The organism is Spirosoma radiotolerans (assembly GCF_000974425.1).
Lineage (GTDB): Bacteria > Bacteroidota > Bacteroidia > Cytophagales > Spirosomataceae > Spirosoma > Spirosoma radiotolerans.
This window is the reverse complement of record NZ_CP010429.1, coordinates 1,557,128-1,787,813: the sequence shown is the minus strand read 5'-3', so window position 1 is coordinate 1,787,813 and position 230,686 is coordinate 1,557,128. Positions and strand designations below refer to the sequence as shown.

Annotated in this window: 202 protein-coding genes, 2 tRNA genes and 1 pseudogene (2 of these 205 cut by a window edge); 102 read left to right on the top strand and 103 right to left on the bottom strand. The window is 49.9% G+C overall.

Going from position 1 to position 230,686, the window contains the following annotated elements; translation table 11 throughout:
- From SD10_RS07040 to SD10_RS07010, 7 genes are all read left to right on the top strand, one after another.
- Positions 1-551, top strand: the 3' end of a protein-coding gene (locus SD10_RS07040; RefSeq protein ID WP_082111543.1) for an outer membrane protein assembly factor BamB family protein. It extends 613 nt beyond the left edge of the window; only the last 551 of its 1,164 coding nucleotides appear in the window; its start codon lies beyond the left edge, outside the window; it ends in the stop codon at positions 549-551.
- 191 nt (positions 552-742) lie between these two features.
- The gene (locus tag SD10_RS07035) at positions 743-1,261 is read left to right on the top strand and encodes an RNA polymerase sigma factor (RefSeq protein WP_046376302.1); all 519 of its coding nucleotides are present in this window, start codon (positions 743-745) and stop codon (positions 1,259-1,261) included.
- A complete protein-coding gene (locus tag SD10_RS07030; protein ID WP_046376301.1) occupies positions 1,245-2,024 on the top strand; it encodes a HEAT repeat domain-containing protein in 780 nt (259 codons plus the stop codon). The genes SD10_RS07035 and SD10_RS07030 overlap by 17 nt, the downstream gene beginning before the upstream one ends.
- A 118-nt stretch (positions 2,025-2,142) precedes the next feature.
- Positions 2,143-2,922 (top strand): DUF4097 family beta strand repeat-containing protein, encoded by a 780-nt coding sequence (locus SD10_RS07025; RefSeq protein ID WP_046376300.1) that lies wholly within the window; start codon positions 2,143-2,145, stop codon positions 2,920-2,922.
- A 24-nt stretch (positions 2,923-2,946) separates the two neighbouring features.
- Positions 2,947-3,645, top strand: a complete 699-nt coding sequence (locus SD10_RS07020; RefSeq protein ID WP_046376299.1) for a DUF4097 family beta strand repeat-containing protein — start codon at positions 2,947-2,949, stop codon at positions 3,643-3,645.
- Between the two features lie 232 nt (positions 3,646-3,877).
- On the top strand, positions 3,878-5,620 hold the full coding sequence (ggt, locus tag SD10_RS07015; RefSeq protein WP_052731103.1) for a gamma-glutamyltransferase: 1,743 nt from the start codon (positions 3,878-3,880) through the stop codon (positions 5,618-5,620).
- A gap of 218 nt (positions 5,621-5,838) precedes the next feature.
- Complete coding sequence (locus tag SD10_RS07010; RefSeq protein WP_046376298.1) at positions 5,839-6,477, top strand: YciE/YciF ferroxidase family protein; 639 nt, start codon at positions 5,839-5,841, stop codon at positions 6,475-6,477.
- 77 nt (positions 6,478-6,554) lie between these two features.
- Here the strand turns inward: SD10_RS07010 and SD10_RS07005 are convergent, their stop codons facing one another.
- On the bottom strand, positions 6,555-8,138 hold the full coding sequence (locus SD10_RS07005; protein WP_046376297.1) for an amidase family protein: 1,584 nt from the start codon (positions 8,136-8,138) through the stop codon (positions 6,555-6,557).
- Positions 8,139-8,282: 144 nt separating this feature from the next.
- Between SD10_RS07005 and SD10_RS07000 the strand changes: the two genes are divergently transcribed.
- Positions 8,283-9,644 (top strand): M20/M25/M40 family metallo-hydrolase, encoded by a 1,362-nt coding sequence (locus tag SD10_RS07000; RefSeq protein WP_046376296.1) that lies wholly within the window; start codon positions 8,283-8,285, stop codon positions 9,642-9,644.
- A 42-nt stretch (positions 9,645-9,686) separates the two neighbouring features.
- Here the strand turns inward: SD10_RS07000 and SD10_RS30360 are convergent, their stop codons facing one another.
- Positions 9,687-11,066: a GAF domain-containing sensor histidine kinase gene (locus SD10_RS30360; protein WP_046376295.1), complete on the bottom strand. Its 1,380-nt coding sequence runs from the start codon at positions 11,064-11,066 to the stop codon at positions 9,687-9,689.
- Positions 11,067-11,391: 325 nt separating this feature from the next.
- Here SD10_RS30360 and SD10_RS06990 point away from each other — a divergent pair, with 325 nt between their 5' ends.
- The 4 genes from SD10_RS06990 (at position 11,392) to SD10_RS06975 (ending at position 18,438) form a co-directional block, all read left to right on the top strand.
- The gene (locus SD10_RS06990) at positions 11,392-13,197 is read left to right on the top strand and encodes a M1 family metallopeptidase (protein ID WP_158500546.1); all 1,806 of its coding nucleotides are present in this window, start codon (positions 11,392-11,394) and stop codon (positions 13,195-13,197) included.
- Between the two features lie 113 nt (positions 13,198-13,310).
- Positions 13,311-14,546, top strand: a complete 1,236-nt coding sequence (locus SD10_RS06985; protein WP_046376294.1) for a multidrug effflux MFS transporter — start codon at positions 13,311-13,313, stop codon at positions 14,544-14,546.
- Complete coding sequence (locus SD10_RS06980; RefSeq protein ID WP_052731101.1) at positions 14,543-17,914, top strand: DEAD/DEAH box helicase; 3,372 nt, start codon at positions 14,543-14,545, stop codon at positions 17,912-17,914. Before SD10_RS06985 ends, SD10_RS06980 begins: the two co-directional genes overlap by 4 nt.
- Positions 17,915-18,135: 221 nt before the next feature.
- Positions 18,136-18,438 (top strand): hypothetical protein, encoded by a 303-nt coding sequence (locus SD10_RS06975; RefSeq protein ID WP_046376293.1) that lies wholly within the window; start codon positions 18,136-18,138, stop codon positions 18,436-18,438.
- Between the two features lie 77 nt (positions 18,439-18,515).
- On the opposite strand, the gene SD10_RS06970 is transcribed toward SD10_RS06975, so the two are convergent.
- Positions 18,516-19,130, bottom strand: a complete 615-nt coding sequence (locus tag SD10_RS06970; RefSeq protein WP_046376292.1) for a hypothetical protein — start codon at positions 19,128-19,130, stop codon at positions 18,516-18,518.
- Positions 19,131-19,296: 166 nt separating this feature from the next.
- On the opposite strand from SD10_RS06970, the gene SD10_RS06965 reads away from it, so the two are divergent.
- The gene (locus tag SD10_RS06965) at positions 19,297-19,599 is read left to right on the top strand and encodes a hypothetical protein (protein WP_046376291.1); all 303 of its coding nucleotides are present in this window, start codon (positions 19,297-19,299) and stop codon (positions 19,597-19,599) included.
- Between the two features lie 41 nt (positions 19,600-19,640).
- Here SD10_RS06965 and SD10_RS06960 read toward each other — a convergent pair whose 3' ends face one another.
- The 4 genes from SD10_RS06960 to SD10_RS06945 all read right to left on the bottom strand — a co-directional run bounded on the left by SD10_RS06960 (position 19,641) and on the right by SD10_RS06945 (position 24,749).
- Positions 19,641-21,437: a M61 family metallopeptidase gene (locus SD10_RS06960; RefSeq protein ID WP_046376290.1), complete on the bottom strand. Its 1,797-nt coding sequence runs from the start codon at positions 21,435-21,437 to the stop codon at positions 19,641-19,643.
- Between the two features lie 245 nt (positions 21,438-21,682).
- Positions 21,683-22,591: a sugar phosphate isomerase/epimerase family protein gene (locus SD10_RS06955; protein WP_046376289.1), complete on the bottom strand. Its 909-nt coding sequence runs from the start codon at positions 22,589-22,591 to the stop codon at positions 21,683-21,685.
- 13 nt (positions 22,592-22,604) lie between these two features.
- Positions 22,605-23,981 (bottom strand): AGE family epimerase/isomerase, encoded by a 1,377-nt coding sequence (locus tag SD10_RS06950; RefSeq protein WP_046376288.1) that lies wholly within the window; start codon positions 23,979-23,981, stop codon positions 22,605-22,607.
- 339 nt (positions 23,982-24,320) lie between these two features.
- Positions 24,321-24,749 (bottom strand): VOC family protein, encoded by a 429-nt coding sequence (locus SD10_RS06945; RefSeq protein WP_046376287.1) that lies wholly within the window; start codon positions 24,747-24,749, stop codon positions 24,321-24,323.
- A 128-nt stretch (positions 24,750-24,877) separates the two neighbouring features.
- Here SD10_RS06945 and SD10_RS06940 point away from each other — a divergent pair, with 128 nt between their 5' ends.
- The 3 genes from SD10_RS06940 (at position 24,878) to SD10_RS06930 (ending at position 27,881) form a co-directional block, all read left to right on the top strand.
- On the top strand, positions 24,878-25,996 hold the full coding sequence (locus tag SD10_RS06940) for a glycoside hydrolase family 18 protein (RefSeq protein WP_052731100.1): 1,119 nt from the start codon (positions 24,878-24,880) through the stop codon (positions 25,994-25,996).
- A 98-nt stretch (positions 25,997-26,094) separates the two neighbouring features.
- Complete coding sequence (locus SD10_RS06935) at positions 26,095-26,523, top strand: hypothetical protein (protein WP_046376286.1); 429 nt, start codon at positions 26,095-26,097, stop codon at positions 26,521-26,523.
- 80 nt (positions 26,524-26,603) lie between these two features.
- Complete coding sequence (locus SD10_RS06930) at positions 26,604-27,881, top strand: metal-dependent hydrolase family protein (protein WP_046376285.1); 1,278 nt, start codon at positions 26,604-26,606, stop codon at positions 27,879-27,881.
- A gap of 191 nt (positions 27,882-28,072) precedes the next feature.
- Here SD10_RS06930 and SD10_RS06925 read toward each other — a convergent pair whose 3' ends face one another.
- Positions 28,073-28,924 (bottom strand): alpha/beta fold hydrolase, encoded by an 852-nt coding sequence (locus tag SD10_RS06925; protein ID WP_046376284.1) that lies wholly within the window; start codon positions 28,922-28,924, stop codon positions 28,073-28,075.
- 8 nt (positions 28,925-28,932) lie between these two features.
- Positions 28,933-30,393, bottom strand: coding sequence for a glucuronate isomerase (uxaC, locus tag SD10_RS06920; protein WP_046376283.1), 1,461 nt, complete (start codon positions 30,391-30,393; stop codon positions 28,933-28,935).
- Between the two features lie 135 nt (positions 30,394-30,528).
- On the opposite strand from uxaC, the gene SD10_RS06915 reads away from it, so the two are divergent.
- Together SD10_RS06915 and SD10_RS06910 are read left to right on the top strand one after the other, a co-directional pair.
- Complete coding sequence (locus SD10_RS06915) at positions 30,529-31,878, top strand: MFS transporter (protein ID WP_046376282.1); 1,350 nt, start codon at positions 30,529-30,531, stop codon at positions 31,876-31,878.
- A 41-nt stretch (positions 31,879-31,919) separates the two neighbouring features.
- The gene (locus tag SD10_RS06910; RefSeq protein WP_046376281.1) at positions 31,920-32,912 is read left to right on the top strand and encodes a sugar kinase; all 993 of its coding nucleotides are present in this window, start codon (positions 31,920-31,922) and stop codon (positions 32,910-32,912) included.
- A gap of 95 nt (positions 32,913-33,007) precedes the next feature.
- Here SD10_RS06910 and SD10_RS06905 read toward each other — a convergent pair whose 3' ends face one another.
- Complete coding sequence (locus SD10_RS06905) at positions 33,008-33,730, bottom strand: hypothetical protein (protein WP_148562392.1); 723 nt, start codon at positions 33,728-33,730, stop codon at positions 33,008-33,010.
- Positions 33,731-33,951: 221 nt separating this feature from the next.
- Positions 33,952-34,800: a hypothetical protein gene (locus tag SD10_RS06900; RefSeq protein ID WP_148562391.1), complete on the bottom strand. Its 849-nt coding sequence runs from the start codon at positions 34,798-34,800 to the stop codon at positions 33,952-33,954.
- Between the two features lie 358 nt (positions 34,801-35,158).
- Here SD10_RS06900 and SD10_RS06895 point away from each other — a divergent pair, with 358 nt between their 5' ends.
- A complete protein-coding gene (locus tag SD10_RS06895) occupies positions 35,159-36,667 on the top strand; it encodes a tagaturonate reductase (RefSeq protein ID WP_046579145.1) in 1,509 nt (502 codons plus the stop codon).
- Positions 36,668-36,905: 238 nt separating this feature from the next.
- Here the strand turns inward: SD10_RS06895 and SD10_RS06890 are convergent, their stop codons facing one another.
- Both SD10_RS06890 and greA read right to left on the bottom strand, forming a co-directional pair.
- The gene (locus SD10_RS06890) at positions 36,906-37,295 is read right to left on the bottom strand and encodes an HIT family protein (protein WP_046376278.1); all 390 of its coding nucleotides are present in this window, start codon (positions 37,293-37,295) and stop codon (positions 36,906-36,908) included.
- A 90-nt stretch (positions 37,296-37,385) separates the two neighbouring features.
- A complete protein-coding gene (greA, locus tag SD10_RS06885) occupies positions 37,386-37,859 on the bottom strand; it encodes a transcription elongation factor GreA (RefSeq protein WP_046376277.1) in 474 nt (157 codons plus the stop codon).
- 311 nt (positions 37,860-38,170) lie between these two features.
- On the opposite strand from greA, the gene fmt reads away from it, so the two are divergent.
- The 3 genes from fmt to SD10_RS06870 all read left to right on the top strand — a co-directional run bounded on the left by fmt (position 38,171) and on the right by SD10_RS06870 (position 40,361).
- Positions 38,171-39,157 carry a methionyl-tRNA formyltransferase gene (fmt, locus tag SD10_RS06880; protein WP_227699162.1) on the top strand — a complete coding sequence of 329 codons (987 nt, stop codon included), beginning with the start codon at positions 38,171-38,173 and terminating at the stop codon, positions 39,155-39,157.
- 36 nt (positions 39,158-39,193) lie between these two features.
- On the top strand, positions 39,194-39,685 hold the full coding sequence (locus tag SD10_RS06875) for a dihydrofolate reductase (RefSeq protein ID WP_046376276.1): 492 nt from the start codon (positions 39,194-39,196) through the stop codon (positions 39,683-39,685).
- Positions 39,686-39,785: 100 nt separating this feature from the next.
- The gene (locus SD10_RS06870) at positions 39,786-40,361 is read left to right on the top strand and encodes a dihydrofolate reductase (RefSeq protein ID WP_046376275.1); all 576 of its coding nucleotides are present in this window, start codon (positions 39,786-39,788) and stop codon (positions 40,359-40,361) included.
- A gap of 95 nt (positions 40,362-40,456) precedes the next feature.
- Here SD10_RS06870 and SD10_RS06865 read toward each other — a convergent pair whose 3' ends face one another.
- Positions 40,457-41,248, bottom strand: a complete 792-nt coding sequence (locus tag SD10_RS06865; RefSeq protein WP_046376274.1) for an MBL fold metallo-hydrolase — start codon at positions 41,246-41,248, stop codon at positions 40,457-40,459.
- Positions 41,249-41,327: 79 nt separating this feature from the next.
- Here SD10_RS06865 and SD10_RS06860 point away from each other — a divergent pair, with 79 nt between their 5' ends.
- The 3 genes from SD10_RS06860 to SD10_RS06850 are packed head-to-tail and all read left to right on the top strand — an operon-like array spanning position 41,328 to position 44,821.
- Positions 41,328-42,827, top strand: coding sequence for a sugar ABC transporter ATP-binding protein (locus tag SD10_RS06860; protein ID WP_046376273.1), 1,500 nt, complete (start codon positions 41,328-41,330; stop codon positions 42,825-42,827).
- 23 nt (positions 42,828-42,850) lie between these two features.
- Positions 42,851-43,840 carry an ABC transporter permease gene (locus SD10_RS06855; RefSeq protein ID WP_046376272.1) on the top strand — a complete coding sequence of 330 codons (990 nt, stop codon included), beginning with the start codon at positions 42,851-42,853 and terminating at the stop codon, positions 43,838-43,840.
- 33 nt (positions 43,841-43,873) lie between these two features.
- Positions 43,874-44,821, top strand: a complete 948-nt coding sequence (locus SD10_RS06850; protein WP_046376271.1) for a sugar ABC transporter substrate-binding protein — start codon at positions 43,874-43,876, stop codon at positions 44,819-44,821.
- A gap of 30 nt (positions 44,822-44,851) precedes the next feature.
- Here SD10_RS06850 and SD10_RS06845 read toward each other — a convergent pair whose 3' ends face one another.
- Entirely contained in the window at positions 44,852-45,343 is a 492-nt protein-coding gene (locus tag SD10_RS06845; RefSeq protein ID WP_046376270.1) for a hypothetical protein, read from the bottom strand.
- A 259-nt stretch (positions 45,344-45,602) separates the two neighbouring features.
- Here SD10_RS06845 and SD10_RS06840 point away from each other — a divergent pair, with 259 nt between their 5' ends.
- Positions 45,603-46,076 (top strand): anthrone oxygenase family protein, encoded by a 474-nt coding sequence (locus SD10_RS06840; protein WP_046376269.1) that lies wholly within the window; start codon positions 45,603-45,605, stop codon positions 46,074-46,076.
- 215 nt (positions 46,077-46,291) lie between these two features.
- Positions 46,292-46,870 (top strand): DUF308 domain-containing protein, encoded by a 579-nt coding sequence (locus SD10_RS06835; protein ID WP_046376268.1) that lies wholly within the window; start codon positions 46,292-46,294, stop codon positions 46,868-46,870.
- Between the two features lie 262 nt (positions 46,871-47,132).
- Here the strand turns inward: SD10_RS06835 and SD10_RS06830 are convergent, their stop codons facing one another.
- The gene (locus SD10_RS06830) at positions 47,133-48,476 is read right to left on the bottom strand and encodes a vanadium-dependent haloperoxidase (RefSeq protein ID WP_052731099.1); all 1,344 of its coding nucleotides are present in this window, start codon (positions 48,474-48,476) and stop codon (positions 47,133-47,135) included.
- Positions 48,477-48,814: 338 nt separating this feature from the next.
- Between SD10_RS06830 and SD10_RS06825 the strand changes: the two genes are divergently transcribed.
- Positions 48,815-49,075: a hypothetical protein gene (locus tag SD10_RS06825; protein WP_046376267.1), complete on the top strand. Its 261-nt coding sequence runs from the start codon at positions 48,815-48,817 to the stop codon at positions 49,073-49,075.
- 30 nt (positions 49,076-49,105) lie between these two features.
- On the opposite strand, the gene SD10_RS06820 is transcribed toward SD10_RS06825, so the two are convergent.
- The 6 genes from SD10_RS06820 to SD10_RS06795 form a co-directional block, all read right to left on the bottom strand.
- Positions 49,106-50,212 (bottom strand): alpha/beta hydrolase, encoded by a 1,107-nt coding sequence (locus SD10_RS06820; RefSeq protein WP_046376266.1) that lies wholly within the window; start codon positions 50,210-50,212, stop codon positions 49,106-49,108.
- 66 nt (positions 50,213-50,278) lie between these two features.
- Positions 50,279-51,070: a 3-keto-disaccharide hydrolase gene (locus SD10_RS06815; RefSeq protein ID WP_046376265.1), complete on the bottom strand. Its 792-nt coding sequence runs from the start codon at positions 51,068-51,070 to the stop codon at positions 50,279-50,281.
- Between the two features lie 71 nt (positions 51,071-51,141).
- Positions 51,142-52,344, bottom strand: coding sequence for a DUF2235 domain-containing protein (locus tag SD10_RS06810; protein WP_052731098.1), 1,203 nt, complete (start codon positions 52,342-52,344; stop codon positions 51,142-51,144).
- A 192-nt stretch (positions 52,345-52,536) separates the two neighbouring features.
- Positions 52,537-53,337, bottom strand: coding sequence for a M90 family metallopeptidase (locus SD10_RS06805; RefSeq protein ID WP_046376264.1), 801 nt, complete (start codon positions 53,335-53,337; stop codon positions 52,537-52,539).
- Positions 53,338-53,401: 64 nt separating this feature from the next.
- The gene (locus tag SD10_RS06800) at positions 53,402-54,784 is read right to left on the bottom strand and encodes a DUF4403 family protein (RefSeq protein ID WP_046376263.1); all 1,383 of its coding nucleotides are present in this window, start codon (positions 54,782-54,784) and stop codon (positions 53,402-53,404) included.
- Positions 54,785-55,014: 230 nt separating this feature from the next.
- Complete coding sequence (locus SD10_RS06795) at positions 55,015-55,563, bottom strand: DinB family protein (RefSeq protein ID WP_046376262.1); 549 nt, start codon at positions 55,561-55,563, stop codon at positions 55,015-55,017.
- A 142-nt stretch (positions 55,564-55,705) separates the two neighbouring features.
- Here SD10_RS06795 and SD10_RS06790 point away from each other — a divergent pair, with 142 nt between their 5' ends.
- Genes SD10_RS06790 through SD10_RS06780 form a run of 3 tightly spaced genes read left to right on the top strand, consistent with a single transcriptional unit; the run spans position 55,706 to position 57,714 of the window.
- The gene (locus SD10_RS06790; protein WP_046376261.1) at positions 55,706-56,731 is read left to right on the top strand and encodes a S66 peptidase family protein; all 1,026 of its coding nucleotides are present in this window, start codon (positions 55,706-55,708) and stop codon (positions 56,729-56,731) included.
- Between the two features lie 52 nt (positions 56,732-56,783).
- A complete protein-coding gene (locus tag SD10_RS06785; RefSeq protein WP_046376260.1) occupies positions 56,784-57,020 on the top strand; it encodes a DUF3820 family protein in 237 nt (78 codons plus the stop codon).
- A 34-nt stretch (positions 57,021-57,054) separates the two neighbouring features.
- Positions 57,055-57,714, top strand: a complete 660-nt coding sequence (locus SD10_RS06780; RefSeq protein WP_046376259.1) for a Rossmann-fold NAD(P)-binding domain-containing protein — start codon at positions 57,055-57,057, stop codon at positions 57,712-57,714.
- A gap of 147 nt (positions 57,715-57,861) precedes the next feature.
- Here the strand turns inward: SD10_RS06780 and SD10_RS06775 are convergent, their stop codons facing one another.
- The gene (locus SD10_RS06775; protein ID WP_046376258.1) at positions 57,862-58,623 is read right to left on the bottom strand and encodes a hypothetical protein; all 762 of its coding nucleotides are present in this window, start codon (positions 58,621-58,623) and stop codon (positions 57,862-57,864) included.
- Positions 58,624-58,740: 117 nt separating this feature from the next.
- On the opposite strand from SD10_RS06775, the gene SD10_RS06770 reads away from it, so the two are divergent.
- Positions 58,741-59,271: a mannonate dehydratase gene (locus SD10_RS06770; protein ID WP_082111539.1), complete on the top strand. Its 531-nt coding sequence runs from the start codon at positions 58,741-58,743 to the stop codon at positions 59,269-59,271.
- 13 nt (positions 59,272-59,284) lie between these two features.
- Here the strand turns inward: SD10_RS06770 and SD10_RS06765 are convergent, their stop codons facing one another.
- The 4 genes from SD10_RS06765 to SD10_RS06750 all read right to left on the bottom strand — a co-directional run bounded on the left by SD10_RS06765 (position 59,285) and on the right by SD10_RS06750 (position 62,944).
- Positions 59,285-60,688, bottom strand: coding sequence for a S8 family serine peptidase (locus SD10_RS06765; RefSeq protein WP_082111538.1), 1,404 nt, complete (start codon positions 60,686-60,688; stop codon positions 59,285-59,287).
- A 60-nt stretch (positions 60,689-60,748) separates the two neighbouring features.
- Positions 60,749-60,988, bottom strand: coding sequence for a hypothetical protein (locus tag SD10_RS06760; RefSeq protein ID WP_046376257.1), 240 nt, complete (start codon positions 60,986-60,988; stop codon positions 60,749-60,751).
- A gap of 146 nt (positions 60,989-61,134) precedes the next feature.
- Complete coding sequence (locus SD10_RS06755) at positions 61,135-62,484, bottom strand: S8 family serine peptidase (RefSeq protein ID WP_046376256.1); 1,350 nt, start codon at positions 62,482-62,484, stop codon at positions 61,135-61,137.
- 49 nt (positions 62,485-62,533) lie between these two features.
- On the bottom strand, positions 62,534-62,944 hold the full coding sequence (locus SD10_RS06750) for a hypothetical protein (RefSeq protein ID WP_052731096.1): 411 nt from the start codon (positions 62,942-62,944) through the stop codon (positions 62,534-62,536).
- Positions 62,945-63,247: 303 nt separating this feature from the next.
- On the opposite strand from SD10_RS06750, the gene SD10_RS06745 reads away from it, so the two are divergent.
- The 6 genes from SD10_RS06745 (at position 63,248) to SD10_RS06720 (ending at position 72,659) form a co-directional block, all read left to right on the top strand.
- Positions 63,248-64,564 (top strand): gluconate:H+ symporter, encoded by a 1,317-nt coding sequence (locus tag SD10_RS06745; protein ID WP_046376255.1) that lies wholly within the window; start codon positions 63,248-63,250, stop codon positions 64,562-64,564.
- Between the two features lie 162 nt (positions 64,565-64,726).
- Positions 64,727-65,323, top strand: coding sequence for an RNA polymerase sigma factor (locus SD10_RS06740; RefSeq protein WP_046376254.1), 597 nt, complete (start codon positions 64,727-64,729; stop codon positions 65,321-65,323).
- Between the two features lie 83 nt (positions 65,324-65,406).
- The gene (locus SD10_RS06735; protein ID WP_046376253.1) at positions 65,407-66,477 is read left to right on the top strand and encodes a FecR family protein; all 1,071 of its coding nucleotides are present in this window, start codon (positions 65,407-65,409) and stop codon (positions 66,475-66,477) included.
- 33 nt (positions 66,478-66,510) lie between these two features.
- The gene (locus SD10_RS06730; RefSeq protein ID WP_046376252.1) at positions 66,511-69,963 is read left to right on the top strand and encodes a SusC/RagA family TonB-linked outer membrane protein; all 3,453 of its coding nucleotides are present in this window, start codon (positions 66,511-66,513) and stop codon (positions 69,961-69,963) included.
- Between the two features lie 13 nt (positions 69,964-69,976).
- Complete coding sequence (locus tag SD10_RS06725; RefSeq protein WP_227699161.1) at positions 69,977-71,512, top strand: RagB/SusD family nutrient uptake outer membrane protein; 1,536 nt, start codon at positions 69,977-69,979, stop codon at positions 71,510-71,512.
- Positions 71,513-71,609: 97 nt separating this feature from the next.
- Positions 71,610-72,659, top strand: a complete 1,050-nt coding sequence (locus SD10_RS06720; protein WP_046376251.1) for a glycoside hydrolase family 43 protein — start codon at positions 71,610-71,612, stop codon at positions 72,657-72,659.
- 152 nt (positions 72,660-72,811) lie between these two features.
- Here SD10_RS06720 and SD10_RS06715 read toward each other — a convergent pair whose 3' ends face one another.
- The 4 genes from SD10_RS06715 to SD10_RS06700 all read right to left on the bottom strand — a co-directional run bounded on the left by SD10_RS06715 (position 72,812) and on the right by SD10_RS06700 (position 79,276).
- Positions 72,812-74,098, bottom strand: coding sequence for a DUF5690 family protein (locus tag SD10_RS06715; protein WP_046376250.1), 1,287 nt, complete (start codon positions 74,096-74,098; stop codon positions 72,812-72,814).
- Positions 74,099-74,130: 32 nt separating this feature from the next.
- The gene (locus tag SD10_RS06710; RefSeq protein ID WP_046376249.1) at positions 74,131-76,899 is read right to left on the bottom strand and encodes a bifunctional YncE family protein/alkaline phosphatase family protein; all 2,769 of its coding nucleotides are present in this window, start codon (positions 76,897-76,899) and stop codon (positions 74,131-74,133) included.
- 174 nt (positions 76,900-77,073) lie between these two features.
- Positions 77,074-77,958, bottom strand: a complete 885-nt coding sequence (locus SD10_RS06705) for a cation diffusion facilitator family transporter (protein WP_046376248.1) — start codon at positions 77,956-77,958, stop codon at positions 77,074-77,076.
- A 301-nt stretch (positions 77,959-78,259) separates the two neighbouring features.
- Entirely contained in the window at positions 78,260-79,276 is a 1,017-nt protein-coding gene (locus SD10_RS06700) for a zinc-binding alcohol dehydrogenase family protein (RefSeq protein ID WP_046376247.1), read from the bottom strand.
- Between the two features lie 242 nt (positions 79,277-79,518).
- Between SD10_RS06700 and SD10_RS06695 the strand changes: the two genes are divergently transcribed.
- Positions 79,519-80,328, top strand: a complete 810-nt coding sequence (locus SD10_RS06695; RefSeq protein WP_046376246.1) for a hypothetical protein — start codon at positions 79,519-79,521, stop codon at positions 80,326-80,328.
- A 42-nt stretch (positions 80,329-80,370) separates the two neighbouring features.
- On the opposite strand, the gene SD10_RS06690 is transcribed toward SD10_RS06695, so the two are convergent.
- A complete protein-coding gene (locus SD10_RS06690; protein ID WP_046376245.1) occupies positions 80,371-80,700 on the bottom strand; it encodes an enzyme of heme biosynthesis in 330 nt (109 codons plus the stop codon).
- 169 nt (positions 80,701-80,869) lie between these two features.
- Here SD10_RS06690 and SD10_RS06685 point away from each other — a divergent pair, with 169 nt between their 5' ends.
- From SD10_RS06685 to SD10_RS06675, 3 genes are all read left to right on the top strand, one after another.
- Positions 80,870-81,607, top strand: a complete 738-nt coding sequence (locus tag SD10_RS06685) for an electron transfer flavoprotein subunit beta/FixA family protein (protein WP_046376244.1) — start codon at positions 80,870-80,872, stop codon at positions 81,605-81,607.
- An 81-nt stretch (positions 81,608-81,688) separates the two neighbouring features.
- Entirely contained in the window at positions 81,689-82,651 is a 963-nt protein-coding gene (locus SD10_RS06680) for an electron transfer flavoprotein subunit alpha/FixB family protein (RefSeq protein ID WP_046376243.1), read from the top strand.
- Between the two features lie 114 nt (positions 82,652-82,765).
- Entirely contained in the window at positions 82,766-83,362 is a 597-nt protein-coding gene (locus SD10_RS06675) for a bifunctional nuclease family protein (RefSeq protein WP_046376242.1), read from the top strand.
- 55 nt (positions 83,363-83,417) lie between these two features.
- Here the strand turns inward: SD10_RS06675 and SD10_RS06670 are convergent, their stop codons facing one another.
- From SD10_RS06670 to SD10_RS06660, 3 genes are all read right to left on the bottom strand, one after another.
- Positions 83,418-83,873: a PPC domain-containing DNA-binding protein gene (locus SD10_RS06670; RefSeq protein ID WP_046376241.1), complete on the bottom strand. Its 456-nt coding sequence runs from the start codon at positions 83,871-83,873 to the stop codon at positions 83,418-83,420.
- Positions 83,874-84,038: 165 nt separating this feature from the next.
- Entirely contained in the window at positions 84,039-86,024 is a 1,986-nt protein-coding gene (locus SD10_RS06665; RefSeq protein WP_046376240.1) for a hypothetical protein, read from the bottom strand.
- A gap of 867 nt (positions 86,025-86,891) precedes the next feature.
- On the bottom strand, positions 86,892-87,341 hold the full coding sequence (locus SD10_RS06660; protein ID WP_046376239.1) for a PaaI family thioesterase: 450 nt from the start codon (positions 87,339-87,341) through the stop codon (positions 86,892-86,894).
- A 128-nt stretch (positions 87,342-87,469) separates the two neighbouring features.
- On the opposite strand from SD10_RS06660, the gene SD10_RS06655 reads away from it, so the two are divergent.
- The 4 genes from SD10_RS06655 (at position 87,470) to SD10_RS06640 (ending at position 90,027) form a co-directional block, all read left to right on the top strand.
- Positions 87,470-88,231: a phosphosulfolactate synthase gene (locus SD10_RS06655; protein WP_046376238.1), complete on the top strand. Its 762-nt coding sequence runs from the start codon at positions 87,470-87,472 to the stop codon at positions 88,229-88,231.
- A gap of 11 nt (positions 88,232-88,242) precedes the next feature.
- On the top strand, positions 88,243-88,884 hold the full coding sequence (locus tag SD10_RS06650; RefSeq protein ID WP_046376237.1) for a DedA family protein: 642 nt from the start codon (positions 88,243-88,245) through the stop codon (positions 88,882-88,884).
- Between the two features lie 73 nt (positions 88,885-88,957).
- Positions 88,958-89,701 carry a shikimate dehydrogenase family protein gene (locus SD10_RS06645; RefSeq protein WP_046376236.1) on the top strand — a complete coding sequence of 248 codons (744 nt, stop codon included), beginning with the start codon at positions 88,958-88,960 and terminating at the stop codon, positions 89,699-89,701.
- A 41-nt stretch (positions 89,702-89,742) separates the two neighbouring features.
- A complete protein-coding gene (locus tag SD10_RS06640; RefSeq protein WP_046376235.1) occupies positions 89,743-90,027 on the top strand; it encodes a putative quinol monooxygenase in 285 nt (94 codons plus the stop codon).
- A 41-nt stretch (positions 90,028-90,068) separates the two neighbouring features.
- On the opposite strand, the gene SD10_RS06635 is transcribed toward SD10_RS06640, so the two are convergent.
- The 5 genes from SD10_RS06635 to SD10_RS06615 all read right to left on the bottom strand — a co-directional run bounded on the left by SD10_RS06635 (position 90,069) and on the right by SD10_RS06615 (position 94,426).
- Positions 90,069-90,842, bottom strand: coding sequence for a glycoside hydrolase family 25 protein (locus SD10_RS06635; RefSeq protein ID WP_082111536.1), 774 nt, complete (start codon positions 90,840-90,842; stop codon positions 90,069-90,071).
- A gap of 112 nt (positions 90,843-90,954) precedes the next feature.
- Positions 90,955-91,200 (bottom strand): hypothetical protein, encoded by a 246-nt coding sequence (locus tag SD10_RS06630; RefSeq protein WP_046376234.1) that lies wholly within the window; start codon positions 91,198-91,200, stop codon positions 90,955-90,957.
- A 207-nt stretch (positions 91,201-91,407) separates the two neighbouring features.
- A complete protein-coding gene (locus tag SD10_RS06625; protein ID WP_046376233.1) occupies positions 91,408-92,043 on the bottom strand; it encodes a peroxiredoxin in 636 nt (211 codons plus the stop codon).
- A gap of 144 nt (positions 92,044-92,187) precedes the next feature.
- The gene (locus SD10_RS06620) at positions 92,188-92,844 is read right to left on the bottom strand and encodes a response regulator transcription factor (RefSeq protein ID WP_046376232.1); all 657 of its coding nucleotides are present in this window, start codon (positions 92,842-92,844) and stop codon (positions 92,188-92,190) included.
- Positions 92,845-92,848: 4 nt separating this feature from the next.
- Entirely contained in the window at positions 92,849-94,426 is a 1,578-nt protein-coding gene (locus tag SD10_RS06615) for a sensor histidine kinase (RefSeq protein ID WP_046376231.1), read from the bottom strand.
- A gap of 91 nt (positions 94,427-94,517) precedes the next feature.
- Here SD10_RS06615 and SD10_RS06610 point away from each other — a divergent pair, with 91 nt between their 5' ends.
- Positions 94,518-95,015, top strand: a complete 498-nt coding sequence (locus SD10_RS06610) for a hypothetical protein (protein WP_046376230.1) — start codon at positions 94,518-94,520, stop codon at positions 95,013-95,015.
- 113 nt (positions 95,016-95,128) lie between these two features.
- Here the strand turns inward: SD10_RS06610 and SD10_RS06605 are convergent.
- Positions 95,129-95,202 (bottom strand) — tRNA-Ala (locus tag SD10_RS06605).
- Positions 95,203-95,369: 167 nt separating this feature from the next.
- On the opposite strand from SD10_RS06605, the gene SD10_RS06600 reads away from it, so the two are divergent.
- Positions 95,370-95,624: a GIY-YIG nuclease family protein gene (locus tag SD10_RS06600; RefSeq protein ID WP_046579128.1), complete on the top strand. Its 255-nt coding sequence runs from the start codon at positions 95,370-95,372 to the stop codon at positions 95,622-95,624.
- 60 nt (positions 95,625-95,684) lie between these two features.
- On the opposite strand, the gene SD10_RS06595 is transcribed toward SD10_RS06600, so the two are convergent.
- The 3 genes from SD10_RS06595 to SD10_RS06585 form a co-directional block, all read right to left on the bottom strand.
- A complete protein-coding gene (locus SD10_RS06595; protein ID WP_046376229.1) occupies positions 95,685-96,311 on the bottom strand; it encodes a C40 family peptidase in 627 nt (208 codons plus the stop codon).
- 67 nt (positions 96,312-96,378) lie between these two features.
- The gene (locus tag SD10_RS06590) at positions 96,379-98,520 is read right to left on the bottom strand and encodes a Tex family protein (protein WP_046376228.1); all 2,142 of its coding nucleotides are present in this window, start codon (positions 98,518-98,520) and stop codon (positions 96,379-96,381) included.
- A 190-nt stretch (positions 98,521-98,710) separates the two neighbouring features.
- On the bottom strand, positions 98,711-98,902 hold the full coding sequence (locus SD10_RS06585) for a cold-shock protein (RefSeq protein WP_012925283.1): 192 nt from the start codon (positions 98,900-98,902) through the stop codon (positions 98,711-98,713).
- A gap of 219 nt (positions 98,903-99,121) precedes the next feature.
- Here SD10_RS06585 and SD10_RS06580 point away from each other — a divergent pair, with 219 nt between their 5' ends.
- Complete coding sequence (locus SD10_RS06580; RefSeq protein ID WP_179945490.1) at positions 99,122-99,913, top strand: M23 family metallopeptidase; 792 nt, start codon at positions 99,122-99,124, stop codon at positions 99,911-99,913.
- Positions 99,914-100,023: 110 nt separating this feature from the next.
- Here SD10_RS06580 and SD10_RS06575 read toward each other — a convergent pair whose 3' ends face one another.
- From SD10_RS06575 to SD10_RS06565, 3 genes are all read right to left on the bottom strand, one after another.
- The gene (locus tag SD10_RS06575; RefSeq protein ID WP_046376226.1) at positions 100,024-100,230 is read right to left on the bottom strand and encodes a hypothetical protein; all 207 of its coding nucleotides are present in this window, start codon (positions 100,228-100,230) and stop codon (positions 100,024-100,026) included.
- Positions 100,231-100,292: 62 nt separating this feature from the next.
- Positions 100,293-101,837 (bottom strand): CCA tRNA nucleotidyltransferase, encoded by a 1,545-nt coding sequence (locus SD10_RS06570; protein WP_046376225.1) that lies wholly within the window; start codon positions 101,835-101,837, stop codon positions 100,293-100,295.
- Between the two features lie 96 nt (positions 101,838-101,933).
- Positions 101,934-102,491 (bottom strand): L-threonylcarbamoyladenylate synthase, encoded by a 558-nt coding sequence (locus tag SD10_RS06565; RefSeq protein ID WP_046376224.1) that lies wholly within the window; start codon positions 102,489-102,491, stop codon positions 101,934-101,936.
- Positions 102,492-102,649: 158 nt separating this feature from the next.
- Between SD10_RS06565 and SD10_RS06560 the strand changes: the two genes are divergently transcribed.
- A complete protein-coding gene (locus SD10_RS06560) occupies positions 102,650-103,771 on the top strand; it encodes an AI-2E family transporter (protein ID WP_046376223.1) in 1,122 nt (373 codons plus the stop codon).
- A gap of 2 nt (positions 103,772-103,773) precedes the next feature.
- On the opposite strand, the gene SD10_RS06555 is transcribed toward SD10_RS06560, so the two are convergent.
- Complete coding sequence (locus SD10_RS06555) at positions 103,774-104,781, bottom strand: nitrilase-related carbon-nitrogen hydrolase (protein WP_046376222.1); 1,008 nt, start codon at positions 104,779-104,781, stop codon at positions 103,774-103,776.
- 171 nt (positions 104,782-104,952) lie between these two features.
- Between SD10_RS06555 and bshB1 the strand changes: the two genes are divergently transcribed.
- Both bshB1 and SD10_RS06545 read left to right on the top strand, forming a co-directional pair.
- Positions 104,953-105,672 carry a bacillithiol biosynthesis deacetylase BshB1 gene (gene bshB1 / locus SD10_RS06550; protein ID WP_046376221.1) on the top strand — a complete coding sequence of 240 codons (720 nt, stop codon included), beginning with the start codon at positions 104,953-104,955 and terminating at the stop codon, positions 105,670-105,672.
- Positions 105,673-106,179: 507 nt separating this feature from the next.
- Positions 106,180-108,921 carry a VWA domain-containing protein gene (locus SD10_RS06545; protein ID WP_046376220.1) on the top strand — a complete coding sequence of 914 codons (2,742 nt, stop codon included), beginning with the start codon at positions 106,180-106,182 and terminating at the stop codon, positions 108,919-108,921.
- 36 nt (positions 108,922-108,957) lie between these two features.
- On the opposite strand, the gene SD10_RS06540 is transcribed toward SD10_RS06545, so the two are convergent.
- The 7 genes from SD10_RS06540 to SD10_RS06510 all read right to left on the bottom strand — a co-directional run bounded on the left by SD10_RS06540 (position 108,958) and on the right by SD10_RS06510 (position 114,665).
- Entirely contained in the window at positions 108,958-109,422 is a 465-nt protein-coding gene (locus SD10_RS06540) for a response regulator (protein ID WP_046376219.1), read from the bottom strand.
- A gap of 154 nt (positions 109,423-109,576) precedes the next feature.
- The gene (gene porG, locus SD10_RS06535; RefSeq protein ID WP_046376218.1) at positions 109,577-110,248 is read right to left on the bottom strand and encodes a type IX secretion system protein PorG; all 672 of its coding nucleotides are present in this window, start codon (positions 110,246-110,248) and stop codon (positions 109,577-109,579) included.
- A 103-nt stretch (positions 110,249-110,351) separates the two neighbouring features.
- Complete coding sequence (locus SD10_RS06530; RefSeq protein WP_046376217.1) at positions 110,352-111,365, bottom strand: DUF6089 family protein; 1,014 nt, start codon at positions 111,363-111,365, stop codon at positions 110,352-110,354.
- 169 nt (positions 111,366-111,534) lie between these two features.
- Positions 111,535-112,410, bottom strand: a complete 876-nt coding sequence (locus tag SD10_RS06525; protein ID WP_046376216.1) for an NAD kinase — start codon at positions 112,408-112,410, stop codon at positions 111,535-111,537.
- A gap of 76 nt (positions 112,411-112,486) precedes the next feature.
- On the bottom strand, positions 112,487-113,155 hold the full coding sequence (locus tag SD10_RS06520; protein WP_046376215.1) for a CBS domain-containing protein: 669 nt from the start codon (positions 113,153-113,155) through the stop codon (positions 112,487-112,489).
- A 119-nt stretch (positions 113,156-113,274) separates the two neighbouring features.
- On the bottom strand, positions 113,275-114,051 hold the full coding sequence (locus SD10_RS06515) for an alpha/beta fold hydrolase (RefSeq protein ID WP_046376214.1): 777 nt from the start codon (positions 114,049-114,051) through the stop codon (positions 113,275-113,277).
- Positions 114,048-114,665 carry an anthranilate synthase component II gene (locus SD10_RS06510; RefSeq protein ID WP_046376213.1) on the bottom strand — a complete coding sequence of 206 codons (618 nt, stop codon included), beginning with the start codon at positions 114,663-114,665 and terminating at the stop codon, positions 114,048-114,050. The genes SD10_RS06515 and SD10_RS06510 overlap by 4 nt, the downstream gene beginning before the upstream one ends.
- Before the next feature lie 217 nt (positions 114,666-114,882).
- On the opposite strand from SD10_RS06510, the gene SD10_RS06505 reads away from it, so the two are divergent.
- On the top strand, positions 114,883-116,193 hold the full coding sequence (locus SD10_RS06505) for an NAD(P)/FAD-dependent oxidoreductase (RefSeq protein ID WP_046376212.1): 1,311 nt from the start codon (positions 114,883-114,885) through the stop codon (positions 116,191-116,193).
- A gap of 58 nt (positions 116,194-116,251) precedes the next feature.
- On the opposite strand, the gene SD10_RS06500 is transcribed toward SD10_RS06505, so the two are convergent.
- Positions 116,252-117,892, bottom strand: coding sequence for a carboxylesterase/lipase family protein (locus tag SD10_RS06500; RefSeq protein WP_046376211.1), 1,641 nt, complete (start codon positions 117,890-117,892; stop codon positions 116,252-116,254).
- Positions 117,893-118,055: 163 nt separating this feature from the next.
- On the opposite strand from SD10_RS06500, the gene SD10_RS06495 reads away from it, so the two are divergent.
- Together SD10_RS06495 and SD10_RS06490 are read left to right on the top strand one after the other, a co-directional pair.
- Positions 118,056-118,793, top strand: coding sequence for an NUDIX hydrolase (locus SD10_RS06495; RefSeq protein ID WP_046376210.1), 738 nt, complete (start codon positions 118,056-118,058; stop codon positions 118,791-118,793).
- 54 nt (positions 118,794-118,847) lie between these two features.
- Positions 118,848-119,675 (top strand): hypothetical protein, encoded by an 828-nt coding sequence (locus tag SD10_RS06490; RefSeq protein WP_046376209.1) that lies wholly within the window; start codon positions 118,848-118,850, stop codon positions 119,673-119,675.
- A 142-nt stretch (positions 119,676-119,817) separates the two neighbouring features.
- Here SD10_RS06490 and SD10_RS06485 read toward each other — a convergent pair whose 3' ends face one another.
- Together SD10_RS06485 and SD10_RS06480 are read right to left on the bottom strand one after the other, a co-directional pair.
- Positions 119,818-122,967: an Ig-like domain-containing protein gene (locus SD10_RS06485; RefSeq protein WP_158500545.1), complete on the bottom strand. Its 3,150-nt coding sequence runs from the start codon at positions 122,965-122,967 to the stop codon at positions 119,818-119,820.
- Positions 122,968-123,146: 179 nt separating this feature from the next.
- Positions 123,147-124,088, bottom strand: a complete 942-nt coding sequence (locus SD10_RS06480) for a hydrogen peroxide-inducible genes activator (RefSeq protein WP_046376208.1) — start codon at positions 124,086-124,088, stop codon at positions 123,147-123,149.
- A gap of 212 nt (positions 124,089-124,300) precedes the next feature.
- Between SD10_RS06480 and hemH the strand changes: the two genes are divergently transcribed.
- Positions 124,301-125,362, top strand: coding sequence for a ferrochelatase (gene hemH / locus SD10_RS06475; RefSeq protein ID WP_046376207.1), 1,062 nt, complete (start codon positions 124,301-124,303; stop codon positions 125,360-125,362).
- Between the two features lie 242 nt (positions 125,363-125,604).
- Here hemH and SD10_RS06470 read toward each other — a convergent pair whose 3' ends face one another.
- From SD10_RS06470 to SD10_RS06455, 4 genes are all read right to left on the bottom strand, one after another.
- Positions 125,605-126,603, bottom strand: a complete 999-nt coding sequence (locus SD10_RS06470; protein ID WP_046376206.1) for a c-type cytochrome — start codon at positions 126,601-126,603, stop codon at positions 125,605-125,607.
- 164 nt (positions 126,604-126,767) lie between these two features.
- A complete protein-coding gene (locus SD10_RS06465) occupies positions 126,768-127,355 on the bottom strand; it encodes a carboxymuconolactone decarboxylase family protein (RefSeq protein WP_046376205.1) in 588 nt (195 codons plus the stop codon).
- Between the two features lie 99 nt (positions 127,356-127,454).
- Positions 127,455-128,009 (bottom strand): peroxiredoxin, encoded by a 555-nt coding sequence (locus tag SD10_RS06460; RefSeq protein ID WP_046376204.1) that lies wholly within the window; start codon positions 128,007-128,009, stop codon positions 127,455-127,457.
- Positions 128,010-128,318: 309 nt separating this feature from the next.
- Positions 128,319-129,401 carry a hypothetical protein gene (locus SD10_RS06455; RefSeq protein ID WP_179945489.1) on the bottom strand — a complete coding sequence of 361 codons (1,083 nt, stop codon included), beginning with the start codon at positions 129,399-129,401 and terminating at the stop codon, positions 128,319-128,321.
- A gap of 204 nt (positions 129,402-129,605) precedes the next feature.
- On the opposite strand from SD10_RS06455, the gene SD10_RS06450 reads away from it, so the two are divergent.
- Positions 129,606-130,544, top strand: a complete 939-nt coding sequence (locus tag SD10_RS06450) for an OmpA family protein (RefSeq protein ID WP_046376202.1) — start codon at positions 129,606-129,608, stop codon at positions 130,542-130,544.
- A 6-nt stretch (positions 130,545-130,550) separates the two neighbouring features.
- On the opposite strand, the gene SD10_RS06445 is transcribed toward SD10_RS06450, so the two are convergent.
- The 7 genes from SD10_RS06445 to SD10_RS06415 all read right to left on the bottom strand — a co-directional run bounded on the left by SD10_RS06445 (position 130,551) and on the right by SD10_RS06415 (position 143,987).
- Entirely contained in the window at positions 130,551-131,420 is an 870-nt protein-coding gene (locus SD10_RS06445) for a DMT family transporter (RefSeq protein WP_046376201.1), read from the bottom strand.
- 115 nt (positions 131,421-131,535) lie between these two features.
- Positions 131,536-133,635, bottom strand: a complete 2,100-nt coding sequence (nadE, locus tag SD10_RS06440; protein WP_046376200.1) for an NAD(+) synthase — start codon at positions 133,633-133,635, stop codon at positions 131,536-131,538.
- Between the two features lie 569 nt (positions 133,636-134,204).
- Positions 134,205-135,068, bottom strand: a complete 864-nt coding sequence (locus tag SD10_RS06435; RefSeq protein ID WP_046376199.1) for a glycerophosphodiester phosphodiesterase — start codon at positions 135,066-135,068, stop codon at positions 134,205-134,207.
- A 105-nt stretch (positions 135,069-135,173) separates the two neighbouring features.
- Positions 135,174-138,371 carry a TonB-dependent receptor gene (locus tag SD10_RS06430; RefSeq protein WP_046376198.1) on the bottom strand — a complete coding sequence of 1,066 codons (3,198 nt, stop codon included), beginning with the start codon at positions 138,369-138,371 and terminating at the stop codon, positions 135,174-135,176.
- Between the two features lie 312 nt (positions 138,372-138,683).
- Positions 138,684-141,179, bottom strand: coding sequence for a S9 family peptidase (locus tag SD10_RS06425; protein WP_046376197.1), 2,496 nt, complete (start codon positions 141,177-141,179; stop codon positions 138,684-138,686).
- A gap of 349 nt (positions 141,180-141,528) precedes the next feature.
- Positions 141,529-142,473, bottom strand: coding sequence for a phosphatase domain-containing protein (locus SD10_RS06420; protein WP_046376196.1), 945 nt, complete (start codon positions 142,471-142,473; stop codon positions 141,529-141,531).
- A gap of 2 nt (positions 142,474-142,475) precedes the next feature.
- Positions 142,476-143,987: a nicotinate phosphoribosyltransferase gene (locus SD10_RS06415; protein WP_046376195.1), complete on the bottom strand. Its 1,512-nt coding sequence runs from the start codon at positions 143,985-143,987 to the stop codon at positions 142,476-142,478.
- A 151-nt stretch (positions 143,988-144,138) separates the two neighbouring features.
- On the opposite strand from SD10_RS06415, the gene rpoN reads away from it, so the two are divergent.
- The 4 genes from rpoN to SD10_RS06395 all read left to right on the top strand — a co-directional run bounded on the left by rpoN (position 144,139) and on the right by SD10_RS06395 (position 147,381).
- Positions 144,139-145,584, top strand: a complete 1,446-nt coding sequence (rpoN, locus tag SD10_RS06410; protein ID WP_046376194.1) for an RNA polymerase factor sigma-54 — start codon at positions 144,139-144,141, stop codon at positions 145,582-145,584.
- 110 nt (positions 145,585-145,694) lie between these two features.
- A complete protein-coding gene (locus SD10_RS06405) occupies positions 145,695-146,333 on the top strand; it encodes a hypothetical protein (RefSeq protein ID WP_316933129.1) in 639 nt (212 codons plus the stop codon).
- Between the two features lie 47 nt (positions 146,334-146,380).
- The gene (locus SD10_RS06400; RefSeq protein WP_046376192.1) at positions 146,381-147,178 is read left to right on the top strand and encodes an enoyl-CoA hydratase/isomerase family protein; all 798 of its coding nucleotides are present in this window, start codon (positions 146,381-146,383) and stop codon (positions 147,176-147,178) included.
- A gap of 129 nt (positions 147,179-147,307) precedes the next feature.
- Positions 147,308-147,381, top strand: a tRNA-Arg gene (locus SD10_RS06395).
- A 505-nt stretch (positions 147,382-147,886) separates the two neighbouring features.
- Here the strand turns inward: SD10_RS06395 and lgt are convergent.
- The 3 genes and pseudogenes from lgt to SD10_RS06385 all read right to left on the bottom strand — a co-directional run bounded on the left by lgt (position 147,887) and on the right by SD10_RS06385 (position 150,332).
- Complete coding sequence (gene lgt / locus SD10_RS06390; protein ID WP_046376191.1) at positions 147,887-148,897, bottom strand: prolipoprotein diacylglyceryl transferase; 1,011 nt, start codon at positions 148,895-148,897, stop codon at positions 147,887-147,889.
- 110 nt (positions 148,898-149,007) lie between these two features.
- A pseudogene (locus SD10_RS29975) lies at positions 149,008-149,358 on the bottom strand (transposase).
- A 128-nt stretch (positions 149,359-149,486) separates the two neighbouring features.
- Complete coding sequence (locus SD10_RS06385; RefSeq protein WP_046376190.1) at positions 149,487-150,332, bottom strand: hypothetical protein; 846 nt, start codon at positions 150,330-150,332, stop codon at positions 149,487-149,489.
- 1,026 nt (positions 150,333-151,358) lie between these two features.
- On the opposite strand from SD10_RS06385, the gene SD10_RS30445 reads away from it, so the two are divergent.
- Together SD10_RS30445 and SD10_RS06375 are read left to right on the top strand one after the other, a co-directional pair.
- Positions 151,359-151,496 carry a choice-of-anchor Q domain-containing protein gene (locus tag SD10_RS30445; RefSeq protein ID WP_394330464.1) on the top strand — a complete coding sequence of 46 codons (138 nt, stop codon included), beginning with the start codon at positions 151,359-151,361 and terminating at the stop codon, positions 151,494-151,496.
- Positions 151,497-152,619: 1,123 nt separating this feature from the next.
- Positions 152,620-153,120 carry a hypothetical protein gene (locus SD10_RS06375; RefSeq protein ID WP_046376189.1) on the top strand — a complete coding sequence of 167 codons (501 nt, stop codon included), beginning with the start codon at positions 152,620-152,622 and terminating at the stop codon, positions 153,118-153,120.
- A gap of 285 nt (positions 153,121-153,405) precedes the next feature.
- Here the strand turns inward: SD10_RS06375 and SD10_RS29050 are convergent, their stop codons facing one another.
- On the bottom strand, positions 153,406-153,717 hold the full coding sequence (locus SD10_RS29050) for a Crp/Fnr family transcriptional regulator (protein WP_179945488.1): 312 nt from the start codon (positions 153,715-153,717) through the stop codon (positions 153,406-153,408).
- Positions 153,718-154,291: 574 nt separating this feature from the next.
- Between SD10_RS29050 and SD10_RS06360 the strand changes: the two genes are divergently transcribed.
- Positions 154,292-155,338: an amidohydrolase family protein gene (locus SD10_RS06360; protein ID WP_046376188.1), complete on the top strand. Its 1,047-nt coding sequence runs from the start codon at positions 154,292-154,294 to the stop codon at positions 155,336-155,338.
- 240 nt (positions 155,339-155,578) lie between these two features.
- On the opposite strand, the gene SD10_RS06355 is transcribed toward SD10_RS06360, so the two are convergent.
- Positions 155,579-155,920 carry a winged helix-turn-helix transcriptional regulator gene (locus SD10_RS06355; RefSeq protein ID WP_046376187.1) on the bottom strand — a complete coding sequence of 114 codons (342 nt, stop codon included), beginning with the start codon at positions 155,918-155,920 and terminating at the stop codon, positions 155,579-155,581.
- A 106-nt stretch (positions 155,921-156,026) separates the two neighbouring features.
- Between SD10_RS06355 and SD10_RS06350 the strand changes: the two genes are divergently transcribed.
- Positions 156,027-156,779 carry an SDR family NAD(P)-dependent oxidoreductase gene (locus SD10_RS06350; protein WP_046376186.1) on the top strand — a complete coding sequence of 251 codons (753 nt, stop codon included), beginning with the start codon at positions 156,027-156,029 and terminating at the stop codon, positions 156,777-156,779.
- Positions 156,780-156,877: 98 nt separating this feature from the next.
- On the opposite strand, the gene SD10_RS29855 is transcribed toward SD10_RS06350, so the two are convergent.
- Complete coding sequence (locus SD10_RS29855; RefSeq protein ID WP_046376185.1) at positions 156,878-157,228, bottom strand: hypothetical protein; 351 nt, start codon at positions 157,226-157,228, stop codon at positions 156,878-156,880.
- A 422-nt stretch (positions 157,229-157,650) separates the two neighbouring features.
- Between SD10_RS29855 and SD10_RS06340 the strand changes: the two genes are divergently transcribed.
- A complete protein-coding gene (locus SD10_RS06340) occupies positions 157,651-157,893 on the top strand; it encodes a TraR/DksA family transcriptional regulator (RefSeq protein ID WP_046376184.1) in 243 nt (80 codons plus the stop codon).
- A gap of 97 nt (positions 157,894-157,990) precedes the next feature.
- Here the strand turns inward: SD10_RS06340 and SD10_RS30440 are convergent, their stop codons facing one another.
- From SD10_RS30440 to SD10_RS06320, 5 genes are all read right to left on the bottom strand, one after another.
- Positions 157,991-158,104, bottom strand: coding sequence for a hypothetical protein (locus tag SD10_RS30440; RefSeq protein ID WP_148562389.1), 114 nt, complete (start codon positions 158,102-158,104; stop codon positions 157,991-157,993).
- A gap of 7 nt (positions 158,105-158,111) precedes the next feature.
- Complete coding sequence (locus SD10_RS06335; protein WP_158500543.1) at positions 158,112-158,642, bottom strand: recombinase family protein; 531 nt, start codon at positions 158,640-158,642, stop codon at positions 158,112-158,114.
- Positions 158,643-158,883: 241 nt separating this feature from the next.
- Positions 158,884-159,417, bottom strand: a complete 534-nt coding sequence (locus tag SD10_RS06330; RefSeq protein ID WP_046376183.1) for a GNAT family N-acetyltransferase — start codon at positions 159,415-159,417, stop codon at positions 158,884-158,886.
- Between the two features lie 509 nt (positions 159,418-159,926).
- Entirely contained in the window at positions 159,927-162,593 is a 2,667-nt protein-coding gene (locus SD10_RS06325; RefSeq protein WP_046376182.1) for an ABC transporter permease, read from the bottom strand.
- The gene (locus tag SD10_RS06320) at positions 162,590-162,928 is read right to left on the bottom strand and encodes a PadR family transcriptional regulator (RefSeq protein WP_046376181.1); all 339 of its coding nucleotides are present in this window, start codon (positions 162,926-162,928) and stop codon (positions 162,590-162,592) included. The genes SD10_RS06325 and SD10_RS06320 overlap by 4 nt, the downstream gene beginning before the upstream one ends.
- Before the next feature lie 798 nt (positions 162,929-163,726).
- Here SD10_RS06320 and SD10_RS06315 point away from each other — a divergent pair.
- Both SD10_RS06315 and SD10_RS06310 read left to right on the top strand, forming a co-directional pair.
- The gene (locus tag SD10_RS06315; protein ID WP_046376180.1) at positions 163,727-165,043 is read left to right on the top strand and encodes a family 1 glycosylhydrolase; all 1,317 of its coding nucleotides are present in this window, start codon (positions 163,727-163,729) and stop codon (positions 165,041-165,043) included.
- A 6-nt stretch (positions 165,044-165,049) separates the two neighbouring features.
- Positions 165,050-165,787 (top strand): SDR family NAD(P)-dependent oxidoreductase, encoded by a 738-nt coding sequence (locus SD10_RS06310; protein ID WP_046376179.1) that lies wholly within the window; start codon positions 165,050-165,052, stop codon positions 165,785-165,787.
- 121 nt (positions 165,788-165,908) lie between these two features.
- Here SD10_RS06310 and SD10_RS06305 read toward each other — a convergent pair whose 3' ends face one another.
- Positions 165,909-167,252, bottom strand: a complete 1,344-nt coding sequence (locus SD10_RS06305; protein WP_148562388.1) for a hypothetical protein — start codon at positions 167,250-167,252, stop codon at positions 165,909-165,911.
- Positions 167,253-167,828: 576 nt separating this feature from the next.
- On the opposite strand from SD10_RS06305, the gene SD10_RS06300 reads away from it, so the two are divergent.
- The 3 genes from SD10_RS06300 (at position 167,829) to SD10_RS06290 (ending at position 170,750) form a co-directional block, all read left to right on the top strand.
- A complete protein-coding gene (locus tag SD10_RS06300) occupies positions 167,829-168,893 on the top strand; it encodes a hypothetical protein (RefSeq protein WP_046376177.1) in 1,065 nt (354 codons plus the stop codon).
- Positions 168,894-168,947: 54 nt separating this feature from the next.
- Complete coding sequence (locus tag SD10_RS06295) at positions 168,948-169,460, top strand: hypothetical protein (RefSeq protein ID WP_148562387.1); 513 nt, start codon at positions 168,948-168,950, stop codon at positions 169,458-169,460.
- Positions 169,461-169,706: 246 nt separating this feature from the next.
- Positions 169,707-170,750: a YihY/virulence factor BrkB family protein gene (locus tag SD10_RS06290; protein ID WP_082111534.1), complete on the top strand. Its 1,044-nt coding sequence runs from the start codon at positions 169,707-169,709 to the stop codon at positions 170,748-170,750.
- Positions 170,751-170,831: 81 nt separating this feature from the next.
- Here the strand turns inward: SD10_RS06290 and SD10_RS06285 are convergent, their stop codons facing one another.
- The gene (locus SD10_RS06285; RefSeq protein ID WP_046376175.1) at positions 170,832-171,047 is read right to left on the bottom strand and encodes a hypothetical protein; all 216 of its coding nucleotides are present in this window, start codon (positions 171,045-171,047) and stop codon (positions 170,832-170,834) included.
- Between the two features lie 219 nt (positions 171,048-171,266).
- On the opposite strand from SD10_RS06285, the gene SD10_RS06280 reads away from it, so the two are divergent.
- The 6 genes from SD10_RS06280 to SD10_RS06260 all read left to right on the top strand — a co-directional run bounded on the left by SD10_RS06280 (position 171,267) and on the right by SD10_RS06260 (position 175,655).
- On the top strand, positions 171,267-171,872 hold the full coding sequence (locus tag SD10_RS06280) for an exonuclease SbcCD subunit D C-terminal domain-containing protein (RefSeq protein ID WP_046376174.1): 606 nt from the start codon (positions 171,267-171,269) through the stop codon (positions 171,870-171,872).
- 38 nt (positions 171,873-171,910) lie between these two features.
- Positions 171,911-172,297: a hypothetical protein gene (locus SD10_RS06275; RefSeq protein WP_148562386.1), complete on the top strand. Its 387-nt coding sequence runs from the start codon at positions 171,911-171,913 to the stop codon at positions 172,295-172,297.
- Positions 172,298-172,616: 319 nt separating this feature from the next.
- A complete protein-coding gene (locus SD10_RS29330; RefSeq protein ID WP_148562385.1) occupies positions 172,617-172,835 on the top strand; it encodes a hypothetical protein in 219 nt (72 codons plus the stop codon).
- A 701-nt stretch (positions 172,836-173,536) separates the two neighbouring features.
- Positions 173,537-173,899: a hypothetical protein gene (locus SD10_RS06270; RefSeq protein WP_046376172.1), complete on the top strand. Its 363-nt coding sequence runs from the start codon at positions 173,537-173,539 to the stop codon at positions 173,897-173,899.
- Positions 173,900-174,040: 141 nt separating this feature from the next.
- A complete protein-coding gene (locus SD10_RS06265; RefSeq protein WP_046376171.1) occupies positions 174,041-174,655 on the top strand; it encodes a 2,3-bisphosphoglycerate-dependent phosphoglycerate mutase in 615 nt (204 codons plus the stop codon).
- 64 nt (positions 174,656-174,719) lie between these two features.
- Complete coding sequence (locus tag SD10_RS06260) at positions 174,720-175,655, top strand: NADP-dependent oxidoreductase (RefSeq protein ID WP_046376170.1); 936 nt, start codon at positions 174,720-174,722, stop codon at positions 175,653-175,655.
- A 199-nt stretch (positions 175,656-175,854) separates the two neighbouring features.
- On the opposite strand, the gene SD10_RS06255 is transcribed toward SD10_RS06260, so the two are convergent.
- On the bottom strand, positions 175,855-177,123 hold the full coding sequence (locus SD10_RS06255) for a hypothetical protein (protein ID WP_046376169.1): 1,269 nt from the start codon (positions 177,121-177,123) through the stop codon (positions 175,855-175,857).
- 142 nt (positions 177,124-177,265) lie between these two features.
- Here SD10_RS06255 and SD10_RS06250 point away from each other — a divergent pair, with 142 nt between their 5' ends.
- On the top strand, positions 177,266-179,893 hold the full coding sequence (locus SD10_RS06250) for a M1 family aminopeptidase (RefSeq protein ID WP_046376168.1): 2,628 nt from the start codon (positions 177,266-177,268) through the stop codon (positions 179,891-179,893).
- Between the two features lie 183 nt (positions 179,894-180,076).
- On the opposite strand, the gene SD10_RS06245 is transcribed toward SD10_RS06250, so the two are convergent.
- Positions 180,077-180,379 (bottom strand): hypothetical protein, encoded by a 303-nt coding sequence (locus SD10_RS06245; RefSeq protein ID WP_046579124.1) that lies wholly within the window; start codon positions 180,377-180,379, stop codon positions 180,077-180,079.
- 592 nt (positions 180,380-180,971) lie between these two features.
- Between SD10_RS06245 and SD10_RS06240 the strand changes: the two genes are divergently transcribed.
- From SD10_RS06240 to SD10_RS06220, 6 genes are all read left to right on the top strand, one after another.
- Positions 180,972-185,336 carry an Ig-like domain-containing protein gene (locus SD10_RS06240; protein WP_046376167.1) on the top strand — a complete coding sequence of 1,455 codons (4,365 nt, stop codon included), beginning with the start codon at positions 180,972-180,974 and terminating at the stop codon, positions 185,334-185,336.
- Positions 185,337-185,457: 121 nt separating this feature from the next.
- A complete protein-coding gene (locus tag SD10_RS06235; protein WP_046376166.1) occupies positions 185,458-186,504 on the top strand; it encodes a T9SS type A sorting domain-containing protein in 1,047 nt (348 codons plus the stop codon).
- Positions 186,505-186,552: 48 nt separating this feature from the next.
- Positions 186,553-186,699, top strand: a complete 147-nt coding sequence (locus tag SD10_RS29805; RefSeq protein ID WP_169750808.1) for a hypothetical protein — start codon at positions 186,553-186,555, stop codon at positions 186,697-186,699.
- 155 nt (positions 186,700-186,854) lie between these two features.
- Entirely contained in the window at positions 186,855-187,142 is a 288-nt protein-coding gene (locus tag SD10_RS06230) for a PqqD family peptide modification chaperone (protein ID WP_046376165.1), read from the top strand.
- Positions 187,114-187,554 (top strand): lasso peptide biosynthesis B2 protein, encoded by a 441-nt coding sequence (locus tag SD10_RS06225; RefSeq protein ID WP_227699160.1) that lies wholly within the window; start codon positions 187,114-187,116, stop codon positions 187,552-187,554. The genes SD10_RS06230 and SD10_RS06225 overlap by 29 nt, the downstream gene beginning before the upstream one ends.
- A gap of 20 nt (positions 187,555-187,574) precedes the next feature.
- The gene (locus SD10_RS06220; protein WP_046376164.1) at positions 187,575-188,747 is read left to right on the top strand and encodes a nucleotidyltransferase family protein; all 1,173 of its coding nucleotides are present in this window, start codon (positions 187,575-187,577) and stop codon (positions 188,745-188,747) included.
- A 46-nt stretch (positions 188,748-188,793) separates the two neighbouring features.
- Here SD10_RS06220 and SD10_RS06215 read toward each other — a convergent pair whose 3' ends face one another.
- Positions 188,794-190,740, bottom strand: coding sequence for an asparagine synthetase B family protein (locus SD10_RS06215; RefSeq protein WP_046376163.1), 1,947 nt, complete (start codon positions 190,738-190,740; stop codon positions 188,794-188,796).
- A 281-nt stretch (positions 190,741-191,021) separates the two neighbouring features.
- Here SD10_RS06215 and SD10_RS06210 point away from each other — a divergent pair, with 281 nt between their 5' ends.
- Positions 191,022-191,726 carry a hypothetical protein gene (locus SD10_RS06210; protein ID WP_046376162.1) on the top strand — a complete coding sequence of 235 codons (705 nt, stop codon included), beginning with the start codon at positions 191,022-191,024 and terminating at the stop codon, positions 191,724-191,726.
- On the opposite strand, the gene porU2 is transcribed toward SD10_RS06210, so the two are convergent.
- Positions 191,723-194,983 carry a putative type IX secretion system sortase PorU2 gene (porU2, locus tag SD10_RS06205; protein ID WP_046579122.1) on the bottom strand — a complete coding sequence of 1,087 codons (3,261 nt, stop codon included), beginning with the start codon at positions 194,981-194,983 and terminating at the stop codon, positions 191,723-191,725. The two genes, SD10_RS06210 and porU2, sit on opposite strands and share 4 nt — an antisense overlap.
- A gap of 201 nt (positions 194,984-195,184) precedes the next feature.
- Between porU2 and SD10_RS06200 the strand changes: the two genes are divergently transcribed.
- Genes SD10_RS06200 through SD10_RS06185 form a run of 4 tightly spaced genes read left to right on the top strand, consistent with a single transcriptional unit; the run spans position 195,185 to position 199,101 of the window.
- Positions 195,185-196,054 (top strand): methylated-DNA--[protein]-cysteine S-methyltransferase, encoded by an 870-nt coding sequence (locus SD10_RS06200; protein ID WP_046376161.1) that lies wholly within the window; start codon positions 195,185-195,187, stop codon positions 196,052-196,054.
- Positions 196,055-196,064: 10 nt separating this feature from the next.
- Entirely contained in the window at positions 196,065-196,760 is a 696-nt protein-coding gene (locus SD10_RS06195) for a 2OG-Fe(II) oxygenase (RefSeq protein ID WP_046376160.1), read from the top strand.
- Positions 196,757-197,017: an Ada metal-binding domain-containing protein gene (locus SD10_RS06190; RefSeq protein ID WP_046376159.1), complete on the top strand. Its 261-nt coding sequence runs from the start codon at positions 196,757-196,759 to the stop codon at positions 197,015-197,017. The genes SD10_RS06195 and SD10_RS06190 overlap by 4 nt, the downstream gene beginning before the upstream one ends.
- Positions 197,018-197,073: 56 nt before the next feature.
- Positions 197,074-199,101, top strand: a complete 2,028-nt coding sequence (locus SD10_RS06185) for an alpha/beta hydrolase domain-containing protein (RefSeq protein WP_046376158.1) — start codon at positions 197,074-197,076, stop codon at positions 199,099-199,101.
- A 12-nt stretch (positions 199,102-199,113) separates the two neighbouring features.
- On the opposite strand, the gene SD10_RS06180 is transcribed toward SD10_RS06185, so the two are convergent.
- Complete coding sequence (locus tag SD10_RS06180) at positions 199,114-200,592, bottom strand: aminotransferase-like domain-containing protein (RefSeq protein ID WP_046376157.1); 1,479 nt, start codon at positions 200,590-200,592, stop codon at positions 199,114-199,116.
- An 86-nt stretch (positions 200,593-200,678) separates the two neighbouring features.
- Here SD10_RS06180 and SD10_RS06175 point away from each other — a divergent pair, with 86 nt between their 5' ends.
- The 4 genes from SD10_RS06175 to SD10_RS06160 all read left to right on the top strand — a co-directional run bounded on the left by SD10_RS06175 (position 200,679) and on the right by SD10_RS06160 (position 203,450).
- Positions 200,679-201,302, top strand: coding sequence for a pyridoxamine 5'-phosphate oxidase family protein (locus SD10_RS06175; RefSeq protein ID WP_046376156.1), 624 nt, complete (start codon positions 200,679-200,681; stop codon positions 201,300-201,302).
- Entirely contained in the window at positions 201,299-201,793 is a 495-nt protein-coding gene (locus SD10_RS06170; protein WP_052731090.1) for a GNAT family N-acetyltransferase, read from the top strand. Before SD10_RS06175 ends, SD10_RS06170 begins: the two co-directional genes overlap by 4 nt.
- A gap of 52 nt (positions 201,794-201,845) precedes the next feature.
- A complete protein-coding gene (locus SD10_RS06165; RefSeq protein ID WP_046376155.1) occupies positions 201,846-202,466 on the top strand; it encodes an FMN-binding negative transcriptional regulator in 621 nt (206 codons plus the stop codon).
- 78 nt (positions 202,467-202,544) lie between these two features.
- Positions 202,545-203,450, top strand: a complete 906-nt coding sequence (locus SD10_RS06160) for a cation diffusion facilitator family transporter (protein ID WP_046376154.1) — start codon at positions 202,545-202,547, stop codon at positions 203,448-203,450.
- Between the two features lie 31 nt (positions 203,451-203,481).
- Here SD10_RS06160 and SD10_RS06155 read toward each other — a convergent pair whose 3' ends face one another.
- The 3 genes from SD10_RS06155 to SD10_RS06145 all read right to left on the bottom strand — a co-directional run bounded on the left by SD10_RS06155 (position 203,482) and on the right by SD10_RS06145 (position 206,697).
- Entirely contained in the window at positions 203,482-205,071 is a 1,590-nt protein-coding gene (locus tag SD10_RS06155; RefSeq protein WP_046376153.1) for an MFS transporter, read from the bottom strand.
- Positions 205,072-205,110: 39 nt separating this feature from the next.
- On the bottom strand, positions 205,111-205,719 hold the full coding sequence (locus tag SD10_RS06150; RefSeq protein WP_046579120.1) for a hypothetical protein: 609 nt from the start codon (positions 205,717-205,719) through the stop codon (positions 205,111-205,113).
- A 75-nt stretch (positions 205,720-205,794) separates the two neighbouring features.
- Positions 205,795-206,697, bottom strand: coding sequence for an SDR family oxidoreductase (locus tag SD10_RS06145; protein WP_046376152.1), 903 nt, complete (start codon positions 206,695-206,697; stop codon positions 205,795-205,797).
- Positions 206,698-206,947: 250 nt separating this feature from the next.
- Between SD10_RS06145 and SD10_RS06140 the strand changes: the two genes are divergently transcribed.
- Complete coding sequence (locus tag SD10_RS06140; protein WP_082111532.1) at positions 206,948-209,749, top strand: TonB-dependent receptor; 2,802 nt, start codon at positions 206,948-206,950, stop codon at positions 209,747-209,749.
- Positions 209,750-209,914: 165 nt separating this feature from the next.
- On the opposite strand, the gene SD10_RS06135 is transcribed toward SD10_RS06140, so the two are convergent.
- Positions 209,915-211,912, bottom strand: coding sequence for a hypothetical protein (locus SD10_RS06135; protein ID WP_148562384.1), 1,998 nt, complete (start codon positions 211,910-211,912; stop codon positions 209,915-209,917).
- A gap of 291 nt (positions 211,913-212,203) precedes the next feature.
- Here SD10_RS06135 and SD10_RS06130 point away from each other — a divergent pair, with 291 nt between their 5' ends.
- The gene (locus SD10_RS06130; protein WP_046376150.1) at positions 212,204-213,592 is read left to right on the top strand and encodes a Gfo/Idh/MocA family protein; all 1,389 of its coding nucleotides are present in this window, start codon (positions 212,204-212,206) and stop codon (positions 213,590-213,592) included.
- Positions 213,593-213,612: 20 nt separating this feature from the next.
- Here the strand turns inward: SD10_RS06130 and SD10_RS06125 are convergent, their stop codons facing one another.
- Both SD10_RS06125 and SD10_RS06120 read right to left on the bottom strand, forming a co-directional pair.
- A complete protein-coding gene (locus tag SD10_RS06125; RefSeq protein WP_046376149.1) occupies positions 213,613-214,350 on the bottom strand; it encodes an OBAP family protein in 738 nt (245 codons plus the stop codon).
- A 126-nt stretch (positions 214,351-214,476) separates the two neighbouring features.
- Positions 214,477-215,694 (bottom strand): glycosyltransferase, encoded by a 1,218-nt coding sequence (locus SD10_RS06120; protein WP_046376148.1) that lies wholly within the window; start codon positions 215,692-215,694, stop codon positions 214,477-214,479.
- Positions 215,695-216,036: 342 nt separating this feature from the next.
- Here SD10_RS06120 and trxA point away from each other — a divergent pair, with 342 nt between their 5' ends.
- Positions 216,037-216,381, top strand: a complete 345-nt coding sequence (gene trxA, locus SD10_RS06115) for a thioredoxin (RefSeq protein WP_046376147.1) — start codon at positions 216,037-216,039, stop codon at positions 216,379-216,381.
- A 212-nt stretch (positions 216,382-216,593) separates the two neighbouring features.
- On the opposite strand, the gene SD10_RS06110 is transcribed toward trxA, so the two are convergent.
- Both SD10_RS06110 and SD10_RS06105 read right to left on the bottom strand, forming a co-directional pair.
- Positions 216,594-218,336 carry a pyruvate dehydrogenase complex dihydrolipoamide acetyltransferase gene (locus SD10_RS06110; RefSeq protein ID WP_046376146.1) on the bottom strand — a complete coding sequence of 581 codons (1,743 nt, stop codon included), beginning with the start codon at positions 218,334-218,336 and terminating at the stop codon, positions 216,594-216,596.
- Positions 218,337-218,511: 175 nt separating this feature from the next.
- Positions 218,512-219,708, bottom strand: coding sequence for a class I SAM-dependent rRNA methyltransferase (locus SD10_RS06105; protein ID WP_046376145.1), 1,197 nt, complete (start codon positions 219,706-219,708; stop codon positions 218,512-218,514).
- Between the two features lie 126 nt (positions 219,709-219,834).
- On the opposite strand from SD10_RS06105, the gene SD10_RS06100 reads away from it, so the two are divergent.
- On the top strand, positions 219,835-220,704 hold the full coding sequence (locus SD10_RS06100) for a sugar phosphate isomerase/epimerase family protein (RefSeq protein ID WP_046376144.1): 870 nt from the start codon (positions 219,835-219,837) through the stop codon (positions 220,702-220,704).
- Positions 220,705-220,739: 35 nt separating this feature from the next.
- On the opposite strand, the gene SD10_RS06095 is transcribed toward SD10_RS06100, so the two are convergent.
- On the bottom strand, positions 220,740-221,804 hold the full coding sequence (locus SD10_RS06095) for a zinc dependent phospholipase C family protein (protein WP_394330463.1): 1,065 nt from the start codon (positions 221,802-221,804) through the stop codon (positions 220,740-220,742).
- A 102-nt stretch (positions 221,805-221,906) separates the two neighbouring features.
- Between SD10_RS06095 and SD10_RS06090 the strand changes: the two genes are divergently transcribed.
- The 3 genes from SD10_RS06090 (at position 221,907) to radC (ending at position 223,532) form a co-directional block, all read left to right on the top strand.
- Entirely contained in the window at positions 221,907-222,305 is a 399-nt protein-coding gene (locus tag SD10_RS06090) for a Dabb family protein (protein WP_046376142.1), read from the top strand.
- 104 nt (positions 222,306-222,409) lie between these two features.
- The gene (rpsT, locus tag SD10_RS06085; protein ID WP_046376141.1) at positions 222,410-222,676 is read left to right on the top strand and encodes a 30S ribosomal protein S20; all 267 of its coding nucleotides are present in this window, start codon (positions 222,410-222,412) and stop codon (positions 222,674-222,676) included.
- 160 nt (positions 222,677-222,836) lie between these two features.
- Entirely contained in the window at positions 222,837-223,532 is a 696-nt protein-coding gene (radC, locus tag SD10_RS06080) for a RadC family protein (protein WP_046376140.1), read from the top strand.
- Positions 223,533-223,543: 11 nt separating this feature from the next.
- Here radC and SD10_RS06075 read toward each other — a convergent pair whose 3' ends face one another.
- From SD10_RS06075 to SD10_RS06055, 6 genes are all read right to left on the bottom strand, one after another.
- On the bottom strand, positions 223,544-224,125 hold the full coding sequence (locus tag SD10_RS06075) for a pseudouridine synthase (protein WP_046376139.1): 582 nt from the start codon (positions 224,123-224,125) through the stop codon (positions 223,544-223,546).
- Between the two features lie 57 nt (positions 224,126-224,182).
- A complete protein-coding gene (locus SD10_RS06070) occupies positions 224,183-224,959 on the bottom strand; it encodes an exodeoxyribonuclease III (protein WP_046376138.1) in 777 nt (258 codons plus the stop codon).
- A 24-nt stretch (positions 224,960-224,983) separates the two neighbouring features.
- Positions 224,984-225,205, bottom strand: a complete 222-nt coding sequence (locus SD10_RS29970) for a hypothetical protein (RefSeq protein WP_227699159.1) — start codon at positions 225,203-225,205, stop codon at positions 224,984-224,986.
- On the bottom strand, positions 225,193-225,450 hold the full coding sequence (locus SD10_RS29965) for a hypothetical protein (protein WP_227699158.1): 258 nt from the start codon (positions 225,448-225,450) through the stop codon (positions 225,193-225,195). The genes SD10_RS29970 and SD10_RS29965 overlap by 13 nt, the downstream gene beginning before the upstream one ends.
- Positions 225,441-225,638, bottom strand: a complete 198-nt coding sequence (locus tag SD10_RS06060) for a hypothetical protein (protein WP_046376137.1) — start codon at positions 225,636-225,638, stop codon at positions 225,441-225,443. The genes SD10_RS29965 and SD10_RS06060 overlap by 10 nt, the downstream gene beginning before the upstream one ends.
- A 62-nt stretch (positions 225,639-225,700) precedes the next feature.
- Positions 225,701-226,924 (bottom strand): nucleoside permease, encoded by a 1,224-nt coding sequence (locus SD10_RS06055; protein ID WP_046376136.1) that lies wholly within the window; start codon positions 226,922-226,924, stop codon positions 225,701-225,703.
- A gap of 187 nt (positions 226,925-227,111) precedes the next feature.
- Here SD10_RS06055 and SD10_RS06050 point away from each other — a divergent pair, with 187 nt between their 5' ends.
- Together SD10_RS06050 and SD10_RS06045 are read left to right on the top strand one after the other, a co-directional pair.
- Complete coding sequence (locus tag SD10_RS06050; RefSeq protein ID WP_046376135.1) at positions 227,112-227,834, top strand: DUF4292 domain-containing protein; 723 nt, start codon at positions 227,112-227,114, stop codon at positions 227,832-227,834.
- A gap of 148 nt (positions 227,835-227,982) precedes the next feature.
- Positions 227,983-230,193, top strand: coding sequence for a M28 family peptidase (locus SD10_RS06045; protein ID WP_052731089.1), 2,211 nt, complete (start codon positions 227,983-227,985; stop codon positions 230,191-230,193).
- Between the two features lie 129 nt (positions 230,194-230,322).
- On the opposite strand, the gene SD10_RS06040 is transcribed toward SD10_RS06045, so the two are convergent.
- On the bottom strand, positions 230,323-230,686 hold the 3' portion of the coding sequence (locus tag SD10_RS06040) for a Rad52/Rad22 family DNA repair protein (RefSeq protein WP_046376134.1). It continues 140 nt past the right edge of the window; 364 of the gene's 504 nt are visible here — the last part of the coding sequence; its start codon lies off the right edge, out of view; it ends in the stop codon at positions 230,323-230,325.

Genomic DNA, 230,686 nt, shown 5'->3' with positions numbered 1-230,686 from the left:
ATTCAAGCCCGGTTTGTGTCGATAACGTCGTGTACATTGGTGATGCCAATGGCTCGCTTTTAGCCCTCGATGATTCGACAGGAAAACTAAAATGGCGGGTCCATGACTCATACACGATTCATGCGGGTATAGCAACCGATAATAAACACTTGTTCGTACCGTATGATGGCCCTGCTTCTGTGGCTGCGTACTCCCTCACTGATGGCTCGAAACGATGGTTATTTACACCCAGCACGTTTATTTCCTCAGCACCATCGGTTGCCAATGGGCTCCTTTATTTGAGTTCTGAAGATGGTATGTTCTACGCCATCGATACCTCCAGTGGCCTACCTAAATGGAAGACCCGGCTACTGGCATCGCAGATCACCGTGCCAACGGTTGTCAACAACACTATCTATGTAGGCGGAGGCAGGAATATGTATGCGCTGGATGCCAGTACGGGCAAACAAAAGTGGGCATTCTTTGCGGGCGGAAATGTGGTTAAGAGCGCCTGCATACAGACCCAGAACGGGATCGTTTTCCGTGGTCTGGGTGCTATCCAGCCGCAATAACGGATGACACCGCCCGCACAGAGGTAATCTGTTGGGCAACATCAAACAAAACGAAATAAATTTTATTGAGGGGACTAGTTTAGTTAACTAACTGTATATCAGTTACCTAAACTAGTCCCCTCATCATTTCTTTAAAAAGAAGTTCGAGTAGCCTGTAATGTTTACTCACCTTAGTCGTCTTTGTCCTTGAAATGGATCTACAAGCCTTCAAACAACGAATACTGCCTGTTCAGGGACGCCTTTTTCGGCTGGCGCAGTTGTTTCTACGCAACCGCGAAGAAGCCGAGGATACGTTGCAGGATGTCTTGCTACGGCTGTGGACAAATCGACAGCAGTTGGATACGTATCATAGCATTGAAGCGCTGGCGGTTCAAATGACCAAGAATATCTGCCTGGATAAATTAAAAGCCCATGCCCGGCAGAAAACCACCAACGGCCCCGACTTGCCCGATGTGCAAACGAATGATGTTTCGCCATATCAGCGAGTGGAATTTGCAGACAGTGCCGGGCTTATGTACCGGTTGATTGACGACCTACCGGATCAACAGAAGTTTATTCTTCACCTGCGCGATGTCGAAGAGTATTCGTTCGACGAGATTGAACAGGTAACGGGGCTCAGCATCAATAATATTCGTGTGATTTTATCGCGGGCCCGTCAACGTCTGCGTGACAATTACCTAAAAACCAATGATTATGAAGCAGGACATTGAAAAGCTGCTGGAACGATACTACGACGGAGAAACATCGTTGGCCGAAGAAAAGCAGTTACGCCAGTTTTTCCAGCAGGATAACATTCCGGCGCATTTGGAGAAGCACGCCCATCAGTTTCGCTACTTTGTCGATGCCCGAAACCAGCACCCGTCCCTGGCGTTCACCAACCAGTTAGCGGCTAAATTGAATCCACCTGAGGTCAGCCAATTCGGTCGTTTAACAACTTGGGGTTTGCGGTTGGCGGCCAGTGTGACATTGCTTATTCTCGGGTTCGCCGGGGGCATCGTTTACAACAACTGGCGTGCAGATCAGATCAATACACAAGTGGCCGATTCAGCGCCCGCCCTGGAAATGAAGAAAGTGCTGGCGTTCGAACAATTACCTAAAACGTCAGCCAGCGAACGCATTCAGGCGGTCAACCAGAGCTACGAACTCAGCCAGGCCGACCAGGCCATTACGCAGCTACTGATTAATACGCTGAATTTCGATGCCAACGTGAATGTACGCCTGGCTGCCTGCCAGGCCCTGGCCCGTTTCGAGAACGAGCCCGATGTGCGCGATGCTCTCATTCAATCCTTACGGGTTCAGACGGACCCCAATATTCAGATAACGCTGATCGAGATCCTAGTCGCCATTAAGGAGAAACGGGCGGTCATTGAGATGAAACGGCTGGCCCAGAACCAGCAGCTCCTCGACGTGGTGCGGCTGAAAGCCAAAGAAGGCATCAACCGATTGAGCCGAACACAAAACTCACCTTCATAAATCAGTCCCTGTACCAAACAGCTTCTAGCTGTTTGTGGAGCTAACCAAGTAAAAGGCATCACAGACAGCCAGAGGCAGTTGGGTACAATGCATAATTCACGAATCAAACCAACAAATCATGAACAGGATTCTTCTGTTAAGCGCCAGCTTTTTATGGAGCCTAACCACCCTTCAGGCCCAGGAGTACAAAACCAAACTGGCTAATGCCAAAGACCGGAAAGTAACCATCGAGATGGACGCAGCCTCGCTCAAAATTGAAGGCCACAACAGCGATGAGGTTATTATACTGGCTTCGTCGGGCTACGAGGCCCCACCCGAACGCGCCAAAGGCTTGAAACCGATTTACAACACAAACGTCGACAATTCGGGTATTGGTCTGGCCGTAACGGCCGAGAATGGTGGCTTGCGAATTGAAAAAGCGACCCGCAAACAAATCAAGTATACGATTAAACTGCCTCGTAAAGTGGCGCTACTCTATCAGGAAGTAAACTGGCAGGGATCGCACATTAGCATTACCAACATGGATGGCGACCTGGAGATTAAGACCAACAACGCATCCATTGACCTTACCAATGTAACCGGACCGGTTGTCGCCAATACGATCAATGGAGAGGTTAAAGTAGTGTACTCGACCTTAAGTCAGGAGAAACCAACCGCCATTTCGACGATAAACGGCCCGGTCGATATTACGCTGCCCGCCAACACCAAAGCCAATCTGAAACTCCGGTCGATCAATGGAGAAATGTACACGGACTTTGACCTAGGCGTAAAAACATCGAAAGATGGCATGTCGAAAGTTGGCGGGGGGCACGACATCGACGGCACCACAAACGGCGGTGGGGTTGAGATGCAACTCAAGACGATCAGCAGCAACATTTATATCCGGAAACAAAAGTGATTCACGTCTACCCGCTTCACGATCATGAACAAAAGCCTACTCCTGCTCCTGTTTGGATTACTCATCCGGCCGACCTTCGCGCAAAAGGTTATTGAAAAAACGTTACCCGTTACGAGTAGCCAGCTCGTAAATCTCAACCTGAAATTTGCCGACAGCATTCGGGTACGTTACTGGGACAAACCGACGGCCATGGTCCGAATTAACGTGACCATAAACGGCGGTAAACTCAATGACGCGCTAGTGGTCACCTCCGGTTCGACCGCCGAGGAAGTAACCCTCAAGACCGACTTTGATCAGGAACTCGTCAAGCAGGGTAAACCGGAAGATTGTCCTGACCAGCATCACTCCTGGAACAGCGGTCGGGATGGCACCCGATACACGTTATGCAGCGAGATCAATTACCAGGTATTCCTGCCCCGCCAGGCGCAATTGAAACTTGAAACCATCAATGGCAACATTGATATTCAGGGTGCTACAGGCCCTGTATGGGCCAAGACCATCAGCGGCTTTGTCGACATGAGCTGGCCAAAAGCAAAAGGAGCGAACGTAGCGATGAAAACCATTACGGGCGAGGTCTATTCGAACTTATCCATCGATTTTAAAAACAAGAAGGAAAAGAACCCCATTGTCGGCTACCTGCTCGAAGGAACGTTGAACGGCGGAGGGCCAGCGGTTCGGCTGGAGTCGATCAGCAACAACGTTTACCTGCGGGAGAACAAGTAGCGATCCTAAAAATTCATTTTCTGAAAAGAGGATTGTGCCAGCACAATCCTCTTTTTGTTTTCATAAAGGGCACCTTAGTCCTTGGTCCGTGAGGACACGGACCAGTTAAGAGCCAATCCATCAGACTCAGACCGCATTTTACCAAACAGATGTAGTATGTTTGGTTAGACACACCCCATAACCGACTTTCAGTAGCTGACGTCTCCTAAAACTGACTCGCTCAACCGCCTTCATGAATTATCCCAGCCTCTCTTTTTGTTTAGCCCTACTTCTGTTCGTCACCTCGTCTCTCAACGGCCAACCAACCGACAAAGGTGACCGGATCACGGGTCCTAATTTTGCTACGCGCAGCCCTGTACTGGCTCGTCATGGGATGGCTGCGACCAGCCACCCATTGGCAACGCAGATTGCGCTGGATATGCTGAAGCAGGGCGGTACCGCCGTCGATGCGGCTATTGCGGCCAACGCGGCCCTTGGCGTCATCGAACCGAATAACGGCGGCATTGGTGGCGACTTATTTGCCATTGTCTGGTCGGCCAAAGACCACAAACTGTATGGCCTGAATGCCAGCGGTCGCTCGCCGAAAGGGTTGTCGTATGATGCCCTGAAGACGGTGTTGGGAAAAAGGCCGCAAATTCCGCTCTACGGTCCGCTATCTGTGTCGGTGCCCGGCGCGGTGGATGGCTGGTTTACGTTGCATAAGCGTTTTGGCAAGTTACCCATGCAAAACCTGCTGGCACCCAGCATTCGCTATGCCCGCGAAGGCGTTCCTGTTCCGCAGGTGATTGCTTATTCGTGGCAGGTAGCCGCTGGCCGATTAGCCGCCAGCGAAGCCATTGTTCAGGAGTTTGATAATTTCCGCCATACGTTTCTACCAGATGGCAAAGCTCCCGTTGAGGGGCAGATTTTTCGAAATCCAGACCTGGCCGCTACCTACGAAAAAATAGCGAAAGGCGGACGGGATGTTTTCTATAAAGGAGCGGTAGCCGATGCCATTGATCGCTATGCCCGTCGGGTCGGCATTTATCTTCGAAAGGCTGATCTGGCTGCTCACCAGAGTACCTGGATTGATCCCGTCTCGACCAATTATCGGGGATATGATGTCCATGAATTACCCCCAAATGGGCAAGGAATTGCCGTTTTGCAAATGCTTAATATCATAGAAGGCTACGATCTGAAGGGCATGGGCCACAACAGCGCCGATTATTTACACCTGCTCGTTGAAGCGAAGAAGCTGGCTTTTGAAGACCGCGCCAAATATTATGCCGATCCTGATTTTGCCAAACCATCCATTAACTGGCTACTCACTAAAGACTATGCCGCTACCCGCCGGAAATTGATCAATCTTAGGAAAGCATCCAGCCGACTCGACGCCGGTGACCCGGCCCTGCGGGCTGGTGATACCGTTTACCTGACCGTAGCCGATGACCAGGGAAATATGGTGTCGCTCATCCAGAGCAATATGCTGGAATTTGGGAGTGGCATGGTTCCCGATGGCCTGGGGTTTGTCTTCCACAATCGGGGCACCAGCTTCAACATGCAACTGAACCATGCCAATGTCTACGCACCGGGAAAACGGCCCTTCTCGACCATTATTCCAGGTTTTGTCACTAAAAATGGCGAGCCTTTCCTCAGTTTTGGGGTTATGGGCGGAGCCATGCAGCCTCAGGGACACTTACAGGTGCTTTGTAACATCATCGACTTCGGCATGAACATACAGGAAGCGGGCGACGCTGCCCGATTTAGTCATTCGGGCAGTAGCGAACCCGTCGGCACACTTATGACCGACGGTGGCCGACTGGCACTGGAAAGCGGCATCTCGCCACAAGTCCGCCTTGAGCTGGAAAAACGAGGGCATCAGTTGGCTCCAACGGATTTTTTTGGTGGGTATCAGGCCATTCAGTGGGATGCTGTCAATCGGATTTATTGGGGCGCCAGCGAGATGCGAAAAGATGGCCAGGCGGCTGGCTACTGACCAACTCTTTAGTACACAACCAGACCTTACTAGAAACCCGGTAATCGACCTGTCAGAACTACAGGCCGACAATTAATCCCTGAATCAATTAAAACCCATCTCCAGGAGACCACCACTTAGTAAGTAATAAATTTAATGGCGTTAGATTCGTGAATTCTGGCATAGATTTAGCCACTTGTTCGTTTAATAAGCAATTTACATTAACTCAATTAAACGTTATGGCAGCTCTTGCAGATAGGATCGCGAGTTTTTTTAGTGGCAACGACTCTACCACCGACGAAGGATTACGGGACTTGTTTATCAGTGAATTGAAAAGCGTTTACTACAGTGAAAAGCGGGCCGTCGACGCCCTTGGCGATCAGGCAGAGGCTAGCACAACGGACGAAGTTGGGAATGCTTTTTTAGCGCACCAGGAGCAAAGTCGCATTCAGGTAGAGCGATTGGAAGAGATATTTAAAATTATTGGCATCAAAACCGAGACACGCACCGCCGATGCCATTGATGGACTGATCAGTGATGCCAAGCGCGTGGTGGCAGACACGGAATCGGGCTCCCTAACGCGGGATGCTGCCCTGATTATTGCAGCTCAGAAAATCGAACATTATGAAATTGCAGCCTATGGCTCATTATTGACGCTAGCCAAGATGCTCGATTTCAACCAGTCGACCGAGTTGCTGGCCAGGACACTGGAAGAAGAAAAAGAAACTGACAAAAAACTGACGATTCTGGCCGAGTCGTTCGTCAATACACGCTCAAAAGAAGAAGAGGACATGCACCCCGGCAGCCACCATGCAAGTCGCCACGTGGCGCATGGTGCGGATTCAAATGTTACGCTGGGTGGGCCACTCGGCGTATAAACAATACCTTATATGGTTAAGCAGAAGAGCCCGGTACTTGCCGGGCTCTTCTGCTTGAAATCCATACGGACATTCTACTACTGAACTATCCTATTCTTGTTCTTTTTCTTCGACAGAACCGGTGTGCTTTCGGGAGGTTGCCGATGGTGCGTAGCCTGCTCGTAGGCATAGGCTAATTTGATGAGTGTCGGTTCGCTATACGGTCGGCCGAAAAACTGCAAACCGGCGGGCAGGCTGCCATAGGTAAACCCCATCGGCACCGAAAAAGCCGGAAATCCCGTCGGTGGCGACAAGGCATTGTTGTTCGTGCCAGACGGTGTATTCAAATCCCCGATCAGGCGGGGCGGGTAGCTAAAGGATGGATACACCAGCACCTCGACCTGCGTTGAATCCATTGCCCGCAGCAATAATTGGCGCAGCCGTTCGCGTAAGGCCAGGTTCTTCCCCCACCCTTTATGGGCTTCGGGGGCCAGGGTATCGGCCTGGGCGTCCAGCAACGATTTTTCGAGATAGGGATGAAACTGCTTCGACTTTATAATAGATGCCAGTGTTTTATGCGGAGCATTGGGTCCCAGACTGGCCAGGTACAGATTAAAATCGCGTCTTAACTGCGGAATGGTATCAAAAGACTTGTTGATCGTATCCAGTTCAGGCACCCGAACCGAGTCGATCACGATAGCACCAGCCGCTCGAAGCTCATCCAACGCCTTGTTGAATAGAGCATACACCTGCGGATCCGAATTTTTCGGCATAATCATCTGCCGAAATACGCCAATACGCGCGCCTTTCAGCCCATTTTTGTCCAGGAACTGGCGGTACGTCTGGGGTATTTTTCCCTGACTCCGCCGGGTCACGGTATCGGCTTTGTCGTATCCCGCAATCACATCGAGCACGCGTACAGCGTCTTCCACCGTCCGGCAAATGGGCCCGCCAGTGTCGTTGGTCATGGCCAGCGGAGCAATTCCGTCGCGGCTAACGAGCCCCAATGTCGGGCGAAACCCAACCAGGCTTTGGTGAGACGCTGGCCCACGAATGGAGCTTCCGGTATCTGTGCCCAATCCGATGGTACCAAAATTAGCGGTTACGGCGGCTGCCGTTCCCCCACTCGACCCCGCCGTTGTTCGTTTGGTATCGTACGGGTTGCGCGAATAGCCCGGCAAAATGGAACTGACCGAAAACTGCCCCGACATGGCAAACTCCGCCAGATTCGACTTAGCAATAATGATCGCTCCCGCTTCCCGAATGCGCCTGATGACAAAGGCATCATCGGGTGGAATTGACTTCTTCATGGCCAGCGTCCCATTGGTGGTCGGCATGTCGTAGGTATCGTAATTATCTTTCACAATAATGGGAATTCCATGCAGCGGACCTACCAGTTTCCCGGTTGCTTTATAGAGCGAGTCGAGCCGTCGGGCTTCGGTCAGGGCTTTTGGATTCACCATGATGATGGCGTTCAGATACGGTCCCTGTTTATCATAAGCCTCAATTCGATCCAGGTACAGTTGAACCAGTTGCTCAGCGGTTACTTTACCGGCCTGCATGGCTTCGTGTAAACTGGTGATGGTCGCTTCCTGAAGGTGTTTGGCCTTGAACGACTGGGCTCCGGCCGGAGCGACACCTAGCACATAGATAGCAAAAAGACAAAGTAAGTATTTCTTCATTTAGCCGAATAAAGGATAACTTTACCCTCGTTACGATGATTGTTTGTCATAATAATAGCCTTTTATGCCAAATAAAAGTGTGACTTCTCCGAATAATATCATTTCCTATTTCTTTTAGCACGTTTTATTGGGTACAACCGCTTTATGAATCGAAAACTTACCTTATTTACATTCGCATTTGTTGCCACTTACTACACCACCCTACCCCTTCTGGCTCAGCAAACCAACCCAAAAACGCCACCCGTTGCCGGGGTCGATAAACGGTACATTGACGAAGTAAAAGCGCTGGGCGATCAGCCCGCTGTAAAAAAAGCCTTTCAGATTTTCGTTGATCTGGAACCGCAAACAAAACAGGACCACCTCAACCTGACTGAAACGCCTTCTCCTCCATTTAAAGAAGGTGTTCGGGCCAAAAAATATGCGGCTATGCTAAAAGAAGCGGGCGCTGACTCCGTCTGGATCGACGAAGTTAGTAACGTCATCGCCAAGCGGAAAGGCCGCTCTGGCAAACGGACAGTTGTGGTCGAATCACATCTGGACACTGTTTTTCCGGAAGGCACGGATGTAAAAGTGAAGTACAAAGGCGATACGCTCTATGCGCCTGGTATCGGCGATGACACGCGTGGGCTGACCGCTATTCTGGCCGTATTGAAAGGCATGGAGAAGGCAGCCATCGAGACCGACGCCGACGTGTTGTTTGTTGGTGCTGTGGGTGAGGAGGGCCTGGGCGATCTTCGAGGGGTTAAACATTTACTGCGAAAAGGAAGCCAGAAAGTCGATTCATACATTGCCGTCGATGGCGATGGGATTAGTTCGATTGTTCATCGTGGGTTGGGCTCGCATCGCTATCGGATCACGTTTAAAGGGCCCGGCGGGCACTCCTATGGGTCATTTGGCATTGTCAATCCGCACGGTGCGCTGGGAAAAGCTATTCATTACTTCACAACGGAAGCTGACAAGGTTACGCGGCAGGGCGTGAAAACCACTTATAGCGTCAGCGTTGTGGGTGGCGGCACATCGGTGAATGCCATTCCCTACGAATCGTGGATGGAAGTAGATATGCGCTCCGAAAGTCCCGAAAAACTCAATGAAGTGGATCAGTTACTGCAAACGGCTGTACAACGGGCCTTGACAGAAGAAAACGGCATGAAACGGCAAGGCCCCGACCTCACCGTTGATGTGAAGAAAATTGGCGACCGGCCATCGGGGAAAACTGAGCAGACAACCGCTATTGTCCAGCGGGCCATGGCCGTGACTACTTACATGAACGCAACTCCTCAATTAGAAGTGGCTTCTACAAACGCCAATACGCCTATTGCGCTGGGTATTCCGGCCGTAACCATCGGCAGCGGAGGCATTGGCGGAGGAGAACATTCCCTGAACGAGTGGTGGTTGAATGACAAAGGATACCTGGGTATGCAACGGATACTGTTGCTGCTGCTGGCCGAAGCCGGTTTAGATAAAGGGACAACGGCATCCGGGACGAAAGCAGGCGCCAGACGTTGACAAGCTGCCTGAGTGAATCGCCTGCCTCATCAGGCGATTCACTCAACTGGCTTCTAGGCTTTCCGTCTGTACGGGCAAATACACGAAAAAGGTGGAGCCCAAGCCCAGTTGACTACTCGCCCAGAGGATTCCCTCATGATTAGCCGCTACTTTTTCGCAGATAGCCAGACCGATGCCAGTGCCAGCATATTCATTCCGACCATGAAGCCGCTGGAAAACCTGAAAAATGCGGTCCAGGTATTTTTCATCGAAGCCAATGCCATTGTCAATCACATCAATTCGATGGTAAGCCGTAGCCGTTCGGGCAGGCTTCACGGTAGGGGGCAGGTCACCCTCGGATATGAGGTGAGCGTTTATCTGAATTTGGGGAGCAATAAGATTACCTGATTCATCAGCACGGCGAAATTTCAACGCGTTGCTCATTAAATTCTGAAAAAGTCGCCTTAGCTGGGCATGATCACCGCTAAATGTCGGCAAAGAGCCTACGTGCACGGTTGCGCCGGTTTCCTGCATCACCAGATCTAAATCAAGCAGGGCCATCTTGACGGTTTCGTTGAGCGAGATAGTGACCCTGGCATCACGCCGGGTCGAAATGCGGGACAGACTCAGCAGATCCCGAATTAGCGTCGACATTCGGCCGGCTGCCGATTGCATGCGTTCCAGGTAAACCAGTTCCTGCTCCGATGCTGCGATAAACTGACTCTTCAATAAATCACCGAACTGCTGAATTTTACGGAGAGGCTCCTGTAAATCATGGCTTGCTACATACGCAAACTGCTGTAGGTTCTCGTTCGACCGGCTCAGCAACGTATTCGCTTCACTAAGGGCTTCGTTAGCTGCGGTCAGTTCTTCCGTTCGGTGCTGCACCTGCCGGTCTAATTCCAAGGAAAGCGTTCGGTAGCGTTCCTCGCTCTCCTTTAAAGCAGCATTCGCCTTTCGTAATTCGAGCAGCTTCACCACTTGCTGGGCCAGCACCTTTAAGGCGTCTACCTGCGTCTGGTCTAAATTTCTGACCTTATTGTCAATGACACATAGGGATCCCAGTGCATAGCCAGATGGGTCAACCAGAGGCATGCCTGCGTAAAAAACAATATGCGGGTCACCCGTCACCAGCGGATTACCCGCAAAACGAGCATCCTGGCGCGAATCTTGAACGATCAGTGGTGTAGTGGGGTCAATTATATTGTGTGCACAAAAGGCAAACTCTCTGGGGGTTTCTTTCTTATTCAGCCCATGTGCTGATTTGAACCACTGTCTTTTATCGTCAACAAGACTGATTAAAGAGATGGGTGTTTGGCAAATGGCGGCTGCCACCTGGGTAATAGCGTCGTAATCGGCTTCTGGAAGTGAATCTAGTATATCGTAACTTTTTAGAGTTGCTAGCCGACTACCTTCCTCGATTGGAGTGGGCGGGTTACCCATAACTTAATCTAATGGAATATTAATTAGTGTTTATCCACTCAGTTTCTATATCCGTGCGGTACTTATCTGATGAGTTTATAAGCAACTTACTTACCTATTTGTTTATATCCAGCCAAAAATAAGTTGAACACGGACGGTACTTACTCTATTTTAATAGAGCAATCTACTGACGGCTTTTTTGGGAATACCGACTGGTTTCCGGCTTTTTTGTAGCTTGCAGTAACTCGTATACCAGACAAATTTTTATTAAAACGTGATCAGAGCACTTCTCTTCGTTTGCTTCATAAGCTTGACTGCGGAATCGGTCCAGGCTCAGGAATTATACATGCCGCGCAATATTAAAAAAGCCTACCAGAAAGGAACCCGATCTATGGATGGCAAACCCGGCAAAAATTACTGGCAGAACTTTGCCCGGTATTCGATCAACATTACGGTCAACCCGCCCAGCCGGACTATTCGCGGCACAGAAGAGATTACGTATATCAACAACAGCCCCGATACGCTGAAAACACTCGTTTTTAAGCTAATTCTGAATAGCCATAAGCCCGGCGCTGTCCGGCAGGGCCCTGCATCAGCCGATTACATGACGTCCGGCATTCACATCGACAAATACACCGATGGCACAAGTACCCGGCAATTTCCCGATGCCGGGACACTGACCGCACAACGGATGCAGTTAACTAAAGCGGTAGTTCCCCATGACTCGGTGAAGCTTACCTTCGATTGGCATTATGATGTTTCTGTCGAGAGCGGACGGGAAGGGGCGCTGGATTCGACAACATTCTTTCTGGCTTATTTCTACCCACGGGTGGCCGTTCTGGACGATTACTACGGCTGGGATATGACCCAGTTCACCGAAGCGCAGGAATTTTATAATGACTTTAATGACTATACATTAACGGTCAATGTACCCAAGGATTACATCGTCTGGGCAACGGGCGAATTACAGAATGCCAACGAAGTCCTGCAACCAGTTTATGCCAAACGCCTGAACGAATCCATGCAGACCGATTCGCTCGTGCATGTGGCCACGATGGCGGAGTTGATGGCCAAAAACGTAACGGTGCAACAGCCCGTCAATGCCTGGAAATGGAAAGCCAGTTACGTGCCCGACATGGCGTTGTGCATCAGCAATCATTATGTATGGGACGCGTCGAGTGTGGTGGTCGACAAGAAAACAAACCGCCGATCCAGCGTACAGGCGGCTTTCTTAGATACCGCGAAAGACTTCCATCAAATGGTTGGCTTCGGACGGCATGCGCTGGACTGGTTTTCCAACAACCTGCCGGGTATTCCGTACCCGTACCCTAAAACGACCATCGTGCAGGGGTTTGCCGATATGGAATACCCGATGATGGTGAACGATGCGACCACGCAGGACCTGAATTTTTCCCGCTTTGTGGCCGAGCATGAGATTGCCCACACATGGTTTCCGTTCTACATGGGCATCAACGAAACCCGTTATGGATTTATGGATGAAGGGTGGGTAACGGCCTTCGAGTACCTGATTAGCCAGGCCGATTTAGGCACGAAACAAGCTACAGAAAACTTTCAGCAGTTTCGGGTGGCATACTGGAGCAAGGACCCATCGGCAGAAGAAGATTTGCCGATCATTACGCCTGCCAACGTCCTGAGCGGAGCCGCTATGGGCAATAATGAATATGGAAAAGCCGCCATCGGTTACCTGGCCTTGAAAGAGTTACTGGGCGATGAGTTGTTTCGGAAAAGCCTGCATGAGTTTATGAACCGATGGCACGGAAAACACCCTACGCCCTGGGATATGTTCTACAGTTTCAACAGCGCATCGGGCAAAAACCTGAACTGGTTCTGGAACAACTGGTTTTTCAGCAATAACTACATTGATTTCGCGATTCAGAAAGTTGTCCCGACAGCAGCACAAACGGCAATCACTATTCAGAACATTGGTGGGTACGTAGCGCCGGTCGACGTTGTGATAACGTTTGCGGATGGCACCTCTGAAACGTTTCACCAGACACCCGCTATCTGGCAAGCGAATCAGAAACAGGCCACGGTTAAGGTGCCAACCAAGAAGAAAGTGCGGTCGGTTAGCCTGCAAGGCGGCATTTATATGGACGCCGACGAAAGCAACAATAGCTGGACAGCCAGGTAAGCGTAGTTCGTTGCTAGGGTTCAACACGCCAGCCCCATCCCTCAATTCGCACGGTTTCAGGGAACAATCGGTTGGGCCGGTACGTCTATAAAGAAGTACCTTACTCTGAGTTTATGACTCGCCGACAGCATTTTGTTATTATCCTGATTTTAGGGACACTCTCTACCGTCAGCCCTTTTTCCATTGACATGTATTTGCCGGGTTTTCCGGCCATCGCCAGTGACCTGCACACGTCGATCTCGCAGGTTCAATTGTCTTTAACGGCCTACCTGATCGGCATTTCGGTGGGGCAACTGCTTTATGGTCCCCTGTTGGATCGGTTTGGCCGTAAGCTGCCGCTATACGTCGGCCTGAGCCTGTACATAGCGGCTTCCGTGGGTTGTGCCCTGAGCACTTCTATTAACACGCTCATTGCGATGCGGCTCCTACAGGCACTGGGTGGCTGCGTTGGTCTGGTGGCAGCCCAAGCGTTGGTGCGCGATTTGTTTCCCGTATCCCAGATTGCGCAGGTCTTCTCCCTGCTTACGCTGGTTATTGCGGTTTCGCCCATGATTGCGCCAACCGTTGGCGGTTACGCAACGATTGCCTTTGGCTGGCATTCCATTTTTATTATCCTGGCGGCTATAACCACCCTCATCCTCATTGGTGTGTATTTTGTTCTACCGAACGGCCGGCTCCCCGACCCTGCCCTCTCGCTCCACCCGAAGGCCGTAATGGGTAGTTTTTTTACCGTATTAAAGCAGCCTCAGTTTCTGACCTACGCCCTCGTTGGTGGCATTGCCACGGCCGCACCCTTTGCCTATCTGGCGGGTTCATCCGACGTGTTTATGAATATCTATCACGTAAGCGCGCAGGAGTACGGCTGGATTTTCGCCTTTCTGGCCATTGCCTTAATTGCCCCTACGCAATTGAATCAATTTCTGCTCAAGCGATTTACCAACGAGCAAATCATTCTTACCACCCTGATCTACCAATCCGTTGTTGGCTTGCTGCTGGTCGTGGGCACGTGGGCGGGCTGGTATGGTCAATACGGCCTGATTGGCATGCTGTTTCTATTTTTGGGCGGACAGGGGCTAACCAATCCCAATGCCTCGGCCCTGTCGCTGGCTCCTTTTACCCGTCATGCGGGCAGTGCTGCGGCCCTGATGGGCAGCTTTCGTATGGGCTTTGGCTCCATTATTTCCGCATCAGTTAGCTTTTTGCATAACAACACGGCTATTCCCATGGTCGGTATTATGACAACCTGCGTACTCATGGGGTTAGTCATCCTTTTGGTCAGCGAGCGGGTTATTCGCTACCGAAGCAAGCAGTCCAGTATGGATGAGCAACTGGCTGAAGCTATGTTATGAATGAGTACACCAATCTGAATGAAGCCGTTGGCTACCGGCTGGAAGCCATCACAATCCCCACCCTGACCGATAGCCTGTTAGCCAAACATAGTGGCGGGTTCGTTTCGTCGTCTGAAGAGTACGGAGACATCGTGCCGCAGGTCATTGATCTCAATCACGGCTCTTTCACCAGTACGGCAACCGGAGCTCACTTTCCACTCGTTGTTGTCCGGCAAACAGCGCAATCGTTGTTGATATCGTGCTCCTGTACCGAGCCGAACAATAAGCTGTGTACGCATCAGGTACAGGTGTTAGCCGCCATCATTCGGCGTATAGAATTACGTATCTTTTTCGATGAAGCCCTACGGAGAGAAGCCATCAGGCGCGTTGCCAAAGACTATGGACTCGAAAATGAAAGCCCGCTGGATGACTTTTTCCAGGTAGAGATTGACCACAAGACGATCCACATCCGCCCCCGACGGGCCGAGCTTTTGCGACTGACCCAAGCCGACAAAGAGTACCTGACCGCCAGCTTACTACCCAGCTCAGGGCAACAAGTGCCTGCCTTTGCGGAGCCACCGCCAACTCTGAAACGGATTCTGGTCTTCACCAAGCACCGCTATGCTGATCATTTTTGCCTGGCGTTGTTTGAAGCCGCGACGGCCCGTAACGGTAAACTAAAAAACCCACTTACGCCAGTACAGCCTCTCGACCTGCTAACGAAAGCCGATAGCCTGGCTGACGTAAAATTTTACTCGGCAGTAGCCAAATTCCAGAATCAGCACCGGTCAAAAAAAGAAGAAACCGACCTGGAAAGCCTGCGACTGGTGGTTCAAAATCCATTGAAGCAGGGGATTTATTATCATTCAGGCCGTATTTCAGAAAACATAACCGCGCACTCGCTTGTCCCGGTAAAGCTGGAAATTCTGAAGGCGGCTCTTCGCCTGACCGTTCGGATTGTAGACGGCTTTTATGAAATCTGGGGCTCGCTAACGCTCAGCGGCACGTCGTATCCCTTACACAAACTAGTTCTCAAGTACGATTATTTTATCCTGCTCGATGACGGTTTATACCTGATCGACCACCCGGCCCATCTGCGCGTTATTCAGTTTTTCAACAAGAAGAACAATACCCTTGTCATTCATGAATCGAAATACGAGGAGTTCCAGCAAACGGTTCTGTCCAGGCTCGAAGATCAGGTGTCGATCGACTACGCTTATCTGAAACCGGCAACGCCCGCGCAATTAGCCGAGGCTGGATTTACGCAGGAACGGGAGCGCATCCTTTATCTGTCCGACTCCGAAAATTATGTTCTAATTACGCCCGTCATCAAGTACGGTCATGTCGAGGTGCCGGTTATGTCGAAACGCCAGATCCAGTCGGTCGATAGCAAAGGCAAGCCCTTTACGGTACTGCGTGACGAAGAAGCCGAAATTCAGTTTACGATGGCCGTACTGAATCAGCACCCGGATTTTTACGACCAGCTACACCAACCCTGCTTCTACCTCCACAAAAAATATGCACTCGACGAGAGCTGGTTTCTACCCGCTTTCGACGCCTGGAGCAGCCAGGGCATTCGTATACTTGGTTTCAACACACTCAAAAACAACAAGTTTAACCCGCATAAGGCGAAGGTTTCGGTTACGGTCAGTAGTGGCATAAACTGGTTCGAAACGTCGCTCGGGTTAACGTATGGCAAGCAGCAGGTATCCCTCAAACACCTGCACAAAGCACTAAAAAACAAGAGTCGGTTTGTTTCGCTCGATGATGGCACACTGGGCATCTTACCCACCGAGTGGCTCGAACGCTTCACCGCCTATTTTCAGGCAGGCGAAGTCGTTGAGGAACACATTCGCACCCCGAAAGTCAGTTTCTCCAGCATTCAGGAGCTGTACGCCGAAGAAGAGTTGATGAGCGATGTGAAAGACCAGTTGGCGCTATTCACCCGAAATTTCAACAACTTCCAGTCGATCCGCCCGGTTGCGGTGCCAGACGGATTGAAGACATCGCTTCGGAATTATCAGAAAGAAGGCTTGAACTGGTTGAACTTTCTGGACGAATTCGGGCTGGGCGGTTGCCTGGCCGATGACATGGGACTGGGTAAAACGATTCAGATTATTGCCTTTATCCTGCTACAACGAACCAAAAAACGGCCCAACACGAACCTGATTGTTGTGCCCACTTCCCTCCTGTTCAACTGGCAGGCCGAGGTAGCCAGATTTGCGCCTGACCTCCGCATTCAGCCATTCTACGGAGCGAACCGCGGCCTGAAAAAGAAGGATTTCGATCAGTACGAGATCATTCTCACATCGTACGGTACACTTCTGTCCGAGATTCGTTTCCTGAAGGAATATTCGTTCAACTATGTTTTCCTGGATGAATCGCAGGCCATCAAAAACCCCGAATCACAGCGCTACCAGGCGGCCCGGCTACTGCAGTCCCGCAATCGGATCGTACTGACCGGCACGCCCATCGAAAACCACACGTTCGATTTATATGGGCAGCTTTCTTTCGCTTGTCCGGGACTACTGGGCAGTTACAATCATTTCAAAGCGCATTACTCGACGCCTATCGACAAGTTCGACGATCGGCAGCGGGCCCGCGAACTACAGGCCAAAATCAAGCCTTTCATTCTGCGCCGAACCAAAGCCCAGGTCGCCACGGAGCTTCCCGACAAAACGGAGATGATTTTGCATTGCGATATGGGGCTGGAACAACGCCGGGTGTATGACGCCTACGAGCAGGAGTTTCGTACTTTTCTGCTGACAACGAAGGAAGGCGATATTCCCAGAGAGCGCTTGCACGTGTTACAGGGGCTCACCAAGCTACGCCAGATTTGCAACAGCCCGGTGCTGCTCAACGACGAGGAGTTTTATGGCGACTCGTCGGCAAAGATTGACCTGCTGCTCGAACAGATCGAGAACAAATCCCCAAATCATAAAATCCTGGTGTTTTCCCAATTCGTCTCCATGCTCGATCTGATCCGAACGGAATTGGAAACCCGACAAATTGGCTTCGAGTACCTGACCGGCCAAACCAGCAACCGGGCAGCCAGCGTCAATCGGTTTCAAAGCGACGACACGGTTCGGGTATTTTTGATAAGCCTGAAAGCTGGCGGCACGGGCCTGAATCTGACCCAGGCCGATTATGTGTACTTGGTAGACCCGTGGTGGAACCCGGCCGTTGAGAATCAGGCCATCGACCGGAGTTACCGGATTGGCCAGAAGAAAAATGTGGTGGCCGTTCGGCTGATATGCCCAAACACCATTGAAGAAAAGATTCTGGAACTTCAGGAGACCAAACGAGAGCTGGCCGACAACCTGGTTAAAACCGACACGGCTATAGTAAAATCGCTATCAAGAGCTGACCTATTGGCCTTGCTTCAATAAGCCTTTTAACCACCTGATTCTGGCTTTTTTTATTCCTCTGGGTTGTGACTCTTCTCAAATGAGTGCGTCTTATGGGCTTTACGAGTATACTACAGGAAGAAAGTTACCAGACAAGGCCATTTTATTAGCAATAAATTAACACAACCATCAATCTAAATTACTGTAGTTTACTGTAAACTCCATTAATTTTCGCAGCCACCCATCTTTAACCTATCGTGTCTATGACTAAGTTAGATATTGAACTCAATGCCGTCAATAATCTCTCCTTTGTTGCCGATGCTTATCCCTACAAAGACACTGAAACGATTATTGTTGTTCTTAAATCTCCACTACGAACGAGCCTACCGCCAGACCGGTCGATACTGTCCTTCCAGGCCGCCAATTTTACGGTTACTGCTGTCATACAAGCGTATGAACAGGAAGTTGTCCTTTTTTTAGCCGAGACGTTACGGACTGCGGAAGAGTTACTGGCAAAATCGACGGTTTACAAAATAGCTCACCTCAACCCGCTCTTTCTGAACTAGATGACGTGAATAACGGATTGATTCAATCGCGTAGCGATTGAATCAATCCGTTATTCACATTGAACTAACTTTAGCGCTCATTTCAGCACTACGTTAGGATCATCTGCATAAGCCGAACCAATCTGGCAGAGTTGTTGAAGAATTTCGGCGAAGAGTTCATAAAGCCACTTTAAGCGCTCAACGTCTTTAATAACTCCAACTACCTTAAACACCAGTTGGTCCACTTCTTCCGGAAACTGAGTCGACAGCCAACCATCGTCATCTCTAACCTCCAGGTTAATAGCTGGTTGAGCCTCGATCAGTTGCTGAATTTTTAGCGGCTGGAATAGAAGCTGAAGCTTGGCTTCATCATTTCCCTGGATAATGAAGTTCTCATCAAAATCGGGGACGCCGATCTCAACATCCTGCATCCCAAGCATTTTACCAAGGCCGCTAAAGACGCCCTTCCGGTATATTTTAAACCGAAACCCATCCTTGTTTACATAAGGAGCTCTTATTCGGGTGTACGCAATGTGTGTTTTCCCAGTCGACACAACGTAGGTATCCAGCGTTATTGTCCATTCATGAACACTCGCTTCAACTTTACTACCTTTCCAGAAGCCGCCTTCCACATAGTCAGCGTGTATTTCTGCGGCCAGTTGCTGCCAAATTTCATCCTTAGAAGGCCCAAATACTTGTCGGAGTAGGCTCATGTAATTCGATGTCAAAAAAGGTTAGGAATGGTTATGTGTCGTCTACTATAAGGTAAGCGGCTCTCGTTGAACCCAAAAAATTATATACGTTTAAACAAAATAATAAACTTTTTATTTACCAAAATACAAATGGACTTATATTAGCAGCATCAAACCAACCGTACTTATGTCTAAGCTAATTCGTGATATTACTGCCGTTACTCAACTTCCCTTTGTGGCTGATGCCTATCCATACAAGGATGCCCAAACGATTGTTGTTGTTCTCAAGCCAGAAATACGGGTAAATCTGCCCCTAAACCGGTCTATGTTAACATTCCAGGCGGATAACTTTACGGTAGATGCCGTCATACAAGCCTATCAACAGGAGGTCGTTCTTTTTCTGGCTAAGACGTTGCACAACGCTGAGCTTTTGTTGGCCAAATCAACAAAGAGTAAACTGACACACCTTGTCCCCCTCTGCCTGAACTAGCCGTTAAGGAGAACCGACTGGATTATCATCACCAGACGATTTTATAAATTCCGTTGCCAGATTTCCCGCAGTTGTACCTGCGCGGGTGTTGCCTGCGGATCGACCTGAAAAACGTATTTCTTAACCGTCTCTTTTTCGACTACTGTACTTTTTACCGTTATCTCCTGGCCGTTTCGCCTAACGGTCAGTGAGTAAACATCCCCTACAGCCTGTTTCTTGAGTTCATTCTGAATGGCAGGCATCGTTTCCAGCGAAACGGGTTGTCCATTATAGGCAATCCATTCGTCTTTTTCCTGCAAGCCAGCTTTCCGCAACGAGTCGCCCAGGGTTGTCAGGACGATCTTATTGTCAACTAAACCCGCACTCATTCCCATAGAAGGCGCTTTTTGCCCGGTTGGAACAGAAGGCGTATAGGTGATCCCCAGTTTGCCATAATACTCGCTAAAGGGCAGCGGCTCAGTGGCTTTGATATACCGATTGAAGAAGTCGGCGATTTCCGGGTACGTTTTTTGGGTAAAAATGGTAAAGAATTCTTTTTCCGGGAATGCCTGGTTGGGCCCGTAGGTCGTTGCCAGTTCATTGATAACCTCCCGCAGTCCCCGCTTCCCGTTCGACAACTCAAGCAGGCGGATGTCCAGCAGCCCGGCCACCAGCGCACCACGGGCATAAATGTTGCCATATTGCCGCTGGCCTTCGTCGGTGTAGCAGGTCAACCCTAGCTTGCTCAGGCTGTATGTTGTATCCAAACTTTTGTCGTACGCAATTTTCTGGCTCAGTTCATCGAGATAAGTTGGCAAGTCCATAATCTGACCGCGCAACTGCATGGCATCACTAGCCCATTCCGTTACCCCTTCGTACAACCACAAGTGCTCGGAGGGTGTGGGCGTAACGAAGTTGAACTGCTGAATTATTTCGCTGTGGATGTTCAGCGGAGTTACCACGTGAAAAAACTCATGCGCAGCAATCGATGTCATGTTATCGGCCAGCTTTTTCGAAAATTCGTCTTCCCGAATCACATATTCCGAGCTGTACGAATGCTCCCAGGCACCCCAATCCTGGTCCTCAAAGTGATACAGAAATGTATAGCGTTTCACAGGCAACTGCTTCAAAAACTGACCTGCCGCCGTAAGCATCGACTGCATATTGGTCAACAATTGATCAGACTTAATTTTATCCGTTTTCGAATACGTATACACGTCGATCTGCGCCCCGGCAACGGTCGTGGTGGCTTTGGTCAGGCGGCCCAGTAAAATGGGCGAATCCACCAGGCGGTCATAATTGGCAGCAGTGAAATAGCCTTTCGCATTTTTCTCTAAAGCCGTGCCAACCGACCATTCAACGGGATAATCAAGTTTCACCTCAATGGGAGACGCCTGCATACCGCCCGGAAATCCAAATACGCCCTGTCCGTTGATAAGAACATGGTCTTTTTCGATGGATGTCCCGCACATGTTGTACGGTTTGTGTTCATTCACAGGCGTATCCCAGGTTTCGAGAATGCTATACTGAACGGTACGCACGTTTTGGGGCTGATCAAACTGCCACTGGTTGGTGGCGATTTGTTTCGTTTTCAGCTCGCGCCCTTTCCCATCAAATGCTTTGAACGACCGAACATAACGCCCAATATCCATAATCTGGTAGGTGCCGGGAGCCGTAGAGGCAAATTGATAAATGGCATTGTCTGCCGTCAGCCCAGCCACGTGCAGGGTTACCTTGAATTGGTCGTTGGCCCGGTCGTTAAGGTTCACTTCATAAACCAGTGGCGTGGTTGGCTTCGCAAAACTATGTTGAGCAATGAGGATGGCCGAGGCCAGTAACAGAAGGCGTAAGGGCTTCATATACGGTTGTTATTGAGGACAGAGGAGCAAGATAAGCAAGTCCTCAAGCCGAATAAACGTCCCTTTTTCTTGCGGAAGTATTTAAGGATGAACGGTGCGTTATGGATTTTCTGTGTGTTGTCCTGTGTCTGTGTGAGTAAGCGTCCCGTGTCCTCACAGACACCTATGCGTCAGCCATCTAAGTGATGTCAGTTTTAAGAAATTGACATCACCACATATCAAAAACCTCGCGAACAGGCCAACGCTCAAAGTTCGCTGAACTGTTGTTTGACCACCTCAATGCCCTGCTTTACTTCCTTGTCGAAATCAGTCCAGTTGCATTCCAGTGACAGGCCACCGGTGTACTTGATTTTTTTCAGGGCTCTGAAATATGGCTTGAAATCATCACCCGCTATGCCCGGTGCCGTCCGTTTTTGTTTCTCGGCTAAATGGCAATGCACAATGTATTCTTTATACTTAATGATTTCTTCCGGCTTTTCGTCGTCCTTCAGCATGTGATAAATATCGCACTGCAACTTGAACCACGGATTATTAACCGCCTGAATAATCTCTACGCCCTCGGCCAGACTGTTAATGAAATTGGTTTCGCTTCGGTTAAGCGGTTCAACGGCCAGCGTAACCCCATGTTTTTCGGCCAGAGGAGCCATTTTCTGACAAAGCTCAATGTGCTGGGCTTTGGCTTTATCGCGGTCGAAACCATCGGGTATGGCTCTTGAACCACCACTACCGAACACAATGTTTTTTGAACCACATTCCTTCGCGCGCTTCAGAGCCAGGTCGGCGCGCTGCAAAATAGCCTCGTGGTGTAGCGTCGGCCCGACCGACTTCAAGCTGCCGGGGAAGAAATAGATATACGACCGGATGGGCATGCCCGTCGTTTTCAGTTGCTGTACGTTTCGGGCATAAGCCTCTTCGCCCCCATCGGGTAGCAAAAAGCGACCAACGCTTTCTTCAATGAATGAATATCCCAGCTCTTTCAGCATAGCTGCTTTCTCGTAGGCTGCACATACGCCTAAAGGAGGCATAAATGAGGCTTTGTTGGTAGCGAACGTTAAGGCTTCGGCGAGCGGGTTAACCCCAACCGTACCCGCCAGAGCAGCGACCGATGTTTTCAGAAAGCGTCTCCTCGACGGGTCGTTTTTGGTTTGTGTCATGTGTTTAGGAAATCTATTTACCTGTATGTGAATGGCCCGCTGGCTTTTCCCGCGATTGATCGACACAGCTCGTCAGGGCGCGGTAGGTGTGGTAGGCGGCTTTCCAGATGTGTCCTTTCTGACCAGTCCGGCGCTGGGGATCTTTGTCCAGTCCTTCTTCGTACCAATCCCCGTGTTCATGGTCGATCAGATAGGTCTGACAGTACTGCCAAAGCAGTTTGTAATTGGCAAAATACTGCATGGGATCATTGGGGTATTTGTTGGCCATGAGCAACAACGTGTTAAGACCTTCTGCCTGCGACCACCAGTTTTTGCTTTCCCGAATAATGGACATGCCGGGTTTATCCTTAAAATAATATCCCTGATCGTAGAAGCCCCCCACCGATTTGTCGAAGCCCGTCGTTAGGGCGTGATCAACCATTCGTTTGCCTACCCTGAGCGTCGTTTCATCGTTTTTCAGCCCCAGCGCATGCGATGCTTCGAGCATCAGGTAAGCCGTTTCGACATCGTGCCCGAACGAAATATGATCCAGATTCCGGTGTTTGAGGATAACCGCTTCCGACGAATCCCGAAACGAAACGGGCGTCCAGTCAGGCTTGAAGAACAAGACCAGGTTGCCATTGGGCGTCGTGATTTTATCCCGAATCAGGAGAAGCATCTCGGTCAGGCGCTCCCGAACCAGTGGATCGGGCCAGACAGAGTAGAGTTCCGTGAGGGCTTCGAGCAGGTGAATGGAGCTGTTCTGGTCTTTGTAACCCAGATCTGACGTAGACGGCACAGCGGCATCCCGTTTGATGGGTGTACCATTCCGTTGCAGGTGCTGAAAATAGCCTTTGTAAACCGGGTCGTGGCTATGCTGTTCCAGCCAGTTGAATGCCTTTTTTGCCAGATTCAGGGCGGCCGTGTCCTTCGACATGTGGTAATAGGCACTCAGCGCATAGAGGCCAAACGCGTTTCCGTAGGCTTCTTTATTGCCAACTCCTTTGACCGTTCCTTTTCGGTCAACCAGCGTGTAAAAACCACCGTATTCCTTGTCCCACATTTTATCCCGCAGAAACTGAAATCCATGCTGAGAATTGCTCTTGTAATAGGTAACCGATGGGTATCGCTCGGCGGCTTTGGCGGTTGTCCATACGTGCCGGGCCTGGGTCACAATCATCTTGTCCTGTGGCCCTGTTGGCTTGAAGTCGTAGGTAAACGCACTCAGAAACCCACCAAACTCCTTGTCTACGGCCAGTGGGTACCAGTAGTTAAGCATTTCCGTACGAACGGATTTCTCCATGTCGGCCGCAATTCGGGATCGTTCGGCGTTTGTTTTCTGCGCTAAGCCAACCTGCGTCAGCCCGACGGTCAACAAGCCAAGACCGAGCGTAACTACACTGTTTTTCATGAGGTTATGTTTAGGAATAGGTTCATCTCGGCATCACCGGGATGGATACGGTCTTTCGGCAGTAAATCCTGCACGTTCGGCATCCATAGACAAAGGCTAAATCGTATCCGAATTTAACTACTCGCCCGGCGTGCAGTATACTTAAAACGGGCAAGGTCAACTTTTCAAAAGTAGATTCAGGCTGGCGAGTTAGCCAATAGGGTAATCCCTACATTTTTTACTCAACACGCAGACGATTATGCTCGACATCAGCGCTTGTACTTAACAACAAATAACGCCTGAACACAGTCTGCGACTATGCTCAGGCGTTATAATGATTGAAGTCCTTAACCTATACGTTTAGGCAACGCTAACTTCGGTCTGCTCCTGCTGAATGGCACTGGGGTCCATGTACATAATCTCCCAGAGGTGGCCATCCCGATCCTGAATTCCATGCCCATACATGAAGCCCTGATCCTGGGGCTCATTGGGCGTCGTTGCTCCGGCTGCTACGGCCTTACTCACCCACTCATCTACAGCCTCCCGGCTTTCAGCAGAGAGGCAGATAATCGCTTCATTGCCTTTTGTGGTATCAACGATTTCTTTTCTGGTAAAGCTCTTGAAAAATTCCTCGACCAGGAGCATCACGTAGATATCCTCGCTAATGATCATGCAGGTAGCCTTCTCATCTGTAAACTGAGGATTAAAGCTGTAGCCTATTTTAGTAAAAAACTCGACCGACTTGTTGAGGTCTTTAACGGGCAGGTTTATAAAAATTTTGGTTGCCATAAGTATGTTGTTTTGTTTTTGAGTTTACCTTACAAAGATACCGGCAAACCCGTTTTTGACTGGTGTGCCAATGCGACAATAGCAGGGGTGAATCCGTCAATAACAGGCCCCTCAAACCGACACATTTCATGCTTCGATTAATTTATCTACTCACGTCTCTGGCTGCAGTGGCTGGCCTATATTCTGGCTTTAAACCCGACCCGAAAACCAAACCCATTGTGCTTGCCTATGTGGGCGGTTTCCGCGGGTTGGTCAACACCGACAACATTGCCGCCGAAAAACTAACGCACATCAACTACGCCTTCGTGGATGTCAGGAAGAACAGGGCGTGGCTGCATAACCTCGCTACCGACTCGACTAATTTCAAGCACCTGAACCAGCTTAAACTCCGAAACCCCGACCTCAAAATCATCATTTCGATTGGCGGCTGGGCCTGGAGCGAAAACTTCTCCGATGCTGTCGTGAGCGATACAGGGCGCGTAGCTTTTGCCGCTTCGGCTGTGGACATTGTTCGGGAATACCAACTCGATGGCATCGACATTGACTGGGAATATCCCGGCATGAAGGGCGAAGACAACGTCTTTCGGCCTGAAGACAAGGAAAATTTCACGCTGCTGTTTAAAGCCTTGCGCGAACAACTGAACAGTTTGAAACAACAGACTGGCAAGGAGTACCTGGTGACTACAGCACTGCCTGGCTTTGACGCTATTTTTACCCATACCGACATGGCGAAGGCACACCAATATCTGAATTACATCAATGTCATGTCATACGATTTTTTCACCGGCGGGCCTCTGGCTGGCCACCATACAAACCTGTACGCATCGGGTAAAGTCGATAACGAAACCTCGGGCGACAAGGCCGTGAAGCTCTACGAAAAAGCAGGCGTTCCGGCCGATAAGCTTGTATTGGGCATTGCTTTTTACGGGCGGGCCTGGCAACTACAAACGGGTGACCCGAAGTCCTACCCAAGAACCATTACGAAAGTAGAACGGGGCGGAGGGTACAGCTTCATTAAAGACAGTTTACTCACCAATCCAGCGTACAAACGGTATTGGGATCGGAAGGCCAAAGCGCCTTATCTATACAATGCCGACCTTAAACGGTTCGTCTCCTACGATGATGAGGAATCGGTGAAAGCCAAGTGCAGTTATGTCAAAAAACATGGGTTGGCCGGAGTTATGTTCTGGGAATATTTCAGCGATCCTAAGGATTACTTACTGAGTGAGATCAATCGACAGCTGTGATGGGCTATACGGCGGGCAAACTTTTTCGTTATTTATGCCTTTCGTTACAACCCTTTTTCTTGGGCTGGTATCCTGATAAGAAATAAAGTACCAGTCCTATGCTATACTCAATAAAACAACTTTCTGGTTTATTCATCCTTGGCGCGCTTCTCTTTTCAGCCTGCAAATCATCCGAAACAACCCCGTCCGATTCTATTTCATTAGGTTTACATCAATCGGGCCGGCTGGGTTCGGATGTTGTCGTTCGTGCCGATTCGATTCAGGATAGCCGCTGCCCAATGAATGCGATATGCATCTGGGCCGGGCAGGCAAAAGTTAAATTATTGCTGTCAAAAGATTCGGATTCAACCGCTGTTCGGCTGTCGTTAGGCGCTGATCCGGGAAGTATGAACAAACGGCCCGACTCAACCACAGTTTCGCTGAAAAACGAAACCTACAAAGTGATCCTGCGCGAAGTGAATCCTTTTCCAGGCTCTACCTCCACCACACAACCACAAACGGCGGTGGTACAGGTATCAAAATTATAAGCGTTGTTCGACGGGTTTTTGTAATTTGAGGGCTGCAACGTATCGTTGTAGCCCTTTTTTGTACCCAACCAACTTCTTTTATGAGAAAACTGTATTTACTGGCAGGCTTGTCGCTGCTGGCCACTCCTCTTTTTGCCCAGCGGACGTTAATTCACTGTGGCAACCTCTTCGATGGTGTCAGCAATGGCTTGCAGCCGCAAATGACCGTAGTCGTTGAAGGCAACAAAATCACTGCTGTTCAGAAAGGCTATACTAGCCCCGTCGGCCAGGATCGGGTGCTGGACATGAAGTCAAAAACCGTTTTGCCCGGCCTGATCGACATGCACGTTCACCTGGAAAGCCAGACGCGCCGGGGCGGGGCTATCGACGGGTTCACCAAAAATCCATCCGACATTGCCTATCAGGCAGCTCAATACGCTAAAACAACGTTGCTGGCTGGTTTCACAACGGTCCGTGACTTGGGAGGCTCCGGCGTAAACGTATCGCTTCGTAACGCCATCAATGCCGGTCTGGTTGATGGCCCACGAGTGCTGACGGTTGGCAAATCCATTGCCACAACGGGTGGCCACGCCGATCCGACCAATGGCTATCGGAAAGACCTCATGGGTGATCCGGGCCCGGAAGATGGCGTCATCAACGGTCCTGAAGATGCCCGAAAAGCCGTTCGGCAACGGTACAAAGATGGCTCGGACCTGATCAAAATAACGGCAACCGGTGGTGTGCTGAGCAACGCGAAAGATGGCTCGGGGGCGCAGTTTACAGAAGAGGAAGTCAAAGCGGTGGTCGATGCGGCCAAAGATTATGGCTTTGCCGTAGCGGCCCACGCCCATGGAGCCGAAGGGATGAAACGGGCTATCAGAGCGGGGGTTCAGACGATCGAACACGGTACGCTGATGGACGATGAAGCGATTGAACTCTTCAAAAAATACGGGACCTACTACGTGCCAACGATCATTGCCGGGAAAACAGCGGCCGACTCGGCCCGGCATTTTGGGTATTATCCGCCCCTGGTTACCCCAAAAGCGCTGGCGATTGGCCCGAAAATTCAGGCTACGTTTGCCAAAGCGTACAAAGCGGGCGTTAAGATCGCCTTTGGCACCGATGCAGGTGTTTACATTCACGGCTTCAACGCAAAAGAGTTTGAGTACATGGTTGAAGCGGGCATGCCCCCTGTAGAAGCCATCAAAGCGGCTCTGATGACCAATGCTACATTACTGGGTATGAATACACAAATTGGCTCGGTTGAAACGGGCAAATTTGCCGATATTATCGCTGTGGATGAAAACCCGCTTCAGAATATCAAAACCCTGCAAGCCATACGGTTTGTGATGAAAGACGGGAAGGTTTATAAACAATAGTAAATGTACTAGCGGGCTAACACGTCCGGGTTGGCTCGCTACTATTTCTTTTCAATTCGTGGGACGGTATTCTCACCGTAGCCGCCAGGCTAAGGCTATAGTAGCTCCATATTCCTCTAACAACAGCCTAACCATCCGGAAAAGTGGGTCGTGAGGACACGACCTATGGGGGTCACTCAATACGCATCGGGTTAGCCCGCTAGTATCAATTCATTTACGCGTTTGGCTTCTTCATGCTGGACCCAATGAGTTGCTTCCTCGAAAAACACCACACGGCCATTATCGCACAGGTCAATGCTGAGTTGGGCCATCTCACGTTTCAGAAACTGATCGCGGACACCCCAGATCAGTAACGTCGGCACGGTGACCCGCACAGAAGAACGTTTAGCCGGTGGCATGCGGAGCGCGGCCCGATACCAATTGATCATCGCGTTTATGGCCCCCGGCTGCAACCACGCAGCCTTATACTGCAAGAAATCCGCCCGCTTGAATGTGCCGGGACGGCTGCTGCCCAATAACGTTTTAACCAGGGCCGTTGCGTTGCCCAGGCGAGCCAGCAACTCGGGCACTACCGGCAACTGAAAAAAGCCGATGTACCAGCTACGCAGCATCTGCCCCACATCACGACTGGCGAATTTTTTCATAGCCACCGGATGCGGTACATTGAGCACAACCAGCCGTTCGACCCGCTCAGGAAACGACACAGCCGTCCACCAGGCCACAGCCGCCCCCCAATCGTGACCCACTACAACGGCTTTTTGCCGTCCGGCGGCATCAATCAGGCCAACCACATCAGCCACCAGTGTATCCAAGGCATAGGCCTCGACGCCCGTCGGCTTATCACTGAGGTTGTAGCCACGCTGATCAGGCGCCCAGACCCGGAAACCAGCCTCCGCTAACGCATCGATCTGGTGTTTCCAGCCATACCAGAACTCCGGAAAACCGTGCAACAGAATAATGAGAGGTCCCTCCGTCGGGCCGGCCTGCACCACGTGCAACCGTACGGGAGACGGCCTATTTACATCGACAAAGGTGTGCGTCATTGACTGGGTTAGAAACCAAAATACTGTTCTGCGTTCCGATAACAAATGTCCTGAACAATCTGCCCAACCCAGTCAATATCGTTAGGCAACTCGCCGTTTTCGATGTCGTTTCCGAAAAGATTGCAGAGAATCCGCCGGAAATACTCGTGGCGGCTGTAGGACACAAAACTGCGCGAGTCGGTGAGCATTCCCACAAAAGCACTCAGCAACCCCATGTTCGAGAGGGCGTTGATTTGCTTCTCCATGCCGTCTTTCTGATCCAGGAACCACCAGCCGGAACCAAACTGTACCTTCCCCCGCACGGAGCCATCGTTGAAGTTGCCAACCATGGTGGCCATCACTTCATTATCGGCCGGATTCAGGTTATACAGAATCGTTTTGGCTAGTTTATTCCGGTCATCCAGCCCCCCCAGAAAGCGAGACAGTGAAGCCGCTTGAGGAAAATCACCGATACTATCCCAACCCGTATCGGGGCCGAGATCGCGCAATCGGCGGATGTTGTTGTTCCGAAGGGCGCCCAGGTGAAACTGCTGGGTCCAGCCTTTTTCGTGATCCCACTCAGCAAACTGCACCAGCATGAACGACTTGAACTTCAGCACATCCACCGGCGAAACAGCAACGCCCCGGTGCAAGTGGTCGAATATCCGTTGCACATCACTCTCTTTATACGGCTCTGCGTAAATCATCTCCAGGCCATGATCGGACAGGCGGCAACCCATTTCAGCAAAATAGTCGTGTCTGGATTTCAGCGCGTCGAGGTAGTGCGTCAAGGTCAGAATTTCCCGGTTCGTCACCTCGCCTAGCTTGTGCATATACGCCCGCAGGGCCGTTGGGTCATCGGCCGCCATGGCCTTATCGGGGCGGAAGGTAGGCAGCACTTTCGTTTCGAATGCAGTATTGCTCCCGGCTCTTTCCTGAGCGGCTCTTTCCTGAGCGGCTCTTTCCTGAGTTACTTTACGGTGGTGTTCGAGCGAATCCAGCGGATCGTCGGTCGTGCACACAACCCGAACATCAAAATGGGTTAGCAGTGTCCGCGCAGACAGGTGCGGCAGTTGTTCGTTGCACGCATCATAAATTGACCGCGCTGTCGACGGATTAAGCACGTCCGTAATCCCGAATGGATTTTTTAATTCCAGATGCGACCAGTGATAGAGCGGATTTCGGAGCGTATAAGGAATGGTTTCAGCCCACTTCTCGAACTTCTCCCAATCGCTCGCATTCCCCGTGCAGTATTGCTCGGGAATACCCTGCGTACGCATAGCCCGCCATTTGTAATGGTCACCATGGAGCCAAAGCTGTGTCATATTCTCAAATTGACGGTCGGCGGCAATCTGGTCAGGCGGCAGATGACAGTGGTAATCAATAATCGGCATCTGCCGGGCATAGTCATGATAGAGCCGACGAGCCGTTTCGGTTTGCAACAGAAAGTCGTCGGACAAGAACGTGGAAGCGGGAGCCAGTGTGTGCATGCGGATTAAAGCAGAAGCGGGGTCAATTCTCCCGGCTTCCGGGGTATTTTTTTATAGGTTACTAACTTACAACCCAGGTAAGGTAAAAAAGCACCTGCGCTGACTTTTCTTCCAAAAATCTTAGTTGCTTTGCAAATGCCCACCCCCTCCGGTCGTTTTCGCTGGCGTATTGTTACGTTGCTCTTTCTGGCAACGACCATAAATTACATCGATCGGCAGGTCTTGTCGTTCACCATGACGGATGAGTTGTTCCGGAAAGAAATGCTCGGTGTTGCCCCCGATGCCATGCTCACCAAAGAAGCAACCGACCGATTCAAGGTACTGTATGGCGATGTCGATGCGGCTTTCAAATTTACTTACGCCATTGGTTTTCTGCTCGTTGGCTGGCTCATTGACAAGATAGGCACCCGACGGGGCTTCTCGGTGGGTATCCTGGTCTGGAGTATTGCGGCCGTATTCACCGCCTTTGTGAATACCATTGCCGGACTGCGCTGGATGCGTGCCTTACTGGGCCTCGGCGAAGCAGCCAACTTTCCATCGTCCATTAAAACCATAGCGGAGTGGTTTCCCCGGCGCGAACGCTCCTTTGCCAATGGCCTCTTCAATGCGGGGGCCAATGTGGGCATTATTCTGACAGCGCTGGCCGTTCCTTACCTGATTTTAGCCTTTGGCTGGCGTAGTTCCTTTTTAGTGACAGGCATGCTGGGTTTTTTCCTGCTTATGTTCTGGTGGTTTACGTACAGCAAGCCCGAACGAAACCTAAGGCTATCAGCGGCAGAGTTAGCTTATATCCGGAAAGACGACGAGAAATTACCGCCCCTAAAGGTTTCCTGGGGTCGGCTGCTGGGGTATAAACAAACGTGGGCGTTCGCAATCGGCAAATTTATGGCCGACCCAATCTGGTGGTTCTATATGTCGTGGCTTCCCGATTTTTTCAACTCAAACGACGCTCTCAACGAACGGCTAGATTTGAAAAGTTTTGGCATTCCGTTTCTCATCATCTATGCGGTTTCCGATGCGGGCAGCGTCTTTTTCGGATGGCTTAGCACGCAGTTCATGCGCTGGGGATGGTCGGCCAACCGTGCCCGGAAAACAACGATGCTCATTTGCGCGCTCTGCGTGGTCCCGATTTTCTTTGCGGCTCAAACCAATAGCCTGACCGTTGCCATCGGGCTCATAGCCCTGGCCACAGCTGCCCATCAGGGCTGGTCGGCCAATATGTATACCTTTGCGTCGGACCTGTTCCCCCGAAATGTAGTGGCCTCAGTCACAGGCATCGGAGGCATGTTTGGGGCGGTGGGTGGCATCTTACTGGCCTTGCTGGCTGGCCGGATTATCACCGCCTTTGGCTACCTGCCCATGTTCATTGTCGCCAGTTGCTCGTATTTAATTGCACTAGTTATTATTCATCTGGTCTTACCAAAATTAGAGCCAGTACGAACAGAAGAGCTCATGAGCGAGTATAGTACCAACGGGAAGTCGTAACAGAGCTTTCTGTCAAGTCACGTTTATACCCCATCGCACCGATGAAAATTGTCACCTTTGGCGAAGTGATGCTTCGCCTGAGTCCGCCCGGCGTCGAACGCTTTGCCCAGACCGACACGCTCCATATGCATTTCGGGGGTACCGAAGCCAATGTGGCCGTATCACTCGCGCAGTTTGGCCTACAGGCAGCGCACGTCACCCGCTTTCCCGATCATGCCCTTGGCCGGGCGGCTACGGGTTACCTTCGTAAATACGCCGTCAGCACCGAACATATTCGCTACGGCGATGGACGCCTGGGTCTTTATTTTCTGGAAACGGGGGCCGGTAGCCGGGCCAGCCAGATTATTTATGATCGGGTCGATTCAGCCTTTGCCCGTATTCGCCCCGAGGAGATCGACTGGGAAACCGTTCTACAGGGCGCTTCCTGGTTTCACTGGACGGGCATCACGCCCGCCCTGTCGCAGGGCGCGGCCGACTGTTTGCTGGCAGGCATACAAACCGCCAACCGGCTGGGCGTTCCGGTCTCTACGGACATTGTTTACCGAAGTAATCTGTGGCAATATGGACGAAAGCCCCAGGACATTATGCCCGCCCTAACCGAAGGCTGTACGCTTGTGCTGGGCAGCAAAACCCTTTTCTCCGACCTGTATGGCGTGGTTGGCAGCACCTTTCAGGAGTCGGGACGTGCCCTGATGAAACACTTCCCCAATGTTCGCTACATTACCGACACTAAACGAAGATCTGTCAGTGCCTCGCACAATCAGTTGTCGGCCAAGCTGTTCGATGGCGAAGCCGTCTACAAATCCCGAATCTATGACATCAACCCCATTACAGATCGAATCGGCACGGGCGATGCGTACATGGCGGGCCTGATCTACGGCCTGCTGACGTTCAACGACTTGCAGCGGGCCGTTGAATTTGGCGCAGCCGCATCAGCTCTAAAGCACACCATTCCAGGCGATGTCAACCTGGCCACCGTTGCCGAAGTGGACACCCTGGCCAACGGCGATAGTTCGGGCAAACTGAAGCGCTGATGCGGTTCTCTGTAAACGGTTTATCTGTAAAAAACCTGCCTTTAAGTGAATGGATTAGAAAATAAAGGAGAAGATCTCCTAATAAGAAAAAGAGATTAAGGACAGCTATAGGTAAAATCAGTGACGGTTACCCTGTCACCACCGTATATGTAGCCCAGTTCACCATCCTTCCCCCGAAAAATCTGTCGCTTTACATTACCCGTTTCATTAAATACGTATGAATACTTAACGGTGTGTACACCCGGGTACAGCTGCGTTGTAAACTTCTCATCAATGGTTTGCTTAATCAATAAATTGCGAGATGTTTTCCCATAAAAACCTTGTACTGAGTGTAACCCTGGCTTGCTTAAGTCATACTCACTTTTAGTAATATAGCTGGGTGTAACTGGGCTATCTACGAATAGTGACTCCACTACATTGCCCTTATCAACTTTCGCTTCTCCCCATTGATCTTTAAGCGTTAACAAATAACCATCTTTGTCATATGTAGCTTCGTAACCATTAGGTCGCTTTGGAGCATAACCTTGCTTATTTAAGGCAATCAAATCTATGCTTTCCTTTTTGCCGCTATCAGCAAACCTAATCGTACGTATGCTTACTGCAGAGGGCATATACTGATAATAAACCGAATCACTATTTGCTCCGTTATAGTGGGCCTGGCTACCTGCGTATTGATTATACTCAGTTAGAATACGCCCATAAGCATCGTACGTATAAACGCTTTTCCGGGTCGTACTGACCTGAAACGATTCTCCGTTTATTGTCACCGTTTCAACATCAAGTTGAGATTGCTGGCTGGGGCTTACTAGTTCTTTCATAGTCTGCGTAGCAATCAAACAGGTGGGGGCTTTGGGTATAGTTTCCCCCTCAACCTCGGTCTGTTTTTCACAACCGCCACAGGAAACCAGTAAGACGAATGACAATCCTGTGTATAGAGCTAAACTTTTCATGGTGACACCATGCTAGGTTGAGGATAAAGAATTAAATTTTAGTATCGAAAAGTAAAGCAATTACTAGCTGGCAATACGGGGTTATCCTATCAAGGGCACAGGTAAGTAAAATCCGTAACGGTAACTTTACCATCGTTTCCACCAAATATATATCCACTGTCTTTTTCCTCTTCAATCTGACGTTTCACACGGCCTATATCGTCGAATACGTAGGTGTAAGTGACTGTATATTTGACGGGGCCCGTTTGTTTGTAATCTGTTTGCTGAACGGTATACTTTGTTCTCAGATTGCGAGGGGATTTTCCATAAAACAATTTAATAGGTGGTAAGCCCGGTTTAGTTAGGTCGTAGCTATATATGTAGGGGAAATCTCCTGTGCCTGGGCCTTCAAGAGTAAACACCCACTGAATTACATTACCGTTTTCAATTTTTTCGGGTACCCCATAATAATCTGTTAAGCTTGTCAAATACCCATCCTGGTCGTACGAGGCATTATAACTGGTAGGAAAAGGGCCATTAATTAATTTCTCCGCCAATCCCTGCTTATTTAATTTTAAAACCTCAGTCTGAAATGTTTTATCCGTGAGGTTAATTGTACGTATAGTGACAGCCCCAGCCGTATATTTATACAAAACAGAATCATATTTTGCGCCTGAATACGCATTATATTCGGTCAAAATACGACCCTTTGTATCGTAGCTATAGACACTCTTTTGGGTCGTGCTGACCTGAACCGATTCATTTCCGATAGTGACTGTCTCCAAGTCAAGTTGAGATTGTTGATAGGAACTCACCGACTCTTTGGTAGTTTTTGTAGCAATCAAACAGGCGGGTGGTTTTAGAGTAGTCTCCTCTTCAACCTCAGTCTGCTTTTTACAACCATTATAGGAAATCAGTAGAGCAAGTGACAATGCGCTGTATGTGAGCAGTTTTCTCATAATCTCACGATATGATTTCTACAAAAACCAACGATATGTATATTTATTACAATACAATATTACAATAAAAGTTACTTTGTGATTAGTTATAGCTATATAATTACCATCTATTCAACTCTAGACAACCCAGTCGACTCGAAAACACGGCTAGCGCAACAGTATAAACCGTGCCGCTTTTTGTTATCATATACTTAATTGACATTCGGGCGAATGGCGTTTTTGATAAGATTGCCGTTCGGGATAACGATGTAGTTCGTATTATTGCTGAATTATGACCAATTAAGGCAAAACGTCAAGTATAGTTAATAGTAAATCCATCTGATTGATGACCGAAGGCCCGCTTACCGCACACCCAACCATGGCTAAATTAACCCGTTCAACCCACCCCGCTCCCGTTTTTCCCGAAAAGATTCTGCAATTCGGCACGGGTGTCCTTCTGCGCGGCTTACCCGATTATTTAGTACAAAAAGCCAATAGCGAAGGGCGATTTGAAGGCTCTATCGTTGTCGTAAAATCGACCGATAGCCAGACCAACGAATTTTCGGAGCAGGACAACCTGTATACGGTTGCCGTTCGGGGACTTCAGCAGGGGAAAGAGGTGTCCGAAAATACCATCGTTTCGGCCATCAGCCGGGTGTTGGCGGCTCAGACTCAGTGGAACGATGTGCTGGTACTGGCCCGAAATCCAAAACTACAGATCATCATCTCCAACACAACCGAGATCGGGTTGAACTACGTTGAAGAGAGTATTTTCCAACACCCTCCGCAATCATTCCCAGCCAAGCTAACGGCCTTTCTTTATGAGCGGTTTCGGAGCGTTGGTGGCTCGAAGGCCAAGGGGCTCGTTGTTATTCCTACCGAACTGGTCACCGACAACGGCCTGAAACTGCGGGATGCGGTTGAGAAACTTGCGCAATTCAATGAACTAGGCAAGCTCTTTACGAAATGGCTCAAGTTCCACGTCCGGTTCTGTAATTCGCTCGTTGACCGCATTGTTACGCGCCCCACCGAAAGCGCCCAGCAACTCGTGCAGCAGGAAACCGGTTACCAGGACGACCTGCTTACGTTTACCGAACCCTACCACCTGTGGGCCATTGAGGGCGACGACCGCGTTCGTCAAACGCTGTCATTTGCCGGACCATTGACCCCTCAGATCATTATCGATGAGGATATAAATTTTTACAAAGAGCGCAAGTTACGGGTACTCAATGGAACCCATACGCTTACCATGCCGCTGGGTTATCTGCTAGGACTGGAAACGGTTGCCGATGAAATGCTCCACCCGGCCATGAGTCGGTTTATTGAATCGCTGATGCTAAAGGAGATTGTCCCAACCGTGCCCGATTATGGCATTCCGGGTATGGATAAAGCCGCCGTTGAACAGTTTGCCAACGATGTACTGGACCGATTCAGAAACCCGCACCTCGACCACTTACTACTCAATATTTCGCTTCAGCAAACGACAAAAATGCAGGCCCGCAATGTAGCGACCCTGCAACGGTATTATGAACAATTCAATACGGTACCTAACCTGATGGCGCTTGGCTTTGCGGCCTACCTGCTGTTTATGAAAGCGGTACGGGAAGAAAAAGGGCAATTTTTCGGCGAAATTGCCCTGCCAAGCGGTGGCAAACTCAACTACCCCATTCGGGACGATAAAGCCGGGTATTTTTATGGGGACTGGAAAACCGTTAAAGAGCGAACACCAGCAACTGTGCAGGCTTTCGTAAAAAGCGTTTTATCCGACACAAAACTCTGGCAAGACGACTTGACCGCCCTACCAGGTTTCAGCGAAGCCGTTGCCCAACACCTAAATTCACTACTTACCCTGGGCATCGTCAAGACGCTGGAAGGCGCTGTTGAGTAGACGAGACGAGCTGTCGTAACTGGATTTTTGTCATCCCGACGTCAGGAGGGATCTTACTATTTCCTTACTTGAGCGCCAGGAGAGATTAAGACTCCTCCTGACGTCGGGATGACAGAATGGCGAATGCGAAGGTCCGCACTACGAAAACCATACCGCTTCTTCATTCATAGAGCCACCAAACACCAAGGCTGGACAATGTGAAATTGTCCGGCCTTGGTGTTTGGTGGCTTATTAAAAATTACAAAAAGCGACGAATTTTCTCGGCTGTGGCCGCCAGCTCATCCTGACTCGGCTTCAGTTTGTTATGAAAATTCATATCGGCCATGGAGTTCATCGGTATCAGATGCACGTGTGCGTGGGGCACTTCCAGGCCAACCACCGCTACACCAATCCGCAGACAAGGCACCGCTTTTTCAATGGCCGGGGCCACTTTCTTGGCGAAAGCCATCAGGCCCAAATAGAGGTCGTCGTCCAGATCGAACAGATAATCTACTTCTTTCTTAGGAATGACGAGCGTATGCCCGGTCGTTGTCGGCATGACGTCCAGGAAAGCAAGATACTCATCCGTTTCGGCGATTTTATGGGCTGGAATTTCGCCAGCAACGATTCGGGAGAAGATGGAAGCCATAAATAAAGTGAAGAGTGAACAGTTTAGCGTGAAGAATAGGTTTGCGCAGTTCTTTCGTCTACATTCTTCACGCTAAACTCTTCATTAAAACTACCGGGCAATCTCGATGACTTTAAACTCCAGTACGCCAGCCGGTACTTTGATCTCAGCAGTCTCACCAACACGCTTGCCAAGCAGCCCCTTTCCAATGGGCGAACCCACCGAAATACGGCCTGCTTTGAGGTCGGCTTCTTCTTCTGAAACCAGCGTATAGAGCATTTCGGCCCCACTTTTTACATTCTTAATTTTTACTTTCGACAAAACCGATACCAGCGAGGTATCGATGGTCGACTCGTCCAGCACGCGGGCGTTCGACAATACTTCTTCGAGTTTCGATATTTTCAGTTCATGCAAGCCCTGCGCATCTTTTGCCGCATCATACTCTGCATTTTCGCTAAGATCTCCCTTGTCACGCGCTTCGGCAATTTGATGGGCAATAGCCGTCCGTCCCTTGGTTTTTAACTCCACTAATTCAGCTTTAAGCCGGTTGAGTCCTTCTTCGGTGTAATATGAAATCTTTGCCATAATCTAATAGTACTAACTCGTTATTCTTTTGGTTCGGTGTGCTCCTTAAAAACAAAAAGAACGGTACGCCGACCGTTCTGCAACCAAATTGGTTTTCTTTGCAGACGCGTCAGAGTCGCCGTCGGGTTTCCGAAGCGCTCGGTTTAGGAACATGATAACTTATTCGTCGCATTGGCTAAGCCATTTATTGGCCGGTCACATTCTTTTACAAGGCGTTCGGAGCGACCCGTCTTGTGATACAAAAGTAAAAATACTTCCCGGCTATATCAACACATAGTCGCGGGCCTACGTAAAAAACGATTTACTGATTCATGCCTCAGTCCCTTCGCATTGTATTTATGGGCACGCCCGATTTTGCCGTCGCCAGCCTTCAGCGGCTTCTTGGCGCCGGCTGCCAGGTTGTTGCCGTTGTTACAGCACCCGACCGGCCCTCAGGACGTGGGCTTCAGCTTACGCCTTCCCCTGTTAAGAAAGCCGCCGAAGCTGCTAATTTACCGGTTCTGCAACCCGAAAAACTCCGCGACCCGGCCTTCCTGGAACAACTAGCTAGCTACCAGGCTGACCTTCAGGTCGTTGTTGCGTTTCGAATGCTGCCCGAGGTGGTTTGGAGCATGCCTACTATAGGAACGTTTAATCTGCATGGATCACTGCTGCCACAATACCGGGGAGCAGCGCCCATCAACTGGGCCATCATCAATGGCGAAACGGAAACGGGCGTCACTACTTTTTTTATCGAAAAGGAAATTGACACGGGCCTGATGATTTTTCAGGATTACGAACCGATCTACCCCGACGATACGGCCGGAACGGTTCATGATCGGCTGATGGAACGAGGGGCCAACCTGGTCCTGAAAACCGTTCATGCCATTGAAGCGGGCGAGTATCCGCGTACCCCGCAACCGGAAGCCCACGACCTGAAAGCAGCGCCTAAGCTCAGTCGTGAAACCACCGAAATTAACTGGAACCAACCGGCAATCACGATTCGTAATTTTGTGCGGGGCCTGTCCCCTTATCCAACGGCCTGGACAAAAATCAATGGCAAGGTGTTCAAGGTTTACGCGGTATCAATAATTAATGAGTTGTTAGATCCTGGGTTCGCCACCCTTAAAGAAATAGTAACTTATTCTCTCGTCAATACTCCTACTAATGTTGGTGAGGCTAAGACCGACGGAAAAACAACAATAGTCATGAAAGTTGCCGATGGCTGGCTCCAGATTGACTCTTTGCAAGCCGAAGGCAAACGGCGCATGACCGCCGAGGAGTTTTTGCGAGGCAATCGCCTAAGTCTGGATTTATAAACGTTAGATACTTTTTATTTTCCTACTCTTTACTTTATGAAAATCAGTCTCATTGCTGCGGTTGCGCAGAATGGCGTTATTGGTCGTAACAATGATTTACCTTGGCATTTGCCAGATGATATCGCTTTTTTTAAGCATAAGATTAGAGATCAAGTCGCCATTATGGGTCGTAAGTCTTTGGAAGCACAAAGGGGTATATTACCGAGTCTAGTAAATATAGCTATAAGCCGTAATTACAGTTACAAGGTCAGTAATGCCATAGTTGTTCATGATTTCAAGGAAGCAATAGAAATTGCGGCCAAATGGACTAATGAAGAGATATTCGTAATAGGAGGAGCGGAGATTTATAACTTAGCTATGCCTATCGCAACAACTTTGTATTTGACTGAAATTCACAAAGAGTATGAAGGGGATAGCTATTTTCCCCAATTTGACCGATCAAATTGGAAAGAATTTTCTCGCCAGAATCATCCTAGTGATGAACAACATGAAGTAGCATTTGATTATGTAAGCTATGAGCATTTGTAAGGTTAATTATTTCGATCAAGTGGTTCCTAAAGAGGTTTAAACTATTTTCTTCTTGGTTTTTTCGTTGTCAGCCTATTATTTAACCTAAAATTTGACTCTTATGAAAATCACTGCAATCGTTGCTGTAGACAAAAATGGTGCTATGGGAGTAGAAAACAGACTCTTATGCCACTTGCCTGACGACTTAAAGTTTTTCAAAGAGAGGACTTTGGGGAAGACAGTAATAATGGGAAGAAGAACTTTTGAATCGATTGGTAAACCTTTACCTAATAGATACAATATTATACTTACAAGACAGTCTACGTATGAAGTTGATAACTGTCTTATTAAGCATTCAATCCCTGAATGCATTGACACTTTAGAAACCCTTAGGGGAAAAGACGAAGAAGTGTTTATTATAGGTGGAGCAAGCATCTTCGAGCAAACTCTAGCTAAGTGGGATAAAATAATTCTTACGGTTATCGACCATGAATTTACAGAGGCCGATGCATTCTTTCCAAACTTCGAAGCTATATACAACAATAATAGTAAAGGGGGTGGATGGAATAGCAAGAAGCTACTCTTGAACCATACAATAGATGAAAGACATAAGTATAGCTACTCTGTCTATGAAATATGCAGAGACAGAAGATACACCAGCAAACAGTCTCAAATTAGACAGTTTCAGTTCATTTAAGAAAAATAAGTAATCGTCCACACCATAGTTATTTAAAGGCTTTTCGGCCTTCGACTTTGTGGAGTACGAGCGAAAAAACGAGTCGTAGGGCTGTCCTACACCAGTTCGCCGACCGCCTGCGTTGCCCTGATGGCATACACTGGCGTTTCGGCATACCGGGAGGCAACAATCACTTCGGTGGTATCCCGGTGAAGATCAAATAGGGCCTTGGATAACTCCGGGCAATTGTTGTCTTTCGATAAGTGCGACAGTAGTACATGGCTCATGAAAGCAGGCTTATGGGTCCGGAAAAGATCCAGAGCCTGCTGATTGGACAAGTGTCCTTTGCCCCCTCGAATTCTGTTCTTGAGGAAATACGGGTACCGGCCTCTCTCAAGCATCTCCTCATCGTAGTTCGCTTCCAGAAAGGCAGCATGGCATTGACTGAAATGGTGAATGAGGTGCTCGCAGGGGGCACCAATATCCGTAAAGACGCCTACTCTGGTATGTCGGCCCGCTACCACAAAGCTGTGCGGGTCGGAGGCATCATGGTGCTTCGGAAAAGCCGTAACGCATAACTCGCCAATCCAGACGGGATCGTAACCGCGCAGGGCTTTCAGCGGGAAGCCGGTCTGTGGCAAGCCCGAATTTTGCAGGGTGCCGGGCGTAATGAAAACGGGCAATTGGTACTTCTTGGCCAGTTGAGGAATTCCCCGAATGTGGTCACTGTGTTCGTGCGAAACAAAAATAGCCTTGACCGTCTGGAGTGACAGCCCCAGCCGCTCCATCCGCCGTTCAGTTTCTCGGCAGGAAATACCCGCGTCGATCAGAACAGCTTCCTGCTCATTTCCAACATAATAGCAATTACCGTTGCTGCCCGAATTCAGCGAGGTGATGAACAATTCCATACGCATACAAAGTACGGGTAAAATTCGACACAAAACGCCTTGTATCGTCTGAAGTAGGGATACAATCAGTCATTAGGGTATGCACGTCGATCAGGAATTTATTCTTACCGTCACGGGGCTCACGAAAACATTTTCGGGGGTGAAGGCGCTGGATAACGTCCAGCTGGCTGTCAGGAAAGGCGAAGTGCACGCACTGATGGGCGAAAACGGGGCAGGGAAATCCACCTTCATGAAGCTGTTAATCGGCCTCCTGACACCCGACTCGGGCGAAATCATTCTTGACGGCGAACCTTTAACGACCAGCAACGTCAACGACGTACTGAAAAAAGGTATTTCCATGATCCATCAGGAAATACTGGTGGTTCCCGAATTAACCGTTGCCCAGAACATCTTCCTCGGCCGGGAAACGAAGCGTAGCCTGTTTAGTTGGCTGGACGACCGAAAGCTGACCCAACAAGCGGGTGAACTGCTGCATCAGATGGGCGTAAGCATAGCGCCCACGGCTACAATAAAACACCTCAGTGTAGCCGAAAGGCAAATGGTCGAGATTGCCAAAGCCCTGTCGAACGATGCAAAGGTGATCATTATGGACGAACCGACCTCGGCCCTGGCCGATAACGAGGTGGCTACTCTTTTCCGGCTTATTCGGGAATTGACGGCAAAAGGCGTCGCAATTATTTACATCTCGCACAAAATGGACGAGATTTTTACTCTGGCCGATACCATCACGGTGCTCCGGGACGGCAGGTACATTGCCACCAAACCCGCTTCGGAACTGAATCAGCATGAATTGATCACGCTGATGGTTGGCCGGGAGATCGATACACTGTTCCCAGCCAATAACAGCCCCAAGGGGAATGAGATTCTATCGGTAAAAAACCTCAGCCGAAGGGGCAAGTTTTCGGATATCAGCTTCGTTGTTCGTGCTGGTGAAGTGCTTGGCATAGCTGGTCTGATGGGTGCGGGTAGAACCGAAATAGCCCGCGCCATCTTTGGGATGGACCCCATTAGCAGCGGGCAAATTCACCTTCATGGAAATCCTGTAACCATTAAATCCCCGCATGACGCGATCCGGCAGGGCATCGGCTACGTGAGCGAAGACCGAAAAGCATTCGGCTTCATTCCCCGCTTATCGGTCAGGCACAACATCACCTTATCGAGCGTGTCGACCCATGTAAAAGGGGGCTTTATCCAGGCCCGGCGCGAAGCCGAAACCGCCAAGGCGATGATGGCGGATCTGCGGATAAAAGCAGCCAGTCCTAATCAGCAGGTGACCTACCTGAGCGGAGGCAACCAGCAAAAAGTAATTCTCGGCAAAGTCCTTCTTTCTAAACCGGCGCTCATCATCCTGGATGAACCAACCCGGGGCATTGACATTGGCGCCAAAGCAGAAATCTATAAACTGATCAATCAATTATCGGCAAACGGCCTTGCGGTGCTCCTGATTTCATCGGAGCTTCCCGAAATACTGGGCCTGAGTGATCGAATACTGGTGTTGTCGCAGGGGAAACAGACTGCCCTGCTTTCCCGGACCGATGCCACGCAGGAAACGATCATGCGCTATGCCATGCATCCCTAAGCACCACCTTCTTATTCTTATTCATGAAAAACGGCATTAGTACGCTCTTCACGCAAACCAATAAGTTGCCCACACAGATACCCGGCAGAGGCATTCGTCAATACGGCCTTCTGGTCGCCTTTGTGGCGGTTTGCCTGGTACTCTCGCTTACAACACCCAAATTCCTGACGGTGCAGAACCTGATGATTATTTTGACGCAGGTATCCATCAATGCCTTGCTGGCGTTTGGCGTCACGTTTGTCATCATTGCGGGCGGTATCGACCTGTCCATTGGTTCCATGGTGGCGGTGACGGGCGTGGTGGCGGCCATGTTCGCTCACCCGGATACCTATCCGGTGGCCGTTCCGGTGCTGGCAGGTCTGGGGGCGGGTCTGCTCTTCGGTGCTGTCAACGGATTCATTATCACCCGCAGCAAAGTACCGCCCTTCATTGTCACACTGGGCACCATGACCATCGGCCGGGGGCTTGCCTTGATTCTTAGCAAAGGGCGTCCCATTTCCAACTTATCCGATTCGTTCAACTTCCTGGGTGGAGGAAAATTCTTGGGGATACCGACGCTAATCTTTATTCTGATTGCCCTCTTCATTGTCTGCTCCGTCGTGCTGAAACGAACTGTGCTGGGCCGGTACATTTACGCCGTTGGTGGCAACGAACAGGCAGCCAATGCATCGGGCATCCGGTTGACTACCGTAAAAATGGTCGTTTACACGCTCTGCGGGGGGTTAGCCGCATTAGCGGGTATTCTGCTGACATCCCGAATCACAACCGGCCAACCCAACGCCGGAACAGGCTTTGAGTTGGATGCCATTGCTGCGGCCATCATTGGTGGCACCAGCACCTCGGGCGGAACCGGAACCATGACGGGCACCCTGATTGGGGCGCTGTTGATTGGCGTCATCAGCAATGGGCTTGACCTACTCAACGTAACGTCTTATTATCAGCAGGTTGTCATGGGCGCTATCATCATCGGGGCGGTGGTGCTCGATAGCATGAATCAACCGGGTAATGACTAATTTTTCCATGTACCACCCTAAACGACAAACCGAATGAACCGTTTTCCCCTACTGATTGCGACCCTGTCTTTTACGCTACTGCTGGCAGGCTGCAACCAGTCAGCCACTACCGATGCCAGCCAGGGCGATGGCAGTAAAAAACTCGTTATGGGTGTCTCCATGTTGAGTATGCAGAATGAATTTATCGTCAACGTGAATGACGAAATGACCAAGAAAGCGCAAGAGGCCGGTGTCGAGCTGATTACCGTCGATGCTGAGCGGTCGGCGCTGAAACAGGTGGAGCAGATCGAGAGCTTTATTGCCCAGAAAGTAGACGCCATCATCATGAATCCGTGCGAAGTGGAAGCCAGTTCGCCAGCCGTTGCCAAGGCATTGGCAGCCAACATTCCGATCATCAACGTCAATTCGGAAACCAGCGCCAAACCATCGGCTTTTGTGGGGTCCGATGATGTCGAGTCGGCGCGTATCGCCATGAAATTTATTGCCGATAAATTAGGGGGCAAAGGCAATGTGGTAATGATGCACGGCTACATGGGCCAGGCCGCCCAACTAAAACGGGAACAGGGTGCCCGTGAAGTCCTGAAACAGTACCCTAATTTGAAACTCCTCGCCCATCAGACCGGCGAATGGGACCGGGCCAAGGCGATGGCCCTGATGGAAAACTGGATTCAGTCCTTTGGACCACAAATCAACGCCGTCTTTGCGCAAAACGACGAAATGGGACTGGGTGCCGTTAAAGCGCTGACCGACGCGGGCCTGAAAGACAAGGTTGTTGTTGTGAGCATCGATGCCATTCCCGACGCGCTACAGGCTGTAAAGAAAGGAACGCTCGACGCGACCATTTTCCAGAATGCCGAGCAGCAGGGTGCCAAAGCCATCGACACAGCGATTAAAGCGGCTAAAGGGCAACCTTATGAGAAACAAACACTTATTCCCTTCCAGCTGGTTACTAAGGCTAATTTGAGTACGTTTCTAAAATAGGTAATAGGGTAGAAATCGTTGGCAAAGCGGTTAACTATTCGGCACATTCGTTCGGATACGAATCGTGTTGGGTGTCGCATGCGGATCTTTGTAGGTAGACGGTAGCGGACCATATTCCTTCAGCAACTGATCCATGAGTTGGGTAACGCTGCTGTAAATCAGGCTTTCATCGATTAGGCCCGGTTCCAGACTATAAATAGTCAGGAAGGTCTCCGACTTAGCATCGGGCTGGTATGTCTGACTATAATAGCTCATGTCGATGGACACAAGACTTTTGTACGTCAAACGAAAGGACAACGTGGCCATTTGCTGGCCTTGCCCATCATTGAGCACCAGCCGAACCAGCTCGGGGGATAGGTTCTGGAACGTCCAGTTTAAGTCGGTCGACTCCTGGATTTGCGTCAACGTTTTGTCCAACAAAGGCTTGGTTTTCCTTTGCCAGTAAAAGTGATTACTCTGCACTTTTTCAAAGGCATCCTTAAGGCTTTGTGCTTTTCGCTGTACGTGCTCAAGAGTTGTCATTGGTCTGCGTTTATACGTTGATCACCCGGTAATCAGTAAGCCGGTTTTACGACCATTTTACTTGCCATTGGCCGTCTGGCTCATGTTGTAGCTAGCTATCTTTTTCCCTTTCCTGCCTAAATTCATCGCTTGTTTTAGCCTGTCTGTCAGCGCTTTTTCCGAATTGGCTCCCCTTTCCCGGCATCTTCAAACGCCACTGTCTAGGTTTGTTTTCTGAACGCAAAACGATCTTTTAGTAACCAGACAACTAACCAGCCTAATGAGTCCTATAGCCGCATTTCTGTTAGCGTTGTTTATCCTGAACCTGGGCACTGCCTTCGGGGCAGGCCTGTATGAAACCCGGATTGTTCTTCCGCTGTGGTTCTGTAAATCGGCCGAGTCCGGCTATCATGTCAATACAAAGGCCATGCACGAACTAGACACCGGCCGAACGTTCTGGGCATTTGTCACAACAGGGCCGCTTACGCTCCTCACCCTGGCTAATCTCGTCATTGCCTGGCAATCGCAAGCAATGGGGCATGATTGGTGGCTTGCGGCAGCCTTGATTACCCTCACCGAACGAATAGGAACGTTTTCTTTTTTCATCCCAACGGTCATTAAACTTCAGAAGGCGGATGAGCTACCCCCACCCACCGTCAGTCGTTTAATAACCTCCTGGATCAGGTTAAACTATGTCCGTAACGGCCTCACGTTGCTCGCCTGTTTAGCGGCACTCCGCGCGTTTTCTTTTTAGGCACACGGGCAGCATGGCTAATGCAAACAGGTGATTTTGTGAATGAAAAGCCGGGAGGTCGAACACACGCCTTTATTGGCCTGATTTCCCCTCATTTATAAAGACTTGTCTGTATATACGGGCAGGCCCTCACTGTTTTCATGGGTTTAAAACAAAGGGGTAACGCGTGGGTTAAGGCTGAAAAATGTGCAACAAAACTTAATCAACTCAACGTCATGCCAACTCAAAATCACTCAACCCCCTGGGGCTTTTTGTTGACCAAAGGGCTTATTTATGTCCTTCTAGGTGTTTACATTCTTATGTTTGCCCAGTCGTTTACGCCCCTGTCCGGCCAAATTCTAGGTAGCCTGTTCATACTAGCCGGAATTTTCCAGTTTCTGTTCTCCAGTAGGAACCACAGTACCGACAACAGCAATATTTGGGGGTATGCCTATGGCCTGAATGACATAGGTTTTGGAATAGCCATTGTGGTTGATGCAATGGGGGATACGACGACAATTGTGGAAACGATGGCTTTCTGGGCTATGGTGTACGCCGTTTTACAGTCGGTGCAGGCGATGTATTCATTTATTGCAGCACGTGGCGGTAAGAGTATACCCGTCACTAACAAGCTGATCCACGCAGCCGATGTGCTGGTAGCCGGTGGGATGTCGTACGTACTTCTGTCGTTTACAAGAGGTTTTGATGAATCTATGCGTCTGTCTGGCCTATTCCCGATTGGACTTGGCCTTTCAATTTTCGTGCTAACCCAACAAATGCGGTCGCAGGCGGCCCATCAGCAGCGAGTGAGCTAAACTAGCCGGGGGATTCTACGACTGCTATTGATAAACAATAGCAGTCGTAGAATCCCCCGGTAAAGCGTATCGATACGTTTACATTAACGTATATTACAAATCCACAAGAACTAATATGCTCATTTATAATCATTTAGCGCTTTTTTTTGTCATCCCGACGAAGGAGGGATCTTAATATATCCTTGCTTGAATGTCAGGATACATTAAGATCCCTCCTTCGTCGGGATGACAAAAAAACTAGCCATAATTCACATTTGCCTCATTACTTCCGAACGAGTTCTGGGCGGTCATCGGCCCCATCCTGCCGGGCACGCTTAATGACTTCCTTCCCTACTTTCTGGCCCATATCCAGTCCCACCACATTATCAATTCGAAAGTGAACGCCCCCTTCGAAACGGGATTCGGCCGCTTCTCTGGCCTTGCTCAGAAAATAAGCCGCATCTTCCGGGAATAGATAAGCAAGCAACGTGGCTCGGGCATTGGATAGGGTCGCGTGTCCGGACGGATAACTTGGATGCGGAGGAGTAAACATCAGGATAGGCGAATAAGTGGTATCATACTGATCGGGGCGGATTGACCAGTACGTATATTTGGCATCCCAACAGGCAATGTAGGCATCGTTGGCAGCAATACTGACCAGCGCGTAAGCGCGGGCCGCTTTGGGCGCATCGAGATGCAGGTTATGCTCAAACAGCTTTCGGTCAATCTCACTACCCCAGAAATCGTTGCTAGCCCAGTAAAACGCCCGAGATGCGGCCTGTGGCGATTTCTTGAACTGTTTTAATTCCTGCATATCGCCAGCCGGTTCGGGCGGTGGACCCGGCCGAAATTGATTACCAGCTGCCAGCACCCAGGGTTTACAGGCTCCCATCATCGGTTGTATCGGTGGGCGTTTGTCGTTCCATAAACCCGTCCCCGTAGGACGTTTTCCATCCCAAACGGCGTCAGAGCCATCTTTTCTGGCCTGTTCGATCACGGCCTGAGCGACCCGTTGCCCTAAGTCAAATCCGGCCTTACTATCGCTGGGATACACCACGCCCGCCAGAATGCGTGACTGACACGCCCGCTCGGCCACTTGCCGAATGGAATCTGCTTTATTTGGAAACAGATAACCCAGAATGGCCGCTGCAGCCCCGGCCGCCACAGAATGTTCGCAAGGGTACGATGGGCTGTCGGGGTTAGGCAAATAAGGCATTATAGCTTTATTGTGCGCTGATGGCCGGGGACGCCGATAGGCATATTTCGTTTGCCAGGCCGCCACAGTTGCGTCATAAATGGCAATATTCATCAAGGCTTTACCGCGCACCCAGGCGGGCGGAAATCCATTATTAAACTTCTCAATAGCCGTTTGCCAGCGATAGCCCGGCGCTCCGGCATTCCAGTAGTCAATCAGTCGGATAGCCGCCGAGTCGCGCTGACGCTGGGCACCAAGTAACGCTTTTTCTTCGGCTTGGGTTGCGTTGGCATCGGGCGGGGGCGGGAGTTTATAAACATCGCCCGAGGGAATGGCCCAGGTCTTCCAGGAGCCCGCCCGTGGTTCAATCTGAGCGTGGCTTTGCATCGCAGTTGCGATACCGATTAGGGTCAGGAACAAACTCGTTTTCATGAGGAGTAGCAGTTGGCGTAAAGTCAAAAGTACGAACACCAACCTACACTCACTAGGGCGTAAATACGCTCATAGCCAAGTATTTATACGTATTTTATCAGATAAAACAGAAGTCCGTTAGTTCTCGCTATTTATGGATCCTCCGTCATCAAACCGACCTGACCACGAGAACGATGCTTCCGGTCACTCTAAGTGACACGTTAATCGGCAAAACCAAAACATACGTTTATTCTTTGCGGTTAAAGTGAGATATTCTGTAGTTGATTTCAGGATTTAGGACGACATGTCATTCCTGTACACCCAGAGGTAAATAGCCTTGTGACTCAACGAACCACCGGATGGACCTGGACAAAATTGCGAATTTTATAACGCCCTTCAGGCTCGTGTCGCTCATGGGTATCATCATGATAGGCATAGGGTTCCTGCATATGGATCAGCGGGACAACATTCTGCAATTCATCTTCGGAATTCCCCTTGCTGCCGGCATGCTTGGTTTCGATTACCTGATGCGCCGGGCCACCCGAAACAATACGCTGTATCTATGGATCGTAGAAGCCGTTATCGTTGCCTTCATGTGGTACGGGTTCAACCACTCTTGACTCGGTCGTACCTATCGTTAAATCAACGACTTATTTACCTTTCCTGCCGCCTTTCACCGGTTCTGCCGATAAATTGGCTGTGAAAAAAGGAAGCATCTTCTGCTCGATGCGCTCCGCAATCCGGTTGATGTGATCACCGTCGTACTCTTCGTAGGTATGCGGAATCTGATAGTTAGTGAGCATACTGTCCAGTATCTTGTTGTTGGCCGCGATGCTCTCATCTTTCGAACCGGCATCAAACGCCAGCGCGTGGAGTTGCTTTATGTTCGACACGTACTGATCGAGCGTGGCCAGGGGCGCGTTGGCCGCCCATTTGGCCGTAACCATGGCCTGGGGTTCGCCATTCTTCACCGGCAAGTCCAGAAAGAAAGGCGCCTTAGTAGGATTAGGTGACCAGGAAGCCGCCGAAGCAAACATGGCTTTCGTCATAAAATCGGCTTTGTCCAAATCCGCAACCGACTGAACCGCTTCCATGCGAGTCGCCATTTTTGCATCGCCCGGCCCGCTCATGTTGGGCACCATGCAGCACGGGCTTAGCAGGTATAAGCTGGAGAAAATTTCGGGGTGCTTCTGCCCTATCCGAAGGGTGCCGTATCCGCCCATCGAGTGACCCGCCAGTCCACGGCTGGATGCCTGCGGAATGGTGCGGTACTGTTTGTCGATGTACGAAACGAGTTCTTCCGCGACAAAATCTTCCCAGTTGCCAATGGTCACGGAATTGGAATACATGCTGCCGAAATAGCGATTGTAGGCATTGGGCGTTACAATGATAAATTCGCTCGTTTTGCCCTCAGCCAGCGCTTTGTCGACAACGGCGGGCAGGTTGATCCAGTGCTTGGTCAGGCCGTACCATTTGTCATCGCTATCCGTAAACCCGTGCAGAAAATAAATGACGGGATAATGCCGCTTTTTATCCGTCTGGTAACTGGGCGGCAGATAGACCGATACATCCCGGTCCGGCGAATCGCCCGCCAGGTTGCCTTCCAGCCCTTTGCCATGCACTTTTATGCGCTCAACCCGACCAGGTCCGGTCGGGCTGCTCTGGCTGTATGCCTGCGTGGCGACGACGAACGCGAACGTACTCAGGACTAAAAATGAATAAACAAAACAACGAAATGATAAGAATTGAGCATGCATGATAGCCGGGTATTTTGGGAGAAACTAGCGAATGTTGTCGTGGACGATTGAGCGATTTTAGCCACGTTAAAAATCAGTGTTTGCCTGTTTCAGTTCCAGCGGCTTGATCCAGATGTTTCGGAACAGCACATCGTGACCTTCGGCTTGCAGCTTAATACCGCCGGGTGTATCGGTAATGCCTTTTCCTTCCTCATTACCCCCATCGATACCTGAGTTGGGGCCACCCCACACCTGGCTGATCTTCTGATTGGTGTGGGCTTTTTTGCCGTTCAGGTAAAGCGTCACCATGGCCGGTTCGGTCCGCTTGCCATCCGTAAACCGGGCAGCCCGAAACGCAATGTCATACGCGTTCCATTTGCCAATACCCGCATACAGCTTGTACGGCGATGGCGACTCGTTGATAACGGCTCCTAAGCCATGACTGGTTGTGTCGCCATCGAATATTTGAATTTCGTACCGGTTTTGCAGATACACGCCACTGTTGCCGCCCGGCTTGCTGACATAGAATTCGACATGAAGCCGAAAGTCGCGGAACGTCTCTTTGGTGACAATATCAGCAGCGCCGTATTTACCACCGGCAGCCGCGGGGTCATTGGTGTTCATCACCGTGCCGGGTCCAGCGGGGTCTTTTTCAATCATCCATTTAATGGGCAGGCTAGCCGCCAAACGAGGGCCTTCCCAGTAGGTCCATTTTTCATCCAGCATTTTACGCGACCCATCGAAAAGGACCTCAGCCCCTTTGGGCGCTTTCACACCAACGCCAACCGGTTCTTTGGCATCGGGAATCATGGCCACACTAATGGCAAGAGCTAAAAAGCCGGGCAGAACGGTACGTCGGGTAGTCGCGGAGAGCGTCATCAGATCTGGATTCGTTTGGTGGTAAACCTATAGTCCTGTAAGAACATACAGCGCCCGTTTTACCCGGTTCGTTAGAAGCCTTTTTCGACATGATGCGCTTTCGGTAAACTTATTTTGTAAGGTTTCTTGCAGATCACCGACGTTTGCCGGTCGATAGCACTTTGAGCAATGATCGGAACAATACCCGCTTGGGCGCATAAGTCATCTACATTACGCATGCCTTTCTGAAAGAGTATCCGCTTGATCCAGCGGGCGCGCTCGTCCCGGATCTCGCCATAAAACGTGTCGGCCTGCGTACTTCGGGTCAAATAGGCATCGGAGAATTGAAGTCCGTGCTGCTTGGCCTGCTCAACCATCCAGAGCAGGGCATTGTCCGATAAGCCAGTATCGGCATAGCCCCCACCAACATTGCTGTGAATGCCCGTAAACCACACCTGTTTTACTCGCTGGTGAGATTCCAGCCCAGCTTCGTTCCAGAGCGTTGGCAAAAAAGCCCGCCGATTTTCGTCAATCGAGAGCGCATGATAGGCTGCTTTTACTTTAGGATTTAGGCCCACATTGAGAAAGCGATAATTACCCAGCAACCATTTCGACAAGTTCTCCGACAGTGTTTTCCCAAGCAGCCACTGCGGCAACAGCATAGGAATGCCCAACGACCCCACCGTATCCCAAACGCCAATCATTTCGATATACGGCTCGTAACAATCGTGGGTTCGTTTATAGTCGCTAACCACCTGATCGCTCTGCCCGGCCTTCAGTTGTTTGTAAGCCAGACGAAGCTGATTGAGGTGCTCCATGGATTGGTTGGCTTTCCGGGCTGACCTTTCTTCAGGACGGTTATTTTCCGTTGTGATCGCGGGTTTGTTGGCCTGGTCGACGGGGCTGGTTTCCGACCGAGCGAGGTCCTGATTGGTCAGCGCCTTATCAATGCCAAACTGACAGATCAAACCCGCCAGACTGCGAACGGTATAAGCACCCCGGCTAAAACCAAATAAATAAATGGAATCGCCGGACTGGTAGCGCTCGGCGATGAAGAGGTAACACTCAAAAATATTGTGCAACAGGCCGTTGCCCGTTAGGCCGCCCATAAACCGGTCCAGCCCTTTGCCAGTCCCTACACCGAGATCGTAAAAGATCTCTTCCTGCCCCTTGGCATTTGCCAGCGCCAGTGCCCTGGCAATTTTTACCACGTTCGTCGGTACCAGGCTACCCCGGTCCAGTTGCTCGGGATCGTTCCAGGTCCCATCGGCACAAACAATTATTTTCTTTCCCATTACTCACAGCGTTTAGCCGTGAAAACTTAGAAAAAAGAGCCGTTCCTGACCCCAGGCATTTATTTAACGTACTGGATTCTGAGCGAGTGACCTACCTGCGAACAACGGTTGTTTTGGGCGAAGTGCCCCTGGTTAGGCCAGAGGCAAAAACAGGGCGAGAAAATGATAAGGCTTCGTATAGCCTGAACGTGTCTAGTCTGTCGGCTCTATTGCTTTGTCGGCTTCGAGCGGATTCTGATGGAATATTTCTTCCAGCCGGACAAACAGTTCCGGGTGTTTTTCCTGAAGCAGATCCGGGCGTTTGAAAAAATACTCGGATACGACCGCAAAGAATTCGGCTTCGTTCGTGATGCCGTATGGGTTAATGTCTGAGTGATTGGCTTTGATATCGTGAATGCTTTTGTGAATGAGTTGTAGCCAGGGCTTCACGTGATCTTTCTCCAGCAGATTTTCCGGCAACCCATCCGTAGCACCGTCGGCCTTATCGAGCAGGTGAACAAACTCATGGATACCCGTATTTCCTTTGCTGGTTACGTTGGCAAAGCCTTCTTGCAAGGCTGGTTTCGACAAGACCATTGTACTCTGCAAAGCGCCACCCTCGCCAACCATACCCAAGATATTCCGCTCATCGCCGGTGGTTTGGTAATCTGTATTGAAGCGATCCGGATACAGCAGCACATTGGTCAGTGGATAATACCAGTCGGCGAAGCCGAAAATGGGAATGATGGCACTACTGGCCACCAGGACTTTATCCAGATCATCGACCGGGGTACCTACGCCATCGATAGTCACGTGGCTCAGGAAGTAGCTCACCCGATTTTCGAACAATTTCTTTTTATCCTCGGGTAACGACTGATAGTAAGCAACGTGTTTCTGTAACAGTTGCGGGTAACTAGTAGGCAGGGGAAGTACTTCTTTGTCTTTTTTATCCTGCAGGTAACGCCAGAGAAACCAACCGGCCACAAGCACGGTGATTGTCACGAATAGAGTCATGTTGAGGCTGTTTGAGTCGTGTATGCGTTGATGTAAAACACGGGCTGAAGACCCATGCCGTACACTATAACTGATTTATCTTCACCCCTACTTTCGAATGCACATTGATCAACGCCTGAATACCGTCGGGACGAATGGCTATTTTCTCCGGCACAAAGCGAAAAGATCGAATACCTAAATCTGTCGTTTGGCCTGGTCCTTCCTCATACGCCTTATCGATGGAGGCTGGCAGTTTGGCAATGTCATCACCCAATGGAATCGTCAGCAAGCGTTCCAGTAGCTTACGTAACCCTTTATGCCAAACAGTGTTCGAGTCTCTGGAGAGAACTTTCCAGGTTTCAGCATCAAAATCCAGCTGGCTAACCCGCAGCGTATTGGTGAGCGTATCGAACTCGGGACGCCCGCGCAGGTAAACTGTTCCGTCGAGCAAGCCGCTTAGGTTGGCCTTGACAATCAGCGATTGCTGACCACCGTAGACAGATAACTCATTGATTGTCAATGAGCCGAGCGCCAGTTTTTTGTTTTTGTTATTGGTAGTGATAGCCAGCATCCGGTTGATATCGGCATAGGGAATATAACTCAGCACATGCAAATCTGATGTTTCCAGGACCTGCTCCCGTTTTTGCAGAACAGGCAACGGCGTCTTCGCCTGTTCCGGCGCTTTGGGTTTAAGTTCGGTTTGCGTTTCGAGGGCAATGCGAACATGGGTGGTGATCTGGCGGTTGTTGCCCGTGACGGGGCCAGCCATGACACTGATGGGTTTAGGAATCAGCCACAATCCGTATGATTTACTGATCAATAATGGATTCTGCAGATCACGCCAGATAGGCTTCACCATATCGTCGAGCCGTAATCCTTTATAAACGGCGGAGTCAATGGCCATTTCGATAGCCGTCTTATGCTTGTCCAGTATATGCTGAACCAGCTTGGTCAACGAAATACCGCCCCCTAACAAGTGAACCTCGGGCTTGACAATCCACGTGTAATCCGTAAAGCTGGTATGACTTGCCAGCCGCCAGTTTGGTGTAACACCAATGGGGCTTTTGAAATTAACGTTCAAGGCGCAGAAGGGCTTTTCCGGGGGCGTTGTATCCCGACTAAAGGGTTTGGTGAGCCACATCTGGAGGGGAGCCGACAGCTTTACCTGTTGATCGGCATACTCGACGTGCACAGGTCCCAGGCGCTTGACCCGGAACGAAATGATGCCTTTTGTCTTGCCATCTTTCGTCTCCTTACCAACCAGAACGGGGTCAAGCTCCCGATTAATTTTCTCTTCTAATTCCCGGAGATCAAACGTGATAGGGCCCGCCAGATAGGAGACCTGCGCGGGAATCGACGGGTCGAACCCTTCTGCCTGGGGTGCCTGGGGCTGCACTTTCTGGCATTGCGCCAGAAGCACAAGTATGCCCAGGCCAATAATATAACCGAGTAGTGGTGGTGTTCTCATCAATGGTGGAAGCGGCCAACAGCCTGAAGTCGGGCTATTGTTGACTCTGCATCCCTGAATAACTTCCTTTCTTTTGGGTATGTTTAACAGAGCCGTTTTATCCAGTAAGGAGCTATATAGACTGTGCCGTCCGATTCTTAAATCGGACAAGGGAGGTTTCTTAAAACCTCGTTTCATAGATTCGGTTTTGAGAAACCTCCCTTGTCGGTTATAAGTAACCGACAGCACGTCTAAAACAGCTTCTCATTCGGGGGCTTGATTCCCTTCATGCGAATGTAAATCGTACACTGGCCCCGGTGGTGGGTCTGGTGTTCGAACGCCTTAGCCAGCAGCACTTCGCGGGTCATTTCACGCTGGCCCATTTTTACGGATTCAGCCAGTTGAGCGTCGTTCAGGCCCTTAATGGCATCGAGCATGAAATCGTAGCTATCCATCACCGTTTTGGTCAGAGCCGCTTTTGTTTTCAGCTCGTTCATTTCTTCCAGTTTCTTGCCCTGAAAAGGATTGGCTTTGCCGCTGACCATCGCCCCAAAGTTGTAATTGGCCGCAGCCAGGTGCAGCATCTGATCGGCAAAACTGCGAATCTCAGGTGTTGGTTTGTAGCTCATGCCCTCCTCCGTCATCACGTCCAGATACTCTTTGGTGTATTCCTTAGCCCGTTGCCAGTCAGCCGTTAGCTGCGTTATCGTCGTCATGGGGGCCGCGGCCTGCACGGCCGAAAATGCCCAGAGCAAGCCCATTACGGCAAGCATAAAGCGAAGCGGTAGTTTAGTGATCATTGCAGGATTGTTAATTGGTTAATACCTGATTATGGTTTGTTCCGGTAAAAGTTCGGCCAATGCATAAGCTACTCCGTTTGCTTGCTCACCCGTTCGTTTTCGGTTATCTTTCTGCACTGATTCAGATTCGTTTCTTAGCCTGATGTCTTCTCGCCGTTCATTCCTGCAAGCGACTACCCTGGCCCCCTTCCTATCGCTGGAGGCCCGTCTGCCACTGCCAACCCTTACTAAGCCCGACCGCTTACGGCCCGGCGATACCATTGGGCTATTTTGTCCGGCGGCTCCGGCCTACAGCCGGGAAACCGTTCAGATAGCGCAGGAGTCTCTTCAGGCCCTGGGGTTCAAAACCCTGGTTGGGCCGCACGTATATGACCGCTACGGGTATCTGGCCGGGCGCGACGCCGACCGGGCTTCCGATCTGCACGCGTTCTTCACCGATCGTGCTGTGAAAGCCGTTATGGCGATTCATGGCGGTTGGGGATGTGCACGGCTCTTGCCCCTGCTGGATTACGACCTGATTCAACGCAACCCTAAAATTCTGATCGGCTACAGCGATGTAACGGCCTTACTCCTGGGCATATACGCCAAAACAGGGCTGGTTACGTTTCATGGGCCGGTGGCGTCGGCTACCTTCAATGGATATACCGTCGACTGGTTGAAGCGGCTCCTGCTGGAAGGCGAGGCTCTAACAATGCGCAACCCCACCGAAAAAGGCGATAACCTTACTCAAACGCAGGATCGCATCACTACCCTCAAACCCGGACTAGCCCGTGGCCGACTGGTAGGCGGAAACTTAACAGTACTCAGCCACCTTATCGGGTCACCGTATTTGCCTGACTGGAAAAACACGATTCTGTTTCTGGAAGATACCCATGAGGATATTTACCGCATGGACAGGATGTTCACGCAGCTTAAACTGGCGGGAATTCTGAATCAGATTGCAGGTTTCGTGTTCGGCAAATGCAGCGACTGCGGTCCCGGCAGTGGGTACGGCTCCTTAACTCTGGACGATGTATTGACGGAATACATTATTCCGTTGGATAAACCAGCCTATTCTGGTGCCATGATCGGCCATATTCGGGACAAGTTTACGGTTCCGCTGGGCATCGACGCCGAAATTGACGCGACCGCTGGCACCATCCGATTGCTTGAGTCGGCTGTAAGCTGACCCCGTTTTTTAACGCTCAACACGGCCAGCCTTTACCAACTCATTTACTTACATGCCCAACGAACAAGCCCACGGCAACACCGAAATTTTACGAGAACTACTGCATTATGAAATGCCGTTTGGCAAGTACAAAGGCAAGCTGGTCAGGTCATTACCCATGTCGTACCTGGAGTGGTTCGTGCAGAAAGGCTTCCCGGCGGGCAAGCTGGGTATGCTGCTGCAAACCATGTATGAGATTAAGCTGAATGGCCTGGAATACCTGCTCGACGGATTGAAGCGTAATCTGTAAGTACATAGTTTGTCCATCCTAAACGATTCACTACATGAAAATCAGAGCAATTATAACCGGAGCTACGGGTATGGTGGGCGAAGGTGTCCTGCACGAATGCCTGTTGCACCCCGATGTGGAGCAGGTACTGGTCATCAACCGCAAACCGGGCGGAGTAACGCATCCGAAACTTAAAGAGGTTATCCTTAAAGACTTCTTCGATCTGTCACCGATTGAATCGGAGTTAAGTGGTTACAATGCCTGCTTTTTTTGCCTGGGTGTGTCATCTGTCGGGATGGGCGCTGACGAGTATCGGCATCTGACCTATGACCTAACCCTGAATTTTGCCAAACTCCTGGCAACGCTGAATCCGGATCTGACTTTTGAATACGTATCCGGAGCCGGCACCGACAGCACCGAAAAAGGCCGGTCGGCCTGGGCGCGGGTGAAGGGCGCCACCGAAAACGCCTTGATGGACTTGTTCAAAAACGCATACATGTTTCGGCCGGGATTTATGAAGCCAACACCGGGCTTGAAAAATGTGAAAGTCTATTACAAGTACATTGCCTGGTTGTATCCCATTGGCCGGACACTTTACCCTTCCGGGTTTTCGACCTTACAGGAACTGGCACTCGCCATGATCAAATCGGCCAGCATCGGGTATGAAAAGAAAATTCTGGAAGTGAAGGATATTGTAGCGCTGGCAAAGCAGTAGTTCGCTTGTCGATACAAGTCTTTATTAAAAAAGGAATTAACCACAGAGGCACAGAGTACACAGAGAGAAATGACTTTGTGTCTTTTGTGCCTCTCTGGTTAATCCCTTTTTTATCCAGAAAGATGGCAGTGAGCAAACACTTCAATTTCACTCAACGACCGAGACAATTACGTAATTATCGTTGCGGGTAATCCCGTACAGTACGAGCTTGTTAGGCAGGCTGCGGTCAATGGAGAAGGCCTGTCCTTCGCTGCGGGTCGGAATGGTTTTGACGTATTGCAGCGTATGCCCCCGCTCCGGGAGTTTCAGGACATATACTTCGGGCTTGTCATGACCAGTGCAATAGATGAGTCCGTCGGGGCCCCAGGTGCCGCCCGATGTGCTGTAGGGCGCGAAAGCCTGTAACACATTGGCCGGAAACGCCCAGGATTCCAGTTGCTGCCAGTTTTCGTTGAATTTGACCAGTGTTGTCCAGCGGTTATCCCGGCCTTCGGCGGAGGCTTTGTTCGAGTAGTTGGCAAAGGCGACCCACCAGAAGCCCTGGTGAAAATCGGCCCAGGTCACGGAGCCTGGAAACAATCCAAAGCTATGATTACCAATGTGTTTCAGAGTGCGCGTGTCAAAGATTTCGATGGAGCTGGCCATGGGCACATCGGGGTAATTCGAGTGGGTGCAGTAAAGTTTCTTCCCGATGACGACTCCACTGTTCATATGCTTCAAAAAACCCGTCGTATCGCTCCAGACGGCTACTTGTTTACCGTCTGGCTTGGTGTGTTTGGTCAGCGAATGATTATTGATGACGTAGAAATGGGTTTGGTCGACCGCCACGCCCTGCTGAACCTGCGGCAGTTGAAATCGCCGAATTTCGGTTGCTTTCTGAGCCAAACCGGTCAGGGAGCAGCAGATCATTAGGCCGAATAAGGTATATCTAAGTCCTTGATAAAAGAGCATAGTTTGGATGTTCGTGGGTCGAGGCCGAAAGTTAAGCGACACGGGCCTATTTTGGCTCATTTCTCGGCCGACACGATGTGGAAAAACCTCGACTACTTTTTGAAAGCGGTCGTTCCTGAAGCGGAGAAAGCCGGTATAAAGCTGGCCCTGCACCCCGACGATCCGCCGGTCGATACCCTGCGGGGCATCTCCCGGATTATGACGTCGGCCGACGCCTTCAAGCGCATGCTGGCCCTTTATCCGAGCCTCAACAACGGCATCACCATGTGCCAGGGCAGTTTTGCCACCATGGGCGAAGATATTCCGACGGTGGTGAAGTACTTCGGGGAACGCAACAAAATCTTCTTTGTGCACTTTCGCGACATACGGGGCAACCGCCAGAACTTTGAAGAAACCTTCTTCGATGATGGGCAGAACGATATGTACAAAGCCATGAAGGCCTATTACGACATTGGCGACAAAGGCCCCATCCGACCCAATCATGTACCAACCATGGCAGGCGACAGCCATGAGCATCAGGGCTACAGCCTGTTAGGCAGTTTGCACGCGGTTGGCTACATGCAGGGACTGATGGAAGCTATCCGCAAGAGGTGGGTGACGCACTAGCGTAAGCACACAGTTAGGGCGCCTGAACCAGGCCTGCGCCCACGCGTGTAGCCGGAAACGGAAGCCCTCTGGCCGTATTCTGTAGCTTTTGCCATAGCCGAATACCGCGTAAGGCTGGCGACGTTTCGGCCCATAAGGCGGCACACCCGGCTACATGGGCCGTGGCCGATGCAATGCCGCTAATGGTAGCATACCGGCGCGGCCGGGGCCAGGACGAGAAAGTATCTACGCCGGGAGCGGCCATGTCGATTTTGCCCACGGGTGAGAACGGAGTAGGCTGTAAATTCTGGTTGAGCGCAGCTACCGACAGGATAGTAGGCGAGTTGGCCGGAGCACCCACCGATGCCCCTGCGCTACTCGATCCGGCAATGAGCAGGCACCCCTTGTTCAGGGCGGCCTTCCCGGCAGCCGTAAAGACAGCCGAAGGTCCTCCTGCCATAGCCAGCGGAGCAAAAATGACTGGACAGCGATTCGCGATGGCCCAGTTGATACCCGTCAAAACACTAGCGACGGTTCCCATCATTGAGTTCGTCAGCACCTTGGCCACATAAATCGATGTCTGATAGCCAATGCCGTAGCGCGGAGTCGGGTCGGCGGGAGACAGCGGGCCACAGGCGGTGCCAATCATATGAGTACCATGCCCGTTAAGATCCATGACGGGCTCACCAACAAAGGTTTGACTAACGATGGAACGGCCCACAAAATCAGGATGCCCGCTATCGAACCCATTTGCCAGCACGGCAATGTTGATGCCCGCACCGCTGCGTCTGCTGGTCGGCACTTTACACGCTTTCAGGCCCCAGGTAGCCAGAAGGGCTTCCGTTTCTTCCTCTATTTCCTGGTGAGAATGGCCATTGCCTGTTTTTCGTATCTCTCGGGCAATCGTTTCTGTAGCCTGCAAAAACCCCCGTAAATAACTATTGGAAGCCTGGTATAATGATTCAGTAAAGCCGGGTAAGCTTTCGAACGTTGTGCTCTTCGCTAACTCGACAAAGCCACTCTCAACAACGCTCCCGCTTGTGCCGCCATCGGCAAACACAAAATACTCCGGTTCGATGGAAGCAATTGGACTATCCGAAGCGATCTCGGCCTGTTCCCCCAGCTTATGCTCACTAGCCGCCTGACCACCAATCAGCGCCATGTTGATTTCGGGTAGGAACAGCGCATCGGCATCGCTCAGTTGATCCAGCGTAACAGCCTGCCCCTCAAAGTCTCCGGCATGAGCCACCCGCATAGCCTCTAAATACCGTAGACCCGACTGACCAGCGCCTTCTTTAAAGGTAACCAGATAGCGACCGGTTTGAAAGCGATCATCACCACGCGCCAAAGCGGCCAGAAACAGTTCGTCAACGGACGAAGCTACGCGGCTGGCCGATGATCCCTCCGGAGCGTCATTTTGCATATCACTTCGTGCCATGACAATGTCCCTCCAAGTAAGTAATAGGTTATGGTATATTCTACGGACAGGCAGATCATTCTACCAGGTAATCGATTCGTCGGATGGCGGGAGTTGGATAGGTGATTCCGGCGACACATCAGCCACGCCAGGGACTTTTCGCAGTTTCTGCACGACCTCGTCGCTGGCAGAACCTGTGATACAGCCAATCTGGTCAAGTACCTGATCAACGTCGAATCCGGTTTTGGTTAACTCGTTGGATACCTCACTTATTGGCCGATCACTGGCCAGGGTGACAACCCATTTCTTCGTAGTAGACATAATAGTAGGGGAATAACGTACCGGTTGTTCGTCTGCCTTTGAAACGACCAATAAGAGTAAAATAACAAACCATCGACTGTATGTCATGCTTTTTTTGTGGGTAGGTGGTATGTAACGAACACACCACCTACACCGTTTAGCGTTGCCTAGGGAGCCTGTACCAGACCGGCGCCCACGCGTGTGGCCGGGAAGGGCAAGTGTCTGGCCGAGGCCTGTAGCTTCCGCCAGAGTGTCAGGCCACGCATATTGGGCGATGTTTCGGCCCAGAGCGCGGCACAACCCGATACATGTGGCGTAGCCATACTGGTTCCGCTAATCGTTCGGTAGCGGGTTGGTCGAGGCCAGGATGAGAAAACATCCCGACCAGGACCTGCAATCTCGATCTTGCCCTGGCAAGAAAAGGACGATGGGGCCAGATTTGAATCGAGCGAGGCTACCGACATAATTGTGGGCGAGTTGGCCGGATAACCCGTTGGCCCACCCGGCACATTACCGGCTGCGGCAATGATGAGACAACCGTTGTTCAGCGCAGCTTGTCCGGCTGCGGTATAGGACGGCTGAACTCCACCCTGCCCACCAAGGGACATGGAGATAACAGCACACCGATTGGCAACGGCCCAGTTCATACCTGCCAGCACACTGCTGCCTACACTACCGCCTGAGTTCGACAGTACTTTTCCAACATAAATGGACGACCGATACCCAATCCCGTAGCGGGGTGTTGTGCCTACGGGCGCTTTAGGACCACAGGCGGTACCTGTCGTATGGGTGCCATGCCCATGAATATCCTGAACCGGCTGTCCCACGAAGGTTTGGCTCACAATAGGGCGGCCCGCAAAATCGGGGTGGCCCAGATCAAAACCGGTGTCGAGTACGGCTACTTTTATACCAACGCCACTGCGTATGCTGGGTGGTACCCGGCAGGCATTTAACCCCCAGGTTGCGCCAAGTACCTGCACTTCCTCCTCGATTTCCAGCTGCGAATTGCCATTTTCCCGCATCTCTTTCGCAATGGTCTCGGTTGCCTGCAAAAACCCCCGCAGAAATTCGTTCGACGTCCCCTGGGCCGTTTGGGTCGCACGGCCTTGCAAAAATTCGGAATACATGCTATCCGCAAAAACAAAATATTCCGGATCGATGGACAGGATCGGGCTGTCTGAAGCAATCTCGGCAAAGGTGCTTATGCTGCGCTCCTGAGCCGCATTACCTCCAAGAAGTGCGGAGCCAATTTCCGAGAAGACTACGGCGTCAGCATCACCGACACTGTCCATCTCCAGGGCCTGATTATCGAAATCGCGGGTATCGGCAACGCGCATTCCCTGCGTTTGCAGAGACTGGAGCCCTTCTTCCATGGCACCTTCTTTAAACGTAACCACATACCGGCCCGTTTCGAAACTGGTATCGTTCCGCTCAAGAGCGGCAAGCAATAATTCATCAACAGATGAAGAAGCCCGATTAGCGCCGTTCGACGAATTGGTTGACTCTTTCTTAGCCATGACTTTAACTTTTTTGGTTTAGATAATAAAGAGGAAAGGGAACTACGATTTAAATCCCGGATGGGTCTACAAGCACGTCCAAACGTACATTCAGGGCTTGACTGAAATTCACATTTATCCGCGCCCAGAAGCCACCGTTAAAGGGGCTAACGTTGAGCACACTCATTGACGCATTGCCAATAAATCGGTTCTGACGAGCATCGGAGTTGAACTCGCTGATCGAGACAAATACCCGTGAGTTGGCGGTAATTCGCGCGTCCAGAGCTCGAACGTTGACCAGGCCATTGCCCCGCCACGTGAAAAACGTGGAGAAGGTTGCCGGACTTAAATTGGCGACCGTATCCAAAGGAGCAGTCGGGTGCCCAGCGGGTTTGGCATCCTGAATTTGCTCAGGCAAATTGCTGCCAGCCATTACGGTTTTTGGTGCCTGCTCCTGCAGGGTTATGCTTTCTGTTTCCATAATCTTTTGCGTTAATAAACTGGTTATTGATTATTTCCTTAGACAAAGTAGGGATGTAAATAATCACAGAATTAATATCCTTTATCCAACGGTAAACATTTAAAAATCAAGCATTTAGCATATAACTGTGTCATTCTTATAGGTTAGATTATAAGGCTACATTTGTAAATTTTCTGGTTGCAGCTAGCGCATTTGTTTGGGCAAAAAAGGAACAATCAGAGCCTGCTTGCCGACAACCCGTGGACCGTTGCATTAGAGAAAACCATCTCCTGTGCTTTGTAGGGTAGCTTCCTTATTCCTGCCATGCCCCTAACCATTACCCTCCTCGGCATTCTGGTCCTGATTGCGCTTATTTCAGTTGTTCGCCTACACGCATTTCTGGCTTTTCTGGTCGTATCGCTGGGCGTTGGTCTGGCGCTGGGACTAGCCCCTCTGGCCGTACTGGATGCCATCCAGAAAGGTATTGGTGGAACGCTTGGCTCGATCACGGCCATTATCGCTTTGGGAGCCATGTTGGGTAAACTGGTCGCTCAGAGTGGCGCGGCCCAACGAATTGCCGTGAATATGATGACGCTTGTCGGAACCCGGCATGCCCGCTGGGCCTTTTTGATAACGGGCTTCATTGTGGGCTTACCCCTTTTCTATTCGGTTGGGTTTATGCTGCTGGCACCGCTCGTAATCACGGTGGCCTACCGCTACAAATTACCCGCCCTGTACATTGGCCTGCCAATGCTGGCGTCCCTGTCGGTGACCCAGGGGTACCTTCCACCCCACCCGGCCCCACTGGCGATTCTCAAGCAATTCAATGCCGACATGGGTCTGACGCTCTTTTACGGCATCATCGTTTCCATTCCGGCCATTCTCGTATCGGGGGCGCTGTTTGGGAGTACGCTGAAACGCTACACTACCTTACCCAACCCCGCCTTCATTGCGGCCGACTTACCCGACGACCAAATGCCTTCAGCCACGGTAAGTTTCCTGACGGTTCTTTTGCCCATTCTGCTCATTGGTTTCAGTACGGTTGTGAGCCCGTTGTTACCCATCGGTTCAGTCGGTCAGCAAGTCCTGCTTTTTATCGGCGAGCCCGTTGTGAGCATGTTCTGTGCCGTCATGGTGGCAAGCGTTACGCTGGGGCTTCGGCTGGGCAAACCCATGCCGGTCGTAACGGCTATGCTGGCCGATTCAGTCAAAGATGTTGCCATGCTTTTCCTGATCTTTGGTGGGGCGGGTGCGCTCAAACAAGTGTTAACGGATGGGGGCGTAAACCAGGCGGTGGCCGATCTAATGCGTGACTCCACCCTGCACCCGTACGTACTGGCCTGGGGCATGGCCGCCCTTATTCGGGTATGCGTGGGTTCATCGACGGTATCGGGAATCACGACGGCCGGATTCGTGGCCCCGCTCCTGACCGCGTCCGGTGTTGAGCCCAATTTGATGGTGCTGAGCATCGGGGCGGGAAGTATGATGTTTTCCCACGTCAACGATACAGGTTTCTGGCTCTTTCGGGAGTACTTTCAACTGTCGATGGCCGACACCCTGAAAACCTGGTCCATCATGGAAACGCTGGTTTCGGTTTCGGGTCTGGCAGGAGTCATGGCCTTGAACTGGGTGTTGAGGTAGGTATCTGTCTTCTACCGATGAAGATTGTACGGGTACCATAGCCATGAAAAGCGGTTACTCAAACGGCGTTAACAAACGCGAACCCGCGCTTTCACTCTAGTAAACATTACTATTCCCATAAAGAGTAGTAAATTTAATTTTCCAGTAACTCAACGGATCAACTTGGAGGCCTCAACGACTGCTTACCTGTATACCACTGACGCTGCCCTGTGGGACGATTTCCTGGGTGGCAGCAAGCACGCGTATGCGTATCTGTACAGCAAATACGCGCCGACATTGTACAATTATGGCTTTAAGATTGCCCAGAATCGGGAGCTGACCGAGGACTGCCTGCAAGATCTTTTTCTGACTATTCTGGAGACCCGCGAGCGTTTGGGCCGCACCGACTCCATTAAGTTTTACCTGATGCGCTCCCTGCGCCGGGACATTGTCCGTAAGCTGACCAATGAACAACGGTTTGATCATGAACTGGATACGCTTGACTTCACTATCGAGTTTCAGTACGAACCAACCTGGCTCGATCGGCAGATCTCGCAGGAGCAGTCGGCACTTTTGCTTTCGGAACTGAACAACCTCCCCGCCCGGCAAAAAGAAGCTCTTTTTCTGAAATACTTCGATAACCTCAGCTACGAAGAAATCGCCGGAATCATGGGCATCGAACAAACATCGGTCTATAAAATCGTGTACAAAGCCATTGCGTCTCTCCAAAAACGAATGCCAGTGCAGGCCGTATTCTTACTATTAGCACTCATTCGATAAAGTTTAGTAAAAAAGCAGGGATACCGAGGGATAATTAGTGAAGTATGGCTCTTTGTTGAGTGTACTTCCGCCAGTATCCTGTTATGAATTCCGCTCAACAACCTGATTACAGTCAGTATTCACTTCACGATTTTGTGCTGGATGACTCGTTTCGGCAATGGGTCTTCGAGCCCGATGAGCAACGGATGACGTTCTGGCACGGCATCATGCTCAGGCATCCCGAACAACAGGGCCTTATTGACGAGGCAGCCTCCCTACTACTCCACCTTCATGCTCGCTATGACGACCTAACGGACGCCAGCCAGCAACGAATCTGGCAGGTTCTCGATCAGGCCTTTGACAACCAGAAAGCTACGTCGATCCCTGTTCGGCCCCTTACGGTCTGGCAACGGTTCACCACCGGGCGAACTGCTTTCGGTTGGCAGACGGCGGCTTCCTTAACGGGCTTGCTGCTACTGGCGGGTGGCTTGGTCTACTACCAGCTAATGCCCAGACAAATGCGCATTCATACGGCTTTTGGCGAAAATCGAAGCGTAACGCTGCCGGATGGCTCACGCGTGTTACTGAATGGGAATACGACGCTCACCTATACGGATAGATGGAACGACAATCAGTCGCGCGAGGTCTGGCTCGATGGCGAAGGCTTCTTTACTGTCACCAAAAAGAAAAGCCCGAGTGGCCGGATAAAGTTTGTGACCCATACGCCGGGCCTGGACATTACGGTGCTGGGAACGCAGTTTAATGTCAACACCCGGCGGGGCAATACGGCCGTTACGCTGATCGAGGGGCGAGTGCAGCTATCCAAGCCCAATGAGCCGTCGGGGCGGGTAATCGACATGAAACCCGGCCAGTTTGCGGCCAGCCAGCCCAACATCGAAACGGTAGTGGTCAAACCCGAGAAACCGCAACTACACACATCGTGGGTCGAACACCAGTTTGCTTTCGACGATACACCCCTGAGTGATATTGCCCAGCAGCTTCGCGATACCTATGGCCTTGAAGTCGTCTTTGAAGATAGCGATCTGGCTAGTCGACGGTTTACGGGTAACCTCTCCGATCAAAGCATCGAAACGCTGCTAACCACCCTTTCGCTCACATTCGACCTAACGGTTCAGCGCAATGGCGACCGAATCCGTTTACGCCACAACCCATGATTTAACCAGACTCATTTTCCTATCTCTCATCCTATGAAAAACCAGTATCTTTTTTTTCCAATGCTGTTGGTCGGGGTTTATACCATGCCTCAACCGGCCGTAGCGCAGTTGCTCACCCGCGCGCAGCCACCCATTGAACGTACAACAAACCAACGCCCGCCTACACCCGATGGATCGCCCCTTCAGCACAACCGCCGTAGCCGGTCCCTTAAGAAAGCACTGACCGAGCTCGAACGACGATTCAATGTCAGCGTGGCCTACGATGAGCAGTTGCTGGCCGGACGCCAGACCGAAGTCGATCTGGATGGCCTCTCGCTCGAACAAGCCTTAACGCAACTGATAGACGCGCAGGGATTACGCTATCGCAAAGTAAAAGACAAGCTTTTTGTCATTCAGGGGGCTTCCCCAAAGGCCGATAAAGCCGCCCCTGTTGACAACTCGGCCAGCGTATCGCTTGCATCGCTGAGCAGCGATGTCGTTTCGGCGAAGGCCGAGGTTGCCAGTACGGTTACCGGACGCGTACTTGATGAAACGGGCAGCCCGCTGCCTGGTGTTACCGTTGTTTTGAAAGGAACAACGACTGGTACGACAACCAATGCCGAAGGGGTCTATACGCTATCGGTACCTGACGGAAATGCTACGCTGACGTTCTCCTTTATTGGCTACACAACGCAGGATGTGGCGGTCAATAACCGTAGCACGGTTGATGTCAGGCTAGTTCCCAATGCTACCGAGTTAAACGAGGTGGTCGTGATTGGTTATCAGGCTGTACGCAAGCGGGACGTAACCGGGGCCAACGACGTCATCAATCCTACCGAAGCCAACCGGGTAACGGCCCAGTCGCTGCCGGAGTCCATTCAGGGGCTAGCGCCGGGCGTAACGGTACGGAATACAGGCGTACCTGGTCAACAGGCGTCCATCCAGATACGGGGCGTAGCCAGTTTCCTGAATACAGACCCGCTTTACGTAGTTGATGGCATGATTGCCGACGCCAACCCAACGCTCAACTCGGATGATATTGAGTCTATCCAGATTTTGAAAGATGCATCGGCGGCTGCCATTTATGGATCACGGGCGGCCAATGGCGTCATCATTGTCACAACCAGACAAGGCAAGGAAGGACCAGCCCGAGTGTCGTTTTCGGCTAAATATGGCGTACAGCAAGCGTACAAACGCTGGGATGTTATGAATGCATCCGAGTTTGCCGCTACGCAGCGGCAACAGTACCAGAACGCAGGTCAGGCACCACTAAGCAGCGTGGCGGAGGCTACATTCAACCCAAATGTAAACACCGACTGGCAGGACCAGGTACTCCGAACGGGTAGTTTACAGAATTACAACATCAACCTGTCGGGCGGAACAAAAACAGGGCAATACTATATTTCAGGGAGCTACTTCAACAATACCGGTTATGTCATCGGCAGCAACTTCAACCGGGCCAGCCTGCGAATCAACACCCGCAGCGTACTAAACCGGTTTACAGTGGGCGAAAACCTCGTGCTGACCAACTCAAATACCCAGAACCAACCAGCCGGTACGAATCCAATTTACGACATGGCCTATAACCTGCCCGTCATTCCGGTTCAGGATCCGAGTTACATCAGTCCGACGAACCCGCTGGGCTACGGAATTGGCTCGTTCAACGCGGTGAGTTACGCCTTTAACCCCGTAGCAGCCCGTAGCCTGGCCCCCAGCCGGACCAACGTTGCCCGGCTTGTTGGCAACGGCTATGTCGAGTATAAATTCGCCGACTGGCTGAGTTACCGCTTCAACGCGGGCCTGGACGCTAACTTTAGTTATAACCAAAACCTGCGGTATCTGGGTGTATTTCAATACAATGCGGCTCCCGTTCCAACATCGGTCGGCGAAGATCGGTCGCAATACAGAAGCTTTCTGTTCGAGAACACACTGAATTTTAACCGGACGTTTGGAGCGCACAATATTAACGGCGTAGTCGGTATCAGCCAGCAGACGACCCGCAGCGATATAACGTCCGGTTCACGAACCAATCTGGGTTATGCAGGCGGACAGTATTTCACGACCATCGGGGCAGCTACGGGTATCTCGAATTCGGCCGGGGGAACACCCGATTATTACCGCATTCTGGGCTATCTCGGTCGGATCAATTATACGTATGGTGATCGGTACCTGCTAACCCTGACCGGGCGTGTCGATCAGGACTCGCGTTTCGGGGCCAGCAACCGAACGGGCTTTTTTCCATCTGTAGCAGCGGCCTGGCGCATCAGCCAGGAGAAGTTTTTCCACGTCGACTGGATTTCGGAGTTAAAGCTGAATGTGTCGTATGGTAAGTTAGGTATCGTCGTGCCAACGCTAGGTTCATTTCCCTATACAGCTTATATCAACAGCAACCCACGAGCCATTTTCGGCACGGACCAAGCGGCTAACGTTGGTGCCTATCAGGCCCAACTGTCGAACCCGGATATACGATGGGAACAGCGAATCCAACAGAACGTCGGTGTCACGGCCAGTTTCCTGAACAACCGGATTTTCACCGAGATCAACGTCTATAATTCCCTATCGTCGAATGCCATTCTGAACCTGACAGTACCAGGATATTTGGGTAACCTGCGCGGTAATCCGTACGTCAACACGGCCTCGATCCGCAACCGGGGCATTGAGTTTGCCGCCACGTATCGTAGCACGAAACATGCCTTTAAGTGGGATGTATCGGGAAACTTCACCACGATTAAAAACCGGGTTGAAAGCGTCGGCAATCAGGGGCAGGGCATTAATTACATCGTCAGCGGCAACACCCGTTCGCAGGTAGGAAATCCTATTGGACAGTGGTTTGTGCTCAAATCGAACGGCCTGTTCCAAAGTCAGGAAGAAATTAACAACTATCGCGGAGCGGATGGCTCACTCGTACAGCCTTTTGCGAAGCCAGGAGACATTCGGTATGTAGATACCAACAATGACGGCCGGATTGACGTTAACGATCGGCAGTTTGTTACTTCTCCCTGGCCTACGTTGCAGGCCGGAGCGCAGTTCAACGGATCCTACAAGAACTTTTCGTTGAACATCCAATTAGTGGGCACGTTCGGCTACACCGTGTACAACGATGTCCGGCGTATTCTGGATAGCTACCAGAATACCAACTTCCGCCGTGACATCAGTCCGTGGACACCCACGAATACCGGCACGACGGATCCACGTTTAGGTCTGGAGTCGGGTGATCAGGGCATTATTTCCAATAACCTCGCCTACAGCGACCGTTGGCTCGAAAACGCATCCTACGTTCGGTTTCGTAACATAGAAATCGGCTACAACCTACCGAAAGAGCTGGCCAATCGTTTCCACGCACGGGGTGCCCGTATTTATGTCAGTGGTCAGAATTTATTCACAATCACCGGCTATTCCGGACTCGACCCCGACGTGACAGGGGCCAACATTCAGGAACGGGGTGTTGATAATGGTCACTGGCCTACACCACGGGTAATCTCCTTAGGTATCAATTGTGATCTATAACTGCCACTTCCTTATGAAACGAATCATGAAAAATAAAGTCATTTTCCTGGCTCTGAGCGCTCTGGCTGCTCTGGCTGGGTGTGAGCGGGACCTAAATATTGTCAATCCGAACCAGGTAACCACGGCCGTCTTCTGGCGGACGGCCGACGATGCGCTGGCGGGTGTCAATGCTATTTACAGCACGACACACCGGGGTGGCATTTCGCGCTGGATGCCCTTTTATTACATCATCCGCTCCGACGAAGGCCGCAGTCAAAGCCCGGATCCGGGTATCCTCAATAACATGGATCGGTTTCTGGTCACCGACTACAACTACGGCAATGCCTACGGCGTCTGGAACGACAACTACATTGGCGTTAATCGGGCCAATCAGGTCATTGCCAACGTACCAGGCATTCAGATGGACGAGACGCTAAAGGCTCGGTACATCGGCGAAGCTAAGTTCCTGCGTGCTATGTATTACTTTCACCTGGTGACGCTCTTCGGCAATGTTCCGCTGATTCTGACCCCCTCGGCGCTTGGCGATCAGCCCGGTTCGGCAACTATTGCCCAAGTCTGGGCTCAAATCGAGCAGGACCTGACCCAGGCGGCCAGTGCCCTACCCACGACCTACAGCGCAGCTGATGTTGGCCGGGCCACGAAAGGTGCCGCCTACGCCCTACTGGCCAGAGCTTACCTGCAGGAGCGAAAGTATACCGAAGCGCTGACGCCCCTCCAGTGGCTGGCCGATGGCGAAGGAAAAAGTATTTACGCGCTGGTTCAGAATTACCGGGAGAACTTCCTGATTACAACCGAAAACAACCGGGAATCGGTGTTTGAGTGGCAGTTTGAGATCAACCCGGCGGAATACACCGACGACGATACGGAAACCCCGAACCAGAACTACGGTACGTCACTCGCACAGTTTTTTGGCCCTCCCGGCATCGGCTGGTCCGATGGAGAAGCCAACCGCTGGCCGATATACCAGTTTAACGAACCAACAAAGACCGGCACCCGCGACCCACGCCTGGAAGCGTCGTTTTTGTTTGACTCGACCGACGTTCGCGGTCCGGCCTTCACCCAAATTTATGGACAAACGTTCCTGCAACGGTACGGTGCCGACAACAAGCGGGTCTGGTTCCATAAGTTTCAGAACGACCACTGGAAAAATGAAGAAGGTTACCGGTCACCAAACAACTGGCGCTACATTCGCTACGCCGATGTGTTGTTGATGTATGCCGAAGCGCTGAACGCGACTGGCAAAACCGCGCAGGCCTACCCCTATGTGGATCAGGTTCGGCAGCGGGCGGGGCTGGCTCCACTCTCAACCGCCCGGCCCGGCTTAACGCAGGACCAGTTTCTGAACCAACTCAAACACGAGCGCGTCACGGAACTGTCGGGAGAAGGATGGCGCTGGAACGATCTGACTCGGTGGGGTGATCTTGGGCCACAACTGGCCCCTCGCGATGCTGGTTTTGCTACGTTTACGAAGGGTCAGGATGAGTTGCTGCCCATTCCACAGCAAGAGCGTGATTTAAACCCAAGTCTGATGCAAAACCCAGGCTATTAAGTTTGTCTGACACAGCAGAAACGAAGAAATACAGGCTCTTCAGTGCAACCCTGTATTTCTTCGTTTCTGCTGTCTATAACCCCATCCGACGTCAACGATGAAGAACTTCCTTTTTCTTTTACTACTTGCCCTTTACGCCTGCAAATCAGCCGATACGTCCTCAACCACCCCGCCCCCACCCGTTACGGCGGCCGATACGGTTGGCAAGTTTCGGAATCCTTTACTCACCGTGGGACCTGATCCCTGGGTGACGTATAAAGATGGATTCTACTATGTGATGCACACCACGGGCAATAACCTGCGCATCTATAAAACCCGGACCATGAGCCGTCTTGCTGCGGCCCCCTCTTTTGTCGTTTGGACACCGCCCGCCACGGGCCCCAACTCGCGCGACATCTGGGCACCCGAACTTCATTTTATCAACGGCAAATGGTATATCTACTATGCCGCCGATAACAATGGCGCCGATGCCACACACCGCATGTTCGTGCTTGAAAACGAATCTGCCGACCCGACACAGGGCACCTGGACCGATAAAGGCCAATTAAACGTAGCCGATAATAAATGGGCGATTGACGGAACCGTATTACAGAATAATGGCCAGTTGTATTTTGCCTGGTCCGGATGGGAAAACGAGCAAGGCGGCCTCCAGAACCTATACATCAGTAAGCTAACGAATCCCTGGACCGCCGAGGGGCCACGCATCCGTCTATCGACACCCGACTATGCATGGGAGAAACAGGGTTTCGGCGTTAATGAAGGGCCCGAGTTCCTGGTTCACAACGACAAGGTGTTTATCATTTATTCCGCCAGTTTCTGCGGCACAGATCAGTACGCACTCGGTCAACTGACGGCTACCACCAGCGCTAACCTGCTGGACCCCGCGTCGTGGACAAAGTCGGCGAATCCAGTTTTTGGCCCTTACGGTCTCAATGGCACGTATGGTCCAGGCCACCAGAGTTTTTTTACAACACCCGATGGAAAAGAGAACTGGATGGTTTATCACGCGAACCCAGGAGCCGGTCAGGGATGTGGTGACCAACGCTCAGTGCGGATGCAGCCATTCACCTGGAAAGCCGATGGCTCGCCGGATTTCGGTCAGCCTGTGCCATTGACACAGTTCATAAAACGGCCAAGTGGGGAGTGAATACTCGCTTCACAAAAAGGCGTGACAGAGTCGCCTATGCGGTGACTAACGACCAAGCTGCTTTGCCTTAAAGAATGCCTTGAAAACATATTGGCCTTTGTCCCATCGGTATCTGGAATCCTCGGTCTGTGAAGACACAGACGGGGGTTACATTAAGCAAGCGTTTTCTCGGCCGGAACCGCCATCTCAGCCTTAAACCGTCGTTGAAAATAAACAAATGACGCAATCACCAGAACACCATAGACGGCCGATAAAATGTAAGCGCCGTCCATAAAAAACTCCCGATAACTGATGTTGGCATGCCCAAAATTTTTGTACAGCAACACTGCCACACTACCCAGATAGCCGTACCAATCGGCCAGCGTTACGATAAAGCCGACCGTACTCACATACCGAAACGTAGCAATCAGCCGCTCAAAATAAAGGCCGTTGCAGGGCACATAAGCCATGTACAAACCCAATCCCGTAAGCAGAAACCAGTTGCCGGGCGATAGCATTCCGGTTGAGTAGGCATAGGTGCTGACACCAACCAGGGTTCCTCCGGCCAGCATCAGGCAGTTGAGCAGCGTAAACGCCCGAAAGTTGTTGGTGACCCGCTGAAGCAACGCCATGACAATAAGAATTCCGACGGCCACCAGGGTTTCGGTTTTGGCGAAAATACCCGGATTATCGACACCTGCATCTTTCAGAATTTCGGGGCCGAAGTTATCGCGAAAGTCTCGAAACGCAGAAAGCAGGACGTACGACGCAATGAGCAGAACCAGGCCCGGTCTGAAGTTACGGACAAAACTCCGGCGTTCGTCGGCATCCATTGGCTTGCGCTCGGTACGCAGGGCGCGGTCTTCAGCGGTGGGTGGCGGTAGCAGCGTGAGTGCATAAATCGACACCAGCATGGGCAGCACAAACAAACTTCCGGTCACGAACGGCAACCAGAATTCGGACACCCCCCAATCGGCCCGAATGGTCAGCGCTACGGTTTTCACAAAACCCGAAGCAAAAATAAAAGAGGCTGTCAGGCCCGCCACAAGGCCGTCCGTCTGGCGTCGGCCTTCCAGAAAACCCAGCATGGTTCCATAGATCAGCCCTAACGGTAACCCATTCAGAAACAGAAAGACAATGTTGTAAGGAGCAGGTACAAGCGCAAACCCAAGCAGCGCCAGCAACGCCATCAGAACAAACAGCAGAATATTGATGGCCCGGCGGCCCGGCGACATCTCCGAAACGACCTTAATACCAATGCCTTTCGACATGGCATAGCCAAAGACCTGCGCCGTCACGAGCCATATTTTGTAGCTGATACCGGCAAAAGCCATCCCCTCGAACGTAACTGCCGTAATACCCCGGCGAAAGGCATACATACAGGCATAGGTACAGAAGGCGGCTGTAGCGCCGAAAAGCATGAAAGCCGTTGGATTCCGGAGGAAGGCAGGTGAGCGCATAAATTTTGTTAGAATAGCAAAGCTAACATAAACTACTTCTCGTCCTGCTGTCGATAATGTTCGGCACGCTGGTCAGCGCGGTCATCCATTTCGGGTCCTTTCTGAATTTTACGCCAGTCGAATGTTTTCTTGTACGGTTTCATGGCCGCCTTCGGGTCGAACACCCGGACATCGGGCAGTACCGCGTCGTAAGGTCTAAAATCAGGTTTGTCCGTAAAAAAGTCCTGAAGCAGCGAGGCCGTTTGATCGTATTGATTTACGTATGGTACACCGAGTATATTGTACATCATTTTCAGAACAGATCCGAAGTTGGCGTGTGTATGCGACACATACCCGCGTTTGACGTACGGCCCGGCCAGTAGCAGCACCGATCGGTGCGCATCGATGTGGTCGACGCCCCCCTGCGGGTCATCTTCGGTGATGATGACGAGCATGTTTTTCCAGTATTTTGTACGCGACAGGAAATGCAGCACCCGGCCAACGGCCAGATCATTATCAGCCATGTAGGAGTGCAGGTACGGATAAGCAAAGTCAGGACGTGGCCCGGCCCCGTGATCGTTGGGTATCTGCATCGTCACAAATTGCGGCATCGTTTGCTTTCCTTTGATCCACTTGGCGGTGAACTCCCGCTCAAACTGCTCTATCCGATACTGATCGGGCACATTGGTATTGTAGCCCGCAAAATCGCGTGAGGTGTGCGGATACACGGCTTTCGGCATGGGAAATACCACCGACTGAGCCGCTCCAAACTGCGTGGTTGTCCACTCCTCCACGTTTCCGGCATATTCGTTGGCCTGCCCGAAGTTATACAGCGATACCTTGTTTCGCTCAAAGGCTTCCCACAACCCGCCAATCTCGTTGTAATCTTCGGGGTCTATGGCCCCGGACGCTTTAGGAAACCGCCGACCCGGCGCTTTGGAATCCGGGTCGAAGCGTCCCGCCGAAGCAGCATTGGCCTCTACCCATTCGTTGGGAATGGTCCCCAGCATCCAGTGGTGGCCGTGAATGCTGGCGTCAGAATCGCAGTAAAAATTATCCGAAAACGCAAACTGTTTGGCAACGCGTACGTGATTGGGCATAATATCGGCATTGGTCACGCGTACCGTATCGCCCGGCCGATCCGTCGTTCGGCCGCTGGTTCCCCGGCTGGTCGAGATGCGGCTTTTGATGGTCACTCCTACCCCAAACCGCGCCAGTGTCGAATCACCGTTGGCACTTGGTAGCTGGCCCAGCACTTCATCGTACGTCCGATTCTCTTTTGTAATGTAAACGATGTGCTTTATGGGCGACTGTCGCGTTTTCGGTAACACAGGTAGTGGATTACGGCCATCATCCGTTACCATAACCGGCTGGTAGGTGTTGTCCAGCACCTGCTTCGTATAAATCGCCAGTTGGGCTGCGTCGGGTACGGGAATTGCCTGAAACGTTCCCAGCTGAATATCACCGATGTATGTCCCCTGTGGGGGCTTCACAAAGGTAGCGCCACCGTTAGGACCTGCGCCATAACCCCGGGCCGAGGTCACATACAGCATTTGCTCAGGTCCGGCGCTGGGCGATAAGGCTACGCGGGTGGGTCCCCAACCGGTTGGGATAAGGCCCCGAACCGTACGCGTGGGCACATCCACCACGGCCACAGCGTTGAAGGCCAGCAAGGTCACGTATAAGGTTTTTTCGTCGTTGGTCAAGGCCATTCCAAAAGGCATCAGCCCCCGGTAGCGATCCAAAGTTGACTTGACTCGGAGTTGAATCGTGCCCGCCAGCTTTTTACCGCCCCGGCCAACCGATTTGTAGTCAATGATCGAAATGTTATCGTTTGTGGCATTGGACACATAAGCGTACCGGCTCCCAACGACCACCGAATTAGGCGATGCGCCCCCAACCACTTCAGCTTCCTCAATCATTTCCCCAATCTGCACACCGGTTTTTACTTTACTCACCACCTTACTGGTGTTCAGGTCAACAGTCCAGACGCTCATCGCTTCATCGACCAATGGGCTTCCCAAGCCCGGAATCCGGCGTCCTTCTACTTCCACTCCCTCGGCAGATTCTTTGGTATGAGCAGCGTAAGGAGGAAATTTGAGCGCCATTGTGTCTTTGTTCGTCTTGGTTACGCCCGGCACTTTGGGGTACGCATAGAGCCCAACGTTGGCCACAAACGCCAGCTTCTTATCCGGACTGATGGCCAGCCCAAACGGCTGTCGGCCCGTTGGGATCGAAGCGGTGATTCGCTTTGTCGACAGGTCGATGCGTACGAGCCGGAAATTAGCCCGGTCCAGCACCAGTAGTTCGCTCCCGTTCAAGAGCAAGTCGGAGGTGAAACTGTCCGTATAGCCATTGCCATCAAGGGCGACACTGTCGATGGTTTGGTGTTGGTCGGTGTCGAAAATAAGTACCCGCCCTTTGTCGCCATTGCTTAAGTAAACGGTGCGGTTATCGGGAGCGAAGGCTACGCCCAGAAAGGAACCTTCTTTCAGCGCAGCGGGAATTTTACCGGCATAATCAGGAATACGGGTAGCCGCCAGCTCCTTTAACTTGACGACCGTCAGAACACCATCGTGTAGCGACACGGCCCGTTGGCCATTGGGAGATAGCGCTAGGCCGAAGGGGTCATTGGTGATGCGTATGGTTTTTCCAGCCGGTGTGACATAGCGGCCACTGGGTAATACAGACCGGCCGCCTGTATCTATTCTGCAAAACTCTGCCCGCCCCGGTACCTGTAGAGTAGTGTACGTTTTGGGTTTTGGCTGAGCCGATACGTGGAAACAGGTAAAAAGAAGGAGAAAGTGTAAAAGGTGCTTCATAGTTCGGTACCGAGCCTCCCTGAACGCTGACATGAACTGGCGTTTCAAAGTGTCTCTTCCCAAAGGTAATCGTATGTCGATCAGCCTTTCAACAAAATGTATTAAGAATTTGTGTCCAGGCAGGTTAGTTCTAGCCTCCAACCATTTAGGTCCATTCCCTGTGTCAGAAAGTCATCAAACAGGCTCAATATGCACAAGCACATCATAAACGGAAGGTTTCTCCCGAAGAATAGCCGCTTTAACGGCATGGGCGATGTCGTGCCCCTGCTTGACCGTCAGCTCACCCGGCACTAGCACATGCAGATCGACAAAATACTCAAAGCCCGTTTTCCGAACCCGATACTTGTCGATTCCCTTAACCTGCGGAACAGTTAGCGCCAGCGCTCTGAGCTCATTTTGCCAGTCGCCAGCGGGTGTTTCATCCATAATTTCGCCAAACGAAGGCCGGAAGATCAGATACGCGTTGTAGACAATCACGACCGAAGCCAGCAGAGCCGCCCAATCGTCGGCACTTTCGTAGCCAGGACCGCCAATCAGCGCGATACTAATGCCCACAAAAGCCGTGAGGGATGTAATGGCATCGCTACGGTGGTGCCAAGCATCCGCTTTCACGGCGCTACTATCGGTTTCGGCGCCCACTTTTGCAATCCGCCGAAATAAGACTTCCTTCACCAGAACCACCCCTGCCAGGACAGCCAGTGTAAAGGGCGCGGGTATCTCATGAGGAACCTGAATATTACGAATGCTCTGCACCGCAATCAGGATGGCAGCTCCCACCAGGGCCAGTGCTACAACAAGGGCAGCCAGCGGTTCAGCTTTTCCATGGCCATAGGGATGATCCTGGTCAGGAGCCTTCGACGCCGTGCGGAGGCCAAACCAGACAAAGATTGAGGTAACGATGTCCGTACCCGACTCCATCGCGTCGGCCACCAGGGCGTACGAATTCCCCAGCCATCCGGCCACTCCTTTCACTAAAACCAGCCCAATATTAACGCCAATCCCGATTAAGGTTGTTTTTTGCCCCCGTTCAGCCTGATGCGGTTTTGTGGATTGTTCCATGGTAAGGATTGAGGTTGATACTAATGCAGCGTGGTGGTGCAGCATTAGTATCAACCCCATCGTGGTCGGTTGGTTTATTTTTTGATCAATGCAACTTCCCTGAGACGCATTCTTGACGTTGCGATTCTCGTTGACATCCTGCTGTCAGCAAGTCATAGGCTTCAGGCTTATCGACGGTCGCTTTTCGGATGCCTGGCAGGGCAGGTGGCCAGGTAACGGGTTATGCTGTGGCGAACGCAGTTGTAAGCAGGCGGATGAACAGCCGTTTTAGACGAGTTTACTTTAGTGTGTTAGACAAGAATCAGGACATCATGACCATTGCTTTAATGACCCCGTTGCCCGGATCGAGCCAGTTGGCAAACTCATCGCCCACCTGATCAAAATTGACGCGATGGGTAATGTAGGTGGTGGGATCGACAGCCCCACTTTTCATACTCGAAATAACTAGTTCGAAATCCGCCTTGGTGGCATTGCGGCTACTCATCAGCGTGGCTTCGCGTTTATGAAACTCAGGGTGATTCACGCTTATATCGCCCTTCTGCAACCCAACTAGTACATACCGACCACCGTGGGCCAGATAGGAAAAGGCCGTATTCATGGCCCGCAAACTCCCCGTGGCGTCAATCACAACAGTGGGCATATCGCCGTTGGTAATACTCCGTAGCTCTTCGTGAACATTGGCGCTGGCAGCATTTATGGTAAAGGGAACGTTCAGTTTCTCGCGGCAGAAAGTCAGTCGGGCTTCGTTAATATCCAGGGCAATGACGGTCGCTCCGGCAATCCGGGCAAACTCCATGATGCCTAGCCCGATGGGCCCTGCCCCAACCACCAGGACAAATTCACGCGGCTGCACCGCTGCCCGACGAACGCCGTGGGCACCGATGGCCAGCGGTTCTACCAACGCCAGTTCATCGAAACCCAGCCCTTCGCCGTGTACCAGCAAACGGGAAGGCACCGAGAGGTATTCCACCATACCGCCGTCTATATGAACGCCAGCCACCTTCAAGGAGACGCAGCAATTTGGTTTACCCGACCGGCAGGCGATGCAGTGCGTACAGTTCTGGTAAGGAATAATGGTAACGGATTCGCCCGGCACAAAGTCTGGAGCCCCATCGACGGCTACCACTTCTGCCGCTAATTCATGGCCTAAAATACGCGGGTAATTAAAATAAGGCTGTGTTCCCTCAAAAGCGTGCAGGTCCGTTCCACAAACACCTATCTGTCTGATTTTTAGCAGAGCGTTCCCCGGTGTCAGAATGGGCACTTCCGTCTGCTCGTAGGCAAACTGACCGGGTGTAACGCAAACCAGAGTTTTCATAAGCAAGTCATTCTAAATTAGGGGCCAGTCGTCAGGCTACTTTATTAACTTAAACAATACAAAGGAATGGTATTTTTCAGAACGATTCCAGCAAAAATTAGCGGCTAAGGAAGAGAAATTAACCGAGCAGCCGCGATCCGTTATCCGTCCAATAAACTAACTGGTCTTTAACACAATTGAATTCGCTACTTATGTAACTTTACATCCATTAACTGAACTATCCGGCATTAATCTGTTTGTGTATGAAAGCTTTTTCCGTTCTGACCTATACACTGGTAACCAGCCTGCTAGCCGTTGCGATAAGTAGTTGTGCGCCAACGCTTACAACCACCTATCGGCTTGAACCCGTTTCCGGCGATGTGGCCATGATTGAAGGAAGACCAGTTACGAAAGCGCAACAGAATGGCGTGGGTGTCGTCGCTTCTTTTGAGCGGGAAGACCTGGAATTTGTTACCCTCGACATTGAGGTCAAAAACCGTACTGATCACGCCATCGACGTCAACCCATCCGATTTCCACTTCACGGCGCTCGGTGCGGCTCAGGACACACTTCCAGAACCGACCAATGCAAGCCTTGCCCTCTCACGGGCAGCTGCTGACCCTGCCTACGAAGCAGGCCGTGTAGGCTTTAAGCGGAAACAGGAAGAGAAACGCCTGAAAAAAGCCAAAGTTCTGAATACCATTCTGATGGTTGCGGTCATTGCCAGCGATGTCTCGTCCTCCTCCAATAGCCGCTCCTACCGCGAGTATGCCACAAATCAGGTAGCGCATGGAATTGCCTACCAGGGTCTGGCTGCCAAACGGATTATCGACTACAGCACCTTTGCCAACCGGATGCAGCGCTATGATTATGAAGAATACCGCTGGCGCGAACTGGCACTGAAGGCCAATACACTCGCTCCCGGCGAATCGGTACGGGGCTTTGTATATTTGCCTAAAGTAGCCAATGCCCGTTACCTGGCCGTCAATTATACTATACCGGAGCAGGCAAACGTACCCTTACTTTTCAAGCAGGAGTTAGTGCAACAACGACAAGGCCGCCCACGCCGTTAACTGGTGATTGCTTATTCAGAACATTTGACCGTGACGATATAATCACCAGTCATCGTCGTCATCCTCAAAGGCCTGTCGCGCGCGCTCCAGTTCCTGAAGCGTTTTCTGATTCTTCCGCGCTTTAGCCAGCAAAATTCCCTTATCGTATAACTCCGCTGCCCGCTCCCGCTCATCGAGGTCGGCGTAAAGAGCGGCTGCATGGTAATAGGTTGGCAAATAATCCGGATGGTCGGCTAGCAGTTGATCGAAGTAAATCCGGGCCTGAGCAGGCTGATTACTCATGTATTCCATAGCCAACGCATAGATGTTGAATGGATCATTCGGTTCTTCCTGTACAAATCGAATTAATTGTTGGATGCGTTCGTTATTCATACGTGCAAGAAAATTAGTATGCATGCATACTTTTATTTAAGACTATTTGTACTTTTGAGTCGTAAAAGTAAGGATTCATGCGTAGCGAACAGTATCCATGTCTGCTTAAGGGAGCAGACATTACTTACGGGCTACGTAGCACGATAACAACCATAAAACCCCAATAAGCATGAAAATTTTAGTGTGTGTGACGAGTGTGCCGGACACCACCACCAAAATTGCCTTTACGGACAATAACACCAAGCTCAATAAAGCGGGGGTAACGTTTATTACGGGCCCTTACGATGACTATGCGCTGGCAAGGGCTGTCGAATTAAAAGAAAAGACAGGCGCTACCATTACCGTATTAAACGTTGGGGAAGCTGATTCCGAGCCCGTTATTCGTAAATGCCTGGCCATTGGTGCCGATGATGCCATTCGCATCAATGCCGAGCCAACCGACGCTTATTTTGTAGCCGAGCAAATTGCCGCTATTGCCAAAGAAAACAGCTATGACCTGATTCTGATGGGGCGCGAATCCATCGACTATAATGGCGGTCAAGTTCACGGTATCGTTGGCGAAATGCTGGGTATTCCCTCCATTTCTCCCGTTATGCTACTCGACCTGGACGGTGACACGGCCAAAATCACTCGCGAGATCGAAGGCGGTAAAGAAAGCCTGGAAGCGAAATTACCACTCGTACTCGGTTGTCAGGAACCCATTGCCGAATGGAAAATTCCGAACATGCGCGGTATTATGACCGCCCGGACCAAACCGCTCAAAGTAGTTGAGCCAACGGGTACAGACAAACTAACCACCGTTGCGAGCTATGAACTGCCCGCTCCACGGGGTGCCGTTAAAATGATTCCCGCTGATTCGGCCGAAACGCTTATTCAGCTCCTCCATACTGAAGCCAAAGTCATTTAATTGTACTTGGTTTTTGGTTTACGACTCATGCTACAAGCTTGAAACCCGAAGACTGAAAAACCATAAACCGAAAAATCTTTTATGTCTGTCCTCATATTTGCAGAATTAGACGAAGGTAAGATCAAGAAATCCTCGCAGGAGGCTATTTTCTATGGCACTAAAGTGGCCGAAATGACGGGTACTTCAGCTACTGCCGTTATTATTGGCCCGGCTGATGACGCCGAACTGGCTTCAGCTGGTCGGTTCGGAGCAACCAAAGTGCTCCATGCCGCTGATGCCAAATTGACCGAACCCAATGGCATGGCTTACGCTACCGTAGTGGCGGCAGCCGCCCAGCAGGAAGGTAGTAAAGTGATTGTACTGGCCAAATCATCGCTGGCCGATGCCATGACCGCCCGGTTAGCCGGTAAACTGAAAGCCGGACTAGCGGCCAACGTGATCGAGTTACCTAACTTATCCAACGGTTTTCAGGTCAAAAGCAGCATCTATACGGGTAAGGCATTTGCTTATAATGATCTGAAAGCGGATGTAAAAATCCTGGCTATCAAGAAGAATACAATCACTCCGGAAGAGGAAGACGCTACCGCTTCTGTAGAGGCTTTCGCCCCCATCCTGAATGATGCCGATTTCGTTATTTCGGTAAAAAACACCGAAAAATCGTCGGGGGATATCTTATTACCGGAAGCAGACTTGGTTGTCTCGGCCGGTCGTGGCTTAAAGGGCCCCGAGAACTGGGGTATTGTTGAAGATCTGGCGAAAGCCCTGCATGCAGCCACGGCCTGCTCGAAACCGGTTTCAGACCTCGATTGGCGGCCTCACTCTGAGCACGTAGGCCAGACAGGGATTAAAATTAGCCCCAATTTGTACATTGCCTGCGGCATTTCCGGCGCTATCCAACACCTGGCCGGTGTAAACTCATCGAAGGTGATTGTTGTTATCAACAAGGATGCTGACGCACCGTTCTTTAAGTCGGCGGATTATGGTATTGTTGGAGATGTTTTCGACATACTTCCGCGTCTGACAAAAGCCGTGCAAGCCTTGTAAAAGGTGTAAGTAACGGGATAGTAAGTCGTAAACGACTGAATATTTTTTTACTTACGGCTTACTGACCAAGAGGTGTCCCCGTTATTACTTACGACTTTTTGTTAATTTCGCACCGTGGATAAGATTAAGCTGGAAATATTAGGACTGTCGCCCAGCCAATCGCAATCAGGTTCGTTTGCATTGGTATTAGGCGAAGAATATGGCAACCGACGATTGCCAATCATCATTGGTATGTTTGAAGCGCAGGCCATTGCTATAGAAATCGAAAAGATTGTGCCCAACAGGCCCATGACGCACGATTTGTTCAAGCAATTTGCCGAACAATTCAAATTTACCGTTCGTGAAATTATGATCTCCGACTTACGAGAAGGCATCTTCTTTGCCAAAATCGTCTGTTTCGATGGTGTTCGTGAATCCGTTATTGACGCTCGGCCATCCGACGCTATAGCCATTGGCATCAGGTTCGATGTACCTATATATACGAATGAGTCCATCCTGTCAGAGGCTGGTATTACAGCCACAGGCAACGATGAGGAAGAAGAGCAGGAAGAGCTGGTTCGTTCGTCGAATAAGCCATCGACACGATCTTTTGGCGATCAGCTAAAGAACGCATCTTCGGAAGAGCTACAGCGTATGCTCGAAGAGGCCCTTGGCAACGAAGAATACGAGAGAGCCGCTAAAATTCGCGATGAGATGAGTAAGCGCAACTAGTCCTATTTTTTACCGTAATTTAAAAGAGCCACCCTCAGTAGGGTGGCTCTTTTGGTTATTTCTTCTGCTTTTTTCGAATCACCAGCTCTTTATAGCCAAAGGTAGGGTCAGGTTCCCGGGCGTAGATGAGCTCAGGCATAACACCAATAACTAATTCGGCCGTCGTATAAATAATACAGCCGTCCAATAAATGTCCTCCAATGGTTCGGCCCGTTGAGTCAGAGACTGATAAATGGACGTGGCTTCCATTGACTGACAACGTACCAACAAGTGATACAATTTCAAAATGTCCCTTCCAAACGCTGGCCGTTTCCTGGTTAGCCAGGCGCAATGTCACATCCGTTAAACTACCGACGCAGGTAAGCACAGCACCAGCGCTGATCCGTTCCTGCTGAACGACCATTTCCAGTGATTTCTTTAAATCCTGACCCGGCTTTAATCGTACAGAATAAGTCTGCATGGTAGCCGCCACGGCTGGTACATGACTATTGGTAGGTTGCGCATTAAGCATAGTTACGAGACATTGACACGTAAGTACTAGTAAAACAAGTCGCATTTGGTAGGGCGCTTTTTAGCTGGTTAAATCTAGTTGGTCACTGCTTAGGAAGCTGGGTTTCTATCAAATAAAAAAACCGGGAGCGTTGGCCCCCGGTTTTTTTATTTGTGTGCTACTTCCTTATTCAACACCGAAGAGTACATCTGACCGGCGACCGCTGTTACCAGCCCGGCGAGTTTTCTTTTTAGCGGGTGCTGGTGGAGCTAGTAACTTAGCTTTCTGCTCATCTGTCAGTGGCTTCAGGTCAGTGATCGAGTAGCTATTGTCGCTAATCGTTGTGTTGAAGCTACCCACTGCTTGCTCAGGCTGACCGTTACATGGCAGTTTCGTGACAGTAAATACAGCGCGGAAGTATTGAACCTGCGGACGTACCCGGCGGCCTTTGTAGCGAATCGCGTTACCACTTTCGATTTTCGCTTTCTCAGCTTGCAACTGTTGAGCTAAACCACCTGGCAATTCACGAATGTTCAGGATAACCGTGTTTGTGTCAAACTCAACCGTGCTGTTCGCCAGTTGACGGTTTAGGCCACGGTAACGAAGGCGTGTAACGGTGTCACCCACTGAGGTAACGGTGCCATTACAGTAACATACGTTAGCCACTTCACGTGTGTATGGCGTGCGATAATAAACTTCCAGACGCTCAAGTTTATGACGGTATTCACATTCAACAACTTTGCTACGTGGGCGAATGCTGGCGAAGCTCGTTGTAGCAACCTCGCTCATACATGTACCACATTTTGCGACCTGCTTGTTGTGAACCGTTACGTAGTAGAAACCAGGATTTACCTGACCGTTCGAGAAGTAAGCAGTTGGAAAAGCAAGTGTTGTATCGGTTGTGTTTTCCAGCTGAGCAATCACTTGATCCGTTGCGCCAGCCACTACTGAATCTGCACGGTAGTACAAACGAGCCGTGAACGTTTCGTTCTTTGGGTTCGGGGTTGTGCTACGCCAGCTGATAACAGGAGCCGTTGCAGCTGTGTTTACAGGAGCCGACTGTTGTGCGTTTGTGCTGTCAACAAATGATAGCGATGCACCTTTCAGAGAAGCACCGTTGAAACGTACGTTCAACTCAGGAACCTGTTCGCAGGTTGGGCAGGTAACAGGAGCTTTAGGAATAAGCTTCTTCTGAACAAATCCTTTCCGAACAGCCAGACCAACGTTAAAACCACCGTGCTTGCGCTTGAACTCATACACTTGATCGTCGATACCGTTGATGATCAGGTAGTTCAACTGGGTGATAAAGCCCTGACCCTGAACACCGATGTTCCAGTTATTGCGCAGTGGGAAGAAAACAGCTACCGAACCTAAAGCACCCAAGTGGTATAAACTAGGGCTAGGGTTAACCGAGCGAATCAAACCACCCCCACCGACAAACGAAGAGACAGCTGGCAATGACAGCGTCGATGGCGTATAAGCAGCGATTGTAGCCGCTTCCGTACGGAACAAACCGCCACGGGCGCCTAACTCGATGAACGTTGTCGCATCAGGATTACGACGGCTACGAGCCAGCGTAAACGTCAGTACAGGCCCAACCGTCAGGAACATATCTTCCGAAGCCCGTTGACGAATGGTTACCTGATCTCTGGTAAACCCGCGAGCTGCGGCCAATCCATACAGATAATCTGTGTAAATACTACGTGTAATGTAGTTCTGATAACCGAAAGCAGCCCCTAAGCCAAACCGAAGCCGACGGGTAGCTGGGGTTAAGAAGTAATCGATGTTACCCGTGATGTTGAAGCCTGCGCCATTGTAAAGGGTGTTGTCCCGCTTGTTAGGACCAAACGTGTTCTCCCACGTTCCGCAATAGGCGAAGTTAGGACCGGCATATAAGCCAACCCGCCAGGGCGATAAGCGCCGTACTAGGATGAACGTTTGGAAGGTTGTATCACAATCATCCAGCTCAGCAACATCACTGGCTTGTGCTTTGAAATCACCTCTACGCAGGGTATCGGTGTAAACACCTTTACCCAGACGATAGATGTTCTCTCGTACATAATTGCCGCTCGGTGCGGTTGTTGTAGCGGGTTGAACCCGGACTGTGTCAGCCTGTTGAGCAAGGCTAACAGAAGGTATTGCAAAACCTAGCAACACGAGTCCAGCCAGCATCCTCATAGGGTGTTGTTGGATAAATGTTCGCATATTTATTGAGTTAATTTGACGCAATGTTTGTTACTAAACTGTTATTCTCCCAAATGTGACTACGGAAATTTAGGGAACGGCCTGTCTTTTTTAGGTTATAGGTTACTTGATAACCCACAATACCCTATATGACTAGCTTTCCGGATAAATGTTTCGAGGTTGCTCATAACTTTATGTTCATCCGCAAAAAAAAATCCCTGTTCCTTAAATCATGGTCAACAATTCTGACCAACCACACAGGTCATTTGATGAATACCTTCATCAAGCAGCCCCACAATCCGCTATTTTTCTGCAATGTTAAGACTGAATTGCAAAACTCAATTCATCTATCAGTTTTTTTTTCACCTTTGTCGCGAAATAATCTAGTTGACCAAATTTATAGGGTATTCCGCAAGTCAATTTGACTTATTAAATTTGGCTAGATCGTCGTAATACTTGGTATTACCAATTTGATTGAATTGTGTTCAAAACTGGCCTCTTTTTTATTAATGGTCAATAATAGTAAGAATAAGGTGATAAAAAAATAATTGCTCGTCTCAACGCCAAACAAACGTTAAATCCCCCAGATTTTCTTACTTCTTCCTTTATTCGTTCTATTTGTTCCAGCTATTATCTTGTGCACCACCCGATTCTCTAGAGATTATCTACATAAGGTAAAGATTGGTAGTACTACTCACTACCAACTCTTTTCGATTTGGAATAATCCATTTTTTCCGGGTATTGTTTAGTCAACATAGACAATTATATAAGTGGATTCGCTTAGACGAGCGAAATTATAAATTGTAACAAATCGATGGTATGAAAATAATTGCCATTAATTTTCCAGATACCACATCAACGTTCTATTTTGACGGATGTCTGAATTAGATTGGTCGCACATTTAGCGATAATTTTACCTGTAGAAGCCAGGATACGGCCTTCGCAATGAATAATATTTTTTCCCTCCCGTATAACTTCAGCCACTGTCGTAACCACGTCGCCCATACGAGCTGCATGTAAAAAATCGATTGTCAGATTAACCGACGTATAGGCATATTCCCGACCGAGCGAATAGACCATAGCGCCAATTAAATCATCCAGAATAGCCGCCCCCGCGCCACCGTGCAAAACGCCGGCTGGATTCGTCATGTCGGTGCGAACCGTAAAATCAGCCACGAGCCGGCCATAATCGACCTCGCGGATGGTGCCGTTGAGCCAGCGGCCAAACGGCGATATACTTTCGTTCATATCCTGCCCTATTCGAGCGCGAAAGAACTCAAGCCGGGGATTTGTGATGTTATCCATGGGAACAAAAATAGTACTTAACTAAGCTAGAAGTCTATAACATGCTATTATTTATGTACTTTCTTGGGAGTTTTTCAAGACTTGTACTACTTTTGGGCGTTTTTAATACGCCTACGTAATTTCTCCTCATGAATTATACGCTTACGCAGATACCCGATCGAACCGAAAAACCCCGTGAAAGTGGGCTGACTATGGTTATGGATAAGGGGTTAAGCCTCCGGGAAGTAGAAGATTTTCTATCTGTCTCTGCTGAACACACAGATATCGTTAAGCTGGGTTGGGCAACCTCATTTGTTACCCCGCGATTGGGCGAAAAATTGGCCATTTATCGCGAAGCAGGTATTCCAGTGTATTTCGGCGGAACCTTGTTTGAAGCTTTTGTCGTGCGAAATCAGTTCGACGACTATCGCCGGTTGTTAGACAAATTCGGGATGGAACATGCCGAAGTATCTGATGGATCGATTGATATGAATCAGGACGATAAGTGCGAATACATACGGCAGCTTGCCACTCAGGTTACCGTACTTTCAGAAGTGGGTTCAAAAGACGAGGCCAAAATTATTCCACCTTACAAATGGATTCAGTTGATGAAAGCCGAGCTGGAAGCGGGTGCCTGGAAAGTAATTGGTGAAGCCCGTGAAGGCGGTACTGTTGGCCTGTTCCGGTCGAGCGGAGAAGTTAGACAGGGGCTGGTGGAAGAAATTTTAACGCAGGTGCCATTCGAAAACATCTTATGGGAGGCCCCCCAAAAAGAACAGCAGGTTTGGTTCGTTAAACTGCTCGGTGCGAACGTAAATCTGGGCAACATTGCCCCTCACGAAGTTATTCCTCTGGAAACCATTCGGTTAGGGCTACGTGGTGATACATTCTTACAATTTTTAGATAAGTAGAGGCAAACCATATGGATCTTATTAAATCGTTACTTGATTTTTTGCTTCATCTTGATCGCTACCTCGATCTGTGGGCAAACGAGTACGGTATACTGCTGTATGCCATCCTCTTCCTAATCATATTTACGGAGACAGGATTAATTGTGATGCCGCTGCTACCCGGCGATTCCCTGTTGTTCGCTGCTGGTGCTCTGGCCGCACGGCCCACCAATGAATTGAGTGTATGGATAATTATTCCGCTGCTCATTGTAGCTGCCCTCTTAGGTGATAATGTCAATTACTTTGTCGGTAAATTTCTGGGAACAAAAATCAAGTCCCGCGAACGTATCTTGTTTTTTAAACGCGAATACATCACCGAAACAGAAAAGTTCTACGATAAGTATGGGGGACGAACTGTAATCATTGCCCGATTTATCCCGATTGTGCGCACCATTGCCCCGTTTGTAGCAGGCGCTGGAAGCATGAGTTACGGCACCTATATTAAGTTCTGTATCCTTGGGGCCATCTTATGGGTAACAAGCATTTCGCTGCTGGGCTACTTTTTTGGAAACTTCCCAATCGTTCAGAAAAACTTCGAGCTCGTGGTATTTGGCATAGTCGGCTTATCTATCGTGCCTATTATTATTGAGTTTTTCAAAAAGCGGGCTCGCTAAATATTCTGTATTCTAATGGACATTACTTATGCCATTGCTTTTAGCAGTGGCATAGTGTTTTTAACAAGGTACTATGACACGCTACGGCCTTATTGGCTTCCCGCTCACGCATTCATTTTCAAAACGCTATTTTACGGAGAAATTCGAACGGGAGGGTATCTCCGACAGCCGGTACGATCTGTTCGAAATGCCTGCCATTACCGCATTGCCCGATCTGCTGGCTTTGCCTGGTTTGCGGGGCCTAAATGTTACGATTCCTCACAAACAGGCGGTTCTACCCTATTTGGATCGATTGGATGCGTCGGCGGAGAAGATTGGCGCCGTTAATGTGATTAAATTGGAGGCTGATGGTTCCCGAACCGGTTACAACTCCGACTACTATGGTTTTCGGCAATCGCTGGTCGATTGGCTGATATTACTTGGGCGTTCAACTGATGAGCTACAGGCGCTGGTCCTTGGCACAGGTGGTGCATCGAAAGCAGTTACGGTCGCTTTGGCTGATCTGGGAATTTCGTATACCTATGTGTCACGAACGAAAAGCACCAATACCCTAACGTATGACGAGCTAACTGACATGGTAGATGATTACCCGTTGATTATCAATGGTTCACCCGTTGGCACATATCCCAAAATTGACGAAGCTCCCACGCTCCCTTATCACTTGTTGACGGCCCGTCATCTCTTATATGACCTGGTCTACAATCCTACCGAGACGAAATTCATGAAGCTTGGTCAGGAACATGGCGCAGCAGTGCATAATGGGCTGCGGATGCTGGAATTACAGGCTGAAAAGGCCTGGGAAATATGGCAACGGTAAATTTTAGGTCTTCCCGCTTTTGTTAATAAAACGTATAACCGATGCCTCTTTTAGTATTTGCCGAAATCACCGCCAAAGCTGGTGCTGAGACCAACCTCAAAAATGCCCTGCACGAACTGGTTCTGGCCGTTCGGACCGAACCCGCCTGTCAACTCTACGAATTATACGAGAGCACAGAACATCCCGAACGATTTATTATGCACGAACGCTGGGATGATGAAGCGGGTCTGCAGGCCCATAACCAGATGGCCCACATGAAAACTTTTGGCGAAAAGGCAAAAGACTGGTTAGCTGGTCCGGCGGCCCTGACGAAAGTAACTATATGAACGGGCTCAGGCCCGTTTATTTTTAAACAGCGATAAAACCCTTACAAACAGATATCTTTCATTCGATCCTCATCCATCACGAACACGTTGAAGTCTACCTGCCCCCGAATACCCTGAACCCAGCCACTCTGGTTATGTTGCCAAAGGTATAATTTATCCGCATCGTAATTCCGCAGGTGTTTGGCCGAATAGTCGGCGATCCAAAGCGGGTATTCACCCAGGTTATCCTTAATGTACCGTTTGTAGAGATTACCGTTCGTATAGATAATTGGCCGTACATGATAGTGTTCCTCAACGGTTTCGAGCCAGAGTCGCAAGCCGTTGATAATTGTTTCATCCGATTGACCATTTATTACCTCGAAGTCAACGACGGGAACAAAGTCACCCTCGTTCAAATCTACCGTTCGAATAAAATTATTGGCTTGTTTAACTGGATCACGTGTGGGATGATAAAAATGGTAGGCTCCCCGCCGTAGCGCTGACTTTTTTGCTTCACGCCAGTTCTTCTCGAAATGCTTGTCAGCCAATGTCGCTCCTTCAGTCGCCTTGATAAACACGAACTGAAGCCGAACACCATCGGCTTCCATCTGTCTGACACGCGCCCAGTTTATTCGATCATTATGTCGGGATACATCAATGCCGTGAATGCCATAACGCATGGGTAAGCGGATACCAAATGCCCGAACAAATTGCCAGTCGAGCTGATCAGCCTTACGCGACCGAACAACCCAAACAGTGATCAATACGATAAAGAATGCCGCAATCCAGAGACCATATCGCTGAACGATGAGCTTTACCAGAACGCGGGTTTTCATGCAATTTCTTAATTTGTGAGTCAAAAATACAGCATTAGGCCTGAACATAACGAACATAAAAAAGCCCTCTGCCTAGGCAGAGGGCTTCTTCCTCAAGTTTTGATGGCCTTTCTTAATCGTGGCCTTCCAGTTTCACTAACTTATTGTATAAGCCAAGCAACAAAAAGGGAGCTGCCCACTGACCAACAAACAGACTTCGGTCGCGCTTGTTTATTGACTGTAAATACAGTGAGACTCCCATGGAACCGAGTGCCGCCCATAAGAAAAGATCGGAAGGCAACTTGGCTGTTTGCTCTTCAATAGCGGTTGCTACTGGTCCTTCTGTGTGCTCAGGATTGTTGTTTTGAGACTTTGCCATAACGCTAAGTGGTTTGTTTATTCTACAAACCACCTAACTCAGGGAGGCATCATAAGGTTTTAATACTATAGTCTTAAACGAGTATTATATGCGTATGGTCCGCTCGAGCAAAAAAATACGCTGAATTAAGCGCAACCTTACCCATTACGGTAACCAGGTTTCACTTAATCCAGCGTAGCATCGCATGGCCATTAGCGTAACGAAACGTTACTTATTGGGCTGGGGTGTTGTGCGTAAGTACGGCTTAACAAACGTTACGCCTTTCGGAAATTTAGCTTCCAGTTGATCATTGGTAACAGCAGGCGTAACAATAACATCATCACCCTGCTGCCAGTCGGCGGGGGTAGCGACCTGGTAGTCGGCGGTCAACTGGAGCGAGTCAATCACGCGAATGAGCTCATTAAAATTACGTCCGGTTGAGGCTGGATAGGTCAGCGTCAGTTTGATTTTTTTGTCGGGTCCAATCACAAACACCGAGCGAACTGTTGTTTTTTCACTGGCATTGGGGTGAATCATATCGTATAAGGTAGCCACCTTCCGGTCAGCATCCGCAATAATTGGGAAGTTAACTTCTGAACCGGTCACGTCCTTAATATCGGGCGTCCAACGATTGTGCGACTCTAAATCATCCACCGATACGGCAATAACTTTTACATTTCGTTTGCCGAATTCATCTTTCAAGAGTGCCGTCCGACCCAATTCCGTTGTACAAACGGGTGTAAAATCGGCAGGGTGTGAGAATAGCATTCCCCAGGAAGTACCTAACCACTCATGAAAATGGATGTGGCCTTGCGTTGTATCGGCCTCAAAATCGGGGGCGATATCTCCTAAGCGTAGTGACATAATAATACGGGTTTATTAGTTAATAAAGCCTATATAGTTAATATAGTACCTAATAAATGGAAAACCGGCACTGAGCCGGTTTTGGAAGCAAACCTAAAAAACAATTTTCAAGTTCGCAATTCGATTGGTAGAGTTGTTCAGGGATTAGATCAGCTTATCTTCCACGGCCATTCTGACTAATTCAGCCGCATTACGAACTTGCAACCGGCGCATCATATTAGCCCGGTGGTTATCGACAGTCCGGACGCTAAGTTGAAGTTTTTCGGCAATTTCACGACTACTCATGCCATCGACCAGAAATTGAAGAATTTCTTTTTCCTTGTTCGACAGTTTTGATTGGCGTTCGGCACGGCCATGTCGATCTCCTTTCTTCAGTTGCTGCATATAGCCGCTCAAAATAATTGAAGCGACTGGCGAGCTGTAATATTTCTCACCCGAAGCAATGGTTCGAATGGCTTTGATCATCTCATCGGACGATGAATCTTTTAAAATATAGCCATACGCGCCAGCTTCCACAGACCGTAAAATATAATCTTCGTTATTGTGCATGGACAGCATCAACACCCGTACATTTTTGTACAGACGGCTAATGACCTGCGTAGTCTGGATGCCCGACATCCCCGGCAATGATATATCCATCAGGATCAAATCAGGTAAACGACTTGGATCGGGCTGAAGCACTTTCAGTTTATCAAGGATTTCTTCGCCATCGTTGGCTTCATCGATAATCTCCAGGCCATCGGCTTGTTCAAGTAGAAGCCGAATACCGTCACGAACGATAGAGTGGTCGTCCACCAACATTATTCTAGTAGGTGTCATGGGATGCAAAATGCGTTTTATAGGGAATGCTTACTTGAATTTTAGTGCCTTTACCAAACGCAGATTGTAATTTAAATTTACCGTTGAGCAATTTGGTTCGTTCCTGCATATTATGTAAACCCTGCGAAGGGGGCCGTAGTTCTGACGGATTCGTTATGTCGCCATTTATTTCTGACTTTTGTTTGAGTCCCCCATTTTCCTGTTTTTTTCGAGGAACCTGAAACCCTTTTCCATCATCGCTGACAATCAATTGTAAGAAAGTACTTCGTTCATATAATTCGATATGAATGTGTGACGGTTTGGCGTGTTTGACCGCATTGCTGACGGCCTCTTGGGTCACCCGATAGAGCATGATCTCAACGTTTTTATTCAATCGAGGCATATCGGAGGTAAAATTTGTTTCAAATGTAACATCGAAGGAATCGCTTCGGTCTTGCTCAGCCAGCATTTTGATAGCGGGTATGATGCCAAAATCACTGAGTACGCTAGGCATCAAATTATTGGAGATCGTGCGTGTTTCCTGAATTGTCTGTGTTACCAGGCTCTTCAACGTTTTCAAATTTTTGGCGTGTGGTGCCGTACCAACCTGTTCCGTCGCAGCCGCTCTGGTCAGGCTGGCCTCAAGCCCTTCAATTTGCAATTTGATAGCGGTAAGCATCTGGCCGAGCCCATCATGTAGCTCGCGTGATAACCGTTTACGTTCTTCTTCCTGCCCGGCGATTAAGTAAGACGTTCGTAGTTTTTGATCGTCAATTTCCTGCTGGTATTGCAGTTTAGTAGCTTCAAACAGTTTCTGACGGGTTTCCTTCAAAATGCGGTTGGCGTTCAGCAGTTTCTTATTAGCCGCCGTTGTTTGGCTCTCTGCTTCAACCAGTTGCGCAAATGTTTGTTTGAGTCTTCGGGCCGCAGGACGAAAAATCACGAAGCCTATGCCAATTAGAACGGCTACGGTGAAGATATACAAGTACAGTTCTATTGATTGTAGCAGCGTTAACTTGGCCCTGAGTTCGGTCGTGTATTCCCGAACAATACCATCCATTTCCTCCAAAAATGGCTTTTCGTTCGCCAGCATCAATTTGATACTAGCCTGGACTTCAGGCGTCTTGATTTCGTCGAACCTTTGCAATCGCATGAGTCGATGGGCACTCTGCCGGAACGCATCAAACTGCGGACGAATGGCGTCATACAGTCGTTGAACCGTATCGGAATTCACAATATATACCTTTGGATTATCAACTTTTCCTTGCCGACTTTGTAGGTGATAGCGTTCAAAAACAGGAAATACCTGCCGTAAAGCCGCCACATTCTCCGAAAAGTGATCCTGTTCACTGGCATCCGCCAGTTGTAGGACTTGTTTCACAATTTGCTGGCTCTGGTGCCGTTGCAAAGCCGAGTACCGAATAATCCATAGCTCGTCCTGAACAGCACGGAGCCGCCATTGCGTGAGGCCCTGCCCTACCGTTAGCAAAACGGCCAGAATAATCAGCAGAGTCATATACAGCCGGGTAAACCGAACGGGAATTACCGAGCCATCTTTTGTGTTGTCGTTGAGTGTATCAGGCACGAGCAGCGTGGTTGATGATAAAGTCCGTTAGTAAAAGTAATATTTTTTGTATTTTTACCATTGTATCTTCGCATATAAGACTTCCCTCAACATGACTCGTTTATTGATTGCCTTACTAGTTGTATCACTCGCGGCCCCGGCCTTTCGTCCGGCACTGCCTCCTGTCAATCGGATTAAGCCGGGCATACCGCCTTCGGTAGCTGCCGAACCGGTTAAACTATCGTGGGAAGTGCTACGCGATGTTACGTTCAAGAAAAAATGGTATGCTGAGGAATCCGTATACATGCTTTACCCAACCTTTGGGCAAGGCATTCAAAAATTGAACGGAAAAACGGTGGATCTTACTGGGTACGTACTTCCAGTAGATCTGGAATCCAATATCTATGTCTTATCGGCTTTCCCTTATAGCGCCTGCTTCTTTTGCGGGGGCGCAGGGCCCGAATCGGTTGTGTCGCTGAAATTCAAAAAATCAGACAAGAAATTTAAGACCGACGAACGCCGGACGTTCCGGGGTACCCTTAAATTGAATGCTGACAATATTTACGAACTGAATTACATACTGGCTGACGCAGAAATGATTCAGCAATAGGTTGCCTAGTCTCTTAAAAATAAACCCCGGTAATCGCTTGATTACCGGGGTTTATTTTTAAGAGACTAGGCAACAAAAAACCACCCATTCAGAGTGGTCGGTTTGCAACGTAGTGGAGAATATCGGAGTCGAACCGATGACCTCTTCCATGCCATGGAAGCGCTCTAGCCAGCTGAGCTAATCCCCCATAAACACCAATGGTAGTGTTTTGTGGGTGCAAATATGAGTAAAAAATTAGTTTGACCCAAATTGAATACCATTTTTTTTATTCGGGTAACTCAACCTATCCGCTAGATCAGGCAATGTTTGTTTTGTATGATCAATTGTGTAGTTTTGATAATACTTCCGATACATATGCATACGGTATATATAATTTATAGCCCTTCCACTGACCGGTATTTTATTGGCCAGACTAAAGACCTGAAAATAACACTGTGGCAGCATAATGCTAAGACTAACCCTGTTACGGCAGATGGAAAGCCATGGGAAGTACGCTTTACGCAGGCATTTGATACGCGCAATGAAGCCCTGAGTTTAGAAATGAAGCTTAAAAAGAAGGATCGCGCGCATTGGGAAGAGCTTATTAATAGTGCTCAGCCAGCTGTGTAGGTAACCTTCTTATAAAAAAAACCGCTCCAGGAGCGGTTTTTTTTATGCCTATATTTTTCATCAAAAGGGGCGCAGCGCCTTTACAAATCGGCCTTTAAAGTAATCTGCATACAGGTTGTCTTCCCGAACGCCCCGCGAAGAAGACGCATGAATAAACCGGATATTCTGGGCGCCGTTTACTTCGGTCACGATGCCGGTGTGCGAAACATATCCGGCCTGTCCTTTGTCCGGCACAAAGAAAATTAAATCACCTGGCAAAATCTCTGCTACTTCGACTTCATGACCGACCTCTGACTGCTGCCAGGATATTCGGGGCATTTTCAGACCCACCGTGTTAAAAACAGCATAGACCAGGCCTGAGCAATCAATGCCGTCGGATGTATTCCCACCCGACCGGTAGGGCGTTCCGGTATAAGTTCGGGCAATTTTCACGACTTCAGGCACATACCGGTTTTCGTAGGTCCGACTATCCACAACTTTGCCTGTCGGTTTAGTCGGAACAGCGGGCGAACGACTGGGTGTTTTACCGGTAGATGGTCGATGGACAACGGATCGGGACGATGAGGACGGTCGACGGCTAACGGACGGACCAGAAGAACGAAGCGCATTACAGGCACTCAACAAGACGAGCAGGCAGGCACTCAGCAGTACGGGACGTATAATTTCCCGAGACCAGCGTTGTTGCATACGGAAGTAGGTTAGGGTAGTGTAGGCAATTTTTTAACGTTAAGGCACATTAACCTATTGCAACCTATTAAAATTTCATAGTTAATGCAATTCGTTTCCGGGTCTTATCGACCTCGATTACTTTAACTTTTACTTTCTGGTACACTTTCACCACCGTTTTGGGGTCCGAAACAAAGTGATTAGCCAGTTGAGAAACGTGAACAAGCCCATCCTGCTTGACACCAATATCCACAAAGGCCCCAAAAGCGGTGATGTTGGTCACGACACCCGCCAGCACCATACCTTCGTGCAAATCATCGACAGACCGAACACGGGCGTCGTATTCAAACACTGAAAGTTGTTCGCGCGGATCGCGGCCGGGTTTAGCCAGTTCGGCCAGGATATCCCGAAGCGTAGGTAGACCAACCGCGCTGGTCACATACTTGTCGACTTTGATGTGCTGCCGCAAGTCCGGTCGACGGATAAGGTCATCTACTTTACTACCTGCATCAATGGCCATCTGCTCAACAACGGCATACCGCTCGGGGTGAACGGCACTGTTGTCCAACGGATTTTTAGCGCCTTCAATACGCAGGAAACCCGCACATTGCTCAAAAGCTTTCGGGCCCAACCGAGGTACTTTCCTGAGTTGGTCTCGGGATGTAAACGGCCCATTTTCGGCCCGGTAGGCAACAATGTTACCGGCCAGTTGCGGTCCCAGTCCCGACACATAGCGTAGTAAATACGCACTCGCGGTATTGAGCGATACACCAACCTGATTGACACAGCTCTCTACTACGGTATCGAGGCTGGTTTTCAGATCGGTCTGATCCACATCATGCTGATATTGACCAACGCCAATTGACTTGGGGTCAATCTTCACCAGTTCAGCCAGTGGGTCCATCAGCCGGCGGCCAATACTAACGGCTCCGCGAACGGTAACATCTCGATCCGGAAATTCTTCACGAGCGACTTCGGAAGCGGAATAAATCGACGCGCCCTGCTCACTCACCATAAAAACAGGTTTATCCAGATTTAGCCCTTGTATAAACTCCTCCGTTTCTCGTCCGGCGGTGCCATTCCCGATAGCAATAGCATCGATAGCATATTGAGCCACAAGCTTCTGAACTGTGTGGATAGCCTGTTGCTTCTGCGATTCAGAATGAGCCAGATACAGCACCGTTTCGGCCAATAAACTCCCCTGTGCGTCCAGACAGACCGTTTTACAACCCGTTCGATAACCGGGGTCGATGGCCATCACGCGCTTCTGGCCCAGGGGCGGACTAAGCAGTAGTTGACGTAGGTTGTCAGCAAAAATCTGGATAGCTTCGGCATCGGCTTTCTCTTTCGACATGGTCGAAAATTCTGTTTCGAGCGAAGGTTTGAGCAGGCGTTTGTACCCATCACGAATAGCCAGCATCACCTGCTCCTTGCAAACGGGCGTCCCCGACCGATCGGCCACAAACTGTCGTTCGAGCCGTTGCGTAGCCGCTTCTTCGTCCGGACCAATGGCAACGGCCAGAAATCCTTCTGTCTCGCCACGACGCAAGGCCAGCAACCGGTGCGATGGAACCCGGCGGAGGGGTTCGGCAAAATCGAAATAGTCTTTGTATTTTATGCCCTCCGCTTCTTTCCCTTTTTTAACGACAGACCGAATGATGGCTTCCCGCTCAAAGAGATTGCGAATTCGCTGTCGAGCGTCGGCATCTTCACTGATTCGCTCGGCCAGAATATCGCGGGCACCCTGCAAGGCATCGGCCATGGTGGGCACTGCGTCGGAGAGATACCGTTGAGCAATGCGCTCCAGATTTGCTTCGCGCTGGGCAATAACTACGTTAGCGAGGGGTTCCAGCCCACGTTCGATAGCTATACTGGCACGGGTCTTTCTTTTTTGTCGATATGGCAGATACAAATCTTCCAGATCGGTGAGTGAATCAGCGGCTTCGATTTTTCGACGCAGATCGGGCGTTAGCTTACCCTGCTCGTCAATGGATTTGAGAATACTCTCCCGACGCTTATCGAGGTCAATTAACTTTTGATAGGTGTCCTTTATTTGTCCGATCTGTATTTCATCAAGAGGATTTCCATCTGTCGATGCCGTGGCTTCTTTACGGTAGCGGGCAATAAAGGGAACGGTGGCTCCGCCGTTGAGTAGGTCAATAGTGGCCGTTACAGACCGGAGCGGTAAGCTGAGTCGGGCAGCAACGCGTTGCTCAATAGATTGGGTCATGTGAAAAATAGAGTAGGTCGTTTGCCTGGAGCGTACTCCGTGCCGCGATTATTCATGCCGTCTATACGAACAGCATGCGACAGGCAACTAGCAAACGAGCCTGCAAAAATGGCCTTACGAACCGACAGAGCAAAAAAAAACATGCCGATTGGCATGTTTTTTACAACGGTTGTCTTGGTATATCTTACGATTAAGCCATTTCGACGTTTACGGCGTTTAAGCCTTTCTTACCGCGCTCGACATTGAATTTAACTTTGTCGTTTTCACGGATTTGGTCGATGAGACCGGAAGCGTGTACAAAAATGTCTTCGCCACCATCATCGGGTTTAATAAAACCAAACCCTTTGGTTTCATTAAAGAATTTTACAGTTCCTGTTTGCATTGCTATTTTAAATTTAGGCGAAGGACGGCACAATAAATGTATTTTCCAAATGCATTTGGAAAATATCTCTTATAAGCTGAAAATAATTTTCAAATAGGCGAATACACACGTATATGAGCCATTCACGGTATAATATTCTACGTACCTATCGCCCTACTTGCGTATTTTTACCGCCAGAATCGAATACAAACAGTAGTGAAGATTGACCTAACATTGTTCATGCGGATAGCAGGTATCTTGGGGGCATTGCTAATTGGTGGCCTGAATGCGGCTTCTTCTCAGGTCGTTATCAGTAATTCCGACGAGCCTACGCTTTATACCTATTGCCAACAGTTCCAGACCCTATACACACAAATCCGGGAGCAAAGTGTAAGCCCCGACTCGGCCCGGCTACAGTTCAGCCAGATTATGCAGGGGCTACAGGTCCGGTTTCGCAGTATGGAAGGCTACAAACAGGATTCCCTGCAACGGGACAGCCTTCGTCGAACGGGTATCTACTTCAATTTCCCGATCCGTGGCTATTCGACCAATGCCATTGGTGGTACACACGGTGAAGGCTACCGGGGTACCGGCTTTGACTTATTCGACTATAACGTGCGCGGCAGTCATCCTGCTCAGGACATCTTTATCAGTGATCGAAACCAAGATAACATTGACGACCGAACCACTAAACCGGTCGATATTCTGGCCATGAGCCAGGGGTTAGTTCTGGCTATCGAAACGGGCTGGAAACCAGGCTCTGATTACCGGGGAGGCAACTGGATTTGGGTATATGACCCGCTGTTAAACGGACTATTCTATTACGCCCACAACAGCGAGGTCGATGTATCGCCAGGGCAATGGGTCAAAGCTGGCGAAAAGCTGGCCGAAATGGGCAGAACTGGCTTTAATGCCTACAAATCCCGATCACCAACCCATTTACACCTGATGTACCTCCAGATTAAACCCGATGGTCTCCCCCAGCCAATCAACACCTATGAGTGGCTACTGACCGCCAAACTGTCGAAATGATATAGGTTATAAGATGCATGGTGTAGGATATATATTATATGGTAGAGGGTGTACTCCTTTCACGTTACTTATATCATATATCCTACACCATACTTCCTATATCTATTCTTCTACGATTCGCGGACAAGGTTTACGCCTGTAACGAGGAAGATCATGCCAACAATGAAGGGCGCGGCCGATTCAGCTTTTGATACGTGCATACCCAAGACCGCCTTCCCTTCTGATAGAAAAGCGACCAGAGCGAACAAAACGACAACTACACCCAGAATGGTGAGAGACGCACCGAAGAAGCGACGAAAATTTGTATTGTTATCCATGAGCACATTAATGTAGCGTGGTGAATGAAAAATAATAAGTGGCTTATTAGGCCTGCCGACCTTTATTTGGCCTTCTTGACTGTTTTAGGAATTAAACCGCGTTTGCGACCTTCTTCAAGTAAGAACGGGTAAGCTGCTTCGTGCGAGTTCGTAACAACCCCGTCCAGAATAGCTTCCCGCATTATAGCTTTGATCTCACCAACTTCTTTGGACGGCGGCAACCCAAACGTTTCCATAATCAACTCACCCGTGATAACCGGCTGAAAATTACGAAGTTTATCCCGCTCTTCGAGGTCATGCAATTTACGCTCAACCCGGTCGAAATTACGCAGGTGTTTTTGTACACGTTCATAATTCTTGGACGTAATGTCGGCGCGGCAAAGCGCCATGAGTCCTTCGAGATCATCGCCTGCATCCACTAACAACCGACGCAGGGCCGAGTCTGTAATTTGCTCCTTTGTTAAGGCAATGGGCCGTAGGTGCAACCGCACAAGCCGCTGCACAAACCGCATGTGCTCGTTGAGCGGTAATTTCATAGTCCGGAAAATTCCGGGTACCCACCGAGCGCCCAAGTCTTCGTGACCATGAAATGTCCAGCCAACCTTCTGATCAAATCGCTTAGTGGCTGGTTTGGCAATGTCGTGTAGCAGAGCCGCCCAACGCAGCCAGAGTTCGTTCTCAGCCTCGCCCGCATATTTGGTTGGATTGGCCCGATTCGCGATGTTGTCGAGAACCTGAAGCGTATGGTAAAAATTGTCTTTATGTCCCTTTCCTTCAATGGTTTCAACGCCTTTTAAGGCAACCAGCTCGGGGAAGATCCGATCCAGCAATCCGGCATGATACAACAATTTAAATCCGTACGAAGGCGTAGGCGACAGAATGATCTTGTTCAGTTCGTCAGTTACGCGCTCCCTCGACACAATGGTGATCCGCTCGTTCATCCGCACAATGGCATCGAATGTATCCGGTTCAATATCAAAGCTTAATTGAGAGGCAAAGCGGATGGCCCTCATCATACGAAGCGGGTCATCAGAAAACGTAATGTCGGGATTTAGGGGCGTACGGATAATTTTCCGCTTTATGTCTTTCAGTCCTCCGAATGGATCAAGTAATTCACCATAGCCGACGGCCGATTCGGCTCCAGCCTGCGGTGTATTCCAATTTAGGCTAATGCCCATAGCATTGATGGTGAAGTCCCGCCGATTTTGGTCATCTTCGAGCGTGCCATCTTCGACAATTGGTTTGCGCGATTCACTCCGATACGACTCTTTACGCGCCCCAACAAACTCAACTTCCCATTCCTCGTCGCCCGGCGTGGAGTCGCCCCGCGTGGAGTCGCCCGGCTGGTCCGCCGGAGCGGTGGCTTTAAGCATCGCTGTGCCAAAATTTGGGAATACCGATACATTTGTGCGAAGGGCTTTTCCAACAGCTTCAGCCAGCGCAATACCACTACCAATGCAGACTACATCAATATCTTTCGACGGACGCCCCAAAACTAAATCACGCACGAATCCGCCAATGACGTACGCTGGCAGACCAAGCGCATCGGCCTGTTGAGCAATCACATCAAAAACCGGATTTTTATGTAAGGTGTCGCTAAAATTCATGTGTACGAAACAATCACAACCTGGCTTCGGCCTACCGGCCGTTGCACTTAATCAATAGTGAGTGGCCGGGTTATTGGCCAGCCCATATCTGACAATTTATTTTCTGATAAAATTAATTTCTCCATTAACGGCCAGGCGCATAATGCGCGGTCGTTTAGGCATACCCGGTAGCGCACCAAATCGTTCGACAATGAGTGCTTCGGCCGGTGGTGGCAACACCAGAGACTCCAGCGGAATAGATAGTAATCCACGCCCGAAACTGCCAATCAGCCGTTGCACCTCCGCACTCAGCGACCGCCGAACGGCCACTTCGCCCGTTGGTTGCCCAGCGGCTCCAGTTGCCGCCGACTGCCACAGCAAGGCAGACAGATTTTTTCCCTGTTCGTAAATAACCGTTAGCGGAATTTCGGCAAATTCCACTAAATCATAGGCCACATCGGGGATTTTCGCCACGTATAAGCCTACCTGATCGGCGTTCTGGATAAGTACCGTTGGTTGTAAACCATGGGGCATAACTGCGCGCAAGGTCAACAATTTCTCAACGGCTACATCATTAACAGGATCAGCAGTAACAGACCAGCCGGTTTCGTCGGCCAACGCAATAAGTTGTCCCTGCCTGAGTTGAAAAGCGATATCGCGAATACTTGGCGTCATAAATAAATAAACCGCAAAAATACAGCAAGTTTGGAGAAAGATGATCAGCCACAAGCAAGATACCCACCTTCTACTCCTGTCAGATGAACAAAATACAACATAGGATGTTGAAGCACTGATCCTTAATTCTCTACATTCTGATGAACCATCTTTAACCTATGGCTGCCGAACCGCTACGCCCCCACTATCATCAATTCTCTCACTCTCTGCTTGCCTTAGCCATCCTGACAGCTGGTATCTATATAGGGCAGGATATTTTGGTACCACTGGCTATGGCGGGTCTGGTTGCCGTACTCTTACGTCCTATTGAAAATAGACTCGTCCGGCTGGGCGTTCATAAAGTTATTGCCATTAGCCTGGCTCTGCTGGTGGCGATCATTCTGGTGGCTGGCATAGCCGTGACGCTGTCCATGCAACTCTCCGACTTTGCCGATGACCTACCCAAGATTCGGCAGAACTTAGCCGACTTTTTCAGCGATGCCAAACGCTGGGTCAGGCGCGAATACAACGTAAGCTATCGACAACAGGAAAAATACCTTCAAAAAGCCCAGGCCCAAACACTCGATAGTTTGCAGAGCCCCGACACGCTTGGGTTCATTACCGGTCCCCTGGGCACGCTCACATTGATTCCAATTTATGTTTTTCTCCTGCTCTATTACCGCACCATGTTACTGCATTTTGTTGTCGTGCTTTTTGCCGAGAAGCATACCGAACGAGTGCGCGAAGTACTGGGCGAAGTGAAAGCCGTTATCCAGAGTTATATGGTTGGTTTGCTTATTGAAACGGCCTGCGTAGCTGCTCTAAACTCCATCGGCCTGCTACTGCTGGGGGTACAATACGCCGTTTTGCTGGGCGTCATGGCAGCTATTTTGAATCTGGTCCCCTACATTGGCGGGTTAGTCGCTACTCTGTTAACGGTCATTATTACGTTTAGCAATAATCCCGAAACGTCCGTTATTCTGGGCGTAGTTGGGGTGTTTCTGCTGGTACAGTTCATCGACAACAATGTGCTGGTTCCCCTAATTGTTGCGTCTAAAGTGCGGATCAACGCCCTTATTTCCATCATAGGCGTGCTTATTGGCGGTGCTTTAGCCGGTGTATCAGGCATGTTTCTGTCGATTCCGGCCATTGCCATTTTAAAAGTCATTTTCGACCGCGTCGAGGGCCTCCAGCCCTGGGGAGTATTACTGGGTGATCAAACGCCTGAAGAAGCGGGCAGTAATTTATTTCGCCTGCCCCGACGCCGACGAAAAGCGAAACCAAGCGAAGTCGAAGCATAGGTTCAGCTATAAAGTTTCTTGATTACCTCTTGCTGGTTCCGCATAAACTGGGATCGCTCGGCTGGTTGGCTTAGAAGCGCGTTGGGTGGATATATCGTGTGTTTGGCGTAACTTTCCGTATACAGTTCCAGCCGTTGGCGGGCCAACTGGTTCCCGATGGCGGGCCGCTGCCGGAATTCGCGCAAAGCCGCCAGATCAATATCAGCGTTGGCCACGATGCTCTCGCCATAAGCCGCTTCAGCCAGTACAACTCCTTTGGGATCAATGAGTTTAGAATGCCCATCGGTGGTACCCGCTGGCAGTGAACTACCAACCACCCCAGCCGAGTTTGCCGATACTACGTAAGCCATGTTTTCAATGGCCCGGGCTTGTTTGGCTATATTTTTGGGCGTTAGCTGTGGGCTGCCAATTTCTGATGTTGCGTGTAGGAGTACCTCGGCCCCGCGCATCGCCAGGCAACGAGCTACTTCAGGATACAGAATGTCTTCCGAAGCAATACAGGCCAGATTACCAATGTTTGTCTTAGCCACCGGAAACAACGAATCATAGCCGTAAGCGTCGAGATACAACTCCCAGACATCATGTGGAGTCGGCGTATACATTGCGTTCAACCGGCGATACCTCAATAGCACGTCCCCATTCGGACCGATGATAAAACTGGTTTGAAAATACAGTTCAGGAAAAAAAGGGTCCTGTTCATAGGCATTTCCAGAGAAATAAATTTGTTGCCGCTGCACCATAGCGCTCAGGGCTTCATAAACCCGACCGTCAATTTCAAGGGCAGCCTTTTCGCGCCACTGGTCTACGGTTTCGTCGATGGGTGGGCCCGTCAGAAAAAATTCGGGTACGACAACAAGTAGGGTGTCGCGGCCAATTAAGCCAATCGATGCGGCAATCTGACGGTCAATACGCTCAATAGATTGAAGCATAATCGCTTCGGCTTCATCGTGGGTTTGGGAAGTGTTTACTGTCTGACAGGTTAGTTGAAGGGCAAGGGCTTTGTAGGACATAAATTAAGTAGTAACGGTAGTGTTTAGGTTGGGGGCGCTAAAATAAAGTGTTTCTATCGAAAAAACCGCGGGCGTCCTCCTTTGGATCAACCTGGAACAAATACAGCGCCTAGGTGATTATCTATCTGTTAGATTTCATCACAGGAACCACCAATCAGTTAAACTATATACATGACCGTTGACGTACTGGCCATTGCGGCCCATCCCGATGATATTGAAATGACCTGTGCCGGCACTGTTCTTTCATTAGTAGCGCAGGGTAAAACTGTTGCTGGCGTCGACCTGACCCGGGGAGAGTTAGGGACACGCGGAACGCCCGAAATTCGCTTGCAGGAAGCAGCCGAAGGTGCCCGGATCATGAATCTGGTAGCGAGAGAAAACATGGGTTTCCGGGATGCTTTTTTCCGAAATGACGAAGAACACCAGTTGGCCCTGATTGCCGTTATTCGCCAGTTTCGGCCAGAAATCATATTAACGAATACACCCGACGACCGCCATCCCGATCACGGTCGTGCTGCCGAGCTTGTTGAAGATGCCTGTTTTTACGCTGGCTTACGTCAGATCAAAACGGTGGGGAAAGACGGTAAGTCCCAGGAAGCGCACCGGCCTAAGTTTATTTATCATTTTATCCAGGATCGTTCTCTGAAGCCTGATTTCGTGGTTGATATTACGCCCTACTGGGACGGAAAAATAGCCGCTATAAAAGCCTATAAAAGCCAATTTTTCAACCCCGAAAGTACGGAGCCTCAAAGCTATATTTCGGGCGAGCCGTTCATGAAATTTCTGGAGTCGCGCACCCGCGAACACGGCCATATGATTGGTGCAGAATTCGGCGAAGGCTTCATCAGTCGGCGTATGCTGGGCGTACAGGATTTGTTTGCGTTAGTCTAGCAGATAAGTATCAACGTTGATAACCAAGCGACTATAAGCCCAGCTTTATCAACGGTTAATTTAGCTTGATTACTTCTTCCCAACACAGACGCCCGGCGAATACACGAAAGACAAACGTGTATTCGCCGGGCGTCTGTGCTTAATCTGCAATGCCAATCTATGCCTTGCTTGATTTATAATATAAAAAATGGCCGCGTAGCAGTCTAAGGTTTGTAACAAGCGTTATTGCTGTCTTCAACCGCGTGCCGTAGGTACGTAACCCATTAGCCTGGTTGCGTACCAACGGCACTCAATACTTTTTTAATCAATGTCGCAGTGACATTGTTCACGTTTAAAATAACCGGTTACACACTTCTTGTAGCTTCTCAATAAGATAGGCTTGAACTTCGCTTTCCCAAATCCGTAAACTTTCTATCTGAATTAGGAACGGGCAGGTTTCGGTTTGCATAGCTGATTACACGATGCCCTGCTTCCGTCCATTTCGCGCTCTTTCTTTGTCAAGTCGATATGCAGGCCTTCTTTTGTCTATTCCTGGTTTTTGCCAGCGTTTTTTTAACCAATGGTTCCTATCAGGAAACCCCTCAGCAGGCACTCAATCAGTACATCGCCTTTTTGAATCAGTCAACCGACGAGGTAAGCTATCGCTCCCAACAAATCCAGCTCTATTATTCGAGTATAGAAGGCTACAAATCGAAATTGGGCGCACCGCCACAGATGCCATCATCCAGGATACTGGAATCGTACTATTACAAAAAAGCCCTGACTTCTGTAGCCCTAACCGAAGCCGAAAAACAGCGCTTAAATACAAGTACAGAATCGCTCTGGAAGCTGTTGACCAAAATTGATGAGACAACAAAAAAGCTGGAAACGTACGATCGGCTGAAGGATTACGAACGCGACAAGTTTGAGAAAGCAAATGCCTTGATGGTTGAGCTACAAACGCTTACCAGCCAGTTCAGCCAGGCGAAAGACGCGATGTATGCCCAAATTCAACGGGTGTATCGCCGTTACCAGCCCTACCGGGACACGGATGCCTATCTGTATGCTGAAAAAGAAATGGAACAGGCGCTGACAAGCCAGCGTAAACTACTTGATACGCTATCTTTCTACCTGAATGAAAAAAGCCGCGCTGACTGGCCCAAAAAACTTGTTCAGCAAAGCATCCTGTCTGATCAGACCCTCCTGACTTCCTTTGGGAAAGCAACGTCGACGATCGGCTATCCCGCATCGGACATGCTTAATTCATTCAGAACGGGTTTGAGGGCCATACAGGAGGTAAAAAAGCGCGCTGTGGATGACTATACATTTGCCGCACAGCAAACCGCCGAGCACGGCAACAAGGTGTATCGTTCGCTTATTAATCAGTACAATAATGATTTAGTAAACTGGCAACAAAGTTTTGTCAAGTACAGTACCCCAACCAGACAACTGCTGGAGTACCCAAAACTCTCTCCTATCTTTAAAATTGACCCTCCTCAACCAGCCATCCAGACCATACAGCAGGCCCAACCTTTTAGTGACGGCAAACCGCTTGCCTTCGTTATAAAACCAGCTGCGGCCCCGGCCCAAACAGCTACTTTTCAGGCACTAAACGCCTATGTGGAATTTATCAACGAGTCGCTGCGGCAAATGAACCATCTTCAGGTGTTGGTCCGTAACTACCAGTCGTCAGCCGATCGCTACCGGGAATCAGCTGGCAACAAACGCCGAAATAGCTTAACCTACGCCCATAACGAATACAAAGTACCCGTTTCTGAACATCAGCTTCTTCTTCTGAATAGTGTACACATTCCATCGACCTATCGCAACTCGATCAATAAACAAGCCGATGTACTGCTGGCCATGCTGACCGAAATGGACAATCTGAGCATTGAGTTGGTCGACTATGCAGCCAGAGGTCAATACGAGCAGGACCAGTTTCGGCGATCTGATGCGATTTTGGATCGGTATGCTTTTTTATTCGACGAATTCGACAAAAAGAAGGAGCAACTCTACCAGGATGTTCGACGCATTCATGAAAGTTATCCGGCCACTAAACCGCTTACTTCCTGGATTACGGCTGGCAGAGCCTTACTCAAGATCATCGATGCCAACAAAAAAATCGTATTTGGCATACGAGCCTATCTACGCGGTGAAGCTACCGAACGACCCGCTACCGATTCACTTCGTGCCGAGGCCAGGAGTTTGATTTCCAGCGAATTCCAGAACCTGAAGGGTCTGCAACGCTATGGTCCAAGTAACGGCCTGTGCCCTTACTCACCGTATGAGGCTATTGGTACAAACTCGCTTCGAATGGCCGAGATGGCGCCAAAAATCAAAAAGCCTGCAGCTGTCTTCGCAACCCATCCGTATGAAATGATTTACTATTTCTTTAACAACGAGCTGGTTTACCAATACAATAAATTCAGCGAGCTGGCTAAAGTAGGTGTCCTTAAAGCCGTAACTGAGCCCAATGTCTTCGCGTTTCGGCGGTCAACACCAGCAGTCGGGCAACAGACCATACCGGAGGACACAATACAGCCCGGTCCTAAACCAGATAGTGAGCGTAAGCCTATTGACACTGCACGACTGACCCAACCTACAGAACCCAGACAACAGGACAGGACGGTTATAAAACACGACACGGTTTATGTCAATCAGGTAAGGACGGATACAGTATATATTGGTCAAAAAAGCCAGTCAGACGGTTCGCTTTCCCTTGCGGGCTTTGCCCCCAACAACATGGTTTTGTTACTTGATGTATCGGCTTCGATGGCTTCTCCTTATAAAATGCCTTTGTTAAAGCGATCCATAAAATCACTTCTTAGCGTGCTCAGGCCTGAAGACCAGCTTTGTATTGTGGTTTACTCGGGCAAAGCGCGTGTCGTTCTAAAACCCACGTCTGGAGCCAACGTCAACGAAATTACCCATGTGATTGACCAACTCCAGTCAGACGGGGACACCGACGCAGACAAAGGCCTTCAACTCGCTTACAAGATGGCGAACAAACATTACATACGGGCAGGAAATAACCGGATTATTCTGGCAACCGATGGTGAATTTTCGGTTAGTGACGATGTGTATGACCTGGTGCGTAAATCAAGTAAAGACGATGTTTTCTTAACCATTTTCACCTTCGGCAAAAGCGAGGTAAATGGAAAAAACCTTATAAAGCTGGCCCAGTCAGGACAAGGTTCCTATACCCACATTACGGCCGGGAACGCCAATTTACAACTGATTCTGGAAGCACAAGCGAAACGAGTGCCCTAGCATTTACCGACGAAAAGTAGTGAGGAAGATCAGCGATTAACTGACAGAGGGCAATGTAACCGTACCTAACCAATATTCATTCAAAACCCGGAAATAACACTCCCACTCGTCAAGATCCATCGGTTTATTAATAAACGAATGAGCCCCTAACTCATAAGCTGTTTCAACGATATCTGTATCCTGATGGCTACTGAGTATTATGACGGGTAATCGGGGATAGTGTGTTCGTATGTCTTTCAGTAATTGCCATCCCAAGGTCGGATCGGGCAAATATAGGTCCAGCAACACCAATTGAGGGAAGTCTTCCTGTTTGTCAAATGTTATTTTCAGATGAATAAGAGCTTCTTTTACACTCGATGCAAAAACCGGTTGAGCTTGCGGAATTTTTGCCCGTAAACTGTAACCGATCAGTAATTGATGGTCCTTATTATCCTCAACAACCAATAAAGGAAATGATTTGCTTCGGTTGCTACGCTGTCGATTAGGGAAAGTTGATATCATAATAAGTTATCCAATAAAGAAGAGGAAGTAATACAATATGTCCCTTAAGAGTGTACTTTGAATATTTGGGTGTTTTATATAATTATATAAACTTATTTTAGTAAATATACTTCGTATTTCTACAAAAAAGTTTCCCTACAGGGATTATCTTACACTAAGGACAAACGATTTTATAAAATGTGTAACTCAGTGTAACGGCGGTATACGTATAGCTATCTTTAAGGGCTGGATTACTCTGGGTCACTTTTGTCATAGCCTTGCCGAAGGTATTTTCGCCTAAACCATCCAGGTAATCATTGGTTGTAAATCGAGTGCCAAATTCTACGCCGACACTCCAGGGTCGCTTGATTTCATACTTGATGCCTACTCCCAGCGGATACGTGACAACCCCACCGACTCGCACTACCGCATTATTAAATCTGCATATACCAATGCCCCCGAATACATAAGGTGTCCAGTTTTTTACTCTGGGCGACGCTATGTAGTTCAGAAAATTGTACTCAAAATCAATTTCTGCGGCTGTAATGTTCGTGCGGAATGAGTAGTTACGCGCTTTCTGAAGAGGGTCGCTACTAACCTGATCCTCACCCCGAAGGCCACCGAGAGAACCCGTCCCCCGAATGGAGAAGGAACGGGTGGCATTATACCGAAAGAAAAGGCTTCCTGCGGGTCTGTAGAATCTGGGATTAAGCGAAGGTGATACATCCCCTTTATAGAGCATACCGCCCAGGCCACCCCCGATTTCAATTTTTTGCGCCTGTACACTCAGGCTGATAAAAAGCCCGGCTACAATAAGCCGGGCCTTCCTGATTTCATTTTGATACATAAAGTAGATAACAGACCTCAACCAGACGCACAAAGCTCGTTAATGCCTACGATTGCCATAACGTATAGTTTCTGAAGCTAAACAGCCCAGATAACAGCCTCCGTTACTTGACCGGAGGGCATTTTATCTTGCCTGGAATAATGTAATGGATCGAGAAATTAGTCAATAAATAGCCATCATTTAATTTCCCGTCTGTTGAGCGAACAGGGGTAGTTAGGGCATCAGAAATAGCTGCCTGCAATTCGGGGCTACCATTATTGAATAGGTTTTGTAGTGGCGTATACCGATCCGGTGCGTTCTTATAGCGAGCCGCAAATTGCTCAAAGCGCCGGTTCGACATGACCGTAGCTACACCTTGCTGGGTGGCGGGATCGGCGTAAGGACCGTTCCCTACATCATCCAGGTAATCGGTGAAGGTATACCGGAAACCGATTTCTGCCCCTATATTAAAGCTCTCATTTAACTTATAGCGTACGCCGAAACCAACTGGTATAGCTAAAGTTACCAGCGAATAGGGCTTATCGAATCCTGGCTGACCTTGTCCTTCCGTATGCAGAGGCTGAAGTTTTACCCATTCCTGACCTGCATACACATCCGTACCAGTTCCTGTTGCTACCGGCGTTCTGGCTTCAGGGCTGTGTGCGACCAGCGCTAACCCACCAAAAATATAAGGAGTAATTTTCGCCCGCGACTCCGAGTTTCGGCCGTCCTCAATAAAATTGTAAATTCCTGTTACGGCAAACTCTTTCAGGTCGTTCCGGAAGTGTGCATTTCGGGCATACTGAGGTAGGTATTCTTCTATATTGCTCTTGGCAAACGTATAATCATCGCCTGTGATGCGCGCCCAGGTAAACATAGCACGAGCGGCAAAATGGGGCGTAAACTGACGAGTATAGCCCAGGCCGACATTCCAGCGGGGCAGGGTAAATAATGACTTAATTGGCTTGCGATAACCGGCCAAATCACCAAAATAAGTGGATGTACCTGCACCGAACGTAATTGACGAATACGGAGCGAAACGCGCATTCTGTCGGCGTTGCGCCGAGCTTTCTGTAACTAAACCTGCCAGCAAACAGATTGTCGCAGCGCCTATTACTACCTGTTTATACTTATTCATATTCATTAAAAACGTGAATCAACCACCACTGCCCCATAAAGCCAGCCATTTCCGAAACGGCAACGGACTTGCTTTTATTGGCAATGAGCTATAAAAATTATGCCAGGCCCAAAAAACAAGCGAAAGAAACAGGATTATTCAAAGCGAATGAGCGTAATTAAGCCAGCCTTTAATTACGGATGTCCCAGCCCCAGTTGAGTTTACTTCGAAGCGTATTCAGGAAATTATCGTCGCTAAGCTTAACCAGGCGCGCCTTGAACGCTTCTTTTTGCACGCTGATCCTGACCGACGTATCGACCGTGTACGAACGGGAATCTAAGGCGGCTAAAAAGTTACCACTCCGGCTTTCCACCTCAAAGGCCAGTTGGCACGTGTCCATAACGATCATTGGCCGGACGTTGAGATTGTGCGGACTGATGGGGGTAATGATAAAGCTTTCTGTTTGGGGCAACAGTACTGGGCCGCCACAACTAAGCGAATAACCTGTTGATCCTGAAGGTGTTGAAATGATCAAACCATCTGCCCAGTACGAATTCAGAAATTCGCCGTCGAGGTACGAATGGACTGTGATCATAGAGGAAGTTTGGGTTCGGGTAATGGTAAAATCATTAAGCCCGAACGGTAAATTTCCAAAAATGTCCTGAGTTGATCGCACACTTACTAACGTACGCTCATCAATAGTATATTGTCCGTTGAAGATAGCGTCAATCATGAGCCGTACCGATGCCGGTGCTACGGTAGCCAGAAACCCCAGACGACCAATGTTGATACCAATAATGGGAATTTGGCGGGAGCCGACATGCGTAACGGCGTCGAGTAATGTACCGTCGCCCCCAAGGCTAAAAATAAAGTCGGCGTCAGCAACACCTTCTTCAACGGTATACGTTGCCTCACTATAATGCGCTACGGCTGCATTGTCCAGATACTCACGGTATCCCAGCGAAATGATTACTTCCGTTTGCCGCCTGGCCAGCTCCTCAAACATTGATTGAATGTAAGGCCGTGCCGATTCGGGAAAGTTGCGCCCGTGAATGGCGATTTTCATAAATAAAAGTTTACGATCTGCGGTGTAAAGTTAACGGCGATCCATCCTGATGAAACTTGACCCGAAAACGTCAACACTAGGTATTGAGGTAACGCAGTAATAAATCGAGCCGCTCCTGATCAATACTTTCGACCGGTGCATTGGCAAAAGCCGCTTCTATTCGGTAGCCAAACCGTTCGAGGGTCGAGATGACGGGGGTGATGTCACGGCGGTTCAGCTTGAGTGTCAGCCGGGAACGATCAGGCATACCGAAGGCAGCACTGGAAAAATAACTGCTTATAATTTTAACATTGTTGGATTCAATCAGCCGACTAACCTCCGCCATTGAGTAGTCTCGCTCATTCATATTCAGGATCAGAATGGCGCCTACCTCCTGAACACCCAAATCCTGGGCAAATTTCTTAAGCAGTTCATTCACGGAAATGGTACCGCTAAACTCGCGCCCCTCGCCAATAACGGCAATGACCTGCATCTGATGTTGAATAGCCAGCCCCAGCACTTCAAGCATGTGTTGCTCTTCATTGACAAAAATCTGCTCAAACAGGCACATCACGTCTCGCAGAGGACGCTCATCATCCGCAACGTCCATAAGCAATTCTTCGCTTACAATACCCCGATAGTCGCCCTGGTCAGTCAGTATAAGTTGACCGACGCGGTGCTCTTCCATCCACGCTAAAGCCTGTCCAACCAGGTCGGTTGGCTTCAGGGCCGGAAGCATGGGATCTATTAGTTCGGCAGCCAGCATAGTAAATAGAGAGTCGTATGATAAACAGTACCTGTTCGCCGAAAACTACGGAAAATCTCGCATAGTTTTCAATTTTAGTGTGGGAACAAAATTTAATGTTCCAGGTGCACTTCCTAAACTTACGCAACTAACTCGGTTACGGGATTCTTGGCCAGCCAATTATCCAATAATTCGTTAAACTGGTTCGGGCATTCCATCATGGGTGCATGGCAGCACTTATCAATAAAATGCAATTCTGACCCCGCAATCAGCCGATTAAACTCGTGGCCCACTTCGGCTGGCGTGATGGTATCATTGAGCCCCCAAACGAGTAGCGTTGGAATCTGAATCTGATACAGATCCTTAGCCACATTGTTACGCTGTGCTGATTTGGCAATGGCAACAATGCTCATGCATTTGGGAATACTACTGGTGATTTCAAAGACTTCGTCGATCAGTTCTTTCGACGCTACTGCCGGGTCATAAAACGTATAGGCCACTCGCTCAGCAATATAGTCATAGCTGCCGCGCTTTGGAAACGAACCGCCCATACCATTCTCAAATAAGCCCGAACTGCCCGTTAATACCATACGCCGAACCTGTTCCGGGTTTTTAAATGTATACAGAATGGCCAGATGACCGCCCAGCGAATTTCCCAGCAAGGTCATATCGTCCAGTGATTTCTGGGCAACAAACTTTTCGATATACGCCACCAGCCCCTCCAGGCTTGCCTGCCGGATGGGCATTTCGTAAATGGGCAACAACGGAATCACCACCCGGTAGCGATCCGAAAACGTTTTGATCACGCTGTCCCAGTTGCTCAAGGCCCCGAACAGGCCATGCAACAGCAGCAACACTTCGCCCTGGCCTTCATCTACATAGCGGAAACCGGCTTCTTCCCGAATCTGATAGTTCATGCGTATTGCGTGGTTAAGGTTGTGGTGGAGTTCTTCTTTTTAATAGTAAACAATATAAAATCAATCCAGTTTTCGATGATCGCTAATCCATGTTCCGTCAGGACGGCTTCCGGATGAAATTGCACTCCCCACAAAGGCAATGTTTGGTGGCGCATGGCCATTACCTCATGCTGCTCGGTGAAGGCCGTACCAACCAGTTGCTTAGGCAGGTCCGTCAACACGAGTGAATGATAACGGGTGACAACAAATTCGGTCGGTAGCCCCCGCCATAACACATCATCCGTTTGCGTTCGAATCATCGATACCTTACCGTGCATAGGTCGGTTAGCCTGAGTGAGTGTTGCCCCAAAAAATTCGCCGAGCGCCTGATGACCTAGGCAAACACCTAATAGCGGTACCCGTTGATAATAGTGCGCGATCACCTCCAGTAAACGGCCTGCCTGCTTCGGTGTACCCGGCCCAGGCGATAACACAACGGCGTCAATGGATTCGTCGATCAGCGAATTCCAGGATTCATCGTTTCTGACGACCCGGCAATGGGCACCAGCCTGCTGTAGATAATCGACCAGCATGTACGTAAATGAATCGAAATTATCAACTACCAACACGTTCATGCCGCTATAACGCAAATCGTTTCGACAAAATTAATGTTTCTCAAAAAAAGCAACAACTTTAATTTATTTATATTTGATTATCAGATATTTAGCAAATATAAAACTAAAAATAATTCAATTTATATAAAAAAAGTACTACCTAAGTTCAGCATCATTCATTAATTGGTGTCCGTAGCGTTTAAATTTGGGCTTTATTCTCAGACCTAAGCCTTTTAGTATGCCTACAGATTCGTTCAGTCAGCAGAGCGGACAAGTTGATGCACCTGTCATTATTATTGGGGCTGGTATGGCCGGGCTGACCTGCGCTGTTTACCTTAAACAAGCCGGTATCCGTGCGCTTGTGCTCGAAGCCGCCGACGGTGTTGGTGGGCGGGTACGTACAGATGTAGTTGATGGGTTTCGGCTCGACCGGGGCTTTCAGATTTTCTTAACTGCCTACCCCGAGGCCAACCGGTTGCTGAATTATTCAGCCCTCGACCTGCGCTCGTTTCGGTCAGGAGCGCTTATTCACCAGCAAGCCGAGCCTACGTGGATGAACCTGCTGAATCCGGTTCAGGAGCCACTTGCGGTTTTCCAGACGCTAGTGTCGCCCGTGGGTACGTTTGGTGATAAGCTGCGTGTTGTGGAGCTCCTGCGCCGAACACAGGAACTTCCCCTATACGAATTGTTCCAACAACCCTCAACCACCACGCTGGCGCTCCTGCACGAGATAGGTTTCTCGGATCAGATGATCGAGCGGTTCTTCCGGCCGTTTTTCGGGGGCGTATTTCTGGAAGATGCCCTGACGACATCGAGCAATTTCTTTGAGTTCTGCTTTCGAATGTTCTTTCTGGGGGATGCCGCCATTCCCGCGAACGGTATTGAAGCCATTCCGAATCAATTGGCTTCTCGGCTAAACACCGATCAGATTCGGCTGCGGGCAAGCGTCAAACAGGTTTCGGGAAATACCGTTCAGCTCGATTCCGGCGAAACCCTGACTGGCGGCATCGTTGTTCTGGCTGTCGATGCGGCCCAGGCCGCCCGCCTAACAGGCTACCCAATGCCATCTGAACAGGCCTTTAACCATACAACCTGCACTTATTTCGCCGTTCGTTCCGATCAGTTTACGGATGAACAGGCGCATAAAAAACTCTTGTTGCTGAACACCCACCGGAGTTCGGCTGTGCACAATGTGGCCATTCTGAGCGATGTAGCCCCCTCCTATGCCCCAACTGGACAAACGCTGATATCAGTTAGTACGCAGGGTTTGGTTATGTTCGACGAAGCAGAATTAACCCGAAAAATCAGAGCCGAACTGAGTAGCTGGTTTGGCCAGGGCGTCCAGCAATGGCGGCACCTGCGAACGTATCACATTCCACAGGCCCTGCCTGCTTATAACCCGACTCAGGCCGGAAACGACATCCGCCGGCAGTCACTTCAAATAACGGATAACCTGTACCAATGTGGCGACCAGATTACGTATCCGTCGCTCAACGCAGCTATGCAAACGGGCCGGGAGGTAGCCGAACGGATTATCGAGGCTGCTTAAACAAAACGGGGACAGTTTATGATAAACTGTCCCCGTTTTGTTTAAGTAAACCAACTTGCTATTGCTTGGCGTAAAAAGGGTCCAGGAATAGATACCGTGCCCGATTCGTTTCCGTTTCCAGCTTTGGATTCACGTCTATATGCATGAACTGCACACTATTACCGGCGTTTGCGGCTGACCATTTAGGCAAACCAGCGCCATTTGGATTCGCTGTTTTAATGAAGTTCGCAAAGTAGTTCTGCATCAACTCCGACACTTTATAATCTTCCGGTGCCCAGGCATATACCTTGTTACTGGCCAGATTGCCCATGGCATACTCGATTTCAGCCGAGTGAACAGCGCCACGCGAAGGGGCAATTTTAACGGCGTTTGCGTCCGTCGATTTAACAACGCCACCGGCCAGACCCGGTGCCGCATTGCCCATTTCGGGGGTCATGGCCGGACGTGGGCGGGAGTAATAATAGCGATATACCGGTTTGCCACCGCCCGTTTTGATTTGCATATCTGCCCATTTCCAGGTACTGTAGGCCAGAAAACGATCACTGGCCAGGGCAGTAGCCGATTGCAGAACCTCTTCCTGGGTAGAGCCCGGGTAGAGTTTTAATACTTCATCAGCCTTTTCATTATAGAGCTTTTTCACCGCATTGGCGTAGTTCTCAGGGGTTGGTTCCTCCTTTCCCAACACTGCCCGATAGTTCATCTCTTCGGAATTCCAGCCAACCAGCAGCGGCACATGTGCCTGCTCACCAGCCGCGAAAATATCCAACGGAGCTTTTGGAAAGAAATACCCGTCGATGGTAGCCGTAAAGCGAGGAGTCGTGGGTTTCGCTGTTGCTTCGAGCAGTTGTTCGGCGGGAATGGCCCGCAGTTGTGCCAGCGAACTCGCGCCAACAGCCGTCGCAAAGGTTGTACCCGATTCTTCTCCTTTGGCCTGTGGAACCGGTGGTAAGCCACCCAGCAACGAACCGCTTTCACCAATGGCCCCATTAATCAAATTTTTCGATAACGGCGATACCATCAACGCACTCACGGCAATGGACCCCGCCGACTCACCCGCAATGGTTACCCGGTTCGGGTCTCCACCAAAGGCGGCAATGTTCTGTTTAACCCAACGCAGGGCAGCGGCCATATCTAAGTAGGCGTAATTTCCGGAAGAGTGATTGGGCGATTCTTTCGTTAACTCAGGATGAGCAAAAAAGCCAAACACGCCCAGGCGGTAATTGACCGTAAGGGCCACAATGCCCTTCTTGGCCATGCTCTCGCCATCATAGCGAGCCTCAGAGCCGTCGCCAGCCATAAAGCCACCCCCATAAAAGTACACCAGCACGGGGAGCTTTTCCGAAGCCGATTTAGCGGGTGTCCACACGTTCAGGTAAAGGCAATCCTCGCTCATTCCATTCGACCGAAAACCCATATCGCCGAAAATGGCCCGCTGCATGGCCCGAGGGCCAAACTTATCTGCTTTACGGACATCCTGCCAATTTTTAACGGGCTGGGGTTCTTTCCAGCGTAGGTCACCTACGGGCGGCTGAGCAAAAGGAATGCCCTTAAACGCACGAATGCCACTTGGCTCCATAACGCCTTCGACAAGGCCATTGGCCGTTTTGGCCTGCGGAGCCGAGCCTGTCTTAGCTGACTGAGCCATGGTAATATGAGCCAGTTGTGCCGTCAGTAACGACAAAATGATCAGAGTTTTCATGTAATTTGGTTTAGTGTAAGTCTGAGAATGTTCAAACCAACCAGTTAATCGGAAATACTCGTCAACCGGCAAAGCGCTTATTGTCTCAATTTGTGACAATAATAAAAAACTAAATTGAGACCACCCAATTTTTTGTTACTTGCGCATCCTAACCGTCACGTGTATGCCGCACCAATTAACGCCAGAAGAGCAAAGTCCCAATGGAAATGAATTTTTACCGGGTCTGGCGCTGGACTTTGTTGTGTTTGGCTTTCATCAGAATCAGCTAAAAATTCTTCTGCTCGAATACCAAAATACGAACCTGTTTGCCTTACCCGGCGGCTTTATTCGGCGCGACGAAAATCTGAACGATGCCGCCCGTCGGGTGCTCGCCGAACGAACGAGTTTAACGGATATCTACTTGGAGCAGTTTTATATTTTTGGCGATCTGGCCCGGCATGACAAAGCTACTTTACGGGCCATTATGGAAGCCAAAGGCCTGGCCCCTGCCGATGACCATTGGCTGCTGGCCCGATTTGTTTCGGTAGGCTATTATGCGCTCATTGATTTTACGAAGGCGATACCCATTCCGGATTCTCTCTCCGATACGTGTGACTGGTATGAGTTAACGGCCCTGCCCTCGCTTATGCTGGACCATGAAGCGATTGTTCAGAAAGCCCTGGATACCTTACGGGCTGACCTCGACCGGAAACTGGTGGGTTTTAACCGATGGGCGGCTCCCCTCCTGGCCGAAACCTTTACAATGGCTGATCTGCAACGTCTTTACGAAACAATCCTGGGCCAAAAATTACGCCGGTCGAGTTTCCAGCGTAAAATACTTAGCCTAGACATCGTTGAACGACTTGACAAAAAATACAGCGGTGGCGCTCACAAGGCGCCCTTCCTGTACCGGTTTATATAAGAACACAGGCTGGCATCGCTTACTCAGCAGCCAGCCTGTTTTATTGCTTTTTTCATGCGTGGAAACGTATTTGTTCGTTATGGTTTACTCCTGTTGGTAGCGCTGCCGATCAGCTTTCTGGTGCTTTATCCGCAAGTATTCTGGTGCTTGACCGTGCGTTCATCGGCCGACTTTCGGTCGTTCACCAGTGGATCCAACAGCCTGAATGTACATCGTGCGGCTACGGCAAAACAGCTACGGCAATTCCGCCAGCATACGCAGGCCGCCTTCGACCGAATTCGGCGGTTTTGGGGTGATCGGCGTGGCCAGGCTATTCTCATTTATTGCCCCGTACAAAGCGACTACGAACGATATTGCGCCGGGGGCGAAGGGGCCGGTTGCAGTGTAGGCACTCCCTGGGGCACCTCCTATCTGATTCTGGGGCCGGAAGGTAACAGTACCGACGTAATTGCTCATGAGCTATGCCACGATGAGCTGTTTACACGAATAGGCTGGTGGCGCGTCAAACGGCAGATTCCGCAGTGGTTCAACGAAGGACTTGCGTTGATGGTCGACTATCGATTCAGCAATCCGGCGGTTTGGGAACAACCCGATAGCACAGACCAAGCTCCATCGTTTTCTGAAGAAAATACGACGTTGCCCTTTCCGCAACGCCCATTATTGACCCTGACCGAACTGGAAACGACCCGCGATTTTTTCGGGGGCGATTATACCCACACCATGCTGGCTTACCAAACAGCCGCCGACGAGGTGGCCCGCTGGCTGGCCGTAGTTGGCCGGGAGGGTGTACCGGCCTTAACGGACGCAATCAATGCTGGTCAGGAGTTTAGTGAAACGTATCGACAATTGGAACGGAACAAACGGGAAGGTATTGATAAATAGAAAAAGGTGCCAAACGATACGTTGTGCAGGCCGTGTTCTCCCTGGCCCCTGTTCCCCGTGGGTCGTGAGGACACGACCCACCTATGCGGATGGTTACGCCCAGGCTATAAACTAGCCGAAAGAAGGATAAAATCCCGCTCGATCAAAATTTAATAATTCGTTTGGAGGCCGTTCGGTCGCCAACTTTTATACGCAGAACGTACGTCCCAACCGGATAGTGATCCAGCGTGAGCGACGACACGGCCTGCCGGGTTTGCTGGCGGCTAATGAGTTGTCCTGTTAAGTCCGTTATTTCCACCAGCGCGGGTTCTGTGATCGACAATCCGTTGATTTGTACGGTCAATGTGGTTGATGCAGGTACTGGATAGACCGTCACGTTGCTGGCCAGCGACTGATCATCAACACCCAGTAACGGAATCAGGTTGACAACAGCCAATTGCCGTAGTATTGTGCCTTCCCCACATCCGTTACTGGCACTAGTCAGCAGATACGAGGTCGTTTTGACCGGTCTAGCTTCAAAAACGTACGGATTGCTACTCGTCGACACCGTTTTGGGGTTGCCTACGCCAGTAGCCGTACTGTCATGGTACGAAAATTTCCAGGGGCCATCACCACTAAAAGCAACCGACAATGTAGCGGGCTGTCCTTCGTAAATAGTCTGATTACCGGTTAAGGTTGCCGTGGGTCGTGCCTGAATGGTTAATCGTGTGGGGCTAATGCTTCCTTTGATTGGGATTTTTGGATTCGTTGCTGTCACCCGTATCCAGTATGCTCCTCCCGGCGTATTGCTCGGAATGGTACCAATCAGTTTGCCGTCTGCAGCCAAACTACTCGGTATATCAACGAAATTAATTTTTGCCGTATCGGTTTCAACGGAGGCAACTTGAAGCCTGAAAATGCTGCCTGGGTTTAACGTTCCTGTCGTTATAAAGTTGGTGGTCAGGCTCGTTCCGGCGCAGAGCGTTGAGGAGGCAATTGCTAAAGTCTCAATGGATGGAATCAGTACGGTAACGGTTGCAGTTGCCTCGGTGCCCGGCAACACAGTTCCGCACTTATTCGCTACCTCCATGACCTGATAGGTGGTTGTATGATCTGGCAAAACCAATAACGTAGTGTCTTTAACACTAGCCCCGGACAATCCATTTGAGAACCTAAAGCGGTAGGGCCCCACACCCGTAAACATCAGTTTGAGAGGCACTTCAATGCCTAAATTAGCGGTCGTCGTTCCAAGAATCGATACGGTTGGTGTCGTTTGCACGAAAACGTGAATGGCTACTTTGGGGCTTTCACAACCATTAGGACTCGTCTGTGTGACATAATACACATCGCCTTCCGCTTTAACGGTTGCATTCGCCGTTGGTGGCGTTGGTGCGGTTGACGTTACGTTGCCATTTGGGTCAATCCACTTCAGATTAGCACCCGCAGCATCAAGTGGTTGCAACGGTGTTCCCTGGCATACCTCGACCGTGGTTTTACTCACCACCGGAGCGGGCGCTGCCTGAACGGTAGCTGTTGCCGTTGCTTTGGGTCCTTCGCAACCATTCACGGTCTGCGTTACCAGAACGGTAAACGAGGCTGCATTGTCCGTATTGATAAGGGGGGCAGACGCGAGTTTGAGGCCATCCGGGGTGTACCAGGTTAGCCCTTCCCCCACAGCCGACAGCCGTTCGGGGGTTGCAAACTGGCACAGATTCTTTGGCGTTATACCCGGCGCGGTCGGCAGGGCATTTACGGTTGTCGACAAAGCAGCCCGTGGTCCTTCACATCCGTCAAGGGTTTGGCTGACATAGTACGTAACCTGGGTGGCCTGATCTGTGGCCAATGTGGGAGCTGTGGCGGAACCCGATCCGTCCGTCGGGCTGGTGTACCAACGTAAATTTTCCCCGGTGGCGGATAATGTTTTGGCTGGCTCATTCTGGCAAACCGAAAGCGCAGTAGTTCCGGGGAGGGCGGGTGCCGGCTTGATAACCACCTTTATCTCAACCCGTTCGCTCTCGCAGTCATTTAATCTTTGCGCTACATAATACGTGAACGTACCAACTGTTGCCGTTGATGGCTGCGAAGCTATTGTTGAACTGGTGCCGCCCGTTGCTACCGTGCCGTACCAAACCAGCGACCCACCGGCATCCGTTGCGGTAGCACTCAGCGGACTAGCCGTTTGAGACTGGCACAGCGTAAGAGAACTGGCTGCGACTACGGGTTTAGCTGGCCGCGCCTTTACATTTATAACTAAATAAGTATCAGAATTCGGATGGTTAGTACAATAGTTATCGGGATTATTGGAGATTGAGTATAGACGAAAAATACGCTTGCCAATACTATCTGTCTTTATGCTTGTCGAATTCTTATCACATATGCGAACCTGGTCACCCGTGTTAATGGCCCTACTTTGTGTAACCTCACAAAAACCACTATAAAATCCAGGCTCAGCCTTAACGGGCAAATCATTGAAGTTTAGGCTATTTCCGCCCTGACATACATCTATCAACCCTGCGGATACGATTCCACCCACACCAGCAACAGATGTTTTTTCCATGGTCATTACGGTAGGGCCACCTTTCGCTCGTGCCAGCGTCGTGAATTGAAAAGCTACTTTTTCGCTTGCGCACTCCTCAATACTCTGCGTTACAAAATAGGTTTTACTCCCCGGCTCGTTCTTTAGCAGGTATGTAGATGTGTATGTTCTTGACGAAGCATTTATATCACCGTATTGAGAAAGAGTAAAAATAATTTTTGCACCATCAGCCCCATAAAAATCAACTGTACTGGCTGGAATTAAACTGCTTACGCCTACGATTGAGTAAGATGAATTTGTATTTGTATTCGACAGCGAAGGTATAAACTGACAATCACTCGGCGGATTTGGAATTGTTGGCGGAGCGGGTTTGGCTTTCACCGTCAAAACGCTTATGCTGGGCGTTCCAACCACATCCGGGTTTCTCGATACGATCCGAATTCGGTAATTATTTCCGGCCGGTGTACTGGCTGGAATCGTTGCCCGACAGGTAAATTCATAGCGCCCTGACGACGCAATCAGCGCCGATGGTATTTCCCTATAAGTCCCTCCTCCATCTGATAACTCGACCGTAAACGAAATGCCGCCTGCACTTTTAACCCCTTTTACCTCAATATCAGCCCCTGCGCAAACCGAGGTGACCGCCAGGGGTTGAGTGTCCAGTTGCTGCGCCAGCACCCGGCCAGATCCGAGTAGAAACGCCAGGCATGAGCCACCGATAAACAGCCATTGGCAAAGTCGTGTACAGCGGCTAGCGTCGTATAGAGATGGAATCATACGCATAAGTACAGATTATTGGCCATCAAGTAACTACAATATATGGTAATTTCTACTCATACCAGCGTTTAAAGTTATCGATTGACATAGAATGTACCCTAAAGTCAGTTTTCCGGATCATGAACCAGGCTTTTACAGCTTAGTCTCTACCCTTGGTTTGGGCGAGTCCCAGACCGTGATTAGCGCACTTTCATCACGGTTCCGCGCCGGGTTGTATTCATTAGTTCGGCGGGTAGATGGGCCAGGATTTCCTGCCGGAAAGCGTTGATAAGCTGCCGTTTTAAAAAACTTCGGTGCATCACTAAACTCACCTCCCGCACGGGTGCTGGCGCGTCGAACGGTCGAAGCCTCGCCCGCCGTGCAGCCTCCATGTCCAGAGTGGCCAGATACGGAAGCAGCGTAAAACCGTCCTGTTTGTCGATCAGCTTGATCAGTGTTTCCAGCGAGCCTGTTTCGTACCGCAGGGTTGTTTTCCCGTTTGCATGCCGGTCGGCACCGCATAGATTCATTACCTGCGTTCGAAAACAATGGCCTTCCGTCAACAACCACAACCCATCCGACAGCAGATCGGCAGACGAAACGGTTGCTTTACTTAACATCGGATTTGCGTCGGCCGCATAGGCTACGAAAGGTTCCTGAAACAACGGCATTTCGGTAATGCCATTTTCCTCCAGTGGCGTTACGACCAGGCCCACGTCAATGAGCCCATTGCGCAATTTTTCAACCACTTGTTCGGTCACCAGTTCCTGAACATGCACCGATACAGAGGGGTACTTACCCACAAATTCACCAATGAAATAAGGTAACAGATAGGGGGCTAGTGTAGGAATAATACCAATTCTGAAATCACCCCGAAAGTCTTCTTTGGACTCACTCACAATTTCAGGAATACGCCGGGCCGCCCGGAGTACATCTCTGGCCTGCGCTAAAATGGCCTGTCCGGTTTCGGTGGGAACAACGGGTTGTTTCGAGCGGTCAAATACCAGAATCCCTAGCTCATCTTCCAGCTTTTGAATCTGCATACTCAGTGTAGGCTGGGTAACATGGCAAGCATCGGCAGCCGTTGCAAAATGCCGATAGGTGTCAACAGCCACGATATAATCAAGTTGAGAAAGAGTCATACGGAAGTTGAAATTGACAAGGTGGTGAAAGAAACCCTTCTTTCTTGCCGCTTGCTTATCAATAAAATTGATGCAAATCTAGATCAGATAGAACGAAACAAGTCTATCCTTGTCGTATTTTTGTGGCAGGATAGCTACCCAACCGGGCTGAATGCAGACGGGCGACGAAAACGGCCTGCAACTTACTGGTTATCATTACTGTTTCCCTTACCATGGACGTTTCTGTTTTTCAACCACCCGTTACCGCTCGAAAATCGTATGGTAAAACGGGCGTTTTGATTGTCAATCTGGGCACACCCGATAGCCCATCCGTACCAGATGTACGAAAATACTTACGCGAGTTTTTGATGGATGCCCGGGTGATCGACATACCCGCCGTTCCCCGTTCAGTGCTCGTAAACGGTATCATTGCTCCTTTTCGCGCGCCCAAATCGGCTAAGATCTACAAGCAGCTCTGGACAGAAACCGGTTCGCCCCTTAAATATTACGGACAGGTCGTTGAACGCGAATTGCAACTCGCGCTAGGCGATGAATACCTGGTCAGGTTGGCCATGCGCTACCAGAGCCCCAGTATTAACGCCGGTTTGGAAGAGTTCCAGAAACTGGGACTGACCGACATTATCGTGGTGCCGTTTTTTCCGCAGTATGCTTCAGCGTCTACGGGTTCGGTCTACGAGAAGGTAATGGATATTGTGAAAAACTGGCAGGTAATTCCTAGCATCCGGTTTATTAATCGATTCCTGGAGCATCCGAAATTTATTGAAGGATTCGCTCAGATTGGCCGTAAATACATGGCCGCCTATGACTACGACCATTTTCTGTTCAGCTACCACGGACTACCCGAACGACAAATTCGAAAAGGTGACGTCACAAAAAGCGTCTGTCAGTTTGGTGAGTGCTGCGGTTCGCTTCAGCCTTTAAATCAGCATTGTTATCGGGCACAATGTTTTGAGACAACACGCCTATTGGTCAAGGCACTCAATATTCCTGAAGGTAAATACACAACCTGTTTTCAGTCTCGTTTGGGCAGCGATCCCTGGATTAAGCCTTACACCGACGACATTATTAAGGAATTGCCAGGCAAAGGCATTAAGAGCGTTCTGGCTTTCTCGCCCGCTTTCGTTGCCGATTGCCTGGAAACAACGATTGAGGTAGGCGTTGAATACAAGGAATTATTTGAGCAGGCAGGTGGGCAGCACTGGCAATTGGTGGAGAGCCTGAACGACAGCCCAATCTGGATCGAAACGCTGGTCGACTTAGTCAAAACGGTGTAGATCAGACGATTCGTTTACGAACGCATTAGACAAACAAAAGCCCGCTTCTTCGTAAAGAAGGCGGGCTTTACATTACGGCAGATACAGCACTGAAGAATGTAAGGTACAAATTATCGCAACATGCCTACATACATTGCGGTACATACTCTATAGCAACACAGTAAATCCTTACTTACAATACTGCGCTGTACATTTGTAATCTACTCTTTAACGATAGAATAAGAATATTTGTTTGATCGTATTTATCGATTTGCTACGAATCTGGCCTTCGGCGTAAACCGCTCCACTTTGTTTTCGACGGGTTTCAACGTACGCAGGTAGTCGTACACGGCACCCAAATCCTGTTCGGTCATTCCGCCCAGCATTGTCCAGGGCATAAGTGAATTGAACTCACCCTCCTGCACCGCTGGATGCACTTTAGTCTGATCGGCATAGGCTTTAAAACGAGCGATAAAGGCTTCTTTTGTCCAAGTACCAATACCCGATTTGTCGGGCGTGATATTCATGGAACGCAACGTTCCTGCCGGCATCGGAAATGCGCGTCCACCCGCAAAGTCCATACCGGGCAATGGTTGTCCCTGCCCATCCACAGGCGTATGGCATTCGGCACAGGCCGCAAACGTAGTGATGTATTTTCCATAGGCAACGTGGTCGGTGGTGTCAGGGCGCGTGCCAGCCTGGATTTGGGCAGGAATGGTATTGATGATAAAATTCATCGGGAAGTCCGATTCGGCGGCTGGTATGGCATTAGGAATCGGCTTTAGCGTTCGCAGATAGGCAATAATGTCTTTAATATCAGCCGGATCCATTTTTGCGTAGCTCGTATAAGGCATGACCGGAAACAGGGCATGCCCATCGCGGCTGACGCCGGTTGTTATGGCCCGAAAGATTTCGCCATCCGACCACTTACCGAGGTAATAAGGAGTCAGGTTGGCAGCATAATAATTACCGGGAAACCCCATCTCCCGCAAAAACCCTTCTCCTCCTTTGCCTTCTGTGCCAGGCACCATAGGCCCGGCCAGTTTTGAGAAATCGCGGGTTGAATGACAGTCCATGCACGAAGCAACATGATGCGCCAGATAGCGGCCATGATCAATTTGAGCCGCCGTAGCACGAATAGTTAAAGCCGGAGCAGGATCGACATTGGGTAAAGCAAACTTAACGTAGGCTAAACCCATAGCAACCAGTAAAATGAGCGCAGCCAGTACGCTGAGAACAATTGTTCCGATTCGTTTTTTCATTCCAGTGAAAGAGGTGTTTAGCCGCAAGATTATACGAAATGACAACAGCTTTTACTGAACTATGTGTAAACGGTCCTTTATTAAGTAAAAGGCATAAAAAAGCCCACGGACCTCTTCGAGCGGAAGAACCCATGGGCTTTCGTTAACCTCTCCGGCTTTAACGACTAAAGCAACGTGATGAGTCCTTTAATAACGGACGCTAAGCGGATAGCATCGAAAATTCGTGGCTCACTGGAACCATGTTTCAGTACGCTCTCTTCGTGCGACCGAACGCAAAGTTCGCAGCCATTGACCGCCGAGACGGCCAGACTCATCAGTTCGAAAAACTCTTTACCCAGCACCGGATTCATCATGATGCTCATACGAATACCGGGCTGTGTTTGCTGGTAATAATCCTTACCCATGAAGTGCCGGAACCGATAGAATACATTGTTCGTGCTGAGCAATGAGGTACAGGCGATTGTTTCGGCCAGTTCGGCATCGGTTACTCCCTCCTGGCGGGCAGCCACCGTCAGCGAATCAACCAAGGGCGGATATTTTTCGTTGACCGCTACTGACATAGCCAAAAGTAGCGCTTCTTTCTTGGTCAACATCTGGCTGTTGTTCAGGACGTTACCGACATTGATTTTGAGGTCACGCAGGTAGCGGCTGTCAGCCTGGGCCAGTGCGTCCAGTGCGGGATGATCGCCGGTTGCATCCAGTCCTACCAGATTCAGCAACGATAGAACCGTTTCGTTTTGTGTGATTGTCATACGTAAAGAGTGAAAGAATGAATGAGCGAAAGAGTGAATAGACAAATGGGCGTGCACACTCCGGTTGCAAAACCACTCTTTCACTCATTCGCTCTTTGGTTAGGCCGTTAACGTTTCTTCCCCTTTCACCCAGTTGCAAGGGCAAAGTTCGTCGGTTTGCAACGCGTCGAGCACGCGGATAACTTCATTCACGTTCCGTCCAACCGACAGATCGTTTACGGACACCCAGCGAACAATACCCTGTGGATCAACGATGTAAGTTACCCGGTAAGCAACTTTCTCGTTTGCTTCCAGAATACCCAGCTCTTCGGCCAACGATTTGGATGTGTCTGCCAGCATCGGGAATTTCAGGCCACGCAGATCGTCGTGGTTCTTGCGCCAGGCCAGGTGAACAAATTCACTGTCGGTGGAAGCACCGATAACCATCGTATCGCGATCCTGAAAATCTTCGAATTTCTTGTTGAATTCGGCGATTTCGGTTGGGCAAACGAAAGTAAAATCTTTAGGCCACCAAAACATTACCAGCCATTGACCAGCATTTTTGTGATCGTCGGACGAGATTTCGTAAAATTCTTTGTCTCTATCGAGCGAGACAACGGCTAGTTTTTTGAAATCAGGGAAGGTCGACCCGACAGAGATAATATGATTTTTCATGGAATCTATTGAGGTTGTATAGCAAATACTATCTTGATTGAGCGCAAATTACGGCAGCAATACGCAAACGCGTTATGACTTTTATCAATGAGCTCATAGATAAAAACTATCAAAAATCAGCAATCACAGTGATTTTCAACCTACTAAAACGACGCTTCGTTGGGAATCAGCCTTTATCTTCTTTAAAGAATAATCTTATTCATTAAATGCGTCCAAATTATAACTTTACCGCGATGAGGACTGGGCATAAAAAAGCCCGATAAACAAACTAGTTTATCGGGCTGTCCTTTTAACTCGGCTAACTACTGCTCAGGCCGCCATCTGTAAATAGGGCTCCTGATCGGTTTGAGGCCCTTCCAGCATTGGCACAATGACTGTGTTCATACGTTCCCGCACAAAGCTCTCCTGCAAATAGGAAGGTAACTTGGCTACCAATTGCCGATAGGCCTGAATGCCAAGTGCCTTGGCAATGTAGGCTTCATGTACGGAATTGACGTGAGCAACGATACTCACCAGGCTCTGGTGAAACAGCTTAACATCGATCTCAGAGTCCACAAAGCGCTCAATCTCCCGGTTGGTGGATGAGATTCGTAAACGGCTCAGCATATCGAAGTACGTCGTGTAGCCAATTTGCTTAGCCAATTGCTTGTATTGTTCTACACTGAATTTTTGCAGAATCTCACCCGTTTTAGGGCTACGAAGCGCCGTTTTCGGATTTGTCTGAATGGCATTCCGCAATGCTTTTACACGTTGATCGCGGGTCGTTTTCAGAAACTGCGCTAGTTCGGCCTGTGCCGAGGCCGCTCTTGAAGGCAACAACAAGTCTGTTTTCGACGCGACACTGAATCGTTTCGACATGGGCAGCCGCTGAATCCGGTAGCTATTTATTGGACCAAGAGCGTAATAGCCAATGGAAGCCGGATAATAACCCCGCACCACGGCATTGCCAATCCGCTTGCGAATCAGTTCTTCGTTGCTAACATTAATACCCTGCACGGCCAAAAAGGCCCGGGCGCTAAACAAGGCGCTGTAATAAGCTTGTGGAAATGTCCAGTGTAAAGAGCTTTGCAGGTACTGCTCGTCGTTGACAACCGGGGTGATCCGTAATGCATATTCAGCGCTCCAGCTATTTAATAATAATTTCTCCAGGGCCTTGCGGCTCTCGTCCGTTACCTGTCCATAAAACTGTTGAAAGACAGGAAACTTCGCGATGTCAAAAAGGTCGTTCTGATGATGGATATGGTAGTCCATCGCAAAGAAATGGTTCAGAAACACCTGCGCCGGAATGGATTTCCGCCAGTTGTCGTCGAGCGGCAAATTGCCCGCCGAAGTCGGTGCAAGGGGTGCCTGAGCGTCCTGGGAATGCATCGTCACGTTGGTTATCTGTGTCATAATTTATTAACGAAAAAGGTGCGTTGAGCGTTCATTTCATAGCAACTTTTTGCTATATATATCTTTCTGATTATCAGTTATTTACAGTCAATTTTCGGACACACTTTTTACCCTCAAAATCAGCCAGCACTATGTGTAAGCGATAGGGTTAAGTTTGCGTATTTAGACGTACTTTTGAGCCACGTTTCAACGTTGTTTTAAAACATGAAGTGGACAAAATACATAGTGATTGGTGGGTGCCTGACGCTCATCAATATCCCATCAGTTACCGTTTGGGGACAGTCTCAAAAACAGACTGTACCAAAAGATGGCAAGGCTCTGGTAGAAGGAATATTTTGGGATGCACAAACGAAACAACCCATTTCTGGTGTCAACATACAAGCGAAGACGGAGGATGGTGTCGTACGCGCCCAGCAGACCTCGAACGCTGAAGGAATATACCAGATCAAACTCGATCCAAGGCAATCGTATGTGATGACCGCCAAGGCAAATGGCTATGCTCCACTTGATGAGCAAATCACCTTCACATCGCCTACAGTCGACTACCTGAATAAAAAAAGAGTACCGACTCTCCTGTATCGGGTCAATGCAACAAAACCGGTCAGTACGGCCACAGCCAGTTCATCGACATCGGCCACAACGGCTCCTTCCTCACCAACCACCACAACGGCATCGGTAGCCCGACAATCGACGGCTGGCAGCACTCCTGCCCCTACTTCCGACAACCAACGGGTAGTACCCCCCAAAACGCTCGACGCGAAGGTGGTGTATACGCCCCCACTTGTAGTGGCGGCCGTCGGTAAAACGACGCAATTGCGGGCGCTTCAGTTTGTGCAAAGTAAAACCGAACTCCTGCCCGATGCTCAGCCAGCGTTGGAGCAGCTTTTACAATTCATGCAGAGCCAGCCTACGGCAGAAATCGAACTATCGGGACATACCGATAATCAGGGGGATTTTGATCAGAATCTGGCGTTGTCGAAGCAGCGGGTGGATGTCATAAAGGCTTATCTGGTCAGCAATGGCATTGCAGCTAATCGCATCACAACCCGTGGTTATGGCCCCACACGCCCCATTGCCAGCAACAATTCGGAGGCCACCCGCCAACTGAACCGCCGGGTAGAAATGATTGTGCTGAAGCAGTAAACCAGCTCACCTCCTGCCGAGCCACAGCCCGCCAATGACTAATCCGGTGCCCACAAGGGTGTACAACGTAATGGGCTCGCCCATGAGGAAATACGAGTAGGCAAAACCGAAAATAGGGCAAAGAAACAACCAAAGCGACGCTTGGATCGCGTCTTGCCGAACCAGATAAAACCACAGTTGTAGAGCCGCCACCGACACGGGCACGATAAGCCAGAATACCGACAGCCAAAATCGCTCGTCGTAGTGCGCAGTGCTGAAATCGGCTGGATTCAGGACAACACTCAGGAGCGTGAAGGGTAAAATCAGGATTCCGCCCAGCAGCACCTGCCAGCCATTGATAACAAGATTGGGCAGTCGCCACGTGATGCGGGCGTAATAAACGGTGGCCGCCGAAACCGAAATCATACCGCCCAGCAGAATAAGCAGTCCCTCCACGGTCGCATAACTGTTTTGCAGGAGTGGATAGGTTGCCACACCTACGCCCAGCAACCCCAGCAATAAACCACTAATCTGGTTCAGGCTTGGCATTTTCCGTAGCCAGAGCGCCGATAACAGCGCAATGAATAATGGATTCGTCGCTGTCGACAAACTCCCGATACCCGCCGATACCTGCTTGAGCGCCAGCACAAACGCGCCGAGATAAATGGTTGTGTTGAGCAGGGCAAAAATGGCTAACTGACCAAACTCGGTACGCGTTGGCCAGGCATTTTTCGCCCGTTGAACACCATAGGCAAACAGCAGCATACCACTCCCGGCAATAAAAAACCGAACGGTCGCCAGAATAAGCGGATGCACCGACTGCACCCCAAATTTTGTCGCCACGGAAGCCGACGCCCAGAGAGCGGCAAAGAGAAGGCCGGGAATGAGTTGTTTCATAACATCTCCCTCCCGGCTAGTTAGTTTTTAATAAAATCATCGAAATTCGATACGTACACCGCTATTACGTCTCGAACGTTACGCATCGCATAGCGGCCAATTTACGTTCTTTTCCCTAAAACCCAATTTTGCCCCGGGCTGGATTGCCTTTCCGCCCATTGGGTTTCTGTTCGTTGGCCCAGTCGCGCATGTCGGCGAGTTCTTTGTTGAAACCACCCGACAGAATCGGGAAGCGACACCACGAGCGGGGATCGAGGTTGTGGTCATCCAGGTGAAACGAAGGCGCGTACCGTTCGCGTTTCCACTGGTTGCGGCTCCAGAGTTTGAAGAATCGCTCGACCCAAAGCAGGAGTTTGTCACGGTCATGCAGTCCGGCATACCGAACTTCCATTAGCTTTAGCACTTCAACCGGCGATTGCTTATCGCGGATGGCCGACTCTTCAATCGAGTTTAGCACATCATAGGGCATCAGGTCGTCCTCATCGGTCTGCTTCTTATCCTGTGGCCGGAGTTCGGCGGTGGGTTGCAGGTTGTTGACCGCTTTCAGGCCTTTTACTTTGATCAGCTCATCCGGCTCCGTTGGCAAAATAGTCGAGGCCGTGCGGTCGGTGGGTTCGGGGGCGTTTTTCACATTCAGGCCAACGGTTTCCAGCCACCGCAGCCAGCCTCGTAGAAAGTGTTTGTCGATGCCCGTTATGGGCGAAATACTGCCCGCCGTGTCGCCATCCATGGTGGCGTAGCCAACGGCGGCTTCGGAGCGATTGGAAGTGGTTAACAGCAAGGCATTGTTGATGTTGGCCAGCATCCAGATACTCGGAGCCCGTACCCGTGCCTGAATATTTTGCAGCGCCAGATCGTCGGTATCCCACGACAATTTGCGTCCCAACTGTTCTTCAACCAGCCCGGTGTAGGTTTCGACCAGCCCATTGATGTTGATATTGAGGAAGGTCGCGCCAATGTCGTCGGCTAATTCCTTGGCCGAGTTAAATGTATCATCCGATGAGTTTTCCGTTCCCTGATACATCACGGTCAGCAGTTTGCTCACTATTTCCTCCGCCGTTTTGCAGTCCTGAATGGCTTTGATGTAGCTCAGTTTTTTCTTGACGCCATCCAGGCCTATATTTTCAATGGCCATCCGGATCATCAGGAAAACCAGGGCGGCAATAGCCGACGAATCGGCACCACCACTCAACGAAAGCACATACCCCTGCGAACGGCTCTTGCGCAGGTAATCGAACAGACCGAGAGCAACGGCCCGCGCAAATTCCTCTTCTTTGAGGTAGCCGCCCCGCTCCCAGCCTTCGAGCTGCGCTTTTTGGATGACAGGGGCAATGTCGGGCCAGTCGAACCGGTCCGTTATGCGTAGATTCGGGTAAGCCAGTGCGATGTTGGCGCGGTTCTGCGTTTGGTTTAGGCGGGTTGCTTCGATGTCGATAACTGCCGGAACAATAACAAAATCCTCGTAACTTAGGCGTGGACCCGACACCAGCAGTTCGCCATTGGAGGCTACCATTGAGTCGCCGTCGTAAATGATCCGGCCCGCTTCATTACCGAGCATGTTGGCGTATACGTAGCTGACGCCAAACGAGCGCGACGCATCAACAACAAACCGCTCGCGTACCTGCGACTTCAAAAAGGCGAAGTGACTGGCCGTTGGGTTCAGAATGATATCGATCCCCCGTTCGTACAGAAGCCGGCCAGGCCGACTCGCCACCCAGGCATCTTCGCAAATCTCGAAACCGACGCGCACGCCCGACAAGTCATACACGACATCGCCGAAAGGGTACGTAAAATCACCGATTTTGATTTCATCCCGAACAAACGGCGGCCAGGGCTGGAACCAGCGCGTTTCATAATGAACCCCATTGTTCGCCAGATACTGTTTGGCCGTAAAACCCAGAATCCGCTTATTGGCAATCAGACAGGCCGTATCGAAGGTACGGTTGTTGTGCCGCAACGGCAGCCCGACGGCCACTACAATATCGTTTGTGTACTCAACAATGTCCAGCAGTGAAGCAATGGATTGATCAATGGTATTCTGGGCAAAAAACGCATCCTCGCAACCGTAGCCCGAGATACAGAACTCAGGCAAACACAGCAGACTGACATTCTGGCGCTGGGCTTCCTCGATGGCATTGATAATATTCTGCTTGTTATGCTCCCAATCGAGCGGGATTTGATTCAGGACGCCAGCGGCTACTTTAAGAAGTTTCATGTATAATAGCGAAAGAGCAAATGATTGGCGTTACGACGAAGAAGCCTCGCCCAGTTCATTCAGTAGTTAGATCAACGTTGTAGGGATAACAAAGATGGGCGAAAATAGATTTGATGACGCGGGAATGTGTTGGAAAATGGCACTAAAATCTGTCGTGTGGTGGTGTCAGTTTCTCAAAACTGACACGTGAGGTTTCTCAAAACCTCATTGAAATGTAAAGCGTACCTACAAGTTTTAAGAAATCTTGGCCGTCGGGTTTAAGAACCCGACGGCACTATTGACACCACAAAATCACGGCTACCGACCAACGCAAAAAGCCGGGCGAGTTTTACCTCCTCCCGGCTTCTGCTAGCGTCAAATTAACAGATGTATCCTGTTTAGGATTTTTATTCTTGTCAATAAACTACTTAAAATGAGTGTGTTTTTGTCATCCCGACAAAGGAGGGATCTTCGGTGACAGGCGACTTTATGATCCCTTCTTTGTCGGGATGACAAAAACACACTCGTTTACTCAATTCTAAACAGCTAACGAATGTATACTGAACAACTGTCCTGCCCAAAAACGAAGCTTAGAACAGATTCGGGTAATCGGAGATGATGCCATCTACACCCAATTGCCTGAGGCTGTCTATTTCGGCTTTTGTATTGACCGTCCAGGGAATAATCAACATGCCCTGATCATGGCAAGCCTTCACCGTTTCAGCGGTTACCGTTTTGTAGTAAGGGCTGTAGGTATTTGGTTTGAAGCCCAGCGCTGCCAGGTTTTCATCCAGCGTTTTGGCATTCGCGGTCAGGTACGAGAGCGAAATGTCGGGCTGCTGCTTATGAATCAGTTGCAACGGCCGGACATCGAACGACTGTATGATCAACCGCTTCCCAAGCTTCTGCTTTTGTAAAACAGCCATTACCAGATTGACGAATTCTGTTGGTTCAGGATGATACTCCCCATCGGTTGCCGGATTGGATTTAATCTCAATATTGAACATAGGCAGGGGGAGTCCCTTCGCTTTGGCATATGTATTAACCGAGTCGATCAATTCTGAAAGCAGTGGCTTGTAGGCCGGAAATTTCTGCTGCTGCGCAAACTGTGGATGCGGCTTACTCCCAACATCATACTTCTTGATGTCTGCGTAGGTCAACTGATAGAGATTGATTTTCTTCTGCTCTTCGGCCGTAACGGGCGAACCATCCGGCTTCAGGGAAATATCCGACGACATATAATTGTCATGCGATACAACAACCTGCTTATCTTTTGAAATTACCACATCCAGTTCCAGCGTTTGAACGCCCAGGTCCATCGCCTTTTTCATGGCCCGAACCGTATTCTCCGGCATGAGCCCACGAGCGCCCCGGTGACCTTCCCGGTTAAAATTTGGTTGAGCTATCAGCAGGTGCGAACCCAGCAACAACGCCAGTAATCCTATATTTTTCATTGTATTCACGTCTTGGAGTAATTTAGATTGGGTAAATAAACTGCAGGAATCCTACGCTTTTTTAGTCTCGCCGGGTTATAATCCGGCGAGACTAAAAAAGCCCGCTTAGAAACTATACCGTGCTCCCAACTGAATCTGGAACGGGTCGCCCGACGGGGTTACGGCTCCCGAGTTATTGACCCGGTAATTATACTGCTGCGTCGCCTGGCTGAAGTTCGGCACGGCAGCACTCGTGCTCGTTGCCGGAATACCTAGCCCATATAAAGACTGCGTACCCAGCGACCGGTTCGTACCCCGGTTGCGGTTCAGCAGGTTGGCAAAGTTGAAAATATCGGCTGACACCTCAATAGCATGTCTTTTGTAAATCCGGAACCGCTTCAAGGCCCGGATATCAAGTACACCGTAGAAGCCATTGATACCGCCGTTGCGCTCGGCAATCTTACCTGAATAGGCGTTGATGTAGTTTTTCAGGCTCTGGCTGGCGTCGGGATTGTCGAGCAGCGTTTGCAGACCCGTCCGAACGTTGGCCGGTACTTCGGCACTGTTCCGGTCGAAGACAAAAGCCAGATCGTTCGTTGCGACGAAATCAGCGTTGGTGTTGGCACCCGATAACAGCGAGTACCGCGTACCACCAATACCTGTGTACCGAACGCCCAGTGTAATCCCGAAGAACGAAGGCAACGTACCGTAGAACACAACCTTATTACGGAACTGATTGTCGGAATAGGTCATGTTGCTTAAGTTACGCGGATCATCTTTCACGGGCAATACGAGTGTAGCCGTATTAGCCACGTTGCCATTGTAGGTAACGTTGTCGCGGGCGTCGTTCCAGGTATAGCTCGCCGTAATTTCACCGTCGCGGAAATACTGCCAGGTCGCGTCGACTACGGCAGCGAACTGATTGACGCGGCCTTCACTGTTCAACTCCAGCACCCGGCCCAGTCGATTACTGATTCGGCCCAACTGCCAGTCGCCGGCCCCGTTAGCAGGCATTGACGCCAGCGGCACGTACACACCCCGGTTAGCTTCGTTGGCGAGCCGGAAAAACGGATCGGCTACCATATTTCGGTCGACATACATGTAGTTATTACGGCCCAACGACATATACCCGGAAATACCTACTTTCAGTTTGTCGGTCAGGAAGCGTGAATAGGAGACGTTGGCTTTATACAGCGTTGGTACTTTAGCATTTGGTCCGGTCATGTTGATCGTTGGCACCTGAAACTGCGCCAGCGTCGGAATGCTAGCGTAGTTGCTCCGATAGGCAGCAAAGTCAGGCGATGGTACGTTAGCCCCCCGTACGTCGACGGTGGCAAAATGTTTGCCGTCGAAGGTCAGGTTGTTAATCAACATGTAGTTGTTAATGTCCGACGCAAATACCCCGGCTCCGAACCGGACAAAATCGCGGTGTTGGTTGTTAACATCCCAGTTAAACTGAATGCGCGGCTGTAGAATAAAGGTTTTGATCTGGTTATCGGTACGTAGTTTCAGTTCGTCGAATACCAGCTGATTAAACTGCGCTTTAGGATAGACAGAATAGTCAAAACGTAAACCAGCTGTCATCTCCAGGCCTGGCATCAAGCTTGTGCTCAGTTGTCCGTAAGCACCCATATTGAGGATGTTGCTGTAAACAGTAGGATCGGCCACGAGCGGAACTTCGCGGTAGAAACGGTACGGCTTCAAGTTATTGAAGTTGTCGAGCGCCGTGCCATTTGCATCATTGATGTAATGAAAACGACCGTTCACTTCGCTACCATAGAGCGATTTGGCATGCGTGTACATCAGATCGACTCCGAATGTATACTGAACCCGGTCGGTGTTGTAGTAGAAGTTATCGACCAGTTGCAAGACATTATTCGTGAAGCCCTCCTGCGCGAAGCGATGACCGCCCATCTGAATATTGGTCGACAACGTCCGTCCATCTACCGTCGATACCACGTTCTCTACAATGTTGCGCGGAATATTGGCGGCTGGCAACTGATCGCCGGGACTACTTTTCTGATACGTATACAGGTGTTGCAGCTTCAGCTCATTGGTAATTTTAGGCGTAAACGTCGTGCGAAGCGTGGCTAGCAAACTATTATCGACATTGTAGTCGTTGCCGTACGATTCATAAAGATTAATAGCCGTATTGTCGGCCAGACCCAGCTTATTGCGGTCGTTGGTGTAATTATCACGGATCGTCAGCAGGTTGTTTGCATTGATCTGCCAGTCGATGCGGGCAAAACCCGCATCAGTACCCCGATTTTTAGGGAACGTCCCAAACTGCTGCGTATTGGCAAGGCCATACTTGCTGCGGGCAATCTCGACATAACGGTTAAGCGTCGTGTTGGTCACGTTGAACCGGCTCTCATCGAGGGGTGTCTGAACGTCAGCGATGATAAGCGGGCGTGAATCCTGCTGGTGATCCCAGACCACAAAGTAATGAAGCTTGTCTTTAATGATCGGTCCTCCCAGCGAGAAACCAAACTGATTGGTCGAGAACGGTACGTTCCGTTGGTTACCCCGGATGTCGTACTGACTCGACAGCCAGTTGGCGCGGGTGTAATTAAATAAGCTGCCGGTCAGTTTGTTGGTACCGGCTTTTGTTACAGCACTCACCAGGCCGCCCCCGGCCCGACCGTATACGACATCGTATTGGTTGGTAATCACCTTGAATTCGCGAACTGCTTCAATCGAAATAGAATAGGGCGCGCCACTACGGCTTGTGGTCGAACCGGCCGAGGTTGGGTTCTTCGCCGTCATTCCGTCGATGGTATAGTTGGTCGACGAGCCAAGTTGCCCCGACAGGCTACCGCTGCTGTTTGTCAGGGGCGACAGGTTGATTAGTTGTGTGAAGTTCCGGCCGTTGACAGGCAACGACACCAGCGTTTTGGCGTTGATGGCCGTAGCCGCACCCAGAATATCGGTTTTGTTTTTCAGTCCCGACGCTACGACTTGTACGACTTCCAGGTCCTGCCCAGCTTCCTCCATAGTCAGGTTAACCTTGATGTCGTCACCCTGGTTAACCATATAACCCGTTCGGCGCTGTTCGCCCAAGCCAACTGCTGTTACCGTTACCGTGTATGGGCCGCCGAGCGGAATTTCTTTGAAAAAGTATTCACCTTTTACGTTTGTCACGGTCCCGGTCGAAAAACCCGTCGACTCGTTACGCACCCGGACGGTTGCCCCCGGCAAGGGTGACTTCTGGCCCTCGGTAATAATGCCCGAAATAGACGCCTGTGTTGTTTGAGCTACTGCTTTGTTGATGGTGAAATAAACGAAGAGTACTGATAATAGACTTAAATAGAGCTGTTTTTTCATGCAGAGGATGAGCGTTTTTTTCGAACTGCAAAGAGAGTACTGCTACATTTCTTTAATGTTATTTTAACATTACCAAATTATCATGTTATTACTAAATAACCATAAAGTCTTAAAAAAACTTATTAAAATACAGATATTCGGTTGCCTGATACTGACTAGCTTGCTGAACGTAGACTGGGACTACGCTTAACCCAATAGGAGACTACACCTGTGGCTTATGGATTTGCAATACGTTTACACAAAAAAAGCCGGACTGAATAATTCCAGTCCGGCTGTGCAATAAAGATCGTACCCGAGGGTATTACACGTGCTCTACTTCTCGTTGTTTCCTCCGCTCAGCTTTCCGGCTTTGTTAGCCTGACCCGTAGCCGAGGGGGCGGGATTTTTAACGTACTTATCGAGCCAGCCGTTCATTTCCCACAGCATGTGCAGAAGCGACTCCTTGGCCGTGTAGCCGTGGCTTTCGTAGGGCAAAAACACCAGTCTTGTGGTAGCTCCAAAGCCCTTGAGGGCGTTGTAATACCGTTCAGACTGAATGGGGAAGGTACCAGTGTTGTTGTCGGCTTCGCCATGAACCAGCAACAGGGGCGTTTTCATTTTATCGGCGTTCATAAACGGCGACATTTTGTTGTACACATCCGGTGCCTGCCAGTAACTCCGCTGTTCGTTCTGAAATCCGAAAGGTGTCAACGTACGGTTATAAGCGCCACTCCGGGCAATTCCTCCTTTGAAGAGCTTACTGTTCGACAGCAGGTTGGCTGTCATGAATGCACCATACGAGTGCCCGCCCACACCCACGCGGCTCGAATCGACCACACCCAGCCGAACCCCTTCGTCGATGGCCGCTTTCGCGCTCGACACCAGTTGCTCCACATACGTATCGTTAGGTTCTTTATCGCCTTCGCCCACAATTGGAATGCTGGCATTGTCCAGAATAGCATACCCCATCGTCACGAAAGCAGCGCCACCCCAATAGCTGATCCGGTTGAATTGGTAGGGCGATCCGGATACCTGACTGGCAGCCTCTTTGCTTTTGAATTCGGCCGGGTAAGCCCACAGAAACGTCGGCAACGGACCTTGTTCTTTCTTGTAACCGACGGGCAAATACAGGGTAGCTGTCAGTTCGACGCCATCCGCCCGCTTGTAGCGAAGCTGCTGCTTCTGAACCCCCTTCAACTGGGGGTAAGGATGCGGGAAATACGTTGCCTGAATCGGCGCGATTCGGGCTTTCAGATTCCGGACAAAATAATTCGGATTCTCATCGGGGGTTTCGCGGGTTGTCAAAATGACCTGCTTCGTAGCATCCAGAACAGCCACAGGGCGCTCAAAATAAGGAGCCGCCGACCGCCAAAGTTCGCGGCTCTGTTTGGTTTTCAGGTTTAGCAGGCTGACAAACGGCCGATCGCCCTGGGGCGAGGAGCCTATTGCGTTCAGCATCAGAATCTCGCCGTTCGGGAGCAGATTCAGCACATCACGACCATACTGATTCTGTTTGGTGTCGGGCTGGCCGGGGTTGGTGTAGCGGTCCTCATACGAACGGTCAAAGAGAACGGCCGTCTGCCAATTACTGGGATTAACCGTTTTGGTGATGGTTTTGCGGTTCTGCCACCACCGTTCGGTTGCCAGCGCGGTGGACTCATTGCCCCATTCAAAGTTTTCGAACCGGAATTGGGCCGCGTAGATTTCTTTGGGCGCCCCCGAGAACGGAGCGTCGATCATAAAAACCTTATCCCGAATATCGGCTTTCACTTTCGGATCGCCTTTGTCCTGAGCAACGGTGTAATAAACCGAAGCCGGTGCATCGGCCCGCCAGGTGAAATCGCGAGGGCCAGTGGGAGCGCCATCGCGGCTGTACGGAACGCTTTCCTGCAAAGGGCCATCGTTCAGGCTTTTCACCAGTGAACCGGCCATCGCATAAATTTCCGTTTTGAGCGGAAACCGACCAACCGGCACCAGGTAGGAGAACGGCGTGTGGACCGTCTCGATCATAACATAGTTACCATCCGGCGACGGATCGGTTGACAGGATAATACCCGGCTGCCCAATGTTGGTCATCGACCCATCCAGCCCTACCCGCGCCACCTGCGCCGTCGTGTAGAACGCGAATTGCCGTTCATCAGAGGGATTTTTCAGCAAATCCTGGTAAGTTGGGGCCTGACCGCGTGCACCAGCCACATTTTCCTGGGTGGTAGGGCCCGCGGGTACCCGGCTCACCTCACTGGCCGGACCACGTGTAACGGGCACTGTTTTCACAATCAGATTTTTACTGTCAGATACCCAGTGATACGGTACACCCAGCGTGGCATTCAGCACAACAGAACCAACCTTCTTGGCGGCTGCTGTAGCGACATCGGCAATGTAGAGCTCGATCTGGCTATCCGTCGAATTAGCGAAGGCAACCTTCGTTCCGTCTGGTGACCATTGAACGAAGCTAAGGAGGGGCGTGGCCGGTAGCCCTGTTATGGCTTTCGCATCTTTGTCGGTCAGCTTTTTAAGCGCCAAACCCGTTATGTATCGGGCGCGACTAGGTCCCGTATTGGCAGGATTCAGCCGTAAACCAGCCAGTTTGAGTTCAGGTTGCGCCAGTTCGGCAATGCTGGGGGCCGAAGCCTGCTCCAGAATGAGCATCATATCCCCTTTCGACGACATGCTCACGTTGGGAGTGGGCGGCATCGTCACCAGATCAGCCAGCGGTTTGGGCGGAGTTTGGTAGGTTAACGCGTCCTGCGCGCGTCCGGCAAGCGAAACCGCCAGCAAGGAAATAAGCAGCATCCAGCCACGCTGTTGAGTAGTTCTGTTGTGAAGCATTGAGTAACAGGTTAGTTCAAATGAGAAGAGAGGACATACATAGGATTTTGCTTTGCCAGGATTACGTACCCGTACAGTAACCAGAGCACCGCTTTAAGCAAAAGCTATGGCAGACAAAATTAAAAAATAATTAGAATATAGTTTGGATTAGCGATGATTTGCCAAACATAATTTCTCATAGGAAGCCAGTAACCTATTATTACCTAGAGAAGCCAAACGCTTTTGAGGGCGCCGAGGGCCGTGCCTTCACCGCCCGCCTGAGCATCAGCAATGGCCTGCCTATTCGGCAAAAGGGACAGTGTCCTCGCCGTCCCAGGAAAGTATTCGTTAAAACAACCTCGGTTGACCATTAGAAATCACCATAATCCACTTGTACGCAGGTTAACTTGAGGGTTCGGCGCCACAGATCGACAACCTGCTGACGGTCGTCTATGACCAGTTCAACCTGGTAGCGGTCGCGTATGTGCTGGTCAAACAGTTCATGTTTTACGATAAAATCTTTTCGATTGTCATTCCGGGGGCGCATAAACAACTGGTAGTCGGCCGATTTCCAGTCAAAATACTGCTCAAGCCAAGCCATCGTTTCTGACCGGCAAATGGCATCACGACCCGACAAAAAAATAATCGTGTAGCCCGACGACTTTAGCGCCTGCACCAGTCGAATAATTGGCCACTTCGGCGTATCGATGCCCACCCGGTGCCAGTCAAATGGTGAGCGGTCTCCGCGTTGCGCTACGGTACCGTCAATGTCGACCAGCACGCAGTAGGGCAGCGATGAGCCGGAAGCACGATCGTTGGCCAAAGCGTTCCGGCGCACAATTTCCGGCTCAAACCTGAAATTAGTTTTCAGAGTGGCCAATTGTTCGGCCTGCCGCCGAATACCGTCCTCGCCTACTGAATCGGGCCGGGCGCTGTCGCGTCGGATACATTCGTCGAGGGGCGTATCAATCAGTTTGTAGCTGACTTCCACTTCATCGAAATGCGTCATCAGGAGCTTGCGAAAGTCGTTGAAATAGCGCTGCCGCAGGTTGGTGTTGTCAATGAGCACATGCCAGCCCCGCCTGAGCCCGTCCAGAATAGCGGTTTTCTGCAACTCATTTACAAGAGTTTCGATGCGGTCTTTCTCCTGATCGGGCCAGGTTTTCCAGTATGTTCCCAGCGAAACCGGAAGAAGACTTCGCCGTAGATCGTCGCGGTTGACGCGGAGCCAATTGGCGTTTTCAAGACAGAATCGTTGCGCAAACGTCGACTTCCCGCTGCCACTCAAGCCCGTCAGAATGATCACTTTTTTCATGTTCACACCTGCGTCTGGCCTTCGCGAAGTGTTAGAATCAGTTTTGTTTTCAGTTCATGCAGGCCTTTTTCGAGACCTACCGGATAGGTGTGCGGATTCACAAATCGTTTTACGCCGGGGTGTAAATTCGCTAACTGAGTTTGTACCCGCTCCCGCACGGCGTGAATATCCGGCAACGAGTAAACGCACTTCCCAGCTTGAAAGACCGAAACTAGTAAATCCTCGTAGTCCTGGGTGGCCTCAAACCGCCTGCGTTTGGTAAAGTCCAGCGGATCGATCATCGTGGTTGTTTTGCCGTCCTGGCTCCCCATGCTTTCCAGATCGTAGATCATATCGGCCAGAAAACCCCGTTCATCACGGAACCTGCGCACCTGCTGAATCCCCGGCGTTGATGTTTTGATCGCCTGCTCAGACAGTTTCATCTTGTATTCCCAATGGGGAGCCTTACCATTTGGTGTTTGTCCGGCGGGCAATTCGTGCCGCAGCGCAGCCAGTTTATAAACACCGCCGAGTGCAGGTTGATCGAAGGCCGTCACGAGTTTGGTACCAACGCCCCAGACATTGATTTTTGCTCCCTGTTGTCGCAGGCTATTGATAATCGTTTCGTCCAGATCGTTGCTGGCAACGATAGAGGTATCCTGAAAACCAGCAGCATCCAGCAATTTACGCGCTTCAATACTCAGGTAAGCCAAATCGCCGGAGTCGAGCCGTATACCCGCTAGTCTGTACCCACGCTGCACCAATTTTCGACCGGTTTCGATGGCATGCTGCACGCCTTGCAAACTGTCGTACGTATCCACCAGCAACGTTACATTATTGGGCAATGCATCGGCGTAGGCATCAAACGCCTGCTGCTCATCATCGAAGGACATAACCCAACTGTGGGCGTGCGTCCCCCGAACCGGAATGTCATACAGCTTGCCCGCCAGCACATTGGACGTGGCATCGCAGCCGCCAATATAAGCCGCCCGACTGGCCGTCATGCCTCCATCGACACCCTGCGCCCGCCGTAAGCCAAACTCCAGCAAGGTGTCTTTTTCGGCCACAAGCCGAAGCCGGGCCGCCTTTGTGGCAATCAGCGACTCGAAATTAATGAGATTCAGCAGGGGTGTTTCCAGCAATTGACACTGCAAAATTGGCCCTCTTACCCGAACCAGCGGTTCGTTGGGAAACACGACCGTTCCTTCGGGTATCGCTTCAATGTCGCAGGTTAGTTTCAGGTCGCCCAGATAATCGATGAAAGCCTCTTCAAATAGGGGGTCGCCATCATGACCTGTCAGGGTGCGGAGGTAACGTAAGTCTTTTTTCGAGAAGCCAAAATTGTTGATGTACCCGATTACATTAGCCAGGCCACAGGCAATGGTAAAGCCGCCATTGAATGGATTTCTTCGAAAATAGAGGTTAAAAACAGCCTCTTTTTCCGATGTTTTCGTTTTCCAGTAACCATAAGCCATAGTTACCTGATACAAATCGGTCAGCAGGCTGAGCGAGGTGTCATAAAGCTTATTTGTCATACACTACGAAGGTAATGCGTCGAAGCTTTATAGAAAATCATGCAGACAAAAACATTTTTTGGTTAATTTGGCCTAATAATTGTGAGGGGCACTTTTACCAGACTCTTACTCACTCAACGTAACACAATAATCCACAGCTCGCAGCACCACCATGCAGAAATTAAGTCTTTCACAATCCCTTCAGCAGAAGCTGTCTCCTCAGCAGATTCAGTTCATTAAACTGTTACAAATACCGACAGTTGAACTGGATACGCGCATTGAGGAAGAGCTGGAGATAAATCCGGCTCTGGAAGAAGGTATGGACGAGGAGTATGACCAAAAAGAGGATGACCCCTACGATGAAACCGACGACTACAAAGACCGGGATAACGACCTCGACATTGATAGTTACATTCAGGATGAAGATTATGCCGGGTATAAAATGCAGGGCGATGGTAATTATGGGGAGGAAGAACGCGATATGCCCCTGGCGACCAGCTCAAGCCTGACAGACTCGCTTCTCCAACAGTTCGGCTACCTTCAACTGACTGAAGAACAGCGCATTGTTGGCTTACAACTCATTGGCAGCATTGAAGCCGACGGTTATATCCGGCGGTCCGTTCAGGCCATTGTCAACGATTTGGCCTTCTCTCAGAACGTATTCACCGATGCGGATGAAGTGGAAGAAGTGCTGCAAAAAATTCAGTCGTTCGATCCGGCAGGCATCGGCGCCCGGTCACTCCCTGAATGCCTGTTGCTACAGCTTCGGCGAAAAGACCAGTCGGACCCGTACAACGTGCTGGCCATTCGAATTATTGACGAGTTCTTCGACGAATTCTCCAAAAAACACTACGATAAAATCCAGCGTCGGCTCAACATCAGTGACGATTCGCTCAAACGGGTAATCGACATTATTATCCGGCTAAACCCCAAGCCAGGCTCTATCGAAGGCGAATCGGGGACTATTCAATACCTGATCCCTGACTTCCTGCTGACGAATAACAACGGCAAACTGGAGTTGACCCTGAACTCCAAAAATGCCCCCGAGTTGCGGATCAGCCGCTCTTTTGCCGACATGCTCGACACCTACGACAAGAGCAAAAAACAAAATAAAAACCTGAAAGAAACGGTTTCGTTTGTGAAGCAAAAGCTGGATGCGGCCAAGTGGTTTATCGACGCCATCAAGCAACGCCAGCAAACGCTGCTCAAGACCATGAACGCCATCGTGCGTTATCAGTATGACTTTTTCCTGACCGGTGATGAGTCGCGGTTGCGGCCCATGATCCTGAAAGACATTGCCACCCTGATCGACATGGACGTGTCTACGGTTTCGCGGGTGGCCAACAGCAAGGCCGTACAAACCGAATTTGGCATCTACCCGCTCAAATATTTCTTCTCCGAAGGCATTTCGACCGATACGGGCGAGGATGTCAGCAGCCGGGAAGTCAAGAACATTTTGAAAGATTTGATCGATGCGGAGCCCAAGCTTCATCCCCTCTCCGACGATAAACTGGAGAAAATACTGAACGACCGGGGCTACAATATCGCCCGCCGGACCGTTGCCAAATACCGCGAACAACTCAACATTCCGGTGGCCCGGCTCCGGAAGCAATTGTAAGACGAACGAATTATAAATGATGAATGCCCTGAGTTGTTAACTTTGTGGACCAGGTCAACACCGGTCTCGCCGGTCGTTGATCGTTCATCATTTATAATTCATACTTTCCTTTGACCTCCCGTTTTGCCCACTTCCTGTCGGCAGTGCTTCATCCGTTGCTGATGCCGACATTTTTATTTGGCCTGTTGCTGTTTCGCGTACCAACGGTGTTGGGACTGGATGTCTTTTCTCCCTCGCTGAGACTGAGCCTACTGGTACTGATTTTTGTGGGCACCTTCATGGTCCCATCCCTGCTAATTTATTACCTCTACCGCAGTGGATACGTTAAAAGCCTGTATCTGAACACGCTGGCCGACCGTCGATTGCCGTATTTCCTGACGGCATTGATTTACCTGATTACGGCCTATCTGTTCACCTTTCAAATGCAGGTACTGTCGACGATGGCCCCCGAAATCGGCATTATTATTGGGAGTATTGCTGTTTCTATTCTGTTTGTGGGCCTCATCAGCCTGTCCTGGCAAATCAGCGCGCACGCCGTTGGCATTGGGGGCGTAGTGGGCATTATCAGCAGCCTCATGCTCAGGTTTGGGCTAACGGACCTGTTCATCCCCTTATTGCTGCTGGTGATGCTGTCGGGTTTTGTGGCGAGCGCCCGGCTGCAGCTCAATGCCCACACACCGGCCCAGGTTAGCGCCGGTCTGGCGCTTGGTCTGCTGGTCAGCCTGCTCACCGTGTATTGGTTTTTTTAACATGCCCCCGACTTAACCGGCCGGGACTTTCCAAATGCCCTTTTGCCATGTACGATAATCTTCTCTATAACATTACCGATACGGTTTGCCGGATCACCCTCAACCGCCCTCAGGTATACAATGCCCTTAGCCCCGGCCTGATTCGCGACATTACGGCCGCCATTGAAGCCGCCGGTGCCGATGAGCAGGTCCGGGTCATTGTTCTCACCGGCGCGGGCGACAAAGCCTTTTCCTCGGGTGCTGACCTGAAAGAAGGCGTCACGAATGCGGCTTCCTCGGGCGGGCAGCTTGCGCTGGGCGATGCCCTCCGGACAACCTACAACCCCATGATTCAGGCGATTCGCAACGTAGCCAAACCGGTTATCGGCCGCATTAATGGCGTAGCTGCCGGGGCGGGTTGTTCCCTGGCACTGGCCTGCGACGTAGTTCTCTGCGCCGACGAAGCGTATTTCAGCCAGATATTTGTCAACATTGGCCTGATGCCCGATGCGGGATCAACCTTTTTTCTGCCCCGGCTCATTGGTCCACAACGCGCGTTTGAGCTATGCAGCACCGGCCGACGCGTATATGGCCCTGAAGCGGCTCAGATTGGACTGGTAAGCCGCTCGGTGGCTGCAACGGAATTGGATTCAGCTGTCGATACCGTAGTGGCATATTATGCCTCCGCCCCTACCCTTGCCATCGGTCTAATGAAAAAAGTATTGGATCAATCCGTATACTCCGACCTGGCCCACCAGCTCGAACAAGAAGCTGACAATCAGGACACATTAGGCCGTTCGGCCGATGCTGCGGAAGGCATTGGGTCCTTCCTGATGAAGCGCAAACCAAATTTTTCCGGAAAATAGATTGACAAACGTCTTTTTTCTCCCTACTTTTGCACTCCCAATCAACGGGAAATGCTTCACAGCAATGCATTCGTACCGGGGTCGCGCTCGACATCAATTGGAAAGAGCACTCCGCAAAAAATGTAAATCGCATTCGTAGCTCAATTGGATAGAGCACCTGACTACGGATCAGGAGGTTTGGGGTTCGAATCCCTACGAGTGCACATATAATACAATCTAAAAGCCTTGCAATTCGCTGATTTGCAAGGCTTTTTTACTTATAACCAATTAGTTAAGATTTTTCCATTATTCGTATTAGTACGTTAAAATCCTAAGTTGTTCTTCTTGTGTGATACGCCTTCCGTGGGCCGTAGACTTGTGGAAATAGTCAAAATTAGATTCATCAATGCAACCAGCCTTTGTTTCTATCACTTCGACCGATGATTCGCCAGTAGCAGGATTTGTCAGCAACGGATAGCTGATCCGCACATCAAATACCTCAGCATTTTCCTCTTCTATACCTTTTATAGAGTATTTTATACCAAACCGTAGCCTTTCTGTAATTGAGTGGCATCTGTTTCAAGCATAAAAGTAGCCTGTAGGGCTATTTTGACTAGGCTCTGAGGCTTCATTAGTTACCCCACAAATGCCCAAGCCAGTAAAAACAACATCGGTTATCATGGCTCCTTTGTTACTGGTTAGGAGGTCTCAGCTGTTAGATAATCTCAATTATGTTAATGGACTTCTTTCAGAAAGCTGCTTTTTTGTTTTCACCATGTGATCTTGAAAACGTCTAGTTTTGAGAGAATATGTTTCTGAAATTAAAACTTCACATTTATTCATGTTGACCTTTCTAGAGTCTGGTAAGGCTGACTGGTAGTCGCATTGATAACAAAGGCTCGACGACTGAATTACTAGGGCAATTGGAATTAAGGAAGTCGGTCTGATAAAATTTCTTAGAAGTAAAATCAGCCCTAGTAAAATGGCGGGTATGCTTAAGAGTTGACCCATGTTAAGGCTCATACTATCTTCAAAAGTAACTTGGTTCTCTTTAAAGAATTCCCAGACAAAGCGGAGACCAAATATCCAAACTAAAGAGATGCCTAACATAGTCCCCGACGCGGCTTGGTTACGGAAGTTCTTCCAGTACCATAATAGCCCAATGAATAAAATAAGGTAAGATAACGATTCATAAAGTTGGGTAGGATGACGAGGCACTTGGCTAAACTCATGATTTCTTAAGAAGACAAAAGCCCAAGGTACATCGGTCGGTTTACCAAAAATTTCGGAGTTCATTAGATTACCGAACCGGATGAATGCTCCTGCTAGAGCGCCTACAATGCAAATTCGATCACTAACCCATAAAAAGGTTTGGCCACTAGATTGACTTGACTGACGACGTGAGTAAAGCCAAAGGCCAATTATGATGCCTAATACCCCTCCATGACTAGCCAATCCATTATAAGGGGGCGTTATGATATATAACGGGTCTTGAATGAACATATAGGGTTCATAAAACAAGAAGTGTCCTAGTCTTGCCCCTAAAATCGTCGATACAACTACCGTCATTAGTAACGAATCCGTATCAGCAAGGGGCCTGTTTTCAGTTTTAAAAATGTGGGTCATAATCTGAATGCCAATCAGGAATCCAGTAGCGAACAGTAAACCATACCACCTTATGGGCAAAGAGTCAATGCGAAAGATTTCAGGATCAACATTCCAGATGATGTATTGAAGCATATTTTCTTGGTGTATAAGTAGTAGCGTAGCTGTTGCAAAAGTAACTCATTGAAGTATAGGCAAGTTATTAGCTTATGCTAGGGAATGCTCAAAGAAGAGTGTCATTTTTTTCAGATCATCAAAAACGGCTTAACCAGCTCCCCGTATAAAATGGCTAGTTGTTGCACCCTCAGCGACCAGTTGACCAGTGGCATATTCCATTTTTCGATGATGCGTTGAATGGTTAGGTAGAGCCGTTTTAATAAAGTCGTTTCTGATGAGAACGCGCCTTTCGACTTAGTCACGCACCGAATTTGGCGGTGAATAACCTCAACTGTATTCGTTGTATAGACTACCTTTCGAATGGCGGCTGGGTACTCGACAAAAGCGCGTTAGCCGCGTCCAGTTGCGCTCCCAGCTTTCGGATACTTTTGGCCCCATTTGTCAGCAAAAGCAACCAACTTCTGCTCGGCACTGGCCAAGTTGGCAACCTGATAGATTGGCTTTAAGTCAGCCGCTACATCTCGTTAGTCTTTGCTGGCCTGATTCAGGAGTAACCGCCGGTCGATAAGCTTGCTTTCTTGGTCGAAACTTGTGGAGTAATTCGTACTTAGTAAGCCTCGAATCCATAGGTTTGCTCAGAATAGGGATCACCCCCAACCACTTTTGTCATTAAACCAACTGAGTTATAGCTATACTGCTTATTGGCTGTAATGACGTTATTTCTGTTAACTAGATTGAATAGAGGGCCATTGGTTATAACCAACCCCACTAATCCATAAAAAGGATTGGGCTTGTCGTCATATTGATAGCGCACCGTCAAAGCAGGTCCACCGTTTTCACTTCGTGCGACCTCTATAATATTACCCTCATTATAGATGTACTGCTCTACTAACTGTGAAAGAGGCTGCGCATTGGACGTAACAGGGTCCCAATTGATGGTTGTCAATTTAACCGGTAACTCAGTACCATCATACTCTATTTTGATGTCCTGAAATAAGCTTGGAGTCTGAGCTCGATCATTTAGTATAAGGTATTGTTTTACTTCAGTAATATAGCCAGCTAAATCATACGTAAAGTTAGCCCGTAAGTTTGGCCGCCATAAACGATTAAGCGGAGGAGGAAGCGACGCCGATGATACAGATATCCAGGCCTCGCGCGTGGTAGTCTGGACTCTTCCTTGAGCGTCATAGCTGATTAAGATACGGGAAGAATCAGGGAAAGCAGAATTTGTAGGCCATTTTTCATTACCTTCTGTATACTTCACCAAACGACCATTACTATCGTAGGTATAAAATCCAGCGATAATGCTTGTACTACTATCAGCTCCCATTGTCCTGGATTTTATAATCCGAAATTGCTGTCCTGTCGGTGAAGGCAGGCGGTGGTCGTTGCAGGAAGCGACTGTGATTAATAGCGATAGTAGGAGCAGACAGAAGGAGAAATTATGCTTCATAATCTATATGTGTTTAAGGTATGGCAGAGAAAAACACTCAGGCGACATAGGTGTGACTTTTAGTGGGATGTCACCCCAGACTAGTTGACAGTTGCCGGCTAATACATTTGAGTAGGTAGTTGAATGAATGATTAGTTGGTTATTGACCGAGTTGCCAGGAGCACCTTTAGCCATTCTCAAGTTGATTGCTGGCAAAAGCCTACCTTCCGCTCCCCTTAATAGCTAGTCCATCTGAAAGGTGAATGAGTTTACCTAACTTTTTTTAGTTAGGGCAGACAGATTGAAGTAGGCTCCTTCAATTGGTGGCTCTAATTGTTGACTAAGAACAAATTAATCGGTGTAGGGAGCTTTATCGGCAACTTTTGATGAATAGGCGTAACCTTGGATCTCTCAAAACGCCCCATTTAAGGAGCAAATACATAAAAAAGCTATCGTCTCAGGGAGGAAAGTTTTATAAGACAACAATTTTTTACTATTTGTCCAATCTAATTAGTAGCCTACGACTAGCACTACTAGTTAGTTATGTATTCAGTTTTGCTTTCGAATGCTATGAAACTTGTTTTTTACTCTGTTGCTGGATTAGTTATCGTAGCAGCACTGACTTATCTATATCTTCACATTTCCTTTGCTATAAAATGCCCTAAATGTGGCAGGGTTGATCAAGAACGTATTACTCGTTCCAGGCTGGCTCGTTTCTTCTCCCGGTTTATTCCGACCAAAGCCTACCGTTGCCGAAAGTGCTGGAATGAGTACGTCCTTATCGGCCATTAAATATTTGACTATCTGTAAGTTACTCTTTTGAAGCAGACAGCGAAATCATTTTATTAAGCGTCGCTTATCGAAATATCTCGGGTATGCTGTATAACTGTCGGGCTTCGTTACGGAGGCCGCCGTGCGGTACAATCCAATGGTACGTATGACGTGTCAGCTGACCACTGCTTAATTGAATCCCAGACAAACAACCACGTTGGCAGCAATAACCTAAAGGCGCTGGTTTAACCATTTAGTTCTAGTACCACCTTAGAGTTGCTATCAGGTTCACTGGCCATTGATAGGGGCAGTAATGATGCTTACAACCGATGGCGGGGACCACTCTTTGATTTCAAAGGCAATTCTCGAATTATCAATCAGGTTATTGACTTAGGGGCTATAGAATATAGATAGATCACCATTCGAAAGTTTTTGGTGAGTTAACATAACGGCACTTAAACAACAGATTTCTAGTTCGAAAATTAGTTAAGCCATCATCATTAATTTACCAGATAATATGAATCGTATTCCACTCTCACAAATCTTTTTGAAAGTAGGAGTTACAGTGTTGTTTGCCCTTGTTATACTAATACAAGTAGCCTCTTGAACTTTGGTATATGACATACAAATGATGAAAGTAAATCATGTTGTTGGTCCTATACCTTATCTGTTTGTCGTAATGAGAAGTTTTTTACTACCCGAAACAGTTATCGTTTTCTTCCTGATAATTCTGATGAACTGGGTACGTCATCAATTTGCCATTAAGTTTGTTAGTTTAACATGGCTTTCGATTGGTCAATATGGACTTCTATTTCTCCCTTTTCTAATAGTATCATTTGGCTTAATCATCCCCTTCACTCAGACCATCCGTTATTTACTTGAGGCTTTCCCCAGTTATTCTTTCGTCGATTATTGGACTATCTATATTGTTAGTGCCTACTCTTGGTCTATTTACTTCAGATATCTATTTCCAATCTTATTCATTGGATATGGTACGTTAACTATTTCCCTCCTACTTGATTATTTAAAGCGCTCTGACTCTCCTCGGTTGATATAGTACAATCTTAAGATTAAGTGATAGTCATGTTTAAAAACTAATCTAAAAATTGTCGATTAACATAAAGACATTTATACAATAGTTTATCGGTCGGAGATTACAACCAAAGCGTGTCCTTAAGGGTCTTTTAGTAAACACGTTTCTTTATGAGAACAAGACTATTACTGCCTGTTCTATAACTAAAGTGACTATTGCAAAAGTCGAAACCACTCTGGATTGGCTCGTTAAATGGACATTTTTTTGCCACTCAGTGGGTCGTTATCAGTTTAGAATGTAAGCCTATCCGAGTTATTCAGGACTTCTGAAACAGCCACATTAATTATACAATTGCTCACCAGAAAGAACAATTCCTAGACACTAATCGGAGTAGCTAGGCATTGCACTTTCCCCCTGCTATACAGCGTTACAGACGCCTGTTGGTAACGTGCCGTTTATACGACAAAAAGTAGTTCAACGTTAGCCTATAAACAGCTCAATATCATGAACAAGCTATTTCTACTTTTAGCATTGACTGGTCTTTTTAGCTGTCAGCCAGAAGATCAACCAGCAGATGTTGCCGCTCGTGCATCTGGTGCGTACGTGATTCAGTCTTATGTAGTGAATGGAGATACCGTGTACTCGACCAGCGGCATAAACAAGCTTGGTGTAAGCAATTTTTCAATTAGGGTTGGTCGAAAGGCATCTGATACAGTGGCCGTCGAATACGCTCAGAATCGGAGTACGCTACCTGTTGCTAACTTTAGCAACATACCTGTTACAGGTACACGAATTGTCTACATTGAAGAGAAAGGTGGTAAATTCCAACTATCATCTTATGAGAAAGCTCCCTTTGTCTACGAGAGTAGCATTGACGGGAACAGATTTTATGAACGCACGGTAGGGTACAACGTAGATTCATTAGAAGCACGATGGCGGTTTGATTCATTAAAAAGTCCTTACACTCCTCCGTTAAGAGAAATAATTATTTCAGCACAGAAGTAGGGTTAGAATAGAAAAGTACAATGCCTAGCTGCTGTATATCGTCAACCGAAAGTGGACAGTTGGGGGTTAAAAGAGAAAAGAGATTTTTAAGTACTCTGTGGACATGGACATAGCTAGCGGAGGAGTCGTCAAGGTGTATACAGATCAATCAGGGAGCCCTTATCCCGAAATGTCCTGGGAGCCAAAGAAATCCCTCTACGCCATTGCTGAGGTCTATCGAAACAGTGAACCAGCCTAAACTATACTAATCTCAAGTAACCCTCAATTAAAAAGATCAATAGATCGCTATTGGATATTCCTTCGTATTCGGCTCAGCGACGACTGGGTAATGCCCAAATAAGAGGCCAGATAAGATAACGGAATTCGATTCGCCAGGTTGGGAAACTCGGACTGGAACTTAAGATAACGCCCTGTTGCATCATCAGCCATCATTGCGCTGATCCGATTCACCTTGTCGGCGTACCCCTTAGCCGTTATTTTCGCGATAATCGGGTCCCAGCCAACAATCGTCATCGATAATTCCTCCAGGGAACGCTTCGAGAGAGCCACATAGGTACAGTCCGTAACAGCCTGTATGTATTCACTGTATGTATTCACTCGATAGCACACCGGCATTAAAACTGATCACATCGGCGATAAACTGATCCTCATCCAGAAAGTATTTGGTCATCTCAGTGCCATGATTGTTAAAGCGCGTTGCTGTTTGAATAAGTTGTTGCCCAATGCCTTATCTACGAAAGAGTATATCCACAAACAAATCATGAAGTATCCAATTCTTTGCCATGCGCGCCGATGAATATTTGGTATATAATTGAGTGAAGCCAATGGGCATTGCTGTCTGATTAACTCTAGCGACAAAAATGACCGATTCATTATTAAACAATCTTGTTTTGATAAACTCTCTAGCCAAGGTAAGATTAGAGGGTTGCTTGTAGAACACACGATATTTATCATGTCTCATCAAATGCTCCCATGTGAGAGGTTATCGACTTCATGGCACGCACAAACAAAATGAGGCTTTATCCCAATACCTCCCGTAATTAGGCACACAAGTCTCCAGGGTAGTCGTCTTAACCAGTCAAGCACAATCACTTGGCTTACCGATCAATAAAGAGAGATGAAACGGATTGCGTTTGCCCTTATCTTGTTGACTTGACCTCATCTTCATCCCTTGACTAACTCCTTCACTACCTATTCGTGCGGGTGGCTCATCGCCGTAGGGGCCTTACTGATCGTTAGCGGGTGGCCCTTGTGGGCACAATCTGCCGCTAAACGCTTACCTATCATCGATATGCATCTGCATGCTATTCCCTTCACCGATCAGGGACCACCACCCGTTACTATTGGCGCTCCTTATCGCGATTGGTCGGCCCAAGACCCTAAACAGGGCGGGGGCATGGGCTACATGAACCAGTTGCTTAAATCCACCACCATGTGTGCTACCTGCTTAACGTCAGCTCCTTCCGACGACGCCTTACGCAACCAAACCCTTGACCTCCTCAAAAAGTATAACATCGTTGGGGTGGCCAGCGGGCCAATGGCTTATGTACGACGTTGGCAACAACAAGCCCCCGACCGGATCATACCGGGTATCTTGTTTACCATCGGTGATCCAACCCTCACCCTGGATTCCATGCGGCATTATTTTCAGACCGGAGCGGTCAAAGTGTTTGGTGAGCTGTGTTTGCAATATCAGGGTATTGCCCTGTCGGATTCGATTGTCGAGCCTTATCTGAAACTGGCGGAGGAATTTGATATACCCGTTAGTGTCCACATCGGCACAGGACCGCCAGGAGTGGCCTATTTTGGTGCCCCCGCTTATCGTGCCCGTTTACATAGCGCTTTTACGGCGGAAGAAGCCATGCTTCGCCACCCTAAGCTACGGGTAGCCATCGCTCATGCTGGCTGGCCGCTGGGGGATGATCTGTTGGCCACACTCTATAGCCATCCTCAGGCGTATGTGGATGTGGGGGTGATCTGTTATATTCTACCCCGAGTAGAATTTCATGCCTATCTGAAACGGATCATCGATGCTGGTTTTGGCAAACGGGTGATGTTTGGCTCCGATCAAATGGTTTGGCCCCAGGCCATTGAAGTGGGCATTAAGGCCATTGAGTCGGCTCCATTTTTAAGCCCGGCCCAAAAACGGGACATATTTTACAACAATGCAGCTCGGTTTTTGCGTCTGGATGATGGATCAAAGCAAAAGACCAAATGAGTAAGACTGCCAGTGAGCCAACAACGAATTGAGTTTGTATGATTTGCTAGAAAAAGGCTTTACTTAATGACATTCATTAATCTCACGATTCCCTGCTCCCTGGGACGATAGCTTCTTCATGTATTTGCTCCTTAAATGGGGCGTTAAAAAAGGCGGGTGAAACATACCCGCAACCCACTGTCAGGCTAGTGCCAGTCTTTTCATAGTAAGCAGTCCGTAGGAAGTTTACCCCATTAGTTATCAATCTCGGTGTGGGATTAGAGCTACTTCATACTTCATATTCCATTCTTTTATACTTTCTAGAATAGGCAAAAAGGCCAGGCCTTTTTCTGACAGCTTGTAGTCTACCCTGGGCGGGAGTTCTTTATAGGCCAATCGTTCCAATAAGCCATCTTCTTCCAGCTCTTTCAGCTGTTCAGCCAGCACTTTCCTGGAGATATGGGGTACAATGGCATCCAACTGGCCAAAACGAATGGTACGAGTGCCAATAACATTGATGATAATTGGCTTCCATTTGTTGCCAATCGTGCCAATCGCTCTCGTGAAGGGGCAATTCGAATTGCAAAACCGCTCGTCTTTCATCGACAAAACTTGTAGTTACCCTACGGTAACCAGTATGAATCTCCAATAGTTTCTAAAATAAACTATCAGTGGTTCCTTTGTGAAACAATTTAGAAGGAACCAATAAATGAATACGTTAAGCAACAAAGTAGCCGTCATTACGGGTGGTAATAGTGGCATTGGATTAGGCATCGCCAAAGAGTTTAAACAGGAAGGTGCGGTAGGTACGATTGTCGGCAGAAATCCCAAAACCTTAGCGAGTGCTGTCGCTCAGCTTGGCGATGAGTTTATCGCCCTCAATGCCGACGTAACTAATCTGGCCGACCTGGAGCGAGTGTTCAGGGAAACCGCCGAAAAATATGGGCGGATTGATGTAGTGGTGGCCAATGCGGGTGGTGGAACGACCGGTACAGTGGCCGATACGGGCGAAGCTGAGTATGACCAGACAATGGCGCTGAATCTGAAAAGCGTCTACTTCACGGTTCAGAAAGCCCTGCCCTATATGAATGACGGCGGATCGATTATTCTGATCGGATCGAATGCCGCCCATCGGGCACATGCCTCCTTTGGGCTTTATGGCGCTGCCAAAGCAGCCGTGATCTATCTGGCAAAAGCCTTTTCGAATGACCTTCTGGATCGGAAAATCAGAGCCAACGTCATCACACCGGGTACAACGAATACGCCCGCCTTTGACAAGTTTGTCCCGGCCGAGCAAATCGACGCCGTAAAACAGCATTTCGCCGGTACCATGCCGATCGGCCGAATCGGTCAACCCGCTGACATTGGCAAAACGGCGGTTTTCCTGGCTTCAGACGACTCTTCGTTTATGCTGGGTACCGAACTGCTGGTTGATGGCGGTATGACCTATTTGGCGAAGTAACTCCCCTGCGTCGACGCGACTAGTAACCCGTATCACAATCATTCATTAATCGGTTTATCATGAGTCAATCAGACAACCACGTAGCACAAGCTACGCTATTATAGGCTTCGGCCCTGTCGGCCAGGGTCGTTGCCCAGGCCTTCAGGGGCGGAAAACTGGTCAAGGCCTTCAACCATCTGGTCGCTGCGATTCTTGCCCAGGATCCGGCCGTACAGGGCGGTAGGCGAGTCGTGTTCCTGGCCAGCGACGATGCGGGCGCAGTCGCCCAGATTGGTGCGCTGGCGGAACGGCTGGGTTTTGCCCCCATCAATCTGAGCGGGCTTTCGGAGGGCGCACTGCTGGTACAGGCGCACGGAAAAAGCTGGGGTCAACTGATCTTTCAGAACCTGGTCAAGTTTGCCCGGTAACTCGTTCTTACCGATGCAGACGCGATCCTGATGGGCTGACAAAGCCGATTACAGCTTGATTGAAATAGGCTACTTCCTCCGGCTAGTGTAGTTGTATGGCCTTCTCCAGGCAGGTGCGTTGGATAAATTTTCATCCTGCCTACCCGATAGGGGTTGCCATTTTACCCTGCCAGAAGCGAATCGTCAGCGAAAAGCCAGGCATCGGATGCATCGACCTTGGGCCCAAGGAAGCAGCCTCTGGTTGGAAAACTGCCCCTTCAATTGGCTCAGAAAATGCCAGCGTTTACAGCTGCATTAAACCAGTTACTACGCAACACAAACGTTTTAAATGAGCAAGCTCTCTGCCAAGATAATAGCCTATATACAAGTCATTTAGGAAAATAAATAATCTCCTTCTTTATCGCCGTCAGGGCACTTTCGGGTTCGATTTAAGGTTATATTACTAGCAACTAGATACCCATTCTATGTACTGTAGTAAGTGCGGTAATTTGATTCCCGAAGCCCGGCTAAAAGCCCTGCCAAGTGCCAAAACCTGTGTTCATTGTTCACAAGCGCAGCGAGTAGCGGGCTTTCCGTTGATTACGGGTAAAACAGAATATTCTGCCCTACAGATTGTATCACAAGCTGATGCCCAACAGCTGCATAAAATGGGAGCCCGACGAGGCACCGGTGCCTCTACCTATATGAAGCGCGAGAAGCGGAACTAGCTTGGCAAGCTAATCCGGCTCCCTGTTTCACACATGATTTACCCGGCTAACTCCTATACGAGTTGGCCGTTTTGGTTGGTAGACCTAAAACCCGGCATCATTCAAGCCCTACCCCTTCCTTCATTAAACGGCGTACCGATTCCGCTCGAAACAACTTGCCGGTTCGAGTCCGAAAGCCTGTTTTATTGAGTCGTTCCGCAATCGCTCGCATCGTTAGTTTATCGCGCTGGTAGAGGCCGAATCAATTCGACAGCTTGCTGATTAGCGGGGTGAATTCTGGCAGCTTCTTTTCCAACGGCCGTTCCTTTTCGGCGGCCTTCGTCACAAAAATTTTCAGTTTTACCTAACGTAAAGCCACGTGCCTTCTTTTGGTGCAATGCAGCTCGAGTCCGCTCGGAAATCTTGCGCAACTCGTCCTCAGCCAGGGCGGCTTTGATGTTAATGATCATGTCCGAATCATTGAGACAATCCAGAGCGGTAAACAGGACTTTGTTTAATCGTAAGGCGACCAGAATTTCCAGATTCCATAGCACCCGGTCAAGCCGGTAGGCAATCAGCTTGGCATTTTCTTTCTGACATAGTTCAATGGCTTTGGCCAGCTCTTTCCGGCTGGTCTTACCGCCCGATTCAATTTCTATAAATGTTCCAATTAACTGCTGGCCACAAAACGCTTCGATCCCTGCTTTCTGAGCATCGAATCCCAACCCACTTCTCCCCTGCTTTTGCGTTGGCACCTGGTAGTAAGCCACGCATTCACCTATAAACTATAAATGGTATACAAAAAATAGTTTTGTCACAAGGCTACAACGAGCGTTCTTGACTTGTGACAAAAGTAATGGAAATGGAAATTGAGTTTACCGCCTAGAAGCTGCCAGGTTGGCAGATAAAGAAAAATTCAAGGAGTAACAGAAAAAAGAGGGATTAAACTGACACCCTTCCTATTCAACGGCTTAAATGGATTCGTAATAAACCTTAGCGTTGGGACAACGGCTAACTAAAAAATTCGCTCGCATAAACAACCTGTCCCTTCACGCCTTCTAATCCGTTTTCGGCTAAAGCCCTAATCATGCTGTTTTCATCTGCTACCCGAATCGGAAGTTCAATCGGATACTGACTGAGTCGTTCGTAGCCAAACTTAGGATAATAAGTGGCATGTCCCAGGACCACGCTATACCTGTAGCCTTGAGCTTTAGCAATTTTGTGACTGGCTCGAATTAATTGACTACCGATGCCTTGATGCTGAAAGGCTGGAGGAATGGATAAAGGAGCTAAAGCCAATCCTGGGTATTGTTGATGCCCGTCTTGAATGTGCAGTTTAGTGAGCATAATATGGCCCACCAACTCATGGGTATCCAATTGGGCCACCAGTGAAAGCTGAGGTATAAACGCAGTCGATTTTCGCAATCGGTCCACCATCAGCTGTTCTTTTTTGTCACTATAAGCCACCTGACGATAGGCCTCCTGAATCAAGTTTGAAACCGCTTTGTAGTCGGCTGGCGTTTCTTGCCGAATGAGTATGTTCATCAATTTGGGATATAGAATGAACGTGTTATATAGCTCATAACACGTTAATGCTCATTTATATAAGCCTTTTCATGGACAAACTAATCAAAACATCCAATTGTATTTAAGCTAGAATTAAAACAGGATGATCTTATAAACCTACTATTCTTAACAATACAATAATTTTAGGATTGTTGGCACGAATCATTTTTCCATATAGACGGTATTTATTGGAATCAATACCCCATCAATTTTACAAACGGAAGGGTCACACATTTGTAAAGTTTTGGCCCTGCCTGGCCGGTTATATATGCCTCTATGGATTCAGAATAGGATACGGCTCGTCGGCTCGGTTGATTAGTGAAACGGGCCGCCAGGCAGTTGAGCTGGTCAAAGTTAGAAATGACCTCATGTAGAAAGTATAGTTGGCTTGGGAAAACGTGGGACTGCTCGTGCGGGTATTTTGTGAGTTAGAAAAGAAAAACGCATCGAAATTGAATCGATGCGTTTAAAAACGGAATGCCTTCACCTTACTCGCTCCGTAAACTCTTTACAGGGTCCATCAGCGCGGCTTTGATACTCTGGAAGCTCACCGTGAGCAGGGTAATCATCAACGCACCTGCTCCTGACAGGGCAAAAATCCACCACGATAGCTCGGTGCGATAGGTATATTTTTGAAGCCAGTCATTAAGGAAATAGTACGAAATGGGCGTGGCAATGCCGAAGGCGATGATAACCAGCTTGACAAAGTCTTTGGAAAGCAGGGCCCACAGGTTCGACACGCTGGCACCTAATACTTTACGGATGCCAATCTCTTTGGTGCGCTGCTCAGCCATGAATGAAGCCAACCCGAATAGGCCAAGGCAGGAGATGAAGATAGCCAGAACGGCAGCGATGGCAGCTAAATTGCCGATACGTTCTTCGGCCGCAAATTTTCGGGCGTACTCCTGATCGGCAAATTTGTATTCAAAGGGGGCAGTTGGAATAAGCTTTTTAAATACCGCTTCAATTTTGGGTAAGGCCTCACGAACACTGACAGCCGGATTGATTTTAACATGGATATAATTGGTACCAGTATGACCTCTAATCATGAAAATTGTAGGAAAGATTGGGTCGTAGGGCGACTCCATCACCATATTTTTGATGACGCCTAAAATCGTATAATTCTTCAGTGGCTGTTCCTGAAATTTCCAGCTAATCGCTTCGCCAATCGGATTCTTTAATCCCATGTAGTGGGCGGCAGCTTCGTTGATCACTATACCTGATGAATCCGACACAAATTGTCGGGAGAAATCGCGTCCTTTCAAAAACTGCCAACCTACCGTTTTTCCAAATTCGGGGCTTACCACCAACGTACCAAAACTATCGTTGAACGTAGGATCTTTTCCATTCCAGGTAAATCCACCATTTCCCGACCATACTTCAGTCACTTTTCCCGTCGACTCGGCCATGTCTGACACAACCCCGGTTTGTTGGAGTTGGCTTCTCAGCAAGTCATGCTTTCCATAAAAATCTCCGGATTTCATGGCCACCAACAACAGGCCATCACGCGTGTAGCCAACCGGACGGTTTTTGGCAAATTGAATCTGTCGATAGACAATGATCGTTCCGACAATCAGCACGACGGAAACCGTGAACTGCACGACCACCAAAATTTTTCGGGGCATCGACGCGAAACGGCCTACCCGAAAGGTGCCCTTCAAGACGTTAACCGCCTGAAAAGAAGACAGATACAGGGCAGGATAGCTACCTGCCAGAAGCCCCGTTAGGCCAATAAACCCAACACTTGCCAGCCAGAACCAGTGATTCAGCCAGGGAACAGCGATTTGCTTGGCCGACACATCATTGAACCACGGCAACGAAAGCATGACTAAAACCAGCGCCAGCACAAAGGCTAGCATAACGACCAAATAGGACTCACTAAAAAACTGATTCACCAACTGACGACGTACCGAACCCATCGATTTCCGAACACCGACTTCTTTGGCCCGTTTTTCCGAACGGGCGGTACTTAAATTCATGAAGTTGATGCAGGCCAACAGCAAGACAAAAGCGCCAATCGTACCAATCAGGCGAATTTGTTGCATGGGCCCGGTATCGACAACCCCTCGTTTATAGTTGTGCAAATGCCAGTCACTCATGGGCAGCAGAAAGACCTCAGCCTTGCGTTTAGCTTCCTTTGGGAAGTTTACCAGATTTTTCATCTCGGCATTTTTGACGGTGGCCGAGACGGTTTCGAAATCGGTATTGGGGGCTATCTCCGCGTAAATTTTGAGAAAATGGTTTTGCCAATCGGTCATGGCCTGCTCTCTGATCCAGGGATTGTCAGCCACCCATAAGTCAAACGGAGCCAAAAACTTAATTTGATTGAACTGTGTATTCAGGGGTAGATCCTCGTACACCCCCGTAACCTTTACATCAAGCTTATTATTGATTTTAATAGCCTGATTCACCGGATCTGTATCCCCAAAAAGGGCGTTGGCCGTTGAGGCTGAAAGCAGAATAGAATGGGGATCTTTCAGGCCAGCTCGGGATCCGTAAACCATCTTTAGCGTCAGCATTTCGGGCGCATCGGCTTCCATAAACAAGCCATTTCTCGAGAGCTGTTTTCCAGGGGTCGATAATACATTGTCTACATCCCAAGATGCCGCTACGATGTGCTTGAAATGAGCTTTGTAGTTGTTCTTTAGCTCCAGGAGTAAGGGGTACTGTAATGAGGAATTGACCCCAACCCCCTGTTCACCATACTCAAACGACCTTACCTGAGCAATTCGACTGTAATGCTCATGATACGTGTTAAACGAAAGTTCATCATAAATCCATAGCCCAATGAGCATAGCCACGGCCATACCCACGGCCAGCCCGCCAATGTTGATGAATGAATAGGCCTTGTTTTTGACCAGGTTGCGAAAGGCAATTTTGAGATAGTTTCGGATCATCGTCGTATTTGTTGGAGTTGGGAATTCACTTGACTTTCGTTCTCGTCGGCGCACAAAGGGCGGCAGCACTGAGACCACATTCAGCAGATACCTCAACGTAGCCTGCGTCTTGCCTGCCTTACGGTACCAGTATACGTACAGCTCGTCCAGATCCCCCTCCACCTCTTCAAGTGTTTCAGTCGGGTGCAGCCGCCGAAGCAGCTGCTGCGCCCAGCGCGGGGGTTGCGGTTTAGGTTCCGGTAATCGGGAAGTATTCATACGCTGCCAAGTCGAAGGGTATTGGGTGGTAGCAGTTGCCAAAGCTCCTGACGTAACTGCTGGAGCTCCTGCAACGCCCGACTACCCAGCGCTGTAATCCTGAACAGCCGCTTTCGCCGACCACCTCGCTCGGCGGTAGCACCACCCAGCTCAGACTGTACAAACCCTTTCTCTTCTAACCGGATAAGCGTGTTATGCACCGTGCCGAAGGTAACGACCCGCCCAGTATGTTCTTCCAGCGCCTGACTGACGGTAACCCCGTAGCCTTCCCCATCCAGAATGGCTACCATAAGTAGTACCACCTCTTCAAACTCGCCCAGATACGTTCGACGCATTCCCTTGCCTGATTAGTTTATATTTTATCGTACAAATCCTCTGCCAAACCCAAAAAAGGCTATTCAGTTCAGCAATAGCCTTTTTTGCGACGGACTACTGTCCGTTTCTGGACAGTTTCTGTACGATCTTGGGCAGGAAATGGTGCATTTAGGGATGACACTCAACACGATTATATGCTCATCCAAAGGTTTTGGTAGCTCAATATCACTAAACTCTCTAAAAAAGGACCGTGTGTTAGCTCTGGTACAAACTCCATTTAGGCGTGAACAGAATTGCTGGCTACCTGCCAATAGCTAATCAAAATTTACGCTGAAATTTGCATTATACCGCTATGGCAAAAAAGCATACGTTCTCCGACCTTTTCAAAATTTTGTACTTTATGTAGTGCCCGTTCATTAAAGGCAACCTTTCCGTGAACGGTTTCAGCCAGTGATAGCGCAGGTTAGGCGGTCTCACTGAGCAACAAGTAGCGTCCATTTAGCCAAGCCTTTTCGTAAACGTTTTTTGTAAATGACCCGAATGGCAGCAATGTCATGATTTTTAGGCGTTTAAACGGTCTATCAATTATAGATGACAAGCCTTTTACTGGATGGTTTTAGTTTGATTTGTCTAAAAACCAAAGGGCTATTAGCTTAACGGAACAAAACTAGACGAGTTTATAAATTCCTGAATAAAGCCTCAAAAAAACAGGCTTAATCTCCTCTTAATTCTATTTAGTAAACACTGCCGATAAGAACGGGTTAAGCACTTACATAGCGGTAACCCGATTCAATGGTTGTACCGCTGTTTTCTACAGTATGGTCACTCAATTTCTGTTTGCCACGGGCATCGAAAATAGCAATCCAACCATTCAGGCCGGAAAATACCGCCAGGATGAACTAGAAAAATGCGGCCATTATCAGCATTGGCAAACTGATTTTGACCTGGTCGAAGAACTGGGCATTCGCTTCCTGCGCTATGGGCCTCCTATTCATACCACCTTTATAGGCCCAGGAAAATACGACTGGTCGTTTGCCGACCTAACGTTTGGTGAGTTGCGCAAACGCGACATTGTACCCATTGTTGACCTGTGTCATTTTGGTGTACCCGATTGGATTGGCAATTTTCAGAATCCAGATTTCCCGGCTCTTTTTGCTGGCTATGCCCACGCATTTGCCAAACGGTTTCCCTGGGTTCAGCTCTATACCCCCGTTAACGAAATGTACATCTGTGCTGAGTTTTCAGCTCTCTATGGCTGGTGGAACGAGCAACTCCGTACTGATACCGCTTTTGTTACGGCGCTTAAGCACATTGTCAAGGCGAATGTTTTGGCCATGAGCGCCATTTTGGACGTGAGGCCCGATGCGCTCTTTATCCAAAGCGAATCGTCGGAGTATTTCCATGCCCAAAATCCGGCGGCTATCAAGCCCGCTGAGATAAGGAATGCCAAACGCTTCTTATCGCTTGATCTTAACTATGGACGTCGGGTCGATTCGGAGATGTACGAATACCTGATGGACAATGGCATGACGCGAGAGGAGTATCATTTCTTTCAGGGTAATAACCTCAAGCAGTATTGCATCATGGGTAATGATTATTACCAGACCAATGAACACCGGGTGGCCGCTGACGGTACGACTCAGGCATCGGGTGAGGTATTTGGCTATCATGTCATCACGCGCCAATACCATGACCGGTATCGACTGCCCGTCATGCATACCGAAACGAATTTGTGGCAGGGACCGAATGGGGACGAAGCGGTGAATTGGCTTTGGAAAGAGTGGGCCAACGTTCTGCGGGTACGGAACGATGGCGTACCAATGGTTGGATTTACCTGGTACTCTCTGACCGATCAGGTCGACTGGGATTCGGCGCTGCGTGAAAATAATGGCAACGTGAATCCTTTGGGTCTGTGTGACCTTAACCGGCAGATTCGCCCGGTCGGTCAGGCCTACAAGCAATTGATTAGTGACTGGAAACAAGTGTTGCCGGCCCAGAGTGTTTGTTTGGAAGTGCCGATTGTGATGCCCAGTGAGAGCAACCAGTCGTGGGCCTATCAGAAACAAACCGACGCCAAGCAGGCTCGTCAGAATGGAGCGAATGCCGTCTCCAAAACCAACCAAACAGTTGACTAGTAGCTTATGCGATTTCAGGATAAAGTAGCCATTATAACGGGTGGTGCCAGTGGTATTGGACTGGCCGTAGCCAAACGGCTGGCATCGGAAGGGGCCCGCATCGTCTTAGCCGATCTGAACCAGGATAACCTCAATAAAGCCTTGCCAGACGTAAGATCAGCTGGTGCACCCGACATTTGGGGGAGCGTTTGTAACGTAGCCATCGAAGCGCAGGTTGAGGCCACCGTAAGCGGTACGCTAACGCGATTTGGGCGGCTGGATGTGGTTGTCAACAACGCCGGACTCATGCAATTTAAACCACTGGAAGAATTAACGGGCGAGGATTGGCTGCGCATTCTGAACGTAGATTTACTGGGCGCGTTTTACTTCACGAAACAGGCCTTTCTGCATATGAAGCCCGGTGGTACTATTGTCAATGTGGCCAGTATCCACGCCATTGAAACCGAACCCCTGGTTGCTCCTTACGCAGCGGCTAAGGCTGCAGTCCTATCGCTGACGCGTTCCTCCGCGCTGGAAGGCAAACCCAAAGGCCTGCGTATCAATGCCGTCTTACCCGGCGCTGTTGATACTCCTATGTTGTGGGACAATCCAAATGTAAAATCAGGTGCGGAAACGATTGACCGGGCAGACGTCGGTAAACCCGAAGACGTAGCGGCCACGATTGCCTACCTGGCATCGGAGGATGCTGCTTTTGTTCAGGGCTCGTCGGTGCGCGTCGACGGTGGTCGGCTTGATCGACTATGAGGTTGAGTCCTATTCCAGTACTTGAAGCGTGACGGGGTAAGTCAATCCAACCGTTTTGGTTGTTCGATCACGTCTTGACTCGATACCCAGTTCAATAGGGAAACGGTGGGGCAGCGACCTTTCATTCTACCATAAGGATATAGCCATCCCTGGTTTTTTCGTGCATTAGATACTGCCAGCTAACAGCAACCTGTTGTGTTTGGCAAGTGAAGGTATTGTTGTTAAAGCTCACGGCACTCGCAGGCACAAAGAAAGTGACTTGTTTGACGAACCAGATCTGGTCTCTTGTTAGCGAAAGAACTGGCTGATCGACAATCGTCAAATGATTGTTGCTTTTGCCTACTTTAAACAGCGTTGAATGAAGCGTTAAGCTGTCGTTCATTGATTCGGCATGCATGGGATCAAAGCCCCGGAAGTCGGGTACCCGTTTAAATAACAAGGTAACTTTTACCCCGTCCTGCTGGTGAAAGGCGGCCAAATGTTGCGTATGTTTCTCTTTGACTAAAGCGGTGAAATAGGTGGCTCTGGCTTGATAAGTAGCCAAGTCTGGAAGAGATATTTGTTTAGGAATGAACTTGGTAAAGAAATAGTCATTCAGTGATAAGCCCGACTGATAGTAAGCTGACTGCCAGTTTTTGACCGTTCTGGATAAGAGTAAGCACTGAAGCATGCCAGTTAACAGGTGCTTATTGCGTAAGCCTTCCCGACCGTAGCTTGGTTCAATAAGAGTATAAAAGAAACGCTTGTCAATATATTGCTTTTCGGCCAGAGAAAGGCCAAAGGCCTGCATGTACTTATATTCACAATAAGTAGCGGGTCCTTCGGCTGACTCAACACTTTTCTCATAGTTGAGATACTTCTCACCAATGATGTTCTTTCTGGCCATTCGGCAACTAAAGAATCGGTTCAGATTTGTGGTAAACTGCTCGGCGGGCCCTTGTACCATGGCTAACAGGCATTCATTCTCGTATTGCTTAAGGGCATCGTTTCGGTGATCCTCAGGGTAGGTTAATAAAATGGCCGGGTTATCAAACTGTATCGTTTTGATATGATTTCGCTGGTAGACATGATGAAGTTCATGAAATAACTCAGCATAAAACTGATTATGGCTAATAAAGAATGACTGGTCGTAATGATGGTGAGCGGTTAGATAGCCGTTTATATCCGTTTGAGCGGTTCCGGCCAGGGCCAGGTCAGCCTGTTCAAGCCTATAAATGCTATCCCCCAGATAGGTAGCATTAACGGGAGGACGGGGGTGATTAATTAAAAAGGCAGGACCATTTTGCCGGAAAATGCAGGCAGGCCCTATGGACATGCCGGGCCAAACCTGATTGGTGAAACGTTTGGCTTTAGCAGAAAAAGCCAGCAGTTGGCTGACATACACACTGTCAATAGGTTGCAGTGGCTGGGTAAAAGCGGTCTGGCCACAATAGAGAAGAATCGCAAAGCAGACAAGTAGTCGCACAGGATAGCCAATTTAGCAAGCAACGATCGACTAACCGTTAGCCGAATCAAATCGGGTTTCTTGCCAGCGGATCAATTTTCTGGTCTTAAAGATAGCCGTAATAATGGTTTCTTTTGCCAAATCGCTTTTTGAGATAGCCATCGAGGAGCTAACAACCCTACTCTAGGCATTTATCAACCTAAGGATTGAGCAAGCGGCTAGCTGTCAACCACTTGTGAATGCGCCCAAACTATTCCTCGAAGGTCGGTTTTCTGCCGAAGCCACGCTCAACCTTTCTGGTCTATATGTAGCTCCACTGGAACACCCTTCTGCTGAGTTGTTTGAGCTAATCCTTCAGAAACTATAACAAGTGGGTAACTCGCTACTACTTCAATGCTTGAGTAATTTATCGTTTCGGCTTCATGTAGAGCCTTCCAGTCTACCTTAAATAAAATCCAACCATTTGTTAGACAATATACGGAATCAGTAACACTAGGTTTGTATATTGTAAGACAGATTTTGGATTACATTCATGACCTACCTTAAACTATATCAATAGCTTATCTAGTATCGATAAAACAGCAAAATGAACGCAAAATGCAGTCACTAACTACACCCGGCATTAAACAGAATCAACAGCTACTTAGTCCTAGAGAGCATAACCCTAAAATTGAAGATAATCGACATAAAACCGCCAGGTTAATAGATTTACATGAATCCATAAGTCGGAGAAATAAACTGTCTCCAGGGGAATTGATGCAACAAGCTGTCAACGAAAAAAGGAAAAAGGAACATAATGCTGTTAAGCCGTTTGCCGTACTTGCTGAAGCCGCACTCAAATACATACCTGAGCAGGATAGAAGGTCGGTGCAGCAGTTAATTCAGTTCTTAAAAACAGCTGATCCACAAAACATGTATCAGCTAACAGAGGTGTCGAAAAAAGCGAACAAAGTGTATGAATCGTTTAATTTTAGGCTCGATGAAGAAAGTCAAGAGGCATGGACATACCAACTTGACTTAGACACCTGGCGTAACCAATTACAGGTAGCGCTCTACAAGCGAAGGGATGAGTTGATTGAACAAAAACCCGAGCGATTACTTCAATTTGGCGTAGAAAATCAGTTTAAAAAATTACATCCTGATGCAGAAGTCCCTACCTGCCTGGTTAATACGCAACAACAGTTAGGAATTGTTTTATTCGGCGGTAAAGTAGAAAATGATTGCGGTCGATTCGCGACAAAACTCTTCTATGAGCTAAGAACCAGGGCATTGCTAAATCTACAAAAAGAAGGTGTACCAGGAAAACAAATGCTAAACCACCCCGATATCTCAGGAATCCGGGCTGATGTATTAACGTATTTTAAAAGTGCTACCTTCCCATATCCTCATCACGCAAAGACATCGATTGGGTCGCATAATGGGAAAATTTATTCCTTAGAGGCTCATAAAGGAAAGCCCTTCATGCTAGCTCCAGAATTACGTGAGTTTGATTCGATAGATAGTTATTTGGAGAAAAGCGATGTCTATATTGAAAAGCGGTCAACAAAAAGCCTACTCTCAGAACTGGGACCAATGGACTTAAGTCGATATTCCGACGAAGACATGTTGAAATTTTTAAAAGCCTTTATGAATGAAGTAAATGAGCCATTAGGGCGAAGATGAATAGAGTAAAAAAGATCTACGAAAATTAGATCAGTACATCTATAACGATCAAGTATGAAATCACTTCTTTTGATTGGATTGATGGGTTTGATGCTATCCTGCTCCAAAGACGAGCCGACGGCGAATTCTCTACCCATTATTACTTTTAAGGCAATTCAAAAAATGACTCTTCAGGCGAGTGCCACCAAAGCAAAACGGGATTCGGTGATCGTCACGATCAGTTTTACAGATGGAGATGGCGACCTTGGCGAAGACACTCGTGATTCAACCCGGCTCAAGACTATTTTTGGCAACCAGCCCTGGGGCAACTACCAAATCCGCACGTTCCAACTGGTCAATAACAAGTTTGATGAGATAATACGACCGGATAACGACAGACTTTTTGTTGATCTGGGTAACAGTACGATTTTACCTCAAGTTGGTATGCTATCCTACACGCAAGTATTTCCATATACTGGCCCATACAAGCTGCTTCCTGTTAAGTTTCAACTGCGTATGCGGGATCGAAATCTGAACGAAAGTAATGTAGTCGAAACAGATACCGTTCGCCTTCCTATTGGCTTCTGAGTGCATAAGTGTAACAGCGTTGCCCTCACAAAAAAGAGAGTCACCCGGTCCAAAAGTGACCTTGTCTTTGAGGTGAGGCTGGGAATGGTACGTGAGGCCGATAGGTAGATGCTTTCCCTTGATGGAGTTAGGAAGCTAACAACTTTCCTGCACCCGGGTTATACTCCTGAATGAAAGTGCATGTTGATCTAAATTACAGCTTGCCAGACCAATTCCGGTTTATCTACTACCTCGATTTCTACGCTTATGAGCAATATACTGGCACGCTTCTACAATCGATTATTTGCCGATTCCATTCCGCCACTAACGTCGTCTGCTACATCAGCTACCCATCAGGCTGGTACCAGTTTTTTTGCCAGTGCAAAAACAATATTAAGCGATTCGTTTTCAGGCTTTATGGATGATCGGGGCTTGAAGCTAAGTGCGGCTCTCGCTTACTACACGATCTTTTCCCTGGCTCCTCTACTGGTGCTTATCATGTCGCTGGCGAGCGTATTTCTGGGTGAGGAAGCTACCCAGGGGCACATTTTTGGTCAAATCAATGGATTGGTCGGGAACGAAGCGGCTAAACAAATTCAGGATATGATCAAAAATGTAAGCCTGTCAGGCAAAACAAACTCGGCGCTGGCAACTGGTATCGTTACATTGTTCATCGGAGCAACCAGTCTATTCGGCGAAATTCAGGATTCGGTCAATTTGATCTGGCGAGTAAAGGCCAAGCCCAAGCGGGGTTGGCTTAAACTTATTAAAGATCGGCTGCTGTCTTCTTCGCTAATCGTCAGTTTAGGCTTTCTGCTCATGGTATCCTTGATCGTTAATGGGCTTGTACTCGCCCTAAGCGATCAGCTAACCCGTTTTTTACCCGGCCTGAGCGTTTACCTGATTAGTGGGCTTAATTTTTTGATCAGTACGGCCGTCATAACCATACTGTTCGGCGTGATCTTTAAAGTGCTGCCCGACGCTAAAATTGCCTGGAAAGATGTCAAATGGGGCGCTCTCTTTACAGCTGGTCTATTTATGATTGGGCGCTATGCCATTGGCCTTTATATTGACACAACGGCTACCAGCTCGGCCTATGGCGCTGCAGGTTCGTTGATCGTTTTGTTGACCTGGATCTATTACACTGCAGCTATTCTTTATTTCGGCGCTGAATTTACGCTAGCTTACGCTAACCATTTTGGCGTAAAAATCGAGCCCGCCGAACATGCCGTTTACATTGAACAAACCGAACGAGAGCGAGACGTAAAAACCATTCCAACGGCACAGAAAGTAGAGCAAAGCAAGCAGTGACAAGCCCGCTTAATGACTATATACAGACATACCGGATACGCTAATAGGAAAGTACGGCTCACTAATTGCCTTCCTGCGGACCTATTTCACAAGTGAGTTCAGATGGGCCGACAGTATGTCGCGTTTGTCCTGACAATGCTGAAGGCTTTCGTTTGCCAGATCGACGAGAATCTTGGTCTCATCGGAGGCATTGGGCTTGTTGATGTTTTGTATTAGAGCAATATACGAAGCCATTAAATCATCGTAATAAGCGATCCGATTTACTACTTGTTCCCGTTCTGTTTGCTGTTGAGTCATAGTCTGTATGTCTGTATTATAAAGCGATCAATTTCAGTTAAGGTGTATTTATAAAGCTTCCCAGAGCGAATTTGTTTTAACTACCCGCAGAGGACACTTGGACAGTCTACTCATTTCCTATCTGCCAGCAACTTGCGACGTTTTCGTTGATCACGCATTTGTTTTACCAAACAGATATGATTTTGCCAACATTTATGCCGTCTGATTGCTTTTAGGGGTATGGATACTGAACCTAAACCCACTACCGGCCTGTCCCTGACGGATTCGGGCGGGCGCGAAATGCTCCAGTCTTCTCTGTCAGACTATGTTGCCTTTCTTCGTAAGCAGCCCGCCGTTTGCGGTACACCCGAGCAGCAGGAAACCCTCATCAAACACGTTGCCCAAGGTCACGAATTGATCAAACTTGTGGCGGCTGAACGACTCAAGATTACCCGCCAGCTCGACAAACAAAAGCACGACTGGATGGAGATTGAAAAAGAGATGACGGCCCCCATTCTGGCTGCGATGCAACCCCTCAAGGATGCTGTTGAACATTACAATCGGGAATTGCTGCGGGTTCGGGAGCACCAACAGGCCGAAGCCGCCCGACAGACGGCCCTTACCGAGCCGGGGCAGACAACTTGGCTGATGCCTGATGTGGCCCTGGTTGCCAAACCGAAAGGGGTCCATATGAAATGGACATTCAACATCGTCGACCCGAATCAGGTGCCTAACGGCTATTGGATTATCGATGAGGGAGCCATTAAGGCTGATATAGCCAACGGCGTACGCGACATACCCGGCGTGCGTATTTATGAGGAAGCCATTACAACGTTTCGGCGATAATCTGACTCTTTTGAACAAGTTTAACCCGCTTGTCAGCTATGAAACGATTTCACGTACTTACGCTATGCCTTAGTTTGATGGCCGCCACCGCTTCATTCAGCCAGGTTTACGTAGACGGAATTCTTATTGACACATTAAATACGCCCTACTGCCAATTGATTGGCTCCAATGCCAGCCTGTTTTCCAAAGCACACATCACGATCGACTACGGGCAAAGGTATTTAAACTCCGGACTGAACCGGCAACAGATCAGTGGTCCCAACCGGCAGCCCGTGGTCTTTAATTCAACCATCGACGCTCTCAACTTCATGGTCAGACAGGGCTGGGAGCTGATCTCTACCCAAGTTATCGGCAAGGAATCTGGATCAGAGAGCACCTTCATCTACATGCTGAAACGAAGAAAAAGACCTGTTGAGTCAGAATAGCAATAGGTAGTAAAGGGATTTCGTATAAAGTAAAGGCATAGCCGATTGTATCGGCTATGCCTTTCTTATTCTCTGTCATTAGCCTTATACAGGGGCTGACCTAAGTAAATATACCGCTCTCCCAAATCCGCGTACTTAGGCTACTTACGTCAAGCAAACGACTTACTTGCGCCTTAAAGGCTGTTTTTTCATTAATCGAAGGGAGATTTGCTCAATACCTACAGAACCTACCGCTGAGTATATTTAATGTTTATTAAAAGTAAAAATCATAAACTTAGCTATCAGATACCACCGGCTTTTTATTCAATATTCTCTTTTTATGACATCCAATTACGTATCTGAAGAAGGCGCTGACGCCGTTACGAACACGCCAAAAGGACATCGGTTGACGTTCAAGCGCGCTTGTCCATCCTGTCAGCGCACATATGCGCTGGAACGAGTCCCCCGCTCGTTTTTTCTGAAGTATATACTTTTCTTCATTCCGACCCGTGTATATCGCTGCTATAACTGCCAGCAAAAATTTACCCGGATCAATTGAAAAGAATATAAACGTATAGTTCAGTCTCTGAACAAAACCTTTCTTTCACCTACAAATAAGCCGGTTAGCCAACCGGCTTATTTGTTTCTCAGCTAATCGGTCTAGAGCCGGTGGCGCCAGACAAAACGAAGCATGGGGTAAGTTGGCCATAGTCTTTGACTATGGCGAGCATCACGAGTCATCTAGTCAGCTCAACCCATCAGCAGGTCCGATTATAAAATTCGGGATGACTCATGTATGTTTCCTTCATAGCACACAAGCTACAGGTACCTTCGTTCGTTTTATAAACAGCCGGTTAAATTCGTCGGTACAGCGCTCGTTTTATATCTACCCGGAACGCGGAACCCACCGTTTACCGATTAACCTAATGAATGCATCCCGACAGCTATTACTGAACTGTCTCAGGATACTTTCGTATCTTGCCGTCTATTCAGACAGCACAAGCTGTGTAGTACCCCTTTTTTGCGTCCCAAACCCCAATTATGGCCAGTACGGCAGGATTAAGGCTGGTGGGTTTGTCTTCTATTAATTCAAGTACGCAGCCGTCACGCAGTGTTTTTTGTATCCGAAACCAATTCGGGAGTTGTCAGAAAGAAAAAGTTCTGACTTTTTTTTCGCTTAACCTGATGCAAAGCGCTCATGCCGTGTTGGCAAACTCGGCAGATGGACGCTAATTAATTGACTATTAAATTACCTTATTCATGAGCAAACAAGCATACATCCCGAAAGTAGCTGACTGGGTGCGCGTACACGGTTTCAACGACATCAGAGCCAATACCGAAGGGTTTCAAACCCCCATTTCCTACGGTCGTCAGCAAGACAGCGAACAATTTACCCCTGACGTAACCGGGAAACAGTTCGATCAGGAGTCTTACTTCGAGGTGATATTAAAAAGCAGTGGCGACGAAGCGCGGCACTTGCTGTCCAAACTAAAATTATTGAGTCAGTTAGCCGCCGTGAAAGGAGGAAAACTGTATTTGATGTCGCCCAGAGGGCACCGTTCCTACGCAAAGGAAGTGCTGGCAGAAAGCAATATTGTTGCTGAAGTAGTTAATTTACCCTAGGGCTGTTGATTTTCCTGGTTATGGCATTCGCAGGTCAGACGAGGCAGGTTCTACGCGGTCGGGCAAATGCCGGTTTGCTTTTTTAATGAACACTTTGCCCAGCGTAGAAGTAATTACCTACACAGCCTGCTTTAAGTTATTATGCCTCTTTTCGTCATCGTCCGGCATGGACAATCGCAGTGGAATTCCGAAAATCGCTTTACGGGTTCCACCAACACGCCGTTAACCGATCTGGGTCGGCACGAAGCCCGCGAGGCCGGTGTCTTACTGAAAGCAAAACAACCGCCCAATTTTGCCATTGGCTTTACGTCGGTCTTGCAGCGGGCCATCGAGACGCTGGCGATTATTCTGGCCGAAATTGGCCAGGCAGACTTGCCCGTTGAACAGAGCGCGGCTCTCAACGAACGCATGTATGGCGATTTGCAGGGAATGAACAAGCACGAAGCCGAAGAGCGATTTGGGGCTGAACAGGTTTTCCGCTGGCGACGCGGCTACACCGATCAGCCCCCCAACGGCGAGAGTCTGGCCGACACCCACGCGCGGGTTATCCCTTACTTCCAGAGTAACATTCTTCCCCATCTGCAAGCTGGCCAACCCGTGATCGTGGCAGCCCATGGCAACAGCCTGCGGGCACTGCTGATGGATTTGGAACATATCAGTCCCGAAGACATCGAGAAAATTGAACTGGCTACGGGCATTCCCCGCCAGTATGACTATGACGTAGCAACGGGTGAATTCAGGCTGTTGCCAAGCTGAAACGTGAATTCTTTCGAGCGCGATCCTGTTGTCTCAGACGCAAAAAAAGCTAAAATGTAAACGTATGAAAGCCGTTGTATTAAGCGATTGGGGCGGTGCCGAAAACTTCACCGTTCAGGATATACCCACACCCGCTATCAAGCCCGATGAAGTCCTAGTTAAGGTCAAGGCATTTGGCGTAAACCCCGCCGACTTTAAAACCCGTAGTGGTGCCGCCCCCTATTCGAAAGACTATTCGCATCCCATTGTGCTGGGCTGGGACATGGCCGGTGAGGTTGTTGAGGCCGGTACTGACGTAACGACGTTTAAACCGGGCGATGCCGTTTATGGGATGGTCAACTTCCCTAAACCCGGTCAGGCGTATGCCGAATATGTAGCCGCTCCCGCTGCTCACCTGGCGCTCAAACCCGCAACCTTATCATTTGAAGAGGCCGCTGCGGCTCCACTAGCCGTGCTTACCGCCTGGCAGGCGTTGACCGAACACGGCCAACTGAAAGCAGGTGAGAACGTTCTGATTCAAGCGGCATCCGGCGGAGTTGGTCACCTGGGAGTCCAACTGGCCAAAGCGCTGGGCGCTTATGTAATTGGAACCGCTTCGGGCAAAAACGAAGCCTTTGTCCGGTCGCTGGGAGCCGATGCGTTTATTGACTATACACAAACCAGCGTTGAGGAGTCGGTGAGCGATATTGACCTTGTTTTCGATACGGCAGGTGCCGATACCATCATGGCTTCAGCCAAGGTCTTAAAGCCAAACGGCCGGTTGATTTCCATTGCCTACGGCGCTATGGATAAGGTGCTGGCTGTTCGGCCCGATATTCGGGCCGAGCGTATTCTGGTCCACACCAGTGGTGATGACCTGCGTACGATCAATGAGTTTATTGATGCGGACAAATTAAAAATTTCCGTGAGTGAGGTTCTGCCCGCCAGTCAAATTGCCGATGCCCATCAAAAGCTGGAAAGCCGCCGGACAACCGGGAAAATCGTGTTGACGTTTTCGTAGCGTTGGGCGCTCAAACATACCCACGGACCGTGTCCTCACGGTCCGTTTTACCAGACCCAGACTTACCTGCCGGATGGATGTGCGGTCCGTGAAGACACGAACCGTGGCCGAAGGAGGCATCATAAGGTCTCTTAGCGAATAAGTGTAGAAACCTTATGATGCCTCCTTCGTCAGTATGACAAAATCGCAGCTCAAGCTACTACGTTTTCCGTTTCTTTTTCCGGGCGGAGGGAAACAAAACATTGTTTAGAATCAGGCGATAACCGGGTGAGTGAGGATGCAGGTTTAAGTCCGTAGGATTACGGAAGCCGCCCCCACCCCGAAGCCCTTCGGGATCATGACCGCCGTAGAATGTCCATTGCCCCTTACCCGATTCGCCATAAATATAACGGTCGGAGGTTTTGCCTTCGCCCATCACCAGTGAGCTTGGCTTAACGGCTGTTTTTCGAAAAGCGGTCGTCTGGCCAAAGAATTCCTTGATAATGGATTCGTGATTCTGGGTGAGCATGGCCGGAATAACATCCCACTTGGCCGAGAAATTGAACAGTTCGAAGAAACCGCTGGCCTGATCGAAGCCCCGTCCACCGGCCGAATTAATATCCGAGAAAGTAGAGAACCCCCGATAGCCATTGTCGCCTTCGAGGGTAAAATTACCAAAGGCAAAGGTTTTACTAAAATCAAGTTTCGACTGGGCGTCTGGATCAACATCGTCGCCGTCGTAGCTGCTGCCTACAATATCGACCCCATCGGCAGCCAGCGCAATGTCGAGCGTCTCGGCGGCCGAACACATGGCAAAGAGGTATCCCCCACCCGCGCAGAACGCTTTGATGCCTTTCGCCACGGCAAGCTTCATCTGTGACACTTTCGAATAGCCATACTTTCGGGCAATATCTTCCTGCACCTTAATATCGGTCAGCGACTGCCGGTGCATGTTGCGCCCGTACTGACCCGTAAAATCCTCATGGTGCAGGTGCAGCCAATCATACTTGGGCAAATCCCCTTTTAGGACCTCTTCGTCATAGACGACTTCATAGGGAATTTCGGCGTAGGTCAACACCAGCAATACGGCGTCGGTATTCTCAAACTCGGCCGGACTCACTTTTATAGGCGAGTAAACGATGATTTTGGCCGCTTTCTGAAGCGTGACCACGTTCATGTTTACATCAGGATCGGAGAGTTGCTGTTTGATCGAAGCCGCTTTCGCATCCGAAATAACTTCAACCGAAACGCCCCGTACGCGGCATTCGGTTTCAATGGAAGCGATTTGTTTGATCATGAAACTGCCGCCCCGGTAATTCAGCAACCAGTCGACATCCAGGTCTTCCTTCAACGCCTTGTAGGCAATGCCGTACGCTTTGAGGTGATTCGATTGCTGATTATCCATTGGAATCAGAATCGAGTTGGCCCAGCCGGGAATAGCCCGACCGATAATTGCCAGTAATAACAGAAAAGATAGGTGCCGTTTCATAACGTGCGTTATTTTTGACCCAACGTTGTTAACCCATTCCCAATTTCAGTTCGTCGGTTGATCGGTTGTGGTTGCTGCCTCACCAACTGCCTGGCTTTTTCAGAAATCGCAACCAACAAACGCCATCAACTCCTCTACCTCAATGGTCTGGAACTTCCCAAAAATCACTTGTTACGGCATTACGCTACTCGTTATTAGTTCACTCACGATGTCGTGCAGTCATCGTTCCTCACCAGTACAATCCCTCATGGTCGAACCCGGCGTATCGCAGACACTCGCCAAAGCCAGAAAGCAGCAAATCAGCCAGCTAGCGTATGCATTAAAGTTCGACATTCCTGCGCAAAAAAGCCAGCCTATTCTATCCACTGAAACAATTACTTTTTTCTGGACAGCATCGGCTCGGGATAAAAGTGCACTGCAACTTGACTTTAAAGAAGAACGTGCTCATTTGCAGTCGGTTTCGGCTAATGGAACCAGCGTTCCTGTTGTAGTGGAGAGCGAACATCTGCTTATTTCTACTGCTTTTTTAAGACCCGGAAAGAATACTCTTTCCATTCAGTTTATTGCAGGAAATTTATCGCTTAACCGCAACGATGAATACCTGTACACGCTGCTCGTTCCAGACCGCGCCCGAACGGTTTTTCCATGCTTCGATCAGCCTGATCTGAAAGCCACGTTTCAGGTTTCGCTAACGATACCGACCAACTGGCAGGCCATGACCAATGCACCCGTGCGTGACTCATCGGTTGTGGGTGATCGAAAAACGGTCAACTTCCTGACATCAGATCTTATTCCCACTTATCTCTTCTCATTCGTAGCCGGAAAGTTTACGCCCGTGACCCGCACCATGAACCAGCGCGCCATGACGCTCCTCCACCGCGAGACCGACTCCACCAAACTGCGGCTCAGTACAGATTTACTCTTCTCGCTTCATGCCGATGCCCTGGCGTTTCTGGAAGAGTTCACCCAGATTCCGTATCCTTTCCAGAAGTTCGACTTTGTGGCGGTGCCCGATTTTCAATACGGAGGCATGGAACATGTCGGCGCGATTGATTACCGCTCGTCGGCTTTATTTCTGGATAATGGCGCCACCCGCGACCAACGCCTGGCCCGCGTCCATGTAATTGCCCACGAGACCGCCCACATGTGGTTTGGCGATCTGGTCACGATGCGCTGGTTCAATGACGTCTGGCTTAAGGAAGTGTTTGCCAACTTTATCGCCGACAAGATTATGGAGGTATCAACCGAAGCGTCGGACCGTCCCGATGCCAATTACGATCTTCAGTTTGTGGTTGATCATTACCCGGCAGCTTATGGCGTGGATCGTACCGAGGGAGCCAATCCCATCGGGCAGCCACTGGCTAATTTGCAGGAAGCGGGTTCACTCTATGGTGGCATCATTTACCACAAGGCACCTATCATGATGCGCCAACTGGAGCAGCTGATGGGTAAAACCGCCCTGCGGGATGGCTTGCGCGAGTACCTCAAACAATATAGGTCCGCCAATGCAAGCTGGGTTGACCTGATCCGCATTCTGGACACGCACACCCCCGCCGATCTGCAAACCTGGAATCGGGTTTGGGTCAACGAAACCGGCCGGCCGAAGTTCAGTTATCAGCTCGACAGACAGGGCGACAAAATCAGCCGGTTGGTCCTGTCGCAAACAGCGGAGGATGGTTCGGCCCGCCTTTGGCCACAGGGATTCCAGTTGGCATTGGTTTACCCGGACCATGTGGAAGAACTGGCCGTGAACATGACGCAGCCACAGGTTACGATGACGGAAGCCGTGGGCAAGCCAGTTCCCGCATTTGTGGTATTCAATTCGTCGGGGCAGGGCTATGGCATTTTCCCGGTCGATACGGCAATGATGTCAAAATTGGCAACGCTTAAAAACCCCGTAACGCGGGCTTCGGCCTATATCAATCTGTATGAAAATATGCTTTCGGGACAAGGCATAACCCCGGCCCAACTGGCCACTGCTTACCGGGCACTACTGGCCAACGAACCGGAAGAGTTGAATCTGCGCTTGTTGACCAGCCAGCTTTCAGACATTGTCTGGACGCTGACAAAACCCGAAAACCGCCCCGCGCTGGCAGCCGCCGTAGAACACGATGCCTGGCAAGCAATGGAACAGGAAACGGCCCCCGGCAATTCAGCCCGGGGAAAGAAGAAGATCTTGTTTCGGCTGTATCAGTCGATAGCGCTAAGTGCTGAAGCCCGCGGCCGGCTTTATACGATCTGGAATGAGCAGAAAGCCCCCGCAGGCGTTACCCTTACGGAAGATGACTACACGGCGCTGGCCCTTTCGCTGGCCGTCCGCGATTATCCGGTCAGTGGCATTCTGACAAAACAATTGTCCCGCATCAAAAACCCCGACCGACGGAAACGCCTGGAGTTCATGATGCCTGCGCTATCATCGAATGTAGCCGAGCGCGACGCATTTTTTGCCTCCCTTGCCAATGACGACAACCGCGAACACGAGGCCTGGGTAACGGCGGCTCTCGGGTATCTGCATCACCCGTTACGGGCCGAAACATCGGCAAAATACCTGCCTAAAAGCCTTGATTTAGTGGAAGAAATTCAGCGGACGGGCGATATTTTCTTTCCTGAATCATGGCTCCGCGCAACCTTATCCAGCTACCAGACGCCCGAAACGGCGCAACTGATTCGCAAATTCCTGGCCGACCGACCAGCTTATAATGCACGTTTACGCGCTAAACTTCTGCAAGCAGCCGATGGACCTTTCCGGGCGAGCAAGATCCTCTACTGATCATGAGGCCCCCTGGGTTTATCTTACCCAGTTCGTTACTGTACGCTGATTGTTCCAGAAGGCAGTTTCTTCACCGACCATGAATTCTTTCGGCCTCTTTCTGCTGGAAGCTAGTTTAAGAAACATACAAAAACACAAAAAGCCGGACAGTCTGTCCGGCTTTCTGCGTAGAAAAGGGGGGTATTATTTTATTGCTTCCAGCGCAGCAGCGGCCTCGGCTGCGGCAATGTCTGCACTATTCTTTTCGCCGTACTCATCGCGTTGGGCTTCAAAGTGAGCGAAGATTTCGGTTACAGAATCGACGTTCTCAGCAACTTTGCTGTGCATGGTGCCCAGATTATTCTCCAGATACGAGTCGTTCAGCCCGTTCATATTGTCTACTTCAATCTTACCGATTTTCTCGATCAGCGCCCGCTGGCTGTTCTGAAGGTCTTCGAGTTCACGAACGATCTTGTTCATCAACTCAAACTTCTGCAATTTATCCATGGTAGTATCTCTTTTGTTGAGTAACCTATAAACAGGCTGCCAGCCAAATGGTTTGACATTGTTTCTCATAATAAAGATAACCCCTCGATTATAGAGCCCATAAGTATAGACTCTGCTTCATTAGCAAGCGGAACACCAACCCCAGCTACACAAGGGCTCGAGATCGTATAGTCTGCCTCGGGTTCATTCGGCAAAATGGCGGTGCAGTAACAGCACCTAATGAGCAAACCTAATGAGCAGATTAGTCAGATAAATAGACATTTTATCACCCCAGTTCATCATCCATTATTGTAGATACATCTTATGTTACTACAATTTCATATATGAAACTATTTTACCGTAAAACAGATATTTTTTAAAATACAATGAACTTTCAAATACTTTTAGGCACATAAAAAACCCATAAATACAATAGACAATAGGCTTTTTCTACAATTTTGAAAACTATTTATAACGCCTTTTAGTAAAGAGTACATTTATCTTTCAATCCACTTCTTTTACAGTTAATTCAACTTTTATGAAAAAACCATTTACCTGCTTATGCCGGGATTTTTTATTAAATCTACTTGCATGGCTTCCTCTCTGTCTGTCCTTGTTTGTATCGCCAGATGCACTGGCACAATCAGGCACTGCAACCTGTAATACGGTTGTTGCCCTCACGAATCCATCGTTCACTAATCTTACGGTTACGTCCAGTCAGGGTATTGGAGGAGATGAGTTCAATAACAAGGCAAACCTAATCGACAACGACCCTACTTTTACAACGGCTGCCACTTACACGTCCATCTTGACTTCTTCGGCTTGGGTACAGGTAAAAGACAATAACGCTACCGGGGCCAATGTGTATGCTACAGGTAGCTTTGCCGGTTTCATTATTAATACCACCAGTCTGGCGGCAACCATAACGATCACTACGTATCTTGGGAACAGCAATACAGCTGTAGATACAAAGATCTTTAATAACCTGGCAGATGTTGGGATTTTAGGTAGTAAAACAAGGATTGGTTTGATTGCAACCGGTGCTTTTGACCGGGTTCGTATTGAGTATGGCGGTGTCGTTGGAACAGTAAGCGTTTATGCGCCTGTGATTGAACGGTTCTGCGATACGGCACCGGCATTGGCCTGTAACACATTGACTACGCTGACCAGCCCTACGGTTCCTGTTTATGTAAACCCGGACAATACTGGTTTTGGTGGTGTCCTGAATCTGGGCAGCATTACCAACGTTGACAATGCGGTGAGCGCTAATCCGACAGACTATGCATCCATAAATTTAACGGCGGGCGTAGGAACAACGGCAACGTTTTCGATCAAAAATTCGATCACTGAATACCCTGGCGGCTCATTTGCCGGTATCGATGTTGCAAGCCCAGCCCTGTTAGACCTCGGTGTACTTAACGGCATCTCTATCAGGACGTATAACAACGGCGTACTAGCCCAAACCATACCTGCGGCCAGTTTGCTATCTGCCAATACTTCGATCACATCAGGATTAGGCCGCCGGGTTATTGGCTTCATAACGGCAGCCGACAAGCCATTCGACGAGATAAGGCTGACTGTGACTAAATTAGTGGCGGCCGGTGTAGAAGAGACAAGGGTATATGGCTTTGTAGTTGAAAAGTTTTGCGCTGGTCCAAGTGTTGCCTGCGCTGACAATACGATTCCACAGAACACCTTGACGCCCCTGGTCGCTCCCACATCGCCTGTTTACGTCGATGGAAACAACACCGGATTTCCGGGAGCCGCTTGTGTTGCCTGCGCCATCAATAATTCCGCAAACGTCATTGACACGGATTTAACAAACTTTGCCACGGTCGTATTGACGGCCGGTGTGTCAACCAGTGCCACCTTTGCCGTAGCGAATGCGGTGGACACCTATCCTGTTAACAGTTTTGCGGGCTTTGATATTCAAACGAATTCGGTGGTATCCGCAGCGGTTGTCGGCTCGGCAACGATCTCGCTCTATAACAATGGTGCCTTGGTACAGACGGGTACCGGCAATGCTATCATTGTTGGCGCGACAACGGCTTTATTGAATGGTGTAACCCGTCAGATTGTCGGCATTGTGGCCACGGTGCCTTACGATGAAGTGAAGATCACGATTCCCAGTCTAGTGGGCGTCAATCTGGGCACAATCAACATCTACAGCGCCATATTTGAGAAGACTTGCGCAGCAGCTATCGTTTGTAACACCGCCTATAACCTGAGCAACCCAACGTTCCCGGTTGTTATCGATGCTGCCCGCACGGGCGTTACAGGGGTAGTGTCAGCGGCAACAACTATTCGCGACCCGTGGAATGTCGTTTCAGCCTCTACGACCGACTTCGCCACCATTACCAATCTGGCAACTGTCGCAACAAATGCATCCATTGCTGTGCTCGACCCGATCAGCACCTATCCGGTAGGTACGTTCGCTGGTTTTTCGGTCCGGAAAGTATCCGGCCTTGTCCTCGCTGATTTGTTTGGTGCATTAACGGTTTCGACGTACAATGATGGTGTGTTACAGGAAAGCAGAACCGGTAATGGTAGTCTGCTCGACTTGTCAATAACTCTATTTGGCTCAACGAGTACTGCTGCCAACGTTGGTTTTATTACAACCAGACCATTCGATGAAATTCAGTTGACCGTAGCGCCACTAGTTGGTGTGGGTGTACTGGGTGGCAATCTTGACGTATTCGGTGCCTTCGTCGATACGCGTACCTCAACAGGTGGCGGCCTGGTCTGTGCGTTGAACACCAATCCAGATTTCGCCGTAACCAATAAAAACGTTCCGGCTACGGGCAGCGTAAAAACGAACGATCTTGTACCAGCCGGAACTACTTATGGTCCAGCGCCTACGGCAACAACTCAGCCAAATGGTTCCTCGCCAAGCCTGACGGTTAACTCCGACGGCACCTACACATTTGTTAGTGCAACGCCAGGCGTATATGTCTACTCCGTGCCCGTTTGTGGCTCAGGCTTATCTGGGACGGCCTGCGCGACGCAGACACTGACGATCACAGTACTCGATCCAACGATAAATACCAATAAGCCAGTTGCCAACCCGGATATCGTCACGACGACAGGGGCGGCCAGCAATCCATCGGCGGTAACAATCAATGTTAAAGCGAACGATGGACCCGGCAACGCTGGTGGTACATTAGGCGTCCCAACCATTACAACGCCCCCAACCAACGGATCGGCCACGGTCGATGGAAGTGGCAACGTGGTGTACACGCCCAATGCTAATTTTTACGGAACGGATGTACTGACCTATCAGGTTTGCGAAACACCAGGCTCCAACTTATGCGCTACAGCCACCGTGACCATTACGGTGAAGGCACCAGGCAGCACGAACACAACCGTAGCCGCTGACGATTACATCAGTACGTATCAGGGGTTGGCAGCTAGCGGGAACGTAAAAACCAATGATAGCGATCCTGAAGGCAATACACAGACGGTTACGGCTCAGACCACGACCATTGCCGGAAAAGGTACACTGGTCGTTACATCGGCAGGCAGCTACACCTTTACACCCGTGGCTGGCGCTACCGGCCCGGTCGATTTCAGCTACACAACGACCGATAGTGGCTCTCCGGCAGCGAGTGCCAACGGAACACTGCATGTCTTGATCAACCCGTTCAATCCTAACCCGGATTTTGTGGTTACCAACAAGGGTGTGCCTGCAACAGGCAGTGTCAAAACGAACGATGTGATTCCGGTGGGCGCCACCTATGGACCAGCCCCAGCCCCAGCAAGTGCTCCGGGCGGTTCAGCACCAACATTGACGGTAAACACCGATGGTACGTTTACCTTCAGCAGTGCGACGCCGGGTGTCTATGTGTATAACGTCCCTGTCTGTGCACCGACCCCTCCTACCTATTGCACCACGCAGACGCTGACGATTACGGTACTTGATCCGGCCGTAACGACGAACCCACCCGTGGCCAACCCAGATTTTGCTACCGTCACCGGCAGCCCAACCACACCAGCGGCTACGACCATTAACGTAAAAGTTAACGATGGACCCGGTAATTCTGGCGGCACCTTAGGAACACCCACCATTGCGACAGGACCAGCGCATGGCACGGCCAGCATCGACGGAACTGGTAACGTCGTTTATACGCCAACGGCGGGTTATTACGGAACGGACGTCTTGACTTATCAGGTGTGTGAGACCCCTTCGAACTGTGCAACGGCAACTGTCAGCATCACGGTAAAAGCACCGGGCACTCCAGCTAACGTTAGCATCAATGATGATTATGTGTCGACTGCGGGAGTTACTCCAGCGACGGGTAATGTCCTGACAAACGACTTAGGCAATACCCTGACAGTTTCGAATCCAGGCACGACGTCGACTTCTTCAGGAACGCTGGTGCTAACAGCCACAGGGAGCTACACCTTCACGCCAGCACCGGGTGTAACCGGCCCCGTCGACTTTACCTACACTGCCTGCGATAACAGCACACCGTCGGTGTGTGGCAGTGCAACGCTGCATGTGCTGGTTGGTCAGTCTACGCCGGATCTTTCGCCAATCATTCGCCTTCCATTAGGCAACTTTACGGCCTCCGGGGAGAACGCTACTCGTGATTTCGTCGTAGAGGTTACAGAGTATGCTGGCCAAGCTACATCAAGTGGCAATGTAAAGATCACCATAACGGCCCCCCTTGGATATAACCTCACTTATAATAATGCGCTAACCAGCATCAATGTGTCAGGTGGTACCACCAATCCAGTTGCGGTTGACAATACAAAGTGGACAGCGGCATCAACTAGTGAAAGGCAATTAACGGTGACTATAAATGCCGGTCAGTTTATTTCAGCCAATGGCAAAGCTACTCTTGGATTTACAATCTCACGGGCGGCTGCCAGTAAAGGAACGGCAAATCTCACCGTAAATGTTAACGATGATGCCAGTAAAACATATGATAGCAATCCATTAAATAACATTTATGTGAGAAATGTAAATGCTTTGTAGTTACTATGCTTGGTGTCAAATATCTAATTGATGATATTTGACACCAAGCATAGTTTTTGCTTCCTAATCACAACGATTAAGTTTATCAAGATTAAAATTCAAAAAGTAAACATTAACAGTTATGACCAGAAAAGTTTTACTATTATTTTCGATAGTCCTGGGTGGTTTGTCTACCAGTTATGCCCAGGATCCCTCGGCCGGCGGATTTGTAATAACGCCCAACCCTTTAGTTACTGGAGCGAATGGTACGATTAGTGCAAACTTTGGGAATGGAAGCGCAACGGCTATTCCGCAGAGCGCTAACACTACGTATACCTTGAATTTACCGCCAAACGTAGGCGTAAGCAGTCTAAGTATTACACCCACAGCACCTGTTTCAACTACGACTAACTTCACCACATCAATTGGTACGTACAGCCCGGTCAACGGAACAATTGTTACACTTATCAGCAACTTAGGCCCTGTGCCAGGAAATGCCGATTATGTAGTAACACTGAATGTTATTGGTGTACAACCAGGCCCTAACGCACCTGTAAGTCTGAATGCTGTTGGTACGAATTTAGGATTAACTAATAATAGTGCCAATGATAACGCTAGTTCAACCATTACAGTTACGGGTCCTCTGCCCGTAGCGCTGGTTTCCTTCACCGCGAAAGCACAGGAAGATCGGACGGTAGCCCTGGCATGGACAACGTCGCTGGAAACCAACAACAAAGGCTTCCTGATTGAGCGTAGTAAAGATCTCAAAATTTTTGAGCGCGTCGGTGAAGTAAATGAATTGGGAGCTACGAGCAATTCGTTGAAGAATTACCAGATGATCGATCAGACGCCCTACTCTGGCACCAGTTATTACCGGTTAACCCAAACGGATTTGAGTGGTAAAGTAACGCCCTTACGAGTAGAATCGGTTGTTCTGCGGGCAGAAGCGTATGGGGTGTATCCCAACCCAGTGGTGAGTGATGGTCAATTTACGCTTCGGTTAGATGAGCCCGAAACAGCAACGGTTGGTTTCTTCGGGGCTGACGGCCGGGCAATGCCGTTCCAGAAGACGGGCATTCAGTCGGGCAACCTGTTATTGAAAGCAACGGGTAAGTTATCAGCGGGCGTTTATGTACTTACCGTGGAAGAGCGGGGGCAGACACGCCAGCATCGTATCGTTGTTCAATAAGCACGGCTGTCCACTTACTCATTTTACCACATTTACTTTTCTTGTCTCATGACTACAAAGACTGTACATATATCGGCTCCGGCGCCCAAAAAAGCCTACAAAACGCCCAAGCTAAAATCGCTGGGTAGCGTCAAAAAACTAACTTTGAAGAGTGGATCGGCCACCGATGGTTTCGGTTCATTTGCAACAGCCTAAAGAAAACCAGGATAGGCCGCACGAAGGCTGTACCATAGAATACGTCGGCACTTTCAGTTAGTTTTTTGATTAAGCATCTCCTGAGCTTGATTTGCCTGTATCTTGGCGAATCAAGCTCTTTTCATTAACTTCAATCCGATTTAGTCCCTATATCTATGCCCCTTACGCTTACGACACGCGTTCAACTACTTCCTAACCAGTCTTCTTCTGTACTTGGTAACGAAACCATTCTGTTGAATTACGAGGCCGGCAATTATTACGAGTTAAATGAAGTCGGCGGGTTCATCTGGGCGCTTTTACAGGACAAAAAAAGCCTGCTGGTTCACGAAATTCAGGCACAACTGCTCGAGGAATTCGATGTTGAACCTGCCGTTTGCCAGAACGAGTTAATGCTGTTTCTAGACAATCTACTCCGTGAAAAGCTTATCGAAGCCCGCGAATAGTGCAGCGAAATTTGTATCCCTGAACGGGCATAAACAATGGCTGTTAATCAAGGCTTTTGGGGCGCTTGCCACCTACAAAGGCCTGTTGCTTATTTTTCCCTTCAACACGTTTCTCAAGCCTACCAGAAAGCCTGCTCAGTCTGCAGAAGCCTTATCAGCCGAACTACTCACGGATTCGGTTTGGGCCATTCAGGTGGTAAGCGCCCGGATCCCTCTCGGCTTCACTTGCCTGGTGCAGGCACTCAGTGCCAAACGGTTACTGCATAATCATCCGGATGTACGCATATGCATTGGCGTTCAAAAAAATGAACAGCAGGCTTTTTCGGCGCATGCCTGGGTCGTTCATAAAGACAAAATTATTCTGGGCGAACAGGCCAGTCAGGTATTCGAGCCCATCCTGGACTGGAATTAAGCTCTATCTTTAAACACTATATGAAGGTTGATCTTTCTCCTGAAGTAACGTTCCTGTTAATGGCCTGTTCGGTAGAGCTACCGGCCGAAAAAAGAGATAAGATTACCCGATTCGTAAGCCACCAAGCTGTTAACTGGAATCGCCTGTATGCCCTGGCCGAACGGCATCGGCTAAAGCCATTTCTATACCACTCACTTCGTCAGATAGGCACGGTTCCCGATTCGTTCCTCGCTGCTCTCAAACAAGATTGCCAGGTAACAACAACCGACAATCTGTTAAAACTGCATCAGTATCATAGCGTTGCTATGCTGCTGGCAGACAACGGAATTGACCATATACCCCTTAAGGGAATCTATCTGGCCGAACATGTTTATCCGGACAGCGGTCTGCGCATCAGTGGCGATATCGACCTATTGGTCAGACCAACCGATGTCTTTGCCACCATCGACTTACTACAAAAGCATCAGTATCATTTATCTGAAAAACAGGATTTGCAATGGCGGCAGGGTGAGGAGCGGATTCTTTCTGATTTATTTGAAGTAAGCCTGTTCAAGCCTTTTTTCAACGACAGCCAGTTCGATATTGATATGCATTGGCAAATCATGGGCTTCAATCAGCATTATGCCCTGTTCGACCTGGCTTACGTACAGGCGCAGCCTGCGTTTGAGGCTGAGCGGAAAATCGTTTTATTGGCAACGCATCATGGCGTAAATAATATCTGGCAGCAAATCTATTACATCAATGATTTGTATTTCACGCTGATCAAGGCTGATGTAAATTGGTCGTGGCTACTACAGGAACTAAGCCGATACGGCTTTACCGAAGTTTTTCTGGCAGGCCTATACTGGTGTCAGCAAATCTGGGATTTACCCCTGCCCCCGCCGGTTCAGGAATTGGTCGCTTCGCCCAGCATCCGTTCACTCGCCGAAACCTATGCCAAGCACTGGGAAACCGAAACACCCAGCGAATTTAGCTACCTAATCGTAAAGCAGTTGACGCTGCTGTTAAAGGCACAGACGTCCGTTGGCGACCAGTTGAAAACGTGCGCTACGTTTCTTAGCAGCCGCGTGTTTCGATACAGTATCTTCAGAATTGGCAAACGCTTGATTTATGTTCCTAAAGAACTGGGATTTATCACCATCTTCATCCGTGCCATTCAGTCGTTATTCCGATTCCTGCCGGGTCGTCGATAGAAGTCAGGCCATCACGCTGCTTATTTTCCGTCGATAGCCATTGCGCTCACCCCTTTTTAGGTATCGCTCCCAGCCAGAGAGCCAGGTAAATAATACGGCTCAACAGCCAGTTATACCGGGTTTTCTGCTTTACCGGTATCCTGGCGTTGAAGACGACACGTACAATTTTAGCAAAAGCAGCTCGGTCGATAACACCCCAAATGGGGTGGCCTGCCAACGCAAACTGTTCGTGTGTAGCCTGGTACAACTGTTGCGCCGACACATTACCGTATTCCACAAAGTTGGCTTTCGTATAGCGGTTTACAATGGCTGTCGGTAATACAGCGCTTAGGCCATTCCGAATCAGGCCCCGGCCGCGTCCCTGATCGAAACAAACCTCCAGGGGCGTTGCCAAGCCTAATTCGACAACGTGCTTATCGAAGAAGGGAAACGAGTACGCATGGCCGTAGTGCGCACCGATATGATTCAGTTGCTCGGCGCAGATTACATTGGTTGTATTCAAAACCTGATTTGCCGAAACCGGACGCCCCTGGCTCAACTCCGTTGTTAGCGGCTCCGTCGATACAAGTGGCCGACGGACAACACGCTGGTTAAAGGACTCGCTAAACGCACTATCGAGCAGGGTCCGATGCGTCAGTTTAGCCTTGACCCGCCGGGCAGCGTAGCTAAGAATACCCACTGTCGATAGTCCGAAAATTTGCTTTTGATGGCGTACTTGGGCCAGAAATTCAGCGGAAGATTGCTCCCGAAACCGTTTCTTCAGGTTAGTCCCCAGGATACTCAATGCATAGCGTTCAAACTCGTCGTCATTCCGCAATCGGGGCGGATTGGCAACAAAATCTGGCGGATACCGGTGATCAATGTATTGGTGACAGGCGGCCTGCAACCTTTCCCAATCGCTGGCATCGAGCAACTGATCCAGAAAATCAAACCCGGTGGTGATCACACTGTCGCCATCATGACCGGTCAGTAGAATATCGCAGCCAAATTGATTGGCTTCCTGCGAAACACCCAGGTGGAAACTGGAGGGAATAATGAAATGGTCGGGCCGGTCGAACAGGTGATTTATTGCCAGCACGGACTCCAGCACATTCGCTTTGGGCTGAACCGTATGATGCTGCGGATGCCACTTACTGACGAACGCCCGGACGTATTCAGACTCATCCGTAGACGCCAGACCGGTGTCAATGTTAAATGTATGCAGGCTGGGTCGTTGCTGTTTTTCCAGCAAAAACTGCGCGACCGAACTTACCGACGAAGAGTCCAGCCCACCACTTAAATGAGCGCCCACCCGCTTTTTTCCCTTCATCCGACGTTCAATCGCTGCCGTAAACGTGTCGTAGAATAACGCAGAATAGTCTTCAGGGCGAGTTAGACTACGGTATGCAGTTGGATTGATTTGCCAGTAGGGTTGTAGTGCTAAACCCTGCGCATTCACCTGTATAGAATGACCCGGCAGAAGGCTGTAAATGGATTCATAAAACGTTTCGGCGCTATAGGGCACGTAACTCGTGGTCCAGGTTAGGTACTCCCTGAACTTGTGTTCATTCGGTTTGACCACGACTTCCTGTAAAGCCAGCAACGCCTTTATTTCGGAAGCAAACGCGAAGAAACGGCCGGGTTGATAAACATAATAAAGCGGTTTTACTCCCAGCGGATCACGCGCGCAAACAAGCGTTTGACGGCTGGCTTCCCACAACGCTATAGCGAAATCGGCATTGATGTCGTTGAATGCAGCGGGGCCGCCCTGAGCGAACATTGACGCGAAGAGGTTGTCTTGTTCCGCATCCGTAAACAGATCAGCATCAGCCGCCACGCGGGTTTCCGTTGCCGGGTCAGTCTCCAGGGCACCACCAAAGGCCAGCAATATCCCCTGATCAATCGCCTGACGCACGACTTCGCCCCGATGAGCTAACGAGTTGATCATGGCGGCTGTATCAACCTCAAGTACATCCTGCCCATCCAATCGGACAACTCCTGCAATTCCACTCATACGATCAATTCCAGCCTAAAACCTGGTTTTCTATATTCCCAAAACTACCTAATTTAATTCAGCAGGACGTCTTATCGAGATGAATATGAGAAGTTAGATAGGATTTATACAGCTAGGCTCCTTAATTGAACCCACTAATAAACCGATGTTAATGCCAGAGCCGCTTTAGGGTTACATTTTAGCCCATAACCCGCTATCTTCGCGCATCCTTATGAGCGTACATTTAGCCGAAATTCAGGCTGTTTCTCCACTGGATACCCTAGACTCTTCGTCGATTAACCATGCGTAAACGCAGCCGTTTCTACAACGTACTTATTCTTGCTGGCTTACTTGGCATCGTCGGCGGTTGCCAGACGAACAATGATCCGGTCCCCGATGATTCGGCCTATTATCCCCTTCAAACGGGCGATTACTGGGTGTATCAGGTCACGGAGGAAACCTACTCGCTCACCAATGGGGCAACCACGCAGGCTTATCAGCTTCAGCAAAAAATTAGCAATTCGTTTACCCGAAATGGGCAGCTATTTTTTCAGCTAGAAGAATCCACGCGTCAATCAGCTCAGAATGACTGGCAAATCAGCGCCACGCGCACCGTATACAAAAGTCTGTCAGAAGTCGTCAGTCAGGATAACAATGTACCGACGATCAACTTACTTTTCCCCATTTCCGCCACTACCTCCTGGAATATCAATACATACAACGGCTTATCAGACACCGTAGCTCTTCAGTATCAGAACATTGGCCGTCCATTTGCAACAGGCAAGCTATCGTTCGATCGTACCGTTTCGGTCGTTGGCCCGAACGATTCGACGCTAATCAATTTAACGAAATACCAGCGGGTGTATGCCCAGAACGTAGGGCTGGTATACCGAGAAAACACAGCCCTGGCTTACTGCCAATCAACACCCGACTGCATCGGCAAGGGCAAAATTGACTCGGGTACACGGCAAAAATGGACATTGATCACGAGTAGCCGAGTGCCTTAGTGCTGCCAGACAACTTTCCCCGAATGCAGTTCGGTATGACCGTCTTTGTACGTTAAACGTAGCGAGTAAAGGTACATACCGGGCACCGTTCCCTGCCAAAGAATTGAATTCTTTCCGGTCGATACCGGCAGGCTATTCTCAAAAACCGGCACACCCACCTGGTTGTAGATCAGCAAACGTGATTCGACTGGTAACTCCTTCACGTTCAGACCTAATTCGAACTTTACATAGGTGCTTGCCGGATTCGGGTAAGCCACAAACGTAATCGGTTTGTCTTCCGATAATACATCAATATCGAGCGTATAGGGCGGCTGCGTACGATTACCCGCGGCATCTTTGCCAAACACAATGAGTTGGTAGCTGCCACCTGCTGTGAGTGAGAGATTGGTCGTTACCTGTAGCTGGTTTGCCGATACAGCGGATACCGAAAACGACGAAGTCGCAAGCCTTTGGGGCGAGCAGGTTTCGCAACTTTTCAGGTACACATCCACTGCACTAGTGTCTTTTGGCGAGAGCGGATTCTCGTCCAGTATATAAATCTCCAGTTGCGGATGCAGGCCAACCACCGCTTGATTTTCCCTGATTTTGCCATCAACGAACACGTTGATTTCCGGGCTTACCCGGTCTGGTAAACGATTGATGGGATAGCTACTACTGCCCTCCGCCTGTGCCCAGTCGATGTCGAGTGTGGCGGTATTGTTGGTTTTACTCAACTCGACGATCTGATTATCAGGATCTATGGACACCTCTATTCGCTGCAAACGCTCGTCTTTGGCCAGTGTATAGGTTAGCGTGTCGCGATACCGGAACGCGTGGAATCGCAGCGTACTGGTAGTCGCTACCGAACTAATTGTCTTTTTTACCGTCAGCGAAACCGCCTGCCCCGCTACATATTTACCAATGTTCGCGAGCGGAATAACTACCCGGAGGGAATCGCTGTTTTTAAGTGAACTGCCAACCACTTTAGACTGGATATACATCCCTTTGGGTTCGACTGTGAAATCAGGATTGGGCAGTGGATAAAGGCTTATGGCGGGGTCGCCCTGCAACAACATCTGCAACATAACCGAGACATCGTAAGGGTCGACGCCCTCTTTTTCGAGGCCCATGTTCAGTTGCTGCTGTACTTTTCCAAAAGGTACGTTCAGCGTGCTGGCATCGGTATACAGGCTCGTATAAAGTTTTGTCAGGTAACGCGTCGTTGGCTGCTCGAAACTCCAGTAGGTATGCGCCAGTACGATGCCGGCACCCTTTTGGGGAGCCAGCAGCCAATCCGTCGAGAGGGTTTTGAAGCTGGAGAAGATCTCCCCTACCCCACAACCGTTGAAAATCATCAATGGGTAATTCTGGTTACGAAAGCCATTCTCCGGGGGCGACGCGTAGCCAAAGTTCATGTCCGTAACCGTTGGTCCGGCATGCCCAAAAAACGTAATCAAACTAACCCCGTCGTTGACCAGCGGGCTGATGTTTATTGGCTCGACTTCATCGAGGGTGCTTTTGCTGAATGAACTGATCTGTCCACCCAGAAGCCCGTTGGTATAAATGGTACCGATGCCGCTTAATGCCTCTCGAAGTCCCGCGGCTTCAGCGGCACTTTTCCCCCCGCTAATGTGCACAATGTGCTTGCGCCAGAGCCCGTTCGGGGTTGCCAACTCGAGTTGTTTTACTTTTTCCAGATACGTCAGCACCTGCTCGTTTGTGGTGGCGTTGATCCGGCCGGTTGGGATAGACGGCGTGTTGATCGGGTAATTGCCCAAACCAGACGTGATCAAAATATCGGAACCCGGATAGCCAACCGTTGGCACCAGGTCATCGGTAGCAGTCTTGGTCGTGTACGGATAACTGTTTGCCCGGCCAATGAGCAACAGGTTTTTTACGGCCGTATTCGCCAGCACATAGTCCGCAAAACGCCGAAGGGCCAGCGGGCTTTTTTCGCCATAATTGAACTGATCGAACAGCGAATCAGACTCAACGATAAAGGGCTTGTAGCCTCCGCCCTGCGCCGACGCCCGGTAGCTCGCATAGGCAACCGCCGACTGCCGGAGCGATTCATGCGTAACGATCACGTAATCAACCCCTTTAGGAATTACCGACGACACTTTGACTGGCTGAATAGCAAGCGGTTTATTAATGCGGTTGGTGACGAGAATATCCCGGCTCCGGGCCGCATCACTGACAACCATTTGGGTTTGGGCACCGGTGGTTTGTGTAGTCAGATAGCGGCAGTTTATCCTGTCCGTAACATCATAAGCAACCGATGCAGTTGGTACGTTGGTCACCGATAGCAGCGCCGTTGGGCTGGTGTTGGCGGGCAGGTGAAATACTTTGGTCGGTTGACCGGCCATATCCAGTAGCTGCGGGTAAGTAACCTTTACGTAGGTGATCGAATAATGGTTGGTGAATCCATTTTTGGCTGCGTTAAACTGGAGTGTGAGCAGGTCATTCTGAATTGACTCGGGCTTTAGGGTTGCCTGAAACGTCTTGCTGTCAAAGCCCGTAAATGAAAGAGGAGCTATGGCCGACGTCGTCGTTGCATTGAGTTGTAGCTGAATCTGGTGGATGGTATTGTCCCGGCCGTTAATCATTCCCTGCACCGTAATGGGCCAGTTTGCTGACACCCGCCCCGGCAATTTCATCTGAACTAAGCCCACCGAATCAGGAGTAAGAATAGACCCCGACCAGCCTTCGCCGGGCTCAAAGTAGCTTTGCTGTAAGTAAGGTTCCAGCCCCTTCAGGTTATTGAATGTGTATTCACTGGTAAACGCCTGAACCGTTTCTTCGACATGAAAGGCAACAGGCGACAACCCCTGCGCGGATGCATTCAGTTCGGGCATGCGCTTGCCGGGCACCGTAGCACGACTGGTCAGGAAGTAAGCGGACTTATCCGAAAACAGGGTCTGATACGGGTGCAATCGTTGCTGAGGGCGATAGAGCAGGGAATCCTGCGCGCCATCATTTCCTTCGCCATAAAACTCGATGTAATCCTGCGCGCCAAAGACGCCATCCTGCTGACCTACAATCCGTATGGCCACTTCCTGCCCTCTGAAGAACAGTTGCCAGTTGAGCGGGTTTGTCAGGAGAAACGAGGCATCGGCAATTTTAATCTCGTCGTAGCCAATGCGGTAAATACCTGCCTGATTAACGGATAACTTGAGGTATTTCTGGCCCGGCTGTATCCATTCATTACCGAATCGTTTTTGCCCCTGTGCGACCAGCGTGCTGACCAAAAATAAGAGAAGAAGTAACCCTTTTTTCATACGCAGATGAGCCTTACTTAGCCCGGTACATCCTGTCAGGATGTTACCAATGTTTCTCAAAGATAACGAATCGAATTCATTAAATAGGTTATTATCCGTTCGCTGATTCGCCAAACAGGGAGCTCTCTAATTCCGCAAGAATCGGGTTTATCAAGACGCCGTTTCCTGCGACCTTTGTTAAGGTCAACCAACAAACATACCATGAACACGAACAACCCGTATACGTATCAACAGATTGCCCGGGCCATAGAACAATTAACAGCTACGTTCCGCCAACAGCCGTCACTGGGCGAACTGGCCGAAACAGCGAACCTGAGCGAGTTTCATTTCCAGCGGTTATTCACGGAATGGGCGGGTGTAAGTCCGAAGAAATTCAGCCAGTACCTGACGCTCGAACATGCCAAAACCAGGTTGCGCAACGGAGCCGCGTTAGTCGATGCCGCCTATGACGCTGGCCTGTCAGGCACGGGTCGGTTACATGACCTGTTCGTAACCATTGAAGGCGTAACGCCGGGTCAGTTTAAGCAGGCTGGCTCGGGACTGGTGATGGCTTATGGCTTATTCGAGAGTCCGTTTGGCCCGTACGTGCTGGGCGCTATCAACGGAAAAATCGCGCTCCTGCACTTCCTGAATACTGAAGATGAAGCCGAGGCCATCTTGACAGCGGCATGGCCCGAAGTTACCTACGAAAACAATCCGGCGGCTTTACAGCCACTGGCCGATCAGGTTTTCCCGTCAATGGCTATAACAACCGCTGGCAGTGAACCCACGACACAGCCGGCACAACGAATACCGGTTTTACTACGTGGGTCGGCTTTTCAACTCAAGGTCTGGGAGGCACTGCTGAAAATCCCGGAAGGACAACTGGCTAGCTATGACCAGATTGCAACCGACATTGGACAACCCACAGCCTCCCGGGCGGTCGGGACAGCGATTGGGTCAAACCCCATTGGATACCTGATTCCCTGCCACCGGGTCATCAAAAAAACCGGCCTGTTTGGTGGGTATCGCTGGGGTGTTGACCGCAAACAGGCTATGCTCGGCTGGGAGGCCGCCCAAACTGATAAATAAGCTGTAAACCATGAACGTAACCAATATTGATTGGCCTCTGTATCGACACACGCTGTCCGACACTGGATTCGCTCTGTTGCCAGCTGTTCTATCGTCCGATGAATGCCAGGAAGTAGCCGCCCTGTTCGATACGCCAACCCTGTTCCGCAAAACGATTGTGATGCAGAACCATGGCTATGGCCGTGGCGAGTACAAATACTTCACGTATCCGCTGCCGCCCCTAATTGACGTTCTTCGGCACCGGTTATTCAGGGAGTTCGCACCTGTAGCCAACGAATGGCATGGGAAACTTGGCATCAGTCTACGCTACCCAACTGACCTTGACGAATGGCTCAAAACCTGTCATGAAGCGGGACAGACGCGCCCAACACCCCTGATTTTAACATACGGTCCCGGCGACTGGAACGCACTTCATCAGGATATGTATGGTGCGTTATACTTCCCGTTTCAGGCCGTTTTATTCCTGAACGAACCGGGGCAGGACTACGCTGGCGGTGAATTTGTTATGCTCGAACAACGCCCCCGGATGCAATCGAAGGCGACCGTTTTGCTACCGAAACAGGGACAGATTTTACTTTTTACCACCAAATTCAGGCCGGCCAAAAGCGCAAGAGGTCATTACCGCGTGGCCATGCGGCATGGGGTCAGCGAAGTTAGAGAAGGCAATCGCGTTACTGTTGGGTTGATCTTTCACGATGCCGCATGATTCGGCATGTCGAATTAGGTGCAACGCCCATTTCCAGATTACGAACGTTATCGGCCCTTGTGGGCATTGGTCGGGTCAGCCTGGGTGGCAATCGGCCGGGCAAAATTTATGGCCTGCTGACCTGCCGCGCAGGCAAGCGCATGAACGTTGCTAACCGAGTCTTTTTTAGCGATGAAGCCGAGGCCATTCTGGCAGGCTTCCGGCCCTGCGCGGTTTGCCTGCCCGCCCAATACAAGGCCTGGCAGCGGGAGCAGTAGAGGCTGTCAATTATCTGCTTCTTATTTTGGCCATATACCAGGCAAAACACACGCTAATGCCATTTTCACGTACTCGTTTACTCGTCTCGCTGGTCCTCTCAATCGCCTTCTCCTTGCCTACCCAGGCACGGATTATCCGTATCGAAATCACCAGCGTTCAGTCGCCCACGTTTGAGGGAAAGGCATTTGGGCGCGTGGGCGCTTACGAAAAACTGCGGGGCAAGGCTTATGGCGAACTAGACCCGACCAGCCCGCCCAATGCACTGATTACGGATATTGCGCTGGCACCGCGCAATGGAAAGGGTATGGTGGCGTATGTCATGGATATTTACATTCTCAAACCCATTGACCTTAGCAAGGGCAACCACAAACTCTTTCTGGAAATAAACAACCGGGGTGGCAAGCTCGTTGGCGGGTTCAACAAAAGCAGTGGCGGCAACGACCCAACCACCGCAGCCCAGGCCGGCGAAGGCTTCCTGATGAATAAGGGCTACACCCTGGCCTTGAATGGCTGGGACTGCTCGGCCCCACCGGCCAATAACAATCTGACCATCAGCGTTCCCGTTGCCCAAAACGCCGACGGGTCGTCCATTACGGGACCGTCCTACGAATACATCTCGTTCGACAACGCTACGTCATTATCCTACTCACTTGCTTATCCGGCCGCCACGCTGGATCAATCGAAAGCGACACTTACGGTACGCGATCGTTTAGGTGATGCGCCCAGCGTTATTCCGGCCAATGGCTGGGAATACACCAACGATAAAACGATACGGCTGTTACCAGCCGGAACCTCTTTCCGCCAAAGTGCCATTTATGAATTCCACTACACGGCCAAAAACCCCGTTGTGGCCGGGATAGGCTTTGCCGCTACCCGCGACTTTGTCTCCTTTCTACGGTACGCAACCACCGATGATTTTGGCAATCGGAATCCGCTGGCCAACGACATCCAGTACACCTTTTCATATTCGGTTTCACAACCTGCCCGCTACGTCAATGATTTTCAGACACTGGGTTTCAATGCCGATGAGCAGAACCGACGGGTACTGGATGGCATCGAAAACTGGCTTGGCGGGGCGAGTGGCATCGCCCTCAACTACCGCTTCGCGCAACCATCGCGGACGGAGCGAAACCGGCAGAATCACCTGTACCCGGAAGGCGTTTTTCCCTTCGCCTACCCCGTTCTGACCGACCCGCTTACGGGAAGAACCGCTGGCCGACTGGCTCGCTGTACAGCCAGCAACACCTGTCCGAAGGTTTTCGAGATCAATTCATCCAACGAATATTGGGTGAAAGCCGCGTCGCTGTTGCATACCGACAGCCAGGGACAGGATTTGCCAGACCCAGACAACGTCCGGTTTTATCTCGTCGCTGGCGCACAGCACGGAACGGGCAACGCAACCAGCAAGGGCATCTGCCAGCAATTTCAGAACCCAACCAACGCCGAACCGACCTTGCGGGCACTCTTTATGGCCCTTGACGCCTGGGTGACTAAGGGCGTTGCCCCACCGGCCAGCCAGGTGCCCAGGCAGTCAACAAAAACGGCGGCTTTGGCCGTGCCCCAACCGGGTTCTCAAACGGGGGCCGTGCCGCAGGCCGCACTTGGCTGGCCTACCCTGCCGGGCGTGACCTACACGGGCCTGGTCACCACCCGCTATCTGCTCGACTTTGGTCCCTCGTTTGATCAGGGCCTTTTAACGACCTTTCCAACGAGCGTAGCCGGGCGACCTAGCTACGTCAATTTTGTATCGAAGGTCGATAAAGACGGGAATGAAGTAGCTGGAATTCGGTTGCCGCCCGTGGCTGTCCCCATTGCTACCACTACCGGCTGGGCGTTGCGCCGGTCTGAATACGGCGAAAATGACGGCTGTGAAGGATCGGGACAATACATTCCATTCAACATGACCAAAGCCGAACGGCTCCTGGCCAACGACCCGCGCTTGTCGGTGCAGGAACGTTACCAAACGCACGAGGACTATGTAGAGGCCGTCCGAAAGTCGGTGCAGAAGCTGGTCGAACAACGCTTTTTACTGGCGGAGGATGCAGAAGCGTATGTTAAAGCCGCGCAGGAAAGCAAGATGTAGTGCTCCTCTTGATTAATAAAGCACTTTTTTCAGCACCTGAACGCTTCGTTCCAGTTCTTCCTCTGAACTCGATGCAAAGCCCAGTCGTGTGCCGTTTAGCTGCTGACCGGGTGGATTATGAAAAACGCCATTCGACAAGGTCAGCCCTTCCTGTGCCGCCCGTCCGGCCATCGCTTCCATATCAATCGCCGGGTCGAAACGCGCCCAAACGGCCAACCCGCCATCCGGTTTGGTAAACTGTATGGCATCTCGTAATTCACTGGCCAGCAGCGCACAAAAATGATCCCTGCGTGCCTGATAGGTGCGTAAAGTTTTCCGAAAATGGCGTTTCAGATCACCCGTTTTAAACAACTGCCCAATGGCAAATTCGAGCATCGGGTCGCCCTGCCGGTCGATGATGCGCCGGAGCCGGGCCAGTTCATCAATCAGCGCCGAAGGGCCTACCACATAGCCAATTCGGAAGGCCGGTGCGACCGATTTGGTCAGTGAGCCGACATACACAACCATACCCCGACGGTCGGCGCTGGCTAAAGGCAAGATCGGTCGACTGAGGTAGTGAAAATCATAATCGTAGTCGTCTTCAAGAACGGCAAACCCATACTGTTCAGCCAGTTGCAGCAAGCGAACCCGCCGGCTGGGGTGAAGCGTTACCGTGGTTGGGTAATGATGGTGGGGCGTTACAAACACCATCCGAATCGGCTGCTGCTCGCAGTAACCTGCCAGCTTATTGAGGTCAATGCCGTGTTCATCGACAGGCACGGTCCGTACGATGGCACCCGCTTTTCGAAAATTCATGGTTGCGCCCGCCCAGGTCGTTTCGCCCGTTATGACCACATCGCCCGGCCGCAACAGCACCTGGCTGGCGAGGTGCAGGCCCATGATACTACCCCGCGTAATGAGCATATTATCGGGAGTCGTTTGCAGGCCACGGGTTTCGTTCAAATACATAGACAGTTGCTCACGGAGCAAAGAATGACCTTTGGTATCCCCGTAACCGAAGTGCTGCTGCGGATTGCCCCACCGAAAATAAGAACGATAGGCCCGGCTCAGTTCGTCCATCGGTGCCAGCCGAATGTCAGGAAAACCATCGTCCAGGTGCAGACCAGCCTGGGTTGTCATCACAGGACGAACCAGAAAATCAAGCCGATCAAAGGCATAACCCGGCTGCCCGTCGGTTGCCTTGTTTTTCAGCAAGGGCTCATCGCCCGACGGTAGTGGTTGCGGCTTTACGTCTGGGAGGTGAGATGCGACATAGGTACCACTTCCGGGGCGACTTTCGAGCCAGCCCTGTGCCATTCCTTCGTCATAAGCGGCCACCACCGTTTGTCGATTCAATGCGAGCAGATCAGCCAGTTGACGCGTGCCGGGCAGCCGCTGACCCGGCAACAGCGTACCCACCCGGATCAATTGCCCAAGCTGATTGCTGAGTTGCACAAAAATGGGCAGTAGCGACGCCTTGTCGAGTTGAATCAAGGATTTTAAAGGCACCATAACCGGACTAGTCAATTTATAAAAACCGGACGATTTGCATAGACCACTAAAGCAAGACATTTGTTCCGTAAAAAGCAAGAAAACCAATGCAAACCGCCCGCACAACACCCAGCCGCCTGGCCAAACGCGCTCATTACGATGCAGCAACCATCCACCCCATTCTGGACGAAGCCTTGTTCTGCGTCGTCAGCTATTCTATTGACGGACAGCCGATGGCCATTCCAACGGCCTTTGCCCGAAAAGACGACAAACTATACATACATGGTTCGGTAGGGAGTCATTTCATTCGTAGTATTGAGCAGGGAAATCCAGTTTGTATCTCGGTTATGCTTACGGACGGATTGGTGCTGGCGAAATCGGCATTTCACCACTCGGTCAATTACCGCTCCGTCACGATTTTTGCCAATGCACAAAAAGTGACGGATGAGACTGAACGCTTGGAGGCCCTGGCGCTGATTACGGATCACCTGATTCCCGGTCGTTGGGATGACCTGCGCCCCACAACAGCCAGTGAGATGCGCAAAACTACCGTTCTCGTTTTTTCGCTGGCCGAAGCGTCGGCCAAAGTTCGTGCGGGTGGTCCCAATGATGAGCCTGAAGACGAAGACCTACCGACCTGGGCGGGCGTCATTCCGATGCAAACCGTACGACTGGCACCGGCACCCGCAGAAAACAGTTTGAAAACACCCTTACCAACCTACCTGTCATGAGGCTTGTCGAACTCACGGCTACAGAAAACTACGGCTACCAGGCGTTCCGGATGATGGGATTTCACCGACATCAGGATTGCTTTCGAAGCAAACCGTCCGATCAGGTAAAGGCGCCTTTTCCCACTGCCGGTATGCCGGACAACTTCACCCTGGGGTTTATCACCGCTACAAACGAACTAGCCGGTGTCGTAAGCTTTGAGCGTGAAGGCCAGACCCGTCAGAAGTTCAGACACAAAGGGTTACTCTTCGGTATGTATGTAGCCGAAGAGTACAGCGGGCAGCATTTGGGGCGACTTTTATTGGAAGAAACCATCCGGCGAGTACGTTTAGTATCGGATATTGAGCAGATTAACCTGACCGTTATCGCGACGAACCACCGCGCCAGAAGCCTGTACGAGAAACTGGGATTTACATCCTTTGCCTACGAAAAGAACGCCCTTAAAGACGGAGACATGTACTACGACGAAGAACAAATGGTTCTCTTTTTGTAAGCAACCAACAACACCCAGCCGAGTAAGAATCAAGTAAGTAAAACGAACCACCATGTACATCCCAAAAGCCTTTCAGGAAACCGACCGCGATACGTTGTTCCAATTCATTCGAAACCACTCATTCGCATTACTTATCAGCACCGGCGAGGATGGAATTCCCGTAGCTACCCACCTGCCCATTGAACTCATGCCCACTGCCGACGGTCAATTTCAGTTGGTCGGGCATTTGGCGAAAGCCAACCCACAAGCTAAACTGCTGGCCCGGGATACGCCTTCTCTGGCTATATTTTCGGGCGCTCATAGCTATATTTCCTCGTCCTGGTATGACCACGTCAATGTGCCTACCTGGAACTACCTTTCGGTGCAGGTTACTGGTCGGACAAACACCCTGACAGACGATGAAACCCTGGCTTTTTTACGTCAGCAAGTCGATAAGTACGAGGCAAAGTCGAAATGTTCCGTATCGGTCGAGAGCATGACCGAGGCTTATGTGCGGAAAGAAATGCGGGGTCTTGTCGCATTTACCATGACCATCGACAGCCTACAGGGGGTGGCCAAACTTAGCCAAAACCGGGACGATACCAACTACAAAGCGATCATTGCCGAACTCCGCCAGACAGGCGACCCGAATGCTGACGCGCTGGCCGACGAAATGGCCGCTCGACGCGCCTGACCAACTACTGTTCGAGCCCAAGGACCACCTCCTGATGACGTACATAAACATACGGTTCCTCAAACCGGTTGAACCAGTATGGCATCGTCGAAAACAGCAATTTATACAGCCCTCGGGGCTAATCTGGCTATTGCCCTCACCAAGTTTGTGGCTGCTGGCGTAACGGGTAGCTCGGCCATGGTTTCGGAGGGGATTCACTCACTGGTTGATACCCTCAACGAAATCCTGCTGCTGTTAGGCCTCAAGCGCAGCCAGAAACCCGCCGACCATAAACGGCCTTTTGGGTATGGGCGCGAGCTTTATTTCTGGTCTTATGTTGTGTCGCTGCTGATTTTTGCGGTAGGGGGCGGGGTGTCCTTTTATGAAGGCATCACCCACATGCAGCATCCGGAGCCTATCGAAAATCCGCAGTGGAACTACATCGTACTTGGTGTTGCCCTCGTGCTGGATGGCGCATCGTTGGTAACGGCCTTTAAGGCGTTCAATGCGCAACGGGGTAATCAGCCCTTTTGGTCTGCCGTTAAAGACAGCAAAGACCCGTCTACCTTCGTGGTGTTGTTTGAAGACGGCTCCGATGTATTGGGGCTGATTATTGCCTTTTTGGGCGTTTTTCTGGGCCATGCGCTCAATAACCCCTATCTGGATGGCCTCGCGTCCATACTCATTGGCATTCTGCTCATGGTTGTTGCGGTGTTGCTGGCCCACGAAAGTAAGAGCCTGCTGATGGGTGAAGGAGCCGACCCGGCTATTGTGCAGCAAAGTGTTACGCTAACGGAAGCCGATCCAATCGTGATGAACGCCAAACAAACGCTCACGTTCCAAATGGGCGTCAATGATATTGTGCTTATTCAGCGGGTCACGTTTACGCCCAATCTTTCGGCCAATGACATTATTGAGGGAGTAGCCCGTATTCGGCAAACGATTCAGACCGCTGAGCCCAGCATCCGCCAGGTGTTCATCGAACCCGTTAGTGATTCCATTTAAGGTACGCTGTTATCTATCCTTAGAAAACAGGTCAGACCAACGGGTACTCATTTGCCTGATGCCGATTGTGCATCTCCAGCGAACGCAGAAAGGGCAGGCAGAGTACTACTAAAACACTGAGTAGCAACATACTTACAAACAAGTCCTTATCGGCCAGCAGCATGGCCTGTGCCTGTACTTTTTGAGAAATGATTTGATCGGCAGCGGCCTGTGCCTGTTGATCATCCAGTCCTGATTGCATAAACCGGCGGGTTAGCACCTGCACCTGTTGGCGAAAAGTACTGTTCTCATCGGTAAGGGCGTTCGTAAGGCTGCTCCGACTAATGGCCGAACGGCGGTACAAGGCATTATCCCATAGCGAGCCAACCGTAACCAGGCCGATAACCGAGCGGGCAGCCACACTGGCAAAAGCCCGATGCGGATTGTCAGCGGCAACGATATTGGTGGAAGCAAATGTGGATAATGTCGTCAGAATCAGGCCGTAGGCGACACCCTGTAAAAAATAAAAAAGGTATAGATGCCCCAACGCTATGGCAGGTGAAATCGTGATACTGATGTAGGCATACGAAAGACTATAACAGCTAAAACCAGCCATCAACAACAGGCGATAGGACACCTGACGGGCCAATAGCCAGCTACATAACGGAAAACTGACGAGGTAGGCAACCAGCGTGACCATCGTCAGGCGACCCAGAAACCAGGCCTCCCCTCTCACCAGGCTTAAAGCATATTGACGGGCCAGGGATGACGAATAAAAAAACAGGCAAAGAACCAGCATGAGTATCAAACCCAGCCGGATTTGCCGGTAGTCACGAACGATTCTAAGATTCCAGTAGGGTTGTTCCTGATGCAGTTCCCGGTACACAAATAGCCCGCTGGCCAGCACAAGCCCGGCCATTGCCCAGCCAATAACAGGCGAACTAAACCAATCGTAATACTTGCCAAAATCGGCAACGAAGGCAAGCAGTATACAGCTCAACGTTAGCAGCAGCGCACCAAGCCAGTCAATCTGCGACAGAGGTACTTTCGGTAATAGCCGTTCCCCATGAAAAAGCAGCATCGTTACGCCTATTGATACCCCAATAGCCGGTATGGACAGCCAGGCCGCATAATGCCAATTGTACTGGTAAATAAGCCAGGCCAGACTGAGGTCGGCAAGCAGGGCAACCGGCTTGGCAATGGAGTAGTATAATCCGTAGAAAACAGCCCGGTCATTTGCCGGATTAAAGCGCGCCATGAGCAGGCCAATCATGTCCAGCGTGATCAGGCATTTAGTGATCCCAATTCCAAAATTCAGCAGACACAGCCCCGGAACAGACGCAATTCGACCAGCCAGCAGCGCCAACACCAGTTGAAGCAGAAAAGCCCCCAGCAGAAGATCTTTTTTCTTGAAGAAACTCCGAAACCGGTAATAAAGAGGCAAGCTGCAGAGGAAGCCAATGGCATTGGCCTGAATGATAAATTTGATAGTTTCGGCCAGTGTTCCCAGTTCACCCGTCAGTTCGGGCAGCATGTCGGTATTTAAGCCAAAAACGAAATTTTGTAAAATCAGCAAACCGATAACACTGGCATCACGAAGCCACGAGGGCACCCACCCGTAAAAAGGGAGTTGACTAGGCATAGCGATCAATTCTGTAACCGGTTTTGACAATCAAAACAATTACAAATGCACTAGATAATCCGTCAATAATTTCCACTGAAATTTTTGGTAAAACAGCCAGCCACCTTCGGCAATCACCGTATTAATCAGGGCACGATTTCCGGCTTCAGGCCCCTCATTGTTGATGCCTTCATGCTTCCCGATTTCCGACGCGGTGATGGTATTACCCACCAACTCGACCCGAAATGTACTACTGGCCTCTGCATGAAAAAAGTGTTCTACTTCGTCCGACTGCTTGTTGCGGGGATCTTTACCGGGCTGAACCGTAAACTCGACCCGATTCTCATCAGTGGCCGTATCAACAACCTGCACCCAGTTTTCGGGCATTGGTCCGGGCAGTATAATCTGAATGTAATCGCCTACCTGAGGGGAGCCACCTTCTCTGGGCTTACCCGCCTGATCGTGCAAAACGAAATCAGCGGTAAACATCGACAGGCCTGACCACCCATTTACGTTCAGCAGTTTCTCAACAGAGCGGCCAAAAGCTTCCTGTGCGCTGACCGGATCCGGAAATGTGTGTTCACTGGCGTAGACTTTGTCTTTTGTTTCCTCGCCCTGAACAACTTTAGCTTCGTGCTGAACCTGCTCGGTGATATTTTTTTGTGCCATACGTTTAATAAAAATAAGAAGGAGTCTTTTTGCCGGAAACCGCGTTACGGCTTCCGACAAAAAGTCATTTCATCGCTAAATCGTTGGCGAGCCGCCCGTTACCTGCACCGTGCTACCCGTCATGTAACTCGAATCATCGGACGCCAGCAACACATAGATCGGCGCCAGCTCAGCGGGTTGGCCTGCCCGTTTCAGGGGCACATCCTGTCCAAAGTTTTGCACTTTTTCGGGAGGCATGGTCGATGGAATGAGCGGAGTCCAGATGGGCCCCGGCGCTACGCAGTTAACCCGGATGCCTTTTTCGGCCCAGACCTGCCCCAAGTTGGCGGTAAAGTTCTGAATGGCGGCTTTGGTGGCGGCATAGGCCAGCAGTTGAGGGCTGGGCTTATAAGCATTGACCGACGTGGTATTCACCACCGTGCTACCCGGCTTAAGGTGCTCTTCGGCCGCTTTGCACAGGTGAAACATCGCGAAGATATTGGTCCGGAATGTCCGGTCGAGTTCTTCCGTCGAAATCTCCTGCAACGACTCGTGGGCCATTTGATAGGCAGCATTGTTCACCAGCACATCGAGTCCGCCTAACTCGGATACGGCACGCTGAATGAGCTGTTTACAATGATTTTCATCCTGAATATCGCCGGGCACCAGTACCGCTTTACGGCCAGCTTCTTCTACATAGCGAGCTGTTTCGCGGGCATCTTCGTCTTCATTCAGATACGCAATCAGTACGTCGGCACCTTCGCGGGCAAAGGCAATGGCTACTGCCCGGCCAATGCCGGAATCGCCACCCGTAATGAGCGCTTTACGCCCCGCCATCTTACCCGAACCCCGGTACGACGTTTCACCGTGGTCGGCCTTGGGCTGCATGTCGCTCTCGGTCCCTGGTGCAGGTTGTTTCTGATCGGAATAGGGCGGCTGAGGGTACTTTGTTAGCGGATCCTGTTGAGTAGACGAGCTATCTGTGGTCGTTGGATTCATGATTTACCGGAGGTTAAACTGTTGACAATACGAATGACTATACACCGTATGGTACAAATCGTTTGGTCCGGTTACCGTATGGTTAGGGAACGGGCTGCTTCACCAATGAGAGTCGGTAAACTTCATTGTGTGTTTTCCGCAATAGACCCGTTTCCTCATTTCCTGTTCCATTTCCACGACCGTATGCCATAACCAGTTGGTTAGTAGGGCGCACCCCGCGAGGCAGAAACGCTGCCCTGGGTGATCCACTATGCACAATCTATACCGACGTCAACACGTTTTCTGGATCCCTTTTCTGTGGCTATTCGCCACAACAATCACGCTGGCACAGACAGTTCGGGGCCGGGTAACGGACGCCACTACGGGGGCGAACCTGCCCGGCGTCTCCATTCTGGTAACTGGCCAGAACACGGGTGCCATCACCGATGCCAATGGGGCCTACTCACTTCCCCTTAGTCCAGGCCCGTACACCCTGCGTGTTAGTTTTGTTGGCTACACGACCCAAACGATTCCGGTTCAGGTGGCAGCGGGGACCGATGCCACCGCTGATATACGGCTGGTGGAGAGCCTGGCCAGTTTGAATGAGGTCGTCGTTGTTGGCTCGCGATCAACGCAGGCCCGATCCAGTACCCAAACGGTTGCCCCTGTCGATGTCATTCAGTCGCGCGATCTGGTGGCTACGGGTCAGGTGGACCTGACGCAGCAGCTAACGTTTGTGGCTCCGTCGTTTAACTCATCCCGACAAACCGTGTCGGATGGCACCGATCACGTTGACCCGGCCACCCTGCGCGGCCTTGGCCCCGATCAGGTGCTGGTCTTGCTCAACGGCAAACGGCGGCATAATCAGGCCTTGATCAACCTGAATGGCACCGTTGGGCGCGGCTCAGTCGGCACAGATCTCAACGCCATTCCCTCGTCGGCCATTTCGCGAATTGAGGTGTTACGGGATGGCGCTTCGTCGCAGTATGGTTCCGATGCCATTGCGGGGGTTATTAACCTTCAACTGAAAGAACAGCCCGGTACGACCGTTAATGCCCAGGTTGGACAACAATATAAAGGCGATGGACAGGTGGCCCAGGTTGGTATCAACCACGGCTTTAAACTCGGCGACAAGGGCTTCTTAAGCCTTACGGGCGAGTTTCGCCACCGGGGTGCCACCAACAGAGCAGGCGACTACACGGGGCCAGTCTACGTAAACTGGAACGCATCGCAACAAACGGGTGAATCGGTTGCGGCCTACGTAGCCCGGCGGCAGGCGCTGTATCAGCAGGATCAGGCGCTGATTCGCCAGAACGGTTTCGACGTGTCGAACAACTTACAGGTTGGGAATGCCCGGGTTCAGAATGCGGGATTCTTTCTGAACGCCCGAGTGCCGATTCAGGGAACGTCGGCCAGCTTCTACGCCACAGGCGGCCTGAATTACCGTCGGGGGCTGGCGGCTGGTTTTTATCGATATCCCTACCAGACAACGCAGGTCATAACGGCCTTATACCCAAACGGCTTCTTGCCCAACATTCAATCCAGTATCAACGATCAGTCGCTGCTGATGGGTGTCAATGGCGAAACGAAAGGCTGGCGCTGGGATATTAGCAACGTGTATGGCGGCAACTCATTCCGCTTCGATGTCACCAACTCCAACAATGCCTCGCTGGCTTACCTCGGCGTCCTCAATAACCCGACTTCTTTTTACGCCGGTACACTTTCCTTTTACCAGAATACCACCGACCTGGGAGCGGCCAAAGATTTCGGCAAGCAACTGAACCTGAGCTCGTTCAACGTAGCGGCCGGATTAACGTACCGCAATGACCAGTACCGGATCAGACCCGGCGAAGCGGCTTCGTATCTGAACTTTAGCCCGCAGTCGGGCCAGGTTGGCGGGGCGCAGGTTTTTCCCGGCTATCAGCCTTCTAATGCTGTGAATGCCCGCCGAAATGTGTACGGTGCCTACGTCGATCTGGAATCGGATGTGACTGACCGGCTCCTGCTCAATGCGGCCGGGCGCTATGAATATTACACTGATTTTGGCGGAAACCTGGCCGGTAAGTTAGCCGCCCGGTATCGGTTTAGCGAAGCGTTTTCCTTACGTGGATCGGTGAGCAATGGCTTCCGGGCGCCTTCGCTGCACCAGCGTTATTTTAGCGCCATCAGCACCGTTTTCGTCTCAACCGGCCAAGGGCTGGAGCCACGGCAAACTGGTACTTTTCGCAACGACAGCCCTATTGCGCAGGCCTTTGGTGTGCCGCCACTGGGGGCTGAGCGGTCCCTTAACTTTAGTATCGGTGTCACATCCCGTCCGCTTACCAATGTCAGCCTGACGATCGATGCCTACCGGATTCGGATCAACAATCGGATTATTTACAGCAACCAGTTTTCGCGGGGCACAAGTGGAGCGGGCTTGATTGTGGCCAATATTCTGAACGGGGCCGGGCAAACGGATGTGAACAGCGCCCAATTTTTCGCCAACGCCGTCAACACACAAACACAGGGTATCGACCTTGTGCTGGCGACGAATCCCCGGCTCAATACGGGTACGCTGGATATAACCCTGGCGGCCAATTTCAACCAGACCAAGCTGATCGGCGAGATTCAGCGTCCGGCCAACCTCCCCACCGATGCTACGCTGGGAAACTTTCTGTTCAATCGGCAGGACAGCGCGCGGCTAACGTCGGCCCAGCCGCGAAGCAAAATTCAGTTGACATTCAACTACCGACTGCGCAAGTTTGGGGCAGTGCTACGGATCTCCCGCTTTGGCACCGTCGAATCTTACGACCCGATCAACCCAGCCCTGGATGAGACCTTCAATCCGCGTTTCGTTACCGACCTGAACGTTTCTTATCGCGTTCTAAAAAACCTGAATTTGACCCTGGGTGCCAATAATCTGCTCAATGTCTACCCCGATCCGTTACGGGTCGTCAATGCCCCAACACCAGAGCGGTACGGGTCGGCCGTATTGGATAACTCGTCATTCGGACGGTTCATTTATGGCCGCAATGCAACGCAGTTTGGCTTCAACGGAGGTTATTATTTCCTGAATTTGTCGGCAAGTTTCTAAGCTAACTCGCTCCTACATCAGGACAATTATTTTCCTTCAAAAACGCTTCGACGGCTTATACACCGATTGTTACCAGGCAAATGGCAGCCTGAGCCGCCTTGTCCAGATCGACAAGGCGGCTCAGGCTGCCATTTGTGAAATATTGAAAAATTAACGTAGAAGGCGTTACTGCTTGATCACTTTCACGGTCTGCACCTGCTGACCACCGGCCACAGACAGGAGCAGTGCACCGGCTGGCTGTTGGCGAAGGTCGAAGGTTTGTTGCTCATGTCCACCGGCCTGCTCAACCGTCCGTTGTTCCACCAGCCGCCCGCGACCATCGACCAGCCGAATCAGCAATGACTGATCCTGCGCCCCCTTTATATCCACCGTCACGGCGTCATAAACGGGATTACCCCTTAACCCAATCGTCAGGCCGGAGGCTTCTTCGCTGGCCGCGAGCCGCGCCCGGCCGCATTCCGCTTTACTGTCAAAAGCGTACGTGACTACTTTCCCGCGCTGACGGGCCATCAGGATGATCTTCATTGTGCGCAACTCGGGCGGAACGACTTGCGTAGGACTGGTTGTCCAGCCAGTAATCCCTTCAGCGGCATACTCAACCTGGGAACTGTCTCCTCCGGCGGTGTGAAAGGTGAGCAGACCCGTTTCGCAATTATACGTGGGAGCAATCAGCCTAAGCGAGTCAGAAGGGGCAGATCCGGCGGTATCGGTACGGCAGACGTTTCCTACGTTGAAGCTATAGCTGACCGTTTGTTCATGCTGGCTCGCCAGGATATTGATGCCACTCGAATCCGTTCGAAATGCCTGCTCCACCGTGCCAACACTATCGGCAGGCGAATTCAGTGCAACGCCTGTGGCACTGAAGCGAACAGGTGAGCCATCGCCCCCGCTGGTGTGGAAACGTATCAGGCCCGTTTGGCAGTCATAAACCGGCGGTAACAACCGCAACGTTGTTACCTGGGGCGAATTGCCCAATTTAAGCACCCAGGTAGCGATTGCTTTTGTGGATTTATCCTTGATGTCGCCATCCGTTGACGTCGTGGTGCCAACGGCGAGGTAGCCGCCATCGTCGGTAGCCAGCAAAGCCGTCGGTTTGTCGGTCCCTGACCCACCAAAACTTTTTGTCCATCGGAATGTAGCTGGCAAGCGTCCGCTGGATAAGCGAAAATCCCCGTTAGTGCTCGGTGCGGCATCGAGCACGGTCAGGTTTCCGGCTCCATCGTAAACGAGTGAAATGATGGATACGACACCCGGTATAGAAGCCAATACGTTTCCATCACCTGCTTTGTTGGGCGCAATGGTCATGGCCTGTCCGTTGTTCCCTGGGCCCGCCCCAACGGCGGTGTATGTTCCCTCGGTTCCTGCGTTCATGACGACATCCTGGATATCCCGCAGGGTAGGGTATTGCTTCTGCCAGGTCAACGCATACTGGGCGTTCAGTTGCAGCGCGCTCCCCTGGCTCTCGGCCAATGCACTTCCAGCAGCACGACCGACCAGCAGATAGCCTTGGTTGGGTAAGGGCAAAACCCGATTAATGAGGGGCGTGGCGGATTGCGCCGAAACCTGAAATTTGATGCGCCATCGGCCCGTAATGTAGCCTTCCGAACTGAGCTCAGTAATCGTCAAATACGATAATCTGTCGGTAAAAGAGCCTACAAGCATCAGGCTACCGTCGGGTTTATTGGACAGAACATTCTGAGTCAGTTGGGCCGGAGAGCCGGCTTCCGGGCGTTCTACGGTTCGGGTCCAGACCTGGCCCCCAGCCGAATCCAACTTCGCGACATAATACCGTTTTTGCGCATCCAGGGCCAGCACAGCAAAGCCGCCATCGGGGGTGGGGGTTAGTGAAATGGCTTCCTGGAAGGCAATTCGAGCGGTGGTGCTATCCGCGTAGGAACCAGGAATCTCCTTGTTCCAGGTTACCTCGCCCTTCGCCGAAAGCAGTACCAGATTGCGACCAGACAAGATGCCATACCCCCCACCACGCTGCGCCTTGGCGGCCCGTATGCTGGAGGTCGTCGTCAGGTTTCCGTTTTCAATTGCCCGTTGCCATTGAATCAGCGGAGGCTGCACGGATTGCGCACTAAGGCTTGTTGTAATACATATTACCCCTACCAGCGTCATCCACCAATGGTATTTTATCAGCCCGTATTGATTGATCATAAGTCATGTAAGTTATTGTAAAACGTTGACTTGCTTTACAGTACCAATTTGCCCGATGAGGGTTATCCATTCATCACAAAAAATCGATTCAATGGCCAGAACCGGGCATAAAGTGAGGAACTGGCGCGCAGGAGTCGATGGCATCAGGGCCGGAAATACGCTCTGCCGTGGCGGGGGACTTTTGTAGCCCTGCTTCCCAGACAGGTAACTAGGCTCACTTTTTCATATAGGAATTAACTATCCGCTAGATCAGGGGTTTATTGGCCGATAACACTCAACTCAACTGTGCCTATGAACCGCTTTACAGAGCTCGTTAAAACCATGCTTGACGAATCCATGTCGTCTCAGTCTCGTCAGGCGTTCCTTAAACGAATGGGTCGGACACTGGCAGTCGGCGCAACGGGCGGGCTGCTGACAACCTACGGCCGCAACGAACCGCCGAGGCCCGATAGCCGGTCTGCTTTGGCTCAGGCCGATACGGTGCCGCATATCCAGCCCGTTTCGCCCCCGGCCGTTATCCCGCCCAAAGTCGATGAGCCCATCAAGCTGGAGCCCATACGGGGCGATGCCGACAGGCAGTCGCCCCCTACCCCATCCCCGCAGCCACCCGATACGCGCGTAGGCTACGCGGTGGTCGGTTTGGGGCATCTGGCTCTGGAAAATATTCTTCCCGCTTTTGGCCGGAGCCGGAAGTCAAAGCTGGTGGCACTGGTAAGCGGCAGCCCGGAAAAGCTCCAGAAAGTAGCCCAGCAGTACGGCGTCAAACCCCAGAACTGCTACAGCTACGACACCTACGATCAGCTCAAAGACAACCCCGATGTGCAGGTAATTTACATCGTGCTGCCGAACGCTATGCACGCGGAATACACCATTCGGGGGGCGCAGGCCGGTAAACACATTCTGAGCGAGAAACCTATGGCGGCCTCCTCCGCCGAAGCGCAAGCCATGATCGATGCCTGCAACAAGGCGGGCCGTAAACTCATGGTCGCGTACCGAATTCAGTACGAACCAAACAACCGATACGTTCGTGAACTGGTCCGGCAAAAACAATATGGCGCGCCCAAAATGCTGCAACTTCATAATGCACAGGTAGAAGCCAACCCGAATCACTGGCGGCACATCCGGGCATTGGCGGGCGGTGGCTCGCTGCCCGACATTGGGCTGTACTGTCTCAACACGGCCCGGTTTATTTTGGGCGAAGAGCCAACGGAAGTGTTCGCCTATCAATACAGTACGCCTGGCAATCCATTATTTCGGGAGGTAGAGGAGCTGGTTTCGTGGCAGATGCGTTTTCCGAGCGGGGTTATCGCCAATTGCGCGTCGGATTACTACGCACACGAATCCCGCTGGTACCGGGTTCTGTCTGAACGGGGTTGGCTGAATCTGGAAAATGCTTTTGCGTATAATGGACTTCAACTCCAACAATCCTTCGCCGTTGGGCAGGCAGAGCATAACGACCATACATATCTGATGGAAAAAGATCAGTTTGCAACCGAAATGGATCATTTCTCCGACTGCATCCAGCAAAACAAACAACCGTTTACGCCCGGCGAAGAAGGCTTACAGGACCATCGGATTATGGAAGCGATCTATCAATCGGCGCAGCAGGGAAAACCCGTCCAGTTGCCCCTCATCACAAAACTAGACCCCTTTCGAGGACCCGAACCTCAATTGACTTAACTGTTTAACAGTACTAAAGCCTAGTGGTGTACATGTCTGGTTAGGGCGGGTAATTGAACCACATCGCCCGTTTGCCAGGCATCGGCACCGGGCTGGACGGGCGGTGCCGGAATATCAGCGCGCTTCTTTTTCTTATCGGCCGTCGAGACCTCAAATCGGCGGTCGCGGTTCTGTTCCAGTTGTTTATTGATCTGGCCATCTTTCAGGAAACCCATCATTAAGGCAGGGCTGCCCAAGGGCAGCTTCAGGTTCTGATCGGTGTGCCAGGTATGCCAGGTTTTACCGTATGTACTGACGATGGTTTCCATGAGTTCGTGTTCGGCCAGATCGGGTAGTCCTGGCGCAATTAGGGAGCCGCTTTTAACTTCATACCGATGGCTGTGCCACAGCTTTTTCTCGTCGGCGGGCAAGGTCTTGAATAACTTTTCGGAAACGATATACTCGACGCCCATAATCTTGGCGCTGTCGCCATTGCCGTCGAAAATGACGCACTGGGTCAGGTCTTCATTGAGTTTGGTGCAGTAGTGATGCGCTTCCATCTGGCCATCCATATGGCCGTTGTAGAAGTGGAACCCGTCGAGGTAGATCGTCAACTTATCGACGGGTTTTCGGGCTTGTATCGCCGTCGCACCCGCTTCGAGCACCTTTGTTTTCGCCGTTTTCTCCCCACCGGGCGACGTTACATTGGAAGGCGTGTTACTTCCTCCGCAGGCCAGCATAAGGAATCCCAGGCTGGTTATGTTCAGTAGGTTTTTCATACTTAACTTAAGTAGCTGAAGGATTTTGTCGGGAACCACATTACCGGTCTAACCAGGCCAAACGATTTTCGTGAAATGAATAAGCCGGGCTTCTCAGGACCCGGCTTATCGATTTGAATTATATGTCTATTTTACAGCGGCATAGCTTAACTGCCCTATCAATAGTTTCTGCATTTGCTGCCAGGTACGCTCCCATGACTGTTCGCGCAAGAACGTATCCAGCGCTGTTCGATCCGACGTAGCCGCGTATCGAATCATCTGCCCCAACGACTTTTCAATGGTAGATGCCGAATCGGCAATCAATACCTGGTCCCAACCACCATAGGTTCGCTTGACATCCCGTATCGGCGTCGATACAACGGGCAATCCGGCCGCCAGATATTCAGGAGTTTTGGTTGGACTGATGTACCGCGTTGCTTCGTTGATCGCAAACGGCATCAGCGCGGCATTCCAGTTACTGAAATAGGCAGGCAGCTCATGATAAGATTTCATGCCCAGGTAATGCACATTAGGTCCCTGCGGCAACGTTGCAGGATCTATTTTCACAACCGGTCCCAGCATCACAAACTGCCAGTCCGGTAAGCGCTGCGCCAGATCTCTGAGTAAGTCGAGGTCAAGACGCTCGTCGATCACGCCACTGTAGCCAATACGCGGACCTGTTAGGTGGCGCTGGTCTTCCGGATCAGGGAGCGGCTGACGAGCGGATTCGAAGTGCTCATAGTCAATACAGCTTGGGAAGGCAAAGACGTTCTCGTGCCGCGAAAGTTTGGCCTCGTACAGACTGTATCCTCCCGTAAAGACAACATCGGCGAGATTAAGTAGTCGTTTTTCTTCATAGAGCAACTGCGGAGACGCTCCTTTAAAAGCCGATAACTCGTCCATACAATCGTATACAACTACCTTCGGACGAAGGTGGTCTGTGAACTGCATGGCCATCGGCGTGTAATACCAGCTGACATAGTCGCTGATGTTCTGCTGCTCGATCAGTTGACTAACCAATTGCCGCTGAAGCCGGATAGCCGTTTCTGGGTCAATGCCATGCGGTAAATGAGGCACCACAACCCGGATATTGTCGGCTACCGTTCGAACATCCAGATGAAGCGTATCATGCCAGACAGGCTCCTCAATGTACCAAATCCGCCATTGGCGACTAGCTCTGATCAGGAGATGTTGTGGGCGCTGATAGACAAAGTTCCAGCGTAAATGCATAAAGCAGATTACATCTTGAATATCAGCGGCCGAGGCCTTGGCTGTAAGCGGTATCCGTTCTCGTAAACTAGTTAATGCATTGACGGTTTGCTTTTGGATTTTACTGGATGAGTCGATTTTATTTACAGTAGTCATAGATGGCCAAAACACGTTGAGGATTAATAAAACACAGAAGCCTTGGGCTCTTTTGGGGTAGTAGTATTAAGCAAACTAATGATACTAGCCAGATGCCTTTTTTTTTCCTCATGATAATGAGGATACGGTCCCCTTTAAGAACATTATTGTGTTTATATCGTCTGAAAGGCCTTGTCAGGAGGAGAACATAACTAGTTTACCCGGACTAGCCCTCCAGGCTACTAAAGCGATTGACCCAACGTCAATGCTGTGTGAAGCGGGTGTACAAATAATCCGGAACTAAACGACCTGAAAACGGTTTATGTGCATGAAACAAGTTCAACTAATAAACTCATTTCAGTCATGGCAGCAGGAACACATGCCGTAGAAGCAACCGACGCGAACTTCAACGATCTTATAAATTCTGACAAACCTGTTTTAGTAGATTTCTGGGCCGAATGGTGTGGTCCTTGTAAAATGATCGGTCCTGTTGTTGAGCAACTGGCTGGTGAATACGAAGGAAAAGCCATCGTTGCCAAAATGGATGTGGATCAAAATGCTCAGGTTCCCGCTAAATTCGGTATCCGTAGCATTCCAACCCTGATGATTTTCAAAAACGGACAATTGGTCGACAAAGTTATTGGTGCCGTTCCCAAAAACGTGCTGGAGCAAAAGCTTCAGGGCGCTCTGGAACCAGCCACGATCTAATTAATCGTTCTTATTCATAAAAAAGGCGCTCCCAAAACTTGGGAGCGCCTTTTTTATGAATAAGTTTTTGGTTTACAGTTTGTGGTTGCGTATCCGTGGTCTGTGTTCTCCTCCGTGGTCCGTGAGGACACGGACCACGGAGGCAGTTTTCATCCGTCGTCTACGGTTTTTGGCTGCTGACGCGTCAGCAGCCAAAAACCACAAACTATTTTTTAGACCAGCATCCGCATTGGATCTTCAAGCAGTTGTTTGAATGTTTGCAGGAACGCCGAGCCCGTCGCACCATCCACAACGCGGTGGTCGCAGGAGAGCGTTACTTTCATCACGTTTGTTGGTTTGGGGATGTCTCCTTCAAACTTCACCGTTTGCTTGATGGCACCTACCGCCAGGATGCAGGAATCGGGTGGATTGATGATGGCCGTAAACTCCTCAATACCAAACATACCCAGGTTCGAGATTGAGAACGTGCTGCCTTCCCAATCCTTTGGCTGGAGTTTCTTTTCTTTGGCTTTTCCGGCCAGATCTTTTACCTCACCCGAAATGGTCGACAGTGTTTTCTGGTCAGCATTGCGAACAACGGGTACCAGAAGGCCCTCATCGACGGCGACGGCGACACCAATATTGACGTATTTATATTTGCGAATTTTATCGCCCAGCCAGGATGAATTCACATTCGGATGCTGTTTCAATGCCAGCGCAGCCGCTTTGATCACAAAGTCATTGAACGACACTTTAACCGGGCTAAGTCCGTTGACCGTACCCCGCAACTCCATCGCCTTGTCCATGTTGATTTCCATGGTCAGGTAGAAGTGAGGAGCTGTAAACAGACTCTCGCTCAACCGACGGGCAATCGTCTTGCGCATCTGGCTAACCGGCACATCCTCATACTCGCCAGCGGGTGCTGGTGCAGCCGGTGAAGGTGCTGGTGCAGCGGCAGGCGCTGCCTGTGTTGGGGCAGCCGGTTGTGGTGCGGGGGGCGCAGGCTGAGCAGCCGGTGCCGCCTTGGCCGTTCCGGGCACAAACGACTCGACATCGCTTTTCACAATGCGGCCTTCGGGGCCTGTACCCTGTACCTGAGCCAGGTTAATTCCTTTTTCTTCGGCAATCCGTTTGGCTAATGGGGAAGCTTTTACACGTCCGTTTGATTCGGCGTTATCACCTTCACCACCCGCATAGGATAAATCAGAATCAGCATTGGCCGGTAAGCTGGCTTGCGGATTTTGTTGAGCGGTTGCACTGCCACCTTCGCCCGTAGCAGCCGGAGCCGGAGTTGCACCACCATCCAGCAGTACTTTAAAATTCGCGCCTTTCTCACCAACAACAGCGATGATGTCATCGACAGCAACAGACGACCCTTCTTTTACGCCTATATATAATAACGTACCTTCCTCGTAGGCTTCAAGGTCCATGGTGGCTTTGTCGGTCTCAACTTCAGCCAGCACATCGCCCGATTTTACGGTATCGCCTTCTTTTTTATGCCAGGCGACGATGGTTCCTTCCGTCATGGTGTCGCTCATCTTGGGCATCCGGATGATCGACGCGTTGACGTTCTCGGCTGGAGCGGCCGAAACGGCTTTCGCATCCGGTAACGTCGACGTGGTTTCGGCACTGGAAGCGCCCGCAGGGGCCGGAGCGGGTTCTGGCTTTGGAGCAGCCGGGGCAGCAGCCTCCTGACTTCCTCCGCTCGTGCCGTTCAGCAGCGATTTATAATCCTCACCATCTGCACCGATTACGGCCAGAACGCCATCAACCGGTACTGATGCGCCTTTTTCAACACCGATATACAGCAATGTACCTTCATCATAGGCTTCGAGGTCCATGGTGGCTTTATCGGTTTCAACTTCGGCCAGTACATCGCCGGACTTTACTTTATCGCCCACTTTCTTGTGCCACTCTGCGATGACGCCTTCGGTCATCGTGTCGCTCATCTTGGGCATTCTGATTAATTCAGCCATAATTAGCTATGTGTATATCGGGTTATCTAGACCGGCCAAGCCACCGGAGCACCGGGCCACTAGACCGCCAGTGCGGTTGAGTCCCAAAATTAATGTAAAGCTGGTAAGATTGTATCTTTCTGAACAGGAAAATGGCAGAAGCCAGCGCCCAGCGATTGGATTGCTTTCGTCTCTCCTACTCTACCCACAATACGAGTCCCTTCAGATAGCCGCCTTCGGGGTGAAATAAACTAACGGGATGATCAGCGGGCTGGCTCAGATGATGCAGCACACGCACCTGCCGACCCGCTTCAATGGCAGCCGCCACAATCGTATTATAAAACAGCTCCCGGTCTACCACCTGCGAACACGAGAAGGTAAATAAAAGCCCTCCCTTGGCTACCCGACGCAATCCTTCGGCATTCAGCCGTTTGTAGCCCTGAACAGCCCGGTGCCGTGCCGACTGGCTTTTGGCATAAGCAGGCGGGTCCAATACGACAATATCATATTGGCCGTCATGATTTTTCAAGTAGTGCATAACGTCTTCGGCATACGCCTGATGTCGCTCATCGCCCTCTCCAAAATTGGCCGCTATGTTCTGATTGGTCAGGTCAATTGCTTTCTGGGAAACATCGACAGAATGCACCGCACGGGCACCCGCCTTGAGCGCATACACCGAAAACCCACCCGAATAACAAAAGGCGTTCAGTACATTTTTACCCTGAGCGTACTGAGCCAGCAACGCCCGGTTGTCGCGTTGATCGAGAAAAAATCCGGTTTTCTGGCCCGTAATCCAGTCGATCAGAAACGTATTGCCATTTTCGTTTACCGGGTGTGGCACGGGTGTCCGGCCAAAGAGGTAGCTATTGGTGACCGTAGCGCCGTATTCGTCGGGCAGGGTATCGGCACTTTTGTCGTATACGGCTTTCAGTTCATTGCCAAAAACGGCTTTCAGGGCTTCCGTAATAATTTCCCGTTCGCGGTGCATCCCAATGGAGTGGGCCTGAAATACGACGACACCATTATACATGTCAAGAATCAATCCCGTACAGCCGTCGCCCTCGCCATGAACCAGTCGATAGCAGTTTGTCTCACCCGTAACAATCACCTGTCGAATGCTCCGAATATGGGCTAATTTTTTTGTCCAGTAGGGCAAATCAGGCGATACCGGTCCACCAGCCGTTGCTCCAAACGAGAACACCCGCACGGCGATACTGCCGTCGTGGTAATGGCCCGTGGCCAGGTATTTTTGTTTACTGTCAAACACTTCCACCACATCACCATCGTTCAGATCACCTTCGTAACGGCTAATGGCTCGTGAGAACACCCAGGGGTGGAAACGCCGGAGAGCCTCATCGCGCCCGGCCTGCAGATATAATTTGGAAAACGTCATGCACAAAGGTAAAGAGCGAAAGAGCGAAAGAGTGAATGCTGATTTTTTTTGCTCTTTCGCTCTTTCACTCTTTCGCTCTTTTTTTTCCCCATCTTTACGTTTTATTCCCGCAAACTTTTACCAACAATGCAACGACGTAATTTTCTTAAACAGTCTGGCCTGTTAACGGCTGGTGCCCTTACCCTCAGCCAGACGAACCTGCTGGCCAACGCCCCAGCCAAACTGATTAGCCCGTTTGGTGTTCAATTGTACAGTGCTCGTGATGTGCTGCCTAAAGATCCGAAGGGTATCATGACGCAGTTGGCCAACATGGGCTACAAACAGTTCGAAAGCTTTAGTGGCGCACAGGGCTTTTTGTGGGGTCTGCAACCGAAAGAAATGAAGTCGTTTCTGGATGGCCTCGGCGTGAAAATGGTTAGTACGCACTTCAATTACCGGGGCCAGATGGACAAGCCGGACGAACTCAAGAAGAGTATCGAAATGGCTCACGATGCCGGGTTGACTTATTTGCTTTGCCCGTATATGGGTCCGCAAAAAACCTGGGATGAGTGGAAAAAAGTGGCCGACCAGTTCAATACCGTAGGCGAAGAAGTGAGCAAAGCGGGCCTGAAATTTGGTTACCACAACCACGACTATTCATTCCGCCCCCTCGACGGCAAACTCCCACAGGAATTCCTTCTCGATAACACGGATCCTAAAAAGGTCATGTTCGAACTGGATTTGTGCTGGATCGATGTGGCAGGCGTAAATACCACCGATCACCTCAAGAAGTACGGCAAACGGTATGAACTGTGTCATATAAAAGATTATACTGTACAGGCAGGCAAGCCTGTTCAGAATGACCTGGGCAAAGGCAATGTCGACTTCAAAAAGACGCTGCGTGTGGCTATGGACAGCGGCATCAAGTATTTCCTGGTTGAACAGGAAGAATACGCAGAGTCCCCCATGGTGAGCTTAAAGAACGACGCCGACTACATGAAGAAACTGGCCGTTTAGTATCCGAACCGCTCGGGCCACCCGAGCGGTTCATATTATTCCTCTCTCGCTGAAAACAGTCGTTTCAGCCAGCTTTTCTTTTCTTCAACCTCCTCCTTTTGCTCCTGATCGGTAAGCTGATACTTCGCTAAAGCCCGCAAATCCGGCTGACCGGCATCCACCCAGCAGGTGTACCAGAAATCGCCCACCATTTTTACCGACGCCCGCATCTGTCGTTCGACCTGGCCACTCAGCCGTTCGCTGTATTGCCGCGAGAAATCGGCCGAATACACTTTGGTGGTGATTCCATTTCGTTCTTCAAAACCGTATTTGCGCGTTTCGCCTAATTCTTCCGTAAGCTGCTTCTCGAAACGCAATACGGAATCCAATGCGGCATTGGCCTTGAACACGGCCCGCCAGGCGGCCTTTTGGGGCGACTCCACATACTCGGCCTGCCCGGTCAGGAAATCGTAGTCAGCACTAAATAATTCCGGCAGGCGCGACTCCCAAAATCCGTGTATTCCCTGCTGATTGGTCAACTGCCCGTTATAGTTTCGCGTCGTGTGCAGCGGTACATTCGCATCCGCAATATAATGACCTAGATCGGCCGCTACACGCAGAATCCGCCGAACATTGCGCTGTTTAAACGCTTCAGTTAACTGGTATTTCGTCAATTGAATCTGCCAGGGCACCAGTCCATGCAGGGCGAGCGTGTCATCTCCATATCGTCCTGTCGCGTCTTTGTAAAATCGGGGCAACGTTACAGCCGAGGTATCGACATAGGCATCAAGATCAATAAAATGGCGAGGAGCCTCCCCCACAACGGCATACCGGCGTTTGTCGGGGTTTACGGCATTATCGGCCAAAAAGCTACTGTACTTTTTGAAGAAAGGCATCATATCCACAGGCAGCGTAAACACCGCCAGTCGGTTAATCTGCTGATGAGCAAAAAAGCCCCACTTAGGGCGATGTTTAGCCGGATGCCGAGCCTGCTCTATTACCAAACCCAGCCTTTTAGATGCCTGGCTGTCTGTATAATCATATTTAATAGACCCAGCAACCCCTACGTTACCGAAAAAAATATTGACTAAACCTAACAACCAAATAAAACGTTTGTACATTTGACAAAACATGGTACTATTAAGCTAAATTGTTTAACTATTCAATTAAAGCACCATGTATTTCAAAATAAAATTTGGTCAAAATAACAAATCTCGAATAACATGAATGCCAAATCAAAGGGATATACCCTAATCGTTGTGTTGCTTTGCGCTTTTGCCTTAACAATCTATGGTGCTTACTCACCTGCCAGAAAAGCCCAAAAACAGCAAATTGTGTGTGTTAAATTCAAAAAAGGGGTTGAAAATGCAGCAGTTGAGCAGCATATGAACGGTTTTGCCTCGCTAAAACACGAAATTCCGCAGATCGTTGGTTACACGTCTGGTAAGACAATTTTACCAAATCAGGCGGTTTCAGACTATGACGTAGTCCATTACCTGACGTTTCAATCCGAAGCAGATATAAAAACTTTTGAGAATAGCGCGGCCTACAAACAATTCGTCAAACAGAATGAGGCTGTTTGGGAAAAAACGTTGACTGTCAACGCTGATATTCGTCAGTAAGGGGAAGTAAATCAAAGAATTTCAGGTGGAACAGTTGGTTGTTCCACCTGAAATTCTTATTTTTGCGCCCTCATATCGCGACAACGATCTCATTTTATATACCAATGGCAAATCACAAGTCATCAAAAAAAGCAATCCGGTCGAGTGCCAAGAAGCGTCTGTTGAACCGTTACCAGCACGTAACTACCCGGAATATGGTAAAGAAACTCCGTACAACAACTGACCATGCCATGGCTGTTGAATTGTACAAAGCCGTTTCGTCTGCCTTAGACAAACTCGCTAAGCGTAACATCATTCACAAGAATAAAGCCGCCAACAACAAGTCGAAACTGGCTCGTTTGGTCAATGGTCTGAAAGTCGCTCAGGCTTAATAAGCAGTTATTTGTTGTCGTGTTATAGTCAACAAGCCACCTGCAAAACAGACAATGCCCGTTTTTGCGGACGCTAAGTCATACGAAACCTTACCTTTTTGTGGGTAAGGTTTTTTTGTGCATTTTGTACACCAAACCAGCACCGTAACTGACTTAGTTTATGATTTATGAATCCTCCGGCACCATTCAAAGCTGGGCAGAAGAAGACCGTCCACGCGAAAAGCTCATGCTCAAGGGCAAAGCCGCTCTTTCGGAAGCCGAACTGATTGCTATCCTGATCAACGCCGGCACCGTCGATCTCACCGCCGTGGATGTAGCCCGGATTATCCTCAAAAGTGTCAATAACAACCTGAACGACCTGGCTAAACTAAGTATAAAAGATCTTTCCAAGTTTCGTGGAATTGGGGAAGCCAGAGCCATTACCATTATCGCTGCGCTCGAACTTGGCCGTCGGCGAAAAGAGCAGGATCGGCCCCAGCGGGCGAAGGTTACGTGTTCGCGCGATGCGTATAACGAGATGATTCCGCATCTGATCGACAAACCGCATGAGGAATTCTGGATTCTGCTGATGAACCGCGCCAATGAGATCATGCGGCCAGTCCTAATCAGTACGGGGGGCGTTTCGGGTACCGTTGCCGATCCTAAGTTGATTTTTAAACAGGCGATCGAGCACCTGGCATCGTCGATGATCTTATTCCATAATCACCCATCGGGCAACCTATTGCCTTCGCAGGCGGATAAAGATCTGACCAAAAAGCTGAAAGAAGCCGGGCGACTGTTGGATATTCCGGTTCTTGACCACCTGATTTTTACAGACAAAGCGTACTATAGCTTTGCAGATGAAGGTATATTATAGGTAACCCGGACTTACTTTAGGCGCAAGCCCTGTAACACGTCTGCCCGGCTGAGTTCGCGAACCTGGCCCGGCACCATACCCTCGGCCGTAAGGCTTTCGATAGCCCAGCGCACCAGTCGCAGCGTAGGAAAACCCACGGCGGCTGTCATTTTGCGTACTTGTCGGTTCTTTCCTTCATGGAGGGAAATGGATACCCAAGAGGTTGGAATGGCGGCCCGGTAGCGAATGGGCGGATTTCGTTCGGGCAGGTTCGGTTGGTTGATAACGACAGCCGTAGCGGGCAACGAATGATACGGCTTCCCATCTACCGAGATCGTAACTCCTTCGGATAACTGCTGGCAGGCAACCTCCGTCAACGCCCCGTCAACCTGCACATAATAAGTCCGGTTGTGCCGAAATTTCGGATTTAGTAGCTTATGGTTCAGTTGCTTATCATTTGTCAGCAATAACAACCCTTCGCTATCAGCATCGAGCCGCCCGACCGGATACACGTCGGTTGGGAAATCAAAATTCAGATCGGCCAGCGTCGGCTTATCTCCTTCCCGGCTAAACTGGGAAAGCATAAGATAGGGTTTGTAAATGAGGAAGTACATTGTTTAAAGAGCGAAAGAATGAATGAGTGAATGAGCAATAGTAGCCTTTCCGCTCTTTCACTCATTCATTCTTTCGCTCATTGACAACCACACGGGGCAATGATCGGCGTGAACGGCGTCGGGCAGCATGGTGCAGTCTATAATTTGGTCGCGCAGGCTATCGGTTAGAGATGCATAATCGATACGCCAGCCTTTGTTACTGGTCCGGGCACCGGCCCGGTAACTCCACCAGCTATACGCTACCTCACCGGGGTGTTTGTACCGGAATCCATCGGTCATACCGCTACCAAACCAGGCATCCATCCAGGCACGTTCTTCGGGCAGAAAACCGGTTGTGTACTTGTTCCGAACCGGATCGTGAATGTCGATGGCGGTGTGTGCGATATTATAGTCGCCGACGACAATCAGCTTCGGCCTTTCTTGACGAAGCTTCTGCACATACTCATAGAAATCGCGCAGAAATTCCATTTTAATGCCCTGCCTGACCTCTCCGGTTGTACCGGATGGAAAGTAACAATTGAGCAGCGTCAGGTCACCGAAATCCGTTCGGAGGATACGACCTTCGCAATCGTAGACCGGCAAACCGCAACCCAAAACGACGTTGGTCGGCGCTATTTTCGAAAACGTTGCGACACCCGAGTAGCCTTTTTTCTCGGCCGCATGCCAATGGTATTGGTAACCCAACTGCTCAAAAACAGATAAGTCGACCACATCGGCTGTTGCTTTAACTTCCTGAAAGCAAAGGATATCGAATTGATGCTCAGCCAGCCAGTCGATTAATCCGTTGCGAATAGCCGCGCGAATGCCGTTTATGTTATAGGAAATGAGTTGCATGTAAAAATGGGAAAAGGAGGACGGTTACTCGGGTGAGCTACCCTGCTTTTTTACCTCCTCAATGATCTCGTCGATCATCAGAATATCGTTTAAATCCTTCGTACGACGGGCCAGTACTTTGGTTTCCCGCAGGTCATTAATGTGCAGGAAATAAATTACCTGGCCGCCTTTGGTCGTAAATGCTTTTGCCCGTTTTCGGCATGCATAACAAGCTAAGTTATAATGCACGCTTGTCAATACATCCATAGGTATATCGTAAATTCAGTATCCCTCATTCCCTGAACATCCTCTTCGTCATAACCAAATGCACAAAGTGCCTTGATGAAACGGTCTCTATTTTCGTTGCTGGGTTCAAGCCAAAGATCAGCATCCTGAGTAAACCGTACGGCCCCATTGAGGATCATAGCTAAACCATCAATAAGAATGTACTCTAGTTTGTTAGCATCAGCAGCCACGACGAAGTCCAAGAACTCCGAATTTTCTACATCCATGGTGGCCTCGTTAGTGTGATACGTTTAGGCAATTTTGGCGGTTCACCCATTAAGCCAAAATACATTTTACGTAGCTTGATGAACACCCGCCACCGCTCTTCGGGCGTCATGGCAACCTGCTCCCGTATCTGATCTTTATGGGGGCCATTCAGGTCCGTATAGAATGTAATCCGCCGTTTCTTTTCCATACCGTATAGTTATAGACAATGCATACGACCAACGTAACTGATCGTATGCATTGTCCATTCACTTACAAATTTCCGGGCACCAACTCGTCTTTCGTTGTTTGTACCCGCTTCTTGTCCGTAAACAACAGCACAAACACGATCAGGACGGCAGCCGCAATACCCGCCGGAACAAGCCAGACCGATAGCCAGTCTTTGGTACCGTCGGGCCGGGTATACATGTCCAGCACCATACCCGACAGCTTGGAACCAATGCCCATGCCAATGCCGTAGGTAGCGAGTGAAATCAATCCCTGCGCCGACGATTTTATCTTTTCACCCGCTTTGTTGTCGGTATAAATCTGGCCCGTTACGAAGAAGAAATCGTAGCAAACGCCATGCAGAACGATGGCTAAATAAAGCATCCATTCGCCAGCACCACCATCGCCATAACCAAAACAGATAAACCGCACAATCCAGGCGACCAGTCCGACAACCAGCATTTTTTTAACCCCCAGCCGTGTGTAGGCCAGCGGAATAAGCAGCATAAATATGACTTCGGATGCCTGCCCCAATGACATTTTATTTTCAACGTTCAGCATACCGCCATCTGTGAGCGACGGGTTTGCCATGGCATAATAAAATGACAGCGGAATGCAGATCAGCACCGACGACAGGAAGAAAATGGCGAACGACCGATCCTTGAAAAGTCTGAACGCATCCAGCCCGAGAATCTGTGAAACCGATGTTGACGTGGTGGCTTTGGGTGGTGTATTGGGCAGAAAAAACGCAAAAATACCCAGCGCTGCGGCCGAATACATGGATAGCTGAAAGATGGTTACCTTGTCGCCGAAACCGTAAAAGCCCACAATGTTGGTCACAATAATCCAGGCAACCGTACCCAGCACCCGAATACCGGGAAACTCTTTTTCAGGACTGGACATCTGCTGCATGGCAATGGACGACGTCAGCGCCAGCGTTGGCGCAAAGGTGATGCAATACGCCAGAATGAGGTAGAAAAAGTTATCAGGATTTGTATTCTGTGTGATAAAATAAAGGACCACGGCACCAAGCAGATTCAGCACGCCGAGTACTTTTTGAGCCGCGAAGTAGCGGTCAGCAATCATCCCAACAAAGAACGGAGCAATGATCATAGCCAGCGAAAAAGCGGCATAAGCATTACCAACCTGATCGCCCGTGGCATGAAGTTGAGTTAGAAGGTACTTACTCATTTGACCGTACCAGGAACCCCAGACAAAAAACTGGAGGAACATCATGATAGAAAGCTTGACGCGGGTCGTTGACAGCATCGTAAAGTATATAGTTAAGTTTTAAGCTGATGAAGGTAACGAACACCTGTCAGCCCTGCAAGCCAATCAGGCCCGAAAGTTGCCAATTGACCGGAAATGAATTTTACAATTGTCAACTATGCTGGTACTTGCCAACGTTTTATAGGCAGGTTCTGTATCTTTACAAACTATCTGACTCATCTTTTACATGAAAAAGCAACTCATTACTCTTATGGCCCTGGTGGCCATTCCAGCTTTATCTTTTGCCCAGACTGCCGCCGAAGTAATCGACAAAAACATTGCCGCATTAGGCGGAGCCGACAAATTAGCCGCGGTCAAAACGCTTCAATATGACCAGAGTATGAATATAATGGGTATGGATATGAGCGCGAAAAGTGCTGTTATCGTTGGCCAATCCTACCGTAATGATATTTCTGTCATGGGTCAGCAAATTACGCAGGCTATCGATGGTGATAAAGGATGGACAATCAATCCTATGCAGGGAGGTAGCACATCCCCACAAGCTTTACCTGAAGATCAGGTAAAAATAATGAAAGGAAATACGTCGGTTATGGGCGCTGACTTATATACGGCAAAGGATAAAAAATACCCGGTCGAATTAGTTGGTAAGGAAAAACAAGGCGAAAAGGATGTGTTCAACCTGAAAGTAACAAGACCTGAAGGTGTAGCCAATTATTATGTCGACGCGACTACTTATCAACTGAACAGCATGAAAACTATGGTTAATGCGCAAGGACAATCGGGCGAAGTAAGCGTTAAATACAGTGGTTATAAAACCCTCGACGGATTAACTGTTCCCACAGCCTTAGAACTCAATAGCCCCGCCATGCCGGGTCCTGTAACCATGACGTTATCCAACATGGTGTTCAATTCTAAAATTGACCCAACAATTTTCGCTATGCCCAAATAACGGAGCATCGCTTTTCTAACGCAGGTTTTGCCTGCCTTATTAAAAGAGACGACTAATCGTCTCTTTTTTTATGCCGATTATTCATTTGCATTTCAATAATTTAACCGTAGTAAATAGCGATATTTGAGAATTATACAATCTGATTCTTATGCAAAATACCTCTTTACTGAAAATCACTTGTGGAACGCTCGCTCTGCTGTTTGGCGGGGTAGCCGCGCATGCTCAATCGACTCCGGCACTCAGTGGCTTTGCGCCTGCCCGTCAGGCGGCCCAGGCTAAGCTCGAAACCGAGTTCAAAGCCAAACAATCATCGGCCGCCTTTAAAAACCACCTCGAAAAACTCAGCAGCGTACCCCACCTGACCGGTTCGGTTGAGAATGAACACGTCCGTGACTACATTGCCGAAACCATGCGCAAGGCGGGCTGGCAGGTAGATATTTATCCGCATGATGTGCTGCTGCCAAAAGGTCCTGGTGAAATAGCCGTTGAGTTGGTCGAACCGATTCGCCAACCCCTGAACATCCGGGAATTTCTCTTTAAAGAAGATAAATATAGCAGCGACCCCCGCCTGACTCCCGGCTACAATGCCTGGTCGGGCTCGGGCGATGCCACTGCCGAGGTCGTTTACGCCAACTATGGGCGGAAGGAAGATTTCGAGCAACTGAAAGCCATGGGCATTTCGGTAAAGGGAAAGATTGTATTGGCTCGCTATGGCGGCAATTTCCGGGGCTATAAAGCGCAGTTTGCGCAGGCAGACGGGGCAGTGGGCGTCATCATTTTTACGGACCCTGCCGATAGCGGCTACATGCGTGGCCTTACTTTTCCCGAAGGTCCGTACTACAGCGAAAGTGTGATTCAGCGGGGTTCTTTATTGACAACACCTTATACCGGCGACCCACTCACACCCGGCGAAGCGGCCCTGCCCATGGATGCCAAGAATACGCCTAAACGGCTCGATCAGAACGCCGTAGGTCTGCACAAAATCCCGGTGACGCCCCTGCCTTATGGCTCAGCTACCGAAATTCTGAAGCGGATGGCGGGCGTACGACCCGTTCCGGCGGGCTGGCAGGGCGGTCTGCCCTACACCTACCGCTTGGAAGGTGGCCCTGCCCTGAAAGTGCGATTGATGGTGAAACAGGAAAAAACGATTCAACGAATTTATCAGGTGGTGGGAACGCTAACAGGTTCTGAATTCCCGGACGAGTGGATCATTGCCGGTTGCCACTATGACGCCTGGTCGTATGGCGCTACGGACCCCAATTCAGGTACGGCTATGCTATTGAGCATGACTGAAACAATGGGCAAACTGGCCAAAGCCGGACAGCGGCCCCGGCGTACCATTAAAGTATGCCACTGGGATGCCGAAGAGCCGGGTGTGATCGGTTCGGCGGAGTGGAGCGAGCAGTTTCGAGACGAACTGTCGCAGAAGGCCGTTGCCTATATGAATTACGATGCGGCCGTGTCGGGACGGACGTTTGGCGCGAGTGCATCGCCCTCCATGAAAAAGCTCATCATTGAAGCCACGCAGTCTGTTCAATACCCTGATTCAAATAAGACGGTTTACCAGCACTGGATGGGCCACAAAGCCGCCGGAAATCCTACACGCGTCACGGGATCATCGGCTCCGGCGCTGGTAGCAGGCGAGCCCACCATTGGTAACCTGGGTGGCGGCTCCGACCACATTGCGCCATACATGCACATTGGTATTCCGTCGTTGAGTGCGGGCATGGAGGGACCAACGTTATATCATTCGCAGTACGACGATTTGTATTTCTATGACAAGTTTGCCGATCCGACGTATAAAATGGGACCGATGATGGAACAGGTTGTCGGAACCATGACCATGCGGTTAGCCAATGCCGACCTGGTTCCCTATGACCTGGCCCGCTACCCGACCGATCTGGCCGTTCACCTGAAAGCGGCAGAAAAAGCCATTCAGGCCTATGCGCCGACCTACTCGATTAATCCGCTACTGAATGCTGTTGCCGACCTGAAAAAGAATGCCGACGCCTGTGAACTGGCCCGGCAGAATTACCTGAAAAGCGGTCGTACGGATAAACTTGTGGAATTGAACAAAGAATTACGTCTGCTGGAGCGGTCGTTCATTGATCCAAAAGGCAACGCCTTTGGGGGTTGGTACAAATCGCTTTATGCATCGTCGGACCCGAACAGTGGCTATGCTTCGTGGATGCTGCCGGGCCTGCTTTATGAAGCATCCTTGAAATCGACGGCGAACCTGCCCGATCTGGAAGTTCGCTATAAGAAAGCGATTCAAACACTGAGCGATAAGTTGCTCGTTATTTCACAGGGGCTGGGAGGTGGAAACGCCCCCGCTGCGATTGGGAGCGGCAATAAGTAAGGGTATGTAGTTTACGGTTTGTGCGGTTCTCCGCCGGGATTTACGGTTGCTGGTGCACGATAGGAATCCGTGGCCCGTGTCCTCACGGGCCACGGACACTCAACCGTACACTACAAACCGTAAACCGGTTTACACCGCTTTCGCCGTTGGTTTGGCGTGTTCGGGTTTAAGGACTACAACATCGCGCACAACGCCCCCTGAATTGATCTTCTCGACCATCTTATCCAACAAAGGCGTGGCCCAATTGGGGATATACTTGTCCGTTGTCTCGATCATTACTTTCGGAAAATCATACAGCGCCCGGCCCAGTCCAAACTGAACGGCACAGCGTTTCATGGCATCACTGATGCCGCCTTTGACGGGTTCAACGCTGGTGCGGCTGGCCCCGTCCGTTTTCCGGACAATCTCGCCACCCGGCAAAATGGCCGTGATGGTGCACAAAAATCCACCTTCGATTTCCTTGATTTCATTCTGCCAGCCTGCCCAGCCAAAC

Coding starts and splice junctions, on each gene's coding strand:
- SD10_RS07035 (WP_046376302.1), top strand. CDS start 743: ATGGATCTACAAGCCTTCAAACAACGAATACTGCCTGTTCAGGGACGC.
- SD10_RS07030 (WP_046376301.1), top strand. CDS start 1,245: ATGAAGCAGGACATTGAAAAGCTGCTGGAACGATACTACGACGGAGAA.
- SD10_RS07025 (WP_046376300.1), top strand. CDS start 2,143: ATGAACAGGATTCTTCTGTTAAGCGCCAGCTTTTTATGGAGCCTAACC.
- SD10_RS07020 (WP_046376299.1), top strand. CDS start 2,947: ATGAACAAAAGCCTACTCCTGCTCCTGTTTGGATTACTCATCCGGCCG.
- ggt (WP_052731103.1), top strand. CDS start 3,878: ATGAATTATCCCAGCCTCTCTTTTTGTTTAGCCCTACTTCTGTTCGTC.
- SD10_RS07010 (WP_046376298.1), top strand. CDS start 5,839: ATGGCAGCTCTTGCAGATAGGATCGCGAGTTTTTTTAGTGGCAACGAC.
- SD10_RS07005 (WP_046376297.1), bottom strand. CDS start 8,138: ATGAAGAAATACTTACTTTGTCTTTTTGCTATCTATGTGCTAGGTGTC.
- SD10_RS07000 (WP_046376296.1), top strand. CDS start 8,283: ATGAATCGAAAACTTACCTTATTTACATTCGCATTTGTTGCCACTTAC.
- SD10_RS30360 (WP_046376295.1), bottom strand. CDS start 11,066: ATGGGTAACCCGCCCACTCCAATCGAGGAAGGTAGTCGGCTAGCAACT.
- SD10_RS06990 (WP_158500546.1), top strand. CDS start 11,392: ATGCCGCGCAATATTAAAAAAGCCTACCAGAAAGGAACCCGATCTATG.
- SD10_RS06985 (WP_046376294.1), top strand. CDS start 13,311: ATGACTCGCCGACAGCATTTTGTTATTATCCTGATTTTAGGGACACTC.
- SD10_RS06980 (WP_052731101.1), top strand. CDS start 14,543: ATGAATGAGTACACCAATCTGAATGAAGCCGTTGGCTACCGGCTGGAA.
- SD10_RS06975 (WP_046376293.1), top strand. CDS start 18,136: ATGACTAAGTTAGATATTGAACTCAATGCCGTCAATAATCTCTCCTTT.
- SD10_RS06970 (WP_046376292.1), bottom strand. CDS start 19,130: ATGAGCCTACTCCGACAAGTATTTGGGCCTTCTAAGGATGAAATTTGG.
- SD10_RS06965 (WP_046376291.1), top strand. CDS start 19,297: ATGTCTAAGCTAATTCGTGATATTACTGCCGTTACTCAACTTCCCTTT.
- SD10_RS06960 (WP_046376290.1), bottom strand. CDS start 21,437: ATGAAGCCCTTACGCCTTCTGTTACTGGCCTCGGCCATCCTCATTGCT.
- SD10_RS06955 (WP_046376289.1), bottom strand. CDS start 22,591: ATGACACAAACCAAAAACGACCCGTCGAGGAGACGCTTTCTGAAAACA.
- SD10_RS06950 (WP_046376288.1), bottom strand. CDS start 23,981: ATGAAAAACAGTGTAGTTACGCTCGGTCTTGGCTTGTTGACCGTCGGG.
- SD10_RS06945 (WP_046376287.1), bottom strand. CDS start 24,749: ATGGCAACCAAAATTTTTATAAACCTGCCCGTTAAAGACCTCAACAAG.
- SD10_RS06940 (WP_052731100.1), top strand. CDS start 24,878: ATGCTTCGATTAATTTATCTACTCACGTCTCTGGCTGCAGTGGCTGGC.
- SD10_RS06935 (WP_046376286.1), top strand. CDS start 26,095: ATGCTATACTCAATAAAACAACTTTCTGGTTTATTCATCCTTGGCGCG.
- SD10_RS06930 (WP_046376285.1), top strand. CDS start 26,604: ATGAGAAAACTGTATTTACTGGCAGGCTTGTCGCTGCTGGCCACTCCT.
- SD10_RS06925 (WP_046376284.1), bottom strand. CDS start 28,924: ATGACGCACACCTTTGTCGATGTAAATAGGCCGTCTCCCGTACGGTTG.
- uxaC (WP_046376283.1), bottom strand. CDS start 30,393: ATGCACACACTGGCTCCCGCTTCCACGTTCTTGTCCGACGACTTTCTG.
- SD10_RS06915 (WP_046376282.1), top strand. CDS start 30,529: ATGCCCACCCCCTCCGGTCGTTTTCGCTGGCGTATTGTTACGTTGCTC.
- SD10_RS06910 (WP_046376281.1), top strand. CDS start 31,920: ATGAAAATTGTCACCTTTGGCGAAGTGATGCTTCGCCTGAGTCCGCCC.
- SD10_RS06905 (WP_148562392.1), bottom strand. CDS start 33,730: ATGAAAGAACTAGTAAGCCCCAGCCAGCAATCTCAACTTGATGTTGAA.
- SD10_RS06900 (WP_148562391.1), bottom strand. CDS start 34,800: ATGAGAAAACTGCTCACATACAGCGCATTGTCACTTGCTCTACTGATT.
- SD10_RS06895 (WP_046579145.1), top strand. CDS start 35,159: ATGGCTAAATTAACCCGTTCAACCCACCCCGCTCCCGTTTTTCCCGAA.
- SD10_RS06890 (WP_046376278.1), bottom strand. CDS start 37,295: ATGGCTTCCATCTTCTCCCGAATCGTTGCTGGCGAAATTCCAGCCCAT.
- greA (WP_046376277.1), bottom strand. CDS start 37,859: ATGGCAAAGATTTCATATTACACCGAAGAAGGACTCAACCGGCTTAAA.
- fmt (WP_227699162.1), top strand. CDS start 38,171: ATGCCTCAGTCCCTTCGCATTGTATTTATGGGCACGCCCGATTTTGCC.
- SD10_RS06875 (WP_046376276.1), top strand. CDS start 39,194: ATGAAAATCAGTCTCATTGCTGCGGTTGCGCAGAATGGCGTTATTGGT.
- SD10_RS06870 (WP_046376275.1), top strand. CDS start 39,786: ATGAAAATCACTGCAATCGTTGCTGTAGACAAAAATGGTGCTATGGGA.
- SD10_RS06865 (WP_046376274.1), bottom strand. CDS start 41,248: ATGGAATTGTTCATCACCTCGCTGAATTCGGGCAGCAACGGTAATTGC.
- SD10_RS06860 (WP_046376273.1), top strand. CDS start 41,328: ATGCACGTCGATCAGGAATTTATTCTTACCGTCACGGGGCTCACGAAA.
- SD10_RS06855 (WP_046376272.1), top strand. CDS start 42,851: ATGAAAAACGGCATTAGTACGCTCTTCACGCAAACCAATAAGTTGCCC.
- SD10_RS06850 (WP_046376271.1), top strand. CDS start 43,874: ATGAACCGTTTTCCCCTACTGATTGCGACCCTGTCTTTTACGCTACTG.
- SD10_RS06845 (WP_046376270.1), bottom strand. CDS start 45,343: ATGACAACTCTTGAGCACGTACAGCGAAAAGCACAAAGCCTTAAGGAT.
- SD10_RS06840 (WP_046376269.1), top strand. CDS start 45,603: ATGAGTCCTATAGCCGCATTTCTGTTAGCGTTGTTTATCCTGAACCTG.
- SD10_RS06835 (WP_046376268.1), top strand. CDS start 46,292: ATGCCAACTCAAAATCACTCAACCCCCTGGGGCTTTTTGTTGACCAAA.
- SD10_RS06830 (WP_052731099.1), bottom strand. CDS start 48,476: ATGAAAACGAGTTTGTTCCTGACCCTAATCGGTATCGCAACTGCGATG.
- SD10_RS06825 (WP_046376267.1), top strand. CDS start 48,815: ATGGACCTGGACAAAATTGCGAATTTTATAACGCCCTTCAGGCTCGTG.
- SD10_RS06820 (WP_046376266.1), bottom strand. CDS start 50,212: ATGCATGCTCAATTCTTATCATTTCGTTGTTTTGTTTATTCATTTTTA.
- SD10_RS06815 (WP_046376265.1), bottom strand. CDS start 51,070: ATGACGCTCTCCGCGACTACCCGACGTACCGTTCTGCCCGGCTTTTTA.
- SD10_RS06810 (WP_052731098.1), bottom strand. CDS start 52,344: ATGGGAAAGAAAATAATTGTTTGTGCCGATGGGACCTGGAACGATCCC.
- SD10_RS06805 (WP_046376264.1), bottom strand. CDS start 53,337: ATGACTCTATTCGTGACAATCACCGTGCTTGTGGCCGGTTGGTTTCTC.
- SD10_RS06800 (WP_046376263.1), bottom strand. CDS start 54,784: ATGAGAACACCACCACTACTCGGTTATATTATTGGCCTGGGCATACTT.
- SD10_RS06795 (WP_046376262.1), bottom strand. CDS start 55,563: ATGATCACTAAACTACCGCTTCGCTTTATGCTTGCCGTAATGGGCTTG.
- SD10_RS06790 (WP_046376261.1), top strand. CDS start 55,706: ATGTCTTCTCGCCGTTCATTCCTGCAAGCGACTACCCTGGCCCCCTTC.
- SD10_RS06785 (WP_046376260.1), top strand. CDS start 56,784: ATGCCCAACGAACAAGCCCACGGCAACACCGAAATTTTACGAGAACTA.
- SD10_RS06780 (WP_046376259.1), top strand. CDS start 57,055: ATGAAAATCAGAGCAATTATAACCGGAGCTACGGGTATGGTGGGCGAA.
- SD10_RS06775 (WP_046376258.1), bottom strand. CDS start 58,623: ATGATCTGCTGCTCCCTGACCGGTTTGGCTCAGAAAGCAACCGAAATT.
- SD10_RS06770 (WP_082111539.1), top strand. CDS start 58,741: ATGTGGAAAAACCTCGACTACTTTTTGAAAGCGGTCGTTCCTGAAGCG.
- SD10_RS06765 (WP_082111538.1), bottom strand. CDS start 60,688: ATGGCACGAAGTGATATGCAAAATGACGCTCCGGAGGGATCATCGGCC.
- SD10_RS06760 (WP_046376257.1), bottom strand. CDS start 60,988: ATGTCTACTACGAAGAAATGGGTTGTCACCCTGGCCAGTGATCGGCCA.
- SD10_RS06755 (WP_046376256.1), bottom strand. CDS start 62,484: ATGGCTAAGAAAGAGTCAACCAATTCGTCGAACGGCGCTAATCGGGCT.
- SD10_RS06750 (WP_052731096.1), bottom strand. CDS start 62,944: ATGGAAACAGAAAGCATAACCCTGCAGGAGCAGGCACCAAAAACCGTA.
- SD10_RS06745 (WP_046376255.1), top strand. CDS start 63,248: ATGCCCCTAACCATTACCCTCCTCGGCATTCTGGTCCTGATTGCGCTT.
- SD10_RS06735 (WP_046376253.1), top strand. CDS start 65,407: ATGAATTCCGCTCAACAACCTGATTACAGTCAGTATTCACTTCACGAT.
- SD10_RS06730 (WP_046376252.1), top strand. CDS start 66,511: ATGAAAAACCAGTATCTTTTTTTTCCAATGCTGTTGGTCGGGGTTTAT.
- SD10_RS06725 (WP_227699161.1), top strand. CDS start 69,977: ATGAAACGAATCATGAAAAATAAAGTCATTTTCCTGGCTCTGAGCGCT.
- SD10_RS06720 (WP_046376251.1), top strand. CDS start 71,610: ATGAAGAACTTCCTTTTTCTTTTACTACTTGCCCTTTACGCCTGCAAA.
- SD10_RS06715 (WP_046376250.1), bottom strand. CDS start 74,098: ATGCGCTCACCTGCCTTCCTCCGGAATCCAACGGCTTTCATGCTTTTC.
- SD10_RS06710 (WP_046376249.1), bottom strand. CDS start 76,899: ATGAAGCACCTTTTACACTTTCTCCTTCTTTTTACCTGTTTCCACGTA.
- SD10_RS06705 (WP_046376248.1), bottom strand. CDS start 77,958: ATGGAACAATCCACAAAACCGCATCAGGCTGAACGGGGGCAAAAAACA.
- SD10_RS06700 (WP_046376247.1), bottom strand. CDS start 79,276: ATGAAAACTCTGGTTTGCGTTACACCCGGTCAGTTTGCCTACGAGCAG.
- SD10_RS06695 (WP_046376246.1), top strand. CDS start 79,519: ATGAAAGCTTTTTCCGTTCTGACCTATACACTGGTAACCAGCCTGCTA.
- SD10_RS06690 (WP_046376245.1), bottom strand. CDS start 80,700: ATGAATAACGAACGCATCCAACAATTAATTCGATTTGTACAGGAAGAA.
- SD10_RS06685 (WP_046376244.1), top strand. CDS start 80,870: ATGAAAATTTTAGTGTGTGTGACGAGTGTGCCGGACACCACCACCAAA.
- SD10_RS06680 (WP_046376243.1), top strand. CDS start 81,689: ATGTCTGTCCTCATATTTGCAGAATTAGACGAAGGTAAGATCAAGAAA.
- SD10_RS06670 (WP_046376241.1), bottom strand. CDS start 83,873: ATGCTTAATGCGCAACCTACCAATAGTCATGTACCAGCCGTGGCGGCT.
- SD10_RS06665 (WP_046376240.1), bottom strand. CDS start 86,024: ATGCTGGCTGGACTCGTGTTGCTAGGTTTTGCAATACCTTCTGTTAGC.
- SD10_RS06660 (WP_046376239.1), bottom strand. CDS start 87,341: ATGGATAACATCACAAATCCCCGGCTTGAGTTCTTTCGCGCTCGAATA.
- SD10_RS06655 (WP_046376238.1), top strand. CDS start 87,470: ATGAATTATACGCTTACGCAGATACCCGATCGAACCGAAAAACCCCGT.
- SD10_RS06650 (WP_046376237.1), top strand. CDS start 88,243: ATGGATCTTATTAAATCGTTACTTGATTTTTTGCTTCATCTTGATCGC.
- SD10_RS06645 (WP_046376236.1), top strand. CDS start 88,958: ATGACACGCTACGGCCTTATTGGCTTCCCGCTCACGCATTCATTTTCA.
- SD10_RS06640 (WP_046376235.1), top strand. CDS start 89,743: ATGCCTCTTTTAGTATTTGCCGAAATCACCGCCAAAGCTGGTGCTGAG.
- SD10_RS06635 (WP_082111536.1), bottom strand. CDS start 90,842: ATGAAAACCCGCGTTCTGGTAAAGCTCATCGTTCAGCGATATGGTCTC.
- SD10_RS06630 (WP_046376234.1), bottom strand. CDS start 91,200: ATGGCAAAGTCTCAAAACAACAATCCTGAGCACACAGAAGGACCAGTA.
- SD10_RS06625 (WP_046376233.1), bottom strand. CDS start 92,043: ATGTCACTACGCTTAGGAGATATCGCCCCCGATTTTGAGGCCGATACA.
- SD10_RS06620 (WP_046376232.1), bottom strand. CDS start 92,844: ATGTTGGTGGACGACCACTCTATCGTTCGTGACGGTATTCGGCTTCTA.
- SD10_RS06610 (WP_046376230.1), top strand. CDS start 94,518: ATGACTCGTTTATTGATTGCCTTACTAGTTGTATCACTCGCGGCCCCG.
- SD10_RS06600 (WP_046579128.1), top strand. CDS start 95,370: ATGCATACGGTATATATAATTTATAGCCCTTCCACTGACCGGTATTTT.
- SD10_RS06595 (WP_046376229.1), bottom strand. CDS start 96,311: ATGCAACAACGCTGGTCTCGGGAAATTATACGTCCCGTACTGCTGAGT.
- SD10_RS06590 (WP_046376228.1), bottom strand. CDS start 98,520: ATGACCCAATCTATTGAGCAACGCGTTGCTGCCCGACTCAGCTTACCG.
- SD10_RS06585 (WP_012925283.1), bottom strand. CDS start 98,902: ATGCAAACAGGAACTGTAAAATTCTTTAATGAAACCAAAGGGTTTGGT.
- SD10_RS06580 (WP_179945490.1), top strand. CDS start 99,122: ATGCGGATAGCAGGTATCTTGGGGGCATTGCTAATTGGTGGCCTGAAT.
- SD10_RS06575 (WP_046376226.1), bottom strand. CDS start 100,230: ATGGATAACAATACAAATTTTCGTCGCTTCTTCGGTGCGTCTCTCACC.
- SD10_RS06570 (WP_046376225.1), bottom strand. CDS start 101,837: ATGAATTTTAGCGACACCTTACATAAAAATCCGGTTTTTGATGTGATT.
- SD10_RS06565 (WP_046376224.1), bottom strand. CDS start 102,491: ATGACGCCAAGTATTCGCGATATCGCTTTTCAACTCAGGCAGGGACAA.
- SD10_RS06560 (WP_046376223.1), top strand. CDS start 102,650: ATGGCTGCCGAACCGCTACGCCCCCACTATCATCAATTCTCTCACTCT.
- SD10_RS06555 (WP_046376222.1), bottom strand. CDS start 104,781: ATGTCCTACAAAGCCCTTGCCCTTCAACTAACCTGTCAGACAGTAAAC.
- bshB1 (WP_046376221.1), top strand. CDS start 104,953: ATGACCGTTGACGTACTGGCCATTGCGGCCCATCCCGATGATATTGAA.
- SD10_RS06545 (WP_046376220.1), top strand. CDS start 106,180: ATGCAGGCCTTCTTTTGTCTATTCCTGGTTTTTGCCAGCGTTTTTTTA.
- SD10_RS06540 (WP_046376219.1), bottom strand. CDS start 109,422: ATGATATCAACTTTCCCTAATCGACAGCGTAGCAACCGAAGCAAATCA.
- porG (WP_046376218.1), bottom strand. CDS start 110,248: ATGTATCAAAATGAAATCAGGAAGGCCCGGCTTATTGTAGCCGGGCTT.
- SD10_RS06530 (WP_046376217.1), bottom strand. CDS start 111,365: ATGAATAAGTATAAACAGGTAGTAATAGGCGCTGCGACAATCTGTTTG.
- SD10_RS06525 (WP_046376216.1), bottom strand. CDS start 112,410: ATGAAAATCGCCATTCACGGGCGCAACTTTCCCGAATCGGCACGGCCT.
- SD10_RS06520 (WP_046376215.1), bottom strand. CDS start 113,155: ATGCTGGCTGCCGAACTAATAGATCCCATGCTTCCGGCCCTGAAGCCA.
- SD10_RS06515 (WP_046376214.1), bottom strand. CDS start 114,051: ATGAACTATCAGATTCGGGAAGAAGCCGGTTTCCGCTATGTAGATGAA.
- SD10_RS06510 (WP_046376213.1), bottom strand. CDS start 114,665: ATGAACGTGTTGGTAGTTGATAATTTCGATTCATTTACGTACATGCTG.
- SD10_RS06505 (WP_046376212.1), top strand. CDS start 114,883: ATGCCTACAGATTCGTTCAGTCAGCAGAGCGGACAAGTTGATGCACCT.
- SD10_RS06500 (WP_046376211.1), bottom strand. CDS start 117,892: ATGAAAACTCTGATCATTTTGTCGTTACTGACGGCACAACTGGCTCAT.
- SD10_RS06495 (WP_046376210.1), top strand. CDS start 118,056: ATGCCGCACCAATTAACGCCAGAAGAGCAAAGTCCCAATGGAAATGAA.
- SD10_RS06490 (WP_046376209.1), top strand. CDS start 118,848: ATGCGTGGAAACGTATTTGTTCGTTATGGTTTACTCCTGTTGGTAGCG.
- SD10_RS06485 (WP_158500545.1), bottom strand. CDS start 122,967: ATGATTCCATCTCTATACGACGCTAGCCGCTGTACACGACTTTGCCAA.
- SD10_RS06480 (WP_046376208.1), bottom strand. CDS start 124,088: ATGACTCTTTCTCAACTTGATTATATCGTGGCTGTTGACACCTATCGG.
- hemH (WP_046376207.1), top strand. CDS start 124,301: ATGGACGTTTCTGTTTTTCAACCACCCGTTACCGCTCGAAAATCGTAT.
- SD10_RS06470 (WP_046376206.1), bottom strand. CDS start 126,603: ATGAAAAAACGAATCGGAACAATTGTTCTCAGCGTACTGGCTGCGCTC.
- SD10_RS06465 (WP_046376205.1), bottom strand. CDS start 127,355: ATGACAATCACACAAAACGAAACGGTTCTATCGTTGCTGAATCTGGTA.
- SD10_RS06460 (WP_046376204.1), bottom strand. CDS start 128,009: ATGAAAAATCATATTATCTCTGTCGGGTCGACCTTCCCTGATTTCAAA.
- SD10_RS06455 (WP_179945489.1), bottom strand. CDS start 129,401: ATGACACAGATAACCAACGTGACGATGCATTCCCAGGACGCTCAGGCA.
- SD10_RS06450 (WP_046376202.1), top strand. CDS start 129,606: ATGAAGTGGACAAAATACATAGTGATTGGTGGGTGCCTGACGCTCATC.
- SD10_RS06445 (WP_046376201.1), bottom strand. CDS start 131,420: ATGAAACAACTCATTCCCGGCCTTCTCTTTGCCGCTCTCTGGGCGTCG.
- nadE (WP_046376200.1), bottom strand. CDS start 133,635: ATGAAACTTCTTAAAGTAGCCGCTGGCGTCCTGAATCAAATCCCGCTC.
- SD10_RS06435 (WP_046376199.1), bottom strand. CDS start 135,068: ATGAAAAATATAGGATTACTGGCGTTGTTGCTGGGTTCGCACCTGCTG.
- SD10_RS06430 (WP_046376198.1), bottom strand. CDS start 138,371: ATGAAAAAACAGCTCTATTTAAGTCTATTATCAGTACTCTTCGTTTAT.
- SD10_RS06425 (WP_046376197.1), bottom strand. CDS start 141,179: ATGCTTCACAACAGAACTACTCAACAGCGTGGCTGGATGCTGCTTATT.
- SD10_RS06420 (WP_046376196.1), bottom strand. CDS start 142,473: ATGAAAAAAGTGATCATTCTGACGGGCTTGAGTGGCAGCGGGAAGTCG.
- SD10_RS06415 (WP_046376195.1), bottom strand. CDS start 143,987: ATGACAAATAAGCTTTATGACACCTCGCTCAGCCTGCTGACCGATTTG.
- rpoN (WP_046376194.1), top strand. CDS start 144,139: ATGCAGAAATTAAGTCTTTCACAATCCCTTCAGCAGAAGCTGTCTCCT.
- SD10_RS06400 (WP_046376192.1), top strand. CDS start 146,381: ATGTACGATAATCTTCTCTATAACATTACCGATACGGTTTGCCGGATC.
- lgt (WP_046376191.1), bottom strand. CDS start 148,897: ATGCTTCAATACATCATCTGGAATGTTGATCCTGAAATCTTTCGCATT.
- SD10_RS06385 (WP_046376190.1), bottom strand. CDS start 150,332: ATGAAGCATAATTTCTCCTTCTGTCTGCTCCTACTATCGCTATTAATC.
- SD10_RS06375 (WP_046376189.1), top strand. CDS start 152,620: ATGAACAAGCTATTTCTACTTTTAGCATTGACTGGTCTTTTTAGCTGT.
- SD10_RS06355 (WP_046376187.1), bottom strand. CDS start 155,920: ATGAAAGACGAGCGGTTTTGCAATTCGAATTGCCCCTTCACGAGAGCG.
- SD10_RS06350 (WP_046376186.1), top strand. CDS start 156,027: ATGAATACGTTAAGCAACAAAGTAGCCGTCATTACGGGTGGTAATAGT.
- SD10_RS06340 (WP_046376184.1), top strand. CDS start 157,651: ATGTACTGTAGTAAGTGCGGTAATTTGATTCCCGAAGCCCGGCTAAAA.
- SD10_RS30440 (WP_148562389.1), bottom strand. CDS start 158,104: ATGCGAGCGATTGCGGAACGACTCAATAAAACAGGCTTTCGGACTCGA.
- SD10_RS06330 (WP_046376183.1), bottom strand. CDS start 159,417: ATGAACATACTCATTCGGCAAGAAACGCCAGCCGACTACAAAGCGGTT.
- SD10_RS06325 (WP_046376182.1), bottom strand. CDS start 162,593: ATGAATACTTCCCGATTACCGGAACCTAAACCGCAACCCCCGCGCTGG.
- SD10_RS06320 (WP_046376181.1), bottom strand. CDS start 162,928: ATGCGTCGAACGTATCTGGGCGAGTTTGAAGAGGTGGTACTACTTATG.
- SD10_RS06315 (WP_046376180.1), top strand. CDS start 163,727: ATGGTCACTCAATTTCTGTTTGCCACGGGCATCGAAAATAGCAATCCA.
- SD10_RS06310 (WP_046376179.1), top strand. CDS start 165,050: ATGCGATTTCAGGATAAAGTAGCCATTATAACGGGTGGTGCCAGTGGT.
- SD10_RS06300 (WP_046376177.1), top strand. CDS start 167,829: ATGCAGTCACTAACTACACCCGGCATTAAACAGAATCAACAGCTACTT.
- SD10_RS06295 (WP_148562387.1), top strand. CDS start 168,948: ATGAAATCACTTCTTTTGATTGGATTGATGGGTTTGATGCTATCCTGC.
- SD10_RS06290 (WP_082111534.1), top strand. CDS start 169,707: ATGAGCAATATACTGGCACGCTTCTACAATCGATTATTTGCCGATTCC.
- SD10_RS06285 (WP_046376175.1), bottom strand. CDS start 171,047: ATGACTCAACAGCAAACAGAACGGGAACAAGTAGTAAATCGGATCGCT.
- SD10_RS06280 (WP_046376174.1), top strand. CDS start 171,267: ATGGATACTGAACCTAAACCCACTACCGGCCTGTCCCTGACGGATTCG.
- SD10_RS06275 (WP_148562386.1), top strand. CDS start 171,911: ATGAAACGATTTCACGTACTTACGCTATGCCTTAGTTTGATGGCCGCC.
- SD10_RS29330 (WP_148562385.1), top strand. CDS start 172,617: ATGACATCCAATTACGTATCTGAAGAAGGCGCTGACGCCGTTACGAAC.
- SD10_RS06270 (WP_046376172.1), top strand. CDS start 173,537: ATGAGCAAACAAGCATACATCCCGAAAGTAGCTGACTGGGTGCGCGTA.
- SD10_RS06265 (WP_046376171.1), top strand. CDS start 174,041: ATGCCTCTTTTCGTCATCGTCCGGCATGGACAATCGCAGTGGAATTCC.
- SD10_RS06260 (WP_046376170.1), top strand. CDS start 174,720: ATGAAAGCCGTTGTATTAAGCGATTGGGGCGGTGCCGAAAACTTCACC.
- SD10_RS06255 (WP_046376169.1), bottom strand. CDS start 177,123: ATGAAACGGCACCTATCTTTTCTGTTATTACTGGCAATTATCGGTCGG.
- SD10_RS06250 (WP_046376168.1), top strand. CDS start 177,266: ATGGTCTGGAACTTCCCAAAAATCACTTGTTACGGCATTACGCTACTC.
- SD10_RS06245 (WP_046579124.1), bottom strand. CDS start 180,379: ATGGATAAATTGCAGAAGTTTGAGTTGATGAACAAGATCGTTCGTGAA.
- SD10_RS06235 (WP_046376166.1), top strand. CDS start 185,458: ATGACCAGAAAAGTTTTACTATTATTTTCGATAGTCCTGGGTGGTTTG.
- SD10_RS29805 (WP_169750808.1), top strand. CDS start 186,553: ATGACTACAAAGACTGTACATATATCGGCTCCGGCGCCCAAAAAAGCC.
- SD10_RS06230 (WP_046376165.1), top strand. CDS start 186,855: ATGCCCCTTACGCTTACGACACGCGTTCAACTACTTCCTAACCAGTCT.
- SD10_RS06220 (WP_046376164.1), top strand. CDS start 187,575: ATGAAGGTTGATCTTTCTCCTGAAGTAACGTTCCTGTTAATGGCCTGT.
- SD10_RS06215 (WP_046376163.1), bottom strand. CDS start 190,740: ATGAGTGGAATTGCAGGAGTTGTCCGATTGGATGGGCAGGATGTACTT.
- SD10_RS06210 (WP_046376162.1), top strand. CDS start 191,022: ATGCGTAAACGCAGCCGTTTCTACAACGTACTTATTCTTGCTGGCTTA.
- porU2 (WP_046579122.1), bottom strand. CDS start 194,983: ATGAAAAAAGGGTTACTTCTTCTCTTATTTTTGGTCAGCACGCTGGTC.
- SD10_RS06200 (WP_046376161.1), top strand. CDS start 195,185: ATGAACACGAACAACCCGTATACGTATCAACAGATTGCCCGGGCCATA.
- SD10_RS06195 (WP_046376160.1), top strand. CDS start 196,065: ATGAACGTAACCAATATTGATTGGCCTCTGTATCGACACACGCTGTCC.
- SD10_RS06190 (WP_046376159.1), top strand. CDS start 196,757: ATGATTCGGCATGTCGAATTAGGTGCAACGCCCATTTCCAGATTACGA.
- SD10_RS06185 (WP_046376158.1), top strand. CDS start 197,074: ATGCCATTTTCACGTACTCGTTTACTCGTCTCGCTGGTCCTCTCAATC.
- SD10_RS06180 (WP_046376157.1), bottom strand. CDS start 200,592: ATGGTGCCTTTAAAATCCTTGATTCAACTCGACAAGGCGTCGCTACTG.
- SD10_RS06175 (WP_046376156.1), top strand. CDS start 200,679: ATGCAAACCGCCCGCACAACACCCAGCCGCCTGGCCAAACGCGCTCAT.
- SD10_RS06170 (WP_052731090.1), top strand. CDS start 201,299: ATGAGGCTTGTCGAACTCACGGCTACAGAAAACTACGGCTACCAGGCG.
- SD10_RS06165 (WP_046376155.1), top strand. CDS start 201,846: ATGTACATCCCAAAAGCCTTTCAGGAAACCGACCGCGATACGTTGTTC.
- SD10_RS06160 (WP_046376154.1), top strand. CDS start 202,545: ATGGCATCGTCGAAAACAGCAATTTATACAGCCCTCGGGGCTAATCTG.
- SD10_RS06155 (WP_046376153.1), bottom strand. CDS start 205,071: ATGCCTAGTCAACTCCCTTTTTACGGGTGGGTGCCCTCGTGGCTTCGT.
- SD10_RS06150 (WP_046579120.1), bottom strand. CDS start 205,719: ATGGCACAAAAAAATATCACCGAGCAGGTTCAGCACGAAGCTAAAGTT.
- SD10_RS06145 (WP_046376152.1), bottom strand. CDS start 206,697: ATGAATCCAACGACCACAGATAGCTCGTCTACTCAACAGGATCCGCTA.
- SD10_RS06140 (WP_082111532.1), top strand. CDS start 206,948: ATGCACAATCTATACCGACGTCAACACGTTTTCTGGATCCCTTTTCTG.
- SD10_RS06135 (WP_148562384.1), bottom strand. CDS start 211,912: ATGATCAATCAATACGGGCTGATAAAATACCATTGGTGGATGACGCTG.
- SD10_RS06130 (WP_046376150.1), top strand. CDS start 212,204: ATGAACCGCTTTACAGAGCTCGTTAAAACCATGCTTGACGAATCCATG.
- SD10_RS06125 (WP_046376149.1), bottom strand. CDS start 214,350: ATGAAAAACCTACTGAACATAACCAGCCTGGGATTCCTTATGCTGGCC.
- SD10_RS06120 (WP_046376148.1), bottom strand. CDS start 215,694: ATGACTACTGTAAATAAAATCGACTCATCCAGTAAAATCCAAAAGCAA.
- trxA (WP_046376147.1), top strand. CDS start 216,037: ATGGCAGCAGGAACACATGCCGTAGAAGCAACCGACGCGAACTTCAAC.
- SD10_RS06110 (WP_046376146.1), bottom strand. CDS start 218,336: ATGGCTGAATTAATCAGAATGCCCAAGATGAGCGACACGATGACCGAA.
- SD10_RS06105 (WP_046376145.1), bottom strand. CDS start 219,708: ATGACGTTTTCCAAATTATATCTGCAGGCCGGGCGCGATGAGGCTCTC.
- SD10_RS06100 (WP_046376144.1), top strand. CDS start 219,835: ATGCAACGACGTAATTTTCTTAAACAGTCTGGCCTGTTAACGGCTGGT.
- SD10_RS06095 (WP_394330463.1), bottom strand. CDS start 221,804: ATGTACAAACGTTTTATTTGGTTGTTAGGTTTAGTCAATATTTTTTTC.
- SD10_RS06090 (WP_046376142.1), top strand. CDS start 221,907: ATGAATGCCAAATCAAAGGGATATACCCTAATCGTTGTGTTGCTTTGC.
- rpsT (WP_046376141.1), top strand. CDS start 222,410: ATGGCAAATCACAAGTCATCAAAAAAAGCAATCCGGTCGAGTGCCAAG.
- radC (WP_046376140.1), top strand. CDS start 222,837: ATGATTTATGAATCCTCCGGCACCATTCAAAGCTGGGCAGAAGAAGAC.
- SD10_RS06075 (WP_046376139.1), bottom strand. CDS start 224,125: ATGTACTTCCTCATTTACAAACCCTATCTTATGCTTTCCCAGTTTAGC.
- SD10_RS06070 (WP_046376138.1), bottom strand. CDS start 224,959: ATGCAACTCATTTCCTATAACATAAACGGCATTCGCGCGGCTATTCGC.
- SD10_RS29970 (WP_227699159.1), bottom strand. CDS start 225,205: ATGGATGTATTGACAAGCGTGCATTATAACTTAGCTTGTTATGCATGC.
- SD10_RS29965 (WP_227699158.1), bottom strand. CDS start 225,450: ATGGATGTAGAAAATTCGGAGTTCTTGGACTTCGTCGTGGCTGCTGAT.
- SD10_RS06060 (WP_046376137.1), bottom strand. CDS start 225,638: ATGGAAAAGAAACGGCGGATTACATTCTATACGGACCTGAATGGCCCC.
- SD10_RS06055 (WP_046376136.1), bottom strand. CDS start 226,924: ATGCTGTCAACGACCCGCGTCAAGCTTTCTATCATGATGTTCCTCCAG.
- SD10_RS06050 (WP_046376135.1), top strand. CDS start 227,112: ATGAAAAAGCAACTCATTACTCTTATGGCCCTGGTGGCCATTCCAGCT.
- SD10_RS06045 (WP_052731089.1), top strand. CDS start 227,983: ATGCAAAATACCTCTTTACTGAAAATCACTTGTGGAACGCTCGCTCTG.